The organism is Runella sp. (assembly GCF_965279615.1).
Classification (GTDB): domain Bacteria; phylum Bacteroidota; class Bacteroidia; order Cytophagales; family Spirosomataceae; genus Runella.
Genome location: NZ_OZ257252.1, coordinates 4,472,501 through 4,703,186, shown reverse-complemented (window position 1 = coordinate 4,703,186; position 230,686 = coordinate 4,472,501). Strand labels below are relative to the sequence as shown.

Below are 230,686 nucleotides of genomic sequence, written 5' to 3'. Positions count from 1 at the left end.
TCCCACAACACCTCTCCGGTACAACCAACGGCCGACAACGCAGCGTTGTCGATGATATCAATCGTAAAATCTTCGCAGGGCACGACCGCGACGGTCACCTCGGCCGTACATGCCGTACCGGCCGCCGTGCAGGTGGCGATATACGTAGTCGTTTGGGCCGGCAGGGCCGATACTACGGCCCCGGTGCCGGCGTTTTGATCCCAACGGACCTCTCCGGCACAGCCCGAGGCAACCAGGGTGGCACTGCGGTTGCCGTCGTTGCCGATCAGAGAGGGAGAAGCATTGGCCGCAAACGTACAATTGGCGTCGGCAACGACGGAAACCGTGACAAAAGAAGAAGAGGTTTGGTTGGCGGTCGTTTGACAGGTGGCCCGATAGGTCGTCGTTTGGGTCGGACGGACGGTGTTTCCATTTTGGAAAAATAAAGGCGGAACATGCTGCCAGGTGATGGTGTATTTGGTAATAGAAAAAGCGAACCGTGTGGCTCGCTTAAATACATTTGATTAAAAGACAATACTACGCTTTCAACTCATTGTTATATCCATCCACCTCATCTTGCCATTCCTGATCCCAAATAAAGTCTAAATTAAACTTAAAATCTGGATATAAGTAATCACGCAAAATTAAGCTTGATATTAATTGGGGTATTTTTTATAATAAGCTCTGTAAAGTTGATGGTATATGTCGAGCCATACTCCTTAAAAATACAAAGAATGACTTTTTTTAACTTTGACCAGCTTTTATAATGTGTTTTATTGAGCCATCTGTATTTGCAGAAGCGCCACAAAATTTCAATTGGATTCAAGTGTGGGCTGTAAGTAGGTAAATAAAAAATAGACAAACCTAAATTTTCCCAGTTATCCAACTCATCTTTAACTACTTTCGCATGATGAATAGGGCCATTATCAAGTACAATGACGTAAGGTTTAGTGTGTGATTTTTGAGCAAAATCATCCAGGGAATTCTTAATAAAGGCACCATCCAGATTGGCTTCACTGTGATAAACCGTTAGCTGACCGGACAAACTCATCAGGCCAAATACATTTAAGCGATTTTTCTGTCTGCGGGCAAATCGACGTTGAGTTATTCCTTTTTTTTGCCAGGCGTAAGGTACATAGGGTTGCATCGTAAAGCCGGACTCATCGGCAAAGTAAAGCTCTATATAATCTAATAACCAAAGTGTTAGCAATAATTTCCAGCGTTCATGTTTGTCTGCATATACTATTTTATTTTGGCCTTGATGCGTACAGCGACGGATGCGTCGCCATGAGTAATGATTTTTTTTAAAAAGCGTTTGACCGTATCTGAACTCATAGAGGTATTCAATTCTTTTACTAATTCGGCCTGAATCGCTTTCACATTTTGCGAATGGGTCTCAACTGCCTTGTCTAATTGCTGAATATGACTGGCGTTAGTGACGCTCAAAATCGGGTTACGACCTTGACCTATTTTGCGATTTAGACCAACAATGCCTGCTGTTTCCCAAGCATTTATCCAATTTCCGACGGTATTATGATTGACATCCAGATGGGTAGCAATTTGTTTAATCGTTACACCTGCCTGATTCAATAAAAGAGCACGACATTTTTCTCTAAACTCCACTTTCGGATGATATTTTGCCCCTTCCCGCAAGGTAATTTGTTCAGATTCTATCAGGTCAATATGCTTTTCTTTTCGGCTCATGTCGCCAATATAATAAATCTAAACTAATTTTGCTTGATTACTTAAAGTAAATGCTAATTTATTCCATCGATTATGCCCCCCTTCGGTGGTAATAGCATGAAGTTCAAAAATAAAATTGGAGAAATTCGGTCCTTTGATAAGTTTGACACTTTTTTTGTCATTATTTTTTAAAAAATAATAAAAATACGTACCTAAATATTTCTCTTGAATCTCAATATTTAAAATTGCTTTTTCCCAGTCTTCCACTTCTATTGAATTGTAAATTGTTTGACCAATTTCTAAATAAATCTCATTAACTGTCATACAATAATTGTTTTTAGTTAAAAAATTCTCTTTCAAAAGTATCATCATTTACTTTGTAAGTAATCTCAAATTTTTTCGGTCTTTTACTCGTCCCTTCGTAGATGACTTTAATGTCCACTTCCACTTTTTTGCCGGCTTGTAGGGCAGTTTTCCAAGTATTTTCCATGCTTTTCCATGCTCCTTGGTTGAGCGTTTGCAACATCGGAACATAGTTGATCTACTCTCCTGCACCGTTGAATATTGATGCAACTAAATGCCCCCCTGATCAGTAGTTACATCACCGTCTTTGGAGGTTACGCCCTTGCGTTGCTGATAATTATTCCGCTCGGCTGTTTGTAAATCCAATTCACCTTTGGCACCTGTTACCCTGCCCTGTGCATCTGTTTCATAAGTGTTTTTACCGATTTTGTACTTGCTGTTGGTTTTCAAATAAAAAAAGCGAGCCAAACGGTTCGCTTTTTTTATTTATGAGTCTAAACTTCTTTTTCGCTTACTTTTTTGATATATTCAAGTGTGAATTTTTCAAAAAATAACACCTCATTTTTTATTAGGTGGACTAATTCTAAAACATTAGAAAATATTTTAGCTTTCATGGGATATTCATTATCTTTTAGTAGATACCTGCATATGGCTGAACCAGAAGAATTTTGATTTATCGAATTTTCAAATTTTTCTTCTTCAAGATATATATTATAATATGGTTGAAAAATATTCCCATTGAATTTAAAAAAAAATGAAACGAACAGGTTATTTATCTTTTGTCTAAGATAGATTCCTCCATGTTGATTACTAATACTATATTTTGGAAACACTTCTTTTAGCTTTTTTTTAACGTCGCCAATGGCTATCTTTTCCTTTACAAGGTTGCTATAATCTCTATTTTTATATTCTGCATCCATGTCAAGATACGGACGTACAAAGTCGAATGTCTCAAGGCATTCTATGAATATTTCTTTGTAGGTTTCTATTGTCATTATAGTTCTGGTTTATACACAATTGTGATATTTTTTTGAGATGCAAGAAATTCAAACCTTGCTTTGTTAGCAAAAGTAAGGTTCACGTCTGGAACTTCCAAAATTAAGTCGCCATCAAAAATTCCAACACCTGCTCTGTCAGCAATAGTCCCCGGTTGGCCATATTTTTCAACTAACTCGTCCAAGTATTTGGAGAAAGTACTCTCTTGTATTTCTGAAAAAGTAGTAGCCTTTCTACTTACAATTTTACCTCTTACACCATTTTGGGGTTTTGAATATGAATCTAACCTAAATCGCATGGGTTGTCCTACTTTGGGATGGCCAATTGGATATTTTTTTGTTGGATGGTTAAACCACAACTCATCAAAATCGTACCAAATATTTAATCTTGCCTTAGTATTAAAATCATTACCTCTTTTCCAAAAGGCTTTGAGTTCAGGCCAAGTAAGCTTCCGGCCTTTTGTGGCAGATGCCGCAGCTACATCTATGCCTGAGTTTTCTATAACTGCTGGGTCAATAAGTACGCCATCGGTGTTTCCTTCTTTAAGGGCTTTGTTAATCTCTTTTCCGGTAATTTCTTCTACTGCATTACCGGTTGCATCAAGCGTTTCGTCAGTTACCTCATCTAACTTATTAACCACATCACCTTCTAAGTCCGCAATCTTAGCAGCATTCGTACCAATACTTTTTACTGCACCCATTACAAACATGGCCAATTGCACCCCATCTTTACCCGCCTCGTGTTTCATGATGTTGCCGCCACCTGTATATTTAGCAATTTTATCAGCAGCAGCCCCCAACAGCATTTTCTTTACTTTGGCGGGGGTCATGCTTTTGATACCGTTCCAGGTAGCTTTGGCTTTGGTGGGGTCGGTGGCTATTTGGAGGCCAAAGCCAACCAACTCGGGGATGTCTTTCAGCTCGGAGATAGCTCCGTCGCCAATGCCGCTCAGGGTGGGGCCATGGAAAGCAGATTGCGGATAATCGGCGTTGTTGCTGTCCCAAAACTTCTCGGGTACTTTGGCCGCGTTGCAGAGCGTGAGGGTAGCGTCTTTTACCGTTACGAGGGCTTTGATGATGTCCAATTCTTCATAAAATAATTCATCGTCCACACTCTGGCCGCGTACCCCGTTGTTTTGTATTACCGTTTGGGCGGCGGCATTGCTTCGGGTTTCCACCTCGGCAACCGTGCCTGTATAATTACCCCCTTGTGGAATGGCCAATGCTCCTGTTTTGAAGTTGTGAGTGATGCTCCACTTCCCATCGGCTTGTTTGCAGGCATAAATGGCAAAGTCGGTCGTAAAATCTCGGTTTTGTACTTTGGTTTTGGCTTGGTCGGGGGTGAGGTTGGCTTGTGGGCTTGTGCCTGCGGCATTGACAAGGGTCACGTTATCTGTGCCGCAATCCGCCACAAAAACGGTGGCTTTGGTTAGATTTTTGGTCTGCAGCCAACGCTGCAAATGGGCCGTATAGACCTCTAAACTGCACTCCAAAAGCCCCTGATCCGTTTGTAGGCTGTTAGCCGGAGGGCTTTCAATAGGCGGTATGACGCCATTGTTTTTTTGGGGGGCAACAAAATCGTAAGTCCCTACGTATTTGCGCCATCCGCATTGACCGGCCTCGGTGTATCGTATCAGATAAAAGGCTTTGGCATTGCCTGCAACGGTCAGGTTGGGGGTTATGTACTCATTTTGATAGGTTCCATTGACCATTAACTGAAACCTGTATTCCGATTGTGCCCCGCTGAAAATACGGGCGATATAGGTTCGTCCATCGGCCAATTCAAAACCCTGTAAAATACCGTTTGGATAAACGGAACTTTGGAAGAACCGGGGTTTGGCTCCGTCAGGCAGCACAAAAGCTTTTCCCGAAGCCATAATGTAATAAATGCGGTCATTAATGATTTTTTCGAGCAGCCCCGAATAGGTGCCGAGGATGAGCTGTTTAAAATTGTCCACGCTGACGTTTCCGGAGAATGCCTTGGCCAGTTCAACGGCGGCAGCTTGGCAGTCGTTGGCCCTCAGTACCTCCAACAATACGGATGGGTCTACCTTTTCAAAATCAGGTGCATAGGAGCTCAGAATTGCATTGCCCAACACCGCTTTTTTCAGATTCGTATAAAAGTCAAGGGCTTTTTGATCGGAGCCCTGCCAAAGAGCTTTGCTGTCGCAAATGAGTTTGGTTAAGTAGCCGGCCATGGCTTCGGGCAGGGAGGCCGGCAGGCAGGCACTTGCTTCCACATTGGCACTAGAATTGACGACCTCTTTTCTGGCACCGGAATAATTATAACTGTACCTGAATTGCACCGATCCCCGGTGGGTTTTCCCGTCGGTACAGACGCATTCATGGTAATAAACCCTGTTTTGACCCCGGTACCCAATCGGAGGGCATTCCGATTGGCGGCCCGAAAGCGAGCAAATCAGTTGAGTGTACCCGGCATCGTCGTACCAATTGACTTTTCCGGGACAGGTGTACCATTGCCCGTCTTTATAGCCTACGTCTTTGTTCAGCGTAAGGGATTCCCCCACATTTTCATCGGTATGATTTTCAAAGACCGAACAATCGATAATGTCAATTCGCACCGAGGCGGAATTGCAAATTGTTGTGCCGTCGTAGCAATTGGCACTATAAAAAGTCGATTGATCGGGTTGTACCGTGGGGCCGGCAAGGTCGATCCATTCTATCCTGCCCGGGCAACTGACGGGCGTTAATTGAAAAGATGTTCCGGCAGGATAAGGAGGGCCCTGCGTTGCGTTTAAAGGTACGGCGGTGAGCGTAAAGTTCCTGCATTTAACCTCTCCCGGCGCAGACAGAATTACTTTCAGGGTTACCTCAGCGGTGGCGATTTTGTCGGAACCAAGAAAGCAATCAACGCTGTAGGTAATATCCGCCCGAATGTTGGTTTGGGTAAAGCTTGATTGGGTTTGTCCGTTGCTCCATCGAACCGTCCCCGCTTCACATCCCGTAGCAGAGAAAACGGCATTTTCTCCCTTATAAATAGGGTTAGGAGTTGCCTTGGCCACGAAGGCTTTACAGGGCAAAGCAGCGGGGGGCGGGGCAAAGAAAACGAATGCCTGACAGCCCGTGGACAGGCAGGTGGCGGTGTAGACCGCGGCTTCGGCCGACGCGGGAACGAAGGTGTTTGCTTTCAGGTTCTGCCCCTCCCAGAACACCTCTCCGGTGCAACCCGCCGCCGACAGCACAGCGTTGTCGATGATATCAATCGTAAAGTCTTCGCAGGGCACGACCGCTACGGTCACCTCGGCGGTACATGCCGTGCCGGCAGTCGTGCAGGTAGCGGTATATGTAGTGGTTTGGGCCGGCAGGACCGAGACTTCGGCCCCGGTGCCGGCGTTTTGATCCCAACGGACCTCTCCGGCACAGCCCGAGGCAACCAAGGTGGCACTGCGGTTGCCGTCGTTGCCGACCAGGGAAGGCGAAGCATTGGCTGCAAACGTACAATTGGCGTCGGCAACGACGGAAACCGTGACAAAAGAAGAAGAGGTTTTGTTGGCGGTTGTCTGACAGGTGGCCCGATAGGTCGTCGTTTGGTTCGGACGAACCGTGTTTCCATTCAGTATAAACAAGGGTGGCACCTGCTGCCAAGTGACGGTGCCGTCGCAGCCGGCGGCGGTCAGTACCGCACTTTGGCCGGCGGCTATCTGTGCCGGGGATGCGGTAAGACTGAAAGGCGAAGCAACGGGAGCGTTGATGGTAAAGGAGTGTTTACACCCGGTAGCGGCACATTCCACCGAATACGTAGCGGTCCGGTCCCAACGCGTGATGTAATACCTGTCACCGTTGTATTGTTGCAGGGGCAGAATTTTCCCCTCCCCGTCTTTCCAGATCACGTTTCCCTGACAGCCCGTAATGGCAGGCTGAATCCATTTTTCGGCCGTACTCAGTGGAAAATCAGGTTGGGGCACCGTCAGGAGGAAATCCTGACAGGCCGCATCGGTAACATTGACCGTGACACTTTTGGGGCAATGATTATCGCTGCAAACGGCCGTATAGGTCGTGGTGTTCTCCGGACTTACCCGGAAGTTGGGACCGGTTCCCAAATTGTTATCCCACATGACCGTTCCGCTGCATCCAACACTCAGCAGGAGCGTTGTGCCCCCCTTTGGCAGGGAGAATTGGGTAGCTCCCACCCTGAAATCGCTGCAGTCGGGTCGTTTTTTAATTTCAATGATTTGGGTTTGACCGATTTGGCAAACGGGACTGCATTGATTTGAAAAACAGGAAATGGCGTACGTACCCGCCTGCGCCGACAGGTTTTTGGGCGTTGCGAGTGCTATATCCCCTTCCGGTGACAGTTTTTCCGCTTTGAGAGTATAGCCATCGGCCCACGTTGCGGCTCCGCAACCACCGGTATAGATCGTAGTCCTTTCATCGCCGATCACTTCATACATATTGGCCCAAATTTTAAACGGGCTTTCCGGTCTTATCTGCAGTTGAACGGTCTGAGCAGGGCAAACGGCATTTCCATAGGTACAGTCAGCGGTATAGGTAGTGGTGGCGGTGGGTCGGACAGTCACCTGCGGGCCTTTTCCTGCGGTTCCCCAGTCAACGGTCCCTTTGCAATTCAGGGCTGTAAGCGTGGCAGCTTCTCCGGCATTGAGGAGGGTAACGGAAGCGGTCACCGAAAAATCCGCGCAGGAAACGGGAGCCACCATAACGGTCACCTCTTTTATACAACTGATCTGTCCCGCTTTACAGATTGCACGATAGGCAGTGGTTTTTTCCGGTCTCACATACAGTCGGTTGCCAATGCCCGCATCGCTGCCGTCGGAACTCCAGGTAACGGTTCCAAAACAGGAATTAGCCGTCAACAGTACATTGTCCTTCCGGTTGATTAACGTGCGGTCAGCAAGTACGGCAAAGTCGGTACATTCCTGTTTTTTTACAGAATATGTAACAGAAGCACAGGGTATTGTGCCGTTCTTCATATAACAGGTAGCGGTATACTCCTGAACGGCACTCAACTCTACAGTGATGCTGCTGCCGGTCATTCCATTGCTCCACCGAATACTGCCCGGTCCGTTCAAATCATAACAGGCAAGGTTGGAATGGATCGTTGTCATTACTCCATCTTCCGATGGGATTGCCTCGGGTGGTTTTGTATGAAAAAGCGCCCAAAAACACACGTCAAGATTTTTCCATTCCGAGGTACAAGCCTGTGCAGATGTTTTACACTCAGCAATGATTCCATGATTCATTATTCCCTGTACGATAGGCTCTCCCTCCTTATCTTTTCCATTTCCGTCTATTTTCAGCTCATTACCTACCAGATTTTTTAATGCATTTTGATCGGTTCGATAATACCATGTTATCTGTCCGGTTTCGTTACCGGGGGCATTTAAACAGCCGCTCGTATTGAAAATAGCTCCTCCATTTGCATTTACTTTAGGGGTTTCTATGGAAAACCCGTCACAGGGTTGGAGTTCATTCAACGTACCCAACGCTAAATCACTTACCTGTTGGTCTTTGCCATACGCGGTAACATCATAGGCATAAATTCGGCTTAAATCCAGCCCCGTTAAAGTAGCCGAATTGGTGGTGGGATACAGGGTACGTTCTTCTCCATCGGCAGTTTTGTAGGTGAGTTTAAAACGTTGATGCAGGCTGTTTTTGGCCCATGTGATTCTGACGCTGCCATCGGCCTGCACGGTGTAGGCCAAATTCTCGGGCGCAGGCAGGGTATTGGAAGGCGTGACAAACAGGGCCGGACCGTAAGTATCCATAAGTGCGCCGTTGGCATCATAGCCAAAGATTTTCAGGGTATACTTACGTCCGGGTTTGAGGCTTTTAAGGGCCAATTCAGGACTTGTGACCGTTTGGGTGAGTTCCCCCTCGCCTTCGGCGGCATACAGCACGGTGTAGCGGGCAAAGGACTTACTGCCCCTCCAGGCGATTTTTGCCGATTGAGTATCAATGTTGCCAATGCTCACGTCGGTAATGCGCCCCGTGGACGTCACAGTCGGTGGTTCTATCGGCGAAGCGGTCAGTTGGCTGAGGCGTTCAAAAAGGGCTTGGTACTTGGCCTCTAACTCGTCGATGACGGGCACCGCTTGCCCCTTGTTGATGGTGGTTTGGTTGGCCGTCAATTCGTCCGTCAACGTTTTCAGGTCTGCTAACATACCGATGGCCAAGGTATTGTCTGATTCTAATCCACCCAACGACGTTTTCAGTACTTCACTTCCCTGCAAAATGGCGACGGTGTACTGAACGACCTGCTGCACCTGTTCAGGTGTCACGGTTTGACCGGCCCGGTTTGCCTCACGGATCGCTTTGGCCACCAAGTCATACTGTTGCAGGGCCTGCTGCAACGTACTGACAAAGGCCGTGGGGTTGCTTTTCCGGACCACCGCCTGAATCAGCGACTGCCGCTGCTCCATGAGCTCCTTGGCCGATACGTTGTTTTTGGACTGTACATAGCCCTCCGCATCGATGGCGTACACACAGCCCCCGTTGGTGCCTTCTTCACCCTTCTTGGCCCGTACGCCTTTGAATTCCATGGGCATCATGGCATTGCCCAAAAATGGCAGCCGTACCAATCCTTCGCCCGAAAACCCCGGGCTTTCCCCGACCTTGGTGACAATGAGGGCAAAATCATAGATGCCCAGCACATCGCCCACACTCAGCGCAGTCAATTCTTCGCCCGTGGGCAGGGGAATGACGGGGTGCGTGGGCTGACAGTCGGCAAACGAACCGGCTCGGAGGGCACAATCGGGAATCTTCAACTTCGTTACAACAGACCCATTGATGGCAGTGGCAGAGGAGCCAACTGAAGTGGATGTGCCGGCGTTCGGAGTCACCGGCGATGTATTGCCGGCCGGTACGGGATAGTTGACGTACAGTTCCTGCAGGGTCGTTACCGGCACTGCCTGTTGCTCCACCGTCTGTACGTTGATCAGTTCGGGTTGCAATAGCTCCTTGGGCCACTCGGGGGCGGGTTCGGGCACCTCTTGGGAGATGTTCCATGCCTGCTCCTGACCCGGCGCACTTGGTACCAAGCCCCCGCAGTCACTGCGCAAACGAAATAAATAGGTGGTTTTGTTTTGCAAACCCGTTGCCATATACGTCGTGCCATACACCTTCTCAGACGTCCATTCCGTGGCCGTTTCGGCTTTGTATTCCACTACGTAGGCCTGTGCCTGCGATGGGGTTTGCCAGTTCAACCGCACCCGGTCAGCCGTAACGCTTTGAATGGTAAATGAAGCCGGCGGCACACATTCCTGCCCATAGCGAAACCAACTCACCTGGCTGTAGCCCTGATTGGTAAAATTCGTCAGCTGATTAGTAAGGTCGATGGCCTGTACCTGCACGGCATAACGCTGCCCCGGCTCCAACGGCTGAATCCATCCCGTTATGTCCCCCGGTAATGACGTACCGGGATCGGTCTTGTCCAGCACGGGCATAGCGCAGGTGAGCATAATTTGCTCGTTGGGTTCCTCCCCGTCAGGCACGCGGCACACCTTCAGGCGGTAGACCACCTGCGACTGCGGGGTGGCAAAGTGGCGCGGCGTCCACTGAAACAACACTTTCTGTAGAGCACTCACGGGCACCGAAGTGCTGCTTACGGGCAGATTCAGCAGGGGCGGCTGGGGGGAGGAAAGCACCAAAAAGGTTTGGGCGGTATTGGAAACGACCTGTCCGGTGGAGGCTTCGAAGGCCTGCACGGAGAAGGTATAGAAACCTTCCGGCAGCGAGGTATTGTAGGCTTCCTGCGGGTCGAGGCCTTCGGTTTCCAGCAGAGAAGGGGAAAAGTAGTGAGCGGCCAGATCGGTGCCGTTGAGGCGAGTGGACAGGCCCGGGGTGAGGGAAATGAAGGCAGGGGGTACGTAGCCGGGGCGGGTGGCGATGCGCATGCCGGGTCCTTCGAGTTGCCAGCGCAGGTAGATCGATACGGAGGGTTTGGTGAGGTCTTTGAGCAACAGCTGCACGAAAAGGCGTTGATCGGAGGTGAACCACTCAGAAAGACGTTGGGTAGTAGGTGCTCCGAAATACACCGTCGTTTGCACCGGATAATTATCCGTCGTTTGGGCAAAGCAATTCAAGTTGACCAAACCTAACACCACCATTAAAGAAACATACAAGCGCATACAGTAACAATAAAATGCTAATTTGTATGACTTTTATCTGTTTATTTTGTCACAAAAAATAAATTAAAAGCTATAAATAATTACAATTCTTATGATTTTTTGTTTTGAAGGATGTATTCTAAAAGATGCTTAACTTTTCACATTATTGATGGGAATTCTCTTCCAGTCTTGTACTTAAAAATCAAATGATGTAACTTGGTTTTCGGGGAAATAATACGATAACCGGCACAAAACACCAAAATCTCAAATCAGATCATCTCTATTTCCAACCTTTGCCACATATTAAGAGTCTTTGTAAAAAAAACATATCAAAGGCCATGAAAAAAGTAATTGTTGTTTTATCCCTGTTTCTCATCATAGGGGCATGTACAAAGGAGGATGTGCCTGCCGAAACACCTTCCTGTATCAAGGAAAAGATTGAGCAAATAAAAAAAGAGTCGGTTTGGAATCCTCCCGGAAGCGTGTGGCAATACACCTATAATAATCAAACAGTGTATTACATTCCTGCCAGATGCTGCGATATCCCAAGTGTGCTATACGATGCTCAATGTAATGTGATTTGCAGTCCGGACGGCGGCCTTACCGGAAAAGGCGACGGAAAATGTCCCGATTTTTTTGAAAAGAGAAAAAATGAAAAATTGATCTGGCAGGATGACAGAAAATAGACTTGCCCACTATTTTCAAGCTGTTAGCAAACACTGCTAACGGCTTGAAAATCTGCACTATCAGTTCATCTTTTTACTGTACTTTCTCAAACAACTCCTGCCCATTCAGCTTGATACCTTTGACTTTTGTATCGCCTTCGTACTGAAATTCAAGCCAAAACTGCCCATCGCGGGTAAAAAACTTTTTAGTGTTTTCAGGGATTATTTCAAGGGTTTCATCTTCCCATTGCGGTTTAGCGTACAGTTTGCCATTGGCCTGCGTTAACTCAAAAACATAATTCTGCATTTTGTATTTACCCAATATACTGCTTACCTGCTCAGAAGTAAGACTGAACTTCTTTATCTGCTTCGATTTGCCAAAATTCCATCCATAGATTTTGGAAATACCTCTTACCAATTCGTTGGCAATGGCTGATCCATTGTCTGAATTGGTCATAATTACGATGCCATTGCCGTGGTAAGCCTGCGCCATAAACACACACCGAAAACCTTCGTTGGCCCCTCCATGATTAAATATCAACGAATCACCGCTGTTTTGCAAGCCGGGCCCTAATCCCCAACGGTCTAAATGCTTGGTCAGCATTTGCTCAGTCATGGATTTGGAAATCACTTTATTGGATTTGTCCTGCAATGACTCCTGTACTTCGATAATATAACGCGCCAGATCTGAAGGTGTAGTCCACAAACCTGCGGCGGCCATTTCAGGATACGTATGCCACTCTCCTTTTACTGCCTTTCCGTTAGCGCGATATCCCGTAGAAGAAAAGGCACTGAATTGAGTTGATAGTGGCTGTTCATAACTACTATGCTGCATTCCGAGTTTTGACAAAACTGTCTCTTGCATAATTACAGGAAAAGGCTTTCCCACTTGATCGGCAAGTGCTTTTTGCATGACCGTATAACCTCCGCCTGAATACCGCCAAATTTTGCCGGGAAGCGTATCGGGAAGAATGGCTCCTGAATTTGCCGGTTTTTCACCATTCAATACCTGAACCACCGTCGGCACAGCTTCTCCTTTTGCATAGCCGCGAAATCCATGTACCGTCAAACCGGCAGTATGGGTCACCAATCTTCTCAGTGTTACTTTTTCAACAGTTGTGAATTTGTTATCCGGTACTTGCCAATCTTTTAGGTAGCCGTTGATATTATTATCCAATGTAAGCTTTCCTTTCTCAACCCAATGCAGCGCCGCCAAAGCCGCCACGGGCTTACTGATAGATGCCGCCTGAAACATTGTATTTTCATCAACGGGTTTTGCCCCTTCTTGGCTCGCCACACCGTATCCTTTCGCCCACTCGATTTTTCCGTCTTTTATAACGGCAATGCTCAGGCCGGGTACTTTGTAGTATTTCATACGTTCGATGATCGAAGCGGGAGGCAACGCCTCTCCTTCTACAATGATCGCCGGTAAAAGTCCGGTTTCAACCTCTTGAATTTTCTCTTTTAAACCGATTTGGGCATTGGCAAAGCTACCCATGAGCAGAGTTATAAAACCGGCAATAATAAAGGGTGACTTTCGAAGAATAAACGGCTGACTATTTTGCATGGCTGTAAAAAGTTAAGTTTCTCAAAATTATACAGATAGACGCGATAATAACAGAATGGCACCGAATATTCATGGCATTAAAAGCCATTTTTTATAAAGTGTCAAGAGTTGAAGCATTAATAGTCATAAATATTGCTTTTTTTGTAATTTACACTTCCTAAATTTTTACATTATGCTTTGCTTCGTTGGTATCGGCGGGTTAGAAATTCTGTTTATTCTTTTTGTTTTAGGAGTCACCGTTGTGCCTCAAATTTTGGTTATCCTATACATAATGCGTAGTACCTTGGAAACAAATCTAAAATTAATCTGGGTATTGGTCACGATCTTTGTACCATTCGGATGGTTGGTTTATCTGCTTGCAGGCCGCCCAAAGGAATAATCCTCAGACATATTGATACGCCCACCAAATCAGCACCAATTGCAGCGGCAGACGCACAATAAGAAGAATTTTGGGAATTCGATGGAATTTGCCCGAAGTGAGCATGTAAACGTTGGAGGGAAAAACAGCGATCAGTAAAAAGATGACTCCCCAAGCTGATTGAGAACGCGTCGCCGAAAATAATAAGCCAATGGCAAAAGCTGCTTCCAATACGCCCGAAATCAAAATACTTGCCATCGGCATGGGAACCCACGGCGGCATTGTACTCAAATAAATACGGGGTTTAAGTAAATGAACCATTCCCGTCCCGAAATACAAGGCCGCCATGAGATACAGGCTGAGTTTATGCATTCTTTTCGCGGTTGGCCAATTGTCCACACGCCGCATCAATGTCTTTTCCACGACTGCGACGTACGTTGACAATGACACCTTTGCTTTCTAAAAATCGGGCAAATTGCTCCAATTTATCTACGCCGGTATTTTTAAAATCAGCTTCTGCAATGGGGTTATATTCGATGATATTGACCTTAGCAGGCACTTTCTTGGTAAACTCCCATAACTCTTTAGCGTCCTGAAGAGTATCGTTGAAGTTATGAAAAACAATGTACTCAAACGTAATTCTATTCTTGGTCTTGCGGTAAAAGTATTGCAACGCTTCTGCCAGATTCTCCAACGAATTGGATTCATTGATGGGCATGATCTGATTGCGTTTTAAGTCGTTGGCCGCGTGAAGCGAGAGCGCAAGGTTGAATTTTACTTCATCGTCCCCCAGCTTTTTGATCATTTTGGCAATGCCTGCCGTCGAAACCGTAATTCGTTTCGGCGACATTCCCAAACCATCGGGTGAAGTGATTTTTTCGACCGATTCAAGCACGTTTGCATAATTAAGCAACGGTTCACCCATGCCCATGTATACAATGTTCGTAAGAGCTACATTAAAATTCTCTTTCGCCTGACGATCAATGGCTACCACTTGGTCATACATTTCGGCCGCGTCCAGATTGCGTTTGCGGTCCATGTAACCTGTCGCGCAAAATTTGCAGGTAAGTGAGCAACCCACTTGACTTGATACACAGGCCGTCATGCGGTCATCGGCAGGAATCAAAACGCCTTCAATGAGGTGCCCGTCATAAAGCTTGAAGGCTGATTTGACGGTACCATCGTTGCTTTTTTGCGATTTGGCGTTGGTTATGGCCTTGATGTCGAAATGCTCGGACAATAGTTCCCGCGTTTTGAGCGAGAGATTACTCATTTCATCAAAAGAAGTGGCTGATTTTTTCCAAAGCCACTCGGCAATTTGCTTAGCACGGAAGCCCTGTTCACCGTGTTGCGTCAACCAATCTTTGATCTGGGCTACGGTGAGTTTACGAATATCTTGTTTTGGAATGGAGATCGTTTCTGTCATTATGATAGGAAACCCGGCAAATTTCAAGTCCGCCGGGCTTTATTTTTCAAACACAAAATTACTGATTTACAGGTATATTACCCAATCTTCAACACAATCTTACCAAACTGCGTTCCGTTGTCCATGTGCCGCAAAGCAATTTCTGCTTCATCCAACGTAAAGGTTTCATCCAGAATCGGCTGAATTTGTTTCTCTTCCACAAAACGGATCATTTCGGCAAACTCCGCTTCAGTGCCCATGGTAGAGCCTAAGATATTCAGTTGTTTGAAGAAGACTTTCGCCGGGATTATATCGGTAATATTCCCCGTGGTTCCGCCAAAAAAACAGATGCGTCCGCCGGCGGTCGCGACATCAATGAGTTTAGCAAAACCCGGCCCGCCGGCACTGTCAATGATCACATCAAAATAGCCGCTGCGGTCGCCGCCCGTGGCAGCAATGAGGTTTTTAGCCCAATTTGGATCTTTGTAGTTCACCCCGCCTTTGGCTCCCAACGCAATGGCTTTTTCGATTTTTTCGTCCGAACCGGATGTTACCCATACTTCACTGCCACCGGCTACGGCAAACTGCAATGCAAACAAGGCCGCGCCACCGCCAATCCCTGTGATCAATACGCGCTCACCCGGTTTCATCCCTGCCCGCGACATGAGTGCGCGCCAAGCAGTCAGTCCTACAAGCGGTACTGCCGCCGCTGCCTCAAAGCTCAAATGTGCAGGTTTGGCGTACAGGTATTCTGCGGCCACTTTCACGTATTCGGCAAAAGTGCCATTTTCGGGCATTCCCAATATTCTAAAAGACTTACCGTAAAAACGGGCATCGGCTCCCCAGTTATGCGACGGATTGATAATCACTTCTTTATTGAGCCATTCTTCCGAAACTCCCTCTCCGATTTCTGAGACAATACCCGCTCCGTCAGAGCCAATGATGACAGGTAATTTCATGCCCGGATAAAGTCCTTGTTGTACAAATACATCACGATGATTGAGCGCAGCCACTTTGATTTTAACCACGACTTCGCCGGCACCTGCCTGCGGTTTTTCTACTTCCTGAATGGATACGGGTTGATTTATTTCCTGAATGATTGCGGCCTTCATAAATGATTTTTGATTGAATGAAAAAAATGCCTGTTATACCGGTTAAAAGTACAAACACGAATCTGCACAACTTGGTTGAAGCAGACGGCATTTTGTTGGTAAAATACGTACAAAAAAGAACGACACAGCGTTATGAAAAAGACAGCAACCGGTAACGATATGAAAAAAATACATTTACTTTTCACACTGTTGATTCCTTTCATTCAAAGTTGTGCCACGGGAGAAAAAGCGTTAAAAAAAGGAAAATATGAACAGGCACTGAGCCTTTCAATAAATCGCCTGAAACGCCACCCTGCCCATGAAAACGCGAAAAATGTATTCTTAGCGGCCTACAAAGGAGCGGAGCAATCCAACAAAGAAAACATTGAACGCTATTTAACGGAAAACCGGCCCTTCAAATGGGAAAGTGTTTTGTACGAATACCAACAACTTCAAAAAAAAGAGCGTGCACTGAAAAACTGTAGAGCCTGTCTTCAATTGCTTGATTTACAACCAATATCCTATGACGACGTTATCGAACAGGTCACAAACCTCGCGGCAACAGAGCGCTATGAAGCAGGTTTGACAGCATTACAGTACAAAGAAAATCGACCGGCGGCCCAAGATGCCGTAACCCATTTTCTGAAAGTAAAACAGCTTTCCCAAAAGTATACAGATGCCGACAGTAAATTGCTTTTAGCCAAAGAATACGCGACGTTGCGCATTGTCATAGAACCTGTTATTGAGGAAGAAACTATGTCAAAACATGAATACGACTATTTGCAGAAACAATTGGAAGAAGAGTTTTTTGAAAATCGCACTCCGCATGAATTAATTCTTTTCCAAAACCCGGCGGCAGCTCAGGAAGACAGCCTGCCGGCGCATCATGTTCTTCGACTTTATTTTACCGGCCAATCCGGGTTGAGAGAGTTAATTGGCAGCACTGATGCTACTTTAGAAAGTAACATAAAATACAAAGTTGGGACTAAGAAAATCAACGATACCACGATTGTAGATGTGATGGAACCGGTGAAAGGAACGCTCACTACTCATTACCGCAAGCGATCTAAAAGCAATGAGTTGAAATATGAAATCATCAATTTGGAAAATGATTGCGTAATTCACCAAGATTGGTTCCGAGGCAATGAGGAATGGAAAGAAGAGTGGCAAACATTTAGCGGTGACAATCGTGCGTTGAACGGCACAGTGCTTACATCATCACAGACTTTATTTCCGGCTTCCGATTGGGATCTTTTTAAAAAGCTGAGTCGCTCAGCCGCAGGGCGAATTTATTATCGAATCCAAAATTTTTACAGAAAGCCCCTGACGGATTATTCTTGTTTACCAAAAACTTCGCGGTGAAGAATAGTGATCGCTACTGCCAAGGGTAAGCCCTAAAGTGATTTCGTGCGAGCCCTGCGTGCGTGATTGGAGGGAAGAAAGTACGTACTCGTATGTATAACTGACTGTAAACTTCTGCGCTACGCGCGTACCTACCCATCCCAAAAATGCATCGCGTTGACGATAGGCCATGCCAAACCAAAGTTGATTCAGGTAACTGAATTTTAAATTCAGGTCCCACGACATGGGCGCGTTTGTCGCTTTTTTTAACAATACCGAAGGCGTAAAATCCCACTCGTCGGTGATGGGTAACCGATAACCCGCCGTCAGAAAGAAATGAGGGACAAGTTGGCCCTGCCAATCGTAGCTTGAAGAACGAAACTTCAGTTTGGTTCCCAATAATTGCTGTACCGAAAATCCTGCAAAAAACTCCGATGAATAAATCCATAGACCTGCGTGCAGATCGGGGCGAAAGGTATTTACTTTCCCGGCCGATACCACCGGATCTTGTGGATTGGCTAAACGAATGCGGTCAAAATCCAGTGTATGTTGAGTAACTCCCGCCGCGATGCCCGCACTTAGCTGCCAATAATCATTCAAGGGATAATGATAGGCTCCCGATGCGCTCAACGAAAAACGCGTCCAAGGGCCCGTTTGGTCACGAATGAGCGATATTCCCGCACCACCATGCGCATCAGGCAAGACAGGCTCTCGCCGGCGTCCGTAGCTAAAACGAGGAGAGGCCGGTGCTACTTCAAAGTCAGGGTTTCCGATGGGTAAATGGGCCGTCAGGTATAAAGTACGCGGTGCATCATCAAGCCCCACCCATTGTTGGCGGTAACTCATTTTCGCATCGGCGTAGCTTTCTATGCCGGCAATGGCCGGATTGATCAGAAAATTGTTTTGGAGGTATTGAGAATAATGCGGCAATTGTTGTGCCTCAACCAAGCAAATTGGTAAGCAACTGATAACCAAACTCCATAAGAGCCTTGAGGTATCTATTTTTTTTGATAGAGAAATGGTATGTGAGATTTTTTTCAAAAGCAATAATTGAAAAATAACAAGCAATAGTAAGCAAAAATCACGCCTAAATAAAACTCCTTTTGGGGACTACTTAGCACACGGAATTAAATCGACGGCTATTTTGGCCGACAGAATCGCCAGCGGAATACCACCGCCCGGATGTACACTACCTCCTACAAAGTAAAGGTTTTTAAACTCCCGGGAAAAATTAGCATGACGCAAAAAAGCCGCAAAACGATTATTGGAACTATTACCATAAAGCGCCCCCTGCGAACTTGATGTTTTTGATTCAATGCTGCGAGGGTCCAGAATTTCTTCGCATTCGATCAGATCGGCAATGTTTACCCCCAAGATATGCGTCAACTTTTTAAGTACATTTTGACGCGTTTGTTCAATGAGTGCCTCCCACTCCTGTCCTTCATTGTTAGGGGCGTTGACTAAGATAAACCAATTTTCTGCTCCTTCAGGCGCATCATCGGGTTTGTGTTGGAAGTAATGTTGAGGTAAACGGTTGGGTCTGAATAAAGGTTTTTTTGTTGAAACAAATGCTCAAATTCAGCACGGTAATCATTGGAGAAAAAGATATTATGCAACCCTAATTCAGGAAAAGATTTCTTCACTCCCCAATAAAAGATCAGCGCGGAACTCGACTTTGGTTGGCGTAAAATTCGCTCAGGTTGTTTGGCATCGGGCAGTAATTTTCGAAAAGTATTGACCACGTCCATGTTTGAAACAACAATATCATAGGAATCAGGAGCCTGAGTGTTTTTTTCAAATACAATCTTTGAAACCCGTTTTCTCTGCGTTTCCAGTTTCCTGACCTTTGTATCAAAATAAAACCTGACGCCCAATTCCTCCGCCAGTTTGACCAAGCTATCTGTAATATCCACCATCCCTTTCTTGGGAAAGAAAGCACCGATGTTGTATTCCAAATGCGGAATAATATTCATCGTAGCGGGCGTTTGGTAGGGGTCTGAACCGTTGTAGGTGGCATAACGGTTGAAAAGCTGCACGATCTTCGGATGTTGAAAGCGGCGTTCATTGGCACGATTCATGGTTGTAAACGCATCCAATCGGTGCATATTGGCATAGCCTTTGAAAGCATCACGATTGAAATAGGTGCTGATCTTGTGCAGTGAACGATGCAGGAACAGTTTCTCGGTGACGTTGTACTTGACGGCACTATCTTTTAAATGTTCTAAAACATGCGCAGCAGGTTCGCCCAATTTTGCCTCTACTTCATTGGCAAAAGCTTCAAGGTTGGCGTGAGCGGTCAAACGAACGCCGTCATCCCAAAAATAGCGACAGGCTTCGTTCAAACGAATATATTCGAAATAATGCTGTGGATTTTTACCCGAAATCTGAAACAATTCATCGACCAAATGCGGCAAAGTGAACAGTGACGGACCCGCGTCGAAACGGTAACCTTTCAGCTCAAAACTTGACAGTTTACCGCCCGGATAGCTATTGGCTTCAAAAACATGAACATCATACCCTTTATTGGCCAAACGGATACTCGAGGCAATTCCCGCAATGCCGGCACCGATCACTGCTGCTGTTTTCTTCATAGCTTATCTACATTGGGTTTTAAGAAACCCTTCAGGCGGTTTTGAGAAACCGCCTGCACATTTTTCGACACCCATTTCTTAAAACTACCCGCACCGCTATTCACTCATGGTTTGTCGTTCTTTACGACTCACCACATTTATCTCATCCCCAACCTTCAACACCCCCGTTTGAGCCGTCAACAAATTTTGCCCAAAGAATATCTTGTTGTTGCGTTTACGGTATGTTGACAGCGTTTTAACGGGTTCTTTTCCGGCAAATTCTCCTTTCTCAGGATCAACGGTAGTAAGGATGCAACGCGCACAGGGTTTTACGCCATAAAACACGATATCTCCGATACTGAACTCATACCATTGATCTTCATCGTAAGGCAACCCGCCTTCAAAAACCAAATTGGGTCGAAACCGTCTCATAGAAACCGGTTCGGGCAGCCGAGTGTTTAGATCATCAAGCGAAGATTGCCCGATGACCAGGAAAGGATAGCCATCCGCGAAACTCACATTGGCTTCAAAAGGCGCGTACTTAGGGTCAGCGGGACGCGGTGAGGTATCGGGCTGATAGACCAGTCGCGCCGAAAAACCCAGTGCTTCTGTTAACCAGCGGTTAGAGGCATCATTCACAATAACCGCTTCAATTTGATCATCCCAAACAGTAACTGTTATGAGATCAAACGTTTCGGGCTGAAAAGGAACAAGCAATGTGCTCAAATCACGCGTACGATGGCGTAACTGCAGACCGTTTTCCATAATTTTCACCTCAATAAGTGCCATGTTGGGATACTGACGTTGCGTAACAAAACGATTGTTATCGTCAATAATAAGCCAACGACGGTCGTGGCGCAGGCCGCGCTCTTCCACTTCAGCGTTTGATAAGCTGATTGGCCCCAACGACTTGACCGGATAAATGAAGATTTCGGAAAGGATTAAAGCAGACGTCATTTTGTTCGTAGATTTGCACAAAACTCGTTATTCAATGCCAAAATACAAACACCTTTTTTTTGATCTTGACCACACACTTTGGGATTTTGAACGCAATTCAGCAGAATCGTTGACCGACATTTACCATAATTTTGAACTTATCAATCACGGCGTCATGTCGTTGGGCGACTTTGTAAAAGTATTTCTTGAAATCAATACACAACTCTGGAATGACTTTGACCAAGGCCGCATTGCCCACACCTACATTCGCGAACACCGTTTTCGGTTGGTTTTTGAGGCCTTGAAAGTAGAAAACATTGCTTTCGGAAGCTCATTGGGCGAAGAATACCTGAAACTACTTCCTCAAAAAGCTCACTTGCTCGACGGAGCCGTCGCTTTGTTAGATTACTGCGCTGAGCAAAATTATCAGTTGCATATTGTTACCAATGGCTTTGATTCTATTCAGGCCTCAAAAATGCAAAGTTCGGGCATTCATCATTATTTTCAACACGTTGTTACCAACGAAAAAGCGGGTGCCAAGAAGCCCGATGCGCAGATTTTTGCGTATGCGTTGCAGGCAGCAAATGCTAGACCCAATGAAAGTCTAATGATTGGCGACAATTGGGAAGCCGATATTATGGGTGCATTACGATTCGGAATTGATGCTGCTTTTTATAATCCCAAACAGCTGAAATTCGACCGTCAGCCCACTTACGACGTGCAGCACTTGGATGATCTAAAACTAATTTTGTGAAACGACCGTGGCAGGCGTACAAAAATCACCTACGCATTTTTTGCCGCTGCCAATGAGTACATTTTTCTCCGCTTCCGATAATTTTCTCACTTTGGGGCCAATATTTTGAAAATCAATCGAGATGGTGCGTTTGAGATCTTCCGGACGGAAATTATTTCGATTAGCGGCTTCAGATACCAAGTTATAAAATGCGCCCATGTACGTCTTAAAGCTTCGAATAGGGTAAGCAGCCAGTCCGAAATTTTGGGCATCGGCTTTGATCTGTTCGGCACTTTCCAAGCGTAAACCCAAGGTTTCGGCATTGAAAACGGGCGCTTCCGGGGTCAGGTTGGCTTGTGGAGTACTCAGAAAGCGATTTTGGTCAAAAAGTCCGATGGGGTAATTCATCAATAATCCACCATCTACCAATACATCAGCCGGTATAGTGCGCGGCGGACGTTGGTAAAAACGGCCTGTGCTGTCCATAAAAACGGCGCAATAATACAACGGAATCGACATCGAAGCCCGCACGGCATCAGCAATGGCTAAATCCGGAAACTTCTCATACGAAAGCACCATCGACTTCTGTTGGGTTAAATTAGTAACCGTCACGTATAAGTCTTTATAGCAACTGTCCTGCTGCGTAAGCGCGTGCAATTGGCCAAAAGTCAAGTTGTTAGAATCCGCTTTTCGTTCAATTTTATCAGCGATCCATTTCCGAAAAGTTTCTCCTTTGTACCAACCAAAACGCTCGATCAGTCGTTGCGTACCGCCTACAAAAATGTATTGACCATCATTGAACGATTGAATTTTCATTTCCGCGACCAATTCGGTCATCTCTGCGGCGGAATAGCCCACGGCCAGCAATGACGCCTGAATGGCTCCGGCAGAAGTTCCGCCCAATCGACGAATGTCTTTCAACAATCCGCGCTGTTCGAGCTCCTGAATGGCTCCGCAATAAGCGATCCCGCGAATGCCACCGCCTTCCAAGACCAAATTATGGTATTTTTGTTGCGAGAAAGACGAAAAAGCCAAGAGAAGAAATCCGCAAATAAGCCCGGATTTGGCAGGATTAGCGAACACTTTTTGCAGCATAAAAACGTTTTTTGTTTAGAACGGTTTATTCTTGGAAAAATTGAATGCGAATGATGCAGATTATACTTTTTAAAATGAATGTACGTACCTGTCTGCGCCCTTCTGCGTTGTTGCCCCTTTTTCTCATCGGTCTGCTAATTGCGTTTAATACAGCTGCCCAGACTTTTTCTTTTCGATGGGACAATTCCGCCAAAGTTATTTCAAACAATGCACCCTTGGCTAACCCGTGGGCCGGCGGACAAAACAGTGCTCAATTCTCCAAAATGCACCTCAACGATGACGGCATTGAGGATTTGGTCATCTTCGACCGGGGCAATCAGCAGGTCGCTACTTTTTTGGCGGTTCGTCAAACCAATGGTGTAACCTGGCAATACGCGCCTCAATATGAAGCAAAATTTCCTACCAATCTGCTTTATTGGATGCTGTTGGTCGATTATGACCGTGATGGCCGCAAAGACCTGTTTACGAGCACCGTAGCGGGCATTCGGGTTTTTCGGAACGTTTCCGCCTCCGATGGTTTTTCGTGGACGCTTGTTGCCGACCCTCTTTTAACCCAAGGCTTTTCAGGAAATATTAACCTGTACGTTCCCTCCACGGATCTTCCCGCCATTACCGACGTTGACGATGACGGTGATATTGACATTCTCACGTTCGATTTTACGGGTGCTTCGGTAGAATTACACCAAAATTTCAGTAAAGAGCAAAACAGTACTCAGCCTTTTGTTTTTCGCAAAATGACCACCAATTGGGGACGTTTTGCGGCGACCTCTTCCTGCGATATATATGACCTCAATCTGACACCCGCCGATGCACAAGTGCAAACGCCCGAAGAAGTGCGTACCAATTCGGCAACGCTTGGCGATATATTGAGTCCTTCGTCAAACGCCAAACTTGAACATGCCGGCAATACGATGTGGATCGGAGATGTAGACGGTGACGGTCGCAAGGATTTTTTACACGGCCATATTGCCTGCGATAACGTGACTAAACTCAAAAACGCAGGCGGTAACGGCATGGCCGCGCTTTTTGGAAGTGTAGAAACCAATTTTCCCGCCCAAACCCCGATCAATTTTCCTATTTTCCCTTCCGCCTACGTCGAGGATTTGGACGGAGATGGCGTACGGGATCTGGTAGCCTCCCCCAGCAGTACAGACATTGCGAGCAATGCGCTGATCAATTTACGGCAATCCAATTGGTTTTATCGCAACGAAGGCACCGATTCCAAACCTAACTTTGTGTACCGCCAACCTGATTTTTTACAGGATGGAATGATCGATCTGGGAGAGAATGCCACTCCTTCCCTCGCCGATATTGACGGCGACGGCGATTTAGATCTGGTGGTTGGTTACGGCGGCACTCGTACGCAAAGCGGCTACCGAGCAAGCCTTCAGTTTTACCGAAATACCGGAACGGCTTCTCAAGCACAGTTTGAGTTGGTGAGCAGCGATTTTCTCAATCTGAGTAATCAACTTTTCAATAAAGAAAGTCTGTTATTGTCAAATACAAAACCTTTTTTTGCTGACCTCAACGGCGATGGTACTCTTGATCTGGGTTTTTGGGCCAATACGTTTAAAGGAATGGACATTCGATATGTTCCTAACAAAGCCCCTCGTAATGCCTCAATGCAACCGGATACAACTCGCCTGACCAAACTTCCTAATCCTGTCAATTTCTCAAACGGAGAAAATTTACTTTACTACGATATTGACCAAGACGGAAAATTGGATGTATTGGTGAGCAAAAACTCCGGCAACGTCGAATTTCATCGAAACACGGGAAGCACACTTTCGCCAATATATGAACTCAAAACAGATGTATTTGGCGGTTTGGACGTAGATTTCAATAAACGTTCGCAGGGAATGAACATTGCTGACCTCAACGGCGACCGCAAACCCGAATTAATTATGGGGGATCTGCTCGGACGGCTGCGCGTGTATCAAAATTTCAACACGCTCGATGCGACCTTGAAAAGCGATACCAATTTGATCTTCAATGTATTTTCAGGGAAAACGGAGTTCTTAAGAATCGGAGCGGGTCTTTTTCCTGCCGTGGGAGATCTGGACGGTGATCAATTGCCTGAATTACTTATCGGCAGCAATACGGGAGGCATTAAGTTCCTAAAAAATACATCTCCCAAAGTCAACCCTCCTGTTGAAACCTTGGACTTTGTGGTGTATCCCAATCCTGCTTCGGGCTTTTTATACGCTCAGGTTCCTGTTATGGGCGTATTAGAATTATTTTCCATTACCGGTCAAATCCTGAAAAGCCAAACCGTTACTCAAATTTCATCAGAAATACCTTTTGATGTAAGCAAGTTACCTACCGGCATTTATCTCGTGCGCTTCATCGCTTCCGACGGCACCAAAGCGACGCGAAAGGTAGTAATAACCCACTAAAACGGTGAGCGCATACACCCAATATCTCCAACTTTCGGCCAAGGTCCAACATTCTACACACCATTGGTGCATTTCGTTGGGATAACGCCCTAAATCAGGCTCTAAGGTATTCAAACGCATCAACGGTAGAGCTGTAATTAAGATGTACCAACCTGTCCATTTTGGCTGTTGGTTAAGCTTTAACAATAAATAAGTTAGGATAAAAGGCATTCCGTTAAACAGAATTCGAGTTGTATCCCCACCGCCAAAAACGCTGAGAAAAAGCCACAAGTAGAAATGAGGAATGAGAAGTGAGAAATGAGAAGCAGGCTTGTTGGAAAGCTTTAGAGAAGGAATTAACGCCAACCAAAATGTTCCGAAAGCCATTAGCCAACTCACCGGTAATCGTAACAACAAATTGGGTTGCTCAACATAGCGCTTCATTCCACGTAAAATGCTGACAAAAGAGTTATTCCGCCAATCAAGCGAGGCGGATGGGAAGAAAAATGCTGTCAAATAATAAATGATCAGGGAGAGAAAAAAAAGCTGAAAATATCCCTTTGCTCTGTTGACAGTATACCGCGCGTAATCATCTGCTTTTGCATTAATAAGATTTAATGCTGTCCAAGTTACCGTTACTCCTACCACTGCAATGAAAGATTCTTTTTGCAACGTGCCTAAAACAGCGATTAAAACAAACAGGCAATCAAGCAAAGCCTTTGAAATTCTCTTTTCTTCAAAAAGCAAAAGCGCTGAAAAGGACGTTAACAAAAAATACCCGCCCACATCAGCCGTTACGGGATCGGGCAAATACATACGCACCAAGCCTTTCCAATGAAATACTACCCAGAAAAGCGCAATTGCGATCCAAAAAGAACGAATGTTGAGTTTGAGCCAAATCCAAACCAGCAAACCGACGGTCATGACAATGAAGAAGCCATTGAGCCAAATAAAATTCGATCTAAGGTCATTGAATGGCAAATGCGCCGCCAACCACGGCATCAGAATACGCGTATTGAACGGAAAGGTTATTTCATAATTTACCGTAAACCTTTTGAAATAAGTATAAATCTTTGCGTATTGATGTGCATCGAAGCGCGGGTCGAGAAATTGGTAAGTATAGGATGGTTGGAGAAAAGCATAAACTATATAAGCAATTAATGTCGAACCCATTAAAATGCTGCAAGTCCATGCTTTTTTCATTCGAAAAATTTTATTGAATTATTCAACCGGGAGTAAAAAGCTATTGTCACTCTGCCTTTTTTCCAAAATGGAGACTCCATTGAATGTTAATTTGTCCACTTCGTAAAAAGAGCAGCAATCTTCGTTTTTCGGGTTTACTTTACAAATCAGCGTGCCGATTATTTTACTATCAACACTAACTTCAAAAGAAGCGTCTTTCGAGGAAGCTGAACTGATCCACCCTATCTCAACTGCATAAAATGCCGGTTCCTGAGTAGTGGTTGTCATTTTAGAAAGCTTAGTTTCTTTTGCCATCCCATTCTCTGAATACTTTAATACTGCATCGGTAAATGATCCGGTAATATTTTTGTTGTTTTTATCAACAATTTTAAAGGCAAAACTCGGGGGCGGGCTGCTGCAAATTATTCCCTTGCATTTATTACAGGAAGAATGAAACCAAGACAGAAAAACGAGAAATAGGACTATTTTTTTCATAACGCCGGAGAGTTTCTGATAAAGACGGTTATATTGCCCCTACGGTTGGCATTGTCAACAAACAACTTTTTAATCCTTCTTCCAACGTTTTCCAAGGCAATGGGTTTGCTGAAATGCACTCTACACGACTATCGCGACGGTAAGCTAAATATTCGATCGAAAACTCTCCCCGAACAGCATTGATTAAAACCCAGTCTACGCCTGTTCTGAAAGCTCCTTTTACGCGCTCCACATTTTGCAATGAAGCAATCCATGCTTTCAGTTTAGGCAATTCAAAAACCTCGTCAGGAGAAAAAACCCATCCGCAACTGTATCGCCCCAACCCATGAATTTCACGCATAAGCGGATTTCCGATCTCGGGAATCGGCAACTCTTCATCATGATGGTGGTGATGGTGCTCGTGTTCGTGCGCATGAGGATGCAGGGATTTCCGATTCGGAAACGGTTCGATGTTAAGCCAATTGGGGTCAATATCACCCTGCTCAACGGCCCCGATCAGGATTTTAGGAGGAAAAAGGTCTTTGGCCCATTCCAGAAAATTCTGTGTCAACTCCTCGCCTGCCAGATCTGTTTTGTTGGCAATGAGCACATCTGCCAAAGTGATTTGATCAATAAACGTTTCATGTTCACGATACTCTTCTTTATTCCACTGGCGCGGGTCTACCAAACAAACCGTGGCCCTAATGTCAAGCACGTCTTTCAAAAACTTGCCGCGCAGCATATCTAAAATAGCCTCAGGATGACCGATACCCGTCGGCTCAATCAAAATACGGTGTGGTTTTACCTGACGTAACACCAAGGTCAGTGTCATTTGCATGGGTAAATTGGCCGTGCAGCAAATACAACCGCCCGCTACTTCTTTGACCACTAAACCGTTTTCATCGGCTCCCGCAAAAGGGGTATGGTCAATAGAAACTGCGCCAAATTCGTTGATAATAACGGCCCAACGCTCATCGGCAGGTTTTCGTTTGAGAATATTTTGCAGCGTTGTGGTTTTTCCAACGCCCAAAAAGCCGGTAATTAAATTGACGGGAATTTTATTGAGTGCCATTTCTTAGGTACGTTTTCTGATTTTCTATTGGTCATTTACACGTAAGTTGATTCAAAACCGCCCGGTGCCGCGATCAACTCCTGTAATTATAAACCAATCTTTCTTATTACAGATTCACTTCTCCTCCAAATTGGGTGAAAGTAAGCGCAAATTTGTTGATTATGTTTGTGTTTTTACTTTTTACAACAATTCTGCATTACCTTCGTTTTTCAGCAAATTTATTTTATCGGAGTTTTAATGCCTTATTTTTTACCTTGACAGCTATACTAAATCAGGCATTAGCAATCAAACATCGTAAATTTCCCAATAATGTTTCGTCAACTTAGTTTTCTGTTTTTGGTAAGTCTTGCCGCCTTCGTGCAAGCCCAAAACCCCACCACCAAATACGACGCGCACGTATTGTTCAATCCGCTTTTCAATTATCAGCCTGCCAACGAATCCCGCACAGGCAGCGGAGCACCGGGGCCTCGGTATTGGCAAAATCGCGCTGACTATAAAATTGCGGTCACGCTCGACGAAGCCGCCAATACCATTGCCGGAGAAGTAGAAATAACGTATACAAATAACAGCCCGGAAGCATTGCCTTTTGTGTGGTTGCAGCTTGATCAAAATGCCTTTAATGATAACTCTCGCAGCGGCAAAACCACGCCGCTCAATGGAGGACGTTACGGAAACATGGGTTTTGAAGGCGGTTATACCATCAGTACGGTCACGATTCAGCAGGGAAAAGGGAAATTCACGCCTGCTGATTTTATTATTGAAGATACACGGATGCAGATTCGTTTGGCTGATGCAGTCAAAGGTTCGGGCGACGTGCTGAAAATAAAAGTCAATTATTCATTCAAAATACCAACCTACGCCTCCGACCGCATGGGGAAACTGGAAACCAAAAACGGCGTTATTTATGAAATCGCCCAATGGTATCCACGTATGTGCGTTTTTGATGACATTGAAGGGTGGAATGTACTTCCTTACATTGGAGCCGGCGAGTTTTATCTTAATTACGGAGATTATGAATACAGCGTAACTGTGCCTTGGGACCATATTGTAGGAGGTTCGGGCGAGTTGCTCAATGCTTCGGAGGTGATGACTTCCGAACAGATAAAACGCATGGAAGAAGCCCGTAAAAGTGATAAAACGGTCATGATTCGCAGCGCCAAAGACATAAAAGACAAAGATTCCCGACCTAAACAAACGGGAATGCTGACGTGGAAATTTCGCTGCCAAAATGCCCGTGATGTGGCTTGGGCTACTTCCCGTGCCTTTGTCTGGGATGCGGCCAAAATGAACTTACCAAGTGGCAAACCCGCCATCGCCCAATCTATGTATACCGCCGAAAATGACGGTAATGATGGTTGGGGACGTTCTACGGAGTACGTTAAAGGATGTCTGGAATTTTATTCCAAATACCTCATGGAATTTCCGTATCCGGTGGCAACCAATGTTGCCGGAATTGTGGGTGGAATGGAATATCCCGGCATTGTGTTCTGCGCGCACAGCGACAAAAAAGAAGCACTTTGGGGCGTAACTGACCACGAATTCGGCCATACCTGGTTTCCGATGATTGTGGGAAACAACGAGCGTAAATTTGCGTGGATGGACGAAGGATTCAATACCTTTATCAACATGCTTTCGACGGAAGCTTTCAACGACGGCGAATACAATCGCGACCGTTTGGACGATATGCAGAACCTCGCTCCTACCCTTTTCCGCGATGGTGCCGATCCCATTCTGACCGTTCCTGACGTCATTAAAGCCAACAATTTGGGTTGGGATGCGTATTACAAACCCGCAATCGGTCTTAAACTTCTTCGGGAAGTGGTCTTGGGTCGCGACCGGTTTGATTATGCTTTCAAACAATACGTAAAACGCTGGGCTTTCAAGCATCCAACACCTTATGATTTCTTCCGCACCATTGAAGATGCTGCCGGTGAGGACTTGGGTTGGTACTGGAAAGGCTGGTTTTACGAAAACTACAAATTGGATCAGGGTGTAAAAGAAGTACAATACGTAGAGCAAACTCCGTCAAAAGGTTCAGTAATTACCATTGAAAACCTTGAGCAATGGGCCATGCCAACGGTGGTGGAACTGGAAGAAGCAGGCGGCAAAAAGACCCGCATTACAATGCCCGTAGAGATCTGGCAACGCGGCAGCACGTGGACCTTCAAAGCAGCTACCAAAAATCCATTAAAATCCGTCACCATTGACCCGGATTCGCAACTCCCTGACATCAATCCCCGCAATAATACATGGCATCCGGTAAGATACATGTCACCTGACGAGAATTAGACATCGTTAGACTTATACAAAGCCGAGACATTATGTAGTGTTTCGGCTTTTTGCAATGGGGCATTCAATAAAAATCCCTAATTTTGAAAAAAGAAAAACATTCATGACTACTTACATTACTGAGCGTATAGCGATTGACCCTGATATATGTAATGGACGGCCAATCATCCGTGGAATGCGCATTACTGTCCAGACAGTCTTAGAGTTTTTATTTGCAGGAACTACTCGCGAGGAAATTCTTTATCAATATCCTATGCTTGAACCGGAAGACATTGATGCGTGCCAGCAATTTGCAATCAAACTAATGGAAAAACATTATGTTATTCACGAAATCAAAAATGTTGCCTGATGCCCAAATATTTGATTGATGTAAATCTTCCTTATTTCTTTTCTTTGTGGAACACCCAAGATTATATTCACCAAAATGATATTTTAAACACCGCCCCGGATACACAAATTTGGAAGTACGCAAAAGATAAGGGAATGACCATTATATCTAAAGATGCAGATTTTTCGAACCGTATCCTTCTGGCCCAACCTCCTCCTCGGGTCATTCATGTCAAAATAGGGAATACTTCATTAAAGGAATTCCACTCTATTATTTCTGCCATTTGGCCTACCGTACTCGATATGAATGAGAAATATAAGCTTGTCACTATACTTAAAGATAAAATAGAAGCAATTGAGTAAAACCCTCCGGCTCATTACTCCTCATACCAAGCCGAGACATTAGATATTGTCTCGGCTTTTTTATGTCTTCCAACCTCTCAACAATAACTCTCGGCTGCAACGCGATGTAACGGACAAGCGTATATTCCGAGAGAAAAGATGTTGAATAAACCAATTCTCAATCAATACTTCTTTATTACACCCAATATGATAAATAAAAAAAACTTCGCAGTAGTTGGCATTGTGTTCTCTTTTATTTTGCTTTTCCAATCCTGTAAAGATCCCGAAATAACAGCCGCTAAAGCTGCGGTTGTTACTGCATTAAATTGTTCGAGTGCTACTTTTTCGGCAGCCGCCACCGGCGGAACGTCTTATACCGCAACTGCAAGTGTACCTTATACCGGAGGAAATGGCGTAACATACGTTGCAGGAAGTGCGGTAGCTTCATCGGGCGTGACAGGTCTGACTGCAACATTATCGGCCGGCACCTTGACCAACGGAACCGGGACAGCGAGTTTTGTAATTACAGGAACTCCCGCCTCCGCCGGAACCGCCAATTTCTCCATTGATCTGGGTGGGCAGTCGTGTATGTTAGCTTTACCTGTAGTCGCATCAAAAGCAAGTGTAGCTACACTTACCGGTACGGTTGCACCCGCAACGGGAACAAACGGAGTGGCTTACATGGGTACTGCAACCATTTCTTACACAGGAGGTAACGGAGGAACATATGATGTTTCGACAGCATCTTCGACCGGCGTCGAAGGCTTAACGGCCACCTTAGCGGCCGGTACTTTAGCCAATGGATCAGGAAGTTTTATTTATACAATTTCGGGTACACCAACGTCTGTGGGCTCGGCTGTTTTTAATTTAAGTTTGGGGGGACAAACCTGTACGGTTTCGGTAGTGATCAGTGCTTCGAGTACGGCAACAGCCGCTAAAGATACTGTCGTGATTGTCTACGCAGGTACAAGTGCGACTGTGAGTAATGCATTTCAGAACGATGGTGTTAGTGTGGCTGTAAGCGGAGCCGATGTCACCGTTACATCAACCAATACCACCAAAGAAATCGTCTATCTTTTATCCGGAACGGCAAGCAAAGGCAGCTTTAAGATCTATAGCGAATATAAATTCAACATCACCATGAAAGGCGTTAGCCTGACAAACAGCGTTGGGCCGGCAATCAATATTCAATCAAGCAAAAAGGCAACTGTCAATGTAGTAGGCATTAACACATTGGTAGATGGAGCAACTTATGCCACAAGCAAAGAAGACCAAAAAGGCACGATTTTCAGTGAAGGCCAACTGAGTTTCGCAGGTTCAGGAACGTTGAACATAACGGGTAATAACAAACACGCCATTGCTTCAGATGATTATATTTTTGTGAGTGAAGCTGCCATCGTCATAAAATCAGCAGTGAGTGATGGTATTCACGCCAATGATTATTTTGCGATGGACAATGGAAATCTAACCATTACAGCAACGGGCAACGGTATTGAAGCCGAAGAAGGCTATGTAGCAATCAATGGCGGAACCATTGCAATTAACAGTGTGAATGACGGAATTACCGCTTCGTATGAGGGAACAGATGCAACCATTACTCCTTACGTACAAATCAAAGGTGGAAAAATAACCGTAACCACAACGGGTGACAAAGGTAATGCCATCAAGAGTGAAGGTTATACATCCATCAGCACAGGCGATGTTATAACCCTAACGGTCTCAGGCAAAGGCTCAAAAGGTATAAAAACAGGCGGAGATTTTACCTTAACTGCGGGTACGGTAAAAATAACCACATCGGGAGCGGCTTACTATGATACAGCCGATTCGGATATTGCAGCACCTTCAGGTATCAATTGTGATAAAAATTTGGCCATCAAAGGCGGCAACCTGACCATAAGCAGTACCGGAACCGGCGCAAAAGGCATCACAGCAGACGGTACGGCGACCGTCAGCGGAGGTACTACGAACATTTCGGCCACCGGAACGAAATTTACGTATAACTCTTCAACCACCAGCGAGGCCAAAGGCTTTAAAAGCGACGGTGCTTTCACAATAACGAACGGTGAGCTGAACATCGCCGCCACCGATGATGGTATAAAATCAGAAACATCTATTACCATCAATAATGGAAGTATTGTTAACATCACCAAATCGACGGAAGGAATAGAGTCTAAAACAATAACTTTTGAAGGGGGAATTACAAACATAACTTCTTCCAATGATGGGGTTAATGCTTCTATGGGAACCGTTACGGGTGGGACAGAAACGAACGATGGAAGTAATGTATTTATCAACGGAGGCATATTGATCGTAACCGGAAGTGATGGTATAGACAGCAACGGAAACCTTACGATCACCGGCGGAACAACCATCATAGGCGGTCCCTCAAGCCAACCGGAAGAAGGAGTTGATGTAAATGGCAATTTCCTTGTGAATGGTGGATTCCTGATTTCGGGAGGCTCCAACGCCAGAATGACCAAAGCCATGACTGCCTCTTCCACGCAGGTTGGTATGTACATCACGTCGAGTGCTCAGGTTGCAACTTCTTCTGTACTGCACATAGAAGATGCTTCCGGAAAAGATTTGGTAACTTTTAAGCCTAAAAATGCCAATTATTATTTCCATTTCTCAAGCTCAAATTTAACCAAAGGAGCTCAATACAAACTATATTTCGGTGGAAGTTATACCGGTGGAAGTTTTGTAGGGGGCTCTTCCGGATGGGGATTATACAATGGTGGAACCTATTCCAATTCGGGCGCAACATTGAAATCAACTACCACGACTTCAAGTTCTGCTACGGTAAATACAATAACTTTCTAACCAATTGTTTGAGCTAATAGGTAAGAGTTTTTTTCCTCTGACATCTTACCTCTTTTTTTACCCCTCATACCAAACCGAGGCACTGCGCAGTGTCTCGGCTATTTTTTTACGCAATTCTTTCGGTTCAAGCACTTCAACATCCGCTCCAAATTCAAGGATTTTGGCGATGAGTTCGCGGTTGGTGTAGACCTGAATGGAAATCGTTCGTTCTCCTAAAGGTTGCTGACTACAATGCAGTTTTTTGGTCATCACATACGGAAGGCGGCCTTCACTGAATCGCAGGCGAACGGTTTCCAACGTACCTTCAAGTGTAGTTCCAATCATATGAGTGAACCGCTCCCGCCAATCGAAATACTTGTCATAGCCAAAAGTTTCATGTGTTTCATGGAAATGACCAATGCGATCAAGCGGTAAATTTTGGATGTTATTTTTCCCGTTTTCCCATCCAATCAAAAACCAACGATTGTTGTATTCTTTGAGCAACAGGGGAAAAATATGCCGTTGATACTTCGGTTTTCCAAAAGGTTCGTAATTAACGCGCACAAATCGCCGGTTCTGAATCGCTTGGTAAAGTTGAGGCAAATGCTCTTTCCCATTTAATTCCACTTCTTCAAACGCAATAGCCGCATTTTTCTCTGCGTCAGTGAGCGACAGGCGTTGTTCCAAACGCAGCAAAATATCCTCCAACCCCAAAAATTCTTTCGTCTTAGAAACTTGCCGGAGCAATGCCACTGCTTCGTTGAGCGAGCCATAATAGCTGTCGTCCAATTTTTCCAAAAACGAAAATGGCACCACATAACGGTAACTTTTGGCGCGTTTGGGAATTTCGGCACCCATATCCCGCAAATCCTGAATGTCATCGCGCAGCGTTCGGTCCGAAATGTGTTGTTCTACTTTTTCCGCTATAGCCTCAATCAGCGTTTGAGCGGTATACGCCTGCATAGTGCGCAGCTTTTGGTGAATGGCAAACAGCCGCTCTAAGCGTTTTTTGTCCATGAATTTTTTTTAGAAATTACCAATGACGGAACTAACTCTGCCTTCAAAGATACCACTTTTGCAGCGGCTTCTAACCAAAGCCCCTCAGAATATGGCTAACGCATCTCTTCTTTCATTCTTGGGCTTTTCGGCAACTACGGAGCAAGCAAACGCTTTGACGACTATCGAACGTTTCTTGGCAGGCAACGACCGGTTTTTGATTGTAAGAGGAGCGGCCGGTACGGGCAAAACCGGCATTATGAGTGCCGTCACACGGTATCTGACTGCAAACTCTATCATTCCTGTGCCGCTTGGCCCCACTGGGCGAGCGGCCAAAAACATCGGGCGCAAAACGGGTACTCCTGCGAAAACCATGCACAGTTGTTTTTATACCCCCAAAACCGACGTGGAAGAAGCCGTTGTCCGCTTGGAACGCCGCGCCAACGATTGCCCCACGCCGCAGGTGTTCATTGCCGACGAAAGCTCCATGGTCAGCGACCGATTGGACACCGGCGGCGATTTTGTGGCTTCTCGCTCGTTATTGGCCGATTTTATAGATTTTGTCCAACAGGGCCACCCTCAAAACAAAATCATTTTTGTGGGCGATGCCTGTCAACTGCCGCCCGTAGGCTATGAATCAAGAGAAGCTTCACCGGCACTCATGGCAGAGCATCTGCGCCAACACTACGGCCTACGCGGCGATACCATCGAACTCACGCAAGTGATGCGTCAAGGCGAAGGCTCGGCTATTTTGGCTGTGGCTGACGTCCTCCGTCAAAACATGGTCACAAGACGTTTGGCAGTTCCTCATTCGATGGGACAGGCGTATTACAAACCCGCTCATGCCATCCAGCTATATCTGGAACGCTTTGCGCAAGGCCAACACGACCGCGTGGCGATTTTGTCGCAGACTAACTCGTACCGCAACGATTGCAACGCTCAAGTCAGAACGGCATTGGGTTTGACGGGGAGTTTGGCCGTAAACGACACCGTGACGCTTACGCAAACGCATATAGGGCAAAAGTACATAGCCAATGGTGAAGTGGGCGTTGTCAAAGCCCTCGATTCACGGATGCATCGCGTGGCAGAGTTGGAATTTGCAGAAGCCGAAATCGCCTTCAAAGACGAGCAGAATACCGAGTTCAGCATTGTGTCTTTGGTGCTGTTGGATGCGCTCAAGGGTGCTTTAGACCGTGAGCAACGCAAAGCCCTTTTTGCCGCCGAAATGCGCAATAATCAAGCATTCAGGAAGAGCCAAGACCTTCGAGACAGCCTGTATTTGAGCGCCTTACAACTCAACTACGGCCACGCGCTCACGGTACACAAAGCCCAGGGCAGTGAGTGGGATACCGTGATCATGAACACGTGGATGAAAGAAATGGATTTACGTTTCCTGTACACGGGCATTACACGGGCGCGCTCCGAGCTCTTCACCAACGGAGCGCACCGCTACGTGGCCTAACGAATGGGAGAAAAATGTATATTTGAAGAAAAATAACTAAAAATATGACGCTCACCGAACTTGAAACACTATTACGGCAGAAAAAGGTTTTTGACCGTTTTGGCCTCTCGCAATTGGGTGTATTCGGCTCTTTTGCCCGCAATGAGCCTTACAATGACATTGATTTTTTGCTTGAACAAGACCAAGACTTAAATTATACTACTCGTCAACGCCTTAAACGCAGTTTGCAAAGTATCTTGAAAATTAAAATTGACCTTGTCCCCGAAAAATTTGCCGACCCTATTATCCTTTATCGCGCCCGAAAAGATTTGAAATATGTTAAAAAGTAAAAAGTCAGATTTGCTGCCGCTACTCGTTATGCTTGAATCTATCGGCAAAATTGAATTATACTCTCGCAATTTCAGCGATGCCGAAACCTTTTTTATGGCCGACGACCAAATAAGATTCAACGCCAGCCTACTGCTAATGTCTAATATTGGTGAATATTGCAGCCGAATCTCTGATGAATTGAAAACTAAATATGCTACTGTTGCTTGGCGACAAATAAAAGGTTTAAGAAATCGAATTGCGCACGACTATACGGGTATTGACTACGAAATGGTGTTTGATATTATCCAAAATGACTTACCAAAACTGAAAGAAAGCTTTGAAAATATCTTAAAACAAGAGTTAGTAACAGGTTTTTTCGACATAGCAGAATGCGAGATTGCGCGTCAAAGTATTTTTTACAAACACGTTGATTTCGATAAGTTCTTGGATTAAGTACTAATTATAAAGAGGCACTCATTTTAAAAGTCCAAATTCAACGAATTATCAAAGATTTAAGCCAAGAAAACCCATGACTACCCACCTCAAAGGATTTGGATTAGAAAACTTTCGCGTATTTAAAGTTTGGCAGTTCTAAAAATTATTAAGTTATTTGAAACAGGGCATCTACCAGATATTGATTTTCGCAAGGCGCTTCGCTTTGTTGTTCTACTTCGGTAGAACTGAACGTTATCTCGTTCATTGATTCCTCTAACTTTCCGTCAAATGGGTAGTTATTGATTCTTATTTGATGTAAAAACGTCAGATTGGGGTCAAATTTACATTTAGATTGGGGTGGGGTGTTATTCCATACATGATGAATAGTGTAGATGTCCTAATTTTTTTCAAATGATTCTTACCACCGAACAGAAAGATATAATACAGGCGAGTTTTGCTAAAATGCAGACCAAAGAAGACTTAATAGACCTTCTCAATCATGCTAAATCTATTCTATATCCTTCAAAATCTGACAAAGAGCCTAAACCCATTAGGCTAAAATCCATTTCTTTTTATGCGGATTATAGGTTATCTTCAAATAAACGATACCGGCATTTTACAATTAAAAAGAAAAACGGTAAAGAACGGCAAATAGCCGCCCCTGCTTCTGGGTTAAAGCTTATCCAAAGGTGTTTAAATTTGATTTTTGGAGCTATTTACGAACCTAAAAGCTATGTTACAGGATTTGTAAATGAAAAAAGTATAGTTGACAATGCTAATATTCATGTAGGCAAAAGATACGTTTTCAATATTGATTTACAAGATTTTTTCCCCTCTATCACTGTTTATAGAATTAAAGCTGTTTTAGGGATTGAACCCTTTAATTTAATAAACGATAGAGACTTCCTTGCCTTCACCATCTCCAACTTATGCTGCATTGAAAACCCTCAAAATAAAGCCGTTTTGCCCCAAGGAGCACCGACATCCCCTATTTTATCAAATATTGCTAGTCAAAAATTAGATAGACGCTTAAATGGATTAGCTAAGAAAGTTGGTTGTAAATATTCTCGATATGCTGATGACATTACGTTTTCGGCAGACATGGATATCTTTAATCTGGAATTCAAAACAGAAATGCGTAAAATTATTGAAGAGTAAGGATTCAGGATAAACGAAGCAAAGGTCAGATTCCAATCTACGGCTTATCGCCAAGAAGTAACAGGGCTTACGGTTAATGAAAAAGTAAACGTTTCCAAACGGTATGTACGCTCAATTAGGGCAATGCTCAATAATTGGGAAAAGTTAGGGTACGCTAAAGCAGAAGAACGATTTTTGTTACATTATGGGATAGACAAGGGGTATTCTAAAAAAAATCAACCTAGTTTTAAGAATGTACTTTGGGGTAAACTACAATTTTTAAGAATGGTAAAGGGTAGCGAGGACGCTACACTCTTAAAATATCAACTTAAATTTAATGCCCTTGCAGAATTACCTGAAGAAAATGCTCTTGCAAAATTAGAAAAGTTATTGTCAATTTGGGAAACAGAAGGAATAGATAAAGCATCTCAAAATGGCAAAGACTGACCCTAAACGACTTAAATTTCTAATGGATGTGGATGAGGCAATACAAGCAGTTGAAAAAGAACACCCTTCCAATAATACGGTCACGAAAATCAAAGACCGTTTTTATAGCCTCGCTAATCAAGAATTTACTCGTTCTACCTTGAGGGAAATTCATGAATTAGCAATAGAAGATATTTTAGAAAAGCAGGCACAAAATTTTTATGGGAATTTTCCTCCTGATATTCAAAAAGAACTTGTGCATACATTCATTGAAATGGAACACCAACGTCGTAGGGATAACTTTTTGGAGTTTTGTCTATTTCTTTTCAAACAAATTGAGTGTTATGTGAACTACAATATAAGTAGCGGTACTCTTTTTCAAAGGATTATAGATAAAAGAACAGAGAAGGCTTTTGTTTGGCAAAGGCTTTACTTTGACAATAATTTAAAAGAATATCAAAATCGAACTAAGAAGTTTGAAAAATATGGACAAGCCTTACAAAATGAAGTTTTAAATTTTTACAATATAGATTATGACAAAAAATATCCTCTCAACTATCGTATTAATGCTACTGATATTCGCAACTTAGATATAATGGCCAAATGTAGGGTTATAATATACTGCCTTTACTTCAATGAAAAAGTAGAGGACTTTGAGTTTGAATCTGCAAAAAATACAGTAAATGAAATATATCAACTTCGCAATGCGGCTCATGGGGGAAAGTTCAGTGAGATAAAACAAAAATTACTCAATAATCAATCTTTAGAAAAAAAAGAACAAATTTTATACGACGCTTGGCAAAACAGATATGTTAATTATTTGAAATATATGGGTTTCTTAGCGGACTTCATGCAAAAAGTTTCAAATTCTTCTAACCTGAACTTAGTTTAGTTCTTTATTGGTAGTTATTCAAAACAATGATTGGGATAAAGTAAATAATAATGTCTCCCTACCTCTCCTATACCAACCGCCAAGGCTCTACAGCTTACATCAGGGCAGTGCCTACTGCCAAAGGTGGTGCGCGCTACTACATTACCAAAGACCCCGAAGCGGCGGATTTGTTGGAGGAAATGCCAAGCGGGTTTGAGTTTTATGAATATCCGTCGGATGACCGAATTGTATTTCGTAAAAGAGTGCCGTGCAAAATTAGGGCCTCTGAGCAGCAAGTGGTCGAAGAGGCCATGCACAACCTATCGGATGTCAAGGACTTTATCGTAGCTGCCGACGCAAACACTATTACCATTTACATTTCTCAGTTTAGTTCCATATCGGGCGAACACGAAAACCCCACTGCCGAAGAAACCCGATTGAGTTGGGGAGGCGAACACGTAGATAGATTTAAACAATACGATGAGTATGTAAGATTTATACTTGTCAATGAAGCTAAACGTACTTTCCGCCTCGAACGAATTGTATTCTTAGTTTTTTTCAACCATGACTATGCCGAGTTAGAAACCTCCGATGATTTGGAGTCGTTGGCCGAAATGGTTTGTCAGCAAATCGGCTATCCTACCTATTTTGATTTGGCTCCCAAAGGCTACGAAGAGTAATGCAAACCACCAAAAACCCATATTAGACGCAAAGCAAAAGTGCATTTTCTCCTATCTTTGATAAAATTCTTCTTTTAGTATGAATGCTTACTCCCAACATATCGTAGCTGACCACCGTGTTATGCTTGGCAAGCCCGTTATCAAAGGGACTCGGATAACCGTAGAGCTTATCTTACGAAAACTGGCGCAAGGAGCTACTCCCCAAGACCTTATCCAAATGTATCCTCACATCACTTCGGAAGATATCAGTGCGGTTTTCTTATATGCGGCAGAAGTATTGGCCAATGAAGAAATGATTGATTCCGCCGCGTGATTTTGGCCGATGAAAACAGCGAGTCTATAACCTTTCGATTCAATCTTTCCCAAAAACTCAAAGCGCCCTTAGGCCGGTCTGTAAGTACTCAGGAGAAATTTAAAATCTAAAAAAATGCTTACTCCCGAAGAAATCCGCTACAAAATTAATTACGAAATCATCGTAGATGCCTACGACGAGTACGAAATGAGCTCTGGATGGTACTGCACTTTTGATGAAACACTCGTTTTTCCATTTTTTGCTACTGCTCAACTCAAAAAGAAAGACGGAGGTGTAGAATCGAAACGGGTAAAAATCGTCGGTTTGCACAGTGATGCAGAAGGTTTTACCGAAAAAGATTTCCAACTCGAAATGGAGCGAGGAAATTATCTTGTTCAGATCGAATACTCCAAACTCAGCGATATAGAAGCCGACGACGAAACCCTTGAAATGTTCCAGATTTGGGACTTCTGGGTCAATGAATACTAATTCTCACCCTTCAACTCCTCATACACATTCTCCAAATCCATAATATACCAGTAGTCTAGGTTGTCGAACCGGAAAAGAGCTTCTATTCTCTGCCGGAAATACGACAAATAGCCGTTTGCCTGAATGAGTTTCATTGCTTTCTTAAACATCGTTGTTGAAGCATTATAGTTGGCATCGGCTGCTCCACCAAATTCGTTAGCGTGCTCAGTGGTAAGTTCTACCCGATAAAGTAGCAAATCAATAACATCGTAAGGGAAAGCAGCTACTTTCTCAAATTCTGCTACTAACGTCTTGATTTCGGCGTTGCTTGGGTCTTTAGGATTTCCCGATGGCGTCCAAAATTGACGATAGACTTTCTTTTTATAGGTATCCAACATCGCTTGCCGCTCTGATTCGCTCATCAAATCTTGGTTATAGTAATCCTTCACTTGCGGCAGTTTTTGATATAATTTCAAGATTTCTGCGCGAAGTGCCTCCTCATTCATTTCGGCAAGGTACTTTTTAAGTTCGGAGGTTTTGTTCTTTTGCGTCATGAGTAGTTCGGATGATGGGTAAAAATAAGCTTATTTGTTATTTGTTTTAAAACAAGCGGATAGAAAAATCTCACAATCATGCTCACAGTCGAAGACATCCGCTACAGGACGATTCGCCGTTGCGATTGACTACGAAATCATTGTAGATACCTATGACGAGTACGAAATGAGCTCGGGATGGCAGATTATCTTGTTCCGCTTGAATACTCCAAACTCAACAACATAGAAGTTGACGAAGAAACGCCGGAAATGTTCCAAATTTGGGATTATTGGGTAAATGAATAATAGACTCCAGTGCTACAAAAATAATTTTTCTTCCTGCTTTCCGGCACGCTCCCGGCATTGTATTTGTGACTTTGATTCAGTAGTAACGTACATATTTTAGAATATTGACGTTACTTTTGTGCGTGTATTTCATAGATCATGTTTAAAGTACCACTTTAACTCGAGTGGCTGATTGGTTTTGAGTTGTGGATAAAGTAATAATGCCCTTGAAAAATCTTCTATTTCTTCTTTTGGTCAGTTTTTCCCTGTTCGCCCAACCCAAGCGCGAATTTAGGGGTGTGTGGATTGCCAACGTTGGAAACGTTGATTGGCCGTCGACCAAAGGCCTTTCTGCCGCACAACAGCAGCAGGAATTGGTAGATTTATTGGACATGATCAAAATGCGCGGCCTGAACGCCGTGTTTTTTCAGATACGCAATGCCTGTGATGCCGTTTATGAAAGTAAGTTGGAGCCTTGGTCAGAGTGGCTTACGGGGCAGCAGGGGCAGTCGCCCGGGTATGACCCGCTGGCATTTATGATTCGGGAATGCCGTAAGCGCAATCTTGAGATCCACGCGTGGATGAATCCCTACCGCGCCGTGACAGACATTCGAACCGCTTCGCTTGCGCCAAATCACGTAGCAAAAGTACGGCCTGATGTATTGTTGTCATATGGCCCGCTTCGTCTTCTTGATCCCGGTCGTCCGGAAGTTCGTTCGTTCGTAACGCGCGTAGTAATGGATGTTATACGTCGTTATGATGTGGATGGGATTCACTTTGACGATTATTTTTATCCCTATCCTCAGGCCGGTCTCACGCTCAATGATAACGCGACTTTTGCGGACTACAATCGCGGCTTTACCAACCGTGCCGACTGGCGTCGCGACAATGTTAATTTACTCATTGAAGCCGTTTCTGACAGTCTTAGACGCGTAAAACCTTGGATAAAATTTGGAGTTTCGCCTTTTGGTATCTGGAAAAACCGCAGCAGTTCGCCGGAAGGATCCAATTCTCGTGGTTTTGAGGCTTATTCAGGCAATTTTGCCGATGCCCGCAAATGGATAGAAGAGGGCTGGGTCGATTATATTGCGCCACAAGTGTATTGGAGTATGGGCAATGGTTCAGCCAATTATACGCATTTAGTACCTTGGTGGAGCGAGCATGTCGCCGAGCAGCATCTTTACATCGGCCATGGGGTATACAAGGTCAACAGCGATGCCAATTGGCGCAGACCTCAGGAAGTGTCCAATCAAATACGCTACAATCGAACTTTTCCAAACGTTCAGGGCAGTATTCTTTTCAGCGCCAAAATACTTCGCAATAATCCCAATAGATTTTGTGATGTACTGTGCGAGGAAGTGTACCAATCACCTGCACTTGTTCCGGCCATGCCTTGGAAAACGACAACGCCGCCTCCCGTTCCTACACAACTCGAAGCGCAACTTAACGACAATAACACGATCACCTTGAAGTGGGATTATCCTTCTACGGCTACTTCTGAGCGCGACAAAGCGCGTTATTTTGTAGTCTACAGAAGTATCAACAAAGCGTCTATTGACCTCAGAACCGGGCTTTCCATTCAGGCAACTGTAGTAAAAGATGAAGGTAAAAACACATTTACTTTCACTGATATGCACGTTACTCCCGGAACAAAATACAATTATACGATCAGTGCTTTTAACCGTCTCCACAATGAAAGTCAGCCAACCGACGTGGTCAGCATCTCTACCACTCAAAGAGCGGTTGAAATAGTGGAAGAAGTCCGTAAACCGATTTTGCCGCTGGCTTCGCAATTACAGGCGCCTATTACGCAACATGAAGAGCCAACGGAGGCTGTTGCGGCGGCAGCAGAAGAACAGGAGGAAGAAGCTCAACCCGAAACGCAGGAAGCTGATTCAGAGGAACTTTTGGAAGTTTTCCCGAACCCATTTAATCAACAGATAGACATTAGATACCGTCTTACGGAAGCTACCGAGGTATCATTGTATGTATATGATTCACACGGTACACGTGTGGGCGCTTTGGTCGTTAATAAACCTCAGCAAGTAGGTACTTATTCCGTGAAATTCAACGGCCAATTCCTGAGCGAAGGCGCTTATTATGCGCGTTTAATGGCCGGGCCTGTTCAAAAAACGGTAAAGATGATTCTGAAACGTTAGGAATCGTTAACAAAAATAAGGCACCAAACACCGCCATTCGTCGTTGATAAGCCAAAACAACTTATAATACAACCATGAAACGATTCGTATTTAGCGCCTTGTTGCTTGCCGCAAGTGCCGCTGCTTTTGCTCAAACAACTACAGCCGTGGAAAAAGATCCCATCAAAAAAATCGAAGTAACGGGTACTGCCGAACTTGAAGTAGTTCCCGACGAACTTTATTTTACAATTTCATTGAAGGAATATTTCAAAGATGAAAAAAATCAAAAAGATAAAGTTGCCCTTGAAACCCTCGAAAAGCAACTCATTGAAGCGGTAAAAAGCGCAGGTTTACCCAAAGAAAATCTCAGCGTCAGCGGTGTAACAGGATATAGAGAATGGACGGGAAAGAAAAAACCACAACATTTTCTCGCAGGAAAGCAGTTTCAATTGAAACTTTCCAACGCCAATAACATCAACGACCTGATGTCGAAAGTAGACGATCGAGGCGTAGAATACGTAAATATGAGCCGCGTAGAGCATTCCAAAAAAGAAGAATTTCGTCGTCAGGTTAAAGTTAACGCGCTCAAAGCAGCCAAAGAAAAAGCGGGTTATTTGTTGGAATCCATTGGTGAGAAATTAGGCGAAGTGCTTGAAATTCACGAAGTGGAAGAGGGCAATGTCTATCCGATGTACAAACAGGCGCAATACAATGTACGCATGATGGCTGCCGATGCCGCACCCGAAAGCGAAGGACTTGAATATCAGAAAATCAAGTACAGCTACCGTATGAACGCGACATTCAGAATCAAATAACAACTACTTTATTCACGCAAAGACGCTAAGAAGCAGAGAAAAAGACTTTGCTTCTTAGCGTCTTTGCGTGAATTCTTTATTTTTTTCTTCTTACATCCAAACCGTAGCCTTTCAAAATACTACGCGCCAATGCTGATTTATGTACTTCATCGGCTCCATCGTAGATACGCGCGGCTCGCTCATGAGCGTACCAGTACGAAAGTAAAATATCGCTGGTCATGCCTAACCCTCCATGGGTTTGAATAGAGCGGTCAATAACGCGCAACATCATATTGGCCGTAAAAAACTTGATCATTGAAATCTCATCTCGCACCGATGCCGCGCCAAATTGATCAATGTTATGTGCTGTGCGCAATACCAACAATCGAGCCGCATCAATTTCTGCCCGACTTTCGGCAATAAAGCCCTGAATGAATTGCGTATCGCCCAATACTTTTCCTTCTTCCAATTCTCGACTCACGGCATAACGGCACATCAGATCAAAGCTGCGTTCGGCAATGCCGATAAACCGCATGCAATGGTGAATCCTTCCGGGACCGAGGCGTTCCTGCGCCAATAAAAAGCCCGCACCTTCTGCACCTATCAGGTTGGCCTGCGGCACACGCACGTTTTCATATAACATTTCGGCATGACTCGCCCAACTGTCGCCGGCATGGCCCATGATGGGAATATTGCGCACTAGTTTTACGCCGGATGTTTCCATCGGAACTAAGATTTGGCTTGCGCGTTTGTGCGGAGCGGCGTCAGGATTTGTCACCGCCATTACAACCGCAAAAGCTGCTCCATCAGCTGAACTGGTAAACCATTTATGTCCATTGATGACATAATCATCTCCATCTTTTACCGCCGTTGTTCCCATACGTGTTGGGTTAGAGCCGGCAAATTCGGGTTCGGTCATACTGAAACAGCTCCGGATTTCGCCATTCATGAGCGGTTTTAAATAACGCTCTTTTAAATGATTCGGCGCGTATTTATGCATCAGTTCGGTATTTCCAATATCAGGTGCCTGTGTATTAAATACGAAATGCCCAAAAGGAGAGCTTGCCAATACTTCACTGATCTGTCCGAATTCACAAAGTGTCAGGTTCAGTCCACCGTCTTCTTCGGGCAAGTGCAACCCCCACAAGCCTGCTTCCCTGACGAGTTTTCGTTTCTGCTGTAGAACAGTCTCTACATGTGAAAAGTTATGGGCGAGGTATTCAGGGGTTTCGAGCGGATAAAGCTCTTTTTCAATAAATGCTTTGATTTTTGGTAATAACTCCCGAGTGCGGTCGGTGGCAAAGATTGGTTCCATTGAATTGGCGAGGGTTTATTATGCACGCAGATTATTTTTTCAAATATAAATAATAAAGCTTTACCGCAGGCGTGATATTTACCGGCAGAATCACCCTATTTTAGAAAACCATTGGAATTTATTCGGCAACAAAACCAACAATTTGCCCTAATTTTAGCGCCGAATAATTATTGCCGATTATGATTCTTTCTCTTCAAAATGCTTTTGTACGACGCTACGATACGGTTGTACTTTCAGAATTAAACGTAGAAATTAAAGCGGGCGAACAGTGGGCAATCGTGGGGGAAAACGGTAGTGGAAAATCTACATTATTGGAAGTCTTGGCGGGGAAATGGCCGATTTGGCGCGGCAAAATCGCTCATGCATACGGTGATGTATTGCTTTCAAAAGTTGCGGAGTTAGTTCCTTCCGATTATTCATTCAATCGAATTGTGAAATCAGCGGCGCAATATTATCAGCAACGTTTTCATAGTTTTGAAGCCGAAATTGCCCCAACGGTTAGGGAAGTGCTGACCAATCAACTCAAGCCCGTTGGCACAGTAGATGAGCATTCGGTGCAATTGCCCGAATCCGATATTTCAGAAGAGACTCTGCTAAAAACTGCCCGATTACTTTCCATTGACCATTTGTTGGAGCGTCCTTTTGTGACCCTTTCGAATGGTGAAACCCGACGCATGTTGTTGGCTCGGTCGTTACTCAAAAAACCCAAGATTCTTTTGTTGGACAATCCGTTTTCCGGTTTGGATGTTCACTCGCGTGATGTTTTACGCGAAGCATTAAAGGAACTAAAGCAGGAAGGGATTCCTGTCATTTTTGTGACCACTTCGGTAGAAATACCTGAAAGTGTTACAACTATTCTGGAATTAAAAGAAGGGAAGATTATACGTCAAACTTCGGATGGTCCGTTGCAAGATTATAAATACAAAGGAGCGGTGACCACAGACCCTAAATCCCCATTAGAAATAAAGGGAAATAGACCCTTTCAGAGTGACAAAGCAACAGCTTCCCAACATTTTGAATTTGCCGTTAATCTGCGAAATATCAACGTTACGTATGGCAGTAAAAAAGTATTGGTCAATGTAAATTGGACGATCAGGAAAGGGGAGAAATGGGCGTTGGTTGGGCCAAACGGCAGCGGCAAATCCACTTTATTGAGCCTTCTTACTGCCGACAATCCGCAACGCTTTGCCAATGACTATGACCTCTTCGATCTCAAGCGCGGCGGAGCCTCAATGTGGGATGTAAAGAGCAAAATAGGCCACGTTTCCCCCGAGTTACATTTATATTTTCCACAGGAAACCACCGTTTTCAAAACCATCGCTTCCGGTTTTTTTGACGCCACGGGCGTTTATTTTCGAAAATTGACCGAAGAGCAAATCGAACGTACGTACGTTGTGGCTGAATGGCTGAATGTGACCACATTATTAGAAAAACCGTTTAAAAACATTTCCAAAGGACAACAACGCTTGGTGCTTTTGGCTCGAGCATTGGTTAAAAATCCGCCGCTTCTGATTTTGGATGAGCCTTGTCAGGGACTGGATTTTGCTGCCGTTGAGCATTTTAAAGCGGTTGTTGATACCATCTGTGATACTCCCGAACACACACTTATTTACGTGTCTCATTATCCTCACGAAATTCCAAGTTGTGTCACACAAACATTGAGATTACAGGATGGCGAAGTAACTTATTGACCACTTTCTATCAAATGGTTTGTACGGAATACCCGAGAAGGTTGCCCTCTACGCGCATTTACCAAAAAGAGCTGATACGTTCCTTTTTGAAGAAAACATGTTGGAAGCTCGCCCGTAAAACCGGGCTTAAAATACTGTTGTTTGGTCAATAACTGAATCGGGCCGGTTTTAATGGCCGTTGCCGAAATGAAGTATTTGTGTTGGTCATTTTTTAACATCCACAACCAAGCCTCCCCATTATTCAGGTTAAAAGTAAGCGTATCTGTTTTTACTACTCCTACCCGAATGCATCTGCCGGATTCGCCCGAAATTGTTCCCCATTCAATCGTAGTCGGAATGACAGGGGCTAACGAGTCTGTCTGAAGAGAAGAGACAGTCACCAAAGGCAATTCGGGTTGGCATAATCTATTTTTGATACTTGTTGATTGATAAATTTCAGGTAAACCGCTTTGTGATTTCCAGTTCAGGTACAGTAAATTATTATGCTCCATGTTGTAACTATCGGCCCAAAATTTCTGATAATCCATATAGCGATAGCCCCAATCACGGTAATACGATAATGCTCCAACCCCTATACTGATCGCTAATGAACCGATAAAAACCCGGTGAACGACAATTCTATTATTTTGTAAATAAATCACTAAAATGAGATACCCAATTGCAACCATCAAGGCAGAATAGTGCCGATAGCGACCAAGCAACGCAGAATCAACGCCAACAGGTTCAGTGCGAAGAAGGGCAACGGCAGCAGCCGTTAATAAAACAAACAACGCAAACGCCGTTAGCTTGAATATTGTTGAATTCCAATAGGGAGCCTGTTTAATGGCCTTAATGTTTACAATTGCCAAGACAAAAAGCAGCAAAGCACCTAAAATCGCTGCCAGCCCTTTAAAACTACCTGAAATAAAATCGCCGTAACCGCCGATAAACAGGCAAACACCCATCAACCACTTTAAAGGATTGGTTTGCAGGCCATAGGTGTTATCCGGTGTACCAAGGGATTTTGTCCACCAATAGCCTCCTAAAAATAACGCCCCTAACAACGCCCAAACGACGATTCTACCCATCGAAACACGCTGTAAGATCAGAATACCCAACCCAAGTAAGATACTTAAAAGGCCGTTTCCGTTAGAAAAAGTGGCTCCTGCCGCACAGATGAACGCCAACGTGAAACTCCAATTACTTAGCTTCTTTTTGGTATTTATCAATAAATGAATGGATTCAAAGGACAGCCAAATAACAACCATATTTGACCAAACGGCCATCGGCCAAAGCGCCGTTTCCGTAAATTGAACCTGAAAAAGAATGAAGGGAACGGGCAAAAAATAAAGCGGGGTACTATTGGCCTCCCTGGCACTCACATACAGCAACCACGCTATCCGAACCCAGCACAAATTGCCAAACAGAATCATCATTCTAAGATCAACACAACCATTGAAAATGACTTGCAAATAGGCAACTATTTTGGCCGGCAAAATAACATGCTCACGAAAAGGGGTAAAGAAAAGGCGCAATGCCTGCTCGTCAAAAGGGAAAGCCCGGTTGATGAACGCAAAGATTGTAGGGAGATCGTCCTCGTTGGCAAATGGAATACTGAAGCGGTATAAATACAAAAAGAATACAACGATGGGTATTCCGGCAACAATGGAGAAGAGAATTCTTTTGGGCATAGGCTTTAGTATAAAACCCGGTGGATCTGCGTTTTATTTACTGCAAATCCACCGGGTTTTGAAAAAGGTCAGCCCTTCATATTGGGGCCGGTTTTGCATGAGGCAAATATACAAAACCAACCAATGTTACGACATAATTTTACCCATTCTTCGGTTTTGCCTTTTTGGCGTCTATCACCGTTTGAAAAGTACTCACCCCGGCTGCGCCGAAGAATCCAAGTGCTTTGCGTCCGTTTGGATTTATATTATTGATATTGGTAAAAATATTGGACGGTGCCGTAGCAAAAAGTCCGCCGTTGGTCGATTCAATGCGTACTTGATTCAGGAAATAATAACCTGCTAACGATACACTTTGCAATTCTACTTTGACGGTATCTTTTTCAAGCGCAAACTCCAATTGAGGTACTACCGACTGCCGAATCGGTAAAATAAAGATCAGACCATCACTGTTAGCGCCGGGACTGAATGCCGCATCATAGGCCGTCGAAATATCACTTGCTTTGTTATAATACTTACCGTTTCTGTAAGATTTTATCCAATAACAATCTCCTTCGCCGGTAAAATCCCGCGCAAAAAATTCGGGTTTGTATCCCTCTTTTGGTGAGCCGTCGGAGGGCGCAACGGGAAGTTTATCAAAAAAATACGTCATGGAATCGATCTTGGGCACCCGGTTGAGTTTGCTTACTGCCGTGTATTCTTCTGTACCAAACTTTACATTTAAGGTGTAAGTCCCTCCTACTCTGCCGAGTGTATCTTTGGCAGAAGTAGGCTTCCATACATAATAGCCGTTGTTCTTTACATCTTTAAACGTAAATACCTTGCCTTTATCATCGGTCACGATTACGGATGCATTCAAGACGGGTTTAGCAGGAGTATTATCAAAATAGGGAGCAGATTCCGTCAAACGAATGGTGTGCTCAGTGGCTTGGTTAGTGACCCAACCATCTACAACCAATTGCGAGTTGCCTGATTTAATGTCTAAATCAACGACGTCTTCACAACTTGTCAGAACAACAAGGGAAAGCGAAAAGAGGAATAATTGAGTGAATATCTTTTTCATGGCAATGGTTCTATTGTCCAATGTTAACTGTGTGATGATCAAAATTTAAAATTATAGGTCACGGCGGGAATTACGCTTCCGATGATCGAATAGCGGACGGCCTCTGTTTTGAGGTTGTCGTCTTCATTTTGACGCACATACGTTGAGAAAGGATTGCGGCGATTGTAGGCATTATACACACTGAAAACCCACTCGCCCTGACCTTTGCCAAACAATTTCTTCTTTGATTTAAGCGTAGCACCCAAATCCAGTCGGTGATAGGAAGGAATGCGAGCGGCATTACGCGAATCATTCACGTTTTGCGGCAATGCCCATCCGCCCCACTCAAAGCGATTGGTCGGAAACGAAGCCGGCGTTCCGGTATTGAATGCAAAATTGGTTGAAAAACTCCAACGTTCGTTGAGTTGGTATAAACCTACCACCGACAGATTGTGTGTTTTGTCAAAACGAGCCGGGAACCAACCATTATTATTGATTCCTTCCACTTTACGTTCGGTACGAGCTAAAGTATAACTCATCCAACCCGTCAGTTTGCCACGATTCTTCTTTACGTAAAACTCTGTGCCATAGGCGCGTCCATTGCCAAACAGCAGATCACCTTCGAGGTATTTGTTCAGTAACAGATCTGAGTTTCGAACGTAATCAATTTGATTTTGCAGTTTTTTGTAATAGACTTCTACCGAAGCTTCGTACATATTGTCCTGAAAATTCTGAAACCACCCTAATGCTACCTGATCGGCAATTTGAGGTTTAATGATCTTTGAACTCAACGTCCATACGTCAAGCGGAGAACTTGCTGCAGTATTGGACAATAAGTGCAGATACTGCGCCGTACGGTTGTAACTGGCTTTGATCGAAGTGGTTGTAGAAAGTTCTATTTTTGTCGAAAAACGCGGCTCCCAGTTCCCATATTCATTGATAACGCCGGTTTCGAATTTCTTTTCCGAAATGGGAATCTTGCGTTCTCCTTTGACGATTTCCTGAAATTCAAAACTTGTCCCCGGGCCTAAATTTCGAAAATACGAGTAACGAATACCATACTGAAATGCCAACCAATTGTTGACCTTTTGGTCATTTCCTATGTACAATGCCGACTCGTCTGCATAACGCGCATCAATGCTGATATTGCGCGACTCGCCACTTGAAATCGCTAATGCAGTACCCGGTTTGGAATTATAATGAAGATACTGTCCACCGAAAGTAATTGTGTTATTGGGCGTAAGATAATACGTAAAATCAGGCTTAATGCTCCATGACTGAATGTTTGAGTTCCACTTGAACTTATCACCCGTTTTGCTCGTATTATTGCGATCCGATTCCAAGCCATACGCATAATTTGAATAAAAAGTCGTTGCATTCAGAAAGAGTTTGTTATTAAAGATGTGATTCCAACGCGCCGTGGCGGTTTGGTTGCCCCAATCAAATCCAAAATCAGCCCCAAACACATCCCGTCCAAAATAGCCGGATGCATAGACGGTATTTTTATCGTCGATGCGATAATTTGCTTTTGCTGTTAGATCATAAAAATAGAAACGCGAACCTTTCAGGTCACCGCTTAAAAAAGGCTTTGCCAATACATCAATGTACGATCTGCGTCCTGCGACAATAAATGAGCCTTTTCCTTTTGCAAAAGGTTGTTCATAACTCAATCGCGAAAAGATGGTACCGATTCCGCCGTTGATTTCAGTCTTTTTGGAATTTCCTTCTTTCAATCTAACGTCCAAAATGGAAGAAATACGTCCACCATACTGCGCAGGAATACCACCTTTGACCAACTTTACATCTTTAATGGCGTCGGGGTTAAATACCGAGAAAAAGCCGAATAAATGCGAAGAGTTAAACACAGGCGCTTCGTCCAGCAAGACCAGATTTTGGTCAATATTTCCACCGCGCACGTTAAACCCACTTGCCCCCTCTCCTACGCTCGTAACGCCCGGCAAAAGCTGGATGCTGCGTACTAAATCTACCTCTCCCAATAAAGCCGGCATTTGTCGGATGGTTTTCATTTCCACCTTATTGACCGACATTTCAATATTCTTTACATTCTCATCTTCTTTTGTGGTCTTAATAACGACTTCCTGAAGTTTAAGACTCTCGTCTTTAAGCTCAATGTTAAGTTTTAAGTCGGCCGTTAGTTCTATTTTTTTCTCAATTTTTTCGTAGCCGATGTAATTGAATACCAACGTATAAGTACCCGTCGGAAGATTTAGGGCATAATAACCATAATCATTGGTTACGGTTCCGTTGCCGATTTCGCGCACGTAGACTGATACGCCGATCAGGCTTTCGCCGTCGGAAGCATCTTTAATATACCCGCTGACGGTCTTTTTCTCCTGACTGTATGCCCACGTAATGGTAAAAAGAAATAGAAGAAAGAATAAGCATTGTTTCATAGCTGATGGTAGGTTGACTGATTGTTTTCAAAATGACATTTCATGGGTGCATTCCCCCTATATAAAAATAAAACTTAATCTTGTGTTTGTACTTTTCCTATATAGAAACATAGCAAACCTACTGATTTGTTTAAAAAAATAAGATAAAATTGGGATGAACTGCCTTAAAAACGGCGTAAAAGGGAAAAATGGCGGTATTAAAAAAAGCAAAAGCACCGTTTGAGGCAGTGCTTTTGCAAAATTTCATAAAAGAAGTATTAATCCACGACCACTTCATCCATTGCAATGGTTGTTGGTCGGCCTGCCGATGGGTGTCCTTCCGGAGCGGGGCCGGCATTTTTGGCACGAACGCGTATGTAACGGGCACGAGCCGTTTTGAAATCTGCCACTACCGGCAAAATTTGCCAAGGACCTTCCAATTGATACGAAACGGGCTGGGCAAGTGCATCTTTAAAACTTTCGCCATCGCGAGATAGGCCGATTTCTACCGAAGTTGGCGGAAAGACATTGTTCATGATCACTTTTAAGAAATTGGCTGATACCTTAGTTACGGGCTTTACTTCACCCAGATCAATCGTGATCTCAAAATCTTTCCCCGACATCCGCACCCATTCTGCGCTGTTTCCGGGGCTTTGCGCCACTTGTCCATCGGTTAATTTCTTTTTCTCTGTATCCACTCCTTCGGCAGGTGCATTGGCGTAGGTATAGGGTTTTCCTTTGGCGCGGTGAATGAAAAATTTCTCTTCAAACTTTGCTCCTGCGGTCGTAATTGCCTTTATCGTCGTGATTTTATCCAGCGTAATAGGCATTACGTATTCTGTTGAACTCGTTGAAGGTTCTTTACCGTCTGTCGTATAATAAATCTTACTGTCTGAATCCAACTTTTCCAGACGCACCTGCAATTGCCCCTGATTGTTGAACTGCGTCACGGCTCGAACATCCAGAATCCGCTTTGAAAAATTGACTTTTAGGTAACCCAAGCGTTTCAGATGTTCTTTCAAGCGTGTCGCAAAATCTTCAAAATTCTTGCCGCCTGACGGCACCCAAGCTACTTCTGCAATGGCAGTAGCGCGTGGAAATGTCATGTATTCTACCTGCGCGGGGTTGGGCATGTATTCGGTCCAAACATTCCCCTGAACTCCTAAAATATACTTTTGTTCTTCTGCCGAAAATTCAGCTCCGGGATCATATTCATACACTTTTTCAATGGGCAAATATCCACCGATAGCCAACGGTTCTTTGGCAGGATTGGCCTGATAATAGTCCAGATAATAAAAGGTCGTTGGTGTCATGATGACGTTGTGCTTTTGTTTGGCAGCTTCAACTCCGCCTTTTGTTCCACGCCAACTCATTACGGTCGCATTGGGGGCCAGGCCTCCTTCCAAAATCTCATCCCAACCGATGATGGATTTACCCTTAGAATTGACAAACTTTTCGATGCGTTTGATGAAATAGCTCTGCAACTCATGCTCGTCTTTCAAGTTCAGTTTTTTGATCAGATCTTGGCAAAAAGCGCTCTGTTTCCACGCATCTTTAGGACATTCGTCGCCTCCAATGTGAACGTATTTGCTCGGGAATAAGGTAAAAACTTCCGTCAATACATCCTGTAAGAACGTAAAGGTTTTCTCGTTAGGACAAAATACATCTTTCATTACGCCCCATTTGGTGGCCACTTCGTAATTTTTGGAGGGCTCACAACCCAACTCAGGATACGCCGCCAATGCCGCTGTTGCATGACCGGGCATTTCAATTTCGGGAATAATGGTTACGTATTTAGCCTGTGCATATTTCACTACATCTTTAATCTCGGCTTGTGTATAAAAACCGCCGCTTTCCTTACCATCAAACTTCTGCGGATAATTTTCCGAATACTGTCCCACCAAAGATTCTTTGCGTTTTGAACCAATTTGAGTCAGTTTTGGGTACTTCTTTATCTCAATACGCCACCCTTGGTCATCGGTCAAATGCCAATGCAATACATTCATCTTATGCACTGCTAACAAATCAATGTATTTTTTGATAAACGAAACCGGCATAAAATAACGCCCCACATCAAGCATCAAACCACGATGCACAAAACGCGGCTTATCCTGAATCTGACACATAGGCATTGACCACGAAACATTATCAACGGGCACGGGACTAAATACGGCGGCCGGCAATAGCTGTAAAATGGTCTGTAATCCATAAAAAGCACCTTGGGCTGTGGCGGCCTCAAGCGTTACTTTATCGGCACTTACAAGGAGTTTATAGCCTTCCGGTCCTAACCCCAGTGCTTTATTCTGCCGAATGTAAATAACGTTTTTGGCGGTTGGAGCAGCGGTTGCGGCGATGGGTAATGTCAGTTTTGAAGATGTTTTAATGGTGGTTGCCAAACTTTGCGCGATGGGCTTCAATAAAACATCTTTGGCCGTAACAATGATTTTGGTTTGCGCATTTACTTCAAATTTTCCTTCACCGCCGTTGAACTGTGCCGGAAATGGAATCAGATTAAAGGTATTTTCCTGAGCTTGAAGAAGTGTAACGTGTAAGAGAAAAAGTGTAAAGAAGAGAATCGGTTTTTTCATGCTTATAGTAAATCGTTGGTAAAACAAAGGAACTAAAAAACGGTCGGAATTGGAAAAAAGTATTCTATCGTCAGAAGCAAAAAAAACGCCCCAACTAAAGTCAGGGCGTTTTTTACTATATAATTGAAAGGGAAACCTATTAATTCGCCAATTCGCGTTTGCCACGGCGTGAACCGCTGCGCTCGCGTGACTCTGTCACTGTTTCGAGTTCTTCTTTCGAACCAATGATAAGTTTCTGGTAACGACGGGCACCTGTACCGGCAGGAATCAAGTGACCTACGATCACGTTTTCTTTCAAGCCTTCCAATGTATCGCGTTTTCCACGTACGGCAGCTTCGCTCAATACTTTAGTCGTTTCCTGGAACGACGCCGCAGAGATAAAGCTTTCAGTACCTAAAGATGCCTGCGTAATACCCATTAAGGTTGGTTGTGCAACCGCAGGCTTGGCATCGCGAGCAGTAACCAAACGTTGGTCACGGCGTTTGAGCGTTGAGTTCTCGTCACGCAAACGGCGCGCTGAAATCAACATACCCGGCTTGAGGGATTCAGAATCACCGGCATCTTCCACTACTTTCATATCAAGTACACGGTCGTTTTCTTCGCGGAATGTCCACTTATCAACGGCCTGCATTTCAAGGAAGTTAGTATCGCCCGGATCCATGATCTCAACTTTTTGCATCATTTGGCGTACGATACACTCAATGTGCTTATCGTTGATTTTTACCCCTTGCAGGCGGTAAACCTCCTGGATCTCGTTTACAAGGTACTCCTGTACGGCGGTTGGCCCTTTGATCGAAAGAATATCACTTGGTGTGATAGCTCCGTCAGAAAGTGGCTCGCCTGCTTTTACGTAGTCACCGTCCTGTACCAGAATGTGTTTCGACAACGGCACAAGGTATTTTTTACGGGTACCGTCTTTCGATTCAATGTTGATCTCACGGTTACCACGTTTGATGATACCGTAAATAACTACACCGTCGATTTCAGATACTACCGCAGGGTTAGATGGGTTACGAGCTTCGAACAATTCCGTTACACGTGGCAAACCTCCCGTAATATCGCGGGTTTTACCCAACGTACGCGGAATTTTTGCCAACGCCTGACCTGTTCTTACCACAGCGCCATCTTTGATTACAAGACGGGCACCAACCGGTAAGTTATAGATCTTCTCTTCGATATCGGTCAAAAGCGGACTCTTACCTTTCACCAAGATACCCGGGTTTTTGGTACGGTCACGACTTTCGATAATTACCATCTCCTGGAAGCCTGATTGTTCGTCGATCTCCTCACGGAAGGTAATACCTTCTTCGATGGCTTCGTATTCGATCACCCCGTTAAATTCTGACAAGATAACGGCGTTATACGGATCCCAGTTACAAAGTTCTTGGCCTTTGGTCACTTTTTGTCCTTCTTTTACCAACAATGTAGCCCCGTAAGGTACGTTGTTTGCAATAAGCACTTGTCCGTTGGTTTCGCTTACGATACGAATTTCTCCCGAACGACCCATCACGATCGTCACCGGATTTCCTTCGTTATCGGTCGACTCAACCGTACGCATATCTTCAAACTCTACTTTACCGTCAAATTTGGTTTTGATCGAGGCTTCCTGTGCAATGTTCTGCGCCACCCCACCCACGTGGAATGTACGAAGCGTCAACTGCGTACCAGGCTCACCGATTGACTGTGAGGCAATTACCCCAACAGCTTCACCGTTTTCAGCCATACGTCCCGAAGCCAAGTTACGTCCATAACATTTCGAGCAAACACCATTACGGGTTTCGCACGTTAATACTGAACGAATTTCAACCGTTTCAATGCTTGTTTCGTCAATTCTTGCGGCAATTTCTTCCGTAATTTCCGAACCTGATGCAATGATCAATTCTGCCGTAAGCGGATCAAGAACGTCGTGTACCGTTACACGACCCAAGATACGCTCTGATAACGGCTCTACGATATCCTCGTTGTCTTTCAAAGCAGAGATTTCAATACCACGTAAGGTACCGCAATCCTCTTCGTTAACAACTACGTCTTGAGCTACGTCATGCAAACGACGCGTCAGGTAACCTGCATCGGCCGTTTTCAAGGCAGTATCCGCCAAACCTTTACGAGCACCGTGGGTAGAAATGAAGTACTCCAATACGTCAAGACCTTCTTTGAAGTTTGACAGGATTGGGTTTTCAATGATCTCTCCTACGCCACCCGCTAAGTTTTTCTGTGGCTTAGCCATCAGACCACGCATACCACCCAACTGACGTACCTGCTCCCGAGAACCACGCGCTCCCGAGTGCATCATCATATATACAGAGTTGAACCCTTGTTGGTCATTCTCCAATTGCGTTAAGAGCGTATTGGCCAACTTGGTGTTGGTACGCGTCCAAACGTCAATGATCTGGTTGTAACGTTCGTTTTCAGTGATGAGACCCATCATGAAGTTGTCCATTACACCTTGTACTTCGATTTTAGCGCCGTCAATAAGCTGCCATTTTTCGTCAGGGATCTTGATATCACCCAAACCGATTGACAAACCGCCTTTGAACGCCGTCTGAAAACCTAAGTGTTTGATCTCATCCAAGAACTGAGCACAACGCGCGTTACCCGCAATTTTGAATACATGACCAATGATCTGCTGCAATTTTTTCTTTGTCAACAACTCATTGATATATCCTACTGATTCAGGTACAAATTGGTTGAAAAGGATTCGGCCGGCTACAGTGTCGATCAATTTCTTTTCCAACGAACCATCTTCGTTACGGACAGTTACACGGCATTTGATGTGCGCATGTTTTGACAACTTACCTTCGTTGATGGCAATGATCACCTCGTCCGCTCCGTAAAATACATTTCCTTCGCCAATGATTGGAATCTCAGGAGTTGACTTACGGCCTTTGGTTACGTAATACAAGCCCAACACCATGTCTTGTGAAGGTACTGTGATCGGCGCTCCGTTGGCAGGGTTCAGGATGTTGTGAGAAGAAAGCATCAACATAGATGCCTCTAATACAGCCTCTTGACCCAATGGTACGTGTACCGCCATCTGGTCACCGTCAAAGTCAGCGTTGAACGCTGTACATACAAGTGGGTGCAACTGAATCGCTTTTCCTTCGATCAATTTAGGTTGGAAAGCCTGAATACCCAAACGGTGAAGTGTTGGAGCACGGTTGAGCAACACAGGGTGTCCTTTCAACACGTTTTCCAAGATATCCCAAACCACAGGATCTTTACGATCAACGATTTTCTTCGCTGATTTTACCGTTTTCACGATACCGCGTTCGATCAACTTACGGATAATGAACGGTTTGAATAACTCAGCCGCCATGTCTTTAGGAAGACCGCACTCGTGCAATTTAAGCTCAGGGCCTACCACGATAACTGAACGTCCTGAATAGTCAACACGTTTACCCAATAAGTTTTGACGGAAACGACCTTGTTTACCTTTCAACATATCTGAAAGGGATTTCAAAGCGCGGTTACCTTCCGAACGCACGGCGTTTACTTTACGGCTGTTGTCAAACAATGAGTCAACTGCCTCTTGCAACATCCGTTTTTCGTTACGCAAAATCACCTCAGGTGCTTTGATTTCGATCAAACGTTTCAAACGGTTGTTCCGGATGATCACGCGACGATACAAGTCATTTAAGTCAGAAGTCGCAAAACGACCGCCATCCAACGGCACCAATGGGCGCAACTCCGGTGGAATCACAGGCACCATCCGAATCACCATCCACTCGGGGCGGTTTTCGATACGGGTATTGGCATCGCGAAGGGCTTCCACTACTTTCAGACGTTTCAGCGCTTCCGCTTTACGCTGTTGTGAGGTATCATTGGCTGCATTGTGGCGCAGCTCGTAAGACAATTCGTCCAATTGTGTGCGTGACAATAACATTTCCAATCCGTCTGCACCCATCTTAGCGATGAATTTGTTAGGATCAGTGTCAGGCAACATTTGGTTTTCGCGCGGCAGTTTGTCCACGATATCCAAGTATTCATCTTCGGTCAGAAAGTCCATTTTATTGACTCCGTCTTCCGCTTTGATACCCGCTTGAACAACTACATAACGCTCGTAATAAATGATTTGGTCCAATTTCTTGGTAGAAAGACCCAAGAGATAACCGATTTTGTTTGGTAAGCTACGGAAATACCAGATATGAGCTACGGGCACCACCAACTCAATGTGTCCCATCCGTTCGCGGCGTACTTTTTTCTCCGTTACTTCAACACCGCAACGGTCGCAAATAATACCCTTATAACGAATGCGCTTATATTTACCACAGTGACATTCCCAGTCTTTTACCGGTCCGAAGATGCGCTCGCAGAAAAGTCCGCCCATTTCAGGTTTGTACGTCCGATAATTGATCGTTTCGGGCTGGGTTACCTCGCCGTATGAGCTCTCCAAAATAGACTCCGGCGAAGCTAAACTGATGGTAATCCTTGAAAAGTCACTATTGATTTTCTTGTTTTTCTTGAATGACATTTCGGATATTGTTTTTGTGAAAATGATTTTTGAAAGCTTCTGACAGTAGTTCTTTTAACTTCCCGAAGATTTAAAACCCTCGGGAAGTTACCTCTGAAAGAATGAAAATTAATCCATTGTGATTTCGAGAGCGAGACCGCGTAACTCGTGAATCAATACGTTGAATGATTCAGGGATATTTGGTTTCGGAAGGTTTTCACCTTTCACGATCGCTTCGTACGCTTTAGCACGGCCGATTACGTCATCCGATTTCACTGTCAAAATTTCCTGCAAAATATGCGACGCACCAAACGCTTCGAGTGCCCACACTTCCATTTCCCCAAAACGCTGACCCCCAAATTGGGCTTTACCACCCAATGGTTGCTGCGTAATGAGCGAGTATGGCCCAATCGAACGGGCGTGCATTTTATCATCTACTAAGTGACCCAATTTCAGCATGTACATGATACCTACTGTTACGTTTTGGTCAAACATATCACCTGACTGACCATCGTAAAGCGGTGTACGTCCGAATTCAGGAATTCCTGCTTCGTTCAATTCAGAAACAACTTGGTCTTCCGTAGCTCCGTCGAAAATTGGTGTCGCGTATTTACGTCCCAATCTTCTGCCGGCCCACGCCAAAATGGTTTCGTAAATCTGACCGATGTTCATCCGTGAAGGTACCCCAAGTGGGTTCAACACGATGTCCATCGGTGTTCCATCGGCCAGGAACGGCATGTCTTCATCGCGAACGATTTTAGCAACAACCCCTTTGTTTCCGTGACGACCGGCCATTTTATCACCGACTTTCAGCTTGCGCTTTTTGGCGATATATACTTTGGCCAATTTCACGATACCCGCAGGAAGTTCATCACCGACTTCTAACGTAAAACGATCACGTTTGAAACGCCCGGCGATTTCGTTACGACGTTTTTGATAGTTTTTCACCATCTCAAACAACATCTTGTTGGTGGTGGCATCATCGGTCCAACCTTCGATAATTAAATCGCCCAACAGGTTTACTTCTTCCGCAACAACATAACCGGCTTCATCACGGTATGGATTTTTGTCAGGGAATACATTATTGATGATATTTACCCGGCTGAATTTCACCCCTTTGCTGATGATATCTTCGCCAAATTTATGTTTTACACCCGCACTTGACTTGCCATCAAGAAGCTCAACCATTTTGTCAATGATCACTTCACGAAGTTTGATCAAATCGCGGCTATAAGCTTTCATTAATACCTTCAACTCGTCTTTCTGCTTCACACGCTCATCACGGCCCGGGCGAGAGAAAAGCTTGGTATCAACTACAACACCTTTCATCGACGGAGGTGCTTTACGCGAGGCATCTTTCACGTCACCGGCTTTGTCACCAAAAATGGCACGTAACAGTTTTTCTTCCGGAGTTGGATCTGATTCTCCTTTTGGAGTGATCTTACCGATCAAAATATCTCCTTCTTTTACTTCTGTTCCGATACGAACGATACCGTTTTCATCAAGATTCTTAACCGCTTCCTCACTTACGTTCGGAATTTCAGCCGTTAATTCTTCTTCTCCGCGTTTGGTATCACGTACTTCCAGATCAAACTCTTCAATGTGGATCGAGGTAAAGATATCGTCACGAACGACTCTTTCCGAAATCACGATCGCATCCTCAAAGTTGTATCCCTGCCAAGGCATGAAGGCTACAAGCAGGTTACGTCCTAAAGCCAACTCACCGGCTTCGGTCGCGTATCCTTCGCTCAAGATATCACCTTTTGCCACTTTTTGGCCCTTAAGTACCATTGGCCGAAGGTTAATACAGGTATCTTGGTTGGTACGACGGAATTTAACCAAATTATAGGTAACAACGTCACTGTCAAAACTCACAAGACGTTGCTCATGTGTACGCTCGTAGCGAACCACGATTTTGGTTGCATCCACGAACTCGATCACACCATCTCCAACAGCAACAACTAACGCACGCGAGTCACGGGCAACACGTCCTTCCAAACCGGTACCCACAATCGGAGCCTGAGGACGAAGAAGAGGCACTGCCTGACGTTGCATGTTTGAACCCATCAGGGCACGGTTAGCATCATCATGCTCAAGGAACGGAATCATCGAAGCCGCCACCGATACGATCTGGTTGGCTGCAATATCCATTAACGACGCCTGTGAAGGATCCACCATTGGGAAGTCACCTTCAAAACGCGTTTTGATTTTATCAATAAGGAAGTTTCCTTTATCATCGACAAACGCATTGGCCTGTGCGATATAGCGTGAATCTTCTTCTTCTGCCGTCAGATAAACCAGTTCATTGGTCAATTTACCGTTATCGATCACGCGGTAAGGCGTTTCGATAAAGCCCATGCTGTTGGTTTTTGCATAGACGCAAAGCGAAGAAATCAATCCAATGTTCGGACCTTCCGGCGTTTCAATCGTACACAGACGACCGTAGTGCGTATAGTGAACGTCACGAACCTCAAAACCGGCACGTTCGCGGCTCAAACCACCCGGCCCGAGTGCAGACATACGACGTTTGTGCGTAATCTCTGCCAGAGGGTTCGTTTGGTCCATGAACTGCGACAACTGGTTTGTACCAAAGAATGAGTTAATGACCGACGATAACGTACGGGCATTGATCAAATCAATTGGCTTAAAGTCCTCGTTATCACGAACGTTCATACGTTCTTTGATCGTACGAGACATCCGCGCCAAACCTACGCCAAATTGTGCCCATAATTGCTCTCCCACGGTACGAACACGACGGTTCGACAAGTGATCGATATCATCGACTACGGCTTTGGCATTGATAAGGCCGATCAGGTATTTCACAATGGAAACAATGTCTTGAGTGGTTAACACCTTGGTAGACATTGAAATATCCAATTGCAATTTTTTATTTACTCGGTAGCGTCCTACATCTCCTAAATCATAACGTTTATCTGAGAAGAAAAGGCTTTGAATTACTTCACGGGCCGTTTGTTCGTCAGGAGCTTCTGCGTTACGCAATTGGCGATAAATCTGCTCAACCGCTTCTTTTTCTGAGTTAGAACTATCTTTTTGCAGCGTATTATAGATAATATTGTAATCCGCCATGTTCATGTCCTCGCGGTGCAGAATGATAGACTTCTGTCCTGAGTCAAGAATTACATCCAAATCATCGGCTGATACAATAGAATCGCGCTCCAGCAACACTTCGTTTCGGCTGATAGACACCACTTCACCGGTATCTTCATCCACGAAATCTTCCGTCCATGTACGCAAAACCCTCGCCGCCAAACGACGACCTACCGCTTTTTTCAAGCTGGCAGAAGTTGCGGGAATTTCTTCCGAAAGTTCAAAGAGATCAAGGATTTCTTTGTCTGAACCAAATCCGATCGCGCGCAAAAGAGTAGTTACGGGAAATTTCTTCTTCCGGTCAATGTACGCATACATTACGTTATTGACGTCGGTTGAGAATTCGATCCACGACCCTTTGAATGGGATAATACGTGCAGAATATAATTTTGTTCCGTTGGTGTGCTTGCTCATGGAGAAGAACACGCCCGGCGAACGGTGCAATTGTGATACAATTACACGCTCGGCACCATTAATTACAAAAGAACCTTTTTCGGTCATGTACGGGATCGCTCCCAAGAACACCTCTTGTTCAATGGTCTCAAAGTCCTCATTGTCAGCATCATTACATTTTAAGCGTAATTTTGCTTTCAACGGAACCGAATAAGTCAACCCGCGAGAGATACACTCATCAACCGAATATTTCGGAGGATCAAGCGCATAATCGACGAATTCAAGTACGAAGTTTTCGCGGGAATCTGAAATTGGAAAGTTTTCCTGAAATACTTTGTACAGTCCTTCTTTGTTACGCTCTTCAGACGCCGTGTCTAAATTGACGAATTCACGATAAGAACGAACTTGTACATCCAGGAAGTCCGGATAGTCAATAACCGGCTTGATCCGGGCGAAATTTTTACGTGGAGGTTGTTTGGTTACCAAGGCTTTATAAGTTTTTTTGGTGGAAAAGTCCAACGCCGGTCTAATTAGATACAACGCAGGAAATCAATGATTAGTTTACAAAAAACTTAACTTGCCTCGTAGTTTTTACTGAGTTTTCATCCCTCTGCATCGCTCCTACGAGTGGCGAAGTGTTTCAGATGAACCTCTACTCTCATCCCCAACCGAGAGCTTTAATGGAGTCCCCTTTGGGGTAAGGGGCTTTAAACAGGAAAAGACCTGACGCAAGGTCAGGCCTATTCCAAAGGAATTTGAGTGTAAAGAATAGAAATTATTTAACTTCTACTTCAGCACCTGCTTCTTCCAATTGTTTTTTCAAAGCTTCAGCTTCGTCTTTAGATACGCCTTCTTTCAAAGGTTTTGGAGCACCGTCAACGAGTTCTTTCGCTTCTTTCAAGCCAAGGCCTGTCAAATCTTTTACAAGTTTCACAACTTGAAGTTTAGCGGCGCCGGCTGCTTTCAAGATTACGTCAAAAGAAGTTTTTTCTTCTACTACCGGAGCTGCATCACCACCACCTGCTGCTGCTACCATTACAGGTGCTGCCGCTGCGGGTTCGATACCATACTCATCTTTCAAGATTGCTGCAAGTTCGTTTACTTCTTTTACAGTAAGATTAACAAGTTGCTCAGCGAATGCTTTCAAATCTGCCATTTTATTGAAAGTTAAAATTGTTTCTGTTTATATTTTGATTGATTGAATATTTATTACCCGCAGTCAGTTTTATAAAAATACTTGCCACGAGTAATGACTTGGTCAAAAGGGACTGATGATTATCCTTCGCGTTCTGACAAAGTTTTGAGGATACCGGCCAATTTGCCTCCGCTGCTTTGCAATGCCGATACGACATTTTTGGCAGGTGATTGCAACAGACCAATAATTTCCCCGATTAATTCCTGTTTTGATTTCAGGGTCAAGAGCGTGTCAAGTTGATCGGCACCGATAAAGAGGCTGTATTCAACTGAAGCACCTTTAAGCTTCAATTTGTCATTACCTGATTCTTTACGGAATTCTTTGATCAATTTTGCAGCAGCTTTACCTGACTCCGGATGAAACATAATTCCCGAAAATCCTTTTAAAACTGAGTCGTTAAAAGGGGTATAATCGGTATCCAATGTTTCAAGAGCTTTTGCAATCAGCGTGTTTTTAAAAACGCGATACTCTACACCTTGTGTAAAACATTTACGGCGTAGGTTATTCGTTTCACCAACTGTCATGCCGGTGGCATCAACAATATAGAAATAAGGTATCGCCTTGAACTTCTCGCTGAGTTCGTCTATGATAACGGCTTTTTCTTCGCGTGTCATAATTATATTCCTGCAATCGTGCTTTTATCAATCACTACACCCGGGCTCATTGTGCTCGACAGGTGTACGCTTTTTACATAAGTACCTTTAGCCGAAGATGGTTTGAGCTTCATCAGTGTAGCTATCAACTCCTGGGCGTTTTGGGCAATTTTATCAGAACCAAAAGATACACGGCCGATACTGGTATGAATAATACCGAATTTATCAACCTTGAAGTCGATTTTACCCGCCTTTACCTCTTTTACAGCTTTGCCTACTTCAAGCGTTACAGTACCTGATTTAGGGTTTGGCATCAGACCGCGAGGTCCTAAGATTTTACCTAATTTACCGATCTTAGCCATTACAGTCGGCATAGTGATGATCACATCCACGTCTGTCCAGCCTTGTTCGATTTTTTTTACGTATTCATCCAAACCTACATAATCAGCACCCGCCTCTTTGGCTTCGGCTTCTTTATCAGGCGAGCAAAGTACCAAAACACGTACTTCACGACCTGTACCGTGTGGTAAAGCCACCACACCGCGAACCATTTGGTCTGCCTTGCGGGGGTCAACACCCAAGCGAACATCAATATCTACTGAAGCATCAAACTTAGTATATGAGATGTCTTTTAGAATTTCTGCTGCTTTTTCAAACGAATACTGCAATTTGGCGTCGTATTTCGCTAAAGCATCTTTTCTTTTTTTAGTCAATTTTGCCATTGTTCAAAATGTCTTTACGTCCGCTTCGTGATTAGTTATCCCAAGGGGCTTTTCCTGCTACCGTAATACCCATACTACGCGCCGTCCCTGCAATCATTTTCATTGCAGACTCAATTGTGAAGCAGTTCAAATCCGGCATTTTGGTTTCGGCGATAACTTTCACCTGATCCCAACTTACGGATCCTACTTTTTTACGGTTTGGCTCAGCCGAACCGAGTTTCACTTTTGCAGCCTCCAACAACATAATAGGTGCCGGTGGAGTTTTGATGACAAATTCAAATGATTTGTCTTTGTAGTACGTGATTACTACGGGCAATACCATTCCCATTTTGTCCTGCGTACGACCATTAAATTGCTTGCAGAACTCCATGATGTTCAGACCTTTCGAACCTAATGCCGGTCCAATTGGGGGAGAAGGATTGGCCTGGCCACCTTTCACTTGCAGTTTGACGTAACCTGCTACTTCTTTCGCCATCGTTATTTAACGTTTAAGTTGGCGTTACCGGTTCAAGCGTACGGCTGACAGACGAAAGTGGAAGCTTTTCGTCTCGTACTCCCGGCAACATTCTGATAAATCAGCTTTCTTTTTCTACTTGTGCGTAACTCAGCTCCACGGGCGTACTACGCCCGAATATTTTTACAACGACATTTAGCTTCTTCTTGTCGTCAAAAATTTCTTCTACTGTACCGATAAATCCGCTGAAAGGCCCATCAATGATCTTAACGCTTTCGCCTTTCATGAAACTTACTTTCGGTGTTTCAACTTCTTCTACCGCATCTTCTACTTTACCTAAAATCCGATTGATCTCAGATTGACGCAAAGGCACAGGAATTTTAGAATTTCCGCTAACATTCCCTAAGAAGCCCAATACCCCCGGCATAGTGGTAATTAAGTGATACGTCTCACCTCTTGCCAGATCCGCAGAAATAATGATGTATCCCGGGAAAAAGTTTTTTTCGCGTATCCGTTTTTTACCGTTACGCATTTCAACGATTTTTTCGGTGGGAATCAAGATTTCCGGAATAGACTCTTGAAGACCTTGTCTGGTGATTTCGTTTTCGAGATAGGTCTTGATCTTTTTCTCCTGACCAGACACTGCCCGGATAACATACCAATTCAGATTGCTCATACCTGCTCAATGTTTGGGTGACAGGGAAAAATACCCTTAAAATGACTGATAAAGAAAAGAGAGGGCATTCTCGAAAATGAAGTCCATAAGACCTACCACTGCAGCAAAAATCAGCGACCCCAACAGTACTAAAGTAGTGCTGGATTGCAAATCAGAAATTTTGGGCCATGTGACATTGTGTCTTACCTCGTCCCAGGAGGCGGTTACAAATTCTATAAATGAGTTCATTTTGCGCAAAAAATAGCACGGGCACCAGGACTCGAACCCAGACCGACGGTTTTGGAGACCGTAGTTCTACCTTTAAACTATGCCCGTGTAAAGGTGACTTTTGAAATCGGACTGCAAAAGTAGAGATTTATTTTTTTAACTGCAAGATTTTAAGAATATTTTCAACCTTTAGTTAATAAATTCTTCACTAAAATCAAACTCAAAATGGTTAAAACAGCACCCAGCATAAAAGGAGCACCCGCAAATTGAACAGGAGCGGAAGGAGATGTGAAATAAGCGAAAAGTCCGGTCATCATAACAGGGCCAAAAATCGCCGTTAAACTCATCAGGCTGGTCAGAGCGCCCCGAAGCTCTCCCTGTTCGTTGGGAGGTACTTCATTTGACATGATAGCCTGTAAAGCAGGGGTAGCTAATCCTCCCAACGATGATATAATGGTAATGACAAACATCATCCAGCCTTTATTGGCGAAGGCATACATCAAAAAACTTACAGCATATAGCGAAAGACCCCAATAAATAGACTTCGTATTTCCTAATTTTGGAATAATCGTCCGTGTCAATCCACCTTGTACAATTGCGGCCATTAAACCCACAAATGCTAATGAATAACCAACCCATTTTTCGTCCCAACCAAATTTCTCCATTGTAAAATAGGTCCAGGTACTTTGAGTCGAATAGCCGGCAATATAGATCAAAACCAAAGGAATAATTAACCCAAAAATCACAGGATATTTCTGTAGATGTCGCAATGAACCTATAGGGTTGGCGCGTTTCCAATCAAAGGGTCGTCGATTTTCGGTCGCGAGCGATTCAGGCAGCACAAAATAACCATAAATGCAATTGAGCAAACTTAACCCTGCCGCTACGAAAAAAGGTACGCGCGCACCGTACTGGCCCAGTAATCCTCCGATCATTGGCCCAAGAATAAATCCCAGCCCAAAGGCGGCACCGATCAGCCCAAAATTTTGAGCACGCTTGTCAGGAGGACTTACATCTGCAATGTACGCTCCGGCAGTTGAAAAACTTGCCCCAAAGATACCGGCAATTATCCTCGCCAAAAACAACCATCCTATGGTCGAAGAAAAAGCACAAAAAATATAATCTATTCCAAACCCAAATAAAGACCCCAATAATATAGGCCGCCGGCCATATTGATCACTCAAACCGCCCAGAATCGGCGAAAAGATAAACTGCATGACCGAGTAAATAAACATCAGCCAACCGCCATACAACGCTGCTTTGGAAAGCCCTTGGCCGGTTAGGTCTTGGATAAGTCTGGGCACAACAGGCACAATAATTCCAATACCGGTAATGTCAATCAATAAAGTTATGAAGATGAAAATGAGTGCAGAGTTGCGTTTTTCGGCCATGGGCACAATTTATAAGGGAGCACAAAAGTATGAAAAAATTAAGTTAAAGGTACATGAGCCAATACACTTGTGCCCTTTGTTGTAGATTCTATCTGCCATGTACCTCCTAATGAAGCAATTCTATCCTGTATATTATACAAACCTTTTCCTCGGCGGCTTTCGCCATTTATCCCTTTGCCATCATCAAAAACTTCCAGATGAACAAATCCATTAAGGCTTTCCAATGAGATATAAACTTCCGAAGCATTGGCATGTTTTAATACATTACTGATAAGCTCCAGAAAAATATTGTACAGCTCAAATTCGATTTTTTTATTCGGTCTCTCTGCTAAATTAAGATTCAACTCAAACTTGGTTTTATTACTTCGATTCAATTTTTCTATTAATTTTTCAATACTTACCTGAAGTCCTTCCTGCTCCAAGTCTTCCGGCAATAAATTATGGCTCAAAAAACGGACACGTTGATGTGCATCGTTCGTCATCTCAACAAGACTGTCATAGACTTGTTTTTCCTGTTCGGTTAGGCCTCCGGTATTAAGTGAAGTCAATGTCCAACGCATTGCGGAGAGCGTTCCACCCAGTGAATCGTGCAGGTCGGCTGCTACACGTTTACGTTCAAGGGTTTGCCCACGTACCAAAGCCTCCGATATCTCTTTATTCTGTGATTGTAAGGCATTAATCAGTTTTCTTTGCGTTCCTTCACGTTCCTCCCTCGTTCGGCGATAATCGTGTGCCAATGCCCACGTAAAAAAGATCATTTCAAGCATACTGCCTATATGCATTGAATTGATAACAAATAGGTTGGGATAGACGTAACTGAGTGTCCAGAGCAGTTGGATAAATATCCCTACGAAGTAGGCGATCGTCCCAAATAAATAATAAATGGCAGAGACGTTTCCGCGTCGATAACTCACAATACAGGAAATGGACACCAAGCAGAAAAACACAAACATTAAGGTGCTGGCGTACACATTCGCACTGATACTGTCGGGAAAGATAAAGATCCAAAAACTTAATAGGATAGGTAAAGCACCATCGGTTAATAACAGCCAATAGAGAACGGGAGCAGTTTGTTTCAGGCGCAAAGCATGTATATAAAACAATGCACCCAACACATCGCTCAAAACAACAGCCAACACAATGCCATGCATTTTCAGCCATTCATTTTCCGGCCATGCAATCGCATCAATTATTCCATATCCGCCAATAATCGCAATGCAGAGATATCCCAGCAAAAACAGAATGTAAAACAGGAAATTTCGCTCTTTGGTCACCAGCAGAAAAACCAACTGCACAACAATCATACACAGGACAAAACCTATATGAGCCGTCCAAAACCATAATTCATCGAAGTAGGTATTATAAAAATGATGGGTTTCAGAAAGTTTAAGCTGTATTTCTTTTGCATCGGTTGCCTTTATTTGCACATAGACCGTATACGTCTCATAGGGGATAATATCTATTGGGATAGCGCACTGGTGCACATTTAATTCACGTTGGTACCCCGGTATGGCTTCTTTAACCGTTTTTTTAAAGATACTTCCTGATTTTTCGTTTATTAAAAACAGATTGAGATGATTGATCATTGGGTTATCGTTTTGTAAAACCCAATTAATGGACTGATTCGTCTGTTTTCTTATCCGAAAACGAATCCAATAATGTGCATCTGTAAAACCGAAATCCGGTAAATGATGCTGTGTACTTTTGAAGGCAAGTGAAGAATCTCCCAGTAAAGTATCAATAGTTACCTTGCGTCCAAGGTCTTCTAAGTATTCAATACTGTTTTTCCCCCATAAATCTAACTCTATGGATTTTTCAGTAAGATCAATAACCGGTTGAGCAGATGCACAAAAATTCAGCAAGCTTAACAACCCTAATAAAAGTGTGGAAAACAGTAGTCTTGGCATTTTCAGTCCAAAGGAGGTTGCCAAATTAATGAGTTAATTCTAAATAAAAAAGGACGCTCGGTGGAGCGTCCTTTTTTATTTATCAGGAAAGGCACTAATTAGTCAACAATTTCTGTCACTTTACCGGCACCTACTGTACGTCCACCTTCGCGGATAGCGAAACGAAGACCTTTTTCCATTGCAATTTGGTTGATAAGAACTACATCAATAGTCAAGTTATCACCGGGCATTACCATCTCAACACCGGCAGGTAAAGTAATGATACCTGTTACGTCAGTGGTACGGAAATAGAATTGTGGGCGGTAGTTGTTAAAGAATGGAGTGTGACGTCCACCTTCTTCTTTTGACAGGATATAAACCTCCGCTTTAAATTTAGCGTGTGGTTTTACTGAACCGGGTTTACAAATAACCATACCGCGACGGATATCGGCTTTTTCAATACCACGGAGGAGTAAACCTACGTTGTCACCTGCTTCACCACGGTCAAGGATTTTGCGGAACATCTCAACCCCTGTTACGGTAGATTTGAGGTTTTCAGCACCCATACCAAGGATTTCAACAGGATCACCTGTATTGATTACACCACGCTCGATACGACCGGTAGCAACTGTACCACGACCTGTAATCGTGAATACGTCTTCAACCGGCATCAGGAATGGCTTATCCATATCACGAGCAGGAGTTGGAATCCAGCTATCAACTGCATCCATCAATTCTTCAATGGTTTTTACCCATTTTGGATCGCCGTTCAAGCCACCAAGAGCTGAACCTTGAATCACAGGGATATTGTCACCATCGAATTCATAGAAAGACAACAACTCGCGAATTTCCATTTCTACAAGTTCCAATAACTCAGGATCGTCTACCATGTCCACTTTGTTCATGAAAACAACCAATTGAGGTACACCCACCTGACGAGCAAGAAGGATGTGCTCACGAGTTTGTGGCATTGGTCCGTCAGTAGCAGCTACCACGATGATAGCGCCGTCCATCTGAGCAGCACCCGTTACCATGTTTTTCACATAGTCAGCGTGACCCGGACAGTCAACGTGAGCATAGTGACGATTTACTGTTTGATATTCTACGTGAGCAGTGTTGATCGTGATACCGCGTTCTTTTTCTTCGGGAGCATTATCAATTGATGAGAAATCACGCTTTTCTGCCAAGCCTTTTTCTGCGAGTACTTTAGTGATAGCAGCAGTCAAAGTAGTTTTACCGTGGTCAACGTGACCGATAGTACCTACGTTTACGTGGGGTTTACTACGGTCGAATTGTGCTTTTGCCATTGTTGTATTAACTAAAAGTTGATTTTGTATTTATTTGGATTTACAGAGAAAACTTGCGTGTCCAGAGCCGTTACGGGTATTAAAAGTTAACTACTACACCGTTTCGAATCTTTAAACTTAATAACGTAATTGCTCGAGCTGTTACGGGGACTTGAACCCCGGACCTCTTCCTTACCAAGGAAGTGCTCTACCACTGAGCTATAACAGCTTTCAATAAAAAAGTTAACCGTTATTCGTTAAAAGTTATTAGTTAAGTATTAGTCTCTAAATAACGATTAACAAGTAACAATTAACTTGAAAAATGAGCGGGAGACGGGGCTCGAACCCGCCACCTGAAGCTTGGAAGGCTACCGCTCTACCAAATGAGCTACTCCCGCGTTTTTTAGTTAGTAGTTGCCGGATAATAGTTAACGTAAAGAAAACTGACTATCGAAAACTGTTTACTAAAAGTGGGGGCGGATGGATTCGAACCACCGAAGGTATGAACCAGCAGATTTACAGTCTGCCCCATTTGGCCACTCTGGTACACCCCCTTGTTACTCTCAAAAAACACCCAAAAGCTGTTTGATTTTCTTTTGGAGTCGCAAATGTATAAGGTTTTACTGTAAATTCAAACCTTTGATTAAAAAATTATTTTGTGATTAAATTCCTAAAACAAAAAAAAGAGGTTAAAAGCCGGGCCGGAAAAGGCCATAAACTTTTAACCTCCTAAGTATTAATATTATAGGCGAATCCCAAAACTGATCATCCGTACAGCAGGCCCTTTAGCAGTTTGATATAATTCTCCCAAGTCATATTGCATAAATAAATCCGGAAAGTGACGAATACCTAACTCTGCTCCGATTCCGTAACGAAAATCATTTAAATGGAAATTGGAATGACTACGGTCTGAATGCCCCTTGCGAGCCTCCTGCACTTTTGTATAACTGTCTAACCGATAGCCACCGTACATACCTACACTAAGGTAAGAAATGGGGCCGTGATGAATGGCTAACGTAGGCATCAGAGAAAGATTCAAATAGGCCGACGTAAGTTTCGATTTATACACGTCACCGGAAGTGGAAGCGGCCGGGAACGAAATGGCACGACTGTCTTTTTGCACCGTATTATTTCCGTCAAACATCATGTTATACCATGAAACATCAATCCCTAAGTCCAATCCTAAAGAGGCATCTCTACCTCGGCTTATGGCGGCTCCTCTCACCCACGAAAGACTGACAAATCGCGAACCCCAAGGCAGTAAATCATAATCAGATTCCTGATATGTCAACGGAGTATTTTTGGCATATGTATTAAGACCGACCAATACGTCAAATCCATTGCGAGGGCTTTTATAACGTCTTGTCACGTTGCGCGTAACGGTTCCGTCGTCATTATTATTTGAACGTTTTATCTCTCTCTCCTTTGATTCGGATGAATTTTGAGAAGGTTCATTGATCGTAATTTTTACTTCTCCATCTTTACGGCTGATAACCAATACGGTATCTTTTAAATATTTACGCCCGTTTTGCTCGTTGATGTAGATATACGTCTCTTTACTGCTGGAATCCAAAGCGGCCCCCATATCGCGAACAATTTTATTAAGGTCATATTGACGAAGACTTTGAATCCCCTCTTTATCCTTGGCTTGGATAATTAAACGGGTGTTGTTACCGAACTGTACAATCAGAGAATCTCCTTTTTGGGTGTATTTTTCGGCTTGCGCGACAAAAGCTATAATAGCTAAAACGAAGGTTACAATTGACTTTTTCATGGCTGTGCTGCTGTTAAAATTGATACTTTGGTTATGCATTGCTGATTTTAATTATTACGTTCTTTTTCTTTTCCGGTAGCTTTAGCCAACATTTTGTTTGGATTGAATCCCACTTCATCCCAATCTACACGTTCGCCGTTTTTAGCATTTTTTAATTGTTTCCATACTTTGGCCATTCTGGTAGATTTACGGGGTTTATTGAGAAGATTGTCGTCAAACTCATCCGAATCTTCTTTGTTTTCTTCCGATCTTACAGTGGGTTCTGCGCCTACTTCTTTTACATTGGCGGCCACTAAGGTTTCTTTTATTTCAGGCAATTGAAGCACTACCGTCTTAGTGGAAGCTTTGCTTTCTGCCTGTGCCTGCGTTGTAGCCTGAGCAATCGTTTGGGTATTTTGTTCGATAGAAACAGGCAGCTTCTCTTGTTTCATCGGAGTTTCCGGCTTTTGCTCTTCTGCCAATTTTGCTACCATTGGTTGCGGAGTTGTAGAGCCTGATTTTAATGTAGTCGCTGCACTTTTTGTGTTTTTAGGCGGTGTTACTTTTCCTATTGCTTCAGGTGTTTGTTCATCTACATTGGCTGCTACTTGCTCTACTATTGGAGCTTTTATTTCTTCTTTAACTTCAACTTCCTTTTTTGGAGTTATAGATTGCTCAATCGCTTTTTTCTTTTCGGGATGTTGCGCTAAGTTGGTTTCACTCGCCGTATTATTTGAACGCCACATGAGCCAACCGGCTACCAGAAGTAAGCAAACTCCTGCCGCGGCCAACCACGGCCCTTGCTGCCACCAACCACCGATTCGACGTTTTTTGTTTTGCTGCATCCGCAGTTGCAGTTTTTCCCACGATTCATCACGAGGTTTGATTTCGGCCTCCTTCAACTTTTGAGCAAATAATTTGTCAATAGGGTGCTTTTTCATCTTTTATTTTCTTTTAAATTTTCCACCGCTTCGGCAGTACGATTTAAATTTTCCATTTCTTTTACCATGTCCTGCAATAAAGCCCGTGCCCGGTGCAATTGCGACTTGGAAGTACTTTCCGTGATTCCCAGTTGTTCGGCAATTTCAGCGTGTGAATAGCCTTCAATGGCATATAAGTTAAACACGGTACGATAGCCTGTCGGTAATTTTGCAATGACTGCCAATAAATCATCGACTCCGAGGGAAGCATCTGCCCATTCGTAATTGGGAAGATGTTGCGCTTCCGGGGTATCTAAGTCTATCTCTATATGACGTTTGGTACGCAAGTACATCAAGGCTTCATTGGTCATTAACCGACGCATCCAACCTTCAAAACTTCCTTCTCCCTTAAATTGGTCGATGCGATCGAAAATCTTCATAAAACCCTCAATCAAAACATCTTCCGCTTCCATTTTATCGTTTATATACCGCACACACACTGCCAGCAATCGCCCGGAGTACTTTTCGTACAAATGGCGCTGTGCCTTGGCATCCCCTTTTTGAAGGGCTTTGACCAATTGGGCTTCGCTAGTGAACAGTTGTAAAATTTTGACCATCATCGGGCTGTTTCAAAAGGTAGATGCAAAGACTTGGTATAAAGGTTGCATTAGTTACAAAAAAATTTTTTCAAGTTCCAACCGTTATAAAACAACCAACGTCATAGCCTTAGTTTCCAACTAAAAATCCAACAGCTATGACACCTATTGTGAGAACAGCATTAATCATGAAAACCACTTCCTTTTTTCAATGCGTACTGGTCATTGCCGCTACTTTAGTATTGCTTTGGGCGGCATTAGGCTGTAGTTCAGACAGCCCTACTCCTGCGGGTGAGGATGTCCGGATTCCGGAAAGTTTTGCGGGCCGAACGGACGATTTTGCCTTTGATTTTTTCAAAAAACTGAATGATGAGGAAAAACCTGAAAAGAACGTATTTGTGTCACCCTTGAGCTTACACATGGCATTGGGTATGTTGCTCAACGGGGCGAACGGACAAACTGCCGACGAGATTCAAAAAACACTGAAATTGAACGGAATCTCGTTGGCAGACGCCAACGCAACCTATCTCAAACTTATAGAAGGTTTGCCCAAAGCAGATTCTAAGGTCACGTTGGGATTAGCCAATTCAGTATGGAATCGGAATACTTTTCAGCCCGAAACTGATTTTGTTACGATCCTGAAAAATTCTTTTAAGGCGGAAGCTTCGCAATTCAGCGGTTCTGATGCTACCCCGCTTAATTCGTGGGCGAGTGATAAAACCAACGGCAAAATCAAAAAAGTGTTGGACACGATTGACCCGCAAATGGTCTTGTTTCTGATGAACGCACTTTATTTTAAAGGTGACTGGACAACAAGCTTTGACGAGAAAAAAACATCTGACTATCCTTTTCAATTGGTTAACGGTCAAACCAAAGATGTCAAAATGATGCAGATGAAAAGCAAAATTTCATTTGCCAATCGTGACGGCTATTTTGCGTATGAACTTCCTTACGGAAACGGTCGCTATGCCATGACGGTATTGGTGCCAACGGGCACACAGGGCGTCAAGGATTTAGTGACAAAACTTACCGCTTCCGAATGGGATCAATTGCAACAAGGCCTGAAAGAGGTTGATAATCTGTCGATTGGTTTACCTCGTTTTACGCTTGAATACGAAGTGTATTTGAACAAAGTGTTGGCAACAATGGGTATGCCGTCAGCGTTTCTTCCAAATGTAGCAGACCTAACCAAAATCAGTAAAGCAGGTAATCTTAACGTCGGTTTTGTGAAGCAGAATACATACGTGGCGGTCGATGAAAAAGGGACGGAAGCAGCCGCCGTAACTACGATTGGCATTGAGCTGACTTCACTTCCGCAAACGTATTATGCTGATCGGCCGTTTGTGTTTGTCATCAGCGAAAAAAGCTCTGATACCGTTTTGTTTATGGGAAAAATGGTCAATCCATAAATCTAATTACAACTTTCATAGAAAAGGCGTTACTTGTCGAGTAACGCCTTTTCTATTTTTAATACTTAGCGCGGAACAAATAAAACGGCATCTGCTACCACAACACCATCCGCATTTTGATTGGTAATTTCAACAAAATTACCGTTTCCTTTGGTGAGTTGATACGTTCCCAATTTTATCCAATCATTCACTTGATTTTGTGATCGTATTACTACTGCTTCCTGGGGTTCATCGGCATTTTTTACTCTGACGGTCGTTTTACTCGCTTTAGCTTGGTCAGCAGCCTCCCCGGGATTCCCGCCGCCACCCGTTGGACTTGGATTATAGACGTAAATATCATACATCCCCGATTTAGCAATATCCGGAGTAAAACGTACGCTGTTTTGGCCTTTCCCCTTAGAGTTTTCCATTAATTGCGTAGCCGCATATTTACCGCCGGTTTTGACAGTTTGCCAATTACCCATCGTTGTTACCTTCGTGGGAGTAACGTCATTATCCAACAAAATTTCTGACTGACTGCCATCCATTAAGGGATTTGTCAATAGTATATTTTGGAGGCCGGCTATGTCTATTTCCTGTACAGATTTCTTGTTATCAATTGCCATCGTTGCTGCAACGGCTGATGCCTGCGCCAACGCCATAAAAACAGGCTCCATGCGAATAGATCCGTAAGCAATATGTGTAGCTGAAAGACAAACAGGCACAAACAGGTTTTGACAATCTGCTTGTTTAGGAATCAACGAACGGTAACTGATAGGGTAGGGGGGAAAGCCTCCTACCTGCACATCTCCTTCGTTCCGTACTTCCATTTTACCCGTTTTTGGGTTTTTGACTATAATCCGTTGACAATTATGCGAATCCATCGTATAAGCGGCTAATCCAATTCCGTCTTTTACCACTTCCCTTCCTTCGCAATTATGCTGCGTCATAACGTATTCTCCAACCAAACGGCGCGCTTCCCGTACGTAAATTTGATGACTAAAGTGATTGTTATCAAGGTATTCATCTTTTGGATAGCCCCATTCCAGCATTTGTTGACGAAGGTGCTCAGGCATACGCGGGTCATGGCCGACGAAATACAAAAAGCCTTTGGTGTATTCTTCATGCTCTTTGATAATTTTTTTGCGGGTATCGTAATCGGCTTCGGCGTAAGCATGGTTCATGCCGATCATGTCAGTCGAAAAACCTCCTTTATTATTGATGTCGGTTTTTGAATTTGGCATGTCTGCAATGTGCAACACCCCCCAATTAATATGTTTAGGGTTTTCAACAGCCACCTGCCGCAACAACAATTCGTATTTGCTTGAATCATAGCGCGCCGGACGCGTAATCGGAATCCGGTTGGCGGGGTCTTTGGTCAGACACAACCTGAAATTATACGTTTGGAGCAGTTTATCGCCCGAACCGGTAGGAGCCAATGTCCCTGTTGATATACCCCACAATAGCCCGCTTGAGGGATCGCCGGGAATTTTGTAAGGATCTATGCCTTCAGGAAATTGGTGCTTATCCAACATCTGAACACCATTCCATGTTTCGTTGTATTGGCTGTTAGCTTCTCGGCCTACAGTATAGTTTACACCTGCTTTTGCCATCAGATCACCTTCGTAGGTACAGTCAATAAACATTTTAGCTTTTACCGTTCTTTTTCCCTGCCCTTTTCCATTAGAGGACTCAACGGTTATTTCCTGAATCTTTCCTTCTTTTTTGGACGCTGATACTATACGATACTCAAACCAGACCGGAAAATCGCCTTTCCTGACATATTCTTTGAACAGATTTTCGGCTACGTGCGGCTCAAATGTCCATTGCTCAAATTTACCGTAGTGCTTCCCAATTTGACGATAAAAGTCCCTTGCAATACCCGTAATGGCGTATTTATTGCCAATATCCGTTTGCCCTAATCCTCCTGAACTCAATCCTCCCAAGTGTTTTCCCGGCTCGATCAGCACGACTGACTTGCCCGCTTTTTTTGCCGTATAAGCGGCAATTACGCCGGCAGAAGTACCTCCGTACACACAAATATCGTAGGTTTGAGCAAGTATAGGTGCGGCAATTAAGCTATAGGAAAATACCAAAAGAAGAATACCTTTTTTCATATGATGTTGGATTTGTAAGAAAAAGATACAGACCTTTGAAAATTACTTTGACGAAATCAGCGGTCAAATCATTCTATATAGAGGTAATATTACCTTTGTCCCATTCGTTAGAATCTTAATCAACTTCGGTTACACCATAAAAATAGTATATGAAAAAGTTCTCAACCGTTTTAGCTATCCTTTCTTTGGCAGTATCTTCTGTATATGCCCAGAGCGTGGAGTGGGGCTTGAAAGCCGGCGTACAAACAACTCAATTTAGAGGAGAAGATTTTGAAGGAGTTTTGAATACATCAAGTTCAAGAATACCCGAAAAAGTGTCTACGAAAGGCGGCTCAACGTTCGGTTACACCATCGGAGGTTATGTACGCAGTACCGAAAATGTATTCCTGCAAGGAGAGCTACTGATTTCTGTGAAAGGCGCACAGTTGAAGCAACTTAGCACATCCAATAAAACCACTGTTCAATACGGGCAATTGGACATTCCTTTTTCTATTGGCTATAGACACAATCATTTTGAAATTTCCGGCGGGCCACTTTTGTCCGTTCAACTGTTTGCCAATGACAAGTTAAAGCAGTTCTTATCCAACTATTCAAATACGCCGCTTACGTTTTCTCCGTATAAATCATACGCTTTTGGATATCATGCGTCAATCGGTGCCAATTTCGATAAAATCGGCATTAATCTTCGCTATTTGGCCAGTATTCAGCCTGTTAGCGATATGTATATTGCGTATACTTCTGCCGGTAGTGATCCGCAATTGCGCGACAGTCATTTTCAACAAAGCTTTGGGGCTTTACAGTTGGCGGTTTCTTATCGATTAAGCAGATAAGTGGCCAATTGTTCTACGGTCAACCACCTCGCCACTATTTTTTTGTCGCGGTCAAGCAGGTAAATGGTTGGATAGTTGAACACTCCTAATTTATAGAATTCGATCTTACGGGAAGCATCACGTACGTTAACGAAATTCTGTGTTTTAAATTCCTCCACAAAGTTTTTCAACGTGTTTGCCTCTGCATCCAAACTTATGGCGTATACCTGCATTTTGTCGGCATATTTGTTAGCTAAAGCTGTCAGTTTGGGCGTAGTTTGCCGGCAATGTGAACACCCCGGATCGTAAAAGAACAAAACGGTATAATCGCTCTTTACCGACTCGAGTGCCTTTTCTTTGCCTGCTAAATCTGTAAGCAGTAAATTAGGAAAAGCAGTGCCAACCGCTAACTTGGCTTTTATCTCGCCGACTTCTTTTATTTTTTGGAGGGTGCTTGCATCCCATAGATTCGATTCTGCCTCTATATAGTTCTGAACGATATGTTTGTATAGTTTATCCATTGAAGCAGACGGCGTCAATTCAAATTCCTGCGCAAATCTGCCCACTATGTATTTTCGCAGTTCAACAGTTCCTTTGGTTTGTTGCACCACTTTATCTACCATTTTTAATTGTTCTTCCTGCGACCACAAAGGAAGTGCTTTCAAAAAACGTTCAAAACGAACCGGAACGGTTGGCGTATAAACCATGCGCTCATCTGACAAAAAAGAATTATCAAAAAAATGCTCGCGGGTATAGCTTTGCAAATACGCCGAATCTTTGGCTGACAAGTATTTGAGAGGTAACACAGGCAACTTTGGCTCTTGGTAGCTTTTCAGGAAATGAACGGCGAATAAGTTGGGGTATTTTTGATACAAGGAATCGACGTGCTTTTTGACGTCTTCATTTAATTCCTGAAAACGTGATTTCCAGCGCGGATCGTTGTCGTCTTTGATTCCCATTTGTTGACGATAATTCAACGCCTGTTGATAACGCTTTCGGACTTCACGTTGATAATTAAAGAACAAAGTGTTTTCGGAAGAGTTTTGAAATCGAATTGTGGCAATGGGATCTTTCATATCTGCCTCAAACGAAAACCGTTGAGAATCTGCCACGACGATATCCAACCCACGTCCAAAACCTAAAATACGGCACATACCCGGAGGAATTCCCTGTTTTTCTTCCCATACAACTTTTCCGTCAGCGCCTATGATCGCGGTATCTACGGGCATCAACTCCCCGCCGAAATACTGCGCAAGTATCAACGCCGCCGGCTTTAGATTAGCAATTCTTGCTTCAATCCGAAGACCTTTTTGCGCCTGTAAAGCACTAAAACTGACCGCACTTAAAAGAATAGAAGCTATTAGTTTGAACGTATTTGACATAATTTTTCCCTTTTGCGTAGGCAAGGCAAATCCTATGCCATAAAAAAAACCATCCCGATAATTAATCGGAATGGTTCGGATGTTTCGTAAGGGCAGAGTTCACCTCTGCCCCTCTGCCCTTAAAAGTTAATTCTTAGCTCCGCCCTGTTGACCGGCTTTCGGTTGTTGGTTTTGCTGTGCTTCACGCATTGGATTTGGTCCACGCTGGAAGCCTCCCGGTCCTCCTTTGAACAACTGGAACTTGGTCGGTTGAGCAGGCTGACGTGGAAAACTGTTGCTTTCCTCATCAATATCCGCGATCTCGCGATACGGATCTAATGTCCACTGAACAACCTTTTTCTTACTCGTGATTACTTTTGAAATGTTTTGGTCGTTCAATCTCCAGATTTCGGCCGGAAATCTTGCCACAGAATCGGTTCCATCTTCAAATTGCATCTTCACGATCACAGGCATCGGCAAACCGCCTTTGTTTTTTACTTTCAATGTGTAGAAATTCATGCCTGATTCGACCAACTTGCGCTCATCAGGATTCAAACTTGCTAAATAGGTATCGTATTTCTTTTTGTCGGCTTCCGTTACTTTGTAAGGATCATACGTATTATAGAAATCCTTCATGTCGGGATTTTTATCCACGACCGATTCTTTGATATAATCTTTGTCGCGCTGACGGGCTACGGTGTTGCGTTTGGCATCGGCTTCTTTTTTGGCAGCAGCTTTATTGATTTCAGGATTTTGAGTATCCATGGCAAACCATTCCACTTCCACTAAGTCTTGGTCAACCGCCTCAACACCATAGAACCAACCTTTCCAGAACCAATCCAAATCTACGCCCGAAGCATCCTCCAAAGTACGGAACAAATCGGCCGGGGTTGGATTTTTGAAAGCCCAACGGCGCGCATATTCTTTGAAAGCATAATCAAATAACTCGCGGCCCATTACTGTTTCACGCAAGATGTTGAGTGCCGTAGCCGGTTTTGCATAGGCATTGGGACCATAAAGCATGATGTTGTCGGAGCTGCTCATGATAGGAACCAGGTTTTTAGGGTCCATTTTCATGTAATCTACAATAAACTGAGGTTCTCCCCGTCGGGTTGGAAAATCTTTATCCCATTCTTTTTCAGCAAGATATTGCACAAATGTATTCAGACCCTCATCCATCCATCCCCACTGACGCTCGTCAGAATTGATGATCATTGGGAAGAAGTTATGTCCTACTTCGTGAATGATCACACCGATCATGCCATATTTGGTACCTTCCGAGTAAGTACCGTCTGCTTCCGGACGGCCGCCGTTAAACGAGATCATCGGGTATTCCATTCCACCGCCACTGGCATGACACGAATAAGCCACCGGATAAGGGTAATCTACCGAAAACTTTGAATAAGAACGTATAGTATGAGCTACTACCATCGTAGAATACTGCCCCCAAAGCGGATTTCCTTCTTTCGAATAAAGCGACATACACATCACTTTTTTGCCCGCCTGTTCTATCTGCATTGCATCCCAAATAAACTTACGGCTCGTAGCAAAGGCAAAGTCGCGAACATTTTCAGCTTTATAGATCCACGTTTTCTTGCCCGTTGGTTTGCTTTTTTCGGCTTTTTCAGCTTCTTCCTGGCTAACGATCAATACAGGACGCGTGGCTGTTTTGGCTTTTTCCATGCGCTTTTGCTGCTCAGAAGTAAGTACTTGCGCGGCATTCTGTAACTCACCCGTTGCACCTACAATGTGATCATTGGGCACCGTCAAGGCTACTTTATAGTTACCAAAAGTCAACGTAAATTCTCCCTGACCTAAGAATTGTTTGTGCTGCCAACCATTTACGTCGTCATAAACACACATTCTTGGAAACCAGTGAGCAATAAAATAATTTGTATTTCCATCTTTGGGAAAATACTCATAGCCGGCGCGGCCGTAGTATTCATTAATAAAGTAGTTCCAATCCACCGAAAAAGCATATGATTGGCCTGTTTTGATACCCACCGGCAACTCTATACGCATCATAGTACCGTTGATGGTGTATTTGAGCGGTTGACTCGTTTTGGGGTCTTTCACGGCTGTGATTTTATAGCTAAAATCCCCCGCAACACTGCCTCTCACCGAACTGGGCGTATTTAAACCGGTCACCGCATTGGCTGACATTTGGTTTTGGATGCTGTTATTTTGTGAAGTGGCATTGATCGAGTTTTTCTCAAATAAATTTTGATCCAACTGCAACCACACATACTTCAATTCATCGGGCGAGTAGTTAAAATAGGTAATGGTCTCGGTTCCGGTGATTTTGCGTTTATCGTCGTCCAATTCTGCTTTGATGTCATAATCAGCACGTTGTTGCCAAAAATCTTTCCCGGGAGCGCCTGATGCGGTGCGTGTTGTGTTGGGAGTTGGGAGCATTGAGCCCATTTGCTCAAAGCGTGAGTTAGCATTGTAATTGCCCGCAGGAGGTTGAGCGAGCAATCCACCGGCTAAAAGCATTAGCCAGTAAAAGATAAATTGTTTTCTCATTGGTATTAGCTTGTTTGTTGTAAAATTAAATGAAAATAGCAAAAACAGTCTTTATAGGTAGACACTCAGCCCTTTTTCAGCGACATTATTCCACCGATAGGCCCACAAAAGTTCGAAAAAGTTCGTTATTTAAGATCAATGAAAGCGCCATTCCCGCCACTATTCCTGAAATTAAGTGATTCCACGTTAAGCGCTTTACCTTTATGATCTCTACAAAAAAAGAAGCGATTGCCAAGGCAATGGCCACGATGACAAGTTGTCCTAATTCCAGCCCCAGATTAAACGCAAACAGCGGCATAACAATGCTTTCCTGATCGCCCAACAAACTTCGAAGGTAATTGGAAAAACCCATGCCGTGAATTAAGCCAAAACAGGCCGCCAATACATACCTCAGTTTGGGGGATTTTGCTTCTCCTGCGTTTTTTTCTGAGAAGTTGGCAAGGGCTGTGATAAATATGGTAATGGGAATCAGGAATTCAATGAATGCCGAACTATAGCTGATGATCTTGAGCGTAGACAAAGCTAACGTGACGGAATGCCCTAATGTAAAGGCCGTTACCAAAACCAGTACTTTTTTCCATTCGCGGAAAGCATAAACGGCGCAAAGTGCTATCACAAATAAAATATGGTCGTAGCCGTTGGGGTCAGTAATATGATCAAATCCGAGTTGAAGGTAGGCTTGAAATTCAGACATTGGTATGGAAAGGGGTTGATGAGAAGGTTGGTTGTTTAAAAGTGTAACAGGTTGTGGGTGTATTAATCTGCTAAAACATATATCGCATCCAGATTTCGCCCCTGCTCATCATAATCAAGACCATAGCCCACTACAAATCGATTTTCTATTTCAAACCCTACGTATTTTACCGTCAGCGGTGTTTTGAGAGCTGTAGGTTTGAAAAGCATGGAAGCTACCTGAATAGAATTGGGTTTTTGAACAGACAATTGAAAAAGCAGTTTATTCATGGTCAATCCTGTGTCTACGATATCTTCCACAATAATGACATTACGGCCATGAATCGGCTCTTTTAAGCCCAAGATTTCAGTCAATTGGCCCGTAGATTCTGTCTTTGAATAAGATGAAACACGTACAAATGTAATTTCACAGGGGATGGGAACGTTTTTTATCAGTTCGGCTGCAAATAGGAATGCCCCGTTTAGCACGACCACAAAAAGAGGGTTCTTGTCTCGGTAATCTTCACTAATTTTGCGACCGACCTCGGCGATACGTTCTTCAAGCGTTTGTTTGTCGATAAATGGAACGAATAGTTTGTCTCTGACAGCGAGCATATTTCTAAAAATATTAAAAAATTCTTAAAAAAAACTTAAAGCCTATAAACTGTTCACCGGAATTGGACGTTAATAGAGCACAGCAAAGATAATAGACCATGAAAAACAACAGCTTAAAATATTGGATATTCGGTTTTACAGGCCTTTTGATCGCTTTGGTAACGCCTGCAAAAGCCCAATTGTACGCTTCGGCTGATTTTGACAGCAAATACGAAATGCTGATGTCAAACCCCGGCGTACAGATCGAAGCGACGGAAGCCATTAACAAATTGTACAATTTTAAATTTGCCGAAGCCGACGCTGAGTTTCGTTGGTTACGCTATCGTTACCCAAGCCACCCAATGCCTTATTTTTTGATGGGCTTGGCCGAATGGTGGAAAATCGTACCTAACACCGATGATACTCGTTATGATGATCGCTGCATTGCCTTAATGGATACGTGCATCCTATTGGCCGAGAAATTGTACGATACCCGAGAAAATAAAATTGAACCTTCTTTCTTTTTAGCCGCAGCCTACGCGTTCAAAGGACGTATTCATTCCGAGCGAAAACATTGGTCTCGGGCGACTTTTGCGGGAAAAAATGCCCTTAAATATTTAGAGCGCTGCAAAGGGCAGAGCGAGATCAGTCCCGAATTGCTCTTTGGAGATGGATTATTTAACTATTTTGCCGAATGGATTCCTGATAATTACCCGCTTTTAAAACCCGTTTTATGGCTTTTTCCAAAAGGAAATAAACAAATTGGAATTCAGCAATTGGAAAAAGTGGGAAATAACGCTTTTTACACCCGTACCGAAGCCCGTTATTTTCTGTTGCAGATCTACGGCTATGAAAATCAATACGCTAAATCGTACGATTTAGCTAAGTATTCTTGGGAAACTTATCCCGACAATCCGTATTTCGAGCGGTATTATTTGCGTTCGGCTTTTGTTCGGGGCAATTCCGAAGAAGCGGAAAAAATAGCCAACAGTATTTTATCAAAAATTGATGCAGGCAAAACCGGCTATGAAGCCGTCAGTGGTCGAAATGCCGCGTATGTTTTAGCCTATTATTATAATAACCACTACCATGACTTGCCGAAAGCCAAGCTATATTATCAAAGAACACTTGATTATGCTATACAGGCCAAGGCGTTTACTTCAGGTTATTATTTGGCATCGTTGGTTGGATTGGGGCGAATTGCTGAAAAAGAGAAAGATTACGAAGCGGCGCGGGAATATTACAAAACTGCCGTAGACCGAGGCGAGAAAAAATCCGCTCAGGTAAAAGAAGCCAAAGAGGCTCTGACAAATCTGAATAAAGTGCGCCGCGACGAGCGCAGAAAACGACGGGATTAATTTTTTGATAATAAAAGTAAAGCGCGAAGGGATTGAGGATTCTCTTCGCGCTTTACTTTTTGGCGCTATGAATAGTTATAGTATGATTACTCCGCTTTGGACGTAATTATTAAATTGGGGCGAATCGGGCGAAAGTTCAGTGACCAGAAAATCAATATCGTTCAATTCACACACCCGCAGTCGCTGTGTACTTCCCAGTTTTTCACTAATGGTCACAATCGCGGTTCGTTTAGAAGCCTTGATCATTGCCTTTTTTACCTGAACGGCTTCCAAATCCGAATCCGTGATCCCTTCATCGACATCAATGGAGTTGGTTCCCAAGATACATAGATCAGCGCTAATGTCATTCATGCGGCTTATTACTTCTCCGCCCACGCTTATTTGTGAGTTTTTCACCAATTTTCCACCTAAAAAGATTACTTCTACGTTGGAATGATCGCACAATTGCAGCGCGGTCGTCAGACTGATCGTAAAGAAAGTGGCTTTCAGATCTTGCGGTAATGCTCTCACCAATTCTCTAACGGTAGTCCCGCCCCCAATCATCACATACATACCATCTTCAATCAGGGTAGCGGCTTTTTTAGCGATGATTGTTTTTTCCGACAATGCATACGTGCTGCTCGGCGTATAATCGTAATGATACGATTTTGACAATGCTCCTCCGTGTACTTTTATCAATTCGCCGGCATCGGCCAATTCGTTCAGATCCCGACGAATCGTATCTTCCGATACATTCAGCATCGCCCCTAAATCAGCAGACAAAGCCCGATTGTGCAGGTTCACTTGTTTCATTATGAATGCCTGACGTTCTCGCTTCAGCATATGCGCTTGGACTTGGTGCATGGTTAGTTCTAAATCAATTTTTTATAAAGCAGCAAAAAGACGCAGCTATCTCAACGACTTCGTTTTGTACAAAGCAAAATCATGCCAAAATCTATGTTTTTTTTATAAATTATTTCAAAAGAACGAAAAAAAACATAATTATCTGTCGAAGTTTGCAGTTTTTTCGCATATTTATTGCGGTTTTCTGCCGATTTTAACAACCAATCTTTTTTTAACCACTATGAGCCACAACTATTACGTTCAAAACAACACAGAACACAGCCGTTCTGTACTGCGGCGAACGGTTGGAACAGCACTGGCGATCTTATTTTCGCTGAGTGTTTGGGCCCAATCGTACACCGTAAAAGGAAAAGTAACCGACACCAACGGTCAACCCATCCCGGGAGCCACCGTTCAGGTAGCCGGAACAATAACAGGAACCGCCGCCAATATCGACGGCGAATTTTCCTTATCCTTAACAGGAAACGCAAAATTGAATTTCAGCGCCATTGGCTACAGTTCTGTGAGCCGCGACGTCACTTCCAGCCAATCTGTCGTGAATGTATCCCTTCGCGAAGATCAACTGAATCTGGACGAAGTGGTTGTAACGGGTTCAACGTTGCGCGCCGAGCGTCGCCAATTGGGAAATGCCATTACGACCATTAAGGCTGATAACCTTGAGAAAACAGGAACACCAAACTTGGTGAGCGCACTTCAGGGCAAAGTTCCGGGGGCACAGATCACGCAAAACTCAGGCGATCCTGCGGGTGGAATCACCGTACGTTTGCGCGGTGTAAAATCCATTCAGGGAAGCTCAGACCCATTGTATGTTATTGATGGAGTGATCGTTAACAACGAAACTTCTTCGGTATCACAATTGGCACTTACTTTAGGCAACCAAGCACCAAGTGCTTCATTGGGCACCAACCGTCTGGCCGACATTAACCCCAACGATATTGAAAGCCTGAACGTGATCAATGGTGCGGCAGCAGCAGCACAATACGGTTCACGCGCGGCAAATGGGGTAGTAATCATCACGACTAAACGCGGTAAATCCGGCGCGCCAAAGATCAACTTTACGACCAGTTTCTCTTCCAGTGAGCTTCGCAAAGGCGTTTTTATTTCTACGCTCGGTAAGCAGTTTGGTTTTAAAGATCTGCGTTTACATACCATTGGGGTAATCACACCGGCCCAAGTAGCTGCCAATCCGGGAACCACGACCGTTGGTATCGTTCGCGACGGTGCAACTTCTCAGTTAGCTTCTAATTTGGTGGACGTAACTCGTTATAATTACTTTGACAACATTTTCCGTACCGGGTTCGGAAACGATAATACGCTTTCTATTTCGGGCGGAACCGACCGTACGCAGTATTTTGTGTCGGCTTCTTACATGAAAAATGAAGGAATTGTGAAAGGTGTTGATTTTCGTCGCGCCAGCCTTCGCGCACGTATCGATCAACGACTCAACAACTGGGCTAAACTGTCGGCAGGTTTGAATTACTCCAACAGTTTTTCAAATGAAAAACCCAACGGAAACGTGTTTTACAGCCCTGTAAACTCCGTAACCATCACCAACAACATCTACGATATTACTCAACGTGATGCTGCCGGTAATTTGTTGGCCGTAGAACCGACCCGCGTCAACCCATTGACTACGGTAGAAGCAATGCAATTTACACAAGCCGTGAACCGTACCATTGCCGATGCACAGCTTAATCTTACGCCGATCAAAGGATTGGGCATTGACTGGATCGTTGGGGTGGACACCTATTCACAATTGGGAAAAAACTACATTCCACCGTATCCTTACCAAGCCGTGGCAGGGTTACCCGCCGAACGTTATCCTGACGGTTTTGCCGCCAATGCCACCAACAACGTGACGCAATTTAACAGTGACATCAACGCATCTTACGAAGTAGAACTCAGCAAAGACTTTAAACTTAATGCCGCCGCAGGTTTCAACTATCAGTTTTACCAAGCTGACTTTACCCGTTCGAGCGGTTTAAATACAGCTCCGTTCATTGAAACTGTAAGTGGTGCCGCCAGTACAACGGTAACCGCAGGCTATGGTCTTGACCGTTATAATTTGAGCGGATTTTTTGCACAGGCAACCATTGGTTACAAAAACCTGGCCTTCCTTACGGGAGCCATTCGCCGCGACCGTTCTTCCAAATTCTCACCTGCTGAAACCAACCAAACGTATCCTAAAATCAGCGGTAGTTTTGTGGTGTCAGACTTGGAGTTTTGGAAAAGCAGCAGCTTGGCAGGATTCTGGGATGGTTTCAAACTACGCGCCTCTTACGGACAGGCCGGTAACCTGACCGGTATTGGAAGTTACAGCCGTTTTTGGCAATTCTCTCCTGTTCCGTTCTTAGGTAAAAACACCATCATCCCGGGAAGTACTTTGGCCAACCCTCGCGTACGTCCGGAACGTATGGAAGAGATCGAAGTGGGAGCGGATCTTTCTTTCCTCAAAAGCCGGCTGAATGTTGGTGTTTCGGTGTATAATCAACAGATCAAAGACCTTGTTGTGAACCGCGAATTGGCACCTTCTACGGGTGGAACAGGAATCGTTAACAACGTAGGAACGATGGAAAACAAAGGCTTTGAGATCAGCGTGAACGCTCTGGCAGTGAAGAAAAAAGACTTCTCTGCTGACTTTACCGTGCTCTACAACCAAAACCGTAACAAAGTATTGGACATTGACCAGGGAAACCCAGGCGTAGGAACGCTCACAATTGCAAACTCAGCGGGTGCGCCGGTATTCCTGATCGAAGGACAACCTGCCAGTGTATTTTATGGCTGGCCTTACGCGCGTAACACTGACGGTTCGTTATTGCTGACAAAACAAAATCTTCCGCAACGCGCCTTAGGAACACAAGATGCTACTGATATCACTAAATATACAGTTGGCCCACTTGTCGACGGGCAACCCACCGGAGCCTTTGTTCGTACAGTTATTGGAAATCCAAATCCAAAATGGACCGGTTCATTTAGCGGAAATTTAACATATAAAAAATTAGGGCTTCGTTTCTTATTGGATGCTGTTCAGGGCTTTCAGGTATTCAATGCTGACAAACGTACCCGTAACAACGTAGGTATCGGCGACATCGCAGAAGCTGAAATGCTCGGAACAATGCCTCGCGGATACGTATTTTCGTTGGCTAACATCGAAGAATATCGGGTAGATGAAGGTGGATTTACCAAATTGCGTGAGTTAGCTCTTACCTATCAATTGCCTAAAGTCAAAGGAATCACCAATTGGAGTGTTTCATTGGTTGGCCGTAACCTTGTTTCATGGGATAAATACAACGGTTTTGACCCTGAAACCAATGCAGGAAACAACAGCGATATTTTGCGCGGCGTTGACTTTGGAAACGTGCCCATTCCGCGTACGTACCAAGTACAGTTGAACTTATCGTTTTAATTCAAAACTGAGAGATTTCGATGAAAAAGACAATAATATATTCCATTTTAGCAGGAGTGATGCTCACCGCCACATCCTGTAACCAAGAATACCTCAACCCAAGTGCGGCCAGTGAAACGCAGGCAACGACCGACATTAACGGTTTGATCACGCTTTGCAACGGTTTGCAGTATCGGTACACCACCACACGTGCAGGTATTATTTACAATGCCATTACGGCCAGTGGCCTTACTACCCGCGAGTTAACAGTATTAAATGCGGGTAACGGTGACGAAGAACAACTTCGCATTGGTGGATCAAACGTGGCTTCCAACAATGGTATATTGCGCAATTTGTGGGCTCAAAACCAATTGGTGAAAGCCAACGCCGACTTGATTTTAAAGAGCGTTGGCACCGTAGCGGGCGACGCAGGTACAAAAAGCGGTATTACGGTTTACGCTTCCCTTTTCAGAGCATTGGCTTTGGGAACACAGGCCCAGTTTTGGCAGCAATTACCGGTAGAAACAGGTACAAATGCTAAATTTGTTTCGCGCGAAGAGGCCTTGAAAGAGGCCATAAAAACCCTTGAAACGGCGGCTACTACCCTCGCCGCTACGCCTGTTTCTGCTACATTTACGTCACGTATCGCTCCGGGCATTGATCTGGCTAATACCATTCAGGCTTTGATCGCGCGTTTCAGCATTATGGTAGGCGACAATGCCAAAGCTTTGGCGGCTGCCAACAAAGTGGATCTGACCAAAAAATCGTCGTTCAACTTTGACGATGCCACGCAAAATCCGATGTTTTTTAACACCTTCGGTAACCGCAACGTGACCGAGCCGTTGAATGCTACGCTGGGTTTACCGGAAGCATTGCGTCCGGTAGCCACCGATAAACGCCTGGCTTTTTATTTATCCAACCCTTCAGGCGTAGCCGCAGGAGGAATAAACTTGGGTCGTGCCAGTTTCTTCACGGCAAATACTGCGGGAATCCCTGTATATCTACCGGGTGAAATGATGTTGATCAAAGCCGAGGCAAGTGCGCGTTTGAATGATTTACCGGCGGCAACTGCCGCTTTAAATTCGGTATTGACCAAAACAACCGATGCATGGGGAATTGGTGCCGCTTTACCGGCGTACTCAGGAGCTAATACTGCCGATGCTATTTTAACCGAGATTTATCGTCAACGCAGCATTGAATTGTATTTGTCAGGATTGAGATTGGAGGATAGCCGCCGTTTTAATCGTTTGGCACCGGTAACGGGTAATGCTGCTTCGCAGATAGAACGTAATCGCACTTTTTATCCTTATCCATTGATCGAAAAGGATAACAACCGCGCCAATACCCCGGATGATCCTGCGATTTAGGGTTTCACAAAACTGTTAATCGTTTTTGTTGACAGTTATTAGATTTAATTGATACCCAAGAATTAATTGATTTCTTACAAAAACGCCCTGACTCATCATCAGGGCGTTTTTGTATCCATCGGTTAACGCATGCATAACAATTAACCGTTAACTCAATTACTGCAACAATAAATAGGCTTTAATAAATTCGTCCAGATCGCCGTCCATTACGCCCTGTACATCGGAGGTTTCAACGCCGGTTCGCACATCTTTGACGAGTTTATACGGATGCATTACATAGTTACGTATCTGCGATCCCCACTCAATTTTTTTCTTGGATGCCTCCACTTCCGCGCGAGCGGCGTTGCGTTTTTCTACTTCGATCTGATACAATTTCGATTTCAGCAATCGCAGTGCCAGATCACGGTTTAAATGTTGACTGCGCTCCTGTTGACATTCTATTACCAGTCCCGAAGGCTTGTGACGTACCCGAACGGCCGTTTCGACCTTGTTTACATTTTGTCCGCCCGCACCACCTGAACGGTACGTATCCCATTCAATATCAGCAGGATTTACCTCGATTTCAATGGTATCGTCGATCAAAGGATAAGCATATACCGAAGCAAACGAGGTATGACGGCGGGCATTGGAGTCAAACGGAGAAATCCGCACCAAACGATGCACACCATTTTCGGATTGCAAATATCCATACGCCTGCGGGCCGTCAATCTGAATCGAAACCGACTTGATCCCTGCACCGTCGCCTTCCTGATAATCAATCTGCGTAACCTTGTACTTATGCTTTTCGGCCCAACGAACGTACATTCGATAAAGCATTTCGGCCCAATCCTGACTTTCGGTGCCTCCTGCACCCGAGTTGATCTCCAATACGGCGTTTAGTTGGTCTTCTTCGTTGGAGAGCATTTTTTTCAGCTCCACTTCTTCCAACACTTTCAGCGTAGCTTGGTATTCGGTTTCTACCTCGGCTTCCGTGGCTTCTTCCAATTCCAAAAATTCCTGAAGGGTTTCCAGATCGCCCAAGCGGCTTTCCACGCCATCGTAGCTTTCGGTCCAGCCTTTTAAGCCGCGAACCTCCTTCATGGTTTGCTCTGCTCTGGCGTTGTCAGTCCAAAACTCCGGCTGATTTTGCACCTGCTCTAATTCGGTCAATCGTTCTTTCTTGGTATCGTAGTCAAAGATACCCCCTCAAAGCCGAAACGCGGGCTTTCAAGTCTTTCAACTGTTCTGTTGTCATAGTTTCAATGATAAATTTACAAACTGTACGCTGGAATGAACATAACTGATTCACTCATTTTTGGGTGGCAAAGGTACAAAAAAAAGCGGTCGGTCGGTTTCAGCCGACTGACCGCTTCATTCAATGTAATTATTACTTCTTAACAATTACGCCATCAGCCACAAATGTAAGTTCGTGTTTTGGTTCTGTAATTTTCTCAATCTCTTCTTTACTTTTACCGGCATCTTCGGCGTAGTGCTGTAATTCGGCCACCGGTGTGGTTTTTACTTTTGCTTCTCCTTCAAATACAACGGTTTTACCGGCAATATCTTTAGGAACAAAAAAACCGTAATCTTTAAAACTCACGCGCATGGTCTGGCCATCGGTTGTTTTTATTTTCATCCAACATCCTTTGGCTTGGCAAACTGACTCTACGGTACCCGTTACTTTCGCAGACATTTTTTCTTTTGAACCCATTTTTTGGGCCAGTGTCGTTGAAGCTACAGCACCTTTATCAGTGATTTTTTTACCGAAATAGCCGTCCTGCGCATAAGCACCTGTTATAAAAAGAGCAAAAAGAGCGGTGATAATAAGGTTTTTCATGGTTTTTATCTTTTTTGCAAAATTAATCAATTTTGTTATTTGATAGATTTTTCCTTTGTAAATAAAAACGCAGCCTTACATTAATTCCATCCACCACCCAATGCCCGATAAATATTAACGGTAGCATTCATCTGTTTCATTTTGGTTTCGATCAGGTCAAACCGCGACTCAAGCGCATCACGTTGGGTCAACAATACTTCCATATAATCGGCCCTTGCCGATCTGAAAAGGTTATTAGAGATCGTAATGGATTGATTAAGTGCTTCTACCTCACTTGCTTTCAAAGCAAAGCTTTTTCCGAGATTATCAATGTTTGACACCTGATTAGACACCTCAATATATGCGTTCAAAACCGTTTTTTCGTAATTATAAATGGCCTGAATCTGTTTGGCATTAGCATTATAGTACGTGGCGGTTATCGCATTCTTATTGATCAAAGGCCCCGCCAAATCTCCTACTAACGTCGAAAACAACGATTGAGGAAGTTTTGCCAAATAAATAGGATTAAATGCCTGAAGACCCACATTTGCCGAAAGACCTAACGATGGGTAGAAATTCGCTTTAGCCACCTGTACATCTATTTTGCTTGCTTCCAACTGCAACTCCGCCTGCTTAATATCAGGCCGGTTTTCCAACAACTGAGACGGAATACCTGCATGGGCAATAGTTGGTGTCAACGTTTCAAAATTGCCACTGTCTCTGGGGATCGGTTGTGGGTACCTACCTAACAGAAAGTTGATTTTGTTTTCAGTCTCTATAATTCTTTGCTGAATACCATATTGCAGGCTTTGGGTGTTGAGCACTTGAGCCTGAAACCTCCGTACGGCCAACTCGGTAACCCTCGTGGATTCTTTCTCCAGTCTTACTATTTTGAGTGCATTGTTTTGAATTTCAATGTTTTGTTGTACGATATTCAATTGACTGTCAAGCGCTCTTAGTTCATAGTACGAGAGGGCAATCTCCGCTACCAGATTGGTCAGCATGAAATTTCTTCCTTCAATAGTGGCTAAATAGCGGGTTGCGGCTGCTTTTCTGGCATTGCGCAGTTTGTGCCAAATATCGACTTCCCACCGTGCATAAAGCCCACCGCCAAAATTGGGCAATGGCTCCGGTGTTTCTCTGTCCGGTTTTATTTCAATGTTGGCTTCGCTGGCACCTATTTGTGTGTACCTGGCCGCCTTTTCAACGCCGGCCGTACCGCCATACCCCACAAAAGGCAAGTATTCCCCCCTCCGGGCCATTACCTCATTCCGGGCAATCTCTATTTCCTGTAAGGTAATGTTCAACTCCTGATTGTTTTTAAACGCAGTATCAATCAGCGAAATCAGGTAGGGATCGGTAAAATAATTCTTCCACGCAACATTGGCGGTATTGACAGAATCAGGGCCCGGCGAATTATAATAGCTCGTAGCCGTTATTTTATGCTCTGTTTTCTGAATCAGAGTTGGCACAGTACAGGCAGTATATGTCAGGGCAACGAAGGCTACCCCAACATAATTTATTATCTTTTTATTTCGCATTGTTTTTGGATTCATCTACGTGGGGAAAATGATCTATCGCATGGACAAATTCTTCGGTCAATGAGCCATCGTCCTCGTCTCTGATCAGCTTTTTGCCGTCGGCCAGTTTACCAAATATGTAATACAGTCCGGGGATGATAATGACCCCGAAAATGGTTCCGAACAACATACCGCCAAGGGCAGAAGCACCAATGGTACGGTTACCGATCGCTCCTGCACCCTTGGCAATGATCAGTGGTATCAACCCTGCCACAAACGCGAAGGATGTCATTAAGATGGGACGGAAACGAACTCTGGCACCTTCAATGGCTGCGTTCAGGATCGTTTCTCCTTCATGCCGCTTCTGAACGGCAAATTCAACGATCAATACGGCATTTTTCCCCAACAGACCTACAAGCATGATGAGACCTATTTGGGCATAAATGTTGTTTTCCAACCCCATCAGCTTGAGCAACAGGAAAGAACCAAATACTCCCACCGGAAGTGAGAATACCACAGCAAAAGGAATAATGAAACTCTCGTACTGAGCCGCTAACACGAAGTACACAAAGGCCAATACAATAAAGAACACGTAAAGGGCTTCATTTCCCCGGTTTGCTTCGTCATAGGAAAGACCTTCGAATGCAATATCGTATCCTTTGGGCAATGTCTTAGCGGCAACTTCCCGTATGGCCTGTATGGCATCTGCGGTCGTATAACCCTTTGCCGGAAGGCCTTGAATAGCCGCCGAATTGTATAAGTTGAAACGGGTGATTTCATTAGGGCCCTGACCTTTTTTAAGGCTCATGAACGACGAATAAGGCACCATTTCTCCCTCTTCATTTTTGACAAAAAGCTTTAAAAGATCCGTTGGAAGCCTTCTGAAAGCAGGATCGGACTGTACGTACACTTTGAAAAACTGGTTAAACTTAATGAACCCCTGCTCATAGGTACTCCCGATCATGATATTGAGGTTATCCATCGCTTTCCCGATCGACACGCCTTTTTGCATGGCCAGTTTATTGTCGATCTCCAGTTCGTACTGAGGATAATTCGCGGCAAAAAAGGTAAATAAACCCGTGAGTTCTTTTCGTTTTCCCAGATTATCCATGAATTCTTTGTTGATCTTATCAAATTCACTGTAGTCTGTATCGGTTGTTTTATCCAATAAACGCATGGAAAAACCACCGGAAGTACCAAAGCCCGGGATGGCCGGGGGTTCAAAGAATTCAACCGTAGCCCCAAGTCCCTTCGATGCCACTTCCAGTTCTTCCATGATCTCCTTCACGTTGTGTTCGCGTTCCGACCACGGTTTGAGGTTGATCAGACAGGTACCGGCATTAGAGCCACGTCCTTCTGTCATGATCTCATAACCGGCCAAAGAAGACACCGATTCTATTCCCTCAACCTCTTCACAAATTTTCTGAAGACGGCGAGAAACTTCGTTGGTTTTTTCCAGCGTAGAGCCGGGAGGCGTCTGAATGATCGCATAAATGGTACTCTGGTCTTCGTTGGGAATAAATCCTGCCGGCAGGATTTTATTCTCATAGGCTATTCCTGCACAAAAAGCCGCTAATATGACGAACGTAAGGACTCTTCTGCTCACAATCAATTTTAACAGACTCACATATTTTCCGGTCATTTTGTCAAATCCTCGGTTGAAACTGTCGAGCGCGCGGGTTAGCAGATTCTTCTTCTTTTCATGTCCATGATGATTTTTCAACAACATGGCACATAATACAGGGGTAAGCGTCAGGGCGATCAAGGCCGAGATCACGATAGAACTGGCCATCGTAATGGAGAATTGTCGGTAAAAAGTACCAACCGGACCGGACATGAATGAAATAGGTAAGAACACCGACACCATTACGGCCGTGATGGCGATGATCGCTCCGCTGATCTCCCCAAGTACTTTTTTGACCGCAGCGTAGGGTGTCAAATTCGGCTCTTCTTCCATTTTGGCGTGCACGGCTTCCACCACCACAATGGCATCATCCACTACAATACCAATGGCCAATACCAACGCAAAAAGCGTAATCAAGTTGATAGAAAGCCCGAAAGCCTGAATGACAAAGAACGCCCCGATCAAGGATACCGGAACCGCCAGAATAGGAATCAGGGTAGAACGCCAATCGCCTAAGAAAATGAAAACAACCAACGCCACCAGAATAAACGCATCTCGCAGTGTATCAATCACTTGCTCAATAGACGCATCCAAAAATTGAGACACATCATAGCTGATTTTGTAATCTACACCCGGAGGAAATGAGGTTTTCATTACCTCCAATTTTGCTTTTACCTGCTCAATAACGTCACTGGCGTTACTGCCATAGTTTTGCCGCATCACAATCGCCGCCGATGCTTTTCCATCTAAGTTGGAGTAGATATCAAAGAATTCACTCCCCAATTCAACGTGAGCAATGTCCTTCAGGTGGATGCTTTCACCCTCTGAGTTAGCCCTAATAATAATATCTTCGTACTCTTTCGGATCGCTGTATCTTCCTTTATAGGTAAGCACATATTCCAACGATTGTGCGGCAATCCCGGAGCTTTGCCCGATCCGGCCGGGTCGGCCAATGATACTTTGTTCCCCAACGGCCTTCATTACTTCTTCGGTGGAGATGTTATAGGCTCTCATGCGGTCCGGGTTTAACCAGATACGCATCGCGTATCTCCGACTACCTAATATTTGAGCCCTGGCTACCCCTTTGGTCCGTTGTAATTCAGGAATCATCTTAACGGTAGCGTAGTTGAACAGGAATTTCTCGTCAATACTCTTTTCCTTAGAATAAAGGTTGACGTACATCAACATACTGGGCTGAATTGGCGTGATAATTACCCCTTCTCGTTGTACTAACTCGGGTAGGAGAGGCATTACCTGATCCACCCTTGTTTTTACCCGAATAACGGCATCATTCGGGTCCGTACCGGGTTCAAAAATAATCCGGAGGGTAGCTTCACCGGCACTGGTTGCATCGGTAGCGATGTACCGCATATCCTGAACCCCATTGATGGCCTGTTCCAACGTAATCAGCGTGGATTTAACCAATACATCGGCACTGGCACCGGGATAAGCGATAAATATGTTTACAGTTGTGGGGGCAATATCCGGGAATTGAGAAATAGGCAATTTCTCAATAGCCAGTATACCGATAAAGACGATCATGACCGATATTACGATAGCGAATACAGGTCTGCGTATGAATTGATTGAACATGTCTTAGTGCTGTTTGGAATGCCTGCTTATTCGGCATATAGGCTTAGATTAGAGATAACAGAAGCGGGCTGTACGAACTTATAGTGGATTTTTTCGTTTTCGCGTACCTGCCGTAAGCCTTCCAGCAAGATTTTATCATCCTCTTTCAGACCGTCTTTAACAACAAAAATGTGCGGCAACTCCGCAGCAATGGTTACCTCTCTTGATCGAATCACGTTGTTTTTGTCTACCACGTAGACGTACTTCTTTTCCAAAACTTCAAAAGTGGCTTTTTGAGGAATGATCAGGGCATTTTTAAGTGATTGAACCACTTGGATATTACCTGTTTCCCCGTGTCTCAGCAGTTTTTTAGGGTTAGGGAATGTTGCTCTAAAGGCAATGTTACCCGTCTCATTATTGAAGTCAGCTTCGATAGTTTCAACGACACCCGGATACTCAAACACCTTATTATTTGCCATACGTAACCCAACTTTCAGCATGCCTTCTTTTTCCGAGCGGGTTTTATAATCCAGGTATTCCGCTTCCGGCACGTTGAAGTAAACCCACATTTTACTGTTATCCGACAGGGTAGTCAACAGATCACCTTCACCGACAAGACTTCCAAGTCGGACCTGAAAATGATCCATGATACCATCGAAAGGCGCTCTGATATCGGTAAAACCTAAGTGAACTTGGGCAAGTGACAATTCAGCTTTTGCTTTGTCCCATTTGGCTTTTGCCAAAGCCAATTCATTTTTGGATACAATATTGCTGTCTGCCAACGCTTTTGTGTTGCGGTATTCTATTTCGGCAAAGTTGGCTTCGGCCTGTGCTTTTTGCTGTTCTGCCTCATAAAGCATAGGCATGATTTGAAACATCGCCTGTCCTTTTCTTACGAACTGCCCCTCGTCCACAAAGATTTTCTGTAAATAACCTTTCTCCAAAGCTCTCAATTCAATGTGGCTGATGGCATGGATCTGGCTTACGTATTCTTTGGTGATCGTCGTGTCCTTTCTCAGAGGGCTGGTAACCGCAAATTGGACTTCTTCTTCTTTTTCTTCTTTCTTAGATTCACAGCCTGTTTGGCAGAACGCCGCACACAAGCTAATGAGTATGAGAATTTTCTTCATTGGTTTTGTTAGTTAATACTATATGGTTTTTATGGTAGTTATTCCTTTGAAAATATATACCTGTTGCTACAGGTTTTTTCCCTTATTCCGGCAATTTTATGGTAATTAGTATACTGATTTATTGCAAAATGGAAGGCTGAAAAGAATCTATTTTTATGCTTAATTATGCCTATCAAATCCGTATTACCTCAAACATCAGGTAAAGGGATTTATAAGACGGAGAATAAGATAAAAACTTAAAGAAGAAAAAATGTATTTGGGTGTATTGAAAGAGGAATTCAGGTAGTTGGGTGTAAAAAGGAGTAGTTATATTATTACTGAATGATAAATACTTTTTGAAAGAAATTACTTCCTTTTCTTCAATATCAGTTGTATGATTTTGTTCCTTTTCTTCTTTCGTAATAGATAAGGCCGACTTACTATCTAAATGTTGGCTTTTTTCAGCAATAAAACCGTTATTGGTTTTTATTAGAGAACTACTGTTATATCTATAAAATATCCAGCCATTATGTTGAAGATATTCTCTTAACTGTAGAATACATAACGGAAACAGAGATTTAACTGACTTTATCATGGTGTAAATAATTTTAGGAATTGGTGTGTAAAATTATTTTGCACGATTTTTATAATGTATTGACTATTACCTTATTAATCTATAATATTATAAGCTGACTTGCTCAAAAACTCCCTAATGAATTAGCAAATAAGATTCATTTTTGGGAGCAAGTACTTATCTATATAAGATATGAATTGTCGGTTAACATTATAATCGTGTTTGCAAATAGCGCCATGAGTGGTTAGAACATGATTAAAGCAAAATTAAAATAGAATTAAATTGTCTAAATGAATAGCCAATCATAGAAACCAATGAAGATTTAGTATAAATATTTGCATATTTTGATTTATGCCGGAGGTCTTTTATAAAAACTGAGCGTTGAAAAAATAGAAGAAACGAATATTTTTTCAGCCTATAATCATCAGGAAATCAACCTTAAAAGACATGCAAATCTTTTCTGCTTAGCATAAAGCAGAAGTCAATAGATTTGTCTCCAATGTATGACAAAAAACAGCAATCAGTGAGACTGTTTTTTTAATTGGGTAAAGAAGTAAATTGATTTCTCCGAGCTATGGAAGCATCGGATTTTGGGGGAAGTAATAAAAACGCTTTATAGAAAACACTGTCTTATAAGCACCGATTTGTTAATCATGTTAAGATCAATACAGAAACTCAAACCCGTCATTTTTTGGAATAGTATATGATTTGAGAAAAGCCCTTACTACTTCATCATTTTGCAGATCTTTAAGGTCTTTTTTAAGATGTTTAACCGTTTTTTTGTATTCGCTGACCTGTTGATTAAAAGCAAATTCCAGGCCAAATGGATTTGAAATCATGTATGCCGCCTGACCGCTTATCGCCTGGGCCTGAAACTGCAAATCTTCGTATTCCATTTCCAGCTCTTTGGTTTGTTCGCGCAATATTTTGTTATAATACTTAAGATGGGTCTCGGCCAACGACTCAATATGCGATTGATCTATGCGCTCAAACTCCAGTTGCAAACGCAATAACGCCATCAGATCATTTTTTTCGTATGCCTGTGTTACGCGTTGCATGATTTCCGTTTTGCGCGCCTTTTCAGCTTCATCGGTTTCTCTGTCCGGGTGAAAAGCTTTCACTAAATCAAGGTAAATAGTCCGCACGGCTTTTGTGCCGGTGCGAATTTCCAATTCCTTTTTCGCTTCGCGGTCCAACTGTTTTTGAGTTTTTGGACGTTGCGTGCGTTGTTGTTTCCATTGATTTTGCTGAGTTTCAAAATCTTCCTGTTGCTCCGCCATTTTTTGGTGCAATCGTTCCTGTATTTTTTCAGGATCATTCAAATCAAAATCGTCTCCCAAATCTACCCCAAGCACCGAAAACAGACTTTTCAAACGTTCGGCTTCTTCCTGTTTAGCCTCTTCAAGGATGTCGTCATAACTTCCTCCCTGACTGTATTTGTCATAAATGGGCTTTAGCTCTTCCATTCTACCCACCTCGATCAACTCAAGAGCAATGTCCTGAATCAGATAGGCCAGCTTCTTCTTTTCATTTTTTTTGTAAAATGACGACTCATAGGCCCGATCAAAACGTTGAACCAATTGCGCGCGTTGTTCAAAATACTGCTCGCGTAGAGGCACCAACTCCGTTGCAGCGCGTTGTTGAAGCTTGGTCATTGTTTCCCGATACTCAACAATGCTCTTTTCGAGAGTATCTATCTTTTGAACCAAGCGATTAAACTCTTTCTGCGACTTGGTTTGTTCGGCTTTGGCCTTCGTTATTTGAACAATTTTAGCGCACATTGTCTTCCTCTACTTTCTTTTTGCGAAAAATCAGTGCTATCAACAAAATCACAATGATGACCAACAACAGCGTAAATCGAAATTCATCAAAAATGAAGCTTGAAGGCGTAAGCAGCGAAATATCGGCCAGTTTTTGTTGAAAGATTTCCTTTCCCCACACCTTGATTGCTTCAGCCTGATTGACCAACAGTGAAGCGCGCAATGTTTCCTTGTAACGGACAAGTGCACTTGGTGAAAAATAAAAAAACATAAAAGTCAGATAGCCACAAAGCAACGCGCCCGTCAGCCAAACAACGTATCCGATCGAAATACCTTCCCACGCGTGCAGGTATCCTTTGCCAATATTTTTACGGTAATACCAACAGGCTGTTGAGATAATGATCGCAAAAAAACCAACGTCTAGCGCACGGCTCGTTCCGGAGAATTTTTCTAAATTTTGAACAACCAAAAAGAACAAAAAACACACAAATCCCGCCAACAAACCAAAGGCAAGTGGTATCTTAAGAAGCGGCTTATTAAAAAAGTTAATCACATTTGCCATGACTTATCCACAAAGTTATCCACACTTTTCTACTTTATTTCGATTTAACACATATAATGCCCTCCCTTTCAGTCGATTTTCGAGAAAAGGAGAGTTTTTTGATTTAGAACGGGTATTAGCGAACACCCATTCCAAGTCGGGATCAAAGATGGTGAGATTGGCCGAATTACCCTCTGCAATTGTATGAGTCGGCAGACGTAAAATAGTGCGCGGCCGGTACGTAAACTTATCCACCAGTTGCTCTATACTCAACGTTGTATTATAAGTATTGAGCACCGCAAAAGCGGTTTCCAAACCAATAATTCCAAATTCGGCCAAGTCAAATTCCAGGTTCTTTGCTTCTTCATCCTGAGGGTTATGATCAGAAACCACCGCGTCAATGGTGCCGTCGGCCAAACCTTCCCATAAAGCGTCAATATCTTCCTGCTTTCGAAAGGGCGGATTTACCTTATAGTTGGTGTCAAAATCGGCTAATACTGAATCTTCAAAAGCGATTTGGTGCGCGGCTATATCGCAGGAAACCGGCAACTGTTGCGCTTTGGCCTGACGGATCAGGGCCACGGCATTCGCGGTCGAAATCGTTGAAAAATGGAGTAGGGGAGTATCGCTTTTGATTCCTACGTATTCCAGTAATTTCAAATCGCGCATGATCATCAATTCTTCGGCAATCGCCGGGATGCCGCGCATTCCCAGCAAGGTACTGAATTCGCCTTCGTTCATTTGTCCAAACACCGTCAGATCAAAATCTTCGGGGCGATTCATCAACACCCGATTCACCTGTTGCAGGTATTGAAGCGATTTCAGGAAAATGTGGGTATTTTGAATGGCGTGAACACCATCCGAAAACGCCGCTGCTCCGGCATACGTCAGGTCGATCATTTCGGTAAAGTCTTTCCCTTCACATCCTTTCGTGACCGCACCGATCGGGTGAACCGTTACAAATTGTTCGGATGCTTTTTGCTTTACATACACCAACGTGTTTTTAGAATCCAACGCCGGTTGGGTATTGGGTAAAACGGCTATTTCGGTAAAACCACCCACTACCGCCGCTTCACAGGCGGTGGTCAGGTCTTCTTTGTGTTCGTGGCCGGGATCATGAGAAGAAACCCGCATATCAACCCAACCGGAAGATATGTGCCAATTGTTGCCCGTTAACAATTCTGCATTCGGGGCATCAAGTTGGTCACCAATTTGGGTAATCTGTCCATTTTCGACCAAAATATCTTTCGTTTGCCCATTATACGGCGAGCGACTATCAATAATCTTAACAGAACGAATCAGTAGCATATATTTTATTAACTTTACTCCGGTCCCAATTTTGGGTAATGGCCGGCTAAAAAAAAAGCCCCTTTCGGAGCTTCCGGTTATTCACCAATTAATGCTTTGTATTCATCTACAGAGAGTAACCCGTCCGTTGAACCGGTCACTTTGATACGAACCATCCAGCCTTTTCCGTAAGGATCTTCGTTGACCAGCTCGGGTGAAGCTTCCAGTTCATCATTAAATTCAAGGATTTCACCTGAAATGGGGATAAAAAGATCAGAAACTGTTTTCACAGCTTCTACAGACCCAAAGATCTCGCCTTCTTCAATGGTTTGACCAACGGTAGTGATATCTACGTAAACAATATCACCCAATTCTTTTTGGGCAAAATCGGTCACTCCTACTACTGCGGTATCATCGTCTTCAAAACGAATCCATTCGTGATCTTTGGTGTATTTAAGCTCTGCCGGGAATATCATGGTTTGTTGAGGCTTTTGTTTGGGCGTGCAAGATAATACGAAAACATAAATTATGCGAAATAGGTCGGTTACTTTCCGCGATTTTCCGGAGTAATACATTCTTAATCAACGCCTATTTAATTTCCGGTCTTTGTTTGGTCAGGAGAATAGCCTGCGGACTACCTTTGTCGGTATGAGTAAATAAAACTTATCATGAAATTCCTGCGTATTCTATTGTTTCTTAACCTGCCTGTTTTTCTTTTTGCCCAAACTCCGTTGCGGCGCTCGGATAGTTTTTTTGGATTGCATTTTGATTTTCACGCCGTTTTGGAAGATACGCTTATTGGTAAAACCCTTACCGACAGCATGATAGATTCATTATTACGAAAAGTAAAACCCGATTTTATCCAAGTTGACAGTAAAGGGCATTCGGGTTTTACAAGTTATCCAACCAAGGTAGGTTATTCACCTAAAGGCATTAAAAAAGACATTCTTCGTCTGTTCAGAGAGGTAACCAAACGCCACGGAGTCGCCCTTTATTTACACTATTCTGGTGTTTGGGACAACGAAGCGGTTAAACATCATCCCAATTGGTCAAGAATAACTGCCGAAGGCAAGCGCGATGATCGAAAAACATCTTTGTGGAGCGTTTATGCTGACAGTCTGCTCATTCCTCAACTGAAAGAAATGAGCGATTATGGCGTCGATGGCGTTTGGGTAGATGGCGATTGTTGGGCCGTAGAACCCGATTATTGCACCGCTGCAATGGATGAATTTCGAAATTCAACGGGTATAACGGAAATTCCAAAAAAGAAGTCTGACGCAAACTATGCGCAATGGCTTGAATTTCACCGCACAGCGTTTCGTCGATATGTTCGAAAATACACCGACGCGCTGCACCAATACAACCCTCGTTTTCAGGTAGCCAGCAATTGGGCTTTCTCCGCCATGATGCCCGAGTCCGTTGATATAAACGTAGATTTCCTTTCGGGTGACACCGAACCGCTCAACGGCGCCAATCAATCGGCGTTTCAGGCGCGATGTTTGGCTCCCCAAGGGAAACCTTGGGATCTGATGTCCTGGAGCTTTGGATATGGTTGGGAAGATCAGGTATTTTCCGCCAAAAGTGCCGTTCAACTCTCACAGGAAGCAGCACAGGTAATTGCGATGGGAGGAGGATATCAAGCCTATTGGGCACAAAACCGTGACGGAAGTTTAAAGACCTACGCTTATAATACAATGGCCGATTTGGCCAAATTTTGCCGGGAACGCCAACGATTTTGTCAAAATACAAAACCTGTGCCGCAGGTAGCACTGCTTTATTCAAATACGGGGTACAAAAGCGAGATAACAACGGTGTACAATGCGGGGGACGGTAAAAACAATCCAATGATCGGTATACTGAACGCTTTGTTGTACAGCCAATTGCCCACTGAGATTTTACAGGAACACCATCTCATAGGCCATACCAAAAACTATCCGATGATCGTAATTCCCGAATGGAAAAAAATCAATGAAACGCTTAGAAACGAATTGCTGGAATACGTTCAGCAGGGTGGAAACTTAGTTGTGATCGGCGCTGAAACAGTAAAGATTTTTGAAAATGAACTGGGCGTCAAGCTAAATCCCACGACGCATACCATTCCTTTTTGGGGGTTTGATAACTTCATTACCGGCACGAAAGCCACGTATCGTCCTTTTAAACTATTGCCCGGTACACAATCCTTTGGTCAATGGTTTAGCGAAGAAGACAAACGATTTGCGCAAGGGCCTGTTGCCACTGTTGCTTCCTTTGGGAAAGGCAAAATCGCCGGTGTGTACTTCAATTTTGGAGAACAACATTATAAACGTGAAACCTACGTAGGGCGTGATTTTTTGGGAAACTTGGCAAAAAAACTTTTTGATCCTAACGTAAAAGTGGTGGGATCGAAACTTGTAAATGTGGCTTTAAATCAAAAAAATGGAACAACTTACGTAAATCTGATCAACATGGCCGGCAATCATGCCAATAAAGCAATCCACTCCAACGATGAAATTCCTCCGCTTTACAATCTTCAGGTAAGTGTAAAAACACCCCGGCGCCCGCATCAGATAGTACTTCAACCCGAAAATAAACCCTTGTCGTTTGCGTATAAAAACGGTGAGGCAGTCTTTATAATAAGTAAATTAGCTATTCATTCGATTGCCGAAATCAAATTATGATTCTGTTACAAGCCTCTGATTGGGCCGCGTTTATTGGTCGTTTTCACCCGGTATTGGTTCACTTACCCATTGGTTTTCTGATTTTGGCAGGATTACTCGAAATCGGTCGATTGACAAATAAAATTGAAGTCAAAGAATCCACGGTCACTTTTGTGCTTTTTTGGGCGGCCATCGGTGCCACGTTATCCTGTATTGCCGGATACTTACTCTCCTTGGGCGGCGGCTACGAAGCGGCCTTGTTGGAAAAACATAAATGGCAGGGAATATGGGTAGCTGTGGCGGCCTGCGTAGCATGGGGCGCAAAATCCGACTTCATGAATCAGAAAGTTCCTTTCAGCAGTTTACTCTACCTGCCGGCATTAGCCATTGGGGGTATTTATATGATGTTGGCCGGGCACAACGGCGGCTCTCTGACGCACGGAGAAGGTTATTTGACCCAAGAAACACCCGAACCATTTCGGAATTGGTTGGGCATGGAGCCAAAACAGGAAAAAGGCGCGGATGAGATCAAGCCCATTGCTGATGTCAACAACGCGATGGTATTTCAGGATGTTGTCAATCCTATTCTGAAAGCGCGCTGCGTCCAATGTCACAATGCCAACAAATCAAAAGGTGACCTGCGCATGGATCAGGTTGAATTGTTGAAAAAAGGCGGCGAGAACGGTCCGATATTCATTGCAGGAAAAGGCAGCGAAAGCGATCTGATCAAACGTTGTTTACTGCCGCTCGAAGATGAAAATCACATGCCTCCGAAAGGCAAAACACAACTTTCGGAAGGACAGGTGGCCATCCTTTCCTGGTGGATCGACCAAGGCGCTCCTTTTGACAAAAAAGTGGCTGAACTCAAAGCTACGGATGCCATAAAGCCCGCACTTGCCGCCCTTAGCACAGGAGCATCTACCTCTGCCGGAGTAACCTCAAGCGGCCCTGCGGCGGAATCTCCGGCATTATCATTGAAAGTACCCGTGCCTGACCCTAAAGCGGTGGATGCCCTGAAAAAAGCCGGATTATTGGTAATGCCGATTGCCAATGAAAGCAATTTACTGGAAGTAAATGCCGTCAATATCGGCGCGTTAACCGATGCTCAGGTGGCTTTATTGGAACCACTGAAAGAACAGATCATTTGGTTAAAATTAGGGGATACGAAAATATCGGACCAAGCCGCCAGCACCATTGCCAACTTAAAAAATCTCCAAAAATTACACTTGGAAAATACCGCCGTAACCGACGCCACGATCCGCCAAATCAAGGCTTTGCCGTATTTGGAATACCTCAATTTGGTCAATACGCTGGTAACAGACGCAGGAATCAAAGAACTTGCTGCGTCTAAAAGTTTGCTGAGTCTGCACGTTTGGCACTCAAAAGTAACCGAGGCAGGCGTGGCTGCGTTGAAACAGGCAAAACCCGGTTTGGAAGTAACCATTGGTATCAACGAACAGCAAATCGCGGATTTTATCAAAGCCGGCGAAACCGCCCCCAAACCCGAAGAAGCCAAGAAAAAATAATCAATTTTCCAAAAGGCACTAAGAATTACCTTCATCACGATATAGTTCTATAATTTTTTTAACCGGCTCTAAACGTTAAATTCTTTTAGGGTAGCTGTATTGAGCAAAGATTTACTTTTTCTTACATTTTTAAAAAGTATGTTTTTTGCCCCCGAAAAAATCATTGGAAATGCCTTAATACAAGCTCCTGAGTGATAAAATCGGGATATTTTATGCGGCATAAATTTTCTCATTTCAGGGTTTGCATCCTTTACGGCTCCTTGTAATTTCCTCCAAAAAAGCCTTAATTTGGCTTATAGTTTCGTTTTCTTTCTTTACCCCATCGTTTTGTTAATGATTTCTCAGGAAACCTTCAAGGTCGTCGTTTTAGGCGGAGGTGAAAGTGGTGTCGGCGCGGCATTGCTTGCTCAAGCCAAAGGGTTTGATGTTTTTCTATCTGATAAAGGTGCTTTATCCGAAGACTACCGCGACATTCTTACCGCAAATAATATTCCTTTTGAAGAGGGCCAACATTCAGAATCCCGCATTTTGGCCGCAGATGAAGTCATCAAAAGCCCGGGCATTCCTGACAAAGTTCCGTTGATCAAAAAACTCTATGAGCAGGGAACCTCCGTTATTTCCGAGATCGAATTTGCCGCCCGTTATACTAAAGCTAAAAAAATTGCGATCACGGGAAGCAATGGAAAAACGACTACCACGTTACTGATATACCATTTGTTAAAATCTGCCGGAATCAATGTTGGTTTGGCAGGTAATATCGGCGAAAGCTTTGCCAAACAGGTGATCAACGATACATTTGACTGGTTTGTGCTGGAGTTAAGCAGTTTTCAGTTGGACAATATGTATCAATTCAAAGCGGACGTAGGTGTTTTGCTCAACATTACCCCCGACCACCTCGACCGCTACGAATACACTTTTCAGAAGTACGTTGATTCGAAGTTCAGGTTGCTCCAAAATATGCAACCAACCGACGATTTTATTTATTTTTCAGAAAACGAAGCGATTGCCGCCGAATTAAACAAGAAACAATTCAACGTCAATCATTTACCCATTTCTTTCGTAAAAAAGGAGAGCAATGGCGGTTTTTTTAAGGATGGATTATTGCATCTGATACGCCATCCCCGTACATTTGACATAAGAGCGGATGAATTACCGATCAAAGGTCCTCATAATGCCATCAATGCCATGGCGGCAACGTTGGCAGCAATGGCAGTTGGATTAACGGATGAACAAATTCGAAACGGTCTGTTGACCTTCCAAAATGCGGCTCATCGGCTTGAGCCCGTCGCAAAAATCAACGATATTCAGTTCATCAATGATTCCAAAGCTACCAATGTAGACTCGGTTTATTATGCGCTCAACAGTTTTGATACCCCTATTATTTGGATTGCCGGCGGACTGGATAAAGGCAACGATTATACCCAAATCGAAGACTTAGTACGTCGGAAAGTAAAAGCCCTTATCTGTCTGGGCAAAGACAACAGCAAACTTCTCTCGTTTTTTACCCCTATCGTTCCTGTTATCATCGAGACTCAGGACGTAAATAAGGCTGTCAGTCACGCTGTTTCGTTAGGTATTCCTGACGAGATTGTGTTGTTGTCGCCGGCTTGCGCCAGTTTCGATCTGTTCAAAAATTACGAAGACCGCGGAAATCAATTCAAAGCGGCTGTTCTGAATTTTGTACCCTAACTCTTTTAAAAAACGATGAATCACGAGATGAATGCGCCCGAGTCCCAATCTGCCGGACAAGCCCCCATTGCCCGCTGGCAAAATGCCAAAGAATGGCTTCGCCAAAACCTGAAAGGCGATATTGTTATTTGGATCATTGTTGCCCTTTTATCCCTTGCCAGTATGTTGATCGTGTACAGCGCAACGGGTACGTTGGCTTATCAACGCGGCGGCGGTTATCCTGAAACCTTCCTGTTTAAACATGCTTTTTTTACCGGGATAGGTTTACTGGTCATGTGGGGCGTCCACCAAATCAACTACACGTACTTTTCGCGTCTGTCGCGTGCTGCGCTTCTGATTTCCATTCCCTTACTGATTTTAGTTAAAGTAACCGGCGTTACCATCAATGGGGCAACTCGTTGGTTGGCTATTCCCGGTACAGGGTTAACCTTTCAACCTGCCGACTTTGCCCGTTTGGCACTGATCGCCAATCTTGCAGCAATGCTTGCCAAACGTCAACGGGTACAATATGATTGGCAGATCTTTGGGAAAATGATCCTGTGGGTTGGTATCATCTGTTTTTTCATTGCTCTTACCAGTACCTCTACCGCCGTTTTGTTGGGCTTCTCCTGTTTTTTGATGCTCTATATTGGTCGCGTACCCGGTAAATACCTGGCGGTTATGGTGATTTCGATAGGCTTGGCGGGAGCGACCGGTCTCATAGCGGGGCAACGTCTTGATACCGCTATAGGGCGTGTAGATCGTTTCCTTAAGCGGGATGAATACCAGGCCAAACAAGGTTTTATTGCAATTGCGAACGGTGGCACACTTGGACAGGGACTTGGCAACAGCCACCAAAGAAATTACCTTACGCAAGCTTATTCTGATTTTATCTATGCGATTATCATTGAAGAATATGGCCTTATCGGAGGCATTATTATCATGATCTTATACGCCGTTTTATTGGTCAGAGGCGTCCAAAACATCAACGAAACCAATCGGGCGTTTGGCGGACTTCTGTCCGCGGGGCTTACATTAAGTATTGGATTACAGGCATTTACCAACATGGCCGTAGCCGTTGGGATTTTCCCCGTGACGGGGCAGCCGTTGCCACTTTTAAGTATGGGTGGAACATCGGTATTATTTACCTGTATTTCGCTCGGAATAGTCCTGAGCGTTAGCAGAGGCGATATTGAAGAAACAAATTTATAGGGTCGAAAACAGCAAAAAATTTCGTTGTTTTTAATCCTTTCGGTCATAAAAAACGTATGATAAAAAAAGTAATCATCAGTGGCGGCGGCACAGGGGGACATATCTACCCGGCTATTGCTATTGCCAACGCGCTCAAAGCAATTAATCCTGACATTCAGATTTTGTTTGTGGGAGCTTTGGGGAAAATGGAAATGGAAAAAGTGCCCAAAGCAGGTTATGAAATCATTGGTCTTCCAATTGCCGGAATTAAACGGGAAGTTTCGGTTGACAATCTTTCATTTCCGGTCAAACTCACGCGAAGTCTGCTCAAAGCACGCAGCATTATCAAGAGTTTTAAACCGGATGTTGCTATAGGAGTAGGAGGCTTTGCCAGTGGCCCCTTGTTGATGATCGCGTCGGTGCTGGGGATTCCTACGCTGATCCAAGAGCAAAATTCTTATGCAGGCATTACCAATAAATTGCTTGCAAGGCGCGCTAAAGCCATTTGCGTAGCCTATCCTAATATGGAGTCGTTTTTTCCTAAAAATAAGCTTAAAATGACGGGCAATCCTGTTAGAAGCGATATTTTGGAGGTAAAGGACAAACGCGAACAGGCTTATAGCCATTTTGGTCTGCAACCCAATCATAAAACGTTGCTTGTAATAGGCGGGAGCCTTGGCGCAAAAACCATCAATGAGAGCATTGAAGCGGGGTTGAAATTATTGATCAATTCCGGTTATCAGGTACTTTGGCAAACCGGCAAACCTTACGTCGAACGGGCAACAAACGCCATCAATGCCTTAAAAACACCTTATGCCAAAGCTTTTGATTTTATTTATGAAATGGATTTGGCCTATGCTTTAGCCGATGTGGTGGTTTCCAGAGCCGGCGCTTTATCTGTTTCGGAATTATGTTTGGTAGCCAAACCCGCCATTTTAGTTCCCTTTCCGTATGCATCGGAAGATCATCAAACAAAAAATGCAATGAGTTTAGTGGATCAAAATGCCGCCCTTTTGATCAAGGACAAGGACGCACAGGAAGAATTGGTACAAACAGCACTCCGCCTGTTACAGGACGTTGAAAAACAGCAGGTTTTGAGTAAAAACATAAAAAAACTGGGAAAACCTGATGCCGCAAGAGAAATTGCGGAAACAGTATTGAGTTTGGCATAAATGAAAAAAGGGGAATAATTCCAAAAGAATCACAAACGTAGAATGCAAATCTCTGACTATAAATACATTTACTTTTTGGGTATCGGCGGCATTGGAATGAGTGCTTTGGCGCGTTGGTTTGGCGTGAACGGGTTTGAAGTAGCCGGTTACGACCGCACGCAAACGCATTTAACCGATACACTCCTTGCGGAAGGTATCGCTGTACATTTTGACGATTCGGTGGATTTGATCCCTCGTGTTTTTTTACAAAATCCCGAGAAAACATTGGTTGTTTTTACACCGGCCATTCCAAAAGACCATTCAGAATATAATTATCTGAAAAACAATAACTTTACCATTCAAAAACGCTCTCAGGTATTAGGCCTGATCGCGGGCGGAATGTTTACTGTTGGGGTGGCAGGAACGCATGGAAAAACCACCACGTCTTCCATGACGGCTCATTTGTTGCGGCATTCGGGAGTGAATTGTGCGGCGTTTTTGGGAGGGATTACGCAAAATTATGGCACCAATATGCTCCTCAATGCACCTACTGAGCACCTTAGTGAAGTACCTTGCGTGGTAGAAGCCGATGAATTTGACCGATCTTTTCTAACCCTGTTTCCCGACATTGCCATCGTTACCTCTACCGACGCCGATCATTTGGATATTTACGGAAATCATGATTCTGTTCTGGCGTCTTTTTCCGCTTATGTTAGCCAAATTAAGCCCACAGGTCGGCTTTTTATGAAAAAAGGATTGACCTTGGCGGATAAAACGCAGGCGAAAGTAGAAGAATACAGTTTGCACGAAGGAGCGTATCATGCCCAAAATATCCGAATCGAAAATGCCTGTTTTGTTTTTGATATTGTCCATCCGGAAGGTATAATTGCTGACATTAAACTTCAAGTGCCCGGTTTCCATAATGTTGAAAATGCCGTTGCGGCATCTGCGGTTGGATTAGCCTTGGGCCTTTCAGGCGACCAAATACGAGCCGCCATTGAAACATTCGGAGGTGTTAAAAGACGTTTTGAATATTACCTGAAAACGGATCATCATGTATTGATCGACGACTATGCGCACCATCCGGCAGAAGTGCAGGCGTTTTTATCATCATTGAAAGCGCTTTACCCGGACCGGCACATTACGGCCATTTTTCAGCCTCATTTATACAGTCGTACGCGCGATTTTGCGCCGGAATTTGCGCAAAGTTTATCTCTATCCGACAGTGTGATTCTTTTGGATATTTATCCGGCCAGAGAATTACCCATTGAGGGCGTAAGTTCTGACTTAATTTTTGACAAAATAACCTGTGACAAAACGCAATGTTTGAAGTCAGATTTAATAAACGTTATCAAAAACCGACCAACAGACGTAATTGCTACTATCGGCGCCGGCGACATTGATACCTACATTGAATCCATTAAAGTGATTTTAGAAAAAATACCGGAATAGGGTTACGTTTTATACAAAAAGGGTATCTTATTCTATCCCATAAACACTACTTTATGAAACGCTGGGTTTGGGCCGTTCTTGGAGTAATTATCGTGGCAGCAATCGTCTTTTTTGTTGAGTTTCAACAAAAAAGTAAGCGCTGCAAAGGAATTATTGTAAAATTGGATGAAAATGCGGAGTATCCCTTTTTTAATGAGCAGGATATTAAAGACCTGATCACCCTCAAAGGTGTTGATGTAATTGAGGGAATGTCGTTCTCTGAAATTAACCTGAAGGGTCTCGAAAAAAGAGTCATGAAAAACCGCTTGATAAATAATTGTCAGGTATTTCGAGATTTATCCGGAAATTTGGTCGTATCTATAGAACAGCAACGACCCGTAGGACGCCTCATTTCAACTGCTGCCCCTGATAAGATTCTTAGTGCTTCTCAAGGCGGATATTTAACGGAAACCGGCGAAATTGTGCCTTTATCAGGTCGTTTTGCGGCAAGAACGGTACTTGTCTCCGGCGACTTTTTCAGTAAAAAACAGAACTTAACATCATCTAACGGAAAGCAACTGATCGATTTTTTAAAAGCGCTGCAAAAAAACCCTTTTTGGAAAGCTCAGGTAGCGGAAGTTATTGTAGCCAATGACAGTGAACTGACGCTGGTCCCGCAAGTGGGGCAACATCAGATCGACTTTGGTTTGCCAATCGACTTTGAGGTAAAATTTGAAAAGTTGAAAATATTTTACAAAAATATATTGCCTCTGAAAGGATGGGGCCACTATAAGCGCGTTAGTGTTAAGTTTCGAAATCAAATTGTGTGTGAGTAAAACTCTAACTCTGTATGTCAGAAAACGTTATTTTTTTAGGAATTGACATCGGCAGTACCAAGGTAGCTGCGATTTTGGCTAAGCCAAAGATCCACAACAACCATACCACACTTGAAGTGGTAGGGTTAGGTTCGGCACGTAACGAAGGGGTATATAGGGGAATCATTAATAACCCTGTTAAAACCAAGGAGGCTATCAGACAAGCGCTGGAGATTGCAGCAATAAAGGCAGAAAGACCTGACTTGCTGAATTATCCCTTAACGGCTACTGTAAACGTGAGCGGAACCCATTTGGAAACACTATCTGAAACGGGCTCTGTTACCTGCAAGTCTGCTTCGGTCAAAGGAGAAGACGTTGGTGTATTGTTTGAGGATATGCAACAGACGTACGACTCTGATTCCAACCAGATCATTCACCTTTTGCCCCTTAAATTTGCCGTAGGGGAACAACACGAGATCGATGATCCGGTAGGCCATATCGGTTTAAAACTCAGTGGTGATTTCAAGATCGTTACGGCCAAAAAAACGGCGCTTTATCAGATCAAGGAATCACTCCAAAAAGCCAATATTCAGGTTGACAGTGAAGATGGTTTTGCGGCCTCGCCCCTTGCGTCCGGTTTAGCGGTTTTGACGGAAGACCATAAAAACTTAGGAGTGGTATTGGTGGATATTGGCGGTGGCACTACTGATATTGCTATTTATCACGAAGGATTATTACGCCACACGGTTGTGCTTCCTTTTGGGGGAAATCATATCACAAACGATATTCGGGAAGGTTGTCATTTAACGCAGGAAAGCGCCGAAGAAGCCAAAACTACCCTGAGCGAGACCAACCCTAATGCGTGTAGTTTAAATACACTGCTGGTGGTTCCTACCGCTGACGGTATTCCTCCGATTGAGATTGTTGCCCGCAACATTGTACTTATTGCCCGAGCCCGCCTTCGTGAAATTGCAGCTTTGGTATTTGCCGAAGTAAAAAAAGCCGGCTACGAACACAAGCTGCGGGCAGGAATCGTTTTGACCGGGGGTACGGCAAAAATAAACGGCATTGATTCTATCTTTAGAGAGGTTTCGGGGATGTATGTACAAATAGGCAAGCCACAAAATTTGGAGCGTATCAATGGCCCTTTACATGATTCATTAATCAATGATCCGGCCTTTGCAACTGCCTTAGGATTAGCTTGGTCAAGCATTAAACCTTTAGACAAACGCGTTATTAAGAAAAGTAAGCAGGAGAAAGAACAGGAGAAGAAAAAAACCGGTAGCCTGTGGGGTAGTTTTGGGATTAAAGACCTAAAAATCAAGGATGTAGGTACTTTTATGTGGAAAGGTCTTATGCAAGATGATATGGAGGGGAAAGATTCTTACTGACACTAAAAATTTAATTTCGACCTCACCAATTGTTTCTCATTAAAAAATTATGGTTTTTGCAAGAAAAAACGTTTTTGACCACGGCTACGAGTACGTCATGGAAAATTCAAAACATTCGGAAGAAGCCCCAATTATTAAGGTAATTGGGGTAGGTGGAGGAGGCAGCAATGCCGTCAACCACATGCATGTGAAAGGAATTAAGGATGTGGGGTTTGTGGTATGCAATACCGATAAGCAGGCTCTGATGCGCAGCACCATTGAAAATAAAATTCAATTGGGTGCCGATTTGCTAAAGGGGCTTGGAGCAGGAACTGATTCTGCTACAGGACGTAAAGCGGCAGAAGAAAGCATTGAATATATCCGACAATTAATGCAACCGCCTACCCAAATGGTGTTTATCACCGCAGGGATGGGGGGTGGTACAGGTACCGGCGCCGCGCCGGTCATTGCGCAGGTAGCCAAAGAAATGGGTATGCTTACCGTAGCGGTAGTTACGGCCCCGTATAGCCACGAAGGACGCAGCAAGAAGAACCAAGCGCTGGAAGGTATCAATGCGTTGAAAGAGCATTGTGATACCGTACTGGTCATCCTCAATGATGAGTTGGCAAAATTATATGGAAAATTACCGATTTTACGTGCCTACGAACACGCTGACAATATTTTGTCGAATGCCGTAAAAAGTATTGCGGAGATCATTACCGTCCATGGGAGTGTAAACTCTGATTTTATGGACGTAAAAAAGGTTCTTGAAAATGCAGGTACTTCCGTGATGAGTTCGGCTTCCGCTTCCGGTGAACATCGGGCAGAGTTGGCCATTGAAGCCGCACTGAATTCACCTTTGCTTAACAACCGTGATATTCGTGGGGCACAGAAAATTTTGATCACGCTTGCCTCAAGCACGGATGAAGAGTACATGGCCACGCTTGATGAGCAAATGGCCATTACAAATTACATTGAAAGCCTTATCGGTGATGAGGCCGATATGTGTAAAGTAGGGGTTATTTTTGATGATACGCTCAAAGAACAACTGCTTGTAACCGTTATTGCCGCCGGTTTTGAGGACTCTCATCTCCCTTTCAATTATGATTCTACGGGTTATAAATCCCTAAAAAAAGAAGGTCCTGTGGTGGTAGATTCACCAAAACCACCGGTTCCGGGAATTGTTATTGATAACAACCAAAATGGCAAATTAGAGGATATTACTCATACAACCAACCTGAATCCGCCACTGCCGCCCAAACAGGAAATAAAGGTTGAAGTTAAGCCAAGTATTCCTCCCGCTGTTGAATTACCGGAAGTTCAGGAACCTAAAGATAAAACGCCTGAATATCCACCGGTAAATCATGTTTCCGGTAAATCACCTTTTATTGATAATCCGGAACCTCAGGAAGATCCGGCAATTTTGCGGCAACTTGTTCAGGATATTTCCAAAGGGAGATATTCGGCGAGTGAATTGGAACGGCCTGCCTATTTGCGTCAAAATGTCGTTTTGCATCAAAAACCTACATTGCCGGAAGAAGCTTTTATCCCAATTAAATTGGATAAGCATAAGCGTTAAATTTGTATGCTTCAACACATAAAAAATGATTTACAACAACTAGGCAGCCCCGAAAAGGCTGCCTTTCTTTCGCGTTTTTTTAAAACGGGGAAAGGCCAATACGGTGAAGGTGATGAATTTCTGGGAATTACGATGCCGGAAATCCGAGAAGTTGTTAAAAAATACTCAATGCTTTCGATCGAAGAATGGACCGAGCTTCTGCAAAGTCCTTACCATGAATTTCGCATGGCGGCATTGATCGGGTTAATGAAGCGATTTCAGAAATCAAAAAAAGATGAACTAACGCAACAGATCATTTTTGAAACGTATTTGTTAAACCTCAATAATATCAATAATTGGGACTTGGTAGATGTGACCTGTCGTGATATTATAGGTGCTTATTTGCTCCATAAAGAACGAAGCGTTTTGTATGAATTGGCGCAACGACCTCATCTTTGGGCACAACGTGTTGCCATCGTTTCGACTTGGTATTTCATTTCCCGCAATCAATTTTCGGATACTCTTCAGATTTCGGAATTGCTGCTTTCTCATAAACATGACCTCATTCATAAAGCCGTAGGTTGGATGCTTCGAGAAGTTGGAAAACGGGATGAATTGGTATTGGAAGAGTTTTTAGATACCCATGTAAAACAAATGCCGCGTACTGCTTTACGCTACGCTATTGAGCGTTTTCCTGAATCCAAACGCAAGTATTATTTAACACTTTGATGCATAGATAAATTTCTTAGTATCTTTGAGGCCGCTTCAGCGGCAGTGTGTATGTTAATTGATTTTATATTGCTGTAAATGAAGCATTTAATTCACTTAACGTTGGACTGTAAATTTTAAACTGTTAACTGCTGACTTTTTATGTCTTGGTTTACCAGAAAAGAGAGAGGCATTCAGACGCCTACGGAAATGAAACGCGAGGCCCCCGATGGGCTTTGGTACCAGTGTCCAAGTTGTAAGCATGTAATGCATACACGAGAGCATAAACTCAACGCTTATACCTGCGTAAAATGCAACTATCACGAAAAAATCGGGTCGGAAGCTTATTTTAGTGTCTTATTTGATGATGGCGAATTTACCGAGCTTGATGCAAATATGATTTCAGGAGATCCGCTTGGGTTTGAAGACACAAAAAAATACCCTGACCGTATCCGCGATACTGTAAAAAAGACCGGACTGAAAGATGCCGTTCGTACAGCATACGGTAAAATGGACGATATTGACATCGTGGTAAGTTGTATGGATTTTAACTTTATCGGAGGCTCAATGGGATCTGTGGTAGGGGAGAAGATAGCCAGAGGAATTGATCATGCAATCCAAAATAAGAAGCCTTTCCTAATGATTTCCCGTTCGGGAGGAGCACGTATGATGGAGGCGGGTTATTCTTTGATGCAAATGGCTAAAACATCGGCCAAGCTGGCTTTATTGTCAGAAGCTAAACTTCCTTACATATCGCTCTTAACCGATCCTACAACCGGAGGCGTTACCGCTTCTTATGCCATGTTAGGTGATTTTAACATTGCTGAACCGGGCGCACTTATCGGTTTTGCCGGTCCGCGGGTTATTCGTGAAACCATCGGCAAAGATCTTCCCAAAGGATTTCAAAGTGCTGAATTTGTCTTAGAGCACGGTTTTTTAGATTTCATTGTGGATCGAAAAGACTTAAAAGATAAATTGGCCAGTCTATTGCGCATGTTGCAATAATTCGTCTATACGCTAAAGGCCGCACTAACAGAATAGGTAGTTGCGGCCTTTTTTGCTTTATATGCACTTTTTAATCCGTTGTTATGCGTCTTGTATCCCATCCTGTTTTATGCAATTACTACGTGACGTATCGCTGCAACGCCACCTGTAGCTTTTGTGATATTTGGGAAAGACCATCGCCTTATGTAACGTTAGAAAATGCAAAAGCAAACTTTGCTGCGCTTAAACGCCTTGGTGTAAAAGTGGTAGATTTTACGGGCGGAGAGCCACTTCTGCACCGTCAATTGGATGAACTACTAAGAGAAGCAAAGAAAGCCGGTTTATTGACCACTGTCACTTCCAATGGCCTGCTTTATCCAAAACAAGCACAGAAATTGAAAGGCTTGATTGATATGCTGCATTTCTCGCTCGACTCTCCCAATCGTGAAGAGCACGACACTTCACGCGGTGTAAAGTGTTTTGATAAAGTAATGGAGTCCATTCAACTGGCTAAATCGCTGAATGAAAGACCGGATATTTTATTTACCGTTTTTGAAAATAATATACACCAAATTGAACAGTTATGGCAAGAAATATGCCTTCCCAATGATCTGGTTTTGATTTTAAATCCGGTTTTTGAATACAATAATGTGGGATCTCAATTATCTGCTTCAGCACTGCAGGAATTGAGAAGCTGGGGAAAAAAGCGCAATATCTATTTAAATGACGCATTTGTACAACTTCGAATTGATGGAGGAAACCACGTTGAAGCCCCTGTTTGTTTAGCCGGCAGCACAACCATTGTAATTTCTCCTGAAAACAAAATTGTTCTTCCGTGTTATCATTTGGGTTTAAAAGAATTTCCTATTGAAAATAACCTGTTTGAGCTTTATCGATCTGATGAAGTTCAAAAATTAATAGCCCTTGAAGGGCGTTTACCTGCCTGTGAAGGTTGTGCCATCAACTGCTATATGCAACCTTCTTTTGCCGTTGAGATCAATAAATATTGGTGGAAAGCGCTTCCAAGTACATTAAAATACAACTTCATTAAAGGCACTTGGAAACAGTTGTTTTGAAACTTATCATATAGTTGCCTAATTTTGTAAATTCTTATTGGTATTCAGGTATTTATATATAAACCTGTTGAATACCTATTCTCCTATTTTTATTCATTCAAGATGATTCAATTTTTTATTGAAGATGTGGCCTTTAAAGTGCCGCAATCACGCAAAACGAAGACTTGGCTTCAAAGTATCATTAAAGCTGAAGGTTTTGCGTTGAACCAACTCAACTACATTTTTTGTTCAGACGAATACCTTCTTAATGTAAATCGCCAATATTTGGAGCATGATTTCTATACAGATATTATCACTTTTGATAATAGCGAAGACGAGAACCTGATAGAAGGGGACATCTTTATTAGTATTGACAGGGTCAAAGAAAACGCTCAGGAACTCCAAAAACCATTTGAGGAAGAACTGCATCGAGTCTTAGCACACGGCATTTTGCATTTAGTTGGGTATGATGATATAGAAGATGCTCAGGAACAGGAAATGAGAAATAAAGAAGACTTTTACTTACATATTCGTAACTAGCTATATATCAATAAAATAACAAGTGCTTCACGTGGAACGTTTTGGTGATTTTCACAAAAACACGTGAAACAAACAAAATCACAACATTTTAAATTAGAAGTACATGTTTCCAAAATACGATGTGATTGTAGTAGGTGCAGGCCATGCAGGTTGCGAGGCAGCAGCGGCAGCAGCTAACATGGGCTCTAAAGTTTTGCTCGTCACAATGAACATGCACACGATTGCCCAAATGTCGTGCAACCCCGCAATGGGTGGTGTGGCCAAGGGACAAATCGTTAGAGAGATAGATGCATTGGGTGGACAGTCCGGAATCATAAGCGATAAAACGATGATTCAATTTCGAATGCTTAATCGTTCCAAAGGGCCGGCCATGTGGTCACCCAGATGCCAAAGTGATCGAATGCGTTTTGCCGAAGAATGGCGATTAACCCTCGAACAAACACCAAATGTGGATTTTTGGCAAGACACGGCTCGGGGACTTATTGTTAAAAATGGACAAGTGTTTGGAATAAAAACAAGCTTGGGAATTGAAATTGAAGGCAAAACGGTTGTTCTTACAAACGGCACTTTTTTAAACGGATTAATCCATATTGGAGAAAAAAACTTTGGCGGGGGTAGAGTGGGAGAGAGGGCTGCAACAGGGATTACTGAACAATTAGTCGAATTAGGTTTTGATTCAGGAAGAATGAAAACAGGAACTCCACCAAGGGTTGACGGGCGTTCGTTGGATTATAACCGTATGGAAGAACAACCCGGTGATGAAAATCCTGCCAAATTTTCATACACTCAAACACCGGCTTTAGAGCACCAAAGAAGCTGTTGGATCACGTATACGAATGAAGATGTACATGCTGTTCTACGTACAGGTTTTGACAAATCCCCCATGTTTTCCGGAAGAATTAAAGGGCTTGGTCCGCGCTATTGTCCCTCCGTTGAAGACAAGATAAATCGTTTTGCGGACAAGGATAGACATCAAATTTTCGTTGAGCCCGAAGGTTGGAATACCGTTGAAATTTACGTTAACGGATTCTCAACATCCCTTCCTGAAGATGTTCAGTATAAGGCCTTGCGGCTGATACCGGGATTTGAAAATGCCAAGATGTTCAGACCCGGCTATGCCATTGAATACGATTATTTTCCACCTACTCAACTAAAGCTCACACTCGAAACGCACCTAGTTAAAAACCTGTTTTTTGCGGGACAAATCAACGGAACGACGGGCTACGAAGAAGCCGCCTGCCAAGGTTTAATGGCAGGAATCAATGCCCATCAGAATGCACATGAGTTAGATTCTTTTGTCCTGAAACGTTCGGAGGCATATATAGGGGTACTGATAGATGATCTTGTAAATAAGGGCACAGAAGAGCCTTATCGAATGTTTACTTCGCGGGCTGAGTACCGTACACTGCTGCGGCAAGATAACGCTGATATTCGCCTTACAGAGAAAGGACATAACATAGGATTGGCGGAAGAATCTCGCCTGTTGAGAGTACGTGAGAAGGTGGCAAATACCGACTTGATCTTAAAAGAACTCAAAACCACCAAAGCACAGCCGGAAGATATAAACACTCAACTTATAGAACTTGGGACTGCAACCATTCGTGAAAAACAACCTTTGTATCAACTGCTAAAGCGTCCCGACATTGAGATTGAAGACATCAAAAAGCTTAAGGGCTCCTTTGCAGAATTCTTAAATAAGTTTGATGATGAAACATTGGAACAGGCGATGATAACGATCAAGTATGAAAGCTATATCGAAAAAGAACGCCTCATGGTTGATAAAATGAACCGATTGGAAGACCTTGAAATTATCCCCAATTTTGACTACGACCGGGTATCAGCATTGTCGTTTGAAGGGCGTCAAAAACTTAAATCCATTCGACCGGGTACGCTGGGACAGGCATCCCGAATAAGTGGGGTCAGCCCATCGGATGTTTCTGTATTGATGGTTTATTTAGGAAGATAAACCGTTAAAAGATGTTAATAAAAGGCGGCTATCAAGGCCGCCTTTTATTTTTGCACTCCTATGAAAAGGATGCAACTAATCTTAAGCCTGGGTCTATTACCACTTGGCACATTTGCCGTAAGCAGTTATATTTTCTTCCCTACACTTTGGTTTGATCAACGGGTAGAAACATTACGGTCTATTATGACATTCCTGATAAATGTATGAACAGATCTAAAGAAGAAATTAAAGCTGAAATTAATGATAAGACCAGCTATTTATATAAGCATTGTTTGTATGCAGATTCCACTATAGAACATCAAATAGTCTTTTATAAGAACCGATTGATTCATCTGATATTCTCTTTTTTTACGTCTGAAAATAATTTAGGCTTTTGTTTGACAGGATTTAATCGCCAAATTTTTATTTATAAAGCAGACTTCTGTACCAATAATTTGCTGTATGACGAAGAGCGCGGCCCACTAAGCAACTACCTTTACAACAGAGACAAAATAATGGTTCATGAATTAGTACACAGTTCTATGGCAGCGAAATTAGGGTATACCAACTACCGTAAATTACCCAAATGGCTAACTGAAGGATATGCAGAACACATAGCTCATCAATCAGGAGATTTGTGTAATTATAGAGAAACGGAGTATCCTTACCAACCTTTTTATATCCAAATGGAAAATGAACTGACCAAGCATGATGGAAAAATTGAGGAGTTGGTAAATACATTTTTAAAGTAATAAACCGTAAGTAAAAGCTGTTAATTTGCAAAGGTTTCAAGTCCTGATTAGTATAAGGCATTGTCCCTTTATTCAAAAATAACTATCTGCAAAAGCACGATGATAATGACACATCAAAAAATCAACTATTCACAACGAGCCTTGATGAGAAATTGCTTATTCTATTTTATTCTTTATATCATAGCAGCAGCCTGTGCACAGCCAATTTCTCCAACAGGCGGAAAGAAAGATATTATTCCCCCTAAGCTCTTGACAAGTACACCTATCAATAAACAAACAAATTATAAAGGTCGTACCGTTGATCTGGAATTTGATGAATACATCGTTGCCGAAAATTTACAGCAGAAACTCCTTATTACACCCGATGCAGGGGAGTATGATTTCAAGGCAAGGCCAACGGGATTACGAATTACATTTAAAAAATCACTTGATACAGCTACCACCTATTCACTTTCCTTTGGGGATGCTATCAAAGATTTCAGTGAAAAAAATCCCGTCAAGAATCTTCGGGTTGTATTCAGCACAGGCCTTGGCATAGACTCTGCTTCTATATCGGGACAGGTAAAAGACTTACTTTCCAATAAGCCACTGTTGGATGTTTTGGTAGGAATGTACCCAAATACAGATACCCTGAATATTGAGAAAATGAAGCCGAGTTACTTTACACGTTCTGATAGTTCGGGTAGATTCAGCATCGAAAATATCAGACCAAACATCTACCGATTGTTTGCTTTCGATGACAAAAATCGCTCGCTTACCTATAATTCGAAGGCTGAAAGAATTGCTTATTTAAGGGATAGTATCAACATTTTTGATTCTACGCAAATCTCAGGCGTTTCATTGAAGCTGTTTATGGCCAATAATACCCCTCCAAAAGTGCGAAATACGCAGCCCAGGGCCAATTATTACTCTGTAATTTACGACAAAGGATTTCTCGAATACAAAGTAAAATTTGATAACCCTGAAGACTCCATTCCGCATTTTCAGGCAGGTACAAATGAACTGAAATTTTACAATACCAAGAACCGAAAGGATACACTTGTAGCCAAGATAGTGATAAAAGATTCTGTAGGATTGACGTTTGAACACACCCAAAAAATCAAATTCAGGGAAGAAAGGGGAGGGGGGAAGAAAGCAGATTCTAATCGAGAACCATTTGAAATGAAAACTAATTTCCCGGAAAATGGTGAAATAGAACCCCGAAACTTTGAGCTGAAATTGACATTTACGAAGCCAATTGCAGAGGCAAGACTAAACCAAATACAGATTGTCAGCGATAGTACAAAGGCTGAAATTATTAAAATTTCCGATTTTAAATGGAAGAATAATAAAACAATACTATCACTTTCCAGACCTATAACAGCCCGACGACAGCTTAAAATAGTTCTTCCCAAGGCTACATTCTTCAGCGTAGAAAATGATACAATACCCGCCAGAACTTACAAGCTTCCCATAATGGATGAGGAAAACTACGGCACGCTTGAAGGAGAAGTGAAAGGAACTAAAAATAAATTTATCATTCAATTGCTTGATGAAAAATTTGAAGTTGTTAAGTCAATAAGTAATAAAACACCTTATACTTTTTCCTATCTCAAACCGGCTACCTATACATTACGGGTAATCATTGATGAAAATGGCAATGGGAAATGGGATTCAGGGGATGTAAAGACCAAAAGGTTGGCTGAGCCGATATTTTTCCACACAGAAGTAGTGAAAGTCAAGAAGAATTTTGTGATGAGTGGCATAGATATTGATTTATCCACAAAATAATCCACATTAAACACAAACTGTGGATAAGCTATTACATGATTTATTGTGTTTTTAATAAATGTATCAAAAGAGGGTTAGTAAGTTTTGTGTTGTGAAACAGTAATTCCACAAAAAGAATCCTTATGAAGAAAACATGTGCATAAGTATGTGGATAACCCAAATATATGTTTACCGAACGTGGATAAGTATTGGGAAAACCTGTCGATAACATTCTAATAATGTGGAGAACTATTTATCAACAACAGACTTGTGGGAATCTACCCCGATTTCCCACAACATTTCAAGCCATTTTGCACAGGTGGATATGTGGAAAAATAGTCATCAACAACGTGTATAAAATTATCCACAATCCACGTGAAAATGTTAACAGTTGCAGATTTGCCTGAAAATCACTAATTTCAGTTGTGGATAAAAATAAAAATCCGTGGATAAACCTATTACTTATACACATCCTCGTTTAAAGGATACGTGGAAAACTTGTCGATAACATTCTTATCCACTTATCCACGGAGGTAATGAATTATAATAGTTTTAAAATTAAATATATTATTATTAAAATGGGTGCAGGAAAAGTGTGTATAACTCCTTATCGTTTGTGGATACTATTCGTGGGAGTCATTTTACTTTCAGTATGTACAGATAGTCACGCCCAGAGTGATGCTGACTTAGCAGATGCGTACTTTCAAAAAGGAGAATGCGATAAGGTTGTGACACTTTATCAGAAAGTATTGCGAAAGGATTTCAATAAAATCTATTTGCGGAGATACGTCGGGTGTATGATCAAACTGAAAAGCTTTGATGAAGCTGAAAAGTTTTTTAAACGTCAGCAAAAATCAGAAGAAAACGTCGGGTATCTATACACGTTGTATTGGGGCAGAATGCTTGAACAAATGGGTCAGGCCGCTCCTGCTGCTCAAAAATACCAGGAGAGCATTGCACAGGTACCCACAAAAGATTTGAATGCATATAAAGAACTTGCCGAAGAATTCCGGGAAATAGATAATACAGAAGCGGCTATCAGCACATTGTTGAAGGCGCGCGATGTTGGAAAAAATGAAAATCTATTTAAAATGGAATTGGCGGCACTGTACGCTCAAACAGGTAAAACAGAGCAAATGATCGAGGAGCTGTTGAGTCTTGGAGTAGCCATTCAAAGCAAAGAAGTGATTCAAAATTATTTTCAGGATTTTTTACGGGAAGAAAAAGACCAAGCCAAATTTGAGAAAATTTTGTACGAAAAAATCCAACGTCAACCCAATGAACCTTTCTATGCAGAAATGCTGATTTGGTTTTTAACGCAAAAAAAACAATTCAGTAAAGCCTTTATCCAAGAACGTGCGTTAGACCGACGTTTTAAATACAACGGCACTAAAGTATTTGATCTGGGAAATTTGGCACTTCAAAACAAAGATTATGCAGCGGCCATTCAGGCATTTGAATATGTAGTGAAAGATTATCCACAAGGACAATTGTATCCTTATTCGCGGCGCATGATGATCGTGGCGCGGGAAGAACAGGTAAAAAACACATTTCCTGTGGAAATCCCTTCTGTAAAGCGATTGATTGAAGACTATAAAAAGCTATTGGGAGAACTTGGTCAAAACAATCGAACACTTGAAGCTATGCGGAGTATGGCCAGTCTGTACGCGTTTTATTTGAATGAAAAAGACAGTGCAACTGTCATTTTACAGAATGCCGTGAAAATCGGACGGGCTGAAAGCGATTTTGTGGATAAGTGCAAGCTGGACTTAGGTGATATTTATCTTTTAAAAAATGAACCTTGGGAATCGACATTGCTTTATTCACAAGTTGAAAAATCGCAAAAAGAAACTCCCCTTGGCTACGAAGCCAAATTGCGCAATGCTCGTCAGTTTTATTATACCGGTGATTTCGAGTTGTCAAAAGCGCTTTTGGATATCCTTAAAATGGCTACCACACGGGAAATTGCCAACGACGCCGGAGCATTGAGTTTATTGATACAGGATAATACGGGTTTAGATACGTCAGAAGACGCGATGAAGGAATATGCGGCCATCGACCTGCTTCTTTATCAAAATCAAACAGAGCTGGCGCTAGACCGCTTAGATAAGATGTTTGCAAGCCACAAAGATCACCCGCTGGCCGATGAGATTCTCTGGTTGAAAGCACGGACCTATGCCAAAATGGGAGAAAATCAAAAAGCAGTGGATAACTTACAGATAATTGTGGATAAGTTCTCGACCGATATATTAGGGGATGATGCCCTTTTTATGATGGCTGAAATATATCAAAACCGTTTCAAGGACAAGGATAAATCAATGGAGTTGTATCAGAAATTACTTGAAAAATACCCCGCGAGTATCTACGCCGCAGATGCGAGAAAGCGTTTCAGACAACTGCGTGGAGATACACTTTAAAAGACAACAGCTATAAAAATGAACAAAGTGACATTAAAAGAATTGTTTCTGGCAGTCTGTATTATTTCAAGTTTAAGTGCTTGCTATACTTCGAAGATCTATGTTGTACGCCATGCCGAAAGGCAGGACGACAGTGCAGATACGCCGTTATCTGAAGTAGGTCATCAACGGGCAAAGGCATTATCCGACAGTCTGTATACTAAAGGAATTGATTCTATTTTTGTCACTAAGTACCAACGAACCAAACATACTGCACAGCCCTTAGCGGAGCGTTTGGGAAAGAAATCGGAAATTTATGATGTAAAGCAAACCGGCAGTATTGTAGAACGTCTAAGCAAAATAAAGGGAAAGAATGTGCTAGTCGTCGGTCACAGCGACACCGTTTTAGAAATAGTGAAGGGATTAGGAACAAAACCTTCTATTGCTAAAATTGAACATAATGATTATGATAATTTATTTCTTGTAACGGTGAATAAAGGCTTATTCGGCAAGAAAGTAACATTGAAAGAAAACACTTACGGTCAAAAAACACTTCCATGATTTTTGACCGTAAGTGTTTGATAGTGAGATTATTATCTTAATTTAAGCGTAACCAACGTAGCAATAGCGAGAATAATGCCTACGATCCAAAAACGGGCAACAATTTTAGCTTCGTGATAGCCTTTTTTCTGGAAATGATGATGTAAAGGAGACATTAGCAAAATCCTTCGACCTTCTCCAAACTTCCTTTTTGTGTATTTAAAATAGCTTACCTGCAAAATGACGGAGACGAGTTCGGCAAAGAAAATTCCGCACATTACGGGAATTAGCCATTCTTTACGAATAGAGAGCGATATGACCGCAATAACGCCTCCCAACATCAAACTTCCGGTATCACCCATGAAAACCTGTGCCGGGTAAGAATTATACCACAGGAACCCAATACATGCTCCTACAAAAGCCGCAATAAAAATAACCAACTCGCCTGAGTTAGGAATATACATGATATTGAGATACTGTGAAAATTTAGCGTTACCTGAAATGTAAGCCAATACGCCAAGGGTTAAAGCAATAATGATGGAAGTACCTGCTGCCAGTCCGTCAATTCCATCGGTAATGTTAGCGCCATTGGATACGGCTGTAATGATAAAAACTGCAATTATTGTGTAGACTATCCATGTATAACTATCCGGTAATAACCCAAATAAGAGAGACGAATAGTCAAATTCATTATTTTTTATGAAAGGCAATGTTGTGACGGTTGGGTTGATGACGTCGGTATAGCGCTGTACTTCCCCAATAGCTGAGCTGATAAGTGGCTTATCATATTGCCTTATTTTAACGTGTTGATTGAAGGAAAGCGTAATACCAACGATCAACCCCAATCCTATCTGACCCACTACTTTAAACTTCCCCTGCAAACCCTCTTTATTGTTTTTGAATTTCTTGATGTAATCATCAATGAAACCAATCAGTCCCGTCCAAACGGCCGTAATTAAGAGTAATACAATGTAGACGTTAGAAAGCTTGGCGAATAAAAGCACCGGTATAAGCAACGATGCCAGAATAATAAATCCACCCATGGTAGGTGTACCCTTTTTTTCCATCTGTCCCTGTAATCCCAAATCGCGGATCGTTTCACCGATTTGTTGATTACGAAGAAAATTAATAATACGACCCCCAAAAATAGCCGCAATTAACAGCGAGGTAACGGTAGCCCCAAGGGCTCTGAAAGAAATATATTGAAAGACGCCTGCACCCGGAAAATTGAATTCTTTGTCTAAATACGAAAACAGATAGTAAAGCATGATAGAATATGTTTAGGCCCAAAGCCAAAAATGCCTATACTCGGCACAGTGGCGGCAAGTATAGGCATTTTTGCTAAAATTCTGAAAAAAGAATCAGGAATTAATCTTTAAGATTAAACGCCCACTTTACTTCTTCATAGTTACCCATATTGACAGGTAATTTTTTTACTAATGAATTAGGAATCAGTACATAGCGATATTTCTGTTCTTCTGCAGGAGTAAATTTGCCTTTTAAACCAATGGTTACTATCCGCAGCATTGAAGATTTTGGTACTGTATAGTCATATCTTATTTCTGCAGAAGATGTATTCATTGTAAATGGCAAGGGACGTACATTTTCTCCAATTTTAGAATAAACATATAATTGCCCCTGTTCCAATAAGGAATTTGTCAAACGGATTTGATTCATTTCGCAGGCTCTTGCCGGCAGCCCGAATACGCTCGTTGCCACCCATTGGTCTGCAGGCGCCCATTCGGAAGTAATAATATTGAGATTATTAAAATTGGCTAGCGGAGCAACCGGTTGTGTTTCTTTAAGACCTGTACAATTAAGTATCCATCCTAAAAATATAACGACGGTTAAACTTAAAACTCCAAAGTGATAAATACGCTTCATAAAAGGAGACTTGGGCTATAAGAGTAGATTAGTAGTTTATATCAAAAGCTATGCCAATTTTTATTGTGTTGATTTTGAAAAAAAATTGAAAAAAAATATTAGAAACGATACCTAACCTGTACTTTTATTTCTGAGCGATGAGAGGCGTTTATTTCATCGACATACGAACTTAACGTTTCGTGATCAGGCATGTCAGTACGGGCAAATCGAAGCCAAATATCGATATGAGGTTGAGGCGCATATCGAAGCAGCAGAAAATTTCGAAATCCGCGATCATAATAAGCCGGCATAGAAACAGCGTACAGTACGTCTCTTTCAACTGCATATTGCCGGGAATCATAACTGTCTGTATTAAAGAGTGAAAGTCGTATAAGAGCAGAAAACTTACCGAGATCAGCGTTTATTTCCTGTAAGATCATCCAGCCTTTATCCGCTTCATAATTTGTGTAAGCAAATGTGCTGCCTTGGGCACGCGTTCGGAAAGACCAAATCTTATTGTGAATATATTCCGCGTTTAAAATAAGATTATGGCGGTGGGTGTTGGTGACAAATTTTTGCTTTGAGAGTTTAGAAGCAATGTTATGTTCTTTCTGTTCATACCGATAAATGGCGTAAAAACCCCATTTTTTTGTAGGAGTCCATGTGGTTTGCCCCAAAAAATCAAAGCCATACGTAGGTTTTTTATCCACCAAATACCGATACCACGGAAACCTATAAGCATCAATATAAGCGCCTGCTTTGAGCTTTTTGTGAATGGTATATTTGCCCCCAATGTATAGCCCGGTCTCATTATTGTTGCGGCTGCTTTCACTAAAAGCATTGGCATAAAAACTGTGAAAATTCTTATCATAATGACGAAACAACAGCGTAGCATCCCAACGTTTATTGATACTTGCCAGTACCCCGCCAACAGCCCCTACGCCGCCACTTTGGCAACGGGCAATTTCTCCAAACAGGTTATAATTATGCCAAAGAAAGTTTGCGTGTAAGCCTGCCAATAGGTTTTGTGTCCCTCTGAATTCGTATTCATTTCGTAGTGCTTCGGCACGCTGAAGCGGTTGACTAAAATGAGTATAAAGAAAAGTACCACCAATTTGTCCGCGATTGGATTGGTACAATAAATGTGCGCCGGTATTTTGTTCAACAACATTGGCACGATTACTGAGCTCGTTTGGTATACGATGTAAACCATCTGTTTGCAACGTGCTGATCACTTCTTCGCCCGTAACATCATTGGTTATTGTTACGCTGCCACTTCGGCGAACTCTTGAATAAAAAGACGTAAGTTGAAGTCGTTTTGCCAAAGCATACGTAAACGATATACCGCGAAAAAAACCGGATTCTGTCACGGAAGAATAAGGCCGTGCGCCGGTTGTGGGCCGACGAATGGTGTAGACGGTTTCCATTCCCTTCCCCAAAGAGAAACCGGCAGAGAAAATCACCCCTTGTCCTATTTGTAATTGATAATCTCCCAGAACCAGATTTTTGATACGACCTCGGTTTTGAATTTGGGCATGAAATGAAATAAAATCAGGGCCGTAACGGTGTTGTGACGGTTGCCATTTTATGGCTTCCCCTTCATCTTTTTCAAGCGTAAAACCAATACTGAAATTACGGGTTCGACTGTAACGATAGCGCGCATACCACTGCGCCGGATTTCCTTCAAAACGTTGCATTACGCCATCTCTTGATACGGGTGCGTTGTCGGTAAAGCCTCTTTTTTGTTCCATTAACTGTTCTGTTCTTATTAAAAAATAATGGTCGGTTGGGTTGGTTATCCCTTTTAACACATTCTTATTTTCAACTGAAACAATTATAAAAGGCAGTATTTTATAAATCGTTTGCAGATCAAAGCCGGGAATAGCTTGGAGCTCATAGATTGATAATAATTTCCCCAATAGGTCACGATAAGAAAAAAAGCTGTTCAACTGTCGTTCGTTGAGAAGGTAAGTAGCTGCCAGATCATCCCTGCTACAGGTATTAAGGTCAAGCGGAGTGGTATATAATTGAATTAAATTTTCGTACACTTCATTGTAGTTCAAATCATCGGATTGAATAGGAAGCAGGTTTTGCACGACTGAATTAGGGTCAATTTCAGGTCGACGAAATTCCTGTGCATATAGGTAAACCGATGAATACGTTAAAAAAAACAAACCACAGAGATTTATTCTTAAATAGTTTATAATCAGGCTTTTGAAAGTAAATAAACTCATAATGTGCCAAATGAACGATTATAGGCTTTTCGCGTATTCCTCAAGAATAAAGGGCCTCAGCTTTTTTCTTATTCATTATTTGGAAGTCATTTTTGTCTATAAGTCACGTTGATACTTTTTTAATTATAAATTAATGCGTGAAATTTGAGGTGTTTTCTTGAAAATGTACAATTTTTTTTCTTTCTTCGCTTCTCAATACCCACCTTAATTAATAACCCACAATGCCAAACGTTTATCAAGACGCTGTTGTAACGAAGTATAATATCTTCAACAGCTTGTTCCTGAGTCTACCGTTTCATGACATTTTTCGAACAGGAACGCTTTTGCCACTACTCATACAATCCAGCGAAGAGGGTTTTGAAGCAGGTAAAAGCCCACAACAAATTATTGAGTCTTTTTTTGAAGAGTATGCAGAGCATGCTACTGAGCAGGGAAGACGGGATTTGCTTTTTTACTTCATTAAATTCATTGAACGTCAGGTAGTTTTATTTGACTCAGTAGAAGATGCAGGATTTAATGTTACCCATGATTTAAATGGTCCCGGCTCTATTACGCAATTATTGAATCGCGTAGACAGTGACGACCTTCGCGAGAAATTGCTCAAAAAATTGGATGATTTTTGCGTAAGAATCGTCTTAACCGCCCACCCTACCCAGTTTTATCCCGGTAAAGTGTTGGGAATTATTACCGATCTGGAAGAAGCCATTAAGGACAATGACTTTGTAACGGTCAATAATTTGCTGCTTCAATTAGGGAAAACAGGGTTTATTAACAAAAATAAACCTACTCCTTTTGACGAAGCACTCACCTTAGGATGGTTTCTGGAGAATGTATTTTACGAGGCAATTCCGGCCATACTAAAAAAATTATTGAAAGGTCTTACGATACCTATCAATGAATGGCCACATACTGAACTGTTTCGCTTGGGTTTTTGGCCCGGTGGCGACCGTGACGGCAACCCGTTTGTAACTTCTGACGTAACCCTTCAGGTTGCCGACCGCTTACGCCAGATTTTGCTTAAATGTTATTGGCGCGATATTAAATACCTCAAACGCCGTCTGACGTTCGATGGGGTGGAAGATTTTATTTCTACTGCCGAGCGCAAGGTCAACAACGCTATTTACTATCCTGATCTGGAGCATTATGCTACCCCTGATGAATTGCTCCATGACTTACAACAGGCGCGTGAAGTATTGGTGAAATATCATGACAGCTTTTTTGTGGATTCTTTGGATGATACAATCTTGAAAATCAAGCTTTTTGGTTTCTTCTTTGCCAGTTTAGACATTCGTCAGGTTAGCCCCAAACATTCATTGGCATGGCAAGATGTATTGACCAAAATAGAGAAACAGGTACCCGTTTTTACGTACGCTGATTATCAAAATTGGGAAGAAAAACGCAAAATAGACTTCCTGCTTTCATTACAGGTAGAACTGAGTGAGTCCGATTTTCATGACCCGATCTCTCAGGATATCTACGGCTCAATGTTGGCCATTCGTGAAATCCAACGCCGTAATGGAGAAGCCGGCGCGCATCGGTATGTAATCAGTAACTGCGCCAGTGCGCTGAACGTAGTGGAAGTGTTGGCATTGATGAAAAACGTCTGGAAAACCACGGATATAGGCGTTGACATTGTGCCGTTGTTTGAAACCGTTGATGATTTGGCGGGTGCTGCCGAAGTAATGAAACAATTGTACGAAAATGCTTATTATCGGGCACATTTAGAAAGGCGAGGAAACCAACAAACCATTATGGTGGGCTTTTCGGACGGTACGAAAGACGGTGGTTACCTGCGGGCCAACTGGTCTATTTTTACGGCGAAAGAACAATTGACCAAAATCTCGCGTGAATACGATGTTAAAGTAACCTTCTTTGACGGTCGTGGAGGCCCTCCGGGTCGTGGTGGTGGTAATAATCATGCGTTCTATGCATCCTTGGGGAAAGACATTGAAGACAAGGAAATTCAATTGACCGTTCAGGGACAAACCATCAGCTCCAATTACGGAACGGTTCCAACCGCGATGTATAATCTGGAGCGGTTGTTTACCGCCGGGCTTGAAAATAACCTTTTTGTGGCTAAAAACACCAAAGACCAACTCACAGAAGCCGACAAAGCGCTGATGGAAGAATTGGCCAATGTAGCCTATGAAGCGTATTTAGGACTGAAAAACCATAAAACGTTTGTGCCGTATTTGGAGAAAATTACGCCGCTTCGTTTTTACGGTCAAACCAAAATCGGTAGTCGTCCTGATAAGCGCGGTAGTGGTGGCGGACTTAAATTTGAGGATTTACGAGCTATTCCTTTTGTGGGTTCATGGGCGCAAATGAAGCAAAATGTTCCCGGCTTTTATGGCTTTGGTTCGGCACTTGAAACATTAAAGAAAAACGGCAAAATGGACGCCTTGAAGAAATTGTACAAACGTTCGTTGTTTGTCCGTACGCTCGTTGAAAACTCCATGCAGTCGCTGATGAAAGCATACTATCCTGCTACTAAATACCTCAAAGAGAATCCCGAGTTCAGTACACTTTGGAATATGATGTTTGAAGAATACGAGCGCAGTATCAAACTGATGTTAGAGTTTTCGGGAGAAACCGAATTATTGAATCAAAATCCTGTGACCAAAGAGTCCATCATTGTGCGTGAACGAATCGTATTGCCGCTGATGACTATTCAACAATATGCATTACAAAAGCTTCAATCAGCCGATTTACCTGCGGCCGATGTAGATGTGTACAGCAAATTGGTCATGCGGGCGATGTTTGGTATTATCAACGCGGCTCGAAATTCGGCCTAGTTCAGAAAGTTATTAGACTTGGAAAGTTTTTTAAACTTTCCAAGTCTTTCTCAACAGCCTATTCTACTTTCATAACTTCCGTACGCTGACCGCTACCATTCTCATTAAACGGCTCTATGGAAAAATAGTATGTTGTGCTTTTATCCAGTGCTTTGAGATAATATTCATTTTTGCCGTAAACCATGATACTGCTGTATAATTTATCAGGCGCAATGCCAAAATGAATGTTGTAGCCTTGTGCTTCACTCTCAGGATACCATTTGAGCCAAGCATTCCGTTTATCATCTTCCTGACGTAGTATAATAAAGCCTTTTACCGACTTTGGCATAACTCCTTTTCCTTTTCCAAAAACCCGAAGGCCGCTGATAGCGAATTTTCCCGTGGCCATGTGAATATTTTCCAACTTGATATAACGTGTTTCTACAGCAGTAGGTAATTCTATGTAATCGTGCGGAACATCGGTGCGGTTTTGGCTTTTATCAACCAACAAATGCCACTTTTTGCCGTCCGGTGAGTGCCAGAGTTTGTATTGATGATAAATGTTGGTGAATTTCCCCAAGTACATGGAATCCACATCTTGGTCTGCATAATTGATCTGAATAGCATTGACCGTTGAAACGGCTCCCAAATCACTCTGAATCCATTCACCTTTATTGGCGGTAGCAGCACTCCAATAAGTCTTAATGTCTTCGTCAACGGCGTAATTGGGCGTAAAACCGCTCAATGAAGATGACACCTGCACCGGTTTGTTGTAATTGAGCAACATCCAACCCGTAAAGCGGCTTTTTAAGTGGTCAGCTTTTCCATTAGGCAAGGTATGCGGATAATCGCCGAAGGTGGTATTGGAGTACATAATTCCGTCATTATCAAAGCCCGTTGGAAACAATACCAAGCGTCGTTCAAAGTTGTTTTTTACGGTCACGATGCCCGTCGTAATGTGCCACCAACTCCCAAAATTATCTTTGAAGCTTCCGCCGTGCCCTGAACCTCGAATAAAACCTCCCGGTTTGTAGCAAAAAGGATTATGCTTTTGGTACGTAAATGGACCAAGCGGTTTGTCAGATACATAGACACCATCGGCATAACCGTTAAATTCGGTGCCCGGCGCACCGTACTGAAAGTAATATTTGCCGTTATGTTTATCCACCCAAGCACCTTCTATGAAGGGTTTTAGGAAAATATTGTCATTGTAATCGCCAAAACGTTCCCAACCGTGTTGGTCATCATGGAGGCGAACCAACTCTTTGCGTTCACCGATCGGTTGAAGCGTTTTTGGGTTGATTTCCCATCCGTAAAGCGGATAGGTATTGCTGGAACCGTAATAAAGATAAAGGCGCTTGTCATCATCATACAAAAAACCGGGGTCCCAAGCAGCTCCTTCAAAGGCCGGAACGGCTATTTTCCAATCATCAATGATGGGATTGGTGCTTTTCCAAATGGCAAATTCTTTGGTATGGGTTGAGCCAATCACGTAAAGCGTGTCTCCCATCACCCAAGCGGCGGGGGCACAGAGTTCGTCGTACACTTTATTATGCGGCAACAGGAATTTCCGACTCACAAAATTCCATTTTGACAGATCATCACTCCACCAATATCCCCATTGATTAGTGGAAAACAAAAAGTATTTCCCCTTAAAATTCACGATCAGCGGATCAGCAGTGGCGCGGTGCCGACCGGCTTCGGAAAAATTGGGAATAGGTGTAAAACCATAATCCAAATTCATGGGATTGCAGTACGTTTTTAGTTGAGCAATAGCATTTATTACTCCCAAAACAAAACATAATGCAATGGCTACCAGCTTTTTCATGAGATAAATCGTCTATTTCTGATGAAAACTTTCACTTACAAACTTCAGTACTTCGGGCAAAGCACTGCGCCAGTAACTCCAAGTGTGCCCGCCGTCGCGTACTCGAAACTCGTGCGGAATTTTCTTATCAATCAATAACGCATGCAGGGCCATATTTCCTTTAATAAGAAAATCATCATCACCGCAATCAATGTAGTAACGCACCTTTTTCAGTTCGTCAACACTGCCGGTTTCTACGATTTTTAAGATGGAGTTTTTGTAATACGATTCATTCAAGCGAGCATTTCCTTTGAGGTCTTTGCCGTAGCGTTGGGCGTGGGAAGAATTCCATTGCTCGTCGGGCATGGCCAAAATCTCTTCGTCGGTGCGTACGCCGGCACTTAGCGGTGCGGCCGCAACAAACAATTCAGGATGCTTCGTAGCCATAATAAGCGTACCATAGCCGCCCATCGAAAGCCCCGCCACCGCTCGGTAACGCTTTTGAGCGCGAATGCGGTAATTGGATTCAATGAAAGGAATAAATTCCTTGATAAAAAAGTCTTCATATTTGACCTTTCCATCAAAGCTATTGACATAACCACTCACGCCCGCATCGGGCATAACAATGATCATGGGAGCTGATTCGCCGTTTTGGATGGCTTTGTCTGCAATGGCGTTTGCTTCGCCAAACTGAACCCACCCCGTTTCGTCGTCGCCAAAACCGTGAAGAAGGTACAAAACCGGATATGCCCGATTGGTTTTATCGTAGTCGGCAGGAAGGTAAATGTTGTATTTTACTTCTTTGCCGAGCGTAGTACTTTTCAGGCTTTGGCTTTCTTTTAAAATACCCTGTTGGGCAAAAGAAACAAGTGAAATAAAACAGAGAACAGTAAAAATGAACGGTTTCATGTGCATAGGTTTTATCTGAGCCGCAACAACTATTGTTGCGCCAACAGATAAAGCACTGCCATTCGTACAGCTACTCCGTTTTCGACCTGATTTAAGATAATGCTCTGGCGTGAATCAGCCGCGTCTGACGTAAGTTCCACTCCCCTATTGATCGGTCCGGGATGCATCAGCAGGATTTCGTGGTCGAGTTCGTCCAGCATTTTTTTATTGATGCCGAAGTACAACGAATACTCGCGCAGACTTGGAAAGTACTTTACCTGTAAGCGTTCCAATTGAATACGCAGCACGTTGGCCACATCACACCATTGAAGGGTTTCTTTAACATTGTGACTTACCTGTACGCCAAGCGAAGATATGTATTTGGGAATAAGCGTAGTAGGTCCGCAAACCCGAACTTCAGCTCCTAATTTTTTGAGACAAAAAATATTGGATAAAGCAACCCGTGAGTGCAAGATGTCGCCAATGATAGCTATCTTCTTGCCCGCCAGATCGCCTATTTTTTCCCGAATCGAAAACGCATCCAACAGCGCCTGAGTGGGATGTTCATGGGTACCGTCACCGGCATTTACAACATTGGCAGGAATGCGTTGGGCCAAATAATGAGGTGCTCCCGGGCTGCTGTGCCGCATCACGATCATATCGACCTTCATGGCCAAAATGTTGTTGACGGTATCGAGCAACGTCTCCCCTTTCTTGACTGAACTTCCCGAAGCGGAAAAATTAACGACGTCGGCAGAAAGCCTTTTTTCGGCCAATTCAAAAGACAAACGCGTTCGGGTAGAATTTTCAAAAAAAACGTTGGCGATGGTCACATCTCTCAGCGAAGGTACTTTTTTGATAGGACGATTGATGACATCTTTAAACTGAGTAGCGGTATCTAAAATACTGTAAATGTCTGATTCGGTGAGGTTTTTGATGCCCAAAAGGTGCCGTACAGAAAGTTGTGACATAGTCAGAAGCACAAAGAAAGTTTTGCAAAGGTACAAAACCCTTCAAGTTTGCGAAATATTGAACCATAAAAACCTTGAAAAGCGCGATTACAAAATCTCATTTAGGTTTTCCTTGATGGTACCGTAAATGATGTCGGTAGGTAAATCATTGGCATCGGTTCCAAATGGATCTTCAATTTCTTCGGCAATGACTTCGATACTCGCAAAAACATAGAAAATAATGGCAACAATAGGACTTGCCCAGTACTTAAACTCAATAACGAAGCCGATGGGCATGGTAAAGACGTACAGAAAAATCACTTTTTTCAGGAAAAGACTGTAAGCATAAGGAATGGGCGTCCGTTTGATTCGTTCGCAACCGCCGAGATTATCGCTGAAAGAGCGCAGTTCTTCATTGAGAATGATCAATTGGTCGCCGGAAATGATTTTTGTGTAATATAATTCCGTGATTTCCTGATAAATAGCGCCCATTATTTGATTCGGAACGTGCTTCTTTTGGCTATAGAAATCGGTATCGTATTTTCCTGTTTGTATAAGGCTTTTAGGATGCACACCTGCGCGTAAGTGCTCCTTTGCAGCGTGGATATAATTGGTTACCAATGCTTTGAAAACAGCTCTTTTTTCATGGTCTTTAGGTAGAAAAGCACTCAGTTTCAGCGCCAAATTCCGAGAATTATTCACAAAACTTCCCCATAAACGCCGTCCTTCCCACCAACGTTCATAAGCCGTATTGGTGCGGAAGACAAGAAGCATGGAGAGTACAAAACCCACCAGTGAATGAACAACCGTTGTGTTTTTAAAGGAGGCATGCAATACGTCGTTCTCAATATACGCAATCACAGAGGTATAAGCGGCCACTCCCATTATTCCCGGAAACAAAAAACGAAACGTATCACTGCGGTGAAACGCAAAAATCAGTTTCCACCAATCTTTAGGATTATAGCTAATCATTGGTTAGTGTGGTTGTTTTTCAAAAGATATGCTCGACAAAGCCTTGTATAAAAGTGCTTGGAAAGTACTCAGGCCTCTCCCACCGGTCCGCCAAAACTCATAAAAGGAAAATCAGGCTCATCAGAATGGCGGATGTCGCCATAGTTTTCTTCGTACTTACGAATGTTGTCTTTTAGCGCTGCCAACAGTCTTTTGGCATGTTCGGGCGTCAGAATGACACGCGCTTTCACTTTGGCTTTTGGAACGCCGGGCATCATGCGAATAAAATCCAGAATAAATTCACTGTTTGAATGGGCAATCATGACCAAATTGGAATAGACACCTTCGGCCATTTCTTCAGAGATTTCTACGTTGATCTGTTGTTCAGGTTCGCTTTTATTGTCTAGCATACGAGTTGTTGGTTATCGTTGGCAAAAATAATTAAAAAAGCACCCTCTTAACGAAAGTGCTTTTGGTTTATTAATAAACATTGTGAAATAGTCAGATTCCTTTAAAAGGACAAAACAACTTAAAACTCGGCCGACTTTGGCGTACGAGGGAACGGAATTACGTCACGAATATTGGTCATGCCCGTTACGAACAAGATCAGGCGTTCAAAGCCAAGCCCAAAGCCGGAGTGCGGCGCAGTACCGAATTTGCGGGTTTCCAAAAACCACCACATAGATTCAGGTTCAATGCCTACTTCGTGCATACGCGTCACTAATTTATCGTAATTTTCTTCCCGTTGTGAACCGCCGATGATTTCGCCGATTCCCGGAAACAATACGTCCATGGCGCGCACCGTTGGGCCCGGTTCAGCAGCATTCGGCTCGTTTTGTTTCATGTAAAACGACTTGATTGCGCGTGGATAATTGGTCAGAATAACCGGTTTTTTGAAATGTTTTTCCACCAAAAAACGCTCGTGTTCCGATTGCAGATCTACGCCCCATGCTACCTCGTACTGAAATTTCTTCTCTTTATGAGGTTTGGATTTCAATAATATGTCAATGGCTTCGGTATACGTAACGCGCTCAAAAGCATTATCTGCCACAAAGCGGAGTTTCTCCAACAATGGCAGAGAACGCTCATTTTGCGGTTTCGATTTTTCTTCTTCTTCAAGGCGCTTTTGCAGGAAATTCAAGTCATCGGCGCAGTTTTCGAGTGCATAACGGATAACATATTTGACAAAATCCTCGGCCAAATTCATGTTGTCTTCCAACTCAAAGAACGCCATTTCGGGCTCGATCATCCAAAATTCCGCTAAGTGGCGCGTGGTGTTGGAGTTTTCAGCGCGGAACGTTGGCCCAAACGTATAAATTTTTGACAAAGCCATTGCACCCAATTCTCCTTCCAACTGTCCTGAAACGGTAAGGTTGGTTTCACGCCCGAAGAAGTCTTCTTTGAAATCGATGTTGCCTTCTTCGTTACGCGGTAATTTTTCTAAGTCTAATGTCGTGACACGAAACATTTCTCCGGCACCTTCGGCGTCGGAAGCGGTAATAATAGGCGTGTGCAGGTAGTAAAAACCGTTGTCGTTGTAATATTTATGCACGGCAAAAGCAAGTGCGTGGCGAATGCGTAGAATGGCACTGAATGTATTGGTACGCGGACGTAAGTGCGCAATTTCACGCAAAAATTCCAACGAGTGCTTTTTGGGTTGTAATGGATATACCTCGGGGTCAGCCGTTCCGTAAACAAATACATCCGTAAGTTTTACTTCAACCGCTTGCCCTGAACCCATGGATTCTATCAGATTTCCCGTTACTTTCAGACACGAACCTGTGGTGATCAACTTGAGCGTTTCTTCATTGATCTGTCCCGGTTCGGCTACGGCTTGAATATTATGAATGGTAGAACCGTCGTTGAGCGCAATAAAAATAGCGTTTTTGCTTTCGCGCTTGGTTCGTACCCAGCCTTTTACAACGATTTCGCTGCCTACTCTGGCTTCTGAAAGAATCTGTTTAATTTGTATCGGACCCACGTTTGTAATGTTAAGTAATTGATTTCGTCATACCATAAAAGTCGGCATAACGACGACAAAACGAATGAAAGGCTGCAAAATTAGGGTTTTAATGCGGTTAAGCAAAGAGAGCAAGGTTTTGGGTTTTCGGAAATCTTCCTTTACATTTGAATAACCCTAACGTTTAATGAAAAATGGCAATTCGCGTACTGATTACGGATGATCATCAAATTGTATTGGATAGCCTTTCGCTGCTGATTTCGATCATTCCAAACATGGAAGTAGTGGGAACGCTCAACGATAGCCGTAGAGTTTTAGACTTTCTGGATACGCACGAAGTAGACATTTTAGTGACCGATTTGAGCATGCCTTATCTCACCGGTGTTGCGCTTACGTTACAGGTACGAGAGAAATTCCCCGATCTAAAAATATTGATGCTTACTGTATCGGAAGATGCCGATAATATTCGTCAGGCTTTTCAGGCGGGTATTTCGGGTTATGTGATGAAAAAAGCCAATCGGGCAGAACTGGAAAGAGCTTTGACGACGGTGGCAAAGGGTGAAAAATACTTTAGCGAAGCCGTGATGAAAGAGCTTTTAAGCCCGGCTGCAATAGCTTCTGCGCCGGCAGATGAAGTGCCCGGTGAGCCTATTGCGGTAACGGCGCGGGAATTGGAGATCATTCGACTTATAGCTCAGGAACTTTCAACGTCAGAAATTGCAGAACGTCTTTTTATCAGTGTCGGAACAGTCGAAACGCATCGCCATAATATTCTTCGAAAACTGGGCGTAAAAAACTCCATTGGAATTATAAAATACGCCGTGAAGCATAAGTTGGTATAATGAACTATTCAAATCCCAATTTTAGTTTCTTTCCGAACCCTTTCTCAACAATACGGAGTAATGTTTTAAGTTGAATATCTGTTTTGCCGTTTTCTATGCGGGAAATATAGCCCTTTTTTGCACCGATACGCTCGGCTAATTGCTGTTGAGTAAGATTGGCTTCTTTGCGGGCTTCTTTCAACATTTCCGTAATGACAAATAATTCAGCCCTCTCTTCCAGAGCGTCGCGTTCTGCTGTTCCTTTGGCCCCAAAGGAACTATCGATCAAAGTTTCAATATTTGTCAGCATAGTTATTGTTTTTTCTTTTGTTCAAAGTACTCTTTCATAAGCTTTTCAGCCAATGTGATTTCTTGCGACGGGGTCTTTTGAGTTTTTTTCTGAAACCCGTTGAAAAGTATCACCAAATTGCCTTTATCAAAACAGAGAAAGTACGGTAAATATTATTGCCAATCATAATGCGCATTTCATAAAGCCCTTTCGTCCCTTCAATATGTTTAAGAAATTTCTCAGGAATACGCTGAACTGCTTGTATTAACCTAAATAAATACACAAATTTTTCTTGTACGTCTTTTGGTAATGTATTATAGAAATCAGGGAAATGATGCTTAAAAGCAACTATTTCTCGAATTTTAGATTCCCTATATCAAAGTTAAAAGTTATATAATTATATAACAAAATACCGGCGTACAATTTTAAACAACAGGCACTTCAATCATTACTTTGGTGCCAATTGTTGGTTTACTTTCTATTTGCCACTTCCCATTTAGTTCCTCTACACGCGCGCTGATATTTCGATGGCCTACTCCGGTGGTTTTTTCGGTGTCAGGCATTCCAACACCATCGTCGCTGACGGTCAGGTTGATCAATTCATCGTTCTGCGAAATGCTTATCCACACCTGTTGCGCTTGGGCGTGTTTGAGTACGTTGTTGACCAATTCCAACGCTATGCTGTAGAGCTGGTATTCTGTTTTTGGATTTAGACGCTGCGTCATTCCATCCGTTACCAAATGAAAATAAGTTTTGTTGTTGACGTTAAGTTTTTCGGTTAATGTCTGTAATGCCACTACCAAACCGTGGGTTTCAAGTTCCGGTGGAAGAAGATTGTGAGAAATAAGTCGTATGTCGGCATATACATCTTCAAGGGTTTGCAGAATACCGGCGTGGATTTTTTGATCAGCGTCCGGATATTTTGAGGTGTCAAGTGCTTCCAATCGCCATCGCAAAGCCGCAATTTTGGTATTAAGATTATCGTGCAATTCGGACGCAACGCGTTTTCTTTCAATGGTTTGTCCTTTTAATAATGCCTCCTCGATTTCTTTATTTTTTGCTTTTAACTGGTCATTTTTTGCGGTTAATCTACGGTTTGACCAGAAAATAAACCCGGTCAGCAAAACCCCCAAGATCGAAAGACCAATTAAGAAATTACGCGTTTGAAGCAGTTTTTCGTTTTCTAAATCTGTAATTCTCAAGTGTTGTTTCTCCGCTTCGTATTTGGTTTGAAGCTCAGCGTACGCTTTCTGAACCGAAAATCGGCCCAAACTATCTTCGTGCGCTTTATGAAGTTCATAGTATTTCAGCGCATTTTCATAGTCGCCGGCGTGCTTGTAGGTCTGATAGATATAGTTTTCGGCGCGCGATTGCATTTCTTTCCAACCCGACCGTTGGGCGTAATCAAGGCTTGCTTTGCGATATTCGATGGCTTTGTCGTATGCTTTTCGCTGTTCATAAATGTCGGCCAAGTCAGCGTATGTGGCAAAAATGACGACTCGATTATTGAACTTCTGTGCCATCGCTAACGCTTTGTTGCGGTATTCATTTGCTTTTTTTTCGTCGCCGAGTTTCATGTACACATTGGCCAAGCCGTGTGGATTATCGGCTTTCAACGTAGGACTCGTAGTGTATGGAATGTTTTTCTCTACTTCTTTATAGTAAAACAGCGCTTTGTTGTAATTCCTGATGCCAAACGATTCGTAATAATTGTAGTCGCCCAGAAAATCGTAGATCCAACAGAGGTTATTCCTGTTTTTGGTGGCTTTGGCGTAGGGCAATGCTTCGTTTAGAAGTTCTAAACATTTGTTAGTCAGTTCGTTATTGTTTAAAACAAAAGCGGCCAATACGTAAGCATATGCCAGTTCGAAAGGGTCGCCGCCGGCTTTTTTGAGCAATTGAATGGCGTTTGTGTAATGGTTAAGTGCTTCGGTATAATTCCCTTTTACGTCGTTTTGTTTTCCTAAGGCACGTTCATACAACCCGAAGCCTTTTGGCCAATTAGTTCGTTGCGTAAAACGTTTTAAGGAATCTAAAAAAAATTGCTTACGATCATCGCCCGGATTAAAGGAGCGCTCAGTGAGCAAACTCAAACTTAAAATAATGTTGGTATCTCGTTGGATAGAAGGGGATTTTGTGGATAAGTCGTTAATTTTGTGGATAAGGCTGTCTAACAGAGGGTTTTGAGCTTTCAGAAAGCCCAATGAAGTACAATAAAAAAGAATGACAGATAGAATTTGTTTCATGCCGGAATGGGGATTTCGACGCTTACTTTGGTACCTATTTCAGGTGTGCTGTCGAGCGTCAGGTGTCCTGCCAAAACATCCACTCGGCTTTGTAAATTTCTCATGCCAATTCCATCTGATTGAATTTCGGTAGGCATTCCCACACCGTTATCGCTGACGGTGAGTGTAAGTTGTGTGGCGGTTTGGCTTAAACTTATCCACACTTCCGATGCTTGAGCGTGTTTGAGCACATTGTTTACGAGTTCTAACGCAATGTTGTATAGTTGATGCTCAACTTGCGATGGCGGTCTTTTTTGTGCCGCATTCGCCACCAAATGAAAAACGGTTTTGGTATTGACGTTTAGCTTTTCAACCAATTTTTGCAATGCTGACACCAAGCCGTGGGTTTCCAATTCGGCAGGAAGCATGTTGTGCGAAATCAGGCGAACGTCGGCATAGACGTCATTGGCCATGTCAATCAATCGACTGTGGATCTTTTGGTTAAAGGCGTTAAAGTCTTCGGCCTGCATGGCTTCCAAATGCCAACGTACGGCGGCGAGTTTGGTATTGAGATTATCGTGCAGTTCAGAAGCTACGCGTTTTCGTTCAATATTTTGCCCTTTGAAAAGCGCCTCTTCAATTTCGCGATTCTTATTCTTTAATTGCTCATTCTTCGATTTTAACTTACGATTGGACCATAATACAAAAATAAGTCCCAGCACGCCTAATACAGAAAGGCCAATGAGAATATTACGGGTTTGGGCAAGTTGTTCATTTTCAAGCGTTTTGATATGAATTTTATCGCCTTCCTGTTTTTTTTCAAATTCGTAGGTCATGGACGAAACGGTGATTTTTTGCAGCGCTTCGTTGTTGAGAATACTGTCTGATTCCGCTTTATATTGTTTAAAATGCACTATCGCTTTTTGGGGTTGGCCCAATTTGTCGTAAGCAATGGATAATTGTCGATTGTATTCGGCGGCTTCTGCCATGAGCGGCGGGTCATTTTGCAGCGCCCAACTCAATCCTTCTTTCGCTTTCTCTACAACTTTCCCGTAGTTTTTTTGAATCAGGTAAATCTTGCCGAAATTGATCTGAGAAAGGTGCTGCATGGTTTCGCCGCCGTTGGTTTTATTGAATAGATCGGCGGCCATTTGGCTGTATTTCAGAGCTTTGTCATATTCTTTCAATTCGATATAAACGCTTCCCAGGCGAGCATACGATCTTGGCAGTTTGCCATAACCCTTGATCTTTTCCAAGATTTCTACAGCTTTTTTATCGGCAACCAACGCTTCGGCATAGCGATGCTTTTGTTCCAAAATTTCTCCCTGATAACTGGCAATATGCGCTTCAGCGCGCGGATCGTGCAGTTTGGTCGCAATCGCGGAAGCTTCATTGAAAGCTTTTAGTGCATCGTCGTACTTATTGACTGAAAGAAAAAATACGCCCAAATTTCCTACCGACGAGCGCCGTATGCGCAGATCGCGGTATTGTTCCTGCAATCGTTTGGCCTGTAACATGCGGTCGACAGCTTCCGCATTTCTGGCTTGGTTCATGAGTTGGAGGGCTTCACGCTCATAGATATAACTTTGAAGTTCGGGATTATGTATCTCTGTAACAATCTGTTGGGCTTTGGCGAGGAGACTTGAAATGGCTTTTTGTTTTTGAAAATTAGGTTCATACATGTGCGCTCTCCGGATGAGCGAGAAGGCTTCTATGTACTTATCATTCAATTTTTTAGCCAGTTTATCAACAACATCCAAATGAGCATAGGCTGCTTCCACATTACTCATGTTATCGCGTTCCATACGAACCAGCTGCAATCTTGCCTCAGCTTCTCCTCTTCCAAAATTGATCTTTTGACTTAATGTTACAGCTTGTGTAAGATATTGTAAGGCTACCGAGTCCTTGCCTTCGATCCATAAATTCTTGCCTAAATCTACCAAAATACGAACACGATGCGTATCGGCCGGCATTTTTGGCAAAATACGCAGCAATGAATCAGTGTTTTGAGCACTGAGTCGAAGCGTTAGCAATAGTAAAAAAATAACTTCCTTTTTCATTTTTTGTCAATGACAGCTTATAAAAGTACTTCAATGGAGATTTTTGTCCCCTGATTCACCGCGCTTTCTATTTTCATTTCGCCTTTCAGGGTCTCTACCCTGCTTTTCAAATTACGCATTCCCATGCCTTCGTTTTGCATTTCGGTGGGCATTCCTACGCCGTTGTCGCTGACGGTGAGCATAAGTTGTGCTTCGGTTTGACTCAAACTTATCCACACTTCGGTGGCTTGGGCGTGTTTGAGTACATTGTTGACCAATTCCAACGCAATGCTGTACAACTCATGTTCTACCTGCGACGAAGGCCGCGTTTGGTTAGCATTGGCTATTAAGTGAAATTCAGTTTTAGTATTAACGTTGAGTTTTTCGACCAATTTTTGCAGTGCCGATACCAAGCCGTGGGTTTCCAATTCGGCAGGAAGCATGTTGTGCGAAATCAGGCGAACGTCGGCGTATACATCATTGGCCATTTCCAAAAGTCGATGATGAATCTTTTGATTAAAAGGCGTGAAGTCTTCGGCTTGCATGGCTTCCAAATGCCAGCGCACGGCGGCGAGTTTGGTATTGAGATTGTCGTGTAGTTCGGAAGCTACACGTTTTCGTTCAATTTTTTGTCCTTTGAAAAGCGCCTCCTCAATTTCGCGATTTTTGTTCTTTAACTGTTCATTTTTCGATTTTAACCTACGATTGGACCATATCACAATGGCAAGACCCAACAAACCCAAAAGCGCAAGCCCAAAGAGAATATTACGGGTTTGAGTAAGTTTTTCATTTTCAAGGGTTTGAATGCGTAGTTTGTCCACTTGCTGATTTTTTTCAAACTCGTAGGTCATGGACGAGACGGTGATTTTTTGCAGCGCTTCATTGTTGAGAATACTGTCAGACTCCGCTTTGTATTGCTGTAAATGGTACAGCGATTTTTCAGGTTGATTCAGCGCTTCATAGGCTTCGGCGAGTTGACGGTGGTACTCGGCCATTTCTTTGCGCAGCGGCGGCTCCGAGCCTGACGCCCATTCCATTCCTTTTTGAGCGTACGAAACCACTCGATTGTATTGCTTATCGGCCAAATAGATCTTACCGAAATTGATCTGCGCCACGTGGTCCAAAGCTTCATTTGAATCCACCTGACTTCTGTATAAACTATCGGCAAGGTGTGTGTAATGAAGTGCTTTTTTGTAGTCTTTCAGCAATAGATACGTGCCGCCAATTCTTCCGTAAGCGCGTGGTAACCACTGCGTAGCGTTTGAGATTTGGTAAATTTTGGCAGCTTCCTGAAAAGACGCCAACGCTTCGTTGTACTTCCCCTGTTTTTCAAAAATATCGGCTCTTCGACTAAATACGTAAGCACGCAGACGTTCGTCGTTTAATTTTTGGGCAATGACTTCCGCTTCTTTAAAACAAGCCAAAGCATTGTCATAACGACCCATTTCGCCGTAAAAGCTACCTAAGTTAGGAATGGTCGAGCGCAAGGCCATAAGGTCGTTGGTTTCTTCCTGAAGCCTTCGGGCTTTGAGCATCAGGTCAATGGCTTCGGCGTATTTGCCGCCGCTGATGAGCAAAACGGCCATTTCGGCGTACACGGAGCCTTGCCATACTTTGTCGTTGGTCTCTATAAATAATTGCAGGGCTTTTTCAAATAGTGGCTTAACTTCTGCCTGTTTTTCAAAAAAACTTTCATACAATTGAGCGCGCCGAAAATACACCTGCCCTTCTAACGATTTATCAGCAATGGATTTCGCAATTTTTAAGGTTGCGTCCAAATGAGCGTAGGCGGTTTTTAAGTCGGTAAGGTATTCATTTTCGATACGTACCAATTGCAGCCGCGCTTTTGCTTCGCCTCTTGGGTAATGGAGCTTTTGCGCCAACCCCACTGATTGGTCGCAATACATGCGCGCCAGAGAATCATTCCCCTGTAGCCAAAATGCTCTTCCCAATTCGTATAAAACACTAACTTTATTGGTATCAGCAGACGCCTTCTCCAAGACTCGCAGCAAAGAGTCTTTTTTTTGAGCATACGCTGAAAAAGAAAGACACCAAAAACAAAAAAGCCACTTCTTCATTGACCTGTATTAGTTGTAGAATAGGGGGAAATAAGTACAAAACACAATCATTTCCAAGCCGATAGCCCAAATTTATAGGTTTTCCTATACCCAAAATATAGGTGTCCCCGGATTTTTCAGCGATGGATTAAGCGGGAATTTTGTGTCGTACAAACAACATCTAAACGCACAAATAACATGGAAGCAACAATCAATTTCGCACCGACAACTCAATGGAGCTACAAACAAGCCGGAGACCCGCAAAACACTTTTCTTACACGAAAAGACAAAAAACGATTAAACGAGATCGCCATTGAAAAAATTAAGGTTCCCGCCATTATTTTTCTGGTTATTTCCTTCCAAATGTACTTTTCAGTGAATAATTTAATAAATAAAGACTTATCAAAAATCAATGAATTAGTACTTGCGGGCATCTTATTAGTGTTGGTTCTGGTTTCGATTTACGCAATTGAACATTTTGTGAAGATGTTTATTGCCATCGCGCATACGCTCCAAGACAAAATAGCCGGAAGAAAAAGCGCCGGAATTGTAGAGATCACTTCGACGGAGATCATCAACGGAAAACCATTGGTCAAATTTGTGTGGCAATCCGGTTCCAACCAAAAAGAAGTAACGATCAAAGACGTATTGGTATTGGCGGAGTTGGAAGTCGGCGATAAAGCCTATCTTGAAATGTTGCCTTCCATGAAAGAAGTACTTACGTTTCATAAAATCGTTGATTAGTACATTTGTTAAACTACCGCATTTGTGTGATATTTGATAACAACTTGAATTTCAACGAAAACCTTTTCATAAGCCAATGTTTTCCGGAAAAAAAATCAGCCTTTTTCAGCACTGCCAACCAACTGTCTTTGCATTGGGAATCGGTCATGGTTTTTCAGATGCTGCTGCGGGTTTTTTGATGGGAAGTTTGGCGCATAAAGCTGACTTTACGCAAACGGCCGGCGTTGTAATGCTCTACAACGTATTAGCATTTGGCGGCCAACTTCCTGCGGGAATATGGTTGGACAGAATGGGAAAGTATCGAGCAGTTTCGTTGATTTCATTAGCTACAATGATACTGGCGCTTTTCTTTTCCGGCTCAAATGTCTGGCTTTTTACGGTATTGGCAGGAATAAGCTCAGCTTTTTTTCACGTGGCCGGTGGCGGAACAACCTTGATGAGTTTTCCACAAAGGTCCGTTTTTGTGGGGATATTTTCAGCATTCGGCGTTTTTGGGTTGGCCTTGGGTGGATGGGCTGCGGCTATGCAATGGCATTGGATTACCTATTTATTGATAACAGGTTTGAGTAGTGTGCTTCTGTTTTTGATTTGGGCAAAATTTCCGCTTAATCAACAAGTTTCTACTCCACAAAAAGAACAACCGCTGCTTGATACGCACGATTATGTAATGATCTTGCTTTTGGTAGCGATTGCGATGCGGTCGGCTGTTTGGAATTTTATTCAATTAATATACACACAGCAATACGAGTGGCTGTTTTACATCGCCTTGGCGGCCATGATCGGCAAACTCGCAGGAGGTTGGTTGGCTGATCGATTCGGAGCCCGATTATACACCTTGGCAGCGTTGGCCATTTCCATTCCTGCATTGTCGTGGGGGTATAAGAAATTGTTTTGGTTAATGCTTGGAACGGGGCTGCTGCAATCCGTTACACCCGTGAGTGTGACGGCTCTGCAAAAAGTCTTTCCAAAAATGCCCGCTACGGTAAGCGGCGCGGCTTTCGGATTGGCCATTGCGTTAGGGGGAGTCATTCCTTTGTCGGCAGAATTTTATTTTCTACCTCAACTTATTTTAGTGGGTCTGTGCGTATGGGGATTGTATTTCTACGCTTTCAAACTTCATAAAACCCTCTATAACTCATGAAAAAGGCTTTTTTTTCGGTTGCACAACTTTTGGCAGTATCGGCTTGGGCGGATGAAGTTGGGGTTGGTAAAGGCTCTCCCCCTAATTATTATGTATCGGAATTGCTGTTAGTGATTGGAGTATTGGCGGTGGCCGGTTTATTCTACATTCGTTATCGCCGCGCTCATAACAAGTCGTAAATTTTTGACTGGAATGCTTTTTTAATGTATTGATATATAAACCGTTACTTACAATTCTACGAAATGAAAATGAAAAAGCTCCTTCTCTCCGCCTTTTTAACGATTGTTTCATTCGTGGCTTTTGCCGATGTGGTAATAGATCCACCAAAAAAATCGCCTGATTTTACAAGCCAACCTGCCTTTAAATTATTGTTGCCGGCAGGTATTGTTGCATTGGGAATTTTGGTTTACGTTCGTCAACGTCGTGTTAAAAATAATTCTTAAACTTGTTGAAAATTAACTCTTTATCCTGAGCCTCTAAATGAAAAAGCTTCTTTTATTGCTTCCTCTGATGGCTGTTTCAGGGGTAGCGTTTGCCGACCTTGTAGAAACACCGACCGGTTCGCCGGTTTCTGATGTATTATTGTTGGTTGGCGTAGTGGCCATTGCTACGTTGTTATTTGTACGTTACCGTCGTGCGCGCCATAAGCATTAATTAAGATGTGGATCAATTTGATTAAGACGTGGTTGGTAGAAATACCCATCCTGTGGCTCTTTTTGCGTCAGTATGACCGTACCATCAATATTATTGGGTTAGGTATTCTGATCAATGCTTCTACCTGGACATTTCTCACGTACTATTATTACCAATTCGGTGGCAATATCTACCTGCTCGAAATTCTTGTGGCATTTATAGAGTGTCTATGGATAAGAAGTTTATGGAAAACCACTTGGACCAAAAGTTTCATTATTGGTTTTTTAGCCAATGCACTCAGCTTCAGCCTTGGTTGGTGGGGATTGATTTAAAGTAAGTACAGGAAAATATATATGATTGAAATACAGGTTTTTCTGCACTAAAATAGAGGTATTCCCGGATTTACAGACGTTAGGTTTTGGCGGAACTTTGTAGCATTCAAACATTCAAAACGCTACAAAAATGGAAACTCAAATTGCTCCCCAACCTTTTACCGGCCATGCCGTAAATGCTCAAATTTTACCCCTCACTTCGGAAGACAAAGCCAAGCTTGAAAAGCAAAAGAAGATTGTAAACTATATCATTTTAGGAGTAATAACCTTCTCAGTTGGGTTTGCCGTCTATCAGATTTTTTTCAGGGATTTATCAATACTCTTTGCGTTGATCATTACGATGCCTTCCATTATAGTGCTTGGGGGTATTTTTCGTTTTTTCATCATGAAAAAAATCAATGAAGCGCTCCGTCATCAGCTCAAACACATAGGCGGCGCACGGATCGTTAGTAAAGGTTCTACATCCAATACCTATTGGGTTATGTTGGATTGGTCATTCAAAGATCTGCAACGTGTTTACGTAACAGCGGGGATGTATTATTCGGTACAGAAAAATGATTTGGTGCAAATAGAAGTATTGCCTACCTCGAAAACCGCACTTTCGCTGAAGAAGCAATTTTAGGCTTAAACAAGTTGTAAATCTATAACTAAATACTTACTCTAAATTCGTTTGTATTATTTTGTTTGACCCCGTACGGGGTCAGACGTTTGTAGATAATAGCTTGTCTTCTACAAATAGGTGACCCCGGATGGGGTCAAACAAACACAAGTAATCTAAAGTGTTTTTGGAAAAATACGTGTTTATAAATGGTTAACTGTATCATATAAAATGATAATAGTCAGCCATTTATAGTATGATTCTGATTAGTTTGGAAATTTCATCAATGTAAACCTGTAGTTCAAAAATATAGGTTTACCTGTAGACCGAATGTAGGTGATTCCGGATTTACGGGCGTTGGGTTTTAGCGGAACTTTGTATCAATAAATCACAACGATAAAACATCTCACTCTCATGGAACCCAATGCTTTGCACATAGAGCAACATCCTAAAGCCCCACTTCATTCTGCTACCACCAAAGATGAAGGCTTTTTTACAGTACTGTTGGAAATTACTAAAAAACACCCGCTACTTTTTACGTTCTTCTTTTTGATTCCCTTCATCGTTCTGCTCATCTCATTGGGCTTGAAGTGGTACTATATTTTTCATGATACTGTGCATTATCTAACTGATTATCAAATATCAAACGGCAGTTGGAATGATCCCAAAAACTATTTCAGCCCGGGTATCGACAAGTACATTCGTGAGTTGGATATTGCCGGTTTGGTTGGTGGGATCGTTGGGATTTTCATCGGTTTGTTTTTAACCGTAACCACCGAAAAAATGAACCGCCAGAAAGAGCGCCTTAACCAGCAGGAAATGGATCACATCAAAACCCAAACGGGGCTGTTGGTACAGGCGACCAAATCACTGAACGGCATCATGATGGAAGTGAGCGGAAAGGTGAACGAGAAAGTACAGCTTATGGAAGGCACCAAAGATGTATTGGAAGGAATTGATAAAGTAATAGAACTGTCTAAAGTACAGGGTAATAGCTTGTTGGTTTTATCAAATACGGCAAAAATTGAGGCAATTTCTCCTTTCCGGATGGATCTGGTGGCCAAACACGCCGATCTGAAACCCCACGAACTTCGCCATGCTACACAATTTGACTACGGCCGCCGGGCTGAATCGTTGCTGCGTGATTGTACCGATGTAGAAAACAAACTCAAAGAAACGGCGATCTATCTCCAAAAAATAGGCAACGGCGCACGGGTTGAGTTTGTAACCCTCAATGACCAAAATGAAGGTTCAAGCCATGCTTTTCTGAAATACCTGGGAAAAATATTCAACGAACACGTTTCCGTAGAAACATACCGTAGCGGCAGCAATGCGGCGTTGGCGGTCAATGAATCGGTACCACATCATAACCGCTTTATGATTACCACCAACGGACAGGAAGAAACCGATGCGCAGTCTACGTTGATTCGTCAACTTTATAATCAGCATTCACAGGCCATGCGCGAAATGCAGGATTTGGGCGTGCGTGTTACCAAAGTCAACAAGACATTGCCGATCCAATTGTTTATCAGCACGCCGCGCGAAATTGCGCCGGGAATTCAAAAAACGCTGTGTGTGTGTATTTTAGGCAGTGGCTCCAACTCCAGCGGCCGTCCTTCAAAATTGACCGCTTTCCTGACCGACGATCCGCACATTGTATCTTCTATGGTCGAATTGTTCTACGACTACGAATCAGACGCAACGCTCAATACGCGTGAGTTCATGCAAAAACTCTAACCTGTCATTGAAGAATCGTGGGAAATCAACCGATTGAATTTCCCACGATTCATAACAGAACAACCCATTTCTCACGACACAATAGTTACGCTCATGTCAACTGTTACCTTATTAAAGAAACTCTGGCCGTTTGTCCAAAAGTACCGTCAAAGTTTAGCGGGTGCTTTCATTCTCACCGGTTTGGGTGCGTTGTTGGCACAAGTAACTCCGTTAGTCATGGAGTACACCGTCAATACTGTTCAGGAAATAATAGATAAAAAAAATCAGACGCCGGAACAGATCACTTGGATTGTGGGAGGGTTGGTGTTGGTGCTTTTTGCCAAAGAGATCGTCAATTTGTTGGTTCAATTGGGCCAGAAATTTCTTAGCGACCGCTTGCGGTTTCGCTTAGCCGCTGATCTGCATAATTATACCATTAAGCGCATGGTATCTTATCATTTGTCTTTTTTTGCGCTGTCCCAAAACCAAATCGGAAAACTCGAAAAGCGCATCGACAAAGGCATTGAAAGTCTGACCAAAACCGTCAAGAATTTGTTTGTGGATATTGTGCCGATGTTTGCCAATGCATTGTTGGCGTTGGCTTTGATGTACAAAAAAAATATTTGGGTAGGCGTTTGTGCCACGCTCATTATGCCGCTTTACGCGCTCATCAGTCGTGAACAATCTAAACGGCAAAAAAGCATTCGTCGTACTATTCAGCAGTTTCGTGAAGAAAAAGCCAATACACTTTTTAGCTTGATCGAGTCTATTTTTGTGGTAAAGTCTTTTGTAAGAGAAGAGTATGAAACCAATCGTCAATGGGCGCTAACGCAGCAACTCTCCGACAGCGAAGTAAAACACCACCGTACCAATTATCTTTTCGACGGACTTAAAAGCATTGCCGAGCAGTTGGGTGTGGTCATGGTTTTTGTGGTTACGATCTATTTTGTGTTGAACAACCAAATGACCATCGGCGCTATTTTACTACACCTCATGCTTTTCAACAATGTCTCCGCACCCGTACGACATCTTCACCGGATCTATGATGAATACAGTGAAGCCCTCACGTATGCAGAAGGGTTTTTTGACATGATCGAAAATAATACCTACATCGAAAACATTCAACGTAAAACGTTAATCCGTACAAATGCTATTCATAAATCGTTTGTCGGAACATTTGAAATGAAAGCAGTAGATTTTGTTTACCCTAATGGGAAACAGGCAATTAAGGGAGTAAACTTACAATTGGAAGCCGGTAAAACCACAGCGTTGGTGGGATTGTCGGGGGCGGGAAAAAGCTCTGCGATGAACTTATTGGCTGGGTTTTATTCTCCCACTCACGGACAAATTCAATTGGATGGAAAACCATTGGACGAATATGACCCGCATTGGATTCGTCAGAATGTAGGCTTGGTGATGCAGAAAAACCATATTTTTTCGGGAACGGTCGAAGAAAATATTCGCTATGGAAAGCTGGAAGCCTCTCAGGAAGAGATAATTGCGGCAGCCAAACAGGCCAGTCTTCACGAGCAAATTTTGCAAATGCCTAACGGCTACCAAACCGAAGCAAAAGCGCTGTCGGGCGGGCAGCAGCAGCGAATCGCTATTGCACGATTATTTCTCAAAAATCCGCCCATACTTTTCTTAGATGAACCAACCGCCAGTTTGGACGCCATCACTGCCGAGCAGATCAAAGACAGTATCGATGCCATCAAGAAAGACCGCACCGTGTTGATCATCTCGCACAACATCAGTCAGATCATGGATGCCGACCAAATATATGTGATGCAGGAAGGCGAAATTATCGGCAAAGGCACCCACGAAACGCTGTATGCCTCAGGCGGACTTTACCGCGATATTATTGATTCCAATGCCCGTACCCTCAATATCGGGCGACTTGCCGCCACTGTTTTAGGCTGATTATAGGAAAACCTGTAGCTCAAATTACAGGTTTTTCCGTCGTTAAATGTAGGTGTTTCCGGATTTATCGGCGCCCGCGTTGTTCCGAACTTTGTATCATTCAATCACGAAAAAACAAAGGAAATGGAAACAACAATTGCATCACAATGGTCGAACGAAGACCAATACCCCGCCCGAATCATACCGCTTACGCCGTCAGATATGAATTTTCCGGAAGGGCGTAAAAAAGAAGTCAGATGGATCGTTGGAGTAATGGCAATAAGTGCATTAGCATACGGTCTGTATGATGTCTTTTTTAATCATGAAGAGTGGGAAGAAGCAACATTTGTTATGGGCATGTGCTTACCCATCTTCGGGCTTATGTATTGGATGCTGATGGATCGCATCAATGCCTGTAAGCGCGACGGAATCAAACATGTAGGAATGGCCGTAGTCGTCGGCAAATCTGACTACAAACAAAATTACAGACTGGAACTGGATTGGGAATTTCGCAAAAAACTCTCTTCCGTCCTTGTCACTTCAGAAACGTATGACGCTGTGCAAGTGGGAGATAGCATTTACATTGAAGTTGCTCCCCGAATAGAATGGGCTGTTTGCGTACGTAAAAAGCCCGTTGAAAACCTCACGGTTCATCTATAGGTTTTCCTATACTTCCAAATACAGGTTTCCCTTATCTAAAATGTATGTGTTTCCGGATTTACCCGCGCCGCTTTTTGCAAGAACTTTGTATCATCGAAAAGCAAGAAACAAACAAACCTTTTGCTCTCAAAAAAACTAAGAAACAAACAATCAAAACTTTAAAACAGTAACGACAATGAACTCTCCGGCTAAAAACTTCGTAATTCGCCACCTTGTAGGTGCTAAAGCTAACCAAGTAGAAGAATTTGACTTCAACGGACACAAAGAAATCACACTGGGTCGCTCTTCAGAAAGTGACGTCCAATTTGATCCCGAAATTGATACCGTAGTAAGTCGCGAGCACGGTAAAATCGTGAAAGATGCATCAAGTCCAATGACCTTCTCATTGGTAGACAACAACAGCCGCAACGGTATATTTATCAACAAAACCCGGGTACGCGGTTCGGCTCCTTTATTTCCCGGCGACGAAATTCAACTTGGAAACAACGGCCCTGCATTTGTATTTGACATTGATCCTCGTCCGGCCGAAATGATGCCTCAAACCCGTCTGGTAGAGATCGTAAAACCAACGAGTGAATTTGTACCGGTAGAAGTTTCTGCGGCACCGCAAAAAAACGGCATCGGCAAACAAACATTCGAACGCGTAATCAACTACGAACGTAAAAAATCACAACGCACACTTTGGTCAGGTTTGGCCGCTGCATTGGTCATCTTCGGTACATTAGGATTTGTGGCCTGGAAACAAAGCGAGCAGAAAAGTGAAGAAGACAAGGCGGAAATAACAACCAAGATCGCCAATGTTTCGAACGCTTTGAACACGGCATTGGTAGAGCAGCAAAAAGCCGCTAAAGTGGAAATGACAAAAATAACCCAAGCCATTGAAGCAGGAAAACCCATTCCGGTTTCGACCATTGTAGAGGCCAACAAAGACAAAGTAGTAAAGATCTATATTTCTTGGGAATTGTATGAATTGGGTGACAATGAGGAAATTATCCACGAATATACTCAGGATAAACAGGGGAATTTCCGTCCGCTGTATGTACAGACCCAAGAAGGAATTGAGCCATACCTGACAACCAAAAAACGTTCGGTCTTAGGCCTTCCGATCAGTGGACAGGGAACGGGAACAGGCTTTGTAGCTACGGCAGACGGACAAATATTGACCAATCGCCACGTAGGTGCTGCCTGGATGACAAGCTACACCGGCTTCCAAAATGTAGCAGGCTATATCGTAAAAGGTTTTGACAAAAAAGGCAAAATGGTACTGAGCGAAACACCTGAAGTATCTCCTGATTATGTAAGAGGTTGGGTACCTTCTGAGGCAACGATGGTAAACATGCAACGTGCCACTGTTCAGGGTCGCAATAAATACCTGAAAGTAGTGTTTGCCAACTCATCACAAACCTACGAAGCTCGCCTCATTACACCTTCACAAAAACACGATGTATCGTTGATAAAAGTAGATGTTACGGGTCTGGCTCCGGTCAACATGCTCGACAACTACAGCGAAGTAAAAGCGGGCGAAGAGATCATCGTAATGGGATATCCCGGCGGTGCACCTCAACCACGCATTGTTCGCAAATCAAATGATCCTTTCAAACCACGCACCGAAGTATTTGAAGTGGCCTCTCCTGTAACGTCTCCCGGTCATATTCAGCAACTTATTCAAAGTTCAACGGAGTTTACCAGTGAGCGCACAACATTCGGTGACAGCTACCAAGTAGACTTGAACGCAACAGGTGGCGGAAACAGCGGTGGCCCGATGTTCGATGCAAAAGGAAACGTTATCGGAATCTATTACGCCGGTGGAGGAAATGCAAACCAAGGAATTATCTCTTACGCAGTACCCATCAAATACGGAATGGAACTGATCAAAAAATAATTAAGTACGAAAATAAAAGAAGACTTGGAATGCTTCAAAAACATTCCAAGTCTTTATCACCGGAAACACAAATCCGGTAAACCAACAAACAAATGCAACTGGGACAACATATTCGGGGGTACGTCTTGACCCAATGGTTAGGTTCGGGAGGAATGGGCGAAGTGTATCAGGCTCAGCATCAATCATCTCGCCGTCCGGCTGCCGTTAAAGTACTTTACCGCGCTGATCAGGCAGCCAGATTTAGAAACGAAGCCTACATTCAAGCCTCCATTCAACATCCACACATTGCCGCTCTTTACGAGTATACCGTTGAGAATGGAATCCCCTGCATCATAATGGAGTACGTAGAAGGAATAACCCTCGAAAAACTCATCAAAAGACAGGGACGTTTACCGGAATCATTTGTTTGGAAGATCATGGAACAAATTACGTTGGCGATGGTTCATTTACACGAGAAAGACATCATTCACCGTGATCTGAAGCCGGGAAATGTTAAAGTAAACCGTGAGAGTTTTGCGAAATTGTTGGATTTTGGAATTGCAAAATCGGTTTACACGCCCAAATTTACGCAAGAAGGATACATTGTCGGAACGTCGCATTACATGGCTCCTGAGCAGTTTCAAAGCAAAGTCGGAATTCAGTCAGACTGCTGGTCATTGGGAGTGTTGTTCTACGAAATGCTGACGGGGTATTTACCGTTCGACGGACGCAGCGAAACTGAGGTTCGGGTTAAAATCGAAAAAGGACAATACACCGCCCCTGATTTGCTTGTTCCTCAGATCTCAAAACGCAGCAAGCGACTCATCAACAAACTGTTAAAGAACAATATGTCTCACCGTATGACCGCTGCTGAGCTGTTGCACGAATTACAAAATCCCGACAAAGTAGGGGTGTTCTCGATTTCGGAATGGGTGGAAAACCTGACCGACCTTGTGGAGAAAATGCCCATAAAACGTTGGTTAAAACAAATTAATGATTAAGGCATCTCCAACTCCTGCGCACAATGTTTTGGAAAAAATGGTTATCGAACAAATCAAATGACACATCGTTGTCAGACACACTTACCGACCTGCGGGCGGTAGTGGTTTCGGATGTGGGCTGTGTACGGACAAACAACGAAGACGCCGCTCGATTCATTCGGCCTTCCGATCTGGTTATTCGTGCTACAAAAGGTTTTCTGGCAATTATCGCCGACGGAATGGGCGGGCACGCTGCCGGCGAGATCGCTTCTCAAATGGCAGTCGAAACCATTGCCAAAACGTATTATCAGCGCGAAGAATCGCCGGAAGAAAGCCTTTTTCTGGCATTTACAAAGGCAAATCGTTCTATCTGGCAAACCGCAAGTCGTAATACGCGTCAGCGCGGAATGGGTACTACCTGTAGTGCGGTAGTGATTTGTGATACAAAACTTTATTTTGCTCATGTAGGCGACAGCCGATTATACCTGCTCAAAAATGGCCAACTTTTACAATTATCAACAGATCATACCTACGTTCAAATGCTTGTTCAACAAGGAGTTGTTACACCTGCCGAAGCCGAAAAACATCCCGAACGCAATGTACTCACCCGCGCCATGGGCACTCACAATAAAGTCGAGATCGACGTGGAAGCAGTCAGTTATGCGCTGGAAAATGATGATCGATTATTGCTTTGCACCGACGGCCTTTATGATTATCTTAGTAGCGATGAAATTGCCCAATTGATGCTTATTCCAACCTTAAACGAAGCAGCGCAACGATTGGTGGAAGCGGCAAAACAGCGAGGAGGTCATGATAATATTACAGTATTGCTCGTGGAGCGTGTATCTACTGAAACGTTTCAATCACCCCGTCCAACGCAGGAGGTTATTTAGTGAGTGCACATAGAAATAAGTTATTTTCCCTTAATAATGACTAAAATGATTGGCCGTACCCTGCATAACTATCATATCGAAGAGCTTCTCGGAGAAGGAGGCATGGGGACGGTATATCGCGCTACCGATACGTTCCTCCGCCGTCCCGTAGCGGTCAAAATGCTGCACGCACACCTGTTGCGCGATGTAACATTTATGGAACGATTTCGTAATGAAGCGGTGCTTTCGGCGCAACTGAATCACCCCAATGTGGCCACACTTTATAACTTCCATCATATCAATTCCGATAATTTTATGGTGATGGAACTGGTAGACGGGCTGACGTTGGAACAACTTATTGTAAAACAGGGAAAATTGCCATTTGAAACGGCAGTAAGAATTGTAATTCAGGCACTTGACGGTCTTCAACACGCTCATTATAAAGGAATTTTACATCGCGACATTAAGCCTGCAAACCTGATGCTGACCCGCGAAGGAACGGTCAAGTTGATGGACTTTGGAATAGCCAGAATGGTTGGAAGTCAACGCCTTACGCGTGCTGATCGGGTCGTAGGGACGCTTGAATACATGGCGCCGGAATTATTAAATGGTGTTGAGCCTTCGATACAGTCAGACCTGTATGCCGTGGGAGTGCTGATGTATGAATTATTAACAGGGAAACTACCCTTTGAACCCGCTACGGATACAACGCTCATCAACCAAATTCTGAATAAAAAACCAATTTCGGTACGAAACCGCGTTGCGGAATTGCCAAAACAAATAGAAGAAATACTCGACGTATTATTGCAGAAAAAACCTGAAAAACGCTTCTCAAAGGCATTGGAGTTGCGACAGGCATTGGCCGCAATTGTTGCGCCGGGACTTGTCAACCCTCAAATATTCAATACCAATCCAAAACCTATTCCTCCCACTCGCTTAGCGGATGTAAAACCGGATAAACCGCAAATCGGGCCAACTCGCTTGGCAAATGCTGAAAGCCACTCTGAAAAGCAAACCATAACCCGCCAACTCAAGGCAAATTTAATGAGTTTGGAAGGAATGATACTAGTGGGGGCTATCGTCATTGCCATCGGCATTTTGGGTTTTTGGCTCATTGGATTAAATACTCCGGATGATAAAACCACTGAACAAGTTTCCGGACTTACAACAAAAGATACTGTTCAGGTTATACCGCAATCTATTGTGGAAACCAAAGAGGACAGCCTTCCGGAAATTGATCAAACGCAAACTGTGGCCGTTTTGCCTCCTAAAAGTGAATCTTTTACGCCGGTCGAACCCCCTTCACAACCGGTTGAAAAAAAGCCGGTTAATCCGGCAAAAAAGAAACCGGTCGTTGAAGTAACACCGGAAGAAAAAAATCCTGTTACGCCGGTCAAAGAAGAACCAAAACCTGTTGAAAAGGAAAAAGAAGAAAAGTCCAAAGAGCCCGAACCCAAAGCGCCTGCCCGAACAGCAACAATTGAATTGAAAAACGAGCAATTCGCGGTAGAATTTGCCCAAACAATTTCTTCGGATGCTTCTGAAGGACAAATCGTTTGGTTGAGAACGGTGTCGCCCGTTCAGGTAGATGGTGTGGGCATTATTTCTACGGGAGCGCGAGTACGGGCAAGAGTAACGTCGGCCCGCCCGGCGACCAATTCGCAAAAAGCACTTTTAGCCATCCAATTTGAAGCGGTAGAAGCCGTAAATAATCAATGGATAACGATCAAATACCCTGAATACAGCGATAAATCAAGCGACCAAGTAGTATTTCAACAAGGGCGCCGTGTCAATAATCTGCGCACAACCCGTACAAGACTTACTGTCCAACTTTAACTTTTTTACAAAACTATGTTACGAGCAGCATCTCTACTTTTAGTGTTTTTAACCGCCTTGTCGTCACTTCAAGCCCAAGATATTCAGTCTAATACCGAAGGCATAAACATAAATCTCTACGGTAGTTTTGTTCGGTGGTCATCTTCGCATTTTGACCAATTGGACGAGTCAGACCCCAATGGGATAGGCGGAGGAATTCGTTTGGGATATGGTTTTAATCAGCGGTTTGAAGCGTTTGCTCAATATGAAGCACAGACATTAAATTTAAAATCTGATTGGAAGGTAAATCGCATGTCTACGATTGTAGCAGGTGTTCGGGCAAATTTTGGCGGTACCCTGCAAAAAATACGCCCTTTTGCAGAGGTTGGTTATGCTTTAACCAATCTGACAATCGACCCGGTTTCTTTGAATGGGCGACTGTATGAATTTAAATTGAAAGGTCCCGGCGTATGGATCGGAGTAGGAGCCAACTATTTCATCACGCCTCAATTGGCAATAAATGGTCGTGTAGGCGGCACATTTGGGAAATTCAACAGTTTTTTGGCCAATGGTCAAGGGTTTGTAGATCGTCCTGATGTGCGTACGTTTCGGGCATCAATAGGCATCAGTTATTTTTTTAATTAATAAATGTGTGACTTTTTTTTGATGGTTACGTATATATGGAGAGATGTTTGAAATCCTTTTGGAATATTTTAACTTTTCTGTACACATATTACCCTACCCCAAAATTATTTTGTCAGTCGATTTTGTACCGTTGGTAAGGCGAATTCAGCCCACTGACGGTACATTTTTCCTGAAAAGTGCAGCCCATCTTTGGCCACAAGAGATACATCATTGCGCGCAGTTCGTGAAAGAGGCGTTATATCAATAAACAAAATCCCCAATTTTTTGCATTCTTCCTGCGCTACGGCGTTAAATGCGTCTATTTCACCGGCGATCTTCGCCTGATCGCTTCCTTTTGCAAAAGGTGTCACTCCCCAATCCGGCGTTGAAAGCATAAAAACACGTTCAATATTTCCGCCCGCAAACCCAATGGCCTGCTGAAGAAGCTCTCGCAGTTCGGTTCGATATCTTTCGATGGATTGCCCACGGTATTGATTATTAACCCCGATCAGCACAGAAACCAAGTTGTAAGGCCCTTTGGGATTCCGACTTTTGATACCTTCCATCAGATCGGCAGTGGTCCATCCTGTTTGGGCAATAATTTCAGGATTTGCGATAGTAATGTTGCTTTTTCGCAATAGCTCCGTCAAAATCACACTCCACCGTTCTTCGGGAGCAACGCTCTCGCCAATGGTATAGGAGTCACCGAGCGAGAGGTAGCGATATTGTCCGGGCACTTCGTCAGGGTCGGGCGTCAGTACGTCATTCATAGGAGATTCGGCAGCACAAGCTGTCATCAAAATTAGAATACTTATCATCCATTTCATCGCTCGGTATCGTTTTTATTGTATTTTTGATTTTGAACCACGGCTATTTTTTATGAATTTTTTGTCTGCCGACGACCTTATTTATGGCTATATGAATGGAATATTTCCAATGGCCGACGCCGATGGTACGCTTTATTGGTATTCCCCAGACCCACGCGCCATCATTCCGCTTGAAACCTATAAACCTTCCAAATCCCTGCGCCCTATTCTTAATAAACAACAATTCGAAATACGCATCAATGCTGATTTTAAGGCAGTAATGCAAGGTTGTGCGTTGCCCCGGGAAGACGAAGATTCCACTTGGATCTCCGACGAGATCATTAACGCTTATACCGAATTGCACCGTATGGGGCTTGCCCACAGTGTTGAAACCTACGTAAACAACGAATTGGTCGGCGGTTTATACGGTGTTGCTATCGGCGCGGTTTTCTTTGGCGAATCCATGTTTCATACCGTTAGCAACGCTTCTAAAGTAGCCTTTCATTATTTAATTGAAATTCTTAAACAGCAAAACTACGACCTTCTGGACACTCAGTTCATCAATGACAATGTACGTAGATTTGGGGCCATTGAGATTCCTAAGTCAGAATATATCAAGTTATTGAAAAAAGGACTTCTCAAAAAGGCCCATTTTGCCGAAACCGATATCAGGCATCTTTATACCGATCCCTTCAGAAAAGGTAAATAAAGAATAATGCCCAACTGGTAGTTCAGGAGCATTTTATGTATTTTGAGGTTGGAAAATCGTGCTTTCAACCGTAAAATTTGAATTTACCCCGTTTTCTCGTAAACTTTACTTAAAATAACCTCCAACAGAACCTTATTGAATGTATGGCAGCGATTTCTCTGAATGTCAATGGGAAAAATTTTTCCCTTGATATTGACCCCAAAATGCCGCTCCTCTGGGCAATCCGCGATTTTGTAGGACTTAAAGGCACCAAATTTGGCTGTGGAATTGCGCAGTGCGGTGCCTGTACGGTTCATTTAGAAGGCAAACCAACCCGTTCGTGTGTACTACCCGTACAGGCAGTGGTTGGTAAAAAAATTACCACCATTGAAGGTCTCGGCACCGAGGCAAACCTGCATCCCGTACAACAGGCTTGGATCGAAGAACAGGTGCCGCAGTGTGGCTATTGTCAATCTGGCCAAATTATGGCGGCGAGTGCGTTGTTGAAAGAAAAAGCAAATCCTACCGATGCTGATATTGATGCCGCGATGCGCGGACATATTTGTCGTTGTGGTACCTATGACCGTATTCGTAAAGCAATCAAAAGAGCGTCAAAAGATACTCCCAAAGCCGAAACGACAGGCGGAAGATAACCTGCAATCAGTCATTGGATGTTTTTCCAATGAACAATCGAATGCACTAAAAACGACAAAAAAATGAGCAATCGCAGAGATTTTATTAAAACACTTGGCTTATCATCGGCAGGTTTGATGATGGGCCTTTCGGCGGCAGCCAAGCCAACGGTTATCAATATAAATGGTGTGGGACCATCCATACTGGCTCTTGAAATTAATCCATTCATTGTGATAGAACCCAATGGAAAGATCATTTTGATCAATCCACGTCCCGACATGGGACAAGGCTCGACGCAGGCTGTTCCTTCACTGTTGGCAGAAGAGCTGGAAGTACGGTTAGATCAGGTAACGATTTGGCAATCAGACGGAAAAGGAAAATATGGTGATCAAACTTCCGGAGGAAGCAGCAGCGTGCGCGCTTTGTGGAAGCCTATTCGCCAAGCGGGTGCAGCAGCGCGGGAAATGCTGATTAAAGCCGCTGCGCAACGTTGGAGTGTACCCGAAAGCGAGTGTTATGCCAAAGAAGCAAAAGTCTTTCACAAACCAAGCGGAAAATCGCTCACGTATGGGGAAGTAGCCGATGAAGCGTCGAAATTTGAAGTTCCTAAAAACCCTGCACTTAAAGATTCCAAAGACTTTAAGATCGTAGGAAAATACGCTCCAAGACTGGACGTTCCCGCTCGCGTAACGGGCAAAGCCGTTTTCGGCATTGACGTTGATGTGCCGGGGATGGTCTATGCCGTAATGATCCACAACCCTCATTTACACGGAAAAGTAGTTTCCATTGATGATTCAGAAGCGCTTAAGATCAAGGGTGTACAAAAAGTATTGAAATGCGAGCGCCCCATGCCTCACCGTACTTCCGAAGCCGTAGCCATCGTTGCAGATAATTATTGGGCGGCATTGTCGGCAAAGAAAGCGGTAAAAGTGCAGTGGGATAACGGAACATTGCCGCAAACGTTAACGACAGAAGCCTATTATAAAAAATGTGCCGAGGCAGCAACAAAAGAAGGATTGAAAGGTGAAGAAACGGGTGATTTTGCAGCAGCTTTTGCAGGAGCAGCCAAAAAAATAGAAGCGCTTTATGAAACGCCGTTCTTGGCTCACGCTCCTATGGAACCTGAAAATGCCATTGCACACGTCAAAGAAGATGGTACAGCAGAAGTATGGGCGCCTATTCAGGGGCCCGACTGGGCTTTGCGCGATCTGGCGGGTTACCTTAAAATAAAACCCGAACAAATAAAAATAAACGTGGCGCTCTTGGGCGGTGCTTTTGGCCGTAAAGCCTACCATGACTTTTTGTTGGAAGCCTGTTTTCTTTCGAAAGAAATGAAAAAACCGGTCAAATTGGTTTGGACGCGCGAAGATGACATTACCCAAGGACCGTATCGTCCCGGTATGATGGCCGGAATGCAGGGGGGATTGGATGCCAAAGGCAACATCGTAGCTTACCATCATCACCCCATTGGTGAATCCATCCAAATGCAGGTTTTCAAAGCGCCGACCGACAAAGCCGATGATTGGATCTGCGGCGAATTAAGTCAAAAAGAACAAAAATATTCGATTCCCGCTTTCAAGGTTTCATTTACGCACGTTGATACGGAGATTCCCATCGTGTGGTGGCGTTCGGTGTATGCCTCCAATTTTGGATTTAGTCAGGAAGGATTTTTAGATGAACTTTTTCACGCGGCCGGTAAAGATCCATTGAAAGCGCGTTTGGAAATAATGGCTGACGCACGATTCAAAAAAGTGCTTGAAACGTTGGCAGAAAAAGCCAAATGGGGCGAAAAACTTCCCGTAGGTCACGGAAAAGGCATTGCCGTTTTCAAATCGTTTGGCAGCATCAGCGCGTGTTGTGTAACGGTTTCCAAACAGGGAACGGGTGTAAAAGTGGAAAAAGTAGTTTCTGTAATCGACTGCGGACATTACGTAAATCCGGATAACGTAAAAGCGCAAACCGAAGGCAACATTGTGATGGGTATCACAGCGGCGGTAAAAAAAGGCATTACATTTACAGGTGGACAGGCAGAGCAAACCAACTTTCACCAATATCAGGTAATGCGTATCAATGAAATGCCGGCAGTGGAAATCCACATTGTAGAAAGTGGTGCCGAACCGGGCGGAGTGGGAGAGCCGGGATTGCCGCCGATTGCACCGGCGCTGACCAATGCCGTATTTGCCGCTACGGGCAAACGGATCAGACGCCTGCCGTTTGACTTAAATACTTTAGTGTAGTAAATAACACACTTTCCAAGTCTGGGCGACCCCGTCTCAAAGACTTGGAAAGTGTAAAGCATTCAAAAGCGGCTTTCGGGTCGCTTTTTTTATTTGAATATAATTATAATAACTTCTGAGAACATTAGGCAACCGGAGCATCCTTTTATACAATAGGTTCATTATAAGACATAAAAATGTGACAAAAAAAGGATTGTGGCGTCACAAAAAAGTCATCTATTCTCTCTTTAATGCACTTAGTTAAATTCAATAAAACAGCATTATTATTAATACTGCTTTACGCCTTCGTCTCGAATGCCCAAACGACGGATAATTATCCGGTGCAAACGACGGTGTACTTCGGAGCACCCACCTCGCAACGCCTGTCTGAGTGGTTCACCTCCGACCAACGCCTTTTTGTGCAGCTGTTGCTCAAAGACCTCACCAAACCCTCCGTATCGGTCTACCTGCGCTGGCAACTCGATGGCCCCGGCATCCGCATCGCCACCCGCCCCGGCTACATGCCGCCCGCCTTCATTTCCCTCACCCCGGGCCTGCCCTCCCGCCTCAACGGCACCGACCTGGCCGCTCACTACTTTTCACCTTCCCTGCTGGAAACCGAAGGCCTTGATCCCGGACAGGCTTACAACGCCTCGCTGCCCGAAGGATTCTATACCTTTTCGGTGCAGGCCTTCGAAGCCTCCACCGGACAGGTTGTCTCCAATACCGCCCAAACTTTTTTGGTGCTCTCCTCGCTCCAACCGCCCCTGTTGAATCTGCCTGCCAACGGTACCTCGGTACCCGTCAACGCTCTACAGAAAGTCCTGTTTCAGTGGACACCGCGCCACTTTGCCACGCCGGAGTCACAGGTGGTTTACCGCCTGAAGGTGTGCCGCGTGCCCGATCAGGAGGAACCCAACGAGCAAATGATGCTTTCCTGTACCGAACCCGTATTGGACAAAACCGATCCCGGCACCTCATTGACGGGCAATATGACCCAATGGATTCAGCCATTGGAAGCGGGACAACGCTACGCCGTTCAGGTGCAGGCCATCGACCTTACTAATCAGCTGACGAATTTTGCCAATCAGGGTTACAGTCAGGTCCAGTGGTTTCGCTACGGCCGGGAGTGTTTGCCGCCTTCGTCCTTCACGCTGCAAAGCGTGGCTTCCGACCGGGTGCGATTGCGTTGGGAGGCCCCGCCGCAGGCCTTGGCTTACGTGGTGGAGTACAAAGCCGAAACGGCCACAGAATGGATTTCGGAGAAAGTTTACGGCACAACGTATATGGCAACGGGGTTGCAAAATAAGACCACGTATCTATTTCGTATTCGCAGTGACTGCGGGAGTTTGCTGCCGAGTGCTCCCGGTGAGGAGCAGGCATGGAATATCTCGGAGCAAGTGCCCGAGCCGGCGCCCGAATGGCCCCTCGAACTCCTGCAACCCGAACTGATCAATGTGCAGACGGTGGATAATGAAGCCGTCCCACTGACGACCTTGCAGGAACTGTATGTCAACTATCCCGTGCAGGCTCCGAACGCCGTAACACCCACTTCGGGTGGCTCTTCCGCGAATTCCACCAATGGGTTGTTGGCAACGAAGTTAAAAATCCCCGATTGTGCCCTTCGGGCAGGTTCTTTTGTGGACTGTCAGCCCACGCACCCCGTCATTCCCCTGCCCACAGGCGAAGAACTGACTTCGCTGAGTGTAGGCGATGTGTTGGGCATCTATGATTTTGCCCTCATCGTCACCAAAACAGGGGAAGGCCCGGGGTTTTCGGGCGAAGGATTGGTACGTCTGCCGTTTTTGGGCAATGCCATGATGCCCATGGAATTCAAAGGCGTAAAAGCCAAGAAGGGTGAAGAAGGCACCAATGGTGGGTGCGTGTACGCCATCGACGCAGGAGGCTATGTGCAGTCCAGAAACAACGTATCGGTTAAGGAGTTGATGGAGCAGCGGCAGTCGCTGATTCAGTCGGTGGTCCGGAAAAGCCACCCCACGGCCTTTGTCGGTACGTTGCAGCAGGCGCTTCAACGGTATGATCCGGTAGCGGGTGAGATGAGTGAAGCAAAAGCAGCAGGTCAGCCCGCGACACCTGAACAGGTGCAGCAGCTAATTCAGTCCACAGCAGCGATCTTACAGGGAAGCGAGGTGTTGAAGACGCAATTGGAGAAGTTAAGAGTAATCAATTCGCTGGCTGTTAATGTATTAGCAGATCTGGAAACACTGACGGATGAATTGACAGAGAATCAAATCACCATCGGCAATGGGACTGAGGTGCCGGTCATCGACGGGTTGGAGGTCAAGTACCAAGCCCTTTTTGAACGCCTCAAACAACTCACCGCCTCTCCTTTGGAGCTTCCCACCGAGACACCCACGGCACGCATTGCCAACGTAAGCGTCAGCAGTGTGGAGGCTCAATCGGCGAAAATCGTCTGGGCAGCAGGCAAAACGTTTGCCAAATACACCGTCTTGTATGCCGCCGAGGGCGATGGGGAGCTCACCCAAACGGTGACGAATCCGCAGTTAGCCCTGAAAAACCTTAAACCTGGACGTAATTACACCTACAAAATTGTGGGCTACAGTGAAAAGGGTGAAGTAGTGGATACCTATGGCACGGGCATTTTTGCCACCCCTGCCAACATTTTGCCGCCGCCCGAGAATGTAGCTTACATCGTACAGGCCGATGGCAGCGTCAAAATCAACTGGAAGAAAAACAGCCTTCACCAAAGCTTTAAACTGATCTATAAAGACGTTTCAGGAGAAGAACGAACCCTCTATCCCACTACTAATTCGGCACTTCTGTCGGGACTGGCACCTGATCAAACGTATGCCTATTCCATCACCGCTTTTGGAACGACAGGCAATGAAAATTTGGTCAGCCAAGCGGCTGACGGCGATTTTAACTACGGGACGGTCTGCGATGCCCGCATTACAGCCTCCGCTGTGCGCATCCTCGAAGGAGAGTCGGTGACACTTTCCGTTAACAGTTGTGTGGATAAAAACGGGCAACCTGGCAGTGTGGTCTGGAAAGCAAACGGCGTGCCGATCGGTTCGTTTACCGGTCAAACCTTTACTCCTTCGTCCACTACGACTTATACGGCTATCTGTCAACTCAGTGACAGTAATGCAAAGGCCGTGAGTTGCAGCGATTCCAAAGAAATTATGGTGGATCGAAAATGTACCGGCGTAGTGGCAACTGTCGCCCCCAACCTCATTGATCGGGGGCAAGCCGTGATTCTGAGAGCCACAGGGTGCAGCAACAAGGTAGAATGGCGAGATAACTACCCCAATGGAGCCGTTGCAGGGACGGGTTCAACGGTAATCCTTTATCCTGACGCCCCTCAAACATATTCCTTATCCTGCGTGGATAGAACCGGGAACGCTTGTATACTTCGGGCAGGAGATGTAACGCTCAAATGCGGTTTACAACTGGCCGTTACTACGACAAACGTATATTCCAACGAAGGATGGGGTATTAAGACAAATAGAGGCGTTGCTAAGGTCATTGCCACGGGCTGTAACGGCAAAGTGGTATGGGAGCGTGAAGGAGGAAAGGGTGGGATCAAAGGGATTCAAACGGAAGAAACAGGAGATAATACGATTCAGTTCTCCAACATTACAGCCGGCTTTACCGTCACGGCTACCTGTTTGGCCACTAATTGTACCGCTTCCGCTTTTATTAACCGAGCACCTACCAACGGAAAATGTGAATCTGGAGGAAACAGCGACGGTGAATCCACCATTAAAATAATAAAGGAAACGGATCAGACACTAACCCTGCAAATTGCCGACAATAATGACCGTTATTTTAAATGGGAAGATGATCCTTCGTCCGGAAATACCCGAATCCTTTCAATACCTAAAAGCCCAACGGCTTTTTCCGTTACCTCAGATGACCATTGTAAAAAGTCCATTATTTACTACCCCAAAGCCTCGGGCATTCTGAGTATTCCCTGCGCCAATTTTACGTTAAATGCCCCGGCAACCGTTGTCATTCCCTACAATCAGACCTCCAAATCGTTGACGATTTCCATGACCGGTTGTACCAATCCCGACCCCGGCGTTATTTTGTGGACGTGGGCAGATGCAACGGGCCAAACGATTACTTCCGGCACGGGTACATCGGCAGTTATCACGGTCAAAGATGCGGATAAGGACAAAACCTTTACATTTACCGCTACCTGTGCATTGCCGGGAAGGGCGGTGGATGACACCAAAACAGCAAAGGTTAAAATCACCAAAGAAGCCGCTCCCGCTCCGGTCGCTGAGGTTAATAAACAGCCCTGCGATGCCGTGTTTTACACCAAATACAGCCAATATTATGACACATTTTTGGAAAGTGAGCCGGTGGAAATCTATGTGTGGGGAAGAGGCAATAACGTCACGGCGCTTATATCGGACGATAAAAATCGTATCGTACAGGGAGGAGCTATCATTACCTACCCCGATGCCAATACGGCGAAGATCGTCATCAATCATGGCTTTGGGCTTACTGCGACCGGAAGCCCTACCTTCAAAGGTTCTTTTTACGTAGAAATTACCAATTGGGTACAGGGCAAAGGCTCCTGTACCGGCAGGATATTGATTACGGTGGACAATAACCGCTCAACGAATCCCTATTATACTGAATACACTCCTGCTCCCAAAACCAATAAAACCACCAGCGATTGCTCTATTTATGCCAATGCAAAAGAGGCCGAACTTCCTATTTACCGGGGCAGCAGAGACAGATCCATTTATAAAATTAAATACGAAAGCTCGCAAACGGATTTCGGGATCATTTCCATTTATCCGCCGGAGCAAACGACATTTGGAGTCAAATACCCTCCTCCTTTCCGGATTGGTTTGGTTGATAAAGCCTGTATGGCCAACAATGGTGCCATAGAATGGTACCGCGACGCCGGAAGAACCGACCGAATGGCCGTTGGAAACTACGGGAATTTGCCCTGCGCCATTGAAGATAAACCCAATTATGAGAACCCTGTCACCTATTATGGCCGGTGCGCGTACGGAAACGGGAAGTACTGCGAAACGGCCCTGCGGGTTACGCCTGCTCTCAACTCGAACGGCCGGGTAGGCACAACCAACGAAGAAGCTGCCACGCAGGCCAATTGTGTATATTCCACCAAAGCAGCGGTTGCGTTGCTGCTGTCCGATATTCTGTGCAATAAACTGAGTGCCTACCCCGGCAGCAGTACTGAAAAACTGGAAGGCCTCAAAAGCACCTTTGAAGACAATGATATTTACCTGGCGGAGATAACGCCGCAAATGATTGCCGATCTGGATGCCGGCAATTGTGCCCCGGTAGTTGCTGCACTCGTAAATGATATTGCTGATTTTCAAGACGTTGATTTTCTCAATGGCTTACTGTCGGGAGCAGATGAAATGACCGGCAACGTCCTCGCGGGTGTGGATGAGTTACGGACCGGGGAGCTGTTTACATGGCTGAAAACCCATTCCGAAAACGGGGGTAAAAACAACGTTGAATTTAAGAAAAGCGCTTTTCGAATCAGCGGAAGTGCCGTTGCATCCGGCTTTGAATACAACGGCCAAACCTTTTCCGTCTACGCCGAGATTGGCGACGATGGTACGGTGGATCTGACCCAAACATCCACGGGTCTTTACCAAGGATACGGGGTTCAGATCAAACACGGCGGCCCCTGCCATACCCAATTTTACCTGACGGTTCGCTATGCCGGCAGCACCCAAAACGCCATTACCCTTTGGGTGGATTCATTCGAAGCCTTTGAGGCGTTGTTGGGTCGATTGGGCTTACAACTTACGGCCGGCGGCAAAACGGTCTTTGTCAATTCGTACCTGTCCCAACTGACCGCAGCCGGCAATGACTGCAACCGGTTGGACGTCATTTACGAAAATATCCCGCCGTTTGTGCTTCAGGCCTTGGCTAAAGAAATGGTTTTTGCCCATTTAAAACAGATCGCCCGGTGCGCCATTGGAAATGTGGGAGCGATCTGCAATACCGATGAAGCAAAGGCGGTATTAAACATGCTCAAAGGCATCAGCGACAAACAGTACCTCTACGACAGTTTCAAAGCCAATCCGGAGGTCGTGGTAAACCTGTACGACAAAATGCAGGGAGAGGCCTCCGATCAATACGTATCGGCATTGGCTGAATTGGCCAATGAGTATTGGACAGCGGCCGAAAAAAATACGAACCGATTTGTGGTATTGGGCGATGTGCCTGCTGATATCGCCTATACTCCGGTGGCCGGTGCCAAGTACATATTGGGTACTCACTACCAAGACGGCACGGTGTATTTTGAGAATTGCTACGGCCGCTACAACTGGTCGGTATTCCGATTGGGAACTTACCAAAACCTAGGGCCCATTCAAACCTTTAGCGCGGGACTTTTTGATCCGATAAAAGTACAGTACGACGGCAACGAATTTGCCTTGACGTACCCGGCGATCGTGGCATGGCACTTGGCGTGGAAACAAAACAAAGAGACGCTCTTGCCGTCATTGCTTAACAACCTTAATTTTTTGGGGCTGAGTTCATCAGCAAAGCTACTGTTAACAAGAGGTGTAGGAAAGTACATAAAAGTTTTGGCGGCGATTGAGATAAGCAAAACCATATTAGATGCCGCCATCAATGACCCAAAAGTTAAAACTAAATTAGAAGCTCAACATCCCGATTTTATGCGGGTATGGCCTTATGTGAGTTTAGGTTTGGATATTTCGACAATCTCGGTAGAGCACATGCTTAGCTTTATGAAGTCTCGTAAGGCCGTGGCAGAATTACTGAGAAGAGAAGGAAAAGAAGAAGCTGCCGGAAAATTAGAAGAACTGGAGGCCTTCGTTGACTATTCTGATGAACTGAATGATGCATTACGAATCACTCGCAGTAAATTTACCAAGTGTGGTTGTGGGGATGAATTGACGGATGGACTAGTAGATCGCATTAAGAATAATCTATCCAATGATGAAATTGTTGTTCTTGATAGAGATTTAACAAATAATATCGAATTAAGAAGTATCTTGAATCTAGAACCTGAGTTAGTAGAAGTTTGGAAAGGATCAAAGGATATTCTTGTTGAAATTATTCGTATAAAAAGAATAAGCAAAGAGGCTCGGATCAAGGAACTTGGGTTAGACCCTATTAAAAATAAAGTCGATATTTATGAAGGAGAAATTGGCCAATTTGTTGAAGGAAAATTTGGGTATTTTAAGAGATATACAACCTCTGCCGAAGGGGATTTTGTTTCACTAAGCGGTCAATTCAAAGGAAGAGTTTTTGATGCATTTGGGCTTCCATCAAATGTTACAAATTATCCAAATTATGACATTTCTAAATTTTTTCCTTCGATTGATAAACATTTTTTTAATAAGCCTAACGTTGACTATTTGCTACTTGATATGAGGTATATGAATTCTCAACAAAAAGAGTCTGTAAACAAGTATATTTCTGATAACTTCCATAATCAATTAAATAAATTATTTAAACTTGAATAAGATGAGTGTACTACTGAAAAATAATTTATCATGGACGCCTAAGCAATCTATTTCCTCTGCATTTTTTGAAGATGTTTCAAATATTATTAACAACAGAGAGGAATATCAATTAATGAATAAAGAAATAGAAGAAAATCTATTTCTTTATTCATTTACTTTAGACTACCGAGATAGGCATCTTTTTGATTTGCTATTACTCCTTGAAGTAGTAATTGTTTTAATTTATCATTTTGATGAAATATATTTAAACAGAACCAAAGAAGAGGCAATTGTTATCTACAAAGATTCTATTTTAGAATTAAAAAATATGTTATTTCTGTCTGTCTGTAATTATACTTAAAAGTAAAAAACCAAATAGAGTTAAGAGTAGTTTGAGCATCTTGCATGGAAACAAAACAAAGAGACGCTCTTGCCGTCCTTGCTCAACAACCTTAACTTTTTGGGCTAAGTTCATCGGCAAAGATCCTGCTGACCCCGAGTGTGGGTAAATACGTCAAATTGCTGGCTTTGGCAGACATCAGCAAATCGGTAGTGGACATTGGCCTTGCCGACGCCAACGTTCAACGCCGACTCAATGCCACAGCCGAAGGTCAGCGCTTTTTGGCCGTTTGGCCCTTTGTGAGTGCCGGGCTTGATATTGCCAGCCTAACAAGCGAGCAAGTAGTAGCATTTATCCAATCGCGTAAAACGGCTGCTGTGATTCTTCGTCAGGAAGGCAAAATCGAGGCTGCTGACAAGTTGGAGCAGATGGAAGATTTTGTAAACGGGGCGGGAAGTACTTTAGTTAACGCATTATCTCCAGCTTTAAAAAATATTCATAATAAACTTGTAGCAGGCGGAGTTCAAATTTTTGAGCAAGGAAATGTTTTAAAGTATGTTACAAAGAATGGAGATGAGTTTGCGAAAATTGAAAATGGAGTATTTAGCGTATCATTTACAAAACCTAATATTCCCAATCCATCAACTTATCTAGACGCTACGTATATTACAAATCATATCAATAAATTTAAACAAGAAGGAGCAGGATTTATTGTGGTGAAAAGTTGGACAGAAGGCGGAAATCCGATTTATACAGCATTGCCTTCACGAAAATTTGTTGGATTACGTTCTGAAATGGATGTTGTAATTGCCAAATACAAAGCACAAGGGAATGATTGGACTGTATTAAGAGATGAATTGAATTTAGGGTCAAGCACAAATTTAGCAGCAGAAGAAATTTACTATATAAAAATTGACGGTAATGATGCAAGATTCACCTTTGATGTTCCTAATGGAAATGAAGGTGGTGCAATAGCTGGAGAATGGGTTCCAGGAGGATATACAAAAAGTGGTACGGCTGAAGCGGCTTTGGTTGGTTCGGAAAATATTGTACACAATAAATCTATTAATCAACTCTTAAACAATTTCCCAGGAATGTGGGAGAAAATTAAATGATGAATTTATTTGAGGAAGCAATAAAGAAGGGTGAACTATTGAAGTTTGCCTTAGGTAAAGAAGAGTATTTTATGGCTGATAGAGATTACGGAGATCATTCTTTGATAAACTCTTGGATTTCTTATATTGTTCCGCTTACAGAAAAGGAAGAATCTGAATATATTAATGAAAAAATTGAAGAAATGTTTTTAAGATTAATTAATAGCGATTTGGATATTCAGACAAAAAACGAAAGTCTTCTATACAATTTACATGTGTACTATTATTTAGACAGTGAGAATAGATTGAAAGCAAGAAAGATGGGAAGAATCAATTCTGCCATTTTATCATCTTTACAAGAATATTTAAATTTTTTAAAAAACAAAAATGACCCTAAAGAGAAAGCGGTGTTAAACGCTATTGATTTAATAAAATCAAGAGGAGGATTAATTATAGAGTCAACTTAATTTTCCAATCTTATAAATTTTAGTGGTTTGCACCTCGGATTGGAAAAATCTTAACGTGTGTTTTTGTGTACTTTTTCATACAAAACCACTGGCTGAAAACCCATTCCGAAAACGGGGGTAAAAACAACGTTGAGTTTAAGAAAAACGCTTTTCGAATCAGCGGAAGTGCCGTTGCATCCGACTTTGAATACAACGGCCAAACCTTTTCCGTCTACGCCGAGATTGGCGACGATGGTACGGTGGATCTGACCCAAACATCCACGGGTCTTTACCAAGGGTACGGGGTTCAGATCAAACACGGCGGCCCCTGCCATACCCAATTTTACCTGACGGTTCGCTATGCCGGCAGCACCCAAAACGCCATTACCCTTTGGGTGGATTCATTCGAAGCCTTTGAGGCGTTGTTGGGTCGATTGGGCTTACAGCTTACGGCCGGCGGCAAAACGGTCTTTGTCAATTCATACCTGACCCAACTGACCGCCGCCGGCAATGACTGCAACCGGTTGGACGTCATTTACGAAAATATCCCGCCGTTTGTGCTTCAGGCATTGGCTAAAGAAATGGTCTTTGCCCATTTAAAACAGATCGCCCGGTGCGCCATTGGAAATGTGGGAGCGATCTGCAATACCGATGAAGCAAAGGCGGTATTGAACATGCTCAAAGGCATCAGCGACAAACAGTACCTCTACGACAGTTTCAAAGCCAATCCGGAGGTCGTGGTAAACCTGTACGACAAAATGCAGGGAGAAGCCTCCGATCAATACGTATCGGCATTGGCTGAATTGGCCAATGAGTATTGGACAGCGGCCGAAAAAAATACGAACCGATTTGTGGTATTGGGCGATGTGCCTGCTGATATCATCTATACGCCGGTGGCCGGTGCCAAGTACATATTGGGGACTAACTACCGAGACGGCACGGTGTATTTTGAGAACTGTTATGGGCGCTACAACTGGTCGGTGTTCCGTTTGGGAACCTATCAAAACCTAGGGCCCATTCAAACCTTTAGCGCGCGGCTTTTTGACCCGATAAAAGTACAGTACGACGGCAACGAATTTGCCTTGACGTACCCGGCGATCGTGGCATGGCACTTGGCGTGGAAACAAAACAAAGAGACGCTGTTGCCGTCATTGCTCAATAACCTTAACTTTTTGGGGTTGAGCGCCTCGGCAAAGATTCTGCTGACACCGAGTGTGGGTAAATACGTCAAATTGCTGGCTTTGGCAGACATCAGCAAATCGGTGGTGGACATTGGCCTGGCCGACGCCAACGTTCAACGCCGACTCAATGCCACAGCCGAAGGTCAGCGCTTTTTAGCCATTTGGCCCTTTGTGAGTGCCGGGCTTGATATTGCTGCCTTAACGAATGAGCAGATCCTAGGGTTTATTCAAACCCGTCAAACGGCTGCTACGATTCTTCGGCAGGAAGGTAAAAACGATGCTGCTGACAAGTTGGAGCAGATGGAAGACATCGTTGAGTATTCCGATGAATTAAACGATGCCTTACGAATCACGCGTAGCAAATTTACCCGGTGTGGTTGTGGGGATGACTTGACCGATGCGTTGGTAGATCGCATTAAGAATAAGCTGTCCAATGAGGAAATTAATGTTTTGGGCGAAGCTTTTAAAAATACAGAATTTAGAAATGCTTTTATTCAAGATAATGAGTTAGTTGATATATGGAAAGGGATTTATAAAACAAATAATCTTGATGTATTAAAAACCGTAAAAAAACTAAAATATGCAAAACAAAACTACAGAGTTACAGATGGGGTTATGTTTGAAGACGACTTAGAGAAAATTCTAGTTGACATGGCCTTAAACTATAGACGAGGAAGAAAAGTAGCTCCTAATTCTATTGACAATGGAGGTGAACTTGATTTTGAAATTAATAATTTATTAATTGAACAAACCATTGGAGAAGGAAGTAAACTCTCTCAAATAAAAAAATATATCTCTAATCCAGTAGTGTATAATCCAAATAATAATCCAATTGTTTTATTTGGCCCAAGATATACTCAAACAACTAAAGTTAAAGAGATTGAGCAACTACAGGCTGGTGGGCAGAATGTTAAAGTAATTAATAACTTTGAAGACCTTTTAACTTTATTAAGATGAGACCGACATTAGAAATATTTTCAGAAAACCTTTCATTAGACTCATTTGTCGATTTTGTTAATGAAAATAAAGGAGAGGTAATAAAAACTATCTACAATGAAGTATATGTAAGTTTTTATTTTGACAAACCTCAAAATAAAAATAAATCACTCGGGTCTATACATTGTGGAAATATAGTTGAATCAATCAAAAAAGAGGGGAAACTGTATTTTGAATTGGATATACAGCCAAAAAGTAGTTATATAATGTCTGAAATATTGTACAAGCTTAATCTAAGATTTTCTATAAAAGCCCAATGCTCAATAGGGGTATTGATGAACTTGAATAGTTACGAGTTTATTTATAATAAATTTACTTATAAAGACTCATATATTAATCTCTTTGATATTTACCATAATTACAATGAAAGTTTTATGAATTCTATTTCAAGTATATTAACTGATATGGGATTAAAATATGATATAAGTAAAAATCCGCCCAATATTATTGATTTAAAAACTTATCTATATTCCGAAGAATGTTTAATAAAAAATGATTCTATAAAAATTGCTATTTATGATGATGTTTTTACTGTACATAGCTTATCATTATTCTTAAAAAATATTTCTATTGGTAAAGATATATGCATTTGCATAAGTGGTTTATTTACATTGCATGATGACGATTTTAATAGGATATTAAAACAAAAAACTGTATTGTTTTTCTGAAAACCAGATTTACGAATCACGCGTATCAAATTTATCCGATGTAGCTGTTGGTATAACTTGGCCGATGCGTTGACGAAGAGCTAAGAATAAGCTAGCCAATGTACTTGGCGATCGTGGCATGGCACCTGGCGTGGAAACAAAACAAAGAGACGCTGTTGCCGTCATTGCTCAACAATCTTAACTTTTTGGGGCTAAGTTCATCGGCAAAGATCCTGCTGACGCCAAGTGTGGGTAAATACGTCAAATTGCTGGCTTTGGCAGACATCAGCAAATCGGTGGTGGACATTGGCCTTGCCGACGCCAACGTTCAGCGTCGACTCAATGCCACAGCCGAAGGCAAAAGCTTTTTAGCTGTTTGGCCCTTTGTGAGTGCCGGGCTTGATATTGCTACTCTAACAAGTGAGCAGATCCTAGGGTTTATCCAATCGCATAAAGCGACTGCTGCGATTCTTCGTCAGGAAGGCAAAATCGAGGCTGCTGACAAGTTGGAGCAGATGGAAGATTTCGTTAATACGTCGGGGAGGCAAACATGGAATGGATTTGCAAACATCTTTCAAGCTAATGCAGATGAAATTGCTGAAGCTACTGCGAGAATTAAAAATTATCGTACAACTAATAATCTATCAGGAAAAAATTGTGGTTATATCGAAGGAAATGTAAATGGAACAATAGTAAATAATAAAATTTGGCTGAGTGGTCCTGCGAATATACAATTAGAACCACAGATATTTACAGCGATTGAGGTTGAAGGTGGTGGTGGAAGAAGTTGGTTAAGAAATACTGATTCCGAGTATAAAATGCTTAATAAATTGGCTAGCGATTTAGGAGGCACTTCTGGAGCAGTCCTAAAAACGGCAACTGGTGAAATCAAAATAGTATCCGAATTACCTTATTGCTTATCTTGTCAAGGAATTATTCAGCAGTTTAATGAAATGTTTCCTAACATAAAACTTATATTAGTAGATGGAGCAAAATAAAGAATTAATATTTGAAATCATCTGTGATGATATTCTTTTCCCAGAAAGTGTAAAAATTTATAATAAATCATACAACACTGATTTTGAGATTTTAGAATTCATATTTGATGAAGTTACTTTTGCAAAAGTGAAGGTAACTAAGTTTAAACCTATGGATATTTTTCAGTTAGGCTATCAATATGGTGCTTATACTCAGCATAAAAGAGATAGGGGAGAAATCGATTGGTAAAGTAAATTAATTCACTGCTATCCGTCTTTGATGTTATTAGTGTACAAGGTGGGAGTGGTTCGGAATGGTTAAGAAATACTGATTCCGAGTATAGAATGCTTAATAAACTGGCAAGTAATTTAGGAGCAGTTATAGGAGGGAAATATCTAAATATAACAGGCAAATTAAAAATCATTTCAGAAAAACCCATACTGTGCCTCTTGTCAAGGCATTATTCAACAATTTAATGGGATGTTTCCTAACATAAAACTTATATTAATAGATGGAGTAATATAATGAAATGGAGTTTAAAGTAATGATAACATTTCCTGATTTGCTGGAAATAACAATAGAGAAATTCAATTCCTTTTATGGAACAGATTTCATAATAAAAAAGGTCATAGATGATGAAGTACCCTTTTGTATAATAGGAGCATCAAAGTATACTTTAGCAAATGTTTTTGATTTGGGATATTCATTAGCCGCGAAACAATACACAATGCGAGAAAAAGGGGAAATAGATTGGTAGAATCAATCTTAAATTTAATGAATAATACTGGCAGGTGGTGGATATTGGTCTGGCCGATGCCAACGTTCAGCGCCGACTCAATGCTACGGCCGAGGGGCAGCGCTTTTTGGCCGTTTGGCCGTTTGTGAGTGCAGGGCTTGATATTGCTACTCTAATGGCCGAGAACATCGTGGATTTTATCCAAACCCGTCAAACGGCTGCTACGATTCTACAGCAGGAAGGCCAACTTGAGGCTGCTGACAAGTTAGAGCAGATGGAAAGCATTATTGAATATTCAGATGAGTTAAATGATGCATTACAAATCACTCGCATTAAATTTACTCAATGTGGTTGTGGAACGGAATTGACGGATGGGTTAGTAGATCGCATTATTCTTAATGCGATTTAATGAGGAAATTGTTGTTCTTGATAAGGATTTAAAAACAGAAATTTTGCCACAAAGTAATAAATGTTTTTTGATTACGCTAATCAATTTGTATAAACTAACTATTTGATTTTGCCGAAAATTCGTATAGAAAACTTTCCAATAGATCAGGTGTTAGCCTTGTTACACAATAAGGATTATACATTTCCCCTTTATTTAAATAAATATAAGAAAAATTTTGTAAATGATTACCTTGAAGAACTAAAGTGGCTGTGTATCTATCTGTAGTGACTTTGTGAATTTTATCGTTTGATAATGAATAAGTATTATGTTTATTTAATAATGTACTAGTTGTCTTCTCAAGAGAAACTTCACCATAATCATTTATAGACATATTACTTATGTCACCGACTTTGATCTTATTATATAGACTATTTGAAGAAACTGTTTCCTGAAAAGTATCCATTCTCAGTTCGCCAACGCATACTATAGATGAGTAATCCCAGGCATGATTATGTATATTATTGCCCGTATATTCAATATTTTGAGGCCAAATATGTAACCTCATCTTTTGCCCAAACAAGCCGGATTCAATAAGGGTGATTTTGATAAATCCGTTTGAATGAAAATAAGATTTGCGGGCAACCAATGTGAGTTGCTTTTTGTCGTTAAGTAGCGAGTTAATGATTCCGTTTATTGAGCATCTCTCAACAAATTCAGATAATAATTGTTCATTATCGCTGAATACATTACTTTCGGCTAAATACTGATTAAGGGGGTTCTCAATCATTTGCTATTTAGGTTTTATAATTGAATAAAAGCGACCATTCTCAAGACCGCCATCTTTATGAAGAGATTTGTGATGTGAGAAAAAAATAGAGTCATTGCCCGCTGTACTATAAGGGTAGACCTGTATATTATTTCTATGAACTCCTATTTTTAAAAGTTGACTGATAACATATGCTTGAATGTCGAAATAAGTATTGTCATTTTTTATGGAAGTGAAATTATATATATCAGGAATTTTACTTTCAACCTGATGTTTTATGGCCTTCCAAAGGCCGCTTAGAGATAAACAATAATCATCTGCTCCAATTGAAGGGCCAAAATAAAAATGTAAATTGTCTATAGTTACATTAACACTACTTAATACTACGGGTAAATTTGCTGCTATCCGGTTTAATGCACCAAGTAGCCCAATGTGTACGATTCCATGAAATCCGGATTTATTGTCCCAAACTATTAAAGGAATACAATCACCTGACATTAACCCTACACTGACTTGGTGCTCAAGAGAAAAAATTGCGTCAGAGCCATCATAATAGAAATCAAAGTCGGCCTCAATGATTGCTTTGTTTATATAAACTTGTTTTTTTATGCAACTTTCACCCATTTCAACGACTTCGATATTAGGGCTATCTGTAGGGCGAACCCGGGCAAAGTATGTTAAATCAACTCCACATTTATTCAAAAAATTCATTCTTGTCTTATGAGCATACTCCCTGTTTTCATTAGTTCTTATCATATTTCCATCCTCTTTGGTTGAGAAATATATATCGAATGAGTCACAGTTCAGTATCTGTGGAATTTTATTAAGTGATATCCGGGTGTTTTTGTTTAACATTTTGAATTATACTTTGGTCAATAACCCTTAAAAATGAATTTTTTAAAATTAAATCTTCTAAAACTTGTCCGGAGCGGTATTCTGTTTCTGTTAAGAATGAAATCTTGTTTAATGTAGCGTCATTTTTTAAGCGTTCTTCAAAATCTTGTTTGTACGTTGAATAATAGTCATGATTGCTGTTCAAGTCAAAATTATTATTATATATTATTGCGTGCGAGTGCCGAGCTGCTACAGTTTCAAAAAAACAATTACTTGAGAAGTCTCTTCGCACTATATTAAAATCTTCCCTTAGGAAAACCTCAATATCAATAAAGCCATTTCCTTCTACAATAGTTTTTTGAGAAATAAGAATAGTAAGCAATATTTCCCTAATAGTATCTTTATCATTCTGAAAGCCTTTCTTGTCTTCATTTATTCGCTTTCGATAAAGACTGTAATTTTTTATAGTTGCCGGTTTTAATGGATTTAATATCAATAGCTTAATTGTTAATTTTTTGTCTTTTTTCTTTTTAATAAACTCCGGGTACACTTTTTCTCTAACCCATTTGCCTAAATGACCGTCGTGATACCAAAAATTTGTCTTTTTTAGAAACATTCGATGTTTTTTTAAGGAATCATCACAATCAACTAATTCAATAGATTGCATGTTTTCTGCTGAGAACAATGACCATAAGGTAAATAAAAAGAGTGATAACAATAATGCAGCTATTGCGTCACAAATTATATTTACTACTATTGCATTTCGATAGATATGACTCCCAATGCTTTCTATACGTGGTAGTATATATAAAATCCCTAATAAAACTGTAATAGATATTGCTATCAAAAAATACCAAACTTGAGTTGCTTTAAAAAAGAACCTTTTAGCTTTCAACCAGTATTCTTCTAAGGGCATAGCGTTTTATGTAAATTATAAAGATTAAAAAAAAGTTTTCTATATTGGTAAATTAGCTATATCAAAAGAGGCTTTACATTGATGAGTTAATGTTGAGCCAAATCTCCGGATAGTTCCAATTTTTATGTCTTTTAGTCAAACAGCCTACATTAGACGGAAGATAATGCTATGCGTCACCATAAATGATTTCAAAAAGAAGATGTTTTATTTCAGTCTTAAAAGTCGTGTATAAACTATAGGATACACAGTAGAGGTTTAACCGGTTAGTTACTGGGGATAACTAACCCGAATCGGCTTTCTCATTGAAGTTTAAAAATTTTATTTATCTTTGCAATACAGTATGCAAGCATACCAATAAAACACAGTTATCCAACTCCTTAATTGCTTAACTATCAATGGCACAGTATTATAGCCGTCGTAACCTTAATTTCCTTCTTTACGAAGTATTTAACGCTACCGAGTTAACGCATTTCCCTTACTATAGCGCTCACGACCGCGAGACGTTTGATATGACGATTGACGCCGTGACGCATATTGGCGATAATATTATGTTTCCTTATTACAGGGATTTGGACCGTAATCAACCTGAATTAAGGAATGGTAAAGTAACTGTACATCCCAAAGTAGGCGAATACCTCAAAGCGATGGGCGAAGCAGGACTGATCGGTACAGGCTTTTCATTTGAAGATGGTGGGCAGCAATTGCCGGAAATCGTGAATTCTGTGCTTGGATTTATCGTCATGGCCGCCAACAACGGCATGATGTATACGGGACTTACATCGGGAGCAGCAAGACTGATCGCCACTTTTGCTTCAGATGAATTAAAGCAAACGTACGTTGAAAAAATGCTGGCAGGAAAATGGCAGGGCACAATGGCACTGACCGAACCTCAGGCAGGAAGTTCTTTATCGGATATAACTACCTCAGCCACTCCGCAAGCGGATGGTTCTTATAAAATAAAGGGCCAGAAGGTCTTTATTTCGGCCGGAGATCATGATCAGTGCGAGAATATTATTCACCTGATGCTGGCTCGGATCGATGGCGCACCCAAAGGCACCAAAGGGATTTCTCTCTTTGTGGTACCGAAATATCATCTTGACGGAACCGAAAATGACGTAATTTCAACGGGCATATACCATAAGTTGGGGCAAAGAGGAGTTCCTGCCATGCACCTTACCATGGGTGATAATGACGACTGTCTTGGATGGTTGGTAGGCGAGCCTCACAGAGGGTTGAATTATATGTTTCAGATGATGAACGAAGCTCGTATCGGGGTGGGTATGACGGGAGCGGCCATTGCTTCCGCCGCTTATTGTGCTTCGTTGGAATATGCAAAAGAACGTCCGCAAAGCCGTCGTCTAAATGAGAAATCGGCATTGGATAGTCCTCAAATTCCGATCATTCAGCATCCGGATGTAAAACGCATGTTATTGCTCCAAAAAGCAATCGTGGAAGGTTCGCTTTCGCTTTTGATGGAAACGGCCCGTTGTGCAGACATTGCCCACGCAAGCGAAGACCCGGAAGAAAAAGAAAAATATCATCTACTGCTTGAACTCCTGACGCCGGTAGCCAAAACCTATCCAACGGAAATGGGATTGATCGCCGTAAGCAATGGATTGCAAGTGCTTGGCGGGTATGGTTTTACTGAAGATTTTCCGTTGGAACAACTTTACCGTGATATTCGCATTACCCCAATCTATGAAGGAACAACGGGCATTCAATCGCAGGATCTGCTTGGTCGAAAAATGACCATGAAAGGCGGCAAACCTGCACAATACCTTTTTGCAGAAGTAGCCAAAACCATTGGCGAAGCGGAGACGTATGAAAATCTGAAGCCTTACGCTCAAAAACTCAAAGCCGAACTCGGACGCTTGCAGGAAGTAACGATGGCATTGATGCCGTATGCCATGAAAGGAGATATTGAGCGCTTTTTGATGGATGCTACTTTATACATGGAAATGTTTGGCATAAGTACGGTTGCATGGCAATGGCTGAAACAGGCAATTGTGGCCCAACGCGCCATCGTCACCCAAAACCCTGATGGAGAAGAACTCGCCTTTTATGAAGGCAAAATTCATACGATGAAATTCTATTTCCATTACGAAGTTCCCAAAACGCTTGGTTTGGCGGCACGTTTAAAAGACAACGAAGTATTGACAATATCCACAGAAAAAGAGGTGGTATTGTAAAAGATATGGGGTTTTGACTCTGAAAGTTTTATCAACAATTGAAAACCGAAACAACAGTCCCGACATTTGTTGGGATTTGTTGTTTATAAGGTACTTTGGATTTATGTTTGTGAGCAAACTCACTCCTTCTAAAAATGATTATTGGCATTGGCGGACGCAGCCGATCAGGAAAAACGACGCTTGCCGAAACATTGGTTTGGCATTTTCGTTCGCAAAACAAACGGGCAATTGCCTTACACCAAGACGACTTCGTAAAGAAACTGGATACTATTCCGCTTATTCAAGATCATATAGATTGGGAAACCCCCGAATCCATTGATTTTGAGTTGCTTAAAAAGGGGGCTAATTTTCTGACGCAGGATTTTGATGTATTGGTGATCGAAGGTATTCTGGCTTTTGCCGACGCAGATTTGAATACACTTTACGATTGTTGCTTTTTCACACATATTTCAGAAGAAACCTTTCGGATTCGCAAAGCAGCCGATACGCGTTGGGGGGAAGAACCTGCTTGGTACATCAAATATATATGGGAAAGCTTCCTTAAATATGGTCAACCGCCTCAAAAGCTAAATAATCTAATGACTATTGATGGGGAAAAACCGTATCAGATGGGGGAAATAGAGGAATTTATGCGCCATTTTGACAAATGATTTTGTAAAAAAGAGCCATTTTGTCACAAAAGTTGCCTTGGTACGCTGTTTGAGAATTTAATAGCAACAAGCCAAGAAACAACATGAAAGCAAAGATTCAAATTCCGCAAGATATTCTGACCGCGATTGATTATGCAAACACAACCAATGGTGGAATGAGTGAGCCGGTTTTGGCGGTTAGTCAAGACGAAAAAGGCTATGAAATAAAAATTAAAACGGCCGGTTTAGAGCCGGACAGTTTTCAGGTAGACGTGCTGAACAATCGTTTGTGGGTATACCATTTGTTGCCCCTTTTTGCAGAACGCCCCGATGGGATGGAAAACCTTAAAACTGTGCGCACGTTGGGCAACCTGTTTCTACCTAATGATGTCAATGTAGACAAGATCGCCGCACATTATGAGCAGGCAACCCGCGAACTCAATATTAGCTTACCTTACAATCATCCAACGCGGAATTTTCGCCGTCACATTGATATAGGTCTGGAGTAAAATTAATATGTGTCAGTCGGTTATAACGAATCGGTTATACAGACTGACACTTTGCTATTTCTTCAAAATCTTAAATTCTACACGTCGGTTAATTTGCCTCCCTTCGGCGGTGTCATTGGTGGCTTTGGGCTTTGATTCTCCATAACCTTTGCTCTGAACACGGTCGGGCTCGATCCCTTTTCCAATAAAATACTCTCGCACCGAGTCAGCGCGATCTTGAGAGAGTTTTATATTCTTTGCATCTCCTCCTACGTTATCGGTATGTCCTCCGATTTCCAAGACTAATCCCGGGTTCTCATTGAAAGTCAATATCATTCGGTCGAGTTCGGGATTAGATTCCGGCCTTATTTCTGCTTTCCCTGTATCAAAAAATAAGTTATTTAGTACACCTACTTCATTGATTTCGATTGGCACTAATTTTAAGTTTGTGCCGCTGACTTCTTTATAATCCGTAACATTGGTTAAGTCAATGTTTTGAGCTTCGGCAATAAAATCTTTGGCTACGGCCCGCACGCCGTATTTTAGCCCTTTGGGAAGTACAATTTTGTATTCACCCGTTCTGGGGTCGGTTTGGGCGGTTCCTACTTCGGTGCCGTCGGCCAAGTTTTCATAAATAATGCGAGCATCAATCGGCTTTCCGGTTTTGGTATCAAGCACTTTTCCGCTTAACAACACAACGGGATCCGGGGCAGGTACAATGGAAGGTGCGCTGGGCTCGTCTGATTTGATCTTGATTTTTACAATATCGCCTTTACCAAGTGTATTCTTTTTGGAAACCATATATGCATAATCGCCGGCGGCGGCAATGGTATAATAGGCATCATAACCCTCTGTATTGATTGCCGGGCCTAAATTGACAGGCTTAGACCAGATTTTCCACGTTTTATCAATGCGTTTGGTATAATAAATATCATTGCTGCCTTGTCCTCCCGTACGGTCGCTGGAAAAATAGAGAGTAGCACCGTCGGCGGCTAAAAAGGGCGTGGTTTCGGTAAAATCATCGGTATTTACGTCTAATCCTAAACTTGTCGGTTTAGTCCATGTTCCGTTCTTTTGCTGAAAACTCACATAAATATCGTCTTTCGTGCTCCGTTTTTTCTCACTGAATGCCATGATGAGCGTTTTGCCATCGTTGGATAAAAATCCGCACATGTATTCGCCTTTGCTCATGTTTTCGAGGCTTGGAATGCTCAGTCGTTGAGGAGCTGACCAGCCGTTGGCGGTACGTTTACTAAAAGAAAAACCGCGCGTTTGGTAAACACCTTTTTCGTAGGCGCCCATGATAAGAAGCGTGTTTCCGTCGGGCGTAATACTGTAGGCACAATTGTATTCTTCTTTATTAATGGGCGGAGTCATGCGGCGGGCCAATCCCCATTGGCTGTTACTGAGTTCAGAAAACCAAATATCCTGACTTCCATCCACCCCGTGGGCGTTCTGAGGGTGACTTACCCGCGCAAAAAACAACGTTTTGCCATCAGGAGAAATAACAGGGTTGATTTCATTGTATTCAGAATTAACCGAATTGCCCAAGTTTTCCACTTTGGGTTGGCTAAAGGCTGTGAATGAATGATAAAGAGAGTGGATGAGTAAGTAACAAAAGGCCGTTAGTGTTGGATTCATCACAAATGACAAGTTAAAGAATAACATCACTGCAAAGAGCGAAATTCGTACCATTTTAACGAATTTGCAGGTAAAATTGATATTCTAATTGTTTTTACTGCAAAACTTATTCCTCTATGTCGAATATCCGTAATAACGTCTTTGAATATTCAGCGATTTTATTTCTTGGTTTTTTTGCGCGTTGGGTATGGATACACGGTTGGTTTTCAGGGGATTGGTTCGCGGCAATGGTTATTTTTCTTTCCTTTGCCAAAACAGGGTGGTTCATTTTTGAGAATTCACAACAACTCATTTTGGCTACGGCGCAAAACATCCCCTATCATCGCTTTCTTACCATTATGGTTATCAATATGAGCCAAATTGCACTCTCTTATGCCATTGATTTTTACTGCCTTTTTCGTGCCAATCCCGCAAGTTTTTCAGGAGTCGATCCCGCAATGACACATTACGAATTGATGTTTGAATTCGGTTATTTCAGCGTACTTAATTTCTCGTTTTTTGGCTATGGAGACATAACTCCTGCCACTATTCCTGCTAAAATTGTTGTGTTAACAGAAATCGTTTTGGCATTCTTAACAGTCATTTTCATTTTATCCGATTTTATCAGCCTGAAAGAATCCCTTCAAAAACGCAGGAAATGACCTGTTTTATGCGTAAATTATATGCTTGTACGATACATTCGATGCACAAAGAGCTCAAAACAGGCATGGTTTTTTACACATAAAAGATGTATTAGCCACGAAGACAGTGCAAAAGTTGAAAAATATAAAGTATGGAATCAATTCCTTCCCGTGAACCTACGGCACCCGTCGAACTTCCTCCCAAGTATTACCTGGATTACTTTTTGTTTTTGGTGAAGTTTGTTGAGAAGCTTTATGGTGATATCCTTAACAAAGACGAAAAGAAATTTATCCGCGATTTTCGCGCATTGTCAGAAGATGCCCAGTGTCTTTTTGTACGATTCAGTAACCGTCGGGGAATGTTTTTTCGAACCGGTAAACTGAAATACAGTGAGATAGAAGATATTCCCGCCGCTTTATACGAACTCGAAGATCAGGGTTTTATTAAAGAACTGAATCCTCAACACGAGCCGTACGCGTTGGAAGTGTTGAATTTATTTACAAAAGAAGAATGGCTAAAGCTCGCTCCTCCCACGGAACTTTCACTCAAACCGCTTAAAAAACCTGATCTGGTTCGGTATTTGAATCATACCTATACGTTTGAACTGTTGGTCAATCAAATACATACAATTAATGCGTCAGATGCCTTTTCGGAAACAGTCATCAAAGTTGGGTTTGAGGTAGAAATGATGATGCTTAAATTCCTGTTTTTTGGCAATCGCCATGCCGACATGACAGAATTTGTGGTGCGGGACTTAGGTAAAGTAAATTTTGAACGTTACCGCGACGATGCTTATACTGCTCGGTTTCCTACCCGCCGGGATGCGGAAGACAAATTGATGGTTTCTTTAACAGCCGAGCAATTTTATGAAATGCAGGAAGCTGCTACCCCACCCGAAGAGATTTTCGATTGGTTCATGAATTGGCAGGCGTCTATTCATGCATTGGGCGAAGTAGCACAACCGGGCTATATAAAACTGATCAATCGAATTGGGGCGTATTTGGAACGACAAAAATTGCCCGAACAGGCGCTGACAGTATATCAATTAACGGATCATATTCCGTCGCGGGAGCGTCGGGTGCGTTTGCTGCATCGAATGGGATTTTTGGAAGAAGCCATCGCTCTTTGTGAAGTCATTGCCCAAGACCCCCAAAATGCTGACGAGCGCTTTTTTGCCTTGGATTTTCAGGAAAAAATAGCCAATTCTAAAAAGAAAGTTAAGAAAAGCGTTACGCGTTTTTTACAAGATTCTAAAAGTGTGCAAATTCCGGTTGGTTTTAAATATCGAGTGGAACAAGGTGTAGTTGAACATTTTATCAACACCGGTCGCGTGGCGGTACACGCTGAGAATTATCCTTGGCGTGGGTTATTCGGACTTATTTTTTGGGATATTATTTATGACACCAATGTTCAGGCCATTCACCACCCATTGCAACGAATGCCTTCTGATTTTTATCAACCTGATTTTTATCGGAAACGCGTAACTCAAATTCGGCAACGATTATCAGAATTGGAAACTTCCGAAAAAATAGCGCAGATACTGGAAAGTACATTCATTGAAAAATTCGGCATTGCCAATGTCTTGGTGGATTGGAACGAAGTGTTGTTGGAATTGGTGAAACTGATGGTGCTCAACTTAACGCCCATGCAATTAAGAGCAATTTTGCTGGAAATGGCCACCAATCTTCGCGAAAATACCCGTGGCTTTCCTGATCTGATGGTTTGGGATGAAAACGGACTGGAATTGATCGAAGTAAAATCTCCCACTGATCATTTATCTTCTCAACAACTTCATTGGATGCACTTCATGGCTGATCTGGGCGTAAAAGCAAGCGTATTGCGAGTAGAATGGAAAAATCCGGTCGAGCCAACGGATTCTCCCGAAATTTAAATTAAAAACCCCTCTCCTTACCAAGGAGAGGGGTCGAGCGAAGCGAGGGGGTGAGGTTACACCTTCAAAAACACCTTCTTCTTATACAAGAACCAGAGCATCAGCCATTCTACAATGACGTAGCCAATGGCATAAAATACTTTTTGGTAAGGCTCGGAAAAATATTTGACAATGCCCCGAAAGAGACGGACGGATGTATGTTCAAAGTCAATAAAATGTTGCGCCATGTAAATCAGAATGGAATTCATGCCGATCACTGCCAATATCCACGCATATCGATTCCAACCCTGCACGTCGATGATCCAGTAGAAAATGGATAAAAGTATCAAGCTCCAACCGCCCACGATCATTACAAACGAACTGGTCCACAGATTTTTATTGATAGGAAATACATAATCCCACAATTTTCCAATGATCAGAAAAACAATGCCTGCAACGAACAGGAATAATACTTTTTGGGTGCGCGAAGTGGAGCGTTCGTCGGCACGAAGCAGGTTTCCCGCAAAAATGCCCAACAACCCCGTTGCAATGGCCGGAACAGTGGAGATAAGGCCTTCGGGATCATGAATGTCTTTGTGTAAATGACCGGGAATGATCAAACGATCTAAATAACTGACGGGATTGCATTCTATGGTCATATGGCCTGCACCGCATCCCGGCACAGGAACAAGCATCACAAATGCCCAATACCCAAGCAACAAACTTACAAACCAAATGTATTGCGTTCTGGTAGAAGTATAGAGGTAAATAATTTGTGCAAACATCCCTGCCAGCCCAATACGTGCCAATACACTGGGGAAACGCATTTCGGCCAAAGGCTTGATTTGAAGGCCGTTGTTGTAAATAATGCCCAGAAGTACCAACGTTAAGCCGCGTTGAATCACTTTACGAAGCATTTTGCCCCGGTCATCACCGCGCTCAAGTCGAATTCCCAACGAATAAGGAGCCGAAACACCGGATAAAAATAAAAATAAAGGAAAAATGAGATCGTATGCTCGAAAACCGTTCCAATCGGGATGAGAGAGTTGTTCGGCCATAATGATGGCACCTGTCCAACCCGTGGCTTCGGCAAGAAGGTGAAAAATTTCTTCACCGCCGGTAATCCAAAACATATCAAAACCGCGCAGGGCGTCCAAAGACAATAGCCGACGTGGTCGGGTATCGGTAGAAGATTGACTCATAGGTTAAGGGTGGGTGAGAGTATTAAATAACGGGTTTGAGAGAACGACTATTACATCTTACTAAATACTTGATGAGATGTACTACTGTGCTTATCCTTCAAATTTTGCCATAACGTGCGAGCCGTCACAATAGGGTTTATTTCCGGAATGACCACAACGACAAAATGCCGTTACCTGTGATTTTTTTGTTTCATTCCCCTGCGCATCTTTCACGGTCAAATTGCCATATACCAATAAAGGACCGTTCGACAAAATTTCTACTACAGTATCGCCTTCCACTTCTACTGCGCCTTCTATTTCATTGTTCATAAAATAAGACAACGCACCCGAAGGGCATTTCTTTACCTGCTCTACGATCATTTCGGTTGTACTGCCTTCGGGCGTTACCCATGGGCGTTTCCTTGGGTCAAAAACAGTAGGTAAACCTCTGAAACAAAGGGTGGAGTGAATACACATGTGGGGTTGCCAAATGACCGTTACTTCACCATTATCGTATTTTTTTGTAATCTGCGCGTCCATGTTTTTTGATAATAGATGTTAAAAGGAGGTTGGTTGTGCTGAAAACAAATCTAACTAAAATCCTCCTAAATCTAAAAATCAATGCTTAGGCAGGCATTCCTTCTTTCATACGTTCGGCGTTTTCCGCAATACGCAGCTGTTCAATAAAATCACCGATTTCGCCGTCCATGACCGTGGGTAAATTATAAACTGTATAACCAATACGGTGATCAGTAACACGGCTTTGGGGATAATTATATGTTCTGATCTTATCTGAACGATCACCGCTTCCTACCAAACTTTTCCGCTGAGAAGAAACCGCATCGTTTTGCTTCTTCAACTCCATTTCGTACAGTTTTGAACGCAACATGTTCATCGCACGTTCACGGTTTCCGTGCTGACTGCGTTCTACCTGACAAACCACTACGATACCTGTTGGCTTATGCGTTAACTGTACTTTTGTTTCAACTTTGTTAACGTTCTGTCCACCCGCACCTCCTGAACGTGAAGTAATGATCTCAATGTCGGCGGGGTTGATCTCTACTTCTTCGACGTCTTCCACTTCGGGCATCACGGCTACCGTAGCGGCAGAAGTATGCACACGTCCCTGCGATTCCGTTACCGGTACACGCTGTACACGGTGTACACCTGACTCGAATTTGAGTTTTCCGTATACATCTTCGCCTATTACGCCAGCAATGATTTCTTTATAGCCACCTGTACTGCCTTCTGTAAAATCCATGAGTTCCATTTTCCAACCCATGCGGTCGCAGAAACGTTGGTACATTCTGAAAAGGTCACCGGCAAAAATGGCCGCCTCATCACCACCGGTACCGCCTCTGATTTCAAGAATTACGTTGTGGCTGTCGTTGGGGTCTTTTGGAATAAGCATTTCTTTCAACGTCGCTTCCAATTCATCGGCTTGCGGCTGAAGCTCAGAAAGTTCAGCTTTGGCCATGTCACGCATTTCTTCATCACTTTCCGTCGCGATCAGATCCTTCGCTCCCTCAATATCGTTTAATACTTTTTTGTAGGCTTGGTATTTCTGAACGATCTTATCCAGGTCTTTATACTCTTTGCTCATTTTTGAGAAGCGCTTTTGATCAGCCATTGCTTCCGGTTGCACAATTCGTTGTGCAATTTCATCAAAACGCTCTTTTATGGCTTCTAACTGTTCTAACATTGGTCATTAATGGTTATCGTTATCAGTTACTAAAGAATGAGTACTAACTGATTTAAACTGCAAAGTTACGATTTAAAGTCCATAATTGGATGAATTTTGGTTCGTAGTCGGTTGAGTTTGAATGGAGTTAGCCTTCTTATTGGCAGTGTATCATCTAAAGTCTAATTTTTTAGACTTTTTTGAGTTACAATTTTTTGATATTAGTATGCAAGCATACTTTTTTTTTTTACTTTTGAAGCCCAATGCTTTCGTGCTCTTTCGGATTTTAAATCCTGCATCAGACTGCTTTCGGATTTTAAATCCGAAAGAGCATAGCGGTTGGCCGTTGCCATTTCAAATCCGAAAGAACCCGGAGGCACAAAAGAAAATTTGTATTACATAATTGCACATTCACTAATTCACAAATACATAAATGAACCGCAGCATTAAAAAAGTAGCCGTATTAGGCTCGGGCATTATGGGGTCACGCATTGCGTGCCACTTTGCTAATATTGGCGTAGAAGTATTGTTATTAGATATTGTTCCTAAAGAACTCAATGCCACCGAACAGGCCAAAGGGCTTACCTTAGAGCATCCGGCAGTACGCAACCGCATCGTGAATGATGCGTTTCAAAATACGTTAAAATCTACGCCTGCTTCTTTGTACAGTTCTAAGTTTGCGAGCCGTGTCAAACTCGGCAACTTTGACGATAACCTCGCTGAGATCAAAAATTACGATTGGGTACTGGAAGCAATTGTGGAGCGTTTGGATATTAAGCGGTCGTTGTTTGAAAAAGTGGATGCGTTGCGCAAACCGGGCACATTGATTACATCCAATACCTCAGGAATTCCGATTCACCTGATGTCGGAAGGACGGAGCGATGATTTTCAAAAGCATTTTTGTGGAACGCACTTCTTCAATCCTCCGCGTTATTTGCGTTTGTTTGAAGTAATTCCCGGGCCTAAAACAGAACCTCAAATTCTTGATTTTCTGTTACATTACGGCGATCTGTATTTGGGTAAAACGGCTGTTCTTTGCAAAGACACTCCCGGCTTTATTGCCAACCGCCTTGGTATTTACGCCCTCGTTGAAACAATGCGTGTAGCCGGCGAGATGGGCTTAACAGTCGAGGAAGTAGATAAATTGACAGGCCCTGTGGTAGGTCGCCCCAAATCAGGAACATTCCGTTTGTCAGATGTGGTAGGGTTGGATACAACGGTTAATGTAGCTAATAATTTGGTACAAATGCAGCACGATGAGTCGCGCGCGGCATTTGAAATATCGCCGATCATGGCCAGCCTCATGGAGAAAAAATGGTTGGGCGATAAAACAGGACAGGGATTTTACAAAAAGACAAAAGACGAAAAAGGCAGAACGGCTATTTTGGCACTCGACCTCAATACGTTGGAATACAAGCCTTCCGTAAAAGTCAAATTTGCTACATTAGAGAGTACTAAAGCAATCGATGATCTTAAAAAACGGTTTGGTATCTTATTGAAAGGAACCGACAAAGCAGGCGAGTTTTACCGTCGCACGTTTGCCAGCATTTTTCGCTACGCTTCCAACCGTATTCCTGAAATTTCGGATGAAACCTACCGCATTGACCAAGCCATTTGTGCCGGTTTTGGCTGGGAAGTTGGGCTTTTTGCGACTTGGGATGCCATTGGTGTAAAGAAAATGATTGAGATCATGGAAGCACTGAACGCAAAACCGGCGCAGTGGGTCTATGATATGTTAGCGGCAGGGAATGAAAGTTTCTATAAAGTTCAGAACGGACAAAAGCTGTATTACGATATTCCTTCGCAGTCTTATAAATCAATTCCGGGACAGGAAGCATTTATTATTCTTGAGAACAAATCACAAAATATCATCTGGAAAAATGCAGGTGCGTCCATCTATGACTTGGGGGATGGCATTGCGGGTGTAGAGTTTCACTCCAAAATGAACACTTTTGGGGCAGAGGTAGTAGAAGGCCTCAACCGTGCTTATGCCGTAGCCGAGAAAGATTTCCGGGGCTTGGTGGTAGGAAATGATTCTAATGAAGCATTTTCGGCGGGAGCTAACTTGGCTATGTTGTTTATGTTTGCCATTGAGCAAGACTATGATGAGATCAACCTCATGATTGCGCAATTCCAACAAACCATGATGCGGGCGCGTTATTCTTCCATTCCTGTCGTAACTGCGGCGCATTCTTTGGCGTTGGGTGGTGGCTGCGAACTTAATTTGCATGCGGATAAAGTGGTTGCGCACGCAGAAACTTATATGGGGCTTGTAGAGTTGGGCGTTGGTTTGATTCCTGCCGGTGGTGGAACCAAAGAAATGGCGCTTCGCTGTTCTGATCTGTACCAAGTCGGTGATCCTGAATTGAATATTCTACAAACAGCTTTTATGAACATTGCGCAAGCCAAAGTTTCAACTTCGGCGCAGGAAGCAATAGAAATGAATTATATTAAAGGAGACCGCGACCAAATCGTATTGAATCGTAGTCGCCTGATTGCTGAAGCCAAACAGGCCGCCGTTGATCTGGCAGAAAATGGATACACGCAACCTAAAGCCCGCAACGACATCAAGGTACAGGGAAAAACGGGTATAGCTTTATTTAAAGCAGGAATCGGAAGCATGCGCATGGCGAATTATATCACCGAGCACGACGCTAAAATCGCTGATAAATTGGCCTATGTCATTTGTGGAGGGGACTTAAGTTATCCACAAAATGTAACCGAGCAATATTTACTTGACTTGGAGCGTGAAGCATTTCTTTCACTTACGGGTGAAAAGAAAACCATGGAGCGGATGCAGGGATTGCTAACGGGAGGAAAGCCGCCGAGAAATTAATGTAAACTTTCCAAGTCCGGGTGACCCCATCTTAAAGACTTGGAAAGTTTTATAGAGCCACTATGCTTTTGCGTCGTGGCTTTTTTTATGGTTTTTGTCTAATTGAATGACTATGTTTAACTTTGAGATAAATCCTTTCTTCTTCGACAATGATAAATTATCAGCAATACATAAGCATTAATCCGAATATTCGTTTTGGAAAGCCCTGTATTAAGGGAACACGAATAACTGTTCAGGATATATTGGTCTGGTTGGCTTCAGAGATGTCTTTTGAAGAAATTTTAGAAGATTTCCCGGAACTGAAAATGGAACATATTCGGGCGGCATTGTCTTTTGCGGCTGATATCGAAAGACGTACCAGATTGATTGCGGCCTAATGAAGCTTTTATTTGATGCCAATCTTTCTTATAGAATTGTTAAAAAGTTGGAAGAAACTTACGAACAATGTCTTCACGTAACCAAAACAGGCCTTCCTGCCGAAGATAGCAACATTTGGAGTTGGGCAAGGCAAAATGACTATATCATCGTTACTAATGACGAAGATTTTTATCATTTATCCAGTCTTTATGGATTTCCACCCAAAGTAGTATTGATACGAATCGGTAATCAGAGTACAAATCAATTAGCCGATTTATTAATGCTTCATAAAGAAGATGTAGAACAGTTATGGGTTTCAAAGGAATATGGCATTTTAGAAATTTTCTAACCGATTACTATGAATTCTTTTACTTCTCGACTTCAAACCCTTGCCCAACGCCTTCCCGACCAACTTACCGAACCTGACAAAGCAACATTGGAAGCGATATATCAACAATGTCTTTCAACGATTGATGAGCCGGAGGCAATGTTTGGGTATGTATTAACAAAAGCCATGCGCAAACACGTATCGGGTGAACAGTCGAACGAGCATATTTATGTCCAAAAGTTTGAGATTCCGCAAATTCGGTTGTTTGAGTTGTTGATTCAACAATTGCCCTTGGCTGCTCTTACCCAACGCTGTGCCAATGCGCTGTTGGTAGAAGGATTGAAAAAAGCAGAAAATCCTGTGTTAATGGACATCGGTATTGGTACCGGAATGCAAATTGTCAACGTACTTCATTTATTGGCCAAACAGCCTGGTTGTCAAGTAAAGCAAGTGACTGTCATTGGCATTGAGCCTTTTGCCGATGCGCTTCAAACTGCTGAAAAGAGTTTGGCCGCTTTACAACTTCCTTTTCAGGTAATGTTTGTTCCGCTTGTTGCCTTTATTGAAAAAATGATATTGGCAGAAATTCAGGCATTGTTGCCAAGCCACTATGATACTTTGTTTATCAATGCTTCTTTTGCCTTGCATCATATTCAACAGGTGACGCAACGCGAAACAGTTTTTGGATATATCCGTGACTTGGCACCGAAGGCGTTCATATTATCTGAGCCGGTTTCTGACCATTTTGAGTCACACTATGCTACACGTTTTCAAAATGCCGTTAAGCATTACGGCTTAGTGTTTGAAGTGATTGACAGTCTTGAAATTACGGATAAAGAAAAAGCGGCATTGAAACTGTTTTTTAGTCGTGAAATAGACGATGTGCTGGGTCATACTGAGGCGGTGCGTGTAGAGAAGCAATATGCTCCTCAGCAATGGCTGGATTTGTTTAAAACCGTTGGTTTCACTTTGGAAAAACCAACAGTTTCGTTTGATATACAGGAAAAGAATGGCGTTGATTTACGAACAGATTTACCTGACCGTTATGCGGTAGTTTTTAAAGACGAAGAAATTACAAACGTGTACCGGGCAACAACCTAACTTTCACAAAGCTTTATGCTTTCACGTCGCCAATTTTTACTAACTGCTTCCGTCGCACCGTTTCTGCAAAAACGAGAGCGAATCGTTACGGTCAATGGCGTGATTCGCCCACAGGAAATGGGCAAAACGCTTATTCATGAGCATATGTTGGTAGATTTTATTGGAGCAGACAAAATCAATTTTGATCGTTGGAACCGAGAAGAGGTTGTAAAAGCAGTATTGCCTTATGTATTGGAAGTAAAAAAACAGGGAGTTAAAACGATCTTGGATTGTACACCTGCCTTTTTGGGGCGCGATGTACATCTGCTGCAATTAATATCCCAAAAAAGTGGCCTGCAAATCCTGACGAACACCGGCTATTATGGTGCCGTCGATAATAAATATTTGCCAAAATGGGCTTTTGCCGAAACTGCCGAACAATTGGCAGACCGCTGGACGGCTGAATTTGAAAAAGGAATAGACGACACTAACATACGCCCGGGCTTTATAAAGATCGGAGTAAACCCAACGCAACTTTCTGATATTCACCGCAAATTGATACGCGCAGCAGGCCTAGCTCATTTACGAACAGGCCTGACCATTTGTTCACATACAGGGCCTGCGATACCGGCTTTTGAAGAGATTGAAGAATTGCAACGCACAGGTGTACATCCGAGCGCTTTTGTTTGGGTACATGCACAAGGCGAATCCAACAGGAATCTGTATACCAAAGCAGCACAAATGGGCGCTTGGGTAAGTCTCGATGGGATAGGTTGGGGCGATTGGGAAAACTACGCCACTTGGATAGACCTTATGAAGTCCAATCATTTACTTAATAAAGTACTCATCTCGCACGATGCCGGCTGGTATAAACCCGGCGAAACAAATGGTGGAAATTTCGTAGGATTTACCGCCATTTTTGAAAAACTGTTTCCCCTTTTACGTCAAAAAGGGTTTACCCAAAAGGATTTTGCTCAATTGCTGATTCACAATCCGGCCGAAGCATTTAAGGTTCAGGTTCGAAAGCTTTAGAAAAGGCTCAATTCTTCCCTCAAAATAACCGTTTGGCCAAATTTTCTGCCATTTGTACTTATTTATTTTTATTACTTGGTATTGCATAGTACCTTTGATTCAACATAACAGCCAAAGAAACAAAAACAGCCATAAAATAGTATATTCATAAAGCCATGACAACGAAACAATTGCAACGGATTCCTTCAGAAGGTAAAATAGGTGGTGTAGCCGCAGGTTTAGCCGACTATTTTGGGATAGATACTACCTTGATGCGTATTTTGTGGATCGCATCGTTTTTCGCATTCATTCACGTACCCGTCATTGTTTTCTATATCATTCTTTGGGCCATCATGCCTAAAGGTGTTCGCCAAAACAATAACAATCCGGTAGAAATTCATCAAGTATAATCTGACAACCAAATGCAAAAGCCGAGTGTGAACTCGGCTTTTTTGTTTATTTATTGTTTAACTTATTGATCAGCCAACCTGTCATTCGTTCATTTTGCTCGGGATAGGTCCAATGACCTGTTTCGAGTGCGAGATACAATTCTTTAGGTGCTGAAATGACATTGTAAGCGGCATACATAGATGTAGGAGGGCAGGTCTCATCGTTAAAACCCCACGAATAATAACCCGGCACTTTAACCCGACGCGCAAAATTGACCACATCGTAATAACCCAGCGTTGTAATTTTTTCGGGCTTATTGTTGTAGGCAAGGCCATTTTTATCAAAATAATGCGGCCAACCTCCCGCACGTCCTTTCAAATAACCCGTTACATCTGACAATGCCGGATAAAACGCTCCCAGCCATTTAACACGACTGTCAAGTGCTGCGGTAATAATGGACAACGCACCGCCTTGGCTGCCGCCCGTTACTGCCAAATTACTGCCATCATATTGGGGAAGGCTTGTCAAAAAATCATTAGCGCGGACGCAGCCCAAATATACACGCTTGTAATAAAAACGATCACGATCATCGGAGCCGTAGTTCATGTAACCATTTAAAGCACCTGCGCCAAGGTCAAGATAGACGGAAGGGTCCATTGTAACCGGAACGCCGTGGATACCGATTTGCAGCGTAATGATGCCTTTGGCCGCATTGGCAATATCGCCTCCGTAGGCGCGAACGCCTGCACCGGGAACATGTAAAAGTGCAGGGTATTTTCCTTCTTTTTTAGGAACGCACAAAATCCCATACAAACGGGTGCCCATACGAAAGTTCTGTAAATTAAGGTGATAGACATTCACCGTTTCTGTGCAACGCTCGGGCAAAAGCGTCATTTTGGCCTCCAGAGGTATTTTGGCTAAATCGGCTTTTGCAGTTTCCCAAAAAGTATCAAAATCGCCCGGATTCTCGACGGTGGGTTGAATAGTGAGCGGGTCAAACCCGGCCGTGCCGAGGTTTCGATACTCTTTACCGTCGATCTCAGCAATAGCAATACAACGTAGAAATCCACCCGTTTTCATCGTGCCACCCTCAAGGGTAATGGTGCCGGTAGGGAGTGTAATGGTTTCTTTTTTGGTTGGTTCCATTTTTTCGGGACCGATCTCGTAGCGTACCCGGGCATTTTTGACGAGGTTCCCGTTTTGCAAAACTGAAATAGTGAATTTTACATTTTCTCCCGTTTTATAGGCCCAATTAAAATGGTCGGGAGCAACAACGACTTTGTAAAGCTTTTCAACAGGTTGGGCAAAGGCAACCGAAAAGCTTAAGAGGAAAAGAAGAAGGTTCGCAGTTTTTTTCATTGATTTGGGATTAAATTTAGCGGGCAGTACTTACTGCCGATAGAAATGGGCGCTTTCAGCGTGACAACATTGTTATACTAAAGCCTCAATACACGCTTTTCTAAGCACATTTTGTATTTTTGTCGTTCTTAATTTTAAAAACGTCCTTCAATTGCCTTCTCAATTTCCCAAAGTAGTTGTTTTGCCCGATGCGGGTGCCGAAAATCCCTTTCAGTATGAATTGGTGCGGTACTTACAAAATCACGGAATACAAGTGACGATTGGCAAAAAATATACACTGGGAAGTACCTTTAAAGCCCTGACAGTTCAACCCGCACAAGTCCTTTATTATGATTGGGTTCACAGTTTTATTTTGGGAAAAACCCTACTGTGGAGTTGGCTGAAGTCGTTTGTATTCATGGCCGAAATAGTATGGGCAAAATCCATCAAACGGGTCAGGATCGTACATACTTTGCATAATTTGCAAAACCACGCAGGGATTTGGTTGAAGCTGGAAAGAAGGGTGTATGGTTTCTTTTTACGAAGATGCAATCATATCAGAGTCTATTCTGAAACGACGAAGCAAGAGGCTGTCTTGTGGTTTGGGCTAAAGCCGGAAGTTATCTCGGTCATTCAGGATCTGCCTTATCATTTGTATTATCCCAATGAAATAACAAAACCGGCTAGTCGTGAGATACTTGGAATTGATCCTGATGACTTTGTCTTTTTATTTTTTGGAGAAATAAAACCCTACAAAGGTCTGCATCAGTTGCTTAAAGCTTATTCAGTGATGCAAACAACGAACACTTGCCTTGTTATTGCCGGAAAAAGCTACGATGCCGACTATTGGGATTCATTACAGAAGGAAGGCGAAAACAAACCGACGATCCATTGGCATCACCGATTTATTGAAGACCAAGAAGTGCAGTATTTTTTTAATGCGGCGGATGTAGCAGTATTGCCGTTTGTGCGCATTGACCATTCGGGATCGGTTGATTTGGCCATGTCGTTCGGAAAACCTATTATTACGTTACGAACCGACAGCACCGCCCAATTATTGAGTCACCAGTCTGAGTTGTTGTTTGATGATACGTTTCGTCCATTAACGGAGTGTCTCAAAAATGCTCAACGAGTTAATCTTGAGGTGATTGGCAGACAAAATTTTGAAATAGCCGATACAACAAATTACCGCGACATTGTGAAAATTTTTGAGAGTTAGAAACCATGTTGCTCAAACGACAAGCCTACCAAAGAATGCTTTTGCTGATACCCTTATTGTATGTTATAAATGAAACCCTACTCTCGATTTATTACCAATCAAGCCTTATTGAACCGGTTGCGTAATGTGCGTTTACAGGTAAGAAGCATTCCTTATCGTATGGGTGACAAGGTAGAGTGCCCGATTTGTAAGACGCATTACCGTGCATTTATGCCCTTTCGTTACCGTCTCAATGCTTATTGTCCAAGTTGTAAATCGCTCGAAAGGCACCGCTATGCTTACCTTACTTTGCGCGACCGTTTAGGTTTTTATGATGCGCCTCTCAAAAAAGTACTGCATTTTGCTCCCGATACCTGCTTATCGCTGACTGTTAAAAATAATTCATTTATCGAATACCTCACGGCCGATAACATGACCTCGTTCACCAACAGCATTACGATTATGCCCGACCGTGTTATGTCTATTGATGCCATTTCATTTGAAGATGAAACGTTTGATATCATCATTGCCATCGGTGTTTTGGTCATGGTTCCGAACGATACCAAGGCGATGCGTGAAGTGTATCGAGTGCTTAAATTTGGCGGCTATGCTGTTTTTCACGATCCGATTAATTTAAAACTGGAGCATTCGTTTTCAGATACGAGTTTAACAAAAGAAGAAAAACAAGGGTTGTATCATGGGCATGACCAACGGTGGTATTATGGAGCTGATTATGCAGACAGACTGCGTGTCCAAGGTTTTGAAGTGGAAGACGATACCTATGCACAGCAAATAGACAATAAGCGCTACGGAATCTCTCCCAACGAGAAAATTTATATTGCGAGAAAGAAGGGATGAAAATATTATTCTGCACCAACGCTTTTGAAAACATCACGAACGGCCCGGTAAGATTCGCAAATATCGTATTGGAAATCAATGCGTTATTTCCCGAACACGAACTAAGAATATTGACTGAAGATGTTTCTGCTTCGCGTTTAGATGAATTAAAGAAGGTTTATAAAGTCGAGCTGAATATCCCCCATCTGCTGAAACCGCTCGGCCAAGTGTTACGCTGGTTTATCTATTACCGGCATATTCAGAAAATCGAAAAAACGTATGATTTTGACGTGCTTGTATTCATTAATTCATTTAACGGTGCGTGGGCGAGTCTGATTTCCGAAAAGCCGACGGTAGGAATGGTCAATGATGAAAAGAATATGTTGGCTACTTGGAAAAATTTTCAACTAAAACCTTTGTGGCTCAAGCGCTTTACCTTTCAGCAATTTGAAAAACTTTCGGCGCGCAGGCATAGGCTTGTGATCGCCAATTCAGTATTTTTAAAACAACGCCTTATTGATACCTATCATCTTCCCGAAAGCAAGGTCAGGCGTTTGTATAAGTGCATTCCTTTGGATGGCTTGGTGTTTAATCCGCAACGTTCGTTTGGTCCAATTATTAAAGTAGTGTTTGTGAAAGCCGATTATTTGGTAGGCAATCTGCCAATGCTTGTGAAAGCACTAAGCAATCTGCCTGAATATCAATTTAAACTGACAGTGATCGGTCCCGAACCTCCCTTTGAAAAACACCTGCATTCTCTTTTTGCCGGGATTTCCAATGTTGTGCTTGATTATGCAGGGCCACAGCCACAGGAGCGAGTATTTGAGTACATGCGCACATACGATATTTTTTGTGTTCCATCCTATACCGAAGCATTTGGGGTAGCCAATATTGAAGCGTTAGCGCACGGTATTTCGGTTATAAGCACGCGGGTAGGGGGAATTCCGGAGGTTTTGGATAACGGCAATAATGGTTGGTTGGTAGCATCCGGAAATAGTGCAGCGTTGGCCGATGCCGTAAAAGAATGCATCCAAACCCCTGAATTGCGATTACAAAAAGCTCAAAACGGCTTGAATTTCATTCAAAAGTTTTCAAAAGACGAAATGTTGCGCAATTTTGTAGAAATGCTTGAATCGGTTGTGGGTTTGCAACGCGTAAACAATTAAGAAATGCAGTGGCGTAATCTGTTTCGAAATCAGCAGCATTGGGATTGGCACCTCGTTTTGTATTTTCTCAATGTGTTTTCGGTGGTGTTTGGGTATAGTTTAAGGGGCGATGTGTTTCAGGCGGCAAAACTCTTTCGAACGGGGTTGGTGATGTTTTCTTTGGTGGGCGTTATCATAGCGCAGGGCGAAATAAAGTACATTTTCGATAAAAAAAAGAACTGGGTCTTATACCTTTTTTTATTCCTAAACCTAGTCGTTTTGCCTTTCAGCGTTGATTTTGGACGAAGTTTTGAACGTATTTTGGCGTGGATACCCTTTTTAATTTACACTAACTACTTCGTTGTCTATCTGTTTGCTCATTATTCAAAGGATGAAGCTAAGATCAAATTGCTCCAGGTATTCAGTTTGACGTATTTCTATCCGGTGGTTGTGATGCTGGTCACCGGAGTGGCTTTTCAATCAGAGAACGTCTACGGCCAATCGATTGGTGAGTATAAAGCCAACGTTATCGGTTGGGGTTGTACGATGTTTATCGTTACGAGTTTTGATCTATTCGCCAACCGTCCAATGGTTAAATGGGCGCGTTATCTTTTTTTTATTGTGGTATTTTTAGCATTATGGGCTATTGTCCTGACCGGCTCTCGAAGCAGTTTTGCGGCGTTGGCGCTTTCTACGGTTGTATTGGTACTTCGCAGTAAGCAAATTTCCATTTACCTAAAGATAGCGGCTGCTTTGTGTATCCTTGGTTTTGCGTATTATATTATTGAAAGTCCGGACTCAGTAGTGAATTTACGGGCCCAATACGCCGATATTCGAAAACAGAAAGGAGAAGTACGGTTTAAATTGGCCGAGCAGGCTTTTGGAATATTTACTACAAACCCTGAAGTGCTTTTTACGGGTTTTGGCTTCGATAACTTTCGGGCGGGACTTCAGCACTATGCCGGCATTCGAACCGAATTGGCATCGCACAATTCTTATTTGGAAACCCTATTTTCGGGAGGGGTATTCGCTTTTTTGTTTTTTGTCATTTTCGTGGCATTGAATGCTGTTATAAAATATGTACGTTTTGACAGTCGATATTTTATCTTTTTGCCAACGTTGATGGTCATTCCGTATTTTGAATCAAACCTGAATGCCGGGCAATTTCTGTTTTTTCCTTGGATGACCTTCTTATTCTATTATGTACACATTTCTTCGCTTCAGTTTCCCGTAGCAGAAATGAATATTTCCAAAAAGAAGAAATTTAAGCAAGAACAGTCGATAAGCACTGAATGATCAAGTGCTTACCGACTGTCTAAGACTATTTTTTTACTTCCTCGTCGCTGTTGAAAAGCCCTTTGATAAAATCCGTTGCTTTCTCAATGGCTTCTCCGGCTTCTTCTTTGAAGTCCTCAAATTTCACCTGCGCTTCAGCGGCCAATTCCTCTGCTTTCGCTTTGGCTTCGGTAAGCGCTTCGGTTGCTTCGATTTTCATTTCTTCAGCCTTAGCAGATGCTTGTGCTTTTAAGGCTTCTACGTCTACACTTTGTAATTTTTCGGTGATCTCACCTTTTATTTCTGCAAATTTTTCCTGTGCTTCAGCGGCCAATTCCTGCGCTTTTGCTTTAGCTTGTTCAGCGGCTGATTTTAATTGTTCTTCCATAAAGTTTATTGGTTTAAAGTATGTTAAATAAGGTAACGCGCAAAGTTAGAAGAATCAAAGATGTATTATTCGACCGGATTCATTTTTAATTTTGGGGTAAAATTCGTAGTATTATCGTTTATCTTCCTTGGAGCCTTATAGGCTAACTATTTGAAATTGAGTCAGGAATATATAATTTTGTACAAAATTTATTTCAAACCGTTATCAAACCCAAAAAATAGCATAGTAAAGTGGATATTTTCGAGAAACTACGCAACAACTGGGGACCAATTGGGGCTTCTGCTAAAGCGCTGAACAGTCATCATTATTTCTCATTTCCGAAACTGGAAGGCGAAATCGGGCCTCACATGAAGTTTCGCGGAATGAATGTGCTCAACTGGAGCCTTAACAATTATCTTGGTTTAGCCAATCATCCTGAAGTACGCAAAGCAGATGCCGAAGGAGCCGCAAAATGGGGACTTGCCTACCCGATGGGTGCCCGTATGATGTCCGGAAATTCGGACCTGCACGAACTGTTTGAGAAAGAGTTGGCGGAGTTTGTCGGAAAGCAGGATGCTTTTTTGCTGAACTATGGATATCAGGGAGTAATGTCGGTCATTGAGTGTGTGTGTGACCACAAAGATGTGATCGTGTATGATGCCGAAGCCCACGCGTGTTTGATCGATGGGATTCGATTGCACAAAGCCAAGATGGGACAATATTACAAATACAACCATAATGACATGGCGAGTTTGGAGAAAAACCTGATTCGGGCCACTAAATTGGCGGAGGAAAAAGGCGGAGGCGTATTAGTGATTACGGAAGGCGTGTTTGGAATGTCGGGCAAAGTAGGCAGTTTGGATAAAATTGTTGAGTTTAAGAAAAAATATAATTTCCGTTTATTGGTCGACGATGCACACGGTTTTGGAACCATGGGCGAAAACGGCGGGGGAGTAAGTGAGATGTTTGGCGTATCAAAAGAGGTGGATTTGTACTTCTCAACGTTCGCCAAGTCGATGGCGGCTATTGGGGGCTTTATTGCGGCCGATGATCCGGACATTATCATGTACTTAAAATACAACATGCGTTCACAAACGTATGCAAAAGCATTGCCGATGCCCTACGTGGAAGGATGTCGCAAACGCCTGGAACTTATCAAGGCGCATCCTGAATTAAGGACGCAATTGTGGTCGGTGGTAGAGGCGTTGCAAAGCGGATTGCGGAGTCGTGGCTTTAATATCGGTGATACTGAGTCCCCCGTAACACCTGTTTTCATGCAGGGGTTGGAAGGCGGTCTGCCGGAAGTGACCAACATGGTGCGTGACTTACGCGAAAATATGGGTGTTTTCTGTTCTATTATCGTGTATCCTGTCATTCCGAAAGGCCAGATCATTTTACGACTTATTCCAACGGCAGCGCATACGCTTGAAGATGTAAACTATACATTAAATGCCTTTGACAGCATGCGCGAAAAATTAGATGCCGGTATCTATCGGGCTAATTTGGCAGTGCCTGCTTAATAAACAGACCTTATTTTAATAAAAACGGGAGCCTTCGTTGAAAGCTCCCGTTTTTGTTGGTATTTGATAGGGAAGATTAGAACGAAGTTTTCTTTTATTACTAAAACTACCTGATTATGAACCTTCAACTACGTTTTCTGTCTCTCCTTTTGTTTTTATGGGCCTCCGTTGCCTCTGCCAAACCGCTCCGGTTAGGAATTGCGGGTTTTACACACGACCACGTACACCAAATTTTGAGACGGCCCGCTCAGGGTGATGTCGAAATTGTAGGAGTAGCTGAGCCTAATAAAGAATTAGCCATGCGTTATCTTAAACGCTATAAAATGCCTGAATCGCTTTGGTATCCGTCGTTGGAAGCCATGATTGCAGCTACTAAACCGGAAGCAGTGTGTGCTTTCAACAGCATTTATGAGCACAAAGAAGTGGTGGATATCTGTGCGCCAAAGGGAATTCATGTAATGGTGGAGAAACCGTTAGCTGTCAATACGGCTCATGCAAAAGCAATGATCGCATTGGCTAAAAAGCACAAGATCCAATTGCTCACCAATTTCGAAACTACTTGGTATTCAAGCCATCAGCAGGCGTACGATTTGATCCATAATCAAAATGCCCTTGGAGACATTCGCAAAGTTGTGGTTCATGACGGGCATCGGGGACCTAAAGAGATCGGTTGTTCGCAGGAGTTTTTGAGTTGGCTGACAGACCCTGTTCAAAACGGTGGCGGGGCAATCATTGATTTTGGCTGTTATGGCGCCAACCTGATGACGTGGCTCATGAAAGGAGAACGGCCATTGTCGGTAACAGCAGTAACGCAGCAGATAAAACCCGATGTGTATCCAAAAGTGGACGACGAAGCAACCTTTATTCTGACCTATCCCAAAGCACAGGCAATCATTCAGGCCTCATGGAATTGGCCTTTTGACCGAAAAGACATGGAAATTTACGGACAAAAAGGCTACGTAGTATGTGACAAAACACAACAAATGCATGTTCGATTGGGAGATGGTGTAAAACGAGATGCCCCCGAAGAAAAACGCGAAATTCCCAAACTGTCGGCACCTTATGATGAGCCTTTTTCGTATTTTGCTGCCGTTGTAAAAGGCGAGATCAAGCCTGAAAAAGACCTTTCTTCGTTGGAAATCAATCAAATTGTAGTAGAAATTTTAGAAGCTGCGGTGCAATCGGCAAAAACAGGAAAACCGGTAAAGTTGCAGTAAAAGCAAGATTTGGTATAAAAATAAAAAGTCGTTGATTTTCAGCGACTTTTTTAGTATTGAGAGCCGCCCGTTGTCCAAGTTAGAGATGAGATGGAAAGAGTTTTGAAAGAGAAAAGGGAAATTCAAATAAAAAGCCATGTGTTTATCACATGGCTTACAAAATCTCAAAGGAAAGGTAGGTAGGGTAAAGTGCCTTTTTCTTGGTACAAAGAAAGCGGGCATTTTCTTAACAAAAACCTGAAATAAACAGAATCGGCACTTTACCGAGTGAATACATTGAAAAATAAACCAATCGCCGTTTTCTCTTAAGTTTTTCCAAATCAAAGGGTTAACTAAGAGTTCTGATAAAAAAATTGCTCGAATCCATTGGAAAGTCAGGCAATATCCTATTACTATTTACTCTTCTATTTTATCTTTCTGCAAAAGTGTTTATATACTCAAAAGACAAAAAATAGCATAATTGTGTTGGGTAGTACTTAAATATGTTCCAAGTAAATATTTTGCGTCTAAGTTTGTGCCGATAAAACGTAATAAAAAATGCAGTCAGGTGCATACATCACACTGATTTAATTAACTTTACAAGGGCGTAAAAAGATTTTGCGACCCGAAACTCTACTCAACGATGAAAGAAGCACAAAATCCAAAAGAGCATCAATCTCACGAACGTGAGCTACACCCATTAACGGTCAATGAAATGCCGAGATATGGAGCAAACCCTGAACAGGCAAGCGCAAATCTGAAAAAGAAACGTAAGCGCATTCAGCGGTAAGTTTGCCACTTTTCATGAAGCTACTTCCATAATGGGGTGGCTTTTTTGATTTATAATGAGCAGGCATTTTTTGCCCGTCTGCTATCGCGATTGCTGTGATTTGGTAGAACGTCGGTCAATGGAATTCAAATGAACATTTTTGTATATTTGGCCAATAGGAGTTTTAACCGTCCTTTTCAATGTCGGCAAATAATTCGAAAGCTACCGTTTCAATCATCCGGATTATGTTATTCGTTTTCTTTCTACAATGGCCCTTTGTCGGCTTTGCCAACAGGGAAGCCAGGGCAATCAAAAAGTTGGGTAGACATTTCGAAAAAATCTACAAAATCAATTATAAATACTCGTTAATGAGGTCAGGGGCAGATATGGCGGCCAATAATATCTATAAGGAAGTGAAGTCAATTAGTAAACTGGACAAATTTATTTCCGATACTGCTGCCATAAAAATGCCATTGAAACAGTTTCTTGATAAATGGAACACGCAGGACCTTATTAAATCCTCCGTTCTGAATGGCAAACAGGAATTCATGGCTGATGCCAATTCATTTTATATGCAGGGACTTGTAAAACGCCGGGGCGAATCTAAGACCCTCTTTCCTATATTCAGACCGTGAAGAATGAAATGTGCATTTACTGAAATGTACTGTGTTAATTAAAAAGTCGTTCAGAGAACTTATATAGAGAGGCCAGTCCGGTTTTCCGGGATATTCGTTAAAGCTTGTCGGTGGAGATGCGGACGGTCTCCGGATTGGTCAGGTTTTTTAAGCTGTCAGGTAAATTTGTTAACTGCGGATTATCACTCAGATACAGATGTTTGAGTTTTGTCAGATTTCCCAAACTTTTTGGTAAAACGCGCAACGACGGATTTTCGCTGACATTCAGGTAAGTTAGATTGGATAATTCTCCCACCGAATCAGGCAAACGTTCAAAATCTGATTCAATAAACACCAGTTGCTCCAGCCCCTTTAACCGACCGATTTCTGCCGGGATTTCATCAAAATAACTCATGTTAAAAATCAAGGTTTTGAGTTGTTGCAATTCAAAAAGCTCGTCCGGAAGTTGCAAAGATGTTCGGGAGTCAATGCCCGCCCAAAGAACCAACTTCTCAATTTGCTTACAAAGTCCAATTTCTTTAGGTACCGGATTTACATTCAATTCGAGTTCTTTCAGATTTGGCATTTGAGCAACCACAGGTAGTATTTGCGAATAATCACGCCTATCGGGGCTGCTGAAATACAGGGTATCTACCTCGTTCATTCCGGCCATTTCTTCCGGTACGTGGGTGAATCGACAATTATAAAAATCAAGCAGTTTTAACTTGGAGAGGCGGTAAAATTTTGACGGTAATTGCCAACTCTCGGCGCGAATAGTTAGGGCTGTTAGATTTACCAAATCGGCAAAAGACTCCGGTAATATCACATCAGAATCGCTCAGAATCAGCAAATAGTTCAGATTTTTCAGCAGCCCTATGCTTTCCGGCAGTACCTGCGGCGAGGTAAAACCATTCAAACTCAGAGATTCCAAAGTAGTGAGTTGGCTAATGTTTGCCGGCACCTCTTGATTTGTCGTGAAAGTCAATTCCTTTACTAACGGCAGTTTTGCCAAAACCTCACATACCCCATGGAAATTCAATCGGGGGTTTCGCGCCAATTTAGCCGTCTCCAAGGAAGTCATTTCCGAGACATAATCGGGAAGAGTCTTGAGGTTTTTTCCTTCCAAATTCAAATATTTAATGCGGCTATAATCTTGTTTTGGTACCGCTTTCTTATGAACGTCTGTCCTTTTAATAATTAACTGATTCCCAAAAATACGGGACAGATACTGTGAAATTTTTTTTAAGTCAAGCTCCGCAATGGTAAATGCAATGACAAAGTCAGAAACTCCTAAGCGTTTTGCTGCTTCAGGCCGCAAATGAATCTGTAATTCATTGCCGGAAAGTTGAATCGTTTTAACCGCATTGATACATGCATTGGATTGGTCATTCCATTCCAAATAGTGGTCAGGCGTACCGGAAATATTTGATATCAAAAGGGCCAACTCTTTTTCTTGGTGGCCGAAAAAAACGGTTTCTCTGCCGTCGTGGCTCCAATATTCTACATTATCTGCCCGAAATTTCATGGATGCTGCCTATTTGTGGTAATTCTTGTAGAAACGCTTTTTGCAATCATGCAAAGGTATAAAACAGAAGTTTATGCCGTGCTCATGGGAGGTTTTTAAAACGAAAGAGTATTTGGTTGATTGGTATTGTTTCTCTAATTTTAAACTGTCTGCCTCATAGGGACACTTACAACATTTATCCACAAACATCAAATTTCTTAATAAACTTGGCCAACCACTAATCTTTCGATATTAAGCTATATTATTAGCTATTCAGAGGAGAACGAAGAAACGATTTTGGTAAGAAAGAGTGAATATTAAGCTATATTATTAGCTATTCAGAGGCGCTTTTTATATGTTTACCTAAAATGTTTCGCCTATGTTTCACCAGATTTATAACAAAAAAGGTGCAATAGACTGATTACCAGCTTATTGCACCTTTTCTTTAGTAGCGGGAACAGGACTCGAACCTGTGACCTCCGGGTTATGAGCCCGACGAGCTACCAACTGCTCTATCCCGCGATGTTGGGAGTGCAAAGGTAAGAGCTTTTATCGAAAAAACAACTATCTTTGCAAAAAAATATTTTATTGATTATTTTTCTTTATCTGAAAATTAAGGAAAAATAAAGCAATGATCGACGAATACAAATGGAGACTACAGAAGATATAGCCGTTTACAATAACCCCAATCACCGCGCCGGATTTGTAAGTATTGTGGGAAAACCCAATGTTGGAAAATCGACGTTAATGAACGTTTTGGTGGGAGAGAAGCTTTCAATCATTACCTCTAAAGCCCAAACAACGCGCCACCGCATTATGGGAATTTTGAATGGCGTGCATGAAGGGACTGATTTTCAATTGGTTTATTCAGATACGCCCGGTATCATTAAACCTCAATACAAATTGCACGAGTCGATGATGGAATTTGTCCAAGGCTCGCTTGAAGATGCGGATGTGGTGCTTTTTGTGACGGATATTTTTGAAAAGCACGATGACGAAGAAGTGCTTGAGCGTCTTGCCAAAACAGAAGGAGCGGTGATTTTGATCATTAATAAAACCGACTTGGCCACCGAAGAACAGGTAAAAGAAAAAATCGCTTTCTGGAAAGATAAGCTTTTTACGGCGGCGATTGTTCCTATTTCGGCATTAAAACAGGAGGGAATTGATGCTCTCTTTACCGCAATCATGGAATGTTTGCCCGTTCATCCGCCCTATTTTCCGAAAGATGAGCTTACCGACAAGCCCGAACGCTTTTTTGCGGCGGAAATAATTCGGGAAAAAGTGTTTCTGAATTACAAAAAAGAAATTCCGTACAGCACCGAGATCATTGTCGAAGAATTTAAAGATAAGAAGGACATTATCGTGATTCGTGCCGTGATTTTGGTGGAACGTCAGAGCCAAAAAGGGATCATTATCGGAGATAAAGGAACTATGCTCAAAAAAATAGGTACCTCTGCGCGGGCAGATTTGGAACAGTTCTTCGGTAAAAAGGTGTTCCTAGAACAATACGTTAAAGTAGAACCTGATTGGCGGAATAAAGTACAGAAATTGAAACAGTTTGGTTACGAGAGCTAAGTGTAAGGGTTAAAGTAAAAAGGTCAAAGGCCCAAATGCAGAATTATAAGGATTTGATTGTTTGGCAAAAGTCTCATTTACTGACACTTGAGATTTATAGAATTACTCGAAAATTCCCTAGAGAAGAACAATATATTCTTACTTCTCAATTAAAAAGAGCCTGTCTTTCGGTAGTTCTTAACATCGTAGAAGGTTGTGGAAAATATACAGATGCCGATACTGCTAACTTTTTTCAAACGTCATTAGGTTCGATACAGGAAACAGAATATTGTTTGCTGTTATCTAAAGAATTGGAATATATCAACATAGAAGAATACACTAAATTAGAAAAATCAACCGGTGCAATTAAAGGAATGCTAATCTCGCTTATAAAGCGGATTCGCGATAGAGGTAATTAAACTTCTACACATTACACCCTACACTTTACACTTTTAGCAATGTCAAATATAGTAGCAATAGTAGGACGCCCGAATGTGGGCAAATCAACGCTTTTTAACCGTTTGATTAAAGAACGCCAGGCCATCATGGATGACCAAAGCGGCGTAACGCGCGACCGTCATTATGGTCATGCTTTCTGGACCGAACAATTTTTTACCGTCATTGATACGGGTGGATATGTAGTTGGCTCAGAAGATGTTTTTGAAGATGCCATTCGTGAGCAAGTTGAAATCGCGATGGAAGAAGCTACCGTCATTCTGTTCATGGTAGACAGCATGACCGGGCTTACTGACTTAGATAAGGATTTTGCTAATGTGGTGCGTAAATCCACAAAGCCTGTCTTTTTGATTGCCAACAAAGCAGAAACGGTTGAACGCCAGCTTTCTACCGCAGAATTTTATGAACTTGGTTTAGGAGATCCTTATCCGGTTTCATCTCAAACCGGTCACGGAACAGGTGATCTGTTGGACGAAGTGGTAAAGCATTTTAAAACTGCCGGAATAGAAGACCCGGATGCCGGTATTCCTAAAATTTCGATTTTAGGCCGTCCAAATGTAGGTAAATCTTCCTTTTTGAATGTATTGACGGGTAAAGAGCGGAGTATCGTAACAGATATTGCAGGAACTACCCGCGACGCGATCAATACGCATTACAAAGCATTTGGCAAAGATTTTATTTTGGTAGATACCGCCGGGATTCGTCGGAAAGCAAAAGTGAAAGATGCCATTGAGTTTTATTCTACGCTACGTACTGTTAAAGCGATGGAAGAATCAGACGTGGTTATTGTCATGTTGGATGCTACACGTGGATTAGAGGCGCAAGACCTTCATATCATCGGAATGGCCCACAAAGCTAAAAAGGGCATTCTGATCATGATCAACAAATGGGATTTGGTCGAAAAAGATTCTAAAACGGTTGATAAAATCCGCAAAGAGATGCTTGAGCGTTTGGCTCCGATGGATTACATGCCCATTATTTTTGCGTCTGTCGTTGAAAAACAACGAATTTTCCAAGTAATGGAAAAGGCGATGGAAGTGTACGAAAATAAGACGAAGAAAATTACTACGTCTAAGCTGAACGAGGTAATGCAGGCTGAAATTGATAAATATCCGCCGCCTGCGCACCGAGGTAAGCACATCAAGATCAAGTACATGATTCAGTTGCCGACGCCTTCACCAACTTTTGTGATGTTCTGTAATTACCCCAAACACATCAAGGAACCGTATATGCGCTATTTGGAAAACCGGATGCGCGAGAACTTTGGTTTTGAAGGAGCGCCGATCACGATCTTCTTCAGAGAGAAATAGGGTACAACTAACAAAAAGGCCAGCGTCCATAAGCAGTTATTATCTGCGGCGGACGATGGCCTTTTTTGTGAAATGATAACTATTTTACGACTTTCAATTCTTTTACTAGGTCAGATCCGCCGAGTTTTTCGATGCACCACAGTACGTAGCGAATGTCTACGTTGATGCAGCGTTTGTATTTTTTATCGAATACAATATCGCCCGACATTGCTTCCCAGTTGCCGTCGAAGGCAAGTCCGATCAATTCTCCTTTGGCATTCAATACAGGACTTCCTGAATTTCCTCCTGTGATGTCATTGTTGGTAATAAATCCAACAGGAACTTCGCCATCAGTATCGGTGTATTGGCCGAAATCTTTGTTTTTATACAACTCCAGAAAGTTTTTGGGCAGGTCAAATTCGTAATCGTTGGGCTTGTATTTTTCGATTACTCCCGTGATGTTTGTTTTGTACTTGTAATGTACACCATCGCGCGGGTCATAATCCTGCACGTTTCCGTAGCTAACGCGCAAGGTGCTGTTGGCATCCGGGTATTGAACCAATGAAGGGTCCATTTCGCTTAAGCCTTTGATATAAATGCGCGAAAGTTTTTTGTCAATCTCTTGAAAATCAGTACTGTATTTTGCGTATTTTGAAATGTAGTTTTTACGAAAATCGCTGAAATACTTTAGCGCCCAATCATTGGCAACTGTTTCGGCCGAAGGGTTTTCCAAGAACTTATTGAAACGGTCTTTGTTGGTAACAACGCTCGTTAGATACATTTCCTGGGCAAATTTTTTGAACGACTCTTCGGGTGTTCCGGCCGAAAACTTGGTCAGGATCTCCTGAATAATGGCCGGATGCTGTTCTTTCGGAATATCATTATAAAAAGCCAACAGCGTTTGAGCTACAATTTTTTGATCAGAAGGAAGGTTAAACGATTTAAAGAATTCTTCTCCCGCTCCTTTAAGGCGCTCACTCACGGCTTTTGCGCGAGTGGCATCTTTAAACTGATCTTCTGCCATCACCAGCGGCAGGGCTAAATTGACAATATTGGCACCGATTATTCCCTGATTAAGGTAGGTAGAGTGGGTGGCGTAAGGTTCATATGACGCATATGCTTTCTGCCATTCATCAAAAATGTTTTCATAGTCGGGTTTGCCTTTGGCCCATGCTTTGAATTTAGCTTCCAAAGTTACCTTTTGGTCATATACTTTGAGGTGTTGAAGTTGCTGCGTTTGGCCGATGAAGTATTTCCAGTAGTTGGCAATGTTGGCGTATTCGGAAGAAAGCGCCAATTTGGTGGCTACGTCTTTATCCATTTCTTCTTTCCAGGCTTTCAGACGAATGTCCCGATTTTTCACAATGCCGGGATTTACTTTTTCAATGGCCAATTTGATACCCAAAGCCGTTTCGTAACGATTGGTACGACCCGGAAATCCAAAAACCATCGTAAAATCACCGGGCTTGATGCCTTTCAATGATACCGGTAAAAATTTCTTGGGCTGATACGGTACATTGTCTTTCGAGAAGTCAGCGCCTTTGTTGTCTTTATTGGCATAAATGCGGAATACCGAGAAATCGCCCGTATGTCGCGGCCATTCCCAGTTGTCAGTATCACCACCAAATTTGCCAATGCTTTGTGGTGGAGTTCCCACCAAACGAATGTCTGAAAACTTCTCAAAAACGAACAGATAATAAGCATTCCCTTTGGCAAACTCACGCACCGAAGCATTATAAGACGTTCCATCGGTTGCTTTTTTAGAGAATTCATTACCCAATTGATTTACCTTGGCGGCGCGTTCTTTTTCGCTCAATCCTTTTAGTTCGGGTAATATTTTGTCGGTCACGTCTTCCATCCGAACCAAAATATCAATGAACAACCCTTCTACGGGTCGCTCTTCGGTATTGGATTTGGCCCAAAATCCATTGTCTAAGATATTGTCGGCAGGAGTGGAAAGGGTAGCGATGGCATCGTATCCGCAGTGGTGATTGGTAAATAAAAGTCCTTTGTCAGAAACGATTTCGCCCGTACAAAATCCGCCGCCCATGCGTACAATGGCATCTTTGAGGCTGGCATTATTGATGTCATAAATATCTTTGGCCGTCAGTTTGAAGCCCTGCTTTTTCATTTGAGCTTCGTTTTTGCCAATCAAAGAAGGAAGCCACATACCTTCGTCGGTAGGGTCGTTGGCATAAGACACGCTTATCCCCAATATAAAAGATAAGAGTGTGATTTTTAATCTGTTCATAAATCAGTTTGGAATAATTGAAAAAAATGTGTGATAAAAACTAGTGAAAGAGAATGCCCAAAAAGATTCCCCCCAATACAATGAGATAAGGAGGTGTTTTGGTATAATGCAATAAAAGAAATGTACCGATAATGGTAAGAACGGCGGTGGAATCGGTGGCGGTTGGAATAAACATTCGAATAACCGCTGCGGCTGTAAGCCCGACACTGGCGGCATTCACCCCTTCGAGTGAGGCTCGAATGCCGCGGTATTTTTTGAGGCTGTTCCAAAAACGATACACAAAAAATATCAGAAACGTACCCGGCAGAAAAATTCCCGCTGTTGAAGCTAAACTCCCCCAAAGTTGGCTGATGAGCCCGCCTTCAGAACGCATCGACAAAGCACCAACATAAGAAGCAATGGAAAAAACCGGACCGGGAATTACCTGAGCTAAAGCCATACCGCTCAAAAATTCCTGACGGGTCAGGTAGTGTTTAAATTCGACAAACTCGGTATAGAGCATTGGATTTAATACTTGCCCCCCACCAAAAACAAGGCTGCCGTTGCGGTAAAAATTTTCAAAAAGTCGTATCGGCAACGAGTGAGTTATAGCACCTACTGCGGCAGCAAACACCAAAACTCCGAGCCATAAAATGAAATTGGCCCATTGAATACGGATAGGCTTTTTGTCCATTTTTTGGTGTTTCCTAAATTCCAACGAAGTCACAAATCCGCCTAGAACAATCACAATCGGCGTCATGTATGGCGAAGGATACAAATACGCAATAACGGCTGCGGTAATCAAAATGAACCAATGCGTATTTTTTTGGATGACTTTCTTCCCAATTGTATACCCTCCATAGGCCAAAAAGCCAACGGCCATTGGCTCTACAAAACGCATAAAAGAGAGCGAAATGCGGTTTTCCTGAAGATAATAAATACCCAAAGCAGCCAATGTCATGATAAGAACAGCGGGCAGCGACCAAACCAATAAAGTAACATAGGCTAAATTAGGACCGCCTAACTTAAAACCCAACGCTGTAATTGTTTGTGTGGATGTTGGTCCCGGCAATACTTGGCAAAGCGCCTGTAATTCAAGCAATTCTTCCTCTGTAAGATAGCGACGTTTGCGAACGAACCGCTCCAGAAACATAACCAAGTGCACCTGAGGACCCCCAAAACAGGTCAATGCCAAAATCAGCACATCTTTTAAAAAGATGATGTGTCGAATCCGCTTAACAGGCGGGTGAAGTAGTGATTCTGACACGCTGAAAAAGCAATTTTAGGGGTTAACAGAGAGAACTTGACGGATAATTTCAGGTTGGAAATGAGATTGCCCGTCAGGAGAAAAGCAAGTTACGCTTTTTTCAGACCCAATTCAATGAGGCGTTCATTCAGAAACTCACCCGCTGTCATGTCAACGTAAAGCTTAGGGTGAGCGGTGTCAACGCAACTTTCCAAACACGACAAATTCATGTCAGCGCGGGGATGCATGAAGAACGGAATGGAATAGCGCGAGGTGTTCATTTTTTCGCGCGGAGGATTTACAACGCGGTGAATGGTGGATTTAAGATTATGATTGGTCAAACGGTCGAGCATATCGCCTACGTTGACCACAATTTGATCAGGTAATGCCGTGATACCGATCCATTTACCATCGCGACGCAGTACTTCCAGCCCTTCGGCGCTGGCTCCCATCAGGAGTGTAATTAGATTTATATCACCATGCGCTGCTGCACGTACTGCACCGTCAGGTACAGTGGTAGGATCAAGGGGAAAATAATGCAGTGCCCGCAAAATACTGTCGCCATTGCGTACCTTGTCTTCAAAATAATCTTCGTCAAGGTTCAGATATAAGGCAATGGCACGCAATAAGGTTTTGCCCGTATTCTCAAACGTTTCGTATACTTTAAGCGTATATTCTTTAAATTCGGGTGTTTCTTCCGGAAAAATATTGTGAGGCATTTCGCCTTCAGGATTGGGTTGGCCTACGTGGTAAAACTCCTTTAGATCAGCTACTTTAAACCCTTTGGCCTTCTCTTTTCCTTTGCCAATGTATCCGCGTTGGCCTGATAATTCAGGAAATTCATATTGTTTCTTTACTTCGTCGGGCTGCGTAAAAAATTGCTTTACTGAATCGTACAGTTTCAGGCGCAGTTCTTCAGAAAGTCCGTGGTTTTTAATGCAAACGAAACCGATGTTATTAAAAGCAGTTCCTAAATTTTGGACAAATTGTATTTTGCGAGCGGGATCGCCGCTTGTAAAATCGGAGATGTCTAACGACGGTATTTCGTCCAGAAGTGCAGTTTCTGACATAATTTTGGAAAGTTGTTTGTGGATGGTTCTACGTTAGTAACAACCTTATTCGTCTGAATTAAAAACTTTAATAAGTTGATGAACAGGTAATTACTAATCGACGTATAACAAACGCGGATGAGCGTTTAATGCAAAGTTTAGAAAAACAATTGGTTTATTCAAACATCAAATACAACGTAACGGTATGCGACGTAAGTCGGCGGATGCTGCCGGTAGAGTTTACGTCGTTTGTGCGGTATAAATTCACGATTCCGTGCGAAAATCGCAACTCAGGTGAAAATTTTGTGTAAGCCAAAAATTGCTCGAACCCGAACCCATAATCAATGGTAAGATCGGCACTTTTGGCATTCAGTCGATCAGAGCCCGCCAGCTGACGTTTGCGAACGTTGGTTTCAAAGCCAAAGGTTGCGCCCGCCAACATATACATGCGTGAGTTTGCCCGTCGCTGAGATTTGTATTTGAATAAAAGCGGAATTTCGATCCAGGTAGCTTCACGCAGTTCACGGCGTTTTTTGCCGCTACCGTATTCATATTCAACCACACGGTTATACAATGATACTGAGGGCGTTGTGCGAATATCCCAATGGTCGGTAAGATAGCCGTTCATGACAAATCCAAACCGAAAGCCGACAGTAGTGGGAGAAGTGATACGATTGGTAGTATCCTGTGTTAAAAAAGAATTGTCGTGAACAAGATGAAATCGGGTAACGGGTAGGGCAAACAAAAAGCCATAATGGATAGGCTTATCGTCGTAGTACTCTTGGTGTTTTCGGAAATAGCCGGTGGTTTGCGCATCGGCGGAATTGACGAGCCCGTAGCCTAGAAATAGACCTACTACTATTTTTTTCCAATGTAAATCGAGCAAATCCCAAACGTGAGTGGTATGCATTTTGTGTCCTTAAAGCCCGCCTGTTCGTAAATTTTCAAAAAATCGTTCCCATCCGGAAACGCCTGTACTGATTCGGGAAGATAAGTATACGCTGCCGTATCTTTTGAAACCATTCTTCCTACAATCGGTAAAATGTAACGAAAGTAAAAGTTGTATAATTGTTTGAACGGGAAAGTTTTCGGTTTTGAAAATTCTAAAATCACACATGTTCCACCCGGTTTCATTACCCGACACATGTCTGTAAGGCCATGCAGCAGATTTTCAAAGTTCCGAACGCCAAACGAAGCGATCACCGCATCAAAAGAATTACTTTCCAACGGCAAGTTAGCGGAGTCGCCCATCCGCAGATCAATGACATTTTCCATGCCAATTTTTTTGATCTTCTCGCGACCTACTGCAAGCATTCCTTCCGAAATGTCGATGCCGACAATTTTTTTAGGTTTAAGCTTTAATGCTTCGATTGCAAAATCCCCTGTACCCGTGGCAATGTCTAAAATCGTTTGCGGTTTCTCTTTTTTCAGCAATTTGATAGCACGTTTACGCCAATAAATATCAATGCCTGCGCTGAGAAGATGATTCAAAAAATCGTATTTGGGTGAAACATTATCAAACATCTCCGCGATTTGTTCGCGTTTGCTTGAATCTTTGTCTTTATAAGGTACAACGGTCATGTTAATTTCAAGTCAAAATGAAAGAAGAAACGACAACTACACAGTTCTTAGCTATTGGTCGTTAAGGCGACAAAGTTACGAACCTCAAATTGGAAACGCTTTGTAAGACTCAATAGTTTTGCGTAAAATTGTTAATCTCTCTTTATTGGACATAGGAGATTCTCAAAAATACGCAACCGCAACTCAAAAACTGATGTTTGAAAGAATCGAAGAGGTTCGGAATTACCTTTTTAAATACTTGGAAGCGCGCTTGGAGCTGATAAAAACCGAAACTCAGGAGCGTATTGAAAACATTGTCATTCAATTGATTTACCTGGTGGTGCTGTTGATTTTAGCGTCATTAACGTGTATTTTCCTCTTCATCATTATTGCGGTTGGCATTAATGAATGGCTTGACAGTCGTTATGCAGGGTTTTTGATCATGTTCGGACTGCTTTTACTGATTACGTTCTTTTGGATTAAAGCAGGAAAATGGGTACAGAAATCGGTGCGCCAACTGCTGTTTTGGGTATTTAAGCATAAGTGATCTTAATGATTCGGGCAGGGTTTCCGCGCACGATGGCAAAATCAGGAATATGCTTTGTTACGACGCTTCCCGCTGCGATCATGCAACCTTTGCCAATGGTAAGATTGGGTGCGACAATCGATCCGGCACCTATGAGGGTTCCTTCACCGACCTGTACATTTCCGCAAAGCGTAGCATTAGGTGCAATATGCACATAATCATGTAAGATACATTCGTGGTCAACGGATGATGAAGTATTAATAATGACGTGTTTACCAATGCGCGCATCGGCCTGTATTACTGCACTTTGAAATACGACCGTGCCTTCTTCAATTTGTGCAGTTTCATCAATAATCGCGAAAGGATGCACTACTTTGCCAAAACGATGCTGAATGGAAGGCGCTATTTTCCGGCGAATTTGATTATTCCCAATCGCAATGATGAGGGCTCTTCCGGCTTCAAAATCAGGATCATAGTGGCCGACAACCGGAATGTCCCAGAGTTCTTTTTTGGATAGATCATCGTCAAAAATTCCCAAAACTGAAATTTGGTTTGCCCGTAAACAACTGATAATGACCTTGGCATGACCGCTTGCACCGAATAAAAGCATGGTATTAGTTGTTTCCTGTAAATTTTTCCATTGTCACCGATGTATCCGCATTGATTCCTTCGCGCCGGAATACTTTCGTAATTGTAAGCCAAAGAATTTTCAGATCCAACGCCAAAGATAAATGATCTACATACCAAACATCATAGTCAAATTTCTGTGACCAGGTAATGGTATTGCGACCGTTTATCTGTGCCCAGCCTGTAATGCCGGGTTTTACATCATGTCGTCGTTTTTGAATTTTATTATAAAGGGGTAAATATTCGGGCAATAAAGGCCGTGGGCCGACCAACGACATATCACCTTTCAATACATTGATCAACTGCGGAAGCTCATCCAATGAAGTTGTGCGAACAAAATGACCTACCGGTGTTAACCGTTCATTGTCAGGCAATAATTCTCCCTGTGGGTTGCGCCGGTCGTTCATTGTTTTGAATTTTATAATTTTGAATATCCTGCCATTTTGACCCGGCCGTAATTGAACGAAAAAAGGCTTTCCCTGATTATAAAAATACAATAAGATCGTGACAATCACCGTGATAGGCAACGTTAGGAGGAGAATGCAAAAGGCCGCTGTTTTATCAATGAGTGGTTTAAAAAATCTTTGATAGCTCATTTTGCAAAAGTACAGATTCGCGCGTGGCCACCAAACGTTGGTATAATTGTAATTTGTCGTTCCATACATCACCGGGAGCAAAGTGTTCAATTACTCGGGCACGAGCCGCAATTCCATGTTTTCGGACAGTAGATGTATTGTTAAGGTAATAAATGATTTTTTCGGTTAGGTCATTGATGGAATAAGGTTGGCAAAAAATACCGGTATGGTTTTTCAAAATGCTGTCTTTCAGTCCGGTAACTTGCGAAACGATTGCGGGTTTTTCCATCGCAGCAGCCTCTAAAACCACATTGCCAAGTCCTTCCCGATAACTTGGAAGCACCATAAAATCTATCAAAGCCAGATGCGAAGCCATATTTTTGACCTCCCCTGTTCGAATAATGGTTTTATCATCAGCTATCTTAACAAGCCATTCTTTGGGAAGAGGAACGCGCTGATCTACTTCACCCATTATCAATAATCGCACCTTGGAGAATTGTTGTTTGACTTCCTGCCATGCCTGATAAAGCTCAATGATGCCTTTGTCTTTTGTTAAACGTCCTGCAAAACCTACAATAGTCTGATCCGGTAAAATTGCATACCTGTTTTTGAGTATATTGACTTCATCTGCATCAATATCCGGGGGATTAAACTTCTTCATTGCATCAACGCCGTTGCAACTGCCATTATTCATAACCGAGATTTTTGACGGTGCTACCAGCTTTTTATTGATAACAACCTGCCTCAGCGACGGACTCACAGCGATAACATGAGTGGCTAAATGGCAGCAGATTTTTTCGGCCATAAACAAAGTCTGCTTCCTACCCGGGCCGGCAGTTTCGAGGGTAAGTCCATGCATTTCATAAATACATATTGGTACATTTTCTTTTTTTGCAGCAAGTAGTGTCAAAAAAGCTGCTTTTAATGTATTTGCGTGAACAATATGAGGCTTTATTTTTCTGAAACAGTTTCGGAGTTGTGAGTAACTCTTGAAGTCATTTGCACTTAATCGGTTGTTACGACAAAAAGAAACAGGTGAAACAGAGACATTGTTTTGCCTTCCAAAATTGGTTAATTCTTCGCTGTCTGCCGTTAAAACATGCATTTCATATCCATTCTGCTGCCAAAACTGCGTTTGCCCTTCTAAAAACTGAAGCGACATAGGTACTGTAAAAGTCTGTATAATGCGAGTCATCTCTGCTGATAGTTAGTTAAAGTCTATCAGTTAGACGGCTTGTTTTTCAAGATGTCAGCTTATTAAGCCAATCTTTTAGTGAAAAAATCAAGGAAAAATTTAATAAAAACTAAAAATAAGCTAAGTATATACCAACTTGGCTGCCGTTTTTGTATATAATAATCGTGCATCATCCGCACCGAGCCACATCGGGAAAGCAGCGATTTTTTGAAGGAAGAAGTTACATTATACTCTAAAAGAACGTCCGGCAAATTGGCGAAGCGACTGCTTTCATGAGCACGGAGAAGAAGGTCCTGGTCTTCATTTTTTAGGACGTTTCGATATTCCCATTTCTGAAACCAAGCCGTTTTACCACACCAAGTCGGATGTGCAATCGAAATGCTTTTCAGCCAAGGTGTGGCGGTGATTTTGGTATGATGACTTGGAAAATCACTTACTCCGGAGGCATTGCCTTCACTGTCTACATAACAAATGTTCGTCCCGACCAGATCAATGGAAGGATTTGATTCCAAAAACGCTATTTGCTTAGCGAGTCGTACGGGATAAGCAAAATCATCAGCGTCCATCCGTGCAAAGTATTTTCCCTGCGCTAATTCAATGGCTTGATTTAGCCTTGCCGTAATGCCTTTATGAAGGCCATCGCTTAGTAATTGAACACGGCTGTCTTTGAAAGTTGTGGCTATTTCTCTTGTTTTATCCGTAGAGCCGTCATCTAAAATAAGCAGTTGCCAGTTTTTATACGTTTGATTAACAATAGAATTGATAGTTTTTTCCAACGTTTTTTCTCCATTGAATACGGGCAGCGCGATGGTAATATGGGGTAGATCGGCGGCAGATTCTTTTATCATAATCTCTGAAGACGTTGAAAATCAATTTGATAATGGCATTTGCATTTCCGAAATCCTTTTTTTGAGGATATGTTTCCGAATAAGTGGCCGGACAATGATAACTATATTTATGGAAGAAGTTTTTACCAAATGCTTCAAGGTAATAGCCTGTCCCATCCAAAACGAGCAATAGTTTTCCTATTCGTTTCCTGCCCACTACTCTAATCGTGTCATTTACTATTTCTACTCGAACCGTGTCACTGAATTGACTCATTTTTTGCCGCTCTTCTTTTAATACTTCATCTACAATGCCTTTGCCGTTGGGAAGAGTAAATACCTTATGAGCAATTAAGTTGCGCAACAGCAAAGTATCTTTTGCTTTATCATTGAAGCTCGCTGTATGACGCAGATATTCATGTTTTTGGAAGTATAAATGGAATCGCTTAAGCGTAAGTCGATTATTTTTTTGATGAATAACATACAATTCTTGAGCATCACCATACACCAAAGCGGTCTTTATCCATAATCGTATTTCATACTCTTTGTTACGGAGTTTGGGGTGTTTTAAACCAATCTTTTGAGCCAAATCAGGAAAATACAACACAGAATCGCTTGAATTGGCAAAAGAAGTCATCAATCCCAGCATTAGCCCGGTAAAAACGTAAAAAGCTTTCATTTTCATTTAGGTCTGTATGACACCTACGCTAAACGTTTTCGAACTCGGCGCATGATTGGCGGCTTCAATTCCTGCGGCGATAATGCGCCGAGTTTCTAAAGGATGGATAATACCGTCGGTCCAGAGGTTTGAAGCAGCGTAATAAGGAGACAGTTGACTCGTATATCGTTCGGTAATTTCGGTCAGCAGTTCATTTTCTGCCTCAGGCGTAATGGTTTGTCCTTTGGCTTTGAGTGTTGCTACCTGAATTTGTAATAACGTTTTGGCCGCCGAAGCGCCGCTCATCACGGCTAGCTGTGAGGTAGGCCACGCAAAGATCAAACGTGGATCATAGGCTTTTCCGCACATGGCGTAGTTGCCGGCACCGTATGAATTTCCGACGATAAACGTGAACTTTGGTACAATCGAATTGGCAACGGCATTGACCATTTTGGCACCGTCTTTGATAATTCCACCCTGCTCCGAACGACTGCCCACCATAAAACCCGTTACATCGTGCAGAAAAACGAGCGGTATTTTTTTCTGGTTGCAGTTCATGATAAATCGAGCGGCTTTATCGGCTGAATCAGAATAAATAACTCCACCCATCTGCATTTCATTGGCGGTGCCGCTTCCTTTTTTTGCCTTTACGATCTTACGCTGATTGGCAACAATTCCTACCGCCCAACCATCGACGCGGGCATATCCGCAAAGCAACGTTTGACCGTATAGTTTTTTGTATTCTTCAAATTCTGAATTATCCACAATGCGTTCAATGATTTCCCGCATATCATACGGTTTGTTGCGGTCGGCAGGAAGAATATCAAAAATATCGTCAGGGTTCTTGGCAGGAAGGGTAGGAGTAATTCGGTCGAAACCTGCCGTTTCAGAATGGCCAACTTTGTCAAAAATTCGTTTGATGGCATCCAAACAGGAAGGGTCATCGGGGTATTTATTATCGGTAACCCCCGATATTTCGCAGTGCGTAGAAGCGCCGCCTAAGGTTTCAGCATCGACGTCTTCACCGATTGAGGCCTTAACCAAATAGGGACCCGCCAAAAAAATGGAACCTGTTCCCTCTACGATCAGAGCTTCATCAGACATGATAGGCAAATAAGCTCCGCCGGCTACGCAACTTCCCATAATGGCGGCGACTTGCAAAATTCCCATGGAAGACATCATGGCATTGTTGCGAAAAATGCGCCCAAAGTGCTCTTTATCAGCAAATACATCAGCTTGCAGCGGAAGATAAATTCCTGCACTGTCTACCAAATAAATAATGGGCAGACGATTTTCAATGGCAATTTCCTGTGCACGCAGGTTTTTCTTGGCGGTAATTGGAAACCAGGCACCGGCCTTAACGGTAGCATCATTGGCAACCACAACACATTGCCGCCCCGAAACTTTCCCAATGCCAATAACCACGCCGCCCGAAGGACAACCGCCTTCTTCCGCATACATACCGTCTCCCACAAAAGCGCCGATTTCAACAAAATCGTATTCATTGTCTAACAGGTAAGCAATGCGTTCACGAGCGGTAAGCTTTCCTTTTGCTTTGTGTTTTTCAATATTTTTAGGTCCACCTCCAAGTTTGACTTGTTCATATCGCTTTTGGAGTTGGTCCAGCAGTTGCTGATGAAATTCGCGATTTGTCATAATTGATGAAGTTTTTGACCTTTGAAGAGGTCGATTTTTGGAATACAAATTAGAAATAACTACTTCGGTAGCTTTTCGAGCATTTCTTTCAATGTTTTATGTAATATCGGCGCCGTTTCCGGACCGGTAGAATTTACTTCTCCATAATGTGCTTTGGGAGAATCATATAAGTAAGGAGCATCTTTATCCCATTCCGATTTAGGAATAATATAACCGATTTCGTCATTGGCTAACCCTAAAACAAATTTATACTTGCCCGGCATTAAGCTGCGCAATGGAGGGGTTTCGACGGGTTTTGCCAATTTAAAGTCACCTTCTTTAGGCGTTTCGATGCCTCCATTGGCTATTTCAGGATAAAGCTCACCGGGAATGTTAATAAAACTGACTTGCCCAATAGTCCAAGCGGCTACTTCGGTGCGCATATGGCCCCAACTGCTGTAGCCCCCTTCTATAACGCCCAATGCAATTCCCAAACGGAAAAGAATATTTCCCACAGGCAGTTCAATCGTTTTTGCCAAAAGATTTATACCTCCCGCTACCGGTTCAGCCTTGTCTAACGCATTGAGTGCCAACAACGCCAGCGTAGTTCCCTGCGCATTGATCTTTTCAAAGGTGGGGTCTTCAAAATAAACATTTTTAAAAGGGTCTTTGATCTTAACGGCCGGGCGAGTGGTCATCAGACCGCCAACGCAGCCGGAAGCATATAAGACAACGCCGCCCAGTCCTTTTTTTGCCAACTTTTTCTCATCATATACCCCTTTTTCAATACCCTCACGAACATAATGTGGAAAATCGGAGGTAATCATCGTATTGCGACTCCACATGGTTTCGGGATGATTCCCCCACACGACAAAAGCGCCCAACGTTGAATCTGATTTTGTATCGGTCGCTTGGAGAATATACACACCGTCATCTTTTACGATAGGTTTACGGGTGTCCATATTAAGAGAATCCGCCCCTGACAGATCCTGCGCCACACGAAGATGTGCCTCTTTCAGATTTTTTACCGCAATGCCGATAGATTCAACAATTCTGTCTTCTACCCATTTTTCATACACCGGGTTTACGCCTCTTTTTACAACACTATCGCCCCATAAACCAAGCATATCAGGCCCTTCGTGATTATGCGTACTGCATATAATAGTATAGGTAATGCCAAATTGATCAGCGAGTTTTTTACGGACGTTCACTACATTCGTGTGCGGAAAACCAATTAAATCAATCGCAACGACGGCTAAGCGCGTATGACCGTCGTCCAATATCATTGCTCTTGCCCATAAATCGTCATGGACACCGTTGGCGGCGCGTTTTTTACTGAATCCGGCCATCCAGTAAGTGTCAAATTTTTCATTCCCGTTTTTGTCTTCAAACGTATCGCCGTCTTTTGGATTAAAGGCTGCGTCATTGTTTTTATCAGTCCACTTCTCCAATACTTCCGGGGTAATTTTCAAAGCGGCAAATCCTGCTTTATACGTGCCGGAATCTTTGGAGGCTTTAATGTCCAAATTGAGTGCATAATCAGGGTGACGGTCGCGGCCGTTGTAGAAAGCAAAAACGCCTAATAAGAAAATGACGACTAAAAGCGCTAATCCTAAGGCAGACCATTTGATTTTTCGCATAACCGATTGTTAAAATGTAAAGGGTGGAGAGCAAATTAAATGCAAAAAGTTTATTAATCAGGCAGTTTCGATAACATATTTATCAAAAGTTGTGCAGAATTGTAAGAAGCCGTTTTTTTGAAATTCTCAATACTTTCCTGCGCTTTGCTGTCGGCTTTATCACTCATACTTCTTATTACTAAACAGGGTACTTGCTGTTGCCAACAAAGTTGAGCTACGGCGGCACCTTCCATTTCAGTCGCATCGGCATTGAACTTAGCACGAAGCTCTTTGACCTTTGTTTCAGATGTCACAAACAGATCGCCCGTCACAATCGTACCTATTATTATATAAGGAGGTTTGGCCTGATTTTCCATCTTTCTAAATTCAGTTGTTTTAACGGCCGTTTGTGCAGCAGCCAATAACAACGAGTCTGCTTGAAAAAACAAAGGATTTAATGCTTGGTTGATCGGGTTTCGAGTTCTTCCGGTTAGGAGGCTGTCATTGGCGAATCGTCCGAAATCATATTGTAATGTTTGTTTACCGATCACAATATCACCGGGATTGAGATCTGGCTGCAGCCCGCCCGCAATTCCCGTAAAAATGAGACGCTTCGGGCGAAATTTTTGAAGCAGAAAGGCCGCAGTCATGGTAGCGTTGACTTTACCGATTCCCGTTTTTACAATGACAACGCGGTGTTTACCGATTTTGCCCTCATAAAACGGAATCCCGTGCACAACTTTTACTTTTGGATTTTGCAAGGATTGACGCAATAATTCGATTTCTTCATCCATTGCGCCCAACAACGCGGTAACCGGTTTAGGAGAATAAATCTGAGAAAAACCGGGCAGGCTTAAACTGAAACTTAACAGAAATACCAACTTGCAACGAAAAAAATAGGAAAAATTCATTGAGGTAAGGGCTAATAAATGCTTATTGGACACAAATTTGCACAAAAACGTATTAGGTATTCTACTATTTTTGTGATTCCCGGTTAACCCACATTAACTTACGATGAAAGATACTGCCGAAAGAAAGCGTATTCATGCGCGAGCCGATAATAAAGGTTGGAAAAAATGGGGTCCCTATTTGGCCGAACGCCAATGGGGTACCGTTCGAGAAGATTATAGCTATTGGGGCGACTCTTGGGGCTTTATTTCTCATGAACTCTCGCGTTCCTATTCATATCGTTGGGGTGAGGATGGCCTTGGAGGTATTTCCGACAACAAAGGTCATATCTGTTTGGCATTTGGTTTTTGGAACCATCAGGATCCTATTATTAAGGAACGCCTCTATGGAGTGACCGGTCCGGAAGGAAACCACGGGGAAGATGTAAAGGAGTTGTACTATTACATAGACAGTACTCCTACGCATTCTTACATGAAAATGCTCTACAAATACCCTCAGACAGCGTTTCCTTATGCCAAAATTGCCGAAGAAAACCGTAAGCGAAACCGCCTTCAGCCTGAATATGAGATCATTGATACCGGCATTTTCAATGATAACCGTTATTTCGATATCTTTATTGAATACGCAAAGGCTGATGAAAACGACATCCTCATCAAAATAACGGCTCATAATCGCTACACAAAAGAAGCCCCGCTGACGATCTTGCCAACGCTTTGGTTTCGGAATACGTGGTCGTGGGGATATGAGCAGTTTAACTATAAGCCAATACTAAACGGAATCGCCAATCGCCAGATCGAAGTGAACCATCGTTTGTTGGGTAAATACAAATTGTTTTTGGAAGGAGCTGACGAGTTGCTTTTTTGTGAAAATGAAACCAACAGCGAGCGCATTTTCGGAAAGCCCAATGCGAATCCGTACGCCAAAGATGGAATCAATAATTATATAGTAACGGGAAAAAAACAATATGTTAATCCCAATCAGATAGGCTCCAAAGCCGCAGGCCATTTTAAGAAAGTAGTGCCTGCGGGAGAAAGTGTTTCGATTCGGTTGCGTTTTTCCAATCAAACCCATCAGCCAAATGCGTTCGGCGACTTTGATGAAATATTTAAATTACGTCAACAGGAAGCGGATGAGTTTTACGACGATCTTCAACAGAATGTAACTGATCCGGAGCTTCGGAACATTCAACGGCAGGCATTTGCCGGGATGCTCTGGAACAAGCAGTTCTTTTATTATAATGTAAATGAATGGCTCAAAGGGGATCCTAAAATGCCTTTTGAGTTTAAAGGTCGCGCGTACCCCCGTAACCTTACCTGGAAGCACATGTATACGGCGAATATTCTTTCAATGCCGGATAAATGGGAATATCCTTGGTTTGCGGCTTGGGATTTGGCCTTTCATACCGTTACGCTGTCTCGTTTAGATCCTTATTTTGCCAAACGTCAATTGGCAGTTATCCTGCGTGAGTATTATATGCACCCCAATGGGCAGCTTCCTGCTTATGAATGGAATTTTTCCGATGTAAATCCGCCGGTCCATGCCTGGGCTACGTGGAAAGTATATGAAATAGACAGAGACTTAAATGGAATAGGCGATGTAGCCTTTTTAGAACGTATTTTCCACAAATTACTTCTCAATTTTACGTGGTGGGTAAATCGCAAAGATGCAGAAGGAAATAACATCTTTGCAGGAGGATTTTTAGGACTGGATAATATAGGTGTATTTGACCGAAGTGCGGAATTGCCCACGGGTGGACACCTTGAACAGGCCGACGGTACAGGTT

General features: G+C 43.0%; 188 protein-coding genes, 5 tRNA genes and 2 pseudogenes (2 of these 195 cut by a window edge). 98 read left to right on the top strand and 97 right to left on the bottom strand.

Annotated elements, in window-relative coordinates; all coding sequences use genetic code 11:
* Window positions 1-425, top strand: partial view of a hypothetical protein gene (locus ACQY73_RS20170; RefSeq protein ID WP_428654238.1) — the 3' portion only. It extends 46 nt beyond the left edge of the window; only the last 425 of its 471 coding nucleotides appear in the window; the start codon falls outside the window, past its left edge; it ends in the stop codon at window positions 423-425.
* Window positions 426-613: 188 nt separating this feature from the next.
* Here ACQY73_RS20170 and ACQY73_RS20165 read toward each other — a convergent pair whose 3' ends face one another.
* From ACQY73_RS20165 to ACQY73_RS20135, 7 genes are read right to left on the bottom strand one after another with little or no spacing between them, the layout of a single operon-like run.
* Window positions 614-1,258: an IS630 family transposase gene (locus tag ACQY73_RS20165; RefSeq protein ID WP_428668507.1), complete on the bottom strand. Its 645-nt coding sequence runs from the start codon at window positions 1,256-1,258 to the stop codon at window positions 614-616.
* Entirely contained in the window at window positions 1,222-1,683 is a 462-nt protein-coding gene (locus ACQY73_RS20160; protein WP_428654236.1) for a helix-turn-helix domain-containing protein, read from the bottom strand. The genes ACQY73_RS20165 and ACQY73_RS20160 overlap by 37 nt, the downstream gene beginning before the upstream one ends.
* Before the next feature lie 18 nt (window positions 1,684-1,701).
* Window positions 1,702-1,986: a hypothetical protein gene (locus tag ACQY73_RS20155; RefSeq protein ID WP_428654234.1), complete on the bottom strand. Its 285-nt coding sequence runs from the start codon at window positions 1,984-1,986 to the stop codon at window positions 1,702-1,704.
* 13 nt (window positions 1,987-1,999) lie between these two features.
* The gene (locus tag ACQY73_RS20150; RefSeq protein ID WP_428654232.1) at window positions 2,000-2,188 is read right to left on the bottom strand and encodes a DNA/RNA non-specific endonuclease; all 189 of its coding nucleotides are present in this window, start codon (window positions 2,186-2,188) and stop codon (window positions 2,000-2,002) included.
* A 47-nt stretch (window positions 2,189-2,235) separates the two neighbouring features.
* On the bottom strand, window positions 2,236-2,433 hold the full coding sequence (locus ACQY73_RS20145) for a DNA/RNA non-specific endonuclease (RefSeq protein ID WP_428654230.1): 198 nt from the start codon (window positions 2,431-2,433) through the stop codon (window positions 2,236-2,238).
* 26 nt (window positions 2,434-2,459) lie between these two features.
* The gene (locus ACQY73_RS20140; RefSeq protein ID WP_428654227.1) at window positions 2,460-2,960 is read right to left on the bottom strand and encodes a hypothetical protein; all 501 of its coding nucleotides are present in this window, start codon (window positions 2,958-2,960) and stop codon (window positions 2,460-2,462) included.
* Window positions 2,960-11,065, bottom strand: a complete 8,106-nt coding sequence (locus ACQY73_RS20135) for a fibronectin type III domain-containing protein (RefSeq protein ID WP_428654225.1) — start codon at window positions 11,063-11,065, stop codon at window positions 2,960-2,962. The genes ACQY73_RS20140 and ACQY73_RS20135 overlap by 1 nt, the downstream gene beginning before the upstream one ends.
* A 317-nt stretch (window positions 11,066-11,382) precedes the next feature.
* Here ACQY73_RS20135 and ACQY73_RS20130 point away from each other — a divergent pair, with 317 nt between their 5' ends.
* Window positions 11,383-11,730, top strand: a complete 348-nt coding sequence (locus tag ACQY73_RS20130) for a DUF6970 domain-containing protein (RefSeq protein ID WP_428654224.1) — start codon at window positions 11,383-11,385, stop codon at window positions 11,728-11,730.
* Window positions 11,731-11,803: 73 nt separating this feature from the next.
* Here ACQY73_RS20130 and ACQY73_RS20125 read toward each other — a convergent pair whose 3' ends face one another.
* The gene (locus ACQY73_RS20125; protein WP_428654222.1) at window positions 11,804-13,276 is read right to left on the bottom strand and encodes a serine hydrolase domain-containing protein; all 1,473 of its coding nucleotides are present in this window, start codon (window positions 13,274-13,276) and stop codon (window positions 11,804-11,806) included.
* Between the two features lie 172 nt (window positions 13,277-13,448).
* On the opposite strand from ACQY73_RS20125, the gene ACQY73_RS20120 reads away from it, so the two are divergent.
* Window positions 13,449-13,655, top strand: a complete 207-nt coding sequence (locus ACQY73_RS20120; protein ID WP_428654220.1) for a PLDc N-terminal domain-containing protein — start codon at window positions 13,449-13,451, stop codon at window positions 13,653-13,655.
* A 3-nt stretch (window positions 13,656-13,658) separates the two neighbouring features.
* On the opposite strand, the gene ACQY73_RS20115 is transcribed toward ACQY73_RS20120, so the two are convergent.
* The 3 genes from ACQY73_RS20115 to ACQY73_RS20105 all read right to left on the bottom strand — a co-directional run bounded on the left by ACQY73_RS20115 (window position 13,659) and on the right by ACQY73_RS20105 (window position 16,151).
* The gene (locus ACQY73_RS20115) at window positions 13,659-14,006 is read right to left on the bottom strand and encodes a DoxX family protein (RefSeq protein ID WP_428654219.1); all 348 of its coding nucleotides are present in this window, start codon (window positions 14,004-14,006) and stop codon (window positions 13,659-13,661) included.
* Window positions 13,999-15,060 (bottom strand): 23S rRNA (adenine(2503)-C(2))-methyltransferase RlmN, encoded by a 1,062-nt coding sequence (gene rlmN, locus ACQY73_RS20110; protein WP_428654217.1) that lies wholly within the window; start codon window positions 15,058-15,060, stop codon window positions 13,999-14,001. Before rlmN ends, ACQY73_RS20115 begins: the two co-directional genes overlap by 8 nt.
* A 77-nt stretch (window positions 15,061-15,137) precedes the next feature.
* Window positions 15,138-16,151 (bottom strand): zinc-binding dehydrogenase, encoded by a 1,014-nt coding sequence (locus ACQY73_RS20105; RefSeq protein WP_428654215.1) that lies wholly within the window; start codon window positions 16,149-16,151, stop codon window positions 15,138-15,140.
* A 132-nt stretch (window positions 16,152-16,283) separates the two neighbouring features.
* Here ACQY73_RS20105 and ACQY73_RS20100 point away from each other — a divergent pair, with 132 nt between their 5' ends.
* Complete coding sequence (locus ACQY73_RS20100; protein WP_428654213.1) at window positions 16,284-17,492, top strand: hypothetical protein; 1,209 nt, start codon at window positions 16,284-16,286, stop codon at window positions 17,490-17,492.
* Here the strand turns inward: ACQY73_RS20100 and ACQY73_RS20095 are convergent.
* From ACQY73_RS20095 to ACQY73_RS20085, 3 genes and pseudogenes are all read right to left on the bottom strand, one after another.
* A complete protein-coding gene (locus ACQY73_RS20095; protein ID WP_428668505.1) occupies window positions 17,472-18,446 on the bottom strand; it encodes a PorP/SprF family type IX secretion system membrane protein in 975 nt (324 codons plus the stop codon). The genes ACQY73_RS20100 and ACQY73_RS20095 overlap by 21 nt on opposite strands.
* Before the next feature lie 135 nt (window positions 18,447-18,581).
* Window positions 18,582-20,062 (bottom strand): annotated as a pseudogene (gene crtD, locus ACQY73_RS20090) (1-hydroxycarotenoid 3,4-desaturase CrtD).
* 96 nt (window positions 20,063-20,158) lie between these two features.
* The gene (locus ACQY73_RS20085; protein WP_428654211.1) at window positions 20,159-20,998 is read right to left on the bottom strand and encodes an MOSC domain-containing protein; all 840 of its coding nucleotides are present in this window, start codon (window positions 20,996-20,998) and stop codon (window positions 20,159-20,161) included.
* 34 nt (window positions 20,999-21,032) lie between these two features.
* On the opposite strand from ACQY73_RS20085, the gene ACQY73_RS20080 reads away from it, so the two are divergent.
* Window positions 21,033-21,731 (top strand): YjjG family noncanonical pyrimidine nucleotidase, encoded by a 699-nt coding sequence (locus tag ACQY73_RS20080; RefSeq protein WP_428654209.1) that lies wholly within the window; start codon window positions 21,033-21,035, stop codon window positions 21,729-21,731.
* Here the strand turns inward: ACQY73_RS20080 and ACQY73_RS20075 are convergent.
* Complete coding sequence (locus ACQY73_RS20075) at window positions 21,720-22,805, bottom strand: patatin-like phospholipase family protein (RefSeq protein WP_428654207.1); 1,086 nt, start codon at window positions 22,803-22,805, stop codon at window positions 21,720-21,722. The genes ACQY73_RS20080 and ACQY73_RS20075 overlap by 12 nt on opposite strands.
* A 50-nt stretch (window positions 22,806-22,855) precedes the next feature.
* On the opposite strand from ACQY73_RS20075, the gene ACQY73_RS20070 reads away from it, so the two are divergent.
* Window positions 22,856-25,201, top strand: a complete 2,346-nt coding sequence (locus ACQY73_RS20070) for a T9SS type A sorting domain-containing protein (protein WP_428654205.1) — start codon at window positions 22,856-22,858, stop codon at window positions 25,199-25,201.
* Here ACQY73_RS20070 and ACQY73_RS20065 read toward each other — a convergent pair.
* The 3 genes from ACQY73_RS20065 to ACQY73_RS20055 are packed head-to-tail and all read right to left on the bottom strand — an operon-like array spanning window position 25,121 to window position 27,908.
* On the bottom strand, window positions 25,121-26,383 hold the full coding sequence (locus ACQY73_RS20065; protein ID WP_428654202.1) for a hypothetical protein: 1,263 nt from the start codon (window positions 26,381-26,383) through the stop codon (window positions 25,121-25,123). The two genes, ACQY73_RS20070 and ACQY73_RS20065, sit on opposite strands and share 81 nt — an antisense overlap.
* Before the next feature lie 18 nt (window positions 26,384-26,401).
* Window positions 26,402-26,857: a hypothetical protein gene (locus ACQY73_RS20060; protein WP_428654200.1), complete on the bottom strand. Its 456-nt coding sequence runs from the start codon at window positions 26,855-26,857 to the stop codon at window positions 26,402-26,404.
* A gap of 28 nt (window positions 26,858-26,885) precedes the next feature.
* A complete protein-coding gene (locus ACQY73_RS20055; RefSeq protein WP_428654197.1) occupies window positions 26,886-27,908 on the bottom strand; it encodes a CobW family GTP-binding protein in 1,023 nt (340 codons plus the stop codon).
* A gap of 309 nt (window positions 27,909-28,217) precedes the next feature.
* Between ACQY73_RS20055 and ACQY73_RS20050 the strand changes: the two genes are divergently transcribed.
* From ACQY73_RS20050 to ACQY73_RS20035, 4 genes are all read left to right on the top strand, one after another.
* Complete coding sequence (locus tag ACQY73_RS20050) at window positions 28,218-30,197, top strand: M1 family metallopeptidase (RefSeq protein WP_428654195.1); 1,980 nt, start codon at window positions 28,218-28,220, stop codon at window positions 30,195-30,197.
* Between the two features lie 103 nt (window positions 30,198-30,300).
* A complete protein-coding gene (locus ACQY73_RS20045) occupies window positions 30,301-30,546 on the top strand; it encodes a DUF433 domain-containing protein (RefSeq protein WP_428654193.1) in 246 nt (81 codons plus the stop codon).
* Window positions 30,546-30,887, top strand: a complete 342-nt coding sequence (locus ACQY73_RS20040) for a DUF5615 family PIN-like protein (protein ID WP_428654191.1) — start codon at window positions 30,546-30,548, stop codon at window positions 30,885-30,887. The genes ACQY73_RS20045 and ACQY73_RS20040 overlap by 1 nt, the downstream gene beginning before the upstream one ends.
* A 186-nt stretch (window positions 30,888-31,073) precedes the next feature.
* Window positions 31,074-33,686, top strand: coding sequence for a carbohydrate-binding domain-containing protein (locus tag ACQY73_RS20035; RefSeq protein WP_428654189.1), 2,613 nt, complete (start codon window positions 31,074-31,076; stop codon window positions 33,684-33,686).
* Between the two features lie 57 nt (window positions 33,687-33,743).
* On the opposite strand, the gene ACQY73_RS20030 is transcribed toward ACQY73_RS20035, so the two are convergent.
* A complete protein-coding gene (locus ACQY73_RS20030; RefSeq protein ID WP_428654187.1) occupies window positions 33,744-34,682 on the bottom strand; it encodes a helix-turn-helix transcriptional regulator in 939 nt (312 codons plus the stop codon).
* Window positions 34,683-34,773: 91 nt separating this feature from the next.
* On the opposite strand from ACQY73_RS20030, the gene ACQY73_RS20025 reads away from it, so the two are divergent.
* The 9 genes from ACQY73_RS20025 (at window position 34,774) to ACQY73_RS19985 (ending at window position 40,762) form a co-directional block, all read left to right on the top strand.
* Window positions 34,774-36,123 (top strand): ATP-dependent DNA helicase, encoded by a 1,350-nt coding sequence (locus ACQY73_RS20025; protein WP_428654184.1) that lies wholly within the window; start codon window positions 34,774-34,776, stop codon window positions 36,121-36,123.
* Between the two features lie 44 nt (window positions 36,124-36,167).
* On the top strand, window positions 36,168-36,452 hold the full coding sequence (locus ACQY73_RS20020; protein ID WP_428654180.1) for a nucleotidyltransferase family protein: 285 nt from the start codon (window positions 36,168-36,170) through the stop codon (window positions 36,450-36,452).
* Window positions 36,439-36,885, top strand: coding sequence for a HepT-like ribonuclease domain-containing protein (locus tag ACQY73_RS20015; protein ID WP_428654178.1), 447 nt, complete (start codon window positions 36,439-36,441; stop codon window positions 36,883-36,885). Before ACQY73_RS20020 ends, ACQY73_RS20015 begins: the two co-directional genes overlap by 14 nt.
* A 393-nt stretch (window positions 36,886-37,278) precedes the next feature.
* Window positions 37,279-38,025, top strand: a complete 747-nt coding sequence (locus ACQY73_RS20010; RefSeq protein WP_428654177.1) for a reverse transcriptase domain-containing protein — start codon at window positions 37,279-37,281, stop codon at window positions 38,023-38,025.
* Window positions 38,026-38,148: 123 nt separating this feature from the next.
* Window positions 38,149-38,451: a hypothetical protein gene (locus tag ACQY73_RS20005; protein ID WP_428654175.1), complete on the top strand. Its 303-nt coding sequence runs from the start codon at window positions 38,149-38,151 to the stop codon at window positions 38,449-38,451.
* On the top strand, window positions 38,438-39,322 hold the full coding sequence (locus ACQY73_RS20000; protein WP_428654172.1) for a hypothetical protein: 885 nt from the start codon (window positions 38,438-38,440) through the stop codon (window positions 39,320-39,322). Before ACQY73_RS20005 ends, ACQY73_RS20000 begins: the two co-directional genes overlap by 14 nt.
* 50 nt (window positions 39,323-39,372) lie before the next feature.
* Window positions 39,373-39,981 carry a hypothetical protein gene (locus tag ACQY73_RS19995; RefSeq protein WP_428654170.1) on the top strand — a complete coding sequence of 203 codons (609 nt, stop codon included), beginning with the start codon at window positions 39,373-39,375 and terminating at the stop codon, window positions 39,979-39,981.
* A gap of 79 nt (window positions 39,982-40,060) precedes the next feature.
* Complete coding sequence (locus tag ACQY73_RS19990) at window positions 40,061-40,294, top strand: DUF433 domain-containing protein (RefSeq protein WP_428654168.1); 234 nt, start codon at window positions 40,061-40,063, stop codon at window positions 40,292-40,294.
* A 114-nt stretch (window positions 40,295-40,408) separates the two neighbouring features.
* Window positions 40,409-40,762: a calcium-binding protein gene (locus ACQY73_RS19985; protein WP_428654165.1), complete on the top strand. Its 354-nt coding sequence runs from the start codon at window positions 40,409-40,411 to the stop codon at window positions 40,760-40,762.
* Here ACQY73_RS19985 and ACQY73_RS19980 read toward each other — a convergent pair.
* Complete coding sequence (locus tag ACQY73_RS19980) at window positions 40,759-41,295, bottom strand: DUF6155 family protein (protein ID WP_428654163.1); 537 nt, start codon at window positions 41,293-41,295, stop codon at window positions 40,759-40,761. The two genes, ACQY73_RS19985 and ACQY73_RS19980, sit on opposite strands and share 4 nt — an antisense overlap.
* 491 nt (window positions 41,296-41,786) lie before the next feature.
* Between ACQY73_RS19980 and ACQY73_RS19975 the strand changes: the two genes are divergently transcribed.
* Window positions 41,787-43,718, top strand: a complete 1,932-nt coding sequence (locus tag ACQY73_RS19975; RefSeq protein WP_428654161.1) for a family 10 glycosylhydrolase — start codon at window positions 41,787-41,789, stop codon at window positions 43,716-43,718.
* Window positions 43,719-43,792: 74 nt separating this feature from the next.
* Window positions 43,793-44,512 (top strand): SIMPL domain-containing protein, encoded by a 720-nt coding sequence (locus ACQY73_RS19970; protein WP_428654159.1) that lies wholly within the window; start codon window positions 43,793-43,795, stop codon window positions 44,510-44,512.
* 76 nt (window positions 44,513-44,588) lie between these two features.
* Here the strand turns inward: ACQY73_RS19970 and ACQY73_RS19965 are convergent, their stop codons facing one another.
* On the bottom strand, window positions 44,589-45,806 hold the full coding sequence (locus tag ACQY73_RS19965; protein WP_428654157.1) for an acyl-CoA dehydrogenase family protein: 1,218 nt from the start codon (window positions 45,804-45,806) through the stop codon (window positions 44,589-44,591).
* 179 nt (window positions 45,807-45,985) lie between these two features.
* On the opposite strand from ACQY73_RS19965, the gene ACQY73_RS19960 reads away from it, so the two are divergent.
* On the top strand, window positions 45,986-47,497 hold the full coding sequence (locus tag ACQY73_RS19960) for an ATP-binding cassette domain-containing protein (RefSeq protein WP_428654154.1): 1,512 nt from the start codon (window positions 45,986-45,988) through the stop codon (window positions 47,495-47,497).
* Here the strand turns inward: ACQY73_RS19960 and ACQY73_RS19955 are convergent.
* From ACQY73_RS19955 to ACQY73_RS19850, 22 genes are all read right to left on the bottom strand, one after another.
* Window positions 47,491-49,167 carry a hypothetical protein gene (locus ACQY73_RS19955; RefSeq protein ID WP_428654151.1) on the bottom strand — a complete coding sequence of 559 codons (1,677 nt, stop codon included), beginning with the start codon at window positions 49,165-49,167 and terminating at the stop codon, window positions 47,491-47,493. The two genes, ACQY73_RS19960 and ACQY73_RS19955, sit on opposite strands and share 7 nt — an antisense overlap.
* 139 nt (window positions 49,168-49,306) lie before the next feature.
* A complete protein-coding gene (locus ACQY73_RS19950; protein WP_428654149.1) occupies window positions 49,307-50,227 on the bottom strand; it encodes a DUF4249 domain-containing protein in 921 nt (306 codons plus the stop codon).
* A gap of 38 nt (window positions 50,228-50,265) precedes the next feature.
* The gene (locus tag ACQY73_RS19945) at window positions 50,266-52,620 is read right to left on the bottom strand and encodes a TonB-dependent receptor (protein ID WP_428654147.1); all 2,355 of its coding nucleotides are present in this window, start codon (window positions 52,618-52,620) and stop codon (window positions 50,266-50,268) included.
* A 257-nt stretch (window positions 52,621-52,877) separates the two neighbouring features.
* On the bottom strand, window positions 52,878-55,187 hold the full coding sequence (locus tag ACQY73_RS19940) for a glycoside hydrolase family 20 protein (protein WP_428654146.1): 2,310 nt from the start codon (window positions 55,185-55,187) through the stop codon (window positions 52,878-52,880).
* A gap of 139 nt (window positions 55,188-55,326) precedes the next feature.
* On the bottom strand, window positions 55,327-59,658 hold the full coding sequence (gene rpoC / locus ACQY73_RS19935; protein WP_428654144.1) for a DNA-directed RNA polymerase subunit beta': 4,332 nt from the start codon (window positions 59,656-59,658) through the stop codon (window positions 55,327-55,329).
* Window positions 59,659-59,766: 108 nt separating this feature from the next.
* Window positions 59,767-63,624: a DNA-directed RNA polymerase subunit beta gene (gene rpoB / locus ACQY73_RS19930; protein ID WP_428654142.1), complete on the bottom strand. Its 3,858-nt coding sequence runs from the start codon at window positions 63,622-63,624 to the stop codon at window positions 59,767-59,769.
* 289 nt (window positions 63,625-63,913) lie between these two features.
* Window positions 63,914-64,294, bottom strand: a complete 381-nt coding sequence (gene rplL, locus ACQY73_RS19925; protein WP_013927556.1) for a 50S ribosomal protein L7/L12 — start codon at window positions 64,292-64,294, stop codon at window positions 63,914-63,916.
* Window positions 64,295-64,413: 119 nt separating this feature from the next.
* Window positions 64,414-64,947, bottom strand: coding sequence for a 50S ribosomal protein L10 (gene rplJ, locus ACQY73_RS19920; protein ID WP_428654139.1), 534 nt, complete (start codon window positions 64,945-64,947; stop codon window positions 64,414-64,416).
* A gap of 2 nt (window positions 64,948-64,949) precedes the next feature.
* Window positions 64,950-65,648, bottom strand: coding sequence for a 50S ribosomal protein L1 (gene rplA, locus ACQY73_RS19915; protein ID WP_428654137.1), 699 nt, complete (start codon window positions 65,646-65,648; stop codon window positions 64,950-64,952).
* A gap of 31 nt (window positions 65,649-65,679) precedes the next feature.
* Window positions 65,680-66,123 carry a 50S ribosomal protein L11 gene (rplK, locus tag ACQY73_RS19910; protein WP_428654135.1) on the bottom strand — a complete coding sequence of 148 codons (444 nt, stop codon included), beginning with the start codon at window positions 66,121-66,123 and terminating at the stop codon, window positions 65,680-65,682.
* A gap of 100 nt (window positions 66,124-66,223) precedes the next feature.
* Window positions 66,224-66,778, bottom strand: a complete 555-nt coding sequence (gene nusG, locus ACQY73_RS19905) for a transcription termination/antitermination protein NusG (RefSeq protein WP_428654133.1) — start codon at window positions 66,776-66,778, stop codon at window positions 66,224-66,226.
* A 36-nt stretch (window positions 66,779-66,814) separates the two neighbouring features.
* The gene (secE, locus tag ACQY73_RS19900) at window positions 66,815-67,006 is read right to left on the bottom strand and encodes a preprotein translocase subunit SecE (protein WP_428654131.1); all 192 of its coding nucleotides are present in this window, start codon (window positions 67,004-67,006) and stop codon (window positions 66,815-66,817) included.
* 16 nt (window positions 67,007-67,022) lie between these two features.
* A tRNA-Trp gene (locus tag ACQY73_RS19895) sits at window positions 67,023-67,093 on the bottom strand.
* Window positions 67,094-67,167: 74 nt separating this feature from the next.
* Complete coding sequence (locus ACQY73_RS19890; RefSeq protein ID WP_428654128.1) at window positions 67,168-68,376, bottom strand: TCR/Tet family MFS transporter; 1,209 nt, start codon at window positions 68,374-68,376, stop codon at window positions 67,168-67,170.
* 38 nt (window positions 68,377-68,414) lie between these two features.
* Window positions 68,415-70,283 (bottom strand): sensor histidine kinase, encoded by a 1,869-nt coding sequence (locus ACQY73_RS19885; protein WP_428654126.1) that lies wholly within the window; start codon window positions 70,281-70,283, stop codon window positions 68,415-68,417.
* A gap of 98 nt (window positions 70,284-70,381) precedes the next feature.
* Window positions 70,382-71,569, bottom strand: a complete 1,188-nt coding sequence (tuf, locus tag ACQY73_RS19880) for an elongation factor Tu (protein WP_428654124.1) — start codon at window positions 71,567-71,569, stop codon at window positions 70,382-70,384.
* Window positions 71,570-71,705: 136 nt separating this feature from the next.
* Window positions 71,706-71,777 (bottom strand) — tRNA-Thr (locus ACQY73_RS19875).
* Window positions 71,778-71,873: 96 nt separating this feature from the next.
* Window positions 71,874-71,946 (bottom strand) — tRNA-Gly (locus tag ACQY73_RS19870).
* Between the two features lie 73 nt (window positions 71,947-72,019).
* Window positions 72,020-72,102 (bottom strand) — tRNA-Tyr (locus ACQY73_RS19865).
* A gap of 188 nt (window positions 72,103-72,290) precedes the next feature.
* Window positions 72,291-73,322, bottom strand: coding sequence for an outer membrane beta-barrel protein (locus ACQY73_RS19860; RefSeq protein WP_428654121.1), 1,032 nt, complete (start codon window positions 73,320-73,322; stop codon window positions 72,291-72,293).
* Between the two features lie 47 nt (window positions 73,323-73,369).
* Entirely contained in the window at window positions 73,370-74,242 is an 873-nt protein-coding gene (locus ACQY73_RS19855; protein ID WP_428654119.1) for a hypothetical protein, read from the bottom strand.
* Window positions 74,239-74,838 (bottom strand): RNA polymerase sigma factor, encoded by a 600-nt coding sequence (locus ACQY73_RS19850; protein ID WP_428668503.1) that lies wholly within the window; start codon window positions 74,836-74,838, stop codon window positions 74,239-74,241. The genes ACQY73_RS19855 and ACQY73_RS19850 overlap by 4 nt, the downstream gene beginning before the upstream one ends.
* 167 nt (window positions 74,839-75,005) lie before the next feature.
* Between ACQY73_RS19850 and ACQY73_RS19845 the strand changes: the two genes are divergently transcribed.
* Window positions 75,006-76,226 (top strand): serpin family protein, encoded by a 1,221-nt coding sequence (locus ACQY73_RS19845; RefSeq protein ID WP_428654117.1) that lies wholly within the window; start codon window positions 75,006-75,008, stop codon window positions 76,224-76,226.
* A 65-nt stretch (window positions 76,227-76,291) separates the two neighbouring features.
* Here the strand turns inward: ACQY73_RS19845 and ACQY73_RS19840 are convergent, their stop codons facing one another.
* Complete coding sequence (locus ACQY73_RS19840; RefSeq protein ID WP_428654114.1) at window positions 76,292-78,322, bottom strand: FAD-dependent oxidoreductase; 2,031 nt, start codon at window positions 78,320-78,322, stop codon at window positions 76,292-76,294.
* Window positions 78,323-78,471: 149 nt separating this feature from the next.
* Between ACQY73_RS19840 and ACQY73_RS19835 the strand changes: the two genes are divergently transcribed.
* Window positions 78,472-79,152, top strand: coding sequence for an outer membrane beta-barrel protein (locus ACQY73_RS19835; protein ID WP_428654113.1), 681 nt, complete (start codon window positions 78,472-78,474; stop codon window positions 79,150-79,152).
* Here ACQY73_RS19835 and ACQY73_RS19830 read toward each other — a convergent pair.
* The 4 genes from ACQY73_RS19830 to hpt form a co-directional block, all read right to left on the bottom strand.
* On the bottom strand, window positions 79,134-80,513 hold the full coding sequence (locus ACQY73_RS19830) for a redoxin domain-containing protein (RefSeq protein ID WP_428654111.1): 1,380 nt from the start codon (window positions 80,511-80,513) through the stop codon (window positions 79,134-79,136). The two genes, ACQY73_RS19835 and ACQY73_RS19830, sit on opposite strands and share 19 nt — an antisense overlap.
* A 126-nt stretch (window positions 80,514-80,639) precedes the next feature.
* A complete protein-coding gene (locus tag ACQY73_RS19825) occupies window positions 80,640-83,018 on the bottom strand; it encodes a M1 family metallopeptidase (protein ID WP_428654109.1) in 2,379 nt (792 codons plus the stop codon).
* Window positions 83,019-83,103: 85 nt separating this feature from the next.
* Window positions 83,104-83,712: a HupE/UreJ family protein gene (locus ACQY73_RS19820; protein ID WP_428654107.1), complete on the bottom strand. Its 609-nt coding sequence runs from the start codon at window positions 83,710-83,712 to the stop codon at window positions 83,104-83,106.
* A gap of 62 nt (window positions 83,713-83,774) precedes the next feature.
* Window positions 83,775-84,305, bottom strand: coding sequence for a hypoxanthine phosphoribosyltransferase (gene hpt / locus ACQY73_RS19815; protein WP_428654105.1), 531 nt, complete (start codon window positions 84,303-84,305; stop codon window positions 83,775-83,777).
* Window positions 84,306-84,403: 98 nt separating this feature from the next.
* On the opposite strand from hpt, the gene ACQY73_RS19810 reads away from it, so the two are divergent.
* Window positions 84,404-85,642, top strand: coding sequence for a tetratricopeptide repeat protein (locus ACQY73_RS19810; protein WP_428654102.1), 1,239 nt, complete (start codon window positions 84,404-84,406; stop codon window positions 85,640-85,642).
* A 75-nt stretch (window positions 85,643-85,717) separates the two neighbouring features.
* On the opposite strand, the gene ACQY73_RS19805 is transcribed toward ACQY73_RS19810, so the two are convergent.
* Window positions 85,718-86,485, bottom strand: a complete 768-nt coding sequence (locus ACQY73_RS19805; RefSeq protein ID WP_428654100.1) for a DeoR/GlpR family DNA-binding transcription regulator — start codon at window positions 86,483-86,485, stop codon at window positions 85,718-85,720.
* Between the two features lie 220 nt (window positions 86,486-86,705).
* Here ACQY73_RS19805 and ACQY73_RS19800 point away from each other — a divergent pair, with 220 nt between their 5' ends.
* On the top strand, window positions 86,706-89,891 hold the full coding sequence (locus tag ACQY73_RS19800) for a SusC/RagA family TonB-linked outer membrane protein (RefSeq protein ID WP_428654098.1): 3,186 nt from the start codon (window positions 86,706-86,708) through the stop codon (window positions 89,889-89,891).
* 20 nt (window positions 89,892-89,911) lie between these two features.
* Window positions 89,912-91,237, top strand: coding sequence for a RagB/SusD family nutrient uptake outer membrane protein (locus ACQY73_RS19795; RefSeq protein WP_428654096.1), 1,326 nt, complete (start codon window positions 89,912-89,914; stop codon window positions 91,235-91,237).
* A gap of 156 nt (window positions 91,238-91,393) precedes the next feature.
* Here the strand turns inward: ACQY73_RS19795 and prfB are convergent.
* The 9 genes from prfB to gcvH all read right to left on the bottom strand — a co-directional run bounded on the left by prfB (window position 91,394) and on the right by gcvH (window position 103,495).
* Window positions 91,394-92,471 (bottom strand): peptide chain release factor 2 gene (gene prfB / locus ACQY73_RS19790; protein WP_428654094.1). Its coding sequence is split into 2 segments (ribosomal slippage): window positions 91,394-92,410 and window positions 92,412-92,471, totalling 1,077 coding nucleotides; the frame shifts between segments, so codons are not numbered across the junction.
* 132 nt (window positions 92,472-92,603) lie between these two features.
* Window positions 92,604-93,053 (bottom strand): DUF4920 domain-containing protein, encoded by a 450-nt coding sequence (locus tag ACQY73_RS19785; RefSeq protein ID WP_428654091.1) that lies wholly within the window; start codon window positions 93,051-93,053, stop codon window positions 92,604-92,606.
* Between the two features lie 80 nt (window positions 93,054-93,133).
* Entirely contained in the window at window positions 93,134-94,573 is a 1,440-nt protein-coding gene (locus ACQY73_RS19780; protein ID WP_428654089.1) for a TolC family protein, read from the bottom strand.
* On the bottom strand, window positions 94,563-97,769 hold the full coding sequence (locus ACQY73_RS19775; protein ID WP_428654087.1) for an efflux RND transporter permease subunit: 3,207 nt from the start codon (window positions 97,767-97,769) through the stop codon (window positions 94,563-94,565). The genes ACQY73_RS19780 and ACQY73_RS19775 overlap by 11 nt, the downstream gene beginning before the upstream one ends.
* Before the next feature lie 26 nt (window positions 97,770-97,795).
* On the bottom strand, window positions 97,796-98,878 hold the full coding sequence (locus ACQY73_RS19770; RefSeq protein ID WP_428654085.1) for an efflux RND transporter periplasmic adaptor subunit: 1,083 nt from the start codon (window positions 98,876-98,878) through the stop codon (window positions 97,796-97,798).
* A 1,215-nt stretch (window positions 98,879-100,093) separates the two neighbouring features.
* Window positions 100,094-101,212 (bottom strand): hypothetical protein, encoded by a 1,119-nt coding sequence (locus tag ACQY73_RS19765; protein ID WP_428654083.1) that lies wholly within the window; start codon window positions 101,210-101,212, stop codon window positions 100,094-100,096.
* Entirely contained in the window at window positions 101,202-101,753 is a 552-nt protein-coding gene (locus tag ACQY73_RS19760; protein ID WP_428654081.1) for a DUF4199 domain-containing protein, read from the bottom strand. The genes ACQY73_RS19765 and ACQY73_RS19760 overlap by 11 nt, the downstream gene beginning before the upstream one ends.
* Window positions 101,754-101,768: 15 nt before the next feature.
* Window positions 101,769-103,040, bottom strand: a complete 1,272-nt coding sequence (locus ACQY73_RS19755; protein WP_428654078.1) for a dihydroorotase — start codon at window positions 103,038-103,040, stop codon at window positions 101,769-101,771.
* Between the two features lie 77 nt (window positions 103,041-103,117).
* Window positions 103,118-103,495, bottom strand: a complete 378-nt coding sequence (gene gcvH, locus ACQY73_RS19750) for a glycine cleavage system protein GcvH (RefSeq protein ID WP_428654076.1) — start codon at window positions 103,493-103,495, stop codon at window positions 103,118-103,120.
* Window positions 103,496-103,687: 192 nt separating this feature from the next.
* On the opposite strand from gcvH, the gene ACQY73_RS19745 reads away from it, so the two are divergent.
* From ACQY73_RS19745 to ACQY73_RS19660, 18 genes are all read left to right on the top strand, one after another.
* Window positions 103,688-105,676, top strand: coding sequence for a hypothetical protein (locus ACQY73_RS19745; RefSeq protein WP_428654073.1), 1,989 nt, complete (start codon window positions 103,688-103,690; stop codon window positions 105,674-105,676).
* Window positions 105,673-107,181 carry a c-type cytochrome domain-containing protein gene (locus tag ACQY73_RS19740; protein WP_428654071.1) on the top strand — a complete coding sequence of 503 codons (1,509 nt, stop codon included), beginning with the start codon at window positions 105,673-105,675 and terminating at the stop codon, window positions 107,179-107,181. Before ACQY73_RS19745 ends, ACQY73_RS19740 begins: the two co-directional genes overlap by 4 nt.
* Before the next feature lie 333 nt (window positions 107,182-107,514).
* Entirely contained in the window at window positions 107,515-108,870 is a 1,356-nt protein-coding gene (murD, locus tag ACQY73_RS19735) for a UDP-N-acetylmuramoyl-L-alanine--D-glutamate ligase (RefSeq protein ID WP_428654069.1), read from the top strand.
* A gap of 15 nt (window positions 108,871-108,885) precedes the next feature.
* Window positions 108,886-110,061, top strand: a complete 1,176-nt coding sequence (locus ACQY73_RS19730; protein ID WP_428654067.1) for an FtsW/RodA/SpoVE family cell cycle protein — start codon at window positions 108,886-108,888, stop codon at window positions 110,059-110,061.
* Between the two features lie 56 nt (window positions 110,062-110,117).
* On the top strand, window positions 110,118-111,212 hold the full coding sequence (gene murG, locus ACQY73_RS19725) for an undecaprenyldiphospho-muramoylpentapeptide beta-N-acetylglucosaminyltransferase (RefSeq protein ID WP_428654065.1): 1,095 nt from the start codon (window positions 110,118-110,120) through the stop codon (window positions 111,210-111,212).
* Window positions 111,213-111,254: 42 nt separating this feature from the next.
* The gene (gene murC / locus ACQY73_RS19720; RefSeq protein ID WP_428654063.1) at window positions 111,255-112,643 is read left to right on the top strand and encodes a UDP-N-acetylmuramate--L-alanine ligase; all 1,389 of its coding nucleotides are present in this window, start codon (window positions 111,255-111,257) and stop codon (window positions 112,641-112,643) included.
* Window positions 112,644-112,696: 53 nt separating this feature from the next.
* Window positions 112,697-113,458 (top strand): cell division protein FtsQ/DivIB, encoded by a 762-nt coding sequence (locus ACQY73_RS19715; protein ID WP_428654060.1) that lies wholly within the window; start codon window positions 112,697-112,699, stop codon window positions 113,456-113,458.
* 14 nt (window positions 113,459-113,472) lie between these two features.
* Window positions 113,473-114,828, top strand: a complete 1,356-nt coding sequence (ftsA, locus tag ACQY73_RS19710) for a cell division protein FtsA (protein WP_428654058.1) — start codon at window positions 113,473-113,475, stop codon at window positions 114,826-114,828.
* 49 nt (window positions 114,829-114,877) lie between these two features.
* Entirely contained in the window at window positions 114,878-116,386 is a 1,509-nt protein-coding gene (ftsZ, locus tag ACQY73_RS19705) for a cell division protein FtsZ (protein ID WP_428654056.1), read from the top strand.
* A gap of 6 nt (window positions 116,387-116,392) precedes the next feature.
* A complete protein-coding gene (locus tag ACQY73_RS19700) occupies window positions 116,393-117,094 on the top strand; it encodes a DNA alkylation repair protein (RefSeq protein ID WP_428654054.1) in 702 nt (233 codons plus the stop codon).
* Window positions 117,095-117,235: 141 nt separating this feature from the next.
* Complete coding sequence (accD, locus tag ACQY73_RS19695) at window positions 117,236-118,078, top strand: acetyl-CoA carboxylase, carboxyltransferase subunit beta (protein WP_428654052.1); 843 nt, start codon at window positions 117,236-117,238, stop codon at window positions 118,076-118,078.
* Window positions 118,079-118,161: 83 nt separating this feature from the next.
* A complete protein-coding gene (locus ACQY73_RS19690) occupies window positions 118,162-119,133 on the top strand; it encodes a radical SAM/SPASM domain-containing protein (protein WP_428654049.1) in 972 nt (323 codons plus the stop codon).
* A 102-nt stretch (window positions 119,134-119,235) separates the two neighbouring features.
* Window positions 119,236-119,652: an rRNA maturation RNase YbeY gene (gene ybeY, locus ACQY73_RS19685; RefSeq protein ID WP_428654046.1), complete on the top strand. Its 417-nt coding sequence runs from the start codon at window positions 119,236-119,238 to the stop codon at window positions 119,650-119,652.
* A gap of 103 nt (window positions 119,653-119,755) precedes the next feature.
* A complete protein-coding gene (gene mnmG, locus ACQY73_RS19680) occupies window positions 119,756-121,618 on the top strand; it encodes a tRNA uridine-5-carboxymethylaminomethyl(34) synthesis enzyme MnmG (protein ID WP_428654043.1) in 1,863 nt (620 codons plus the stop codon).
* 203 nt (window positions 121,619-121,821) lie between these two features.
* Window positions 121,822-122,349, top strand: coding sequence for a hypothetical protein (locus tag ACQY73_RS19675; RefSeq protein ID WP_428654041.1), 528 nt, complete (start codon window positions 121,822-121,824; stop codon window positions 122,347-122,349).
* Window positions 122,350-122,454: 105 nt separating this feature from the next.
* Complete coding sequence (locus ACQY73_RS19670) at window positions 122,455-124,119, top strand: Ig-like domain-containing domain (RefSeq protein ID WP_428654038.1); 1,665 nt, start codon at window positions 122,455-122,457, stop codon at window positions 124,117-124,119.
* Window positions 124,120-124,676: 557 nt separating this feature from the next.
* On the top strand, window positions 124,677-126,515 hold the full coding sequence (locus tag ACQY73_RS19665) for a tetratricopeptide repeat protein (RefSeq protein ID WP_428654036.1): 1,839 nt from the start codon (window positions 124,677-124,679) through the stop codon (window positions 126,513-126,515).
* Between the two features lie 18 nt (window positions 126,516-126,533).
* Window positions 126,534-127,055: a phosphoglycerate mutase family protein gene (locus ACQY73_RS19660; protein WP_428654034.1), complete on the top strand. Its 522-nt coding sequence runs from the start codon at window positions 126,534-126,536 to the stop codon at window positions 127,053-127,055.
* A gap of 32 nt (window positions 127,056-127,087) precedes the next feature.
* Here the strand turns inward: ACQY73_RS19660 and mraY are convergent, their stop codons facing one another.
* From mraY to ACQY73_RS19645, 3 genes are all read right to left on the bottom strand, one after another.
* Window positions 127,088-128,302, bottom strand: coding sequence for a phospho-N-acetylmuramoyl-pentapeptide-transferase (gene mraY, locus ACQY73_RS19655; protein ID WP_428654032.1), 1,215 nt, complete (start codon window positions 128,300-128,302; stop codon window positions 127,088-127,090).
* A gap of 100 nt (window positions 128,303-128,402) precedes the next feature.
* Window positions 128,403-128,918, bottom strand: coding sequence for a hypothetical protein (locus ACQY73_RS19650; RefSeq protein WP_428654030.1), 516 nt, complete (start codon window positions 128,916-128,918; stop codon window positions 128,403-128,405).
* 98 nt (window positions 128,919-129,016) lie between these two features.
* Window positions 129,017-131,071 (bottom strand): helix-hairpin-helix domain-containing protein, encoded by a 2,055-nt coding sequence (locus ACQY73_RS19645; protein ID WP_428654028.1) that lies wholly within the window; start codon window positions 131,069-131,071, stop codon window positions 129,017-129,019.
* A 281-nt stretch (window positions 131,072-131,352) separates the two neighbouring features.
* Between ACQY73_RS19645 and ACQY73_RS19640 the strand changes: the two genes are divergently transcribed.
* Window positions 131,353-133,926: a phosphoenolpyruvate carboxylase gene (locus ACQY73_RS19640; protein ID WP_428654026.1), complete on the top strand. Its 2,574-nt coding sequence runs from the start codon at window positions 131,353-131,355 to the stop codon at window positions 133,924-133,926.
* A gap of 58 nt (window positions 133,927-133,984) precedes the next feature.
* Here the strand turns inward: ACQY73_RS19640 and ACQY73_RS19635 are convergent, their stop codons facing one another.
* The 6 genes from ACQY73_RS19635 to asnS all read right to left on the bottom strand — a co-directional run bounded on the left by ACQY73_RS19635 (window position 133,985) and on the right by asnS (window position 140,482).
* A complete protein-coding gene (locus ACQY73_RS19635; RefSeq protein ID WP_428654024.1) occupies window positions 133,985-135,733 on the bottom strand; it encodes a family 43 glycosylhydrolase in 1,749 nt (582 codons plus the stop codon).
* A gap of 12 nt (window positions 135,734-135,745) precedes the next feature.
* Window positions 135,746-136,621 carry an alpha/beta hydrolase gene (locus tag ACQY73_RS19630; RefSeq protein WP_428654022.1) on the bottom strand — a complete coding sequence of 292 codons (876 nt, stop codon included), beginning with the start codon at window positions 136,619-136,621 and terminating at the stop codon, window positions 135,746-135,748.
* 29 nt (window positions 136,622-136,650) lie between these two features.
* The gene (locus ACQY73_RS19625; RefSeq protein ID WP_428654020.1) at window positions 136,651-137,571 is read right to left on the bottom strand and encodes an aspartate carbamoyltransferase catalytic subunit; all 921 of its coding nucleotides are present in this window, start codon (window positions 137,569-137,571) and stop codon (window positions 136,651-136,653) included.
* Window positions 137,572-137,658: 87 nt separating this feature from the next.
* A complete protein-coding gene (locus ACQY73_RS19620) occupies window positions 137,659-138,522 on the bottom strand; it encodes a bestrophin family protein (RefSeq protein WP_428654018.1) in 864 nt (287 codons plus the stop codon).
* A 68-nt stretch (window positions 138,523-138,590) separates the two neighbouring features.
* Complete coding sequence (locus tag ACQY73_RS19615; RefSeq protein ID WP_428654016.1) at window positions 138,591-138,911, bottom strand: DUF3467 domain-containing protein; 321 nt, start codon at window positions 138,909-138,911, stop codon at window positions 138,591-138,593.
* A 119-nt stretch (window positions 138,912-139,030) separates the two neighbouring features.
* Window positions 139,031-140,482: an asparagine--tRNA ligase gene (gene asnS / locus ACQY73_RS19610; protein WP_428654014.1), complete on the bottom strand. Its 1,452-nt coding sequence runs from the start codon at window positions 140,480-140,482 to the stop codon at window positions 139,031-139,033.
* Window positions 140,483-140,655: 173 nt separating this feature from the next.
* Between asnS and ACQY73_RS19605 the strand changes: the two genes are divergently transcribed.
* A complete protein-coding gene (locus ACQY73_RS19605; protein ID WP_428654012.1) occupies window positions 140,656-141,303 on the top strand; it encodes a response regulator in 648 nt (215 codons plus the stop codon).
* 4 nt (window positions 141,304-141,307) lie between these two features.
* On the opposite strand, the gene ACQY73_RS19600 is transcribed toward ACQY73_RS19605, so the two are convergent.
* From ACQY73_RS19600 to ACQY73_RS19580, 5 genes and pseudogenes are all read right to left on the bottom strand, one after another.
* On the bottom strand, window positions 141,308-141,592 hold the full coding sequence (locus ACQY73_RS19600; protein ID WP_428654009.1) for a helix-turn-helix domain-containing protein: 285 nt from the start codon (window positions 141,590-141,592) through the stop codon (window positions 141,308-141,310).
* Window positions 141,593-141,594: 2 nt separating this feature from the next.
* A pseudogene (locus ACQY73_RS19595) lies at window positions 141,595-141,923 on the bottom strand (type II toxin-antitoxin system RelE/ParE family toxin).
* A 73-nt stretch (window positions 141,924-141,996) separates the two neighbouring features.
* Complete coding sequence (locus ACQY73_RS19590; protein ID WP_428654007.1) at window positions 141,997-143,817, bottom strand: tetratricopeptide repeat-containing sensor histidine kinase; 1,821 nt, start codon at window positions 143,815-143,817, stop codon at window positions 141,997-141,999.
* Window positions 143,814-145,856 (bottom strand): tetratricopeptide repeat-containing sensor histidine kinase, encoded by a 2,043-nt coding sequence (locus tag ACQY73_RS19585; RefSeq protein ID WP_428654004.1) that lies wholly within the window; start codon window positions 145,854-145,856, stop codon window positions 143,814-143,816. The genes ACQY73_RS19590 and ACQY73_RS19585 overlap by 4 nt, the downstream gene beginning before the upstream one ends.
* A gap of 17 nt (window positions 145,857-145,873) precedes the next feature.
* Window positions 145,874-147,913 (bottom strand): tetratricopeptide repeat-containing sensor histidine kinase, encoded by a 2,040-nt coding sequence (locus ACQY73_RS19580; protein ID WP_428654001.1) that lies wholly within the window; start codon window positions 147,911-147,913, stop codon window positions 145,874-145,876.
* Window positions 147,914-148,090: 177 nt separating this feature from the next.
* On the opposite strand from ACQY73_RS19580, the gene ACQY73_RS19575 reads away from it, so the two are divergent.
* The 15 genes from ACQY73_RS19575 to ACQY73_RS19505 all read left to right on the top strand — a co-directional run bounded on the left by ACQY73_RS19575 (window position 148,091) and on the right by ACQY73_RS19505 (window position 161,788).
* Window positions 148,091-148,636, top strand: coding sequence for a hypothetical protein (locus tag ACQY73_RS19575; RefSeq protein WP_428653998.1), 546 nt, complete (start codon window positions 148,091-148,093; stop codon window positions 148,634-148,636).
* A 76-nt stretch (window positions 148,637-148,712) separates the two neighbouring features.
* Window positions 148,713-149,777: an MFS transporter gene (locus tag ACQY73_RS19570; protein WP_428653996.1), complete on the top strand. Its 1,065-nt coding sequence runs from the start codon at window positions 148,713-148,715 to the stop codon at window positions 149,775-149,777.
* Entirely contained in the window at window positions 149,774-149,956 is a 183-nt protein-coding gene (locus ACQY73_RS19565; protein ID WP_428653994.1) for a hypothetical protein, read from the top strand. The genes ACQY73_RS19570 and ACQY73_RS19565 overlap by 4 nt, the downstream gene beginning before the upstream one ends.
* Before the next feature lie 69 nt (window positions 149,957-150,025).
* Window positions 150,026-150,220 (top strand): hypothetical protein, encoded by a 195-nt coding sequence (locus ACQY73_RS19560; RefSeq protein ID WP_428653992.1) that lies wholly within the window; start codon window positions 150,026-150,028, stop codon window positions 150,218-150,220.
* A gap of 37 nt (window positions 150,221-150,257) precedes the next feature.
* A complete protein-coding gene (locus ACQY73_RS19555) occupies window positions 150,258-150,431 on the top strand; it encodes a hypothetical protein (RefSeq protein ID WP_428653990.1) in 174 nt (57 codons plus the stop codon).
* A gap of 5 nt (window positions 150,432-150,436) precedes the next feature.
* Entirely contained in the window at window positions 150,437-150,742 is a 306-nt protein-coding gene (locus ACQY73_RS19550; RefSeq protein ID WP_428653988.1) for a hypothetical protein, read from the top strand.
* Window positions 150,743-150,872: 130 nt separating this feature from the next.
* Complete coding sequence (locus tag ACQY73_RS19545) at window positions 150,873-151,364, top strand: hypothetical protein (RefSeq protein ID WP_428653986.1); 492 nt, start codon at window positions 150,873-150,875, stop codon at window positions 151,362-151,364.
* A 390-nt stretch (window positions 151,365-151,754) separates the two neighbouring features.
* On the top strand, window positions 151,755-153,077 hold the full coding sequence (locus ACQY73_RS19540; protein WP_428653984.1) for a hypothetical protein: 1,323 nt from the start codon (window positions 151,755-151,757) through the stop codon (window positions 153,075-153,077).
* Window positions 153,078-153,170: 93 nt separating this feature from the next.
* Window positions 153,171-154,976, top strand: coding sequence for an ABC transporter ATP-binding protein (locus ACQY73_RS19535; protein ID WP_428653982.1), 1,806 nt, complete (start codon window positions 153,171-153,173; stop codon window positions 154,974-154,976).
* Between the two features lie 123 nt (window positions 154,977-155,099).
* On the top strand, window positions 155,100-155,615 hold the full coding sequence (locus tag ACQY73_RS19530; protein WP_428653980.1) for a hypothetical protein: 516 nt from the start codon (window positions 155,100-155,102) through the stop codon (window positions 155,613-155,615).
* Between the two features lie 175 nt (window positions 155,616-155,790).
* Entirely contained in the window at window positions 155,791-157,497 is a 1,707-nt protein-coding gene (locus ACQY73_RS19525) for a trypsin-like peptidase domain-containing protein (protein ID WP_428653978.1), read from the top strand.
* 92 nt (window positions 157,498-157,589) lie between these two features.
* A complete protein-coding gene (locus ACQY73_RS19520; RefSeq protein WP_428653976.1) occupies window positions 157,590-158,477 on the top strand; it encodes a serine/threonine-protein kinase in 888 nt (295 codons plus the stop codon).
* A gap of 23 nt (window positions 158,478-158,500) precedes the next feature.
* Entirely contained in the window at window positions 158,501-159,349 is an 849-nt protein-coding gene (locus ACQY73_RS19515) for a Stp1/IreP family PP2C-type Ser/Thr phosphatase (RefSeq protein WP_428653974.1), read from the top strand.
* Window positions 159,350-159,385: 36 nt separating this feature from the next.
* The gene (locus ACQY73_RS19510; RefSeq protein WP_428653972.1) at window positions 159,386-161,164 is read left to right on the top strand and encodes a serine/threonine protein kinase; all 1,779 of its coding nucleotides are present in this window, start codon (window positions 159,386-159,388) and stop codon (window positions 161,162-161,164) included.
* Window positions 161,165-161,179: 15 nt separating this feature from the next.
* Entirely contained in the window at window positions 161,180-161,788 is a 609-nt protein-coding gene (locus tag ACQY73_RS19505; protein ID WP_428653970.1) for an outer membrane beta-barrel protein, read from the top strand.
* 104 nt (window positions 161,789-161,892) lie between these two features.
* Here the strand turns inward: ACQY73_RS19505 and ACQY73_RS19500 are convergent, their stop codons facing one another.
* Window positions 161,893-162,594, bottom strand: coding sequence for an SGNH/GDSL hydrolase family protein (locus tag ACQY73_RS19500; protein WP_428653968.1), 702 nt, complete (start codon window positions 162,592-162,594; stop codon window positions 161,893-161,895).
* Between the two features lie 52 nt (window positions 162,595-162,646).
* On the opposite strand from ACQY73_RS19500, the gene aat reads away from it, so the two are divergent.
* From aat to ACQY73_RS19440, 12 genes are all read left to right on the top strand, one after another.
* Window positions 162,647-163,282 carry a leucyl/phenylalanyl-tRNA--protein transferase gene (aat, locus tag ACQY73_RS19495; RefSeq protein WP_428653966.1) on the top strand — a complete coding sequence of 212 codons (636 nt, stop codon included), beginning with the start codon at window positions 162,647-162,649 and terminating at the stop codon, window positions 163,280-163,282.
* A gap of 143 nt (window positions 163,283-163,425) precedes the next feature.
* Window positions 163,426-163,914 (top strand): (2Fe-2S)-binding protein, encoded by a 489-nt coding sequence (locus tag ACQY73_RS19490; RefSeq protein ID WP_428653964.1) that lies wholly within the window; start codon window positions 163,426-163,428, stop codon window positions 163,912-163,914.
* A 63-nt stretch (window positions 163,915-163,977) separates the two neighbouring features.
* Window positions 163,978-166,131 (top strand): molybdopterin cofactor-binding domain-containing protein, encoded by a 2,154-nt coding sequence (locus ACQY73_RS19485; RefSeq protein WP_428653962.1) that lies wholly within the window; start codon window positions 163,978-163,980, stop codon window positions 166,129-166,131.
* Between the two features lie 230 nt (window positions 166,132-166,361).
* Entirely contained in the window at window positions 166,362-173,585 is a 7,224-nt protein-coding gene (locus ACQY73_RS19480) for a fibronectin type III domain-containing protein (protein ID WP_428653960.1), read from the top strand.
* 1 nt (window position 173,586) lies between these two features.
* The gene (locus ACQY73_RS19475) at window positions 173,587-173,925 is read left to right on the top strand and encodes a hypothetical protein (protein ID WP_428653958.1); all 339 of its coding nucleotides are present in this window, start codon (window positions 173,587-173,589) and stop codon (window positions 173,923-173,925) included.
* Between the two features lie 167 nt (window positions 173,926-174,092).
* A complete protein-coding gene (locus ACQY73_RS19470; protein WP_428653956.1) occupies window positions 174,093-175,019 on the top strand; it encodes a hypothetical protein in 927 nt (308 codons plus the stop codon).
* Entirely contained in the window at window positions 175,016-175,465 is a 450-nt protein-coding gene (locus ACQY73_RS19465) for a hypothetical protein (RefSeq protein WP_428653954.1), read from the top strand. The genes ACQY73_RS19470 and ACQY73_RS19465 overlap by 4 nt, the downstream gene beginning before the upstream one ends.
* 65 nt (window positions 175,466-175,530) lie before the next feature.
* A complete protein-coding gene (locus ACQY73_RS19460; protein ID WP_428653952.1) occupies window positions 175,531-177,582 on the top strand; it encodes a hypothetical protein in 2,052 nt (683 codons plus the stop codon).
* Window positions 177,579-178,289 carry a hypothetical protein gene (locus ACQY73_RS19455; RefSeq protein WP_428653949.1) on the top strand — a complete coding sequence of 237 codons (711 nt, stop codon included), beginning with the start codon at window positions 177,579-177,581 and terminating at the stop codon, window positions 178,287-178,289. The genes ACQY73_RS19460 and ACQY73_RS19455 overlap by 4 nt, the downstream gene beginning before the upstream one ends.
* 98 nt (window positions 178,290-178,387) lie before the next feature.
* Window positions 178,388-179,266, top strand: coding sequence for a deaminase domain-containing protein (locus ACQY73_RS19450; protein ID WP_428653946.1), 879 nt, complete (start codon window positions 178,388-178,390; stop codon window positions 179,264-179,266).
* Window positions 179,253-179,495 carry a hypothetical protein gene (locus ACQY73_RS19445; protein WP_428653944.1) on the top strand — a complete coding sequence of 81 codons (243 nt, stop codon included), beginning with the start codon at window positions 179,253-179,255 and terminating at the stop codon, window positions 179,493-179,495. Before ACQY73_RS19450 ends, ACQY73_RS19445 begins: the two co-directional genes overlap by 14 nt.
* Window positions 179,496-180,037: 542 nt before the next feature.
* Window positions 180,038-180,391: a hypothetical protein gene (locus tag ACQY73_RS19440; protein WP_428653942.1), complete on the top strand. Its 354-nt coding sequence runs from the start codon at window positions 180,038-180,040 to the stop codon at window positions 180,389-180,391.
* Window positions 180,392-180,485: 94 nt separating this feature from the next.
* On the opposite strand, the gene ACQY73_RS19435 is transcribed toward ACQY73_RS19440, so the two are convergent.
* The 3 genes from ACQY73_RS19435 to ACQY73_RS19425 form a co-directional block, all read right to left on the bottom strand.
* Window positions 180,486-181,157 carry a hypothetical protein gene (locus tag ACQY73_RS19435; protein ID WP_428653939.1) on the bottom strand — a complete coding sequence of 224 codons (672 nt, stop codon included), beginning with the start codon at window positions 181,155-181,157 and terminating at the stop codon, window positions 180,486-180,488.
* 3 nt (window positions 181,158-181,160) lie between these two features.
* A complete protein-coding gene (locus ACQY73_RS19430) occupies window positions 181,161-181,892 on the bottom strand; it encodes a laccase domain-containing protein (protein WP_428653937.1) in 732 nt (243 codons plus the stop codon).
* A gap of 67 nt (window positions 181,893-181,959) precedes the next feature.
* Complete coding sequence (locus ACQY73_RS19425; protein ID WP_428653935.1) at window positions 181,960-182,886, bottom strand: hypothetical protein; 927 nt, start codon at window positions 182,884-182,886, stop codon at window positions 181,960-181,962.
* 395 nt (window positions 182,887-183,281) lie between these two features.
* Between ACQY73_RS19425 and ACQY73_RS19420 the strand changes: the two genes are divergently transcribed.
* From ACQY73_RS19420 to ACQY73_RS19410, 3 genes are all read left to right on the top strand, one after another.
* The gene (locus ACQY73_RS19420; RefSeq protein ID WP_428653933.1) at window positions 183,282-185,075 is read left to right on the top strand and encodes an acyl-CoA dehydrogenase; all 1,794 of its coding nucleotides are present in this window, start codon (window positions 183,282-183,284) and stop codon (window positions 185,073-185,075) included.
* 134 nt (window positions 185,076-185,209) lie between these two features.
* Entirely contained in the window at window positions 185,210-185,725 is a 516-nt protein-coding gene (locus ACQY73_RS19415) for a uridine kinase family protein (RefSeq protein WP_428653931.1), read from the top strand.
* 83 nt (window positions 185,726-185,808) lie between these two features.
* Entirely contained in the window at window positions 185,809-186,213 is a 405-nt protein-coding gene (locus ACQY73_RS19410; RefSeq protein WP_428653929.1) for an Hsp20/alpha crystallin family protein, read from the top strand.
* 54 nt (window positions 186,214-186,267) lie between these two features.
* Here ACQY73_RS19410 and ACQY73_RS19405 read toward each other — a convergent pair whose 3' ends face one another.
* On the bottom strand, window positions 186,268-187,833 hold the full coding sequence (locus ACQY73_RS19405) for an OmpA family protein (protein ID WP_428653927.1): 1,566 nt from the start codon (window positions 187,831-187,833) through the stop codon (window positions 186,268-186,270).
* Between the two features lie 116 nt (window positions 187,834-187,949).
* Between ACQY73_RS19405 and ACQY73_RS19400 the strand changes: the two genes are divergently transcribed.
* Together ACQY73_RS19400 and ACQY73_RS19395 are read left to right on the top strand one after the other, a co-directional pair.
* Window positions 187,950-188,474, top strand: a complete 525-nt coding sequence (locus ACQY73_RS19400; RefSeq protein WP_428653925.1) for an ion channel — start codon at window positions 187,950-187,952, stop codon at window positions 188,472-188,474.
* 131 nt (window positions 188,475-188,605) lie between these two features.
* Window positions 188,606-190,345: a VRR-NUC domain-containing protein gene (locus ACQY73_RS19395; RefSeq protein ID WP_428653923.1), complete on the top strand. Its 1,740-nt coding sequence runs from the start codon at window positions 188,606-188,608 to the stop codon at window positions 190,343-190,345.
* Between the two features lie 56 nt (window positions 190,346-190,401).
* Here the strand turns inward: ACQY73_RS19395 and ACQY73_RS19390 are convergent, their stop codons facing one another.
* From ACQY73_RS19390 to prfA, 3 genes are all read right to left on the bottom strand, one after another.
* Window positions 190,402-191,526 (bottom strand): acyltransferase family protein, encoded by a 1,125-nt coding sequence (locus ACQY73_RS19390; protein WP_428653921.1) that lies wholly within the window; start codon window positions 191,524-191,526, stop codon window positions 190,402-190,404.
* A gap of 90 nt (window positions 191,527-191,616) precedes the next feature.
* Window positions 191,617-192,045: a (4Fe-4S)-binding protein gene (locus ACQY73_RS19385; RefSeq protein WP_428653919.1), complete on the bottom strand. Its 429-nt coding sequence runs from the start codon at window positions 192,043-192,045 to the stop codon at window positions 191,617-191,619.
* Window positions 192,046-192,130: 85 nt separating this feature from the next.
* Window positions 192,131-193,207, bottom strand: coding sequence for a peptide chain release factor 1 (gene prfA / locus ACQY73_RS19380; protein ID WP_428653917.1), 1,077 nt, complete (start codon window positions 193,205-193,207; stop codon window positions 192,131-192,133).
* 412 nt (window positions 193,208-193,619) lie between these two features.
* On the opposite strand from prfA, the gene ACQY73_RS19375 reads away from it, so the two are divergent.
* The 6 genes from ACQY73_RS19375 (at window position 193,620) to ACQY73_RS19350 (ending at window position 199,208) form a co-directional block, all read left to right on the top strand.
* Entirely contained in the window at window positions 193,620-196,022 is a 2,403-nt protein-coding gene (locus ACQY73_RS19375; RefSeq protein WP_428653915.1) for a 3-hydroxyacyl-CoA dehydrogenase/enoyl-CoA hydratase family protein, read from the top strand.
* A gap of 149 nt (window positions 196,023-196,171) precedes the next feature.
* The gene (locus tag ACQY73_RS19370) at window positions 196,172-196,399 is read left to right on the top strand and encodes a DUF433 domain-containing protein (RefSeq protein ID WP_428653914.1); all 228 of its coding nucleotides are present in this window, start codon (window positions 196,172-196,174) and stop codon (window positions 196,397-196,399) included.
* Window positions 196,399-196,728 (top strand): DUF5615 family PIN-like protein, encoded by a 330-nt coding sequence (locus ACQY73_RS19365; protein ID WP_428653912.1) that lies wholly within the window; start codon window positions 196,399-196,401, stop codon window positions 196,726-196,728. The genes ACQY73_RS19370 and ACQY73_RS19365 overlap by 1 nt, the downstream gene beginning before the upstream one ends.
* Before the next feature lie 9 nt (window positions 196,729-196,737).
* Window positions 196,738-197,808 carry a GRAS family protein gene (locus ACQY73_RS19360; protein WP_428653910.1) on the top strand — a complete coding sequence of 357 codons (1,071 nt, stop codon included), beginning with the start codon at window positions 196,738-196,740 and terminating at the stop codon, window positions 197,806-197,808.
* Window positions 197,809-197,823: 15 nt separating this feature from the next.
* Window positions 197,824-198,819, top strand: a complete 996-nt coding sequence (locus ACQY73_RS19355; RefSeq protein ID WP_428653908.1) for a phosphotriesterase family protein — start codon at window positions 197,824-197,826, stop codon at window positions 198,817-198,819.
* A 155-nt stretch (window positions 198,820-198,974) separates the two neighbouring features.
* A complete protein-coding gene (locus tag ACQY73_RS19350; RefSeq protein ID WP_428653906.1) occupies window positions 198,975-199,208 on the top strand; it encodes a PspC domain-containing protein in 234 nt (77 codons plus the stop codon).
* A 46-nt stretch (window positions 199,209-199,254) separates the two neighbouring features.
* On the opposite strand, the gene ACQY73_RS19345 is transcribed toward ACQY73_RS19350, so the two are convergent.
* Window positions 199,255-200,547 carry an acetylxylan esterase gene (locus ACQY73_RS19345; protein ID WP_428653904.1) on the bottom strand — a complete coding sequence of 431 codons (1,293 nt, stop codon included), beginning with the start codon at window positions 200,545-200,547 and terminating at the stop codon, window positions 199,255-199,257.
* A gap of 151 nt (window positions 200,548-200,698) precedes the next feature.
* Here ACQY73_RS19345 and ACQY73_RS19340 point away from each other — a divergent pair, with 151 nt between their 5' ends.
* From ACQY73_RS19340 to ACQY73_RS19325, 4 genes are all read left to right on the top strand, one after another.
* Window positions 200,699-201,745, top strand: coding sequence for a glycosyltransferase family 4 protein (locus ACQY73_RS19340; protein ID WP_428653902.1), 1,047 nt, complete (start codon window positions 200,699-200,701; stop codon window positions 201,743-201,745).
* 69 nt (window positions 201,746-201,814) lie between these two features.
* Window positions 201,815-202,582, top strand: a complete 768-nt coding sequence (locus ACQY73_RS19335) for a class I SAM-dependent methyltransferase (protein WP_428653900.1) — start codon at window positions 201,815-201,817, stop codon at window positions 202,580-202,582.
* Window positions 202,579-203,727 (top strand): glycosyltransferase family 4 protein, encoded by a 1,149-nt coding sequence (locus tag ACQY73_RS19330; protein ID WP_428653898.1) that lies wholly within the window; start codon window positions 202,579-202,581, stop codon window positions 203,725-203,727. The genes ACQY73_RS19335 and ACQY73_RS19330 overlap by 4 nt, the downstream gene beginning before the upstream one ends.
* A gap of 3 nt (window positions 203,728-203,730) precedes the next feature.
* Window positions 203,731-205,002, top strand: a complete 1,272-nt coding sequence (locus tag ACQY73_RS19325) for an O-antigen ligase family protein (protein WP_428653896.1) — start codon at window positions 203,731-203,733, stop codon at window positions 205,000-205,002.
* Between the two features lie 25 nt (window positions 205,003-205,027).
* Here ACQY73_RS19325 and ACQY73_RS19320 read toward each other — a convergent pair whose 3' ends face one another.
* Window positions 205,028-205,369, bottom strand: a complete 342-nt coding sequence (locus ACQY73_RS19320; RefSeq protein ID WP_428653894.1) for a hypothetical protein — start codon at window positions 205,367-205,369, stop codon at window positions 205,028-205,030.
* A gap of 230 nt (window positions 205,370-205,599) precedes the next feature.
* Here ACQY73_RS19320 and ACQY73_RS19315 point away from each other — a divergent pair, with 230 nt between their 5' ends.
* From ACQY73_RS19315 to ACQY73_RS19300, 4 genes are all read left to right on the top strand, one after another.
* On the top strand, window positions 205,600-206,868 hold the full coding sequence (locus ACQY73_RS19315; protein WP_428653891.1) for an aminotransferase class I/II-fold pyridoxal phosphate-dependent enzyme: 1,269 nt from the start codon (window positions 205,600-205,602) through the stop codon (window positions 206,866-206,868).
* Window positions 206,869-206,984: 116 nt separating this feature from the next.
* The gene (locus ACQY73_RS19310; RefSeq protein ID WP_428653889.1) at window positions 206,985-208,085 is read left to right on the top strand and encodes a Gfo/Idh/MocA family protein; all 1,101 of its coding nucleotides are present in this window, start codon (window positions 206,985-206,987) and stop codon (window positions 208,083-208,085) included.
* 622 nt (window positions 208,086-208,707) lie between these two features.
* Entirely contained in the window at window positions 208,708-208,854 is a 147-nt protein-coding gene (locus ACQY73_RS19305) for a hypothetical protein (RefSeq protein WP_428653887.1), read from the top strand.
* Between the two features lie 347 nt (window positions 208,855-209,201).
* Window positions 209,202-209,468: a hypothetical protein gene (locus tag ACQY73_RS19300; protein ID WP_428653885.1), complete on the top strand. Its 267-nt coding sequence runs from the start codon at window positions 209,202-209,204 to the stop codon at window positions 209,466-209,468.
* 97 nt (window positions 209,469-209,565) lie between these two features.
* Here ACQY73_RS19300 and ACQY73_RS19295 read toward each other — a convergent pair whose 3' ends face one another.
* Both ACQY73_RS19295 and ACQY73_RS19290 read right to left on the bottom strand, forming a co-directional pair.
* Window positions 209,566-210,972, bottom strand: coding sequence for a leucine-rich repeat domain-containing protein (locus ACQY73_RS19295; protein WP_428653883.1), 1,407 nt, complete (start codon window positions 210,970-210,972; stop codon window positions 209,566-209,568).
* Between the two features lie 428 nt (window positions 210,973-211,400).
* Window positions 211,401-211,473: transfer RNA gene (locus ACQY73_RS19290), tRNA-Met, on the bottom strand.
* 126 nt (window positions 211,474-211,599) lie between these two features.
* Here ACQY73_RS19290 and era point away from each other — a divergent pair.
* From era to der, 3 genes are read left to right on the top strand one after another with little or no spacing between them, the layout of a single operon-like run.
* Window positions 211,600-212,526, top strand: coding sequence for a GTPase Era (gene era / locus ACQY73_RS19285; RefSeq protein ID WP_428653881.1), 927 nt, complete (start codon window positions 211,600-211,602; stop codon window positions 212,524-212,526).
* Window positions 212,527-212,561: 35 nt separating this feature from the next.
* A complete protein-coding gene (locus tag ACQY73_RS19280; RefSeq protein WP_428653879.1) occupies window positions 212,562-212,924 on the top strand; it encodes a four helix bundle protein in 363 nt (120 codons plus the stop codon).
* A gap of 39 nt (window positions 212,925-212,963) precedes the next feature.
* A complete protein-coding gene (gene der / locus ACQY73_RS19275) occupies window positions 212,964-214,271 on the top strand; it encodes a ribosome biogenesis GTPase Der (protein WP_428653877.1) in 1,308 nt (435 codons plus the stop codon).
* Window positions 214,272-214,350: 79 nt separating this feature from the next.
* Here der and ACQY73_RS19270 read toward each other — a convergent pair whose 3' ends face one another.
* The 5 genes from ACQY73_RS19270 to ubiE all read right to left on the bottom strand — a co-directional run bounded on the left by ACQY73_RS19270 (window position 214,351) and on the right by ubiE (window position 220,356).
* A complete protein-coding gene (locus tag ACQY73_RS19270) occupies window positions 214,351-216,501 on the bottom strand; it encodes a S46 family peptidase (protein ID WP_428653875.1) in 2,151 nt (716 codons plus the stop codon).
* Between the two features lie 40 nt (window positions 216,502-216,541).
* Window positions 216,542-217,747 (bottom strand): chromate efflux transporter, encoded by a 1,206-nt coding sequence (gene chrA / locus ACQY73_RS19265; RefSeq protein ID WP_428653873.1) that lies wholly within the window; start codon window positions 217,745-217,747, stop codon window positions 216,542-216,544.
* Between the two features lie 89 nt (window positions 217,748-217,836).
* Window positions 217,837-218,796 (bottom strand): isopenicillin N synthase family dioxygenase, encoded by a 960-nt coding sequence (locus ACQY73_RS19260; RefSeq protein ID WP_428653871.1) that lies wholly within the window; start codon window positions 218,794-218,796, stop codon window positions 217,837-217,839.
* 154 nt (window positions 218,797-218,950) lie between these two features.
* Window positions 218,951-219,685, bottom strand: coding sequence for a porin family protein (locus ACQY73_RS19255; RefSeq protein WP_428653869.1), 735 nt, complete (start codon window positions 219,683-219,685; stop codon window positions 218,951-218,953).
* Window positions 219,634-220,356, bottom strand: a complete 723-nt coding sequence (ubiE, locus tag ACQY73_RS19250; RefSeq protein ID WP_428653867.1) for a bifunctional demethylmenaquinone methyltransferase/2-methoxy-6-polyprenyl-1,4-benzoquinol methylase UbiE — start codon at window positions 220,354-220,356, stop codon at window positions 219,634-219,636. The genes ACQY73_RS19255 and ubiE overlap by 52 nt, the downstream gene beginning before the upstream one ends.
* A 118-nt stretch (window positions 220,357-220,474) precedes the next feature.
* Here ubiE and ACQY73_RS19245 point away from each other — a divergent pair, with 118 nt between their 5' ends.
* Complete coding sequence (locus tag ACQY73_RS19245; RefSeq protein ID WP_428653865.1) at window positions 220,475-220,882, top strand: phage holin family protein; 408 nt, start codon at window positions 220,475-220,477, stop codon at window positions 220,880-220,882.
* On the opposite strand, the gene ACQY73_RS19240 is transcribed toward ACQY73_RS19245, so the two are convergent.
* From ACQY73_RS19240 to ACQY73_RS19205, 8 genes are all read right to left on the bottom strand, one after another.
* A complete protein-coding gene (locus ACQY73_RS19240) occupies window positions 220,869-221,471 on the bottom strand; it encodes an acetyltransferase (RefSeq protein WP_428653863.1) in 603 nt (200 codons plus the stop codon). The two genes, ACQY73_RS19245 and ACQY73_RS19240, sit on opposite strands and share 14 nt — an antisense overlap.
* A 4-nt stretch (window positions 221,472-221,475) precedes the next feature.
* The gene (locus ACQY73_RS19235; RefSeq protein ID WP_428653861.1) at window positions 221,476-222,084 is read right to left on the bottom strand and encodes a sugar transferase; all 609 of its coding nucleotides are present in this window, start codon (window positions 222,082-222,084) and stop codon (window positions 221,476-221,478) included.
* On the bottom strand, window positions 222,062-223,258 hold the full coding sequence (locus ACQY73_RS19230; protein WP_428653859.1) for a glycosyltransferase: 1,197 nt from the start codon (window positions 223,256-223,258) through the stop codon (window positions 222,062-222,064). Before ACQY73_RS19230 ends, ACQY73_RS19235 begins: the two co-directional genes overlap by 23 nt.
* Window positions 223,259-223,320: 62 nt before the next feature.
* Window positions 223,321-224,106, bottom strand: coding sequence for a glycosyltransferase (locus ACQY73_RS19225; protein WP_428653857.1), 786 nt, complete (start codon window positions 224,104-224,106; stop codon window positions 223,321-223,323).
* Window positions 224,006-224,761, bottom strand: a complete 756-nt coding sequence (locus tag ACQY73_RS19220) for a hypothetical protein (RefSeq protein WP_428653855.1) — start codon at window positions 224,759-224,761, stop codon at window positions 224,006-224,008. Before ACQY73_RS19220 ends, ACQY73_RS19225 begins: the two co-directional genes overlap by 101 nt.
* A 6-nt stretch (window positions 224,762-224,767) precedes the next feature.
* On the bottom strand, window positions 224,768-226,396 hold the full coding sequence (locus tag ACQY73_RS19215) for an acyl-CoA carboxylase subunit beta (RefSeq protein ID WP_428653853.1): 1,629 nt from the start codon (window positions 226,394-226,396) through the stop codon (window positions 224,768-224,770).
* A 59-nt stretch (window positions 226,397-226,455) separates the two neighbouring features.
* Window positions 226,456-228,015: a neutral/alkaline non-lysosomal ceramidase N-terminal domain-containing protein gene (locus ACQY73_RS19210; protein ID WP_428653851.1), complete on the bottom strand. Its 1,560-nt coding sequence runs from the start codon at window positions 228,013-228,015 to the stop codon at window positions 226,456-226,458.
* Between the two features lie 53 nt (window positions 228,016-228,068).
* A complete protein-coding gene (locus ACQY73_RS19205) occupies window positions 228,069-228,905 on the bottom strand; it encodes a 5'-methylthioadenosine/adenosylhomocysteine nucleosidase (RefSeq protein WP_428653849.1) in 837 nt (278 codons plus the stop codon).
* A 103-nt stretch (window positions 228,906-229,008) separates the two neighbouring features.
* Here ACQY73_RS19205 and ACQY73_RS19200 point away from each other — a divergent pair, with 103 nt between their 5' ends.
* On the top strand, window positions 229,009-230,686 hold the 5' portion of the coding sequence (locus tag ACQY73_RS19200) for an MGH1-like glycoside hydrolase domain-containing protein (RefSeq protein ID WP_428653847.1). The gene runs 1,010 nt beyond the window's last position; only the first 1,678 of its 2,688 coding nucleotides appear in the window; the start codon lies at window positions 229,009-229,011; its stop codon lies beyond the right edge, outside the window.

What these genes read in the sequence shown, in the direction of transcription:
- ACQY73_RS20160 (WP_428654236.1), bottom strand. Translation starts at nt 1,683, where the DNA reads ATGAGCCGAAAAGAAAAGCATATTGACCTGATAGAATCTGAACAAATT.
- ACQY73_RS20155 (WP_428654234.1), bottom strand. Translation starts at nt 1,986, where the DNA reads ATGACAGTTAATGAGATTTATTTAGAAATTGGTCAAACAATTTACAAT.
- ACQY73_RS20150 (WP_428654232.1), bottom strand. Translation starts at nt 2,188, where the DNA reads ATGTTGCAAACGCTCAACCAAGGAGCATGGAAAAGCATGGAAAATACT.
- ACQY73_RS20140 (WP_428654227.1), bottom strand. Translation starts at nt 2,960, where the DNA reads ATGACAATAGAAACCTACAAAGAAATATTCATAGAATGCCTTGAGACA.
- ACQY73_RS20135 (WP_428654225.1), bottom strand. Translation starts at nt 11,065, where the DNA reads ATGCGCTTGTATGTTTCTTTAATGGTGGTGTTAGGTTTGGTCAACTTG.
- ACQY73_RS20130 (WP_428654224.1), top strand. Translation starts at nt 11,383, where the DNA reads ATGAAAAAAGTAATTGTTGTTTTATCCCTGTTTCTCATCATAGGGGCA.
- ACQY73_RS20125 (WP_428654222.1), bottom strand. Translation starts at nt 13,276, where the DNA reads ATGCAAAATAGTCAGCCGTTTATTCTTCGAAAGTCACCCTTTATTATT.
- ACQY73_RS20120 (WP_428654220.1), top strand. Translation starts at nt 13,449, where the DNA reads ATGCTTTGCTTCGTTGGTATCGGCGGGTTAGAAATTCTGTTTATTCTT.
- ACQY73_RS20115 (WP_428654219.1), bottom strand. Translation starts at nt 14,006, where the DNA reads ATGCATAAACTCAGCCTGTATCTCATGGCGGCCTTGTATTTCGGGACG.
- rlmN (WP_428654217.1), bottom strand. Translation starts at nt 15,060, where the DNA reads ATGACAGAAACGATCTCCATTCCAAAACAAGATATTCGTAAACTCACC.
- ACQY73_RS20105 (WP_428654215.1), bottom strand. Translation starts at nt 16,151, where the DNA reads ATGAAGGCCGCAATCATTCAGGAAATAAATCAACCCGTATCCATTCAG.
- ACQY73_RS20100 (WP_428654213.1), top strand. Translation starts at nt 16,284, where the DNA reads ATGAAAAAGACAGCAACCGGTAACGATATGAAAAAAATACATTTACTT.
- ACQY73_RS20085 (WP_428654211.1), bottom strand. Translation starts at nt 20,998, where the DNA reads ATGACGTCTGCTTTAATCCTTTCCGAAATCTTCATTTATCCGGTCAAG.
- ACQY73_RS20080 (WP_428654209.1), top strand. Translation starts at nt 21,033, where the DNA reads ATGCCAAAATACAAACACCTTTTTTTTGATCTTGACCACACACTTTGG.
- ACQY73_RS20075 (WP_428654207.1), bottom strand. Translation starts at nt 22,805, where the DNA reads ATGCTGCAAAAAGTGTTCGCTAATCCTGCCAAATCCGGGCTTATTTGC.
- ACQY73_RS20070 (WP_428654205.1), top strand. Translation starts at nt 22,856, where the DNA reads ATGATGCAGATTATACTTTTTAAAATGAATGTACGTACCTGTCTGCGC.
- ACQY73_RS20065 (WP_428654202.1), bottom strand. Translation starts at nt 26,383, where the DNA reads ATGAAAAAAGCATGGACTTGCAGCATTTTAATGGGTTCGACATTAATT.
- ACQY73_RS20060 (WP_428654200.1), bottom strand. Translation starts at nt 26,857, where the DNA reads ATGAAAAAAATAGTCCTATTTCTCGTTTTTCTGTCTTGGTTTCATTCT.
- ACQY73_RS20055 (WP_428654197.1), bottom strand. Translation starts at nt 27,908, where the DNA reads ATGGCACTCAATAAAATTCCCGTCAATTTAATTACCGGCTTTTTGGGC.
- ACQY73_RS20050 (WP_428654195.1), top strand. Translation starts at nt 28,218, where the DNA reads ATGTTTCGTCAACTTAGTTTTCTGTTTTTGGTAAGTCTTGCCGCCTTC.
- ACQY73_RS20045 (WP_428654193.1), top strand. Translation starts at nt 30,301, where the DNA reads ATGACTACTTACATTACTGAGCGTATAGCGATTGACCCTGATATATGT.
- ACQY73_RS20040 (WP_428654191.1), top strand. Translation starts at nt 30,546, where the DNA reads ATGCCCAAATATTTGATTGATGTAAATCTTCCTTATTTCTTTTCTTTG.
- ACQY73_RS20035 (WP_428654189.1), top strand. Translation starts at nt 31,074, where the DNA reads ATGATAAATAAAAAAAACTTCGCAGTAGTTGGCATTGTGTTCTCTTTT.
- ACQY73_RS20030 (WP_428654187.1), bottom strand. Translation starts at nt 34,682, where the DNA reads ATGGACAAAAAACGCTTAGAGCGGCTGTTTGCCATTCACCAAAAGCTG.
- ACQY73_RS20025 (WP_428654184.1), top strand. Translation starts at nt 34,774, where the DNA reads ATGGCTAACGCATCTCTTCTTTCATTCTTGGGCTTTTCGGCAACTACG.
- ACQY73_RS20020 (WP_428654180.1), top strand. Translation starts at nt 36,168, where the DNA reads ATGACGCTCACCGAACTTGAAACACTATTACGGCAGAAAAAGGTTTTT.
- ACQY73_RS20015 (WP_428654178.1), top strand. Translation starts at nt 36,439, where the DNA reads ATGTTAAAAAGTAAAAAGTCAGATTTGCTGCCGCTACTCGTTATGCTT.
- ACQY73_RS20010 (WP_428654177.1), top strand. Translation starts at nt 37,279, where the DNA reads ATGATTCTTACCACCGAACAGAAAGATATAATACAGGCGAGTTTTGCT.
- ACQY73_RS20005 (WP_428654175.1), top strand. Translation starts at nt 38,149, where the DNA reads ATGCTCAATAATTGGGAAAAGTTAGGGTACGCTAAAGCAGAAGAACGA.
- ACQY73_RS20000 (WP_428654172.1), top strand. Translation starts at nt 38,438, where the DNA reads ATGGCAAAGACTGACCCTAAACGACTTAAATTTCTAATGGATGTGGAT.
- ACQY73_RS19995 (WP_428654170.1), top strand. Translation starts at nt 39,373, where the DNA reads ATGTCTCCCTACCTCTCCTATACCAACCGCCAAGGCTCTACAGCTTAC.
- ACQY73_RS19990 (WP_428654168.1), top strand. Translation starts at nt 40,061, where the DNA reads ATGAATGCTTACTCCCAACATATCGTAGCTGACCACCGTGTTATGCTT.
- ACQY73_RS19985 (WP_428654165.1), top strand. Translation starts at nt 40,409, where the DNA reads ATGCTTACTCCCGAAGAAATCCGCTACAAAATTAATTACGAAATCATC.
- ACQY73_RS19980 (WP_428654163.1), bottom strand. Translation starts at nt 41,295, where the DNA reads ATGACGCAAAAGAACAAAACCTCCGAACTTAAAAAGTACCTTGCCGAA.
- ACQY73_RS19970 (WP_428654159.1), top strand. Translation starts at nt 43,793, where the DNA reads ATGAAACGATTCGTATTTAGCGCCTTGTTGCTTGCCGCAAGTGCCGCT.
- ACQY73_RS19965 (WP_428654157.1), bottom strand. Translation starts at nt 45,806, where the DNA reads ATGGAACCAATCTTTGCCACCGACCGCACTCGGGAGTTATTACCAAAA.
- ACQY73_RS19960 (WP_428654154.1), top strand. Translation starts at nt 45,986, where the DNA reads ATGATTCTTTCTCTTCAAAATGCTTTTGTACGACGCTACGATACGGTT.
- ACQY73_RS19955 (WP_428654151.1), bottom strand. Translation starts at nt 49,167, where the DNA reads ATGCCCAAAAGAATTCTCTTCTCCATTGTTGCCGGAATACCCATCGTT.
- ACQY73_RS19950 (WP_428654149.1), bottom strand. Translation starts at nt 50,227, where the DNA reads ATGAAAAAGATATTCACTCAATTATTCCTCTTTTCGCTTTCCCTTGTT.
- ACQY73_RS19945 (WP_428654147.1), bottom strand. Translation starts at nt 52,620, where the DNA reads ATGAAACAATGCTTATTCTTTCTTCTATTTCTTTTTACCATTACGTGG.
- ACQY73_RS19940 (WP_428654146.1), bottom strand. Translation starts at nt 55,187, where the DNA reads ATGAAAAAACCGATTCTCTTCTTTACACTTTTTCTCTTACACGTTACA.
- rpoC (WP_428654144.1), bottom strand. Translation starts at nt 59,658, where the DNA reads ATGTCATTCAAGAAAAACAAGAAAATCAATAGTGACTTTTCAAGGATT.
- rplL (WP_013927556.1), bottom strand. Translation starts at nt 64,294, where the DNA reads ATGGCAGATTTGAAAGCATTCGCTGAGCAACTTGTTAATCTTACTGTA.
- rplJ (WP_428654139.1), bottom strand. Translation starts at nt 64,947, where the DNA reads ATGACACGCGAAGAAAAAGCCGTTATCATAGACGAACTCAGCGAGAAG.
- rplA (WP_428654137.1), bottom strand. Translation starts at nt 65,648, where the DNA reads ATGGCAAAATTGACTAAAAAAAGAAAAGATGCTTTAGCGAAATACGAC.
- rplK (WP_428654135.1), bottom strand. Translation starts at nt 66,123, where the DNA reads ATGGCGAAAGAAGTAGCAGGTTACGTCAAACTGCAAGTGAAAGGTGGC.
- nusG (WP_428654133.1), bottom strand. Translation starts at nt 66,778, where the DNA reads ATGAGCAATCTGAATTGGTATGTTATCCGGGCAGTGTCTGGTCAGGAG.
- secE (WP_428654131.1), bottom strand. Translation starts at nt 67,006, where the DNA reads ATGAACTCATTTATAGAATTTGTAACCGCCTCCTGGGACGAGGTAAGA.
- ACQY73_RS19890 (WP_428654128.1), bottom strand. Translation starts at nt 68,376, where the DNA reads ATGGCCGAAAAACGCAACTCTGCACTCATTTTCATCTTCATAACTTTA.
- ACQY73_RS19885 (WP_428654126.1), bottom strand. Translation starts at nt 70,283, where the DNA reads ATGCCAAGACTACTGTTTTCCACACTTTTATTAGGGTTGTTAAGCTTG.
- tuf (WP_428654124.1), bottom strand. Translation starts at nt 71,569, where the DNA reads ATGGCAAAAGCACAATTCGACCGTAGTAAACCCCACGTAAACGTAGGT.
- ACQY73_RS19860 (WP_428654121.1), bottom strand. Translation starts at nt 73,322, where the DNA reads ATGAAAAAGTCAATTGTAACCTTCGTTTTAGCTATTATAGCTTTTGTC.
- ACQY73_RS19855 (WP_428654119.1), bottom strand. Translation starts at nt 74,242, where the DNA reads ATGAAAAAGCACCCTATTGACAAATTATTTGCTCAAAAGTTGAAGGAG.
- ACQY73_RS19850 (WP_428668503.1), bottom strand. Translation starts at nt 74,838, where the DNA reads ATGGTCAAAATTTTACAACTGTTCACTAGCGAAGCCCAATTGGTCAAA.
- ACQY73_RS19845 (WP_428654117.1), top strand. Translation starts at nt 75,006, where the DNA reads ATGAAAACCACTTCCTTTTTTCAATGCGTACTGGTCATTGCCGCTACT.
- ACQY73_RS19840 (WP_428654114.1), bottom strand. Translation starts at nt 78,322, where the DNA reads ATGAAAAAAGGTATTCTTCTTTTGGTATTTTCCTATAGCTTAATTGCC.
- ACQY73_RS19835 (WP_428654113.1), top strand. Translation starts at nt 78,472, where the DNA reads ATGAAAAAGTTCTCAACCGTTTTAGCTATCCTTTCTTTGGCAGTATCT.
- ACQY73_RS19830 (WP_428654111.1), bottom strand. Translation starts at nt 80,513, where the DNA reads ATGTCAAATACGTTCAAACTAATAGCTTCTATTCTTTTAAGTGCGGTC.
- ACQY73_RS19825 (WP_428654109.1), bottom strand. Translation starts at nt 83,018, where the DNA reads ATGAGAAAACAATTTATCTTTTACTGGCTAATGCTTTTAGCCGGTGGA.
- ACQY73_RS19820 (WP_428654107.1), bottom strand. Translation starts at nt 83,712, where the DNA reads ATGTCTGAATTTCAAGCCTACCTTCAACTCGGATTTGATCATATTACT.
- hpt (WP_428654105.1), bottom strand. Translation starts at nt 84,305, where the DNA reads ATGCTCGCTGTCAGAGACAAACTATTCGTTCCATTTATCGACAAACAA.
- ACQY73_RS19810 (WP_428654102.1), top strand. Translation starts at nt 84,404, where the DNA reads ATGAAAAACAACAGCTTAAAATATTGGATATTCGGTTTTACAGGCCTT.
- ACQY73_RS19805 (WP_428654100.1), bottom strand. Translation starts at nt 86,485, where the DNA reads ATGCACCAAGTCCAAGCGCATATGCTGAAGCGAGAACGTCAGGCATTC.
- ACQY73_RS19800 (WP_428654098.1), top strand. Translation starts at nt 86,706, where the DNA reads ATGAGCCACAACTATTACGTTCAAAACAACACAGAACACAGCCGTTCT.
- ACQY73_RS19795 (WP_428654096.1), top strand. Translation starts at nt 89,912, where the DNA reads ATGAAAAAGACAATAATATATTCCATTTTAGCAGGAGTGATGCTCACC.
- ACQY73_RS19785 (WP_428654091.1), bottom strand. Translation starts at nt 93,053, where the DNA reads ATGAAAAACCTTATTATCACCGCTCTTTTTGCTCTTTTTATAACAGGT.
- ACQY73_RS19780 (WP_428654089.1), bottom strand. Translation starts at nt 94,573, where the DNA reads ATGCGAAATAAAAAGATAATAAATTATGTTGGGGTAGCCTTCGTTGCC.
- ACQY73_RS19775 (WP_428654087.1), bottom strand. Translation starts at nt 97,769, where the DNA reads ATGTTCAATCAATTCATACGCAGACCTGTATTCGCTATCGTAATATCG.
- ACQY73_RS19770 (WP_428654085.1), bottom strand. Translation starts at nt 98,878, where the DNA reads ATGAAGAAAATTCTCATACTCATTAGCTTGTGTGCGGCGTTCTGCCAA.
- ACQY73_RS19765 (WP_428654083.1), bottom strand. Translation starts at nt 101,212, where the DNA reads ATGTGCGCTAAAATTGTTCAAATAACGAAGGCCAAAGCCGAACAAACC.
- ACQY73_RS19760 (WP_428654081.1), bottom strand. Translation starts at nt 101,753, where the DNA reads ATGGCAAATGTGATTAACTTTTTTAATAAGCCGCTTCTTAAGATACCA.
- ACQY73_RS19755 (WP_428654078.1), bottom strand. Translation starts at nt 103,040, where the DNA reads ATGCTACTGATTCGTTCTGTTAAGATTATTGATAGTCGCTCGCCGTAT.
- gcvH (WP_428654076.1), bottom strand. Translation starts at nt 103,495, where the DNA reads ATGATATTCCCGGCAGAGCTTAAATACACCAAAGATCACGAATGGATT.
- ACQY73_RS19745 (WP_428654073.1), top strand. Translation starts at nt 103,688, where the DNA reads ATGAAATTCCTGCGTATTCTATTGTTTCTTAACCTGCCTGTTTTTCTT.
- ACQY73_RS19740 (WP_428654071.1), top strand. Translation starts at nt 105,673, where the DNA reads ATGATTCTGTTACAAGCCTCTGATTGGGCCGCGTTTATTGGTCGTTTT.
- murD (WP_428654069.1), top strand. Translation starts at nt 107,515, where the DNA reads ATGATTTCTCAGGAAACCTTCAAGGTCGTCGTTTTAGGCGGAGGTGAA.
- ACQY73_RS19730 (WP_428654067.1), top strand. Translation starts at nt 108,886, where the DNA reads ATGAATCACGAGATGAATGCGCCCGAGTCCCAATCTGCCGGACAAGCC.
- murG (WP_428654065.1), top strand. Translation starts at nt 110,118, where the DNA reads ATGATAAAAAAAGTAATCATCAGTGGCGGCGGCACAGGGGGACATATC.
- murC (WP_428654063.1), top strand. Translation starts at nt 111,255, where the DNA reads ATGCAAATCTCTGACTATAAATACATTTACTTTTTGGGTATCGGCGGC.
- ACQY73_RS19715 (WP_428654060.1), top strand. Translation starts at nt 112,697, where the DNA reads ATGAAACGCTGGGTTTGGGCCGTTCTTGGAGTAATTATCGTGGCAGCA.
- ftsA (WP_428654058.1), top strand. Translation starts at nt 113,473, where the DNA reads ATGTCAGAAAACGTTATTTTTTTAGGAATTGACATCGGCAGTACCAAG.
- ftsZ (WP_428654056.1), top strand. Translation starts at nt 114,878, where the DNA reads ATGGTTTTTGCAAGAAAAAACGTTTTTGACCACGGCTACGAGTACGTC.
- ACQY73_RS19700 (WP_428654054.1), top strand. Translation starts at nt 116,393, where the DNA reads ATGCTTCAACACATAAAAAATGATTTACAACAACTAGGCAGCCCCGAA.
- accD (WP_428654052.1), top strand. Translation starts at nt 117,236, where the DNA reads ATGTCTTGGTTTACCAGAAAAGAGAGAGGCATTCAGACGCCTACGGAA.
- ACQY73_RS19690 (WP_428654049.1), top strand. Translation starts at nt 118,162, where the DNA reads ATGCGTCTTGTATCCCATCCTGTTTTATGCAATTACTACGTGACGTAT.
- ybeY (WP_428654046.1), top strand. Translation starts at nt 119,236, where the DNA reads ATGATTCAATTTTTTATTGAAGATGTGGCCTTTAAAGTGCCGCAATCA.
- mnmG (WP_428654043.1), top strand. Translation starts at nt 119,756, where the DNA reads ATGTTTCCAAAATACGATGTGATTGTAGTAGGTGCAGGCCATGCAGGT.
- ACQY73_RS19675 (WP_428654041.1), top strand. Translation starts at nt 121,822, where the DNA reads ATGAACAGATCTAAAGAAGAAATTAAAGCTGAAATTAATGATAAGACC.
- ACQY73_RS19670 (WP_428654038.1), top strand. Translation starts at nt 122,455, where the DNA reads ATGACACATCAAAAAATCAACTATTCACAACGAGCCTTGATGAGAAAT.
- ACQY73_RS19665 (WP_428654036.1), top strand. Translation starts at nt 124,677, where the DNA reads ATGGGTGCAGGAAAAGTGTGTATAACTCCTTATCGTTTGTGGATACTA.
- ACQY73_RS19660 (WP_428654034.1), top strand. Translation starts at nt 126,534, where the DNA reads ATGAACAAAGTGACATTAAAAGAATTGTTTCTGGCAGTCTGTATTATT.
- mraY (WP_428654032.1), bottom strand. Translation starts at nt 128,302, where the DNA reads ATGCTTTACTATCTGTTTTCGTATTTAGACAAAGAATTCAATTTTCCG.
- ACQY73_RS19650 (WP_428654030.1), bottom strand. Translation starts at nt 128,918, where the DNA reads ATGAAGCGTATTTATCACTTTGGAGTTTTAAGTTTAACCGTCGTTATA.
- ACQY73_RS19640 (WP_428654026.1), top strand. Translation starts at nt 131,353, where the DNA reads ATGCCAAACGTTTATCAAGACGCTGTTGTAACGAAGTATAATATCTTC.
- ACQY73_RS19635 (WP_428654024.1), bottom strand. Translation starts at nt 135,733, where the DNA reads ATGAAAAAGCTGGTAGCCATTGCATTATGTTTTGTTTTGGGAGTAATA.
- ACQY73_RS19630 (WP_428654022.1), bottom strand. Translation starts at nt 136,621, where the DNA reads ATGAAACCGTTCATTTTTACTGTTCTCTGTTTTATTTCACTTGTTTCT.
- ACQY73_RS19625 (WP_428654020.1), bottom strand. Translation starts at nt 137,571, where the DNA reads ATGTCACAACTTTCTGTACGGCACCTTTTGGGCATCAAAAACCTCACC.
- ACQY73_RS19620 (WP_428654018.1), bottom strand. Translation starts at nt 138,522, where the DNA reads ATGATTAGCTATAATCCTAAAGATTGGTGGAAACTGATTTTTGCGTTT.
- ACQY73_RS19615 (WP_428654016.1), bottom strand. Translation starts at nt 138,911, where the DNA reads ATGCTAGACAATAAAAGCGAACCTGAACAACAGATCAACGTAGAAATC.
- ACQY73_RS19605 (WP_428654012.1), top strand. Translation starts at nt 140,656, where the DNA reads ATGGCAATTCGCGTACTGATTACGGATGATCATCAAATTGTATTGGAT.
- ACQY73_RS19600 (WP_428654009.1), bottom strand. Translation starts at nt 141,592, where the DNA reads ATGCTGACAAATATTGAAACTTTGATCGATAGTTCCTTTGGGGCCAAA.
- ACQY73_RS19590 (WP_428654007.1), bottom strand. Translation starts at nt 143,817, where the DNA reads ATGAAACAAATTCTATCTGTCATTCTTTTTTATTGTACTTCATTGGGC.
- ACQY73_RS19585 (WP_428654004.1), bottom strand. Translation starts at nt 145,856, where the DNA reads ATGAAAAAGGAAGTTATTTTTTTACTATTGCTAACGCTTCGACTCAGT.
- ACQY73_RS19580 (WP_428654001.1), bottom strand. Translation starts at nt 147,913, where the DNA reads ATGAAGAAGTGGCTTTTTTGTTTTTGGTGTCTTTCTTTTTCAGCGTAT.
- ACQY73_RS19575 (WP_428653998.1), top strand. Translation starts at nt 148,091, where the DNA reads ATGGAAGCAACAATCAATTTCGCACCGACAACTCAATGGAGCTACAAA.
- ACQY73_RS19570 (WP_428653996.1), top strand. Translation starts at nt 148,713, where the DNA reads ATGTTTTCCGGAAAAAAAATCAGCCTTTTTCAGCACTGCCAACCAACT.
- ACQY73_RS19565 (WP_428653994.1), top strand. Translation starts at nt 149,774, where the DNA reads ATGAAAAAGGCTTTTTTTTCGGTTGCACAACTTTTGGCAGTATCGGCT.
- ACQY73_RS19560 (WP_428653992.1), top strand. Translation starts at nt 150,026, where the DNA reads ATGAAAAAGCTCCTTCTCTCCGCCTTTTTAACGATTGTTTCATTCGTG.
- ACQY73_RS19555 (WP_428653990.1), top strand. Translation starts at nt 150,258, where the DNA reads ATGAAAAAGCTTCTTTTATTGCTTCCTCTGATGGCTGTTTCAGGGGTA.
- ACQY73_RS19550 (WP_428653988.1), top strand. Translation starts at nt 150,437, where the DNA reads ATGTGGATCAATTTGATTAAGACGTGGTTGGTAGAAATACCCATCCTG.
- ACQY73_RS19545 (WP_428653986.1), top strand. Translation starts at nt 150,873, where the DNA reads ATGGAAACTCAAATTGCTCCCCAACCTTTTACCGGCCATGCCGTAAAT.
- ACQY73_RS19540 (WP_428653984.1), top strand. Translation starts at nt 151,755, where the DNA reads ATGGAACCCAATGCTTTGCACATAGAGCAACATCCTAAAGCCCCACTT.
- ACQY73_RS19535 (WP_428653982.1), top strand. Translation starts at nt 153,171, where the DNA reads ATGTCAACTGTTACCTTATTAAAGAAACTCTGGCCGTTTGTCCAAAAG.
- ACQY73_RS19530 (WP_428653980.1), top strand. Translation starts at nt 155,100, where the DNA reads ATGGAAACAACAATTGCATCACAATGGTCGAACGAAGACCAATACCCC.
- ACQY73_RS19525 (WP_428653978.1), top strand. Translation starts at nt 155,791, where the DNA reads ATGAACTCTCCGGCTAAAAACTTCGTAATTCGCCACCTTGTAGGTGCT.
- ACQY73_RS19520 (WP_428653976.1), top strand. Translation starts at nt 157,590, where the DNA reads ATGCAACTGGGACAACATATTCGGGGGTACGTCTTGACCCAATGGTTA.
- ACQY73_RS19515 (WP_428653974.1), top strand. Translation starts at nt 158,501, where the DNA reads ATGTTTTGGAAAAAATGGTTATCGAACAAATCAAATGACACATCGTTG.
- ACQY73_RS19510 (WP_428653972.1), top strand. Translation starts at nt 159,386, where the DNA reads ATGACTAAAATGATTGGCCGTACCCTGCATAACTATCATATCGAAGAG.
- ACQY73_RS19505 (WP_428653970.1), top strand. Translation starts at nt 161,180, where the DNA reads ATGTTACGAGCAGCATCTCTACTTTTAGTGTTTTTAACCGCCTTGTCG.
- ACQY73_RS19500 (WP_428653968.1), bottom strand. Translation starts at nt 162,594, where the DNA reads ATGAAATGGATGATAAGTATTCTAATTTTGATGACAGCTTGTGCTGCC.
- aat (WP_428653966.1), top strand. Translation starts at nt 162,647, where the DNA reads ATGAATTTTTTGTCTGCCGACGACCTTATTTATGGCTATATGAATGGA.
- ACQY73_RS19490 (WP_428653964.1), top strand. Translation starts at nt 163,426, where the DNA reads ATGGCAGCGATTTCTCTGAATGTCAATGGGAAAAATTTTTCCCTTGAT.
- ACQY73_RS19485 (WP_428653962.1), top strand. Translation starts at nt 163,978, where the DNA reads ATGAGCAATCGCAGAGATTTTATTAAAACACTTGGCTTATCATCGGCA.
- ACQY73_RS19480 (WP_428653960.1), top strand. Translation starts at nt 166,362, where the DNA reads ATGCACTTAGTTAAATTCAATAAAACAGCATTATTATTAATACTGCTT.
- ACQY73_RS19475 (WP_428653958.1), top strand. Translation starts at nt 173,587, where the DNA reads ATGAGTGTACTACTGAAAAATAATTTATCATGGACGCCTAAGCAATCT.
- ACQY73_RS19465 (WP_428653954.1), top strand. Translation starts at nt 175,016, where the DNA reads ATGATGAATTTATTTGAGGAAGCAATAAAGAAGGGTGAACTATTGAAG.
- ACQY73_RS19455 (WP_428653949.1), top strand. Translation starts at nt 177,579, where the DNA reads ATGAGACCGACATTAGAAATATTTTCAGAAAACCTTTCATTAGACTCA.
- ACQY73_RS19450 (WP_428653946.1), top strand. Translation starts at nt 178,388, where the DNA reads ATGTACTTGGCGATCGTGGCATGGCACCTGGCGTGGAAACAAAACAAA.
- ACQY73_RS19445 (WP_428653944.1), top strand. Translation starts at nt 179,253, where the DNA reads ATGGAGCAAAATAAAGAATTAATATTTGAAATCATCTGTGATGATATT.
- ACQY73_RS19435 (WP_428653939.1), bottom strand. Translation starts at nt 181,157, where the DNA reads ATGATTGAGAACCCCCTTAATCAGTATTTAGCCGAAAGTAATGTATTC.
- ACQY73_RS19430 (WP_428653937.1), bottom strand. Translation starts at nt 181,892, where the DNA reads ATGATAAGAACTAATGAAAACAGGGAGTATGCTCATAAGACAAGAATG.
- ACQY73_RS19425 (WP_428653935.1), bottom strand. Translation starts at nt 182,886, where the DNA reads ATGCCCTTAGAAGAATACTGGTTGAAAGCTAAAAGGTTCTTTTTTAAA.
- ACQY73_RS19420 (WP_428653933.1), top strand. Translation starts at nt 183,282, where the DNA reads ATGGCACAGTATTATAGCCGTCGTAACCTTAATTTCCTTCTTTACGAA.
- ACQY73_RS19415 (WP_428653931.1), top strand. Translation starts at nt 185,210, where the DNA reads ATGATTATTGGCATTGGCGGACGCAGCCGATCAGGAAAAACGACGCTT.
- ACQY73_RS19410 (WP_428653929.1), top strand. Translation starts at nt 185,809, where the DNA reads ATGAAAGCAAAGATTCAAATTCCGCAAGATATTCTGACCGCGATTGAT.
- ACQY73_RS19405 (WP_428653927.1), bottom strand. Translation starts at nt 187,833, where the DNA reads ATGAATCCAACACTAACGGCCTTTTGTTACTTACTCATCCACTCTCTT.
- ACQY73_RS19400 (WP_428653925.1), top strand. Translation starts at nt 187,950, where the DNA reads ATGTCGAATATCCGTAATAACGTCTTTGAATATTCAGCGATTTTATTT.
- ACQY73_RS19395 (WP_428653923.1), top strand. Translation starts at nt 188,606, where the DNA reads ATGGAATCAATTCCTTCCCGTGAACCTACGGCACCCGTCGAACTTCCT.
- ACQY73_RS19390 (WP_428653921.1), bottom strand. Translation starts at nt 191,526, where the DNA reads ATGAGTCAATCTTCTACCGATACCCGACCACGTCGGCTATTGTCTTTG.
- ACQY73_RS19385 (WP_428653919.1), bottom strand. Translation starts at nt 192,045, where the DNA reads ATGGACGCGCAGATTACAAAAAAATACGATAATGGTGAAGTAACGGTC.
- prfA (WP_428653917.1), bottom strand. Translation starts at nt 193,207, where the DNA reads ATGTTAGAACAGTTAGAAGCCATAAAAGAGCGTTTTGATGAAATTGCA.
- ACQY73_RS19375 (WP_428653915.1), top strand. Translation starts at nt 193,620, where the DNA reads ATGAACCGCAGCATTAAAAAAGTAGCCGTATTAGGCTCGGGCATTATG.
- ACQY73_RS19370 (WP_428653914.1), top strand. Translation starts at nt 196,172, where the DNA reads ATGATAAATTATCAGCAATACATAAGCATTAATCCGAATATTCGTTTT.
- ACQY73_RS19365 (WP_428653912.1), top strand. Translation starts at nt 196,399, where the DNA reads ATGAAGCTTTTATTTGATGCCAATCTTTCTTATAGAATTGTTAAAAAG.
- ACQY73_RS19360 (WP_428653910.1), top strand. Translation starts at nt 196,738, where the DNA reads ATGAATTCTTTTACTTCTCGACTTCAAACCCTTGCCCAACGCCTTCCC.
- ACQY73_RS19355 (WP_428653908.1), top strand. Translation starts at nt 197,824, where the DNA reads ATGCTTTCACGTCGCCAATTTTTACTAACTGCTTCCGTCGCACCGTTT.
- ACQY73_RS19350 (WP_428653906.1), top strand. Translation starts at nt 198,975, where the DNA reads ATGACAACGAAACAATTGCAACGGATTCCTTCAGAAGGTAAAATAGGT.
- ACQY73_RS19345 (WP_428653904.1), bottom strand. Translation starts at nt 200,547, where the DNA reads ATGAAAAAAACTGCGAACCTTCTTCTTTTCCTCTTAAGCTTTTCGGTT.
- ACQY73_RS19335 (WP_428653900.1), top strand. Translation starts at nt 201,815, where the DNA reads ATGAAACCCTACTCTCGATTTATTACCAATCAAGCCTTATTGAACCGG.
- ACQY73_RS19330 (WP_428653898.1), top strand. Translation starts at nt 202,579, where the DNA reads ATGAAAATATTATTCTGCACCAACGCTTTTGAAAACATCACGAACGGC.
- ACQY73_RS19325 (WP_428653896.1), top strand. Translation starts at nt 203,731, where the DNA reads ATGCAGTGGCGTAATCTGTTTCGAAATCAGCAGCATTGGGATTGGCAC.
- ACQY73_RS19320 (WP_428653894.1), bottom strand. Translation starts at nt 205,369, where the DNA reads ATGGAAGAACAATTAAAATCAGCCGCTGAACAAGCTAAAGCAAAAGCG.
- ACQY73_RS19310 (WP_428653889.1), top strand. Translation starts at nt 206,985, where the DNA reads ATGAACCTTCAACTACGTTTTCTGTCTCTCCTTTTGTTTTTATGGGCC.
- ACQY73_RS19305 (WP_428653887.1), top strand. Translation starts at nt 208,708, where the DNA reads ATGAAAGAAGCACAAAATCCAAAAGAGCATCAATCTCACGAACGTGAG.
- ACQY73_RS19300 (WP_428653885.1), top strand. Translation starts at nt 209,202, where the DNA reads ATGAGGTCAGGGGCAGATATGGCGGCCAATAATATCTATAAGGAAGTG.
- ACQY73_RS19295 (WP_428653883.1), bottom strand. Translation starts at nt 210,972, where the DNA reads ATGAAATTTCGGGCAGATAATGTAGAATATTGGAGCCACGACGGCAGA.
- era (WP_428653881.1), top strand. Translation starts at nt 211,600, where the DNA reads ATGGAGACTACAGAAGATATAGCCGTTTACAATAACCCCAATCACCGC.
- ACQY73_RS19280 (WP_428653879.1), top strand. Translation starts at nt 212,562, where the DNA reads ATGCAGAATTATAAGGATTTGATTGTTTGGCAAAAGTCTCATTTACTG.
- der (WP_428653877.1), top strand. Translation starts at nt 212,964, where the DNA reads ATGTCAAATATAGTAGCAATAGTAGGACGCCCGAATGTGGGCAAATCA.
- ACQY73_RS19270 (WP_428653875.1), bottom strand. Translation starts at nt 216,501, where the DNA reads ATGAACAGATTAAAAATCACACTCTTATCTTTTATATTGGGGATAAGC.
- ACQY73_RS19260 (WP_428653871.1), bottom strand. Translation starts at nt 218,796, where the DNA reads ATGTCAGAAACTGCACTTCTGGACGAAATACCGTCGTTAGACATCTCC.
- ACQY73_RS19255 (WP_428653869.1), bottom strand. Translation starts at nt 219,685, where the DNA reads ATGCATACCACTCACGTTTGGGATTTGCTCGATTTACATTGGAAAAAA.
- ubiE (WP_428653867.1), bottom strand. Translation starts at nt 220,356, where the DNA reads ATGACCGTTGTACCTTATAAAGACAAAGATTCAAGCAAACGCGAACAA.
- ACQY73_RS19240 (WP_428653863.1), bottom strand. Translation starts at nt 221,471, where the DNA reads ATGCTTTTATTCGGTGCAAGCGGTCATGCCAAGGTCATTATCAGTTGT.
- ACQY73_RS19235 (WP_428653861.1), bottom strand. Translation starts at nt 222,084, where the DNA reads ATGAGCTATCAAAGATTTTTTAAACCACTCATTGATAAAACAGCGGCC.
- ACQY73_RS19230 (WP_428653859.1), bottom strand. Translation starts at nt 223,258, where the DNA reads ATGACTCGCATTATACAGACTTTTACAGTACCTATGTCGCTTCAGTTT.
- ACQY73_RS19225 (WP_428653857.1), bottom strand. Translation starts at nt 224,106, where the DNA reads ATGATAAAAGAATCTGCCGCCGATCTACCCCATATTACCATCGCGCTG.
- ACQY73_RS19220 (WP_428653855.1), bottom strand. Translation starts at nt 224,761, where the DNA reads ATGAAAGCTTTTTACGTTTTTACCGGGCTAATGCTGGGATTGATGACT.
- ACQY73_RS19215 (WP_428653853.1), bottom strand. Translation starts at nt 226,396, where the DNA reads ATGACAAATCGCGAATTTCATCAGCAACTGCTGGACCAACTCCAAAAG.
- ACQY73_RS19210 (WP_428653851.1), bottom strand. Translation starts at nt 228,015, where the DNA reads ATGCGAAAAATCAAATGGTCTGCCTTAGGATTAGCGCTTTTAGTCGTC.
- ACQY73_RS19205 (WP_428653849.1), bottom strand. Translation starts at nt 228,905, where the DNA reads ATGAATTTTTCCTATTTTTTTCGTTGCAAGTTGGTATTTCTGTTAAGT.